General features: G+C 46.6%; 155 protein-coding genes and 1 tRNA gene. 73 read left to right on the top strand and 83 right to left on the bottom strand.

The annotated features are described in order from the left end of the window. Positions 1 to 315 precede the first annotated feature (315 nt). Positions 316 to 2,088 (top strand): M57 family metalloprotease, encoded by a 1,773-nt coding sequence (locus DF182_RS00770; RefSeq protein WP_245957342.1) that lies wholly within the window; start codon positions 316 to 318, stop codon positions 2,086 to 2,088. A 277-nt stretch (positions 2,089 to 2,365) separates the two neighbouring features. Then, the gene (locus tag DF182_RS00765; RefSeq protein ID WP_113613788.1) at positions 2,366 to 2,869 is read left to right on the top strand and encodes a cupin domain-containing protein; all 504 of its coding nucleotides are present in this window, start codon (positions 2,366 to 2,368) and stop codon (positions 2,867 to 2,869) included. Between the two features lie 205 nt (positions 2,870 to 3,074). Here DF182_RS00765 and DF182_RS00760 read toward each other — a convergent pair whose 3' ends face one another. The 8 genes from DF182_RS00760 to DF182_RS00730 all read right to left on the bottom strand — a co-directional run bounded on the left by DF182_RS00760 (position 3,075) and on the right by DF182_RS00730 (position 7,924). After that, entirely contained in the window at positions 3,075 to 3,401 is a 327-nt protein-coding gene (locus DF182_RS00760) for a hypothetical protein (RefSeq protein WP_113613787.1), read from the bottom strand. Positions 3,402 to 3,672: 271 nt separating this feature from the next. Beyond that, positions 3,673 to 4,446 (bottom strand): metallophosphoesterase family protein, encoded by a 774-nt coding sequence (locus DF182_RS00755; RefSeq protein ID WP_113613786.1) that lies wholly within the window; start codon positions 4,444 to 4,446, stop codon positions 3,673 to 3,675. A 30-nt stretch (positions 4,447 to 4,476) separates the two neighbouring features. Beyond that, complete coding sequence (locus tag DF182_RS00750) at positions 4,477 to 4,890, bottom strand: arsenate reductase ArsC (protein WP_113613785.1); 414 nt, start codon at positions 4,888 to 4,890, stop codon at positions 4,477 to 4,479. Positions 4,891 to 4,909: 19 nt separating this feature from the next. Beyond that, positions 4,910 to 5,437: a DUF6428 family protein gene (locus DF182_RS00745; RefSeq protein ID WP_113613784.1), complete on the bottom strand. Its 528-nt coding sequence runs from the start codon at positions 5,435 to 5,437 to the stop codon at positions 4,910 to 4,912. 31 nt (positions 5,438 to 5,468) lie between these two features. Beyond that, entirely contained in the window at positions 5,469 to 6,554 is a 1,086-nt protein-coding gene (arsB, locus tag DF182_RS00740) for an ACR3 family arsenite efflux transporter (protein WP_113613783.1), read from the bottom strand. A 22-nt stretch (positions 6,555 to 6,576) separates the two neighbouring features. Further along, positions 6,577 to 6,699: a GNAT family N-acetyltransferase gene (locus tag DF182_RS32760; protein ID WP_262511065.1), complete on the bottom strand. Its 123-nt coding sequence runs from the start codon at positions 6,697 to 6,699 to the stop codon at positions 6,577 to 6,579. A gap of 10 nt (positions 6,700 to 6,709) precedes the next feature. Then, positions 6,710 to 7,540, bottom strand: coding sequence for an arsenite methyltransferase (locus tag DF182_RS00735; protein ID WP_113613782.1), 831 nt, complete (start codon positions 7,538 to 7,540; stop codon positions 6,710 to 6,712). 54 nt (positions 7,541 to 7,594) lie between these two features. Then, positions 7,595 to 7,924 (bottom strand): ArsR/SmtB family transcription factor, encoded by a 330-nt coding sequence (locus DF182_RS00730; protein ID WP_113613781.1) that lies wholly within the window; start codon positions 7,922 to 7,924, stop codon positions 7,595 to 7,597. Between the two features lie 1,101 nt (positions 7,925 to 9,025). Between DF182_RS00730 and DF182_RS00725 the strand changes: the two genes are divergently transcribed. The 5 genes from DF182_RS00725 (at position 9,026) to DF182_RS32800 (ending at position 15,358) form a co-directional block, all read left to right on the top strand. Further along, positions 9,026 to 10,396: a hypothetical protein gene (locus DF182_RS00725; protein WP_113613780.1), complete on the top strand. Its 1,371-nt coding sequence runs from the start codon at positions 9,026 to 9,028 to the stop codon at positions 10,394 to 10,396. Then, positions 10,354 to 11,013, top strand: coding sequence for a condensin complex protein MksE (locus tag DF182_RS00720; protein WP_113613779.1), 660 nt, complete (start codon positions 10,354 to 10,356; stop codon positions 11,011 to 11,013). Before DF182_RS00725 ends, DF182_RS00720 begins: the two co-directional genes overlap by 43 nt. Positions 11,014 to 11,025: 12 nt before the next feature. Next, a complete protein-coding gene (locus tag DF182_RS00715; protein WP_147243301.1) occupies positions 11,026 to 14,169 on the top strand; it encodes a hypothetical protein in 3,144 nt (1,047 codons plus the stop codon). Then, positions 14,169 to 15,131, top strand: coding sequence for a Wadjet anti-phage system protein JetD domain-containing protein (locus DF182_RS00710; protein ID WP_113613777.1), 963 nt, complete (start codon positions 14,169 to 14,171; stop codon positions 15,129 to 15,131). The genes DF182_RS00715 and DF182_RS00710 overlap by 1 nt, the downstream gene beginning before the upstream one ends. Positions 15,132 to 15,253: 122 nt before the next feature. Continuing rightward, on the top strand, positions 15,254 to 15,358 hold the full coding sequence (locus DF182_RS32800; protein WP_113613776.1) for an aldo/keto reductase: 105 nt from the start codon (positions 15,254 to 15,256) through the stop codon (positions 15,356 to 15,358). Between the two features lie 108 nt (positions 15,359 to 15,466). Here the strand turns inward: DF182_RS32800 and DF182_RS00700 are convergent, their stop codons facing one another. Further along, positions 15,467 to 16,414, bottom strand: a complete 948-nt coding sequence (locus DF182_RS00700; RefSeq protein WP_113613775.1) for a hypothetical protein — start codon at positions 16,412 to 16,414, stop codon at positions 15,467 to 15,469. Positions 16,415 to 16,633: 219 nt separating this feature from the next. Between DF182_RS00700 and DF182_RS00695 the strand changes: the two genes are divergently transcribed. Continuing rightward, positions 16,634 to 17,020 (top strand): VOC family protein, encoded by a 387-nt coding sequence (locus tag DF182_RS00695; RefSeq protein ID WP_113613774.1) that lies wholly within the window; start codon positions 16,634 to 16,636, stop codon positions 17,018 to 17,020. Positions 17,021 to 17,264: 244 nt separating this feature from the next. Here DF182_RS00695 and DF182_RS00690 read toward each other — a convergent pair whose 3' ends face one another. Together DF182_RS00690 and DF182_RS00685 are read right to left on the bottom strand one after the other, a co-directional pair. Next, a complete protein-coding gene (locus DF182_RS00690; protein WP_113613773.1) occupies positions 17,265 to 19,436 on the bottom strand; it encodes a TonB-dependent receptor in 2,172 nt (723 codons plus the stop codon). Positions 19,437 to 19,514: 78 nt separating this feature from the next. Further along, on the bottom strand, positions 19,515 to 19,838 hold the full coding sequence (locus DF182_RS00685) for a hypothetical protein (RefSeq protein WP_113613772.1): 324 nt from the start codon (positions 19,836 to 19,838) through the stop codon (positions 19,515 to 19,517). A gap of 217 nt (positions 19,839 to 20,055) precedes the next feature. Between DF182_RS00685 and DF182_RS00680 the strand changes: the two genes are divergently transcribed. Then, entirely contained in the window at positions 20,056 to 21,006 is a 951-nt protein-coding gene (locus DF182_RS00680) for a hypothetical protein (RefSeq protein ID WP_113613771.1), read from the top strand. 64 nt (positions 21,007 to 21,070) lie between these two features. Here the strand turns inward: DF182_RS00680 and DF182_RS00675 are convergent, their stop codons facing one another. From DF182_RS00675 to DF182_RS00655, 5 genes are all read right to left on the bottom strand, one after another. Beyond that, on the bottom strand, positions 21,071 to 23,263 hold the full coding sequence (locus tag DF182_RS00675; RefSeq protein WP_161964013.1) for a DUF4838 domain-containing protein: 2,193 nt from the start codon (positions 23,261 to 23,263) through the stop codon (positions 21,071 to 21,073). A 34-nt stretch (positions 23,264 to 23,297) separates the two neighbouring features. After that, positions 23,298 to 25,829 carry a tetratricopeptide repeat protein gene (locus tag DF182_RS00670; RefSeq protein WP_161964012.1) on the bottom strand — a complete coding sequence of 844 codons (2,532 nt, stop codon included), beginning with the start codon at positions 25,827 to 25,829 and terminating at the stop codon, positions 23,298 to 23,300. Positions 25,830 to 25,882: 53 nt separating this feature from the next. Further along, complete coding sequence (locus tag DF182_RS00665) at positions 25,883 to 27,256, bottom strand: glycosyltransferase family 2 protein (protein WP_245957341.1); 1,374 nt, start codon at positions 27,254 to 27,256, stop codon at positions 25,883 to 25,885. 62 nt (positions 27,257 to 27,318) lie between these two features. Next, a complete protein-coding gene (locus tag DF182_RS00660; protein WP_113613767.1) occupies positions 27,319 to 28,464 on the bottom strand; it encodes a HEAT repeat domain-containing protein in 1,146 nt (381 codons plus the stop codon). Positions 28,465 to 28,481: 17 nt separating this feature from the next. Next, positions 28,482 to 28,865 carry a response regulator transcription factor gene (locus DF182_RS00655; protein WP_113613766.1) on the bottom strand — a complete coding sequence of 128 codons (384 nt, stop codon included), beginning with the start codon at positions 28,863 to 28,865 and terminating at the stop codon, positions 28,482 to 28,484. Positions 28,866 to 29,777: 912 nt separating this feature from the next. On the opposite strand from DF182_RS00655, the gene DF182_RS00650 reads away from it, so the two are divergent. Further along, positions 29,778 to 31,163 (top strand): sigma 54-interacting transcriptional regulator, encoded by a 1,386-nt coding sequence (locus DF182_RS00650; protein ID WP_113613765.1) that lies wholly within the window; start codon positions 29,778 to 29,780, stop codon positions 31,161 to 31,163. On the opposite strand, the gene DF182_RS00645 is transcribed toward DF182_RS00650, so the two are convergent. Genes DF182_RS00645 through DF182_RS00615 form a run of 7 tightly spaced genes read right to left on the bottom strand, consistent with a single transcriptional unit; the run spans position 31,150 to position 38,541 of the window. After that, entirely contained in the window at positions 31,150 to 31,974 is an 825-nt protein-coding gene (locus DF182_RS00645) for an amidohydrolase family protein (protein ID WP_113613764.1), read from the bottom strand. The genes DF182_RS00650 and DF182_RS00645 overlap by 14 nt on opposite strands. Positions 31,975 to 31,986: 12 nt before the next feature. Beyond that, positions 31,987 to 32,871, bottom strand: a complete 885-nt coding sequence (locus tag DF182_RS00640; RefSeq protein ID WP_147243300.1) for a hypothetical protein — start codon at positions 32,869 to 32,871, stop codon at positions 31,987 to 31,989. Positions 32,872 to 32,881: 10 nt separating this feature from the next. Then, positions 32,882 to 33,988, bottom strand: a complete 1,107-nt coding sequence (locus DF182_RS00635; protein WP_113613762.1) for an aminotransferase class I/II-fold pyridoxal phosphate-dependent enzyme — start codon at positions 33,986 to 33,988, stop codon at positions 32,882 to 32,884. Between the two features lie 4 nt (positions 33,989 to 33,992). Beyond that, positions 33,993 to 35,939, bottom strand: coding sequence for a hypothetical protein (locus DF182_RS00630; RefSeq protein WP_113613761.1), 1,947 nt, complete (start codon positions 35,937 to 35,939; stop codon positions 33,993 to 33,995). Between the two features lie 39 nt (positions 35,940 to 35,978). After that, the gene (locus DF182_RS00625; protein ID WP_113613760.1) at positions 35,979 to 37,253 is read right to left on the bottom strand and encodes a hypothetical protein; all 1,275 of its coding nucleotides are present in this window, start codon (positions 37,251 to 37,253) and stop codon (positions 35,979 to 35,981) included. After that, positions 37,208 to 37,801: a hypothetical protein gene (locus tag DF182_RS00620; RefSeq protein WP_113613759.1), complete on the bottom strand. Its 594-nt coding sequence runs from the start codon at positions 37,799 to 37,801 to the stop codon at positions 37,208 to 37,210. Before DF182_RS00620 ends, DF182_RS00625 begins: the two co-directional genes overlap by 46 nt. Before the next feature lie 32 nt (positions 37,802 to 37,833). After that, complete coding sequence (locus tag DF182_RS00615; RefSeq protein ID WP_113613758.1) at positions 37,834 to 38,541, bottom strand: hypothetical protein; 708 nt, start codon at positions 38,539 to 38,541, stop codon at positions 37,834 to 37,836. A 303-nt stretch (positions 38,542 to 38,844) separates the two neighbouring features. Between DF182_RS00615 and DF182_RS00610 the strand changes: the two genes are divergently transcribed. Beyond that, positions 38,845 to 39,411: a putative quinol monooxygenase gene (locus DF182_RS00610; protein WP_113613757.1), complete on the top strand. Its 567-nt coding sequence runs from the start codon at positions 38,845 to 38,847 to the stop codon at positions 39,409 to 39,411. Here DF182_RS00610 and DF182_RS00605 read toward each other — a convergent pair. Continuing rightward, the gene (locus tag DF182_RS00605; protein WP_113613756.1) at positions 39,366 to 40,217 is read right to left on the bottom strand and encodes a helix-turn-helix domain-containing protein; all 852 of its coding nucleotides are present in this window, start codon (positions 40,215 to 40,217) and stop codon (positions 39,366 to 39,368) included. The genes DF182_RS00610 and DF182_RS00605 overlap by 46 nt on opposite strands. Before the next feature lie 185 nt (positions 40,218 to 40,402). On the opposite strand from DF182_RS00605, the gene DF182_RS00600 reads away from it, so the two are divergent. Together DF182_RS00600 and DF182_RS00595 are read left to right on the top strand one after the other, a co-directional pair. Continuing rightward, positions 40,403 to 40,798, top strand: coding sequence for a hypothetical protein (locus DF182_RS00600; RefSeq protein ID WP_147243299.1), 396 nt, complete (start codon positions 40,403 to 40,405; stop codon positions 40,796 to 40,798). A gap of 62 nt (positions 40,799 to 40,860) precedes the next feature. Next, positions 40,861 to 41,301, top strand: a complete 441-nt coding sequence (locus tag DF182_RS00595; RefSeq protein WP_113613754.1) for a DoxX family protein — start codon at positions 40,861 to 40,863, stop codon at positions 41,299 to 41,301. A gap of 375 nt (positions 41,302 to 41,676) precedes the next feature. Here DF182_RS00595 and DF182_RS00590 read toward each other — a convergent pair whose 3' ends face one another. The 11 genes from DF182_RS00590 to DF182_RS00540 form a co-directional block, all read right to left on the bottom strand. Continuing rightward, positions 41,677 to 42,852: an alginate lyase family protein gene (locus DF182_RS00590; RefSeq protein ID WP_113613753.1), complete on the bottom strand. Its 1,176-nt coding sequence runs from the start codon at positions 42,850 to 42,852 to the stop codon at positions 41,677 to 41,679. Between the two features lie 313 nt (positions 42,853 to 43,165). Further along, complete coding sequence (locus DF182_RS00585) at positions 43,166 to 43,402, bottom strand: hypothetical protein (protein ID WP_113613752.1); 237 nt, start codon at positions 43,400 to 43,402, stop codon at positions 43,166 to 43,168. 93 nt (positions 43,403 to 43,495) lie between these two features. Then, positions 43,496 to 43,684 carry a class I lanthipeptide gene (locus DF182_RS00580; RefSeq protein ID WP_113613751.1) on the bottom strand — a complete coding sequence of 63 codons (189 nt, stop codon included), beginning with the start codon at positions 43,682 to 43,684 and terminating at the stop codon, positions 43,496 to 43,498. Between the two features lie 471 nt (positions 43,685 to 44,155). Beyond that, a complete protein-coding gene (locus DF182_RS00575; protein ID WP_113613750.1) occupies positions 44,156 to 54,940 on the bottom strand; it encodes a non-ribosomal peptide synthetase in 10,785 nt (3,594 codons plus the stop codon). Between the two features lie 31 nt (positions 54,941 to 54,971). Further along, positions 54,972 to 58,802, bottom strand: a complete 3,831-nt coding sequence (locus tag DF182_RS00570; RefSeq protein WP_113613749.1) for a condensation domain-containing protein — start codon at positions 58,800 to 58,802, stop codon at positions 54,972 to 54,974. Next, entirely contained in the window at positions 58,799 to 59,854 is a 1,056-nt protein-coding gene (locus tag DF182_RS00565) for an HAD-IIIC family phosphatase (RefSeq protein WP_113613748.1), read from the bottom strand. The genes DF182_RS00570 and DF182_RS00565 overlap by 4 nt, the downstream gene beginning before the upstream one ends. Positions 59,855 to 59,874: 20 nt before the next feature. Further along, positions 59,875 to 60,843 (bottom strand): 3-oxoacyl-[acyl-carrier-protein] synthase III C-terminal domain-containing protein, encoded by a 969-nt coding sequence (locus DF182_RS00560; RefSeq protein ID WP_113613747.1) that lies wholly within the window; start codon positions 60,841 to 60,843, stop codon positions 59,875 to 59,877. A gap of 10 nt (positions 60,844 to 60,853) precedes the next feature. Further along, complete coding sequence (locus DF182_RS00555) at positions 60,854 to 62,002, bottom strand: acyl-CoA dehydrogenase family protein (RefSeq protein ID WP_113613746.1); 1,149 nt, start codon at positions 62,000 to 62,002, stop codon at positions 60,854 to 60,856. A 3-nt stretch (positions 62,003 to 62,005) separates the two neighbouring features. Beyond that, positions 62,006 to 62,263 (bottom strand): phosphopantetheine-binding protein, encoded by a 258-nt coding sequence (locus DF182_RS00550; RefSeq protein WP_113613745.1) that lies wholly within the window; start codon positions 62,261 to 62,263, stop codon positions 62,006 to 62,008. 45 nt (positions 62,264 to 62,308) lie between these two features. Continuing rightward, on the bottom strand, positions 62,309 to 63,160 hold the full coding sequence (locus tag DF182_RS00545; protein WP_113613744.1) for a 3-hydroxyacyl-CoA dehydrogenase family protein: 852 nt from the start codon (positions 63,158 to 63,160) through the stop codon (positions 62,309 to 62,311). Positions 63,161 to 63,183: 23 nt separating this feature from the next. Then, on the bottom strand, positions 63,184 to 75,660 hold the full coding sequence (locus tag DF182_RS00540; protein WP_113613743.1) for a non-ribosomal peptide synthetase: 12,477 nt from the start codon (positions 75,658 to 75,660) through the stop codon (positions 63,184 to 63,186). A 1,294-nt stretch (positions 75,661 to 76,954) separates the two neighbouring features. Here DF182_RS00540 and DF182_RS00535 point away from each other — a divergent pair. The 7 genes from DF182_RS00535 (at position 76,955) to DF182_RS00505 (ending at position 88,100) form a co-directional block, all read left to right on the top strand. Then, positions 76,955 to 77,245 (top strand): class I lanthipeptide, encoded by a 291-nt coding sequence (locus DF182_RS00535; RefSeq protein WP_113613742.1) that lies wholly within the window; start codon positions 76,955 to 76,957, stop codon positions 77,243 to 77,245. 24 nt (positions 77,246 to 77,269) lie between these two features. Next, on the top strand, positions 77,270 to 77,557 hold the full coding sequence (locus tag DF182_RS00530; protein WP_113613741.1) for a class I lanthipeptide: 288 nt from the start codon (positions 77,270 to 77,272) through the stop codon (positions 77,555 to 77,557). A 121-nt stretch (positions 77,558 to 77,678) separates the two neighbouring features. Further along, positions 77,679 to 80,120 (top strand): erythromycin esterase family protein, encoded by a 2,442-nt coding sequence (locus DF182_RS00525; RefSeq protein WP_161964011.1) that lies wholly within the window; start codon positions 77,679 to 77,681, stop codon positions 80,118 to 80,120. A gap of 10 nt (positions 80,121 to 80,130) precedes the next feature. Next, positions 80,131 to 81,375: a lanthionine synthetase C family protein gene (locus DF182_RS00520; protein ID WP_161964010.1), complete on the top strand. Its 1,245-nt coding sequence runs from the start codon at positions 80,131 to 80,133 to the stop codon at positions 81,373 to 81,375. Positions 81,376 to 81,390: 15 nt separating this feature from the next. Continuing rightward, a complete protein-coding gene (locus DF182_RS00515; RefSeq protein WP_113613738.1) occupies positions 81,391 to 84,558 on the top strand; it encodes a lantibiotic dehydratase in 3,168 nt (1,055 codons plus the stop codon). 1 nt (position 84,559) lies between these two features. Beyond that, the gene (locus DF182_RS00510; protein ID WP_113613737.1) at positions 84,560 to 86,755 is read left to right on the top strand and encodes a peptidase domain-containing ABC transporter; all 2,196 of its coding nucleotides are present in this window, start codon (positions 84,560 to 84,562) and stop codon (positions 86,753 to 86,755) included. Between the two features lie 22 nt (positions 86,756 to 86,777). Continuing rightward, positions 86,778 to 88,100: an HlyD family efflux transporter periplasmic adaptor subunit gene (locus DF182_RS00505; RefSeq protein ID WP_113613736.1), complete on the top strand. Its 1,323-nt coding sequence runs from the start codon at positions 86,778 to 86,780 to the stop codon at positions 88,098 to 88,100. A 57-nt stretch (positions 88,101 to 88,157) separates the two neighbouring features. On the opposite strand, the gene DF182_RS00500 is transcribed toward DF182_RS00505, so the two are convergent. Beyond that, on the bottom strand, positions 88,158 to 88,907 hold the full coding sequence (locus DF182_RS00500; protein WP_113613735.1) for an AAA family ATPase: 750 nt from the start codon (positions 88,905 to 88,907) through the stop codon (positions 88,158 to 88,160). Between the two features lie 98 nt (positions 88,908 to 89,005). After that, positions 89,006 to 90,013 carry a zinc-dependent alcohol dehydrogenase family protein gene (locus DF182_RS00495; RefSeq protein WP_113613734.1) on the bottom strand — a complete coding sequence of 336 codons (1,008 nt, stop codon included), beginning with the start codon at positions 90,011 to 90,013 and terminating at the stop codon, positions 89,006 to 89,008. A 189-nt stretch (positions 90,014 to 90,202) separates the two neighbouring features. Here DF182_RS00495 and DF182_RS00490 point away from each other — a divergent pair, with 189 nt between their 5' ends. Beyond that, complete coding sequence (locus tag DF182_RS00490; protein WP_113613733.1) at positions 90,203 to 90,574, top strand: winged helix-turn-helix transcriptional regulator; 372 nt, start codon at positions 90,203 to 90,205, stop codon at positions 90,572 to 90,574. A 64-nt stretch (positions 90,575 to 90,638) separates the two neighbouring features. Then, positions 90,639 to 91,265, top strand: a complete 627-nt coding sequence (locus DF182_RS00485; protein WP_113613732.1) for a DUF2306 domain-containing protein — start codon at positions 90,639 to 90,641, stop codon at positions 91,263 to 91,265. 84 nt (positions 91,266 to 91,349) lie between these two features. Here DF182_RS00485 and DF182_RS00480 read toward each other — a convergent pair whose 3' ends face one another. Both DF182_RS00480 and DF182_RS00475 read right to left on the bottom strand, forming a co-directional pair. After that, positions 91,350 to 91,898 (bottom strand): cupin domain-containing protein, encoded by a 549-nt coding sequence (locus tag DF182_RS00480; protein ID WP_113613731.1) that lies wholly within the window; start codon positions 91,896 to 91,898, stop codon positions 91,350 to 91,352. Positions 91,899 to 91,974: 76 nt separating this feature from the next. Beyond that, positions 91,975 to 92,802: a helix-turn-helix domain-containing protein gene (locus DF182_RS00475; RefSeq protein ID WP_113613730.1), complete on the bottom strand. Its 828-nt coding sequence runs from the start codon at positions 92,800 to 92,802 to the stop codon at positions 91,975 to 91,977. A gap of 236 nt (positions 92,803 to 93,038) precedes the next feature. Between DF182_RS00475 and DF182_RS00470 the strand changes: the two genes are divergently transcribed. The 7 genes from DF182_RS00470 to DF182_RS00440 all read left to right on the top strand — a co-directional run bounded on the left by DF182_RS00470 (position 93,039) and on the right by DF182_RS00440 (position 102,299). Further along, positions 93,039 to 93,437: a VOC family protein gene (locus DF182_RS00470; protein WP_113613729.1), complete on the top strand. Its 399-nt coding sequence runs from the start codon at positions 93,039 to 93,041 to the stop codon at positions 93,435 to 93,437. Between the two features lie 125 nt (positions 93,438 to 93,562). Further along, positions 93,563 to 94,165, top strand: coding sequence for an RNA polymerase sigma factor (locus DF182_RS00465; protein WP_113613728.1), 603 nt, complete (start codon positions 93,563 to 93,565; stop codon positions 94,163 to 94,165). Between the two features lie 66 nt (positions 94,166 to 94,231). Next, on the top strand, positions 94,232 to 95,233 hold the full coding sequence (locus tag DF182_RS00460; RefSeq protein ID WP_113613727.1) for a FecR family protein: 1,002 nt from the start codon (positions 94,232 to 94,234) through the stop codon (positions 95,231 to 95,233). 12 nt (positions 95,234 to 95,245) lie between these two features. Continuing rightward, positions 95,246 to 98,221: a TonB-dependent receptor gene (locus DF182_RS00455; RefSeq protein WP_113613726.1), complete on the top strand. Its 2,976-nt coding sequence runs from the start codon at positions 95,246 to 95,248 to the stop codon at positions 98,219 to 98,221. 10 nt (positions 98,222 to 98,231) lie between these two features. Then, the gene (locus DF182_RS00450; RefSeq protein WP_113613725.1) at positions 98,232 to 99,575 is read left to right on the top strand and encodes a DUF4876 domain-containing protein; all 1,344 of its coding nucleotides are present in this window, start codon (positions 98,232 to 98,234) and stop codon (positions 99,573 to 99,575) included. Between the two features lie 5 nt (positions 99,576 to 99,580). Beyond that, positions 99,581 to 101,143 (top strand): DUF6850 family outer membrane beta-barrel protein, encoded by a 1,563-nt coding sequence (locus tag DF182_RS00445; protein WP_113613724.1) that lies wholly within the window; start codon positions 99,581 to 99,583, stop codon positions 101,141 to 101,143. Positions 101,144 to 101,165: 22 nt separating this feature from the next. Continuing rightward, positions 101,166 to 102,299 carry a cytochrome-c peroxidase gene (locus DF182_RS00440; RefSeq protein WP_113613723.1) on the top strand — a complete coding sequence of 378 codons (1,134 nt, stop codon included), beginning with the start codon at positions 101,166 to 101,168 and terminating at the stop codon, positions 102,297 to 102,299. Positions 102,300 to 102,323: 24 nt separating this feature from the next. On the opposite strand, the gene DF182_RS00435 is transcribed toward DF182_RS00440, so the two are convergent. From DF182_RS00435 to DF182_RS00420, 4 genes are all read right to left on the bottom strand, one after another. Next, positions 102,324 to 103,463: a hypothetical protein gene (locus tag DF182_RS00435; protein ID WP_147243297.1), complete on the bottom strand. Its 1,140-nt coding sequence runs from the start codon at positions 103,461 to 103,463 to the stop codon at positions 102,324 to 102,326. A 39-nt stretch (positions 103,464 to 103,502) separates the two neighbouring features. Beyond that, complete coding sequence (locus tag DF182_RS00430) at positions 103,503 to 104,867, bottom strand: outer membrane beta-barrel protein (RefSeq protein ID WP_113613721.1); 1,365 nt, start codon at positions 104,865 to 104,867, stop codon at positions 103,503 to 103,505. Positions 104,868 to 104,892: 25 nt separating this feature from the next. After that, positions 104,893 to 106,611 carry a potassium-transporting ATPase subunit KdpA gene (gene kdpA, locus DF182_RS00425; protein WP_113613720.1) on the bottom strand — a complete coding sequence of 573 codons (1,719 nt, stop codon included), beginning with the start codon at positions 106,609 to 106,611 and terminating at the stop codon, positions 104,893 to 104,895. A 115-nt stretch (positions 106,612 to 106,726) separates the two neighbouring features. Beyond that, positions 106,727 to 107,287, bottom strand: coding sequence for a methyltransferase family protein (locus tag DF182_RS00420; protein WP_113613719.1), 561 nt, complete (start codon positions 107,285 to 107,287; stop codon positions 106,727 to 106,729). Positions 107,288 to 108,010: 723 nt separating this feature from the next. Between DF182_RS00420 and DF182_RS00415 the strand changes: the two genes are divergently transcribed. Further along, on the top strand, positions 108,011 to 109,888 hold the full coding sequence (locus tag DF182_RS00415) for an OmpA family protein (RefSeq protein WP_113613718.1): 1,878 nt from the start codon (positions 108,011 to 108,013) through the stop codon (positions 109,886 to 109,888). A gap of 148 nt (positions 109,889 to 110,036) precedes the next feature. After that, complete coding sequence (locus DF182_RS00410) at positions 110,037 to 110,582, top strand: hypothetical protein (RefSeq protein ID WP_113613717.1); 546 nt, start codon at positions 110,037 to 110,039, stop codon at positions 110,580 to 110,582. Between the two features lie 260 nt (positions 110,583 to 110,842). On the opposite strand, the gene DF182_RS00405 is transcribed toward DF182_RS00410, so the two are convergent. After that, on the bottom strand, positions 110,843 to 111,475 hold the full coding sequence (locus tag DF182_RS00405; RefSeq protein ID WP_113613716.1) for a hypothetical protein: 633 nt from the start codon (positions 111,473 to 111,475) through the stop codon (positions 110,843 to 110,845). A 203-nt stretch (positions 111,476 to 111,678) separates the two neighbouring features. On the opposite strand from DF182_RS00405, the gene DF182_RS00400 reads away from it, so the two are divergent. From DF182_RS00400 to DF182_RS00380, 7 genes are all read left to right on the top strand, one after another. Then, positions 111,679 to 112,659 (top strand): helix-turn-helix transcriptional regulator, encoded by a 981-nt coding sequence (locus tag DF182_RS00400; protein WP_113613715.1) that lies wholly within the window; start codon positions 111,679 to 111,681, stop codon positions 112,657 to 112,659. A 377-nt stretch (positions 112,660 to 113,036) separates the two neighbouring features. Continuing rightward, on the top strand, positions 113,037 to 114,419 hold the full coding sequence (locus tag DF182_RS00395; protein ID WP_113613714.1) for a serine/threonine protein kinase: 1,383 nt from the start codon (positions 113,037 to 113,039) through the stop codon (positions 114,417 to 114,419). Between the two features lie 10 nt (positions 114,420 to 114,429). Beyond that, complete coding sequence (locus DF182_RS00390) at positions 114,430 to 114,858, top strand: MauE/DoxX family redox-associated membrane protein (protein WP_113613713.1); 429 nt, start codon at positions 114,430 to 114,432, stop codon at positions 114,856 to 114,858. 85 nt (positions 114,859 to 114,943) lie between these two features. Continuing rightward, positions 114,944 to 115,213 carry a hypothetical protein gene (locus DF182_RS32070; protein WP_147243296.1) on the top strand — a complete coding sequence of 90 codons (270 nt, stop codon included), beginning with the start codon at positions 114,944 to 114,946 and terminating at the stop codon, positions 115,211 to 115,213. A 127-nt stretch (positions 115,214 to 115,340) separates the two neighbouring features. Next, the gene (locus tag DF182_RS00385; protein WP_113613712.1) at positions 115,341 to 115,592 is read left to right on the top strand and encodes a hypothetical protein; all 252 of its coding nucleotides are present in this window, start codon (positions 115,341 to 115,343) and stop codon (positions 115,590 to 115,592) included. A 600-nt stretch (positions 115,593 to 116,192) separates the two neighbouring features. Next, positions 116,193 to 116,462 carry a hypothetical protein gene (locus tag DF182_RS32065; protein ID WP_147243295.1) on the top strand — a complete coding sequence of 90 codons (270 nt, stop codon included), beginning with the start codon at positions 116,193 to 116,195 and terminating at the stop codon, positions 116,460 to 116,462. Between the two features lie 351 nt (positions 116,463 to 116,813). Next, positions 116,814 to 117,083 (top strand): hypothetical protein, encoded by a 270-nt coding sequence (locus tag DF182_RS00380; RefSeq protein WP_147243294.1) that lies wholly within the window; start codon positions 116,814 to 116,816, stop codon positions 117,081 to 117,083. A gap of 332 nt (positions 117,084 to 117,415) precedes the next feature. On the opposite strand, the gene DF182_RS00375 is transcribed toward DF182_RS00380, so the two are convergent. The 3 genes from DF182_RS00375 to DF182_RS00365 are packed head-to-tail and all read right to left on the bottom strand — an operon-like array spanning position 117,416 to position 123,535. Then, on the bottom strand, positions 117,416 to 118,684 hold the full coding sequence (locus DF182_RS00375; protein WP_161964009.1) for a TlpA family protein disulfide reductase: 1,269 nt from the start codon (positions 118,682 to 118,684) through the stop codon (positions 117,416 to 117,418). A 37-nt stretch (positions 118,685 to 118,721) separates the two neighbouring features. Further along, the gene (locus DF182_RS00370) at positions 118,722 to 120,179 is read right to left on the bottom strand and encodes a RagB/SusD family nutrient uptake outer membrane protein (protein ID WP_113613709.1); all 1,458 of its coding nucleotides are present in this window, start codon (positions 120,177 to 120,179) and stop codon (positions 118,722 to 118,724) included. Positions 120,180 to 120,226: 47 nt separating this feature from the next. Next, a complete protein-coding gene (locus tag DF182_RS00365) occupies positions 120,227 to 123,535 on the bottom strand; it encodes a SusC/RagA family TonB-linked outer membrane protein (protein WP_113613708.1) in 3,309 nt (1,102 codons plus the stop codon). 477 nt (positions 123,536 to 124,012) lie between these two features. Between DF182_RS00365 and DF182_RS00360 the strand changes: the two genes are divergently transcribed. Both DF182_RS00360 and DF182_RS00355 read left to right on the top strand, forming a co-directional pair. Further along, the gene (locus DF182_RS00360) at positions 124,013 to 124,564 is read left to right on the top strand and encodes an RNA polymerase sigma factor (protein ID WP_113613707.1); all 552 of its coding nucleotides are present in this window, start codon (positions 124,013 to 124,015) and stop codon (positions 124,562 to 124,564) included. 71 nt (positions 124,565 to 124,635) lie between these two features. Beyond that, positions 124,636 to 126,030 (top strand): FecR family protein, encoded by a 1,395-nt coding sequence (locus DF182_RS00355; RefSeq protein WP_161964008.1) that lies wholly within the window; start codon positions 124,636 to 124,638, stop codon positions 126,028 to 126,030. 319 nt (positions 126,031 to 126,349) lie between these two features. Here DF182_RS00355 and DF182_RS00350 read toward each other — a convergent pair whose 3' ends face one another. The 6 genes from DF182_RS00350 to DF182_RS00320 all read right to left on the bottom strand — a co-directional run bounded on the left by DF182_RS00350 (position 126,350) and on the right by DF182_RS00320 (position 135,731). After that, the gene (locus DF182_RS00350; protein ID WP_113613705.1) at positions 126,350 to 127,108 is read right to left on the bottom strand and encodes a LytR/AlgR family response regulator transcription factor; all 759 of its coding nucleotides are present in this window, start codon (positions 127,106 to 127,108) and stop codon (positions 126,350 to 126,352) included. 9 nt (positions 127,109 to 127,117) lie between these two features. Continuing rightward, positions 127,118 to 128,221: a sensor histidine kinase gene (locus DF182_RS00345; protein WP_113613704.1), complete on the bottom strand. Its 1,104-nt coding sequence runs from the start codon at positions 128,219 to 128,221 to the stop codon at positions 127,118 to 127,120. Between the two features lie 64 nt (positions 128,222 to 128,285). After that, on the bottom strand, positions 128,286 to 129,704 hold the full coding sequence (locus tag DF182_RS00340) for a TolC family protein (RefSeq protein ID WP_113613703.1): 1,419 nt from the start codon (positions 129,702 to 129,704) through the stop codon (positions 128,286 to 128,288). 26 nt (positions 129,705 to 129,730) lie between these two features. After that, positions 129,731 to 132,913 carry an efflux RND transporter permease subunit gene (locus DF182_RS00335; RefSeq protein WP_113613702.1) on the bottom strand — a complete coding sequence of 1,061 codons (3,183 nt, stop codon included), beginning with the start codon at positions 132,911 to 132,913 and terminating at the stop codon, positions 129,731 to 129,733. A gap of 18 nt (positions 132,914 to 132,931) precedes the next feature. Next, on the bottom strand, positions 132,932 to 134,116 hold the full coding sequence (locus DF182_RS00330; RefSeq protein ID WP_245957340.1) for an efflux RND transporter periplasmic adaptor subunit: 1,185 nt from the start codon (positions 134,114 to 134,116) through the stop codon (positions 132,932 to 132,934). A gap of 637 nt (positions 134,117 to 134,753) precedes the next feature. After that, a complete protein-coding gene (locus DF182_RS00320) occupies positions 134,754 to 135,731 on the bottom strand; it encodes a helix-turn-helix transcriptional regulator (protein WP_113613699.1) in 978 nt (325 codons plus the stop codon). A 108-nt stretch (positions 135,732 to 135,839) separates the two neighbouring features. Between DF182_RS00320 and DF182_RS00315 the strand changes: the two genes are divergently transcribed. Then, entirely contained in the window at positions 135,840 to 136,310 is a 471-nt protein-coding gene (locus tag DF182_RS00315; RefSeq protein ID WP_113613698.1) for a hypothetical protein, read from the top strand. Here DF182_RS00315 and DF182_RS00310 read toward each other — a convergent pair. The 9 genes from DF182_RS00310 to DF182_RS00270 form a co-directional block, all read right to left on the bottom strand. Continuing rightward, a complete protein-coding gene (locus tag DF182_RS00310) occupies positions 136,297 to 136,764 on the bottom strand; it encodes a heme-binding domain-containing protein (RefSeq protein ID WP_211327015.1) in 468 nt (155 codons plus the stop codon). The genes DF182_RS00315 and DF182_RS00310 overlap by 14 nt on opposite strands. Before the next feature lie 175 nt (positions 136,765 to 136,939). Beyond that, positions 136,940 to 137,563 (bottom strand): DUF3347 domain-containing protein, encoded by a 624-nt coding sequence (locus DF182_RS00305; protein WP_113613697.1) that lies wholly within the window; start codon positions 137,561 to 137,563, stop codon positions 136,940 to 136,942. 36 nt (positions 137,564 to 137,599) lie between these two features. Continuing rightward, positions 137,600 to 138,151, bottom strand: coding sequence for a DUF3347 domain-containing protein (locus DF182_RS00300; protein WP_113613696.1), 552 nt, complete (start codon positions 138,149 to 138,151; stop codon positions 137,600 to 137,602). A 33-nt stretch (positions 138,152 to 138,184) separates the two neighbouring features. Continuing rightward, complete coding sequence (locus tag DF182_RS00295; RefSeq protein ID WP_113613695.1) at positions 138,185 to 139,408, bottom strand: efflux RND transporter periplasmic adaptor subunit; 1,224 nt, start codon at positions 139,406 to 139,408, stop codon at positions 138,185 to 138,187. A gap of 3 nt (positions 139,409 to 139,411) precedes the next feature. Beyond that, positions 139,412 to 140,605, bottom strand: a complete 1,194-nt coding sequence (locus DF182_RS00290) for an efflux RND transporter periplasmic adaptor subunit (RefSeq protein WP_113613694.1) — start codon at positions 140,603 to 140,605, stop codon at positions 139,412 to 139,414. Beyond that, positions 140,583 to 141,857 (bottom strand): TolC family protein, encoded by a 1,275-nt coding sequence (locus DF182_RS00285; RefSeq protein WP_211327014.1) that lies wholly within the window; start codon positions 141,855 to 141,857, stop codon positions 140,583 to 140,585. Before DF182_RS00285 ends, DF182_RS00290 begins: the two co-directional genes overlap by 23 nt. Next, positions 141,841 to 143,775 (bottom strand): efflux RND transporter permease subunit, encoded by a 1,935-nt coding sequence (locus DF182_RS32755; RefSeq protein WP_113613692.1) that lies wholly within the window; start codon positions 143,773 to 143,775, stop codon positions 141,841 to 141,843. Before DF182_RS32755 ends, DF182_RS00285 begins: the two co-directional genes overlap by 17 nt. A gap of 1 nt (position 143,776) precedes the next feature. Then, a complete protein-coding gene (locus tag DF182_RS32750; protein WP_113613691.1) occupies positions 143,777 to 145,066 on the bottom strand; it encodes an efflux RND transporter permease subunit in 1,290 nt (429 codons plus the stop codon). Between the two features lie 189 nt (positions 145,067 to 145,255). Further along, positions 145,256 to 145,654: an HYC_CC_PP family protein gene (locus tag DF182_RS00270; RefSeq protein ID WP_113613690.1), complete on the bottom strand. Its 399-nt coding sequence runs from the start codon at positions 145,652 to 145,654 to the stop codon at positions 145,256 to 145,258. A 136-nt stretch (positions 145,655 to 145,790) separates the two neighbouring features. Here DF182_RS00270 and DF182_RS00265 point away from each other — a divergent pair, with 136 nt between their 5' ends. The 11 genes from DF182_RS00265 (at position 145,791) to DF182_RS00215 (ending at position 155,438) form a co-directional block, all read left to right on the top strand. Further along, positions 145,791 to 146,438: a Crp/Fnr family transcriptional regulator gene (locus tag DF182_RS00265; protein ID WP_113613689.1), complete on the top strand. Its 648-nt coding sequence runs from the start codon at positions 145,791 to 145,793 to the stop codon at positions 146,436 to 146,438. Between the two features lie 41 nt (positions 146,439 to 146,479). Further along, positions 146,480 to 147,304: a sulfite exporter TauE/SafE family protein gene (locus tag DF182_RS00260; RefSeq protein WP_245957339.1), complete on the top strand. Its 825-nt coding sequence runs from the start codon at positions 146,480 to 146,482 to the stop codon at positions 147,302 to 147,304. 79 nt (positions 147,305 to 147,383) lie between these two features. Beyond that, on the top strand, positions 147,384 to 147,953 hold the full coding sequence (locus tag DF182_RS00255; protein ID WP_211327013.1) for a YeeE/YedE family protein: 570 nt from the start codon (positions 147,384 to 147,386) through the stop codon (positions 147,951 to 147,953). Between the two features lie 10 nt (positions 147,954 to 147,963). Then, a complete protein-coding gene (locus DF182_RS00250) occupies positions 147,964 to 148,386 on the top strand; it encodes a DUF6691 family protein (RefSeq protein WP_113613687.1) in 423 nt (140 codons plus the stop codon). A 14-nt stretch (positions 148,387 to 148,400) separates the two neighbouring features. Continuing rightward, on the top strand, positions 148,401 to 149,732 hold the full coding sequence (locus DF182_RS00245) for an MBL fold metallo-hydrolase (RefSeq protein WP_113613686.1): 1,332 nt from the start codon (positions 148,401 to 148,403) through the stop codon (positions 149,730 to 149,732). 145 nt (positions 149,733 to 149,877) lie between these two features. Then, on the top strand, positions 149,878 to 150,810 hold the full coding sequence (locus DF182_RS00240; RefSeq protein ID WP_113613685.1) for an NADP-dependent oxidoreductase: 933 nt from the start codon (positions 149,878 to 149,880) through the stop codon (positions 150,808 to 150,810). 112 nt (positions 150,811 to 150,922) lie between these two features. Continuing rightward, positions 150,923 to 152,428 (top strand): glucose-6-phosphate dehydrogenase, encoded by a 1,506-nt coding sequence (gene zwf, locus DF182_RS00235; RefSeq protein WP_113613684.1) that lies wholly within the window; start codon positions 150,923 to 150,925, stop codon positions 152,426 to 152,428. Positions 152,429 to 152,651: 223 nt separating this feature from the next. Beyond that, positions 152,652 to 153,038 (top strand): nuclease A inhibitor family protein, encoded by a 387-nt coding sequence (locus tag DF182_RS00230; protein WP_211327012.1) that lies wholly within the window; start codon positions 152,652 to 152,654, stop codon positions 153,036 to 153,038. A 47-nt stretch (positions 153,039 to 153,085) separates the two neighbouring features. Next, entirely contained in the window at positions 153,086 to 154,450 is a 1,365-nt protein-coding gene (locus DF182_RS00225) for a DNA/RNA non-specific endonuclease (RefSeq protein WP_113613682.1), read from the top strand. A 152-nt stretch (positions 154,451 to 154,602) separates the two neighbouring features. Continuing rightward, entirely contained in the window at positions 154,603 to 154,992 is a 390-nt protein-coding gene (locus DF182_RS00220) for an iron chaperone (RefSeq protein WP_113616720.1), read from the top strand. A 65-nt stretch (positions 154,993 to 155,057) separates the two neighbouring features. Further along, positions 155,058 to 155,438: a VOC family protein gene (locus DF182_RS00215; RefSeq protein WP_113613681.1), complete on the top strand. Its 381-nt coding sequence runs from the start codon at positions 155,058 to 155,060 to the stop codon at positions 155,436 to 155,438. Between the two features lie 36 nt (positions 155,439 to 155,474). On the opposite strand, the gene DF182_RS00210 is transcribed toward DF182_RS00215, so the two are convergent. Together DF182_RS00210 and DF182_RS00205 are read right to left on the bottom strand one after the other, a co-directional pair. Beyond that, positions 155,475 to 156,035 carry a hypothetical protein gene (locus DF182_RS00210; protein ID WP_147243293.1) on the bottom strand — a complete coding sequence of 187 codons (561 nt, stop codon included), beginning with the start codon at positions 156,033 to 156,035 and terminating at the stop codon, positions 155,475 to 155,477. Positions 156,036 to 156,153: 118 nt separating this feature from the next. Continuing rightward, positions 156,154 to 157,257 (bottom strand): metallophosphoesterase, encoded by a 1,104-nt coding sequence (locus tag DF182_RS00205; RefSeq protein WP_245957338.1) that lies wholly within the window; start codon positions 157,255 to 157,257, stop codon positions 156,154 to 156,156. Between the two features lie 123 nt (positions 157,258 to 157,380). On the opposite strand from DF182_RS00205, the gene DF182_RS00200 reads away from it, so the two are divergent. Continuing rightward, on the top strand, positions 157,381 to 158,412 hold the full coding sequence (locus tag DF182_RS00200) for a hypothetical protein (RefSeq protein WP_113613679.1): 1,032 nt from the start codon (positions 157,381 to 157,383) through the stop codon (positions 158,410 to 158,412). Between the two features lie 78 nt (positions 158,413 to 158,490). On the opposite strand, the gene DF182_RS00195 is transcribed toward DF182_RS00200, so the two are convergent. Beyond that, positions 158,491 to 159,405: an alpha/beta fold hydrolase gene (locus tag DF182_RS00195; protein ID WP_113613678.1), complete on the bottom strand. Its 915-nt coding sequence runs from the start codon at positions 159,403 to 159,405 to the stop codon at positions 158,491 to 158,493. A 90-nt stretch (positions 159,406 to 159,495) separates the two neighbouring features. Between DF182_RS00195 and DF182_RS00190 the strand changes: the two genes are divergently transcribed. Both DF182_RS00190 and DF182_RS32225 read left to right on the top strand, forming a co-directional pair. Continuing rightward, positions 159,496 to 160,488: a sterol desaturase family protein gene (locus DF182_RS00190; protein ID WP_113613677.1), complete on the top strand. Its 993-nt coding sequence runs from the start codon at positions 159,496 to 159,498 to the stop codon at positions 160,486 to 160,488. 61 nt (positions 160,489 to 160,549) lie between these two features. After that, positions 160,550 to 160,702: a hypothetical protein gene (locus tag DF182_RS32225; protein WP_153259984.1), complete on the top strand. Its 153-nt coding sequence runs from the start codon at positions 160,550 to 160,552 to the stop codon at positions 160,700 to 160,702. A 61-nt stretch (positions 160,703 to 160,763) separates the two neighbouring features. Here the strand turns inward: DF182_RS32225 and DF182_RS00185 are convergent, their stop codons facing one another. Continuing rightward, complete coding sequence (locus DF182_RS00185) at positions 160,764 to 161,123, bottom strand: SnoaL-like domain-containing protein (RefSeq protein ID WP_113613676.1); 360 nt, start codon at positions 161,121 to 161,123, stop codon at positions 160,764 to 160,766. Positions 161,124 to 161,394: 271 nt separating this feature from the next. Here DF182_RS00185 and DF182_RS00180 point away from each other — a divergent pair, with 271 nt between their 5' ends. The 3 genes from DF182_RS00180 (at position 161,395) to DF182_RS00170 (ending at position 164,137) form a co-directional block, all read left to right on the top strand. Then, positions 161,395 to 162,471, top strand: a complete 1,077-nt coding sequence (locus tag DF182_RS00180) for a 3-oxoacyl-ACP synthase III family protein (protein WP_113613675.1) — start codon at positions 161,395 to 161,397, stop codon at positions 162,469 to 162,471. 93 nt (positions 162,472 to 162,564) lie between these two features. Continuing rightward, positions 162,565 to 163,362, top strand: a complete 798-nt coding sequence (locus tag DF182_RS00175; RefSeq protein ID WP_113613674.1) for a PhzF family phenazine biosynthesis protein — start codon at positions 162,565 to 162,567, stop codon at positions 163,360 to 163,362. Between the two features lie 7 nt (positions 163,363 to 163,369). Further along, complete coding sequence (locus DF182_RS00170) at positions 163,370 to 164,137, top strand: isocitrate lyase/PEP mutase family protein (RefSeq protein WP_113613673.1); 768 nt, start codon at positions 163,370 to 163,372, stop codon at positions 164,135 to 164,137. 92 nt (positions 164,138 to 164,229) lie between these two features. Here the strand turns inward: DF182_RS00170 and DF182_RS00165 are convergent, their stop codons facing one another. After that, the gene (locus DF182_RS00165; RefSeq protein WP_113613672.1) at positions 164,230 to 166,605 is read right to left on the bottom strand and encodes a family 78 glycoside hydrolase catalytic domain; all 2,376 of its coding nucleotides are present in this window, start codon (positions 166,603 to 166,605) and stop codon (positions 164,230 to 164,232) included. Positions 166,606 to 166,883: 278 nt separating this feature from the next. On the opposite strand from DF182_RS00165, the gene DF182_RS00160 reads away from it, so the two are divergent. Continuing rightward, the gene (locus DF182_RS00160; protein WP_113613671.1) at positions 166,884 to 168,767 is read left to right on the top strand and encodes a TonB-dependent receptor plug domain-containing protein; all 1,884 of its coding nucleotides are present in this window, start codon (positions 166,884 to 166,886) and stop codon (positions 168,765 to 168,767) included. Between the two features lie 70 nt (positions 168,768 to 168,837). Beyond that, positions 168,838 to 169,410 carry an ester cyclase gene (locus DF182_RS00155; protein ID WP_211327011.1) on the top strand — a complete coding sequence of 191 codons (573 nt, stop codon included), beginning with the start codon at positions 168,838 to 168,840 and terminating at the stop codon, positions 169,408 to 169,410. 6 nt (positions 169,411 to 169,416) lie between these two features. Here the strand turns inward: DF182_RS00155 and DF182_RS00150 are convergent, their stop codons facing one another. The 5 genes from DF182_RS00150 to DF182_RS00130 all read right to left on the bottom strand — a co-directional run bounded on the left by DF182_RS00150 (position 169,417) and on the right by DF182_RS00130 (position 175,911). Beyond that, the gene (locus tag DF182_RS00150; protein ID WP_113613669.1) at positions 169,417 to 170,187 is read right to left on the bottom strand and encodes a DUF4397 domain-containing protein; all 771 of its coding nucleotides are present in this window, start codon (positions 170,185 to 170,187) and stop codon (positions 169,417 to 169,419) included. A 23-nt stretch (positions 170,188 to 170,210) separates the two neighbouring features. Then, positions 170,211 to 172,760 (bottom strand): TonB-dependent receptor plug domain-containing protein, encoded by a 2,550-nt coding sequence (locus DF182_RS00145; protein ID WP_113613668.1) that lies wholly within the window; start codon positions 172,758 to 172,760, stop codon positions 170,211 to 170,213. A gap of 18 nt (positions 172,761 to 172,778) precedes the next feature. After that, a complete protein-coding gene (locus DF182_RS00140; RefSeq protein WP_113613667.1) occupies positions 172,779 to 173,735 on the bottom strand; it encodes a cytochrome-c peroxidase in 957 nt (318 codons plus the stop codon). Between the two features lie 190 nt (positions 173,736 to 173,925). Beyond that, on the bottom strand, positions 173,926 to 174,570 hold the full coding sequence (locus tag DF182_RS00135; RefSeq protein ID WP_113613666.1) for a YceI family protein: 645 nt from the start codon (positions 174,568 to 174,570) through the stop codon (positions 173,926 to 173,928). An 84-nt stretch (positions 174,571 to 174,654) separates the two neighbouring features. Continuing rightward, positions 174,655 to 175,911, bottom strand: coding sequence for a peroxiredoxin family protein (locus DF182_RS00130; RefSeq protein ID WP_113616718.1), 1,257 nt, complete (start codon positions 175,909 to 175,911; stop codon positions 174,655 to 174,657). Positions 175,912 to 176,349: 438 nt separating this feature from the next. Between DF182_RS00130 and DF182_RS00125 the strand changes: the two genes are divergently transcribed. From DF182_RS00125 to DF182_RS00095, 7 genes are all read left to right on the top strand, one after another. Next, a complete protein-coding gene (locus DF182_RS00125; protein WP_113613665.1) occupies positions 176,350 to 178,554 on the top strand; it encodes a B12-binding domain-containing radical SAM protein in 2,205 nt (734 codons plus the stop codon). Between the two features lie 266 nt (positions 178,555 to 178,820). Then, on the top strand, positions 178,821 to 179,357 hold the full coding sequence (locus tag DF182_RS00120; protein WP_113613664.1) for a hypothetical protein: 537 nt from the start codon (positions 178,821 to 178,823) through the stop codon (positions 179,355 to 179,357). Between the two features lie 28 nt (positions 179,358 to 179,385). After that, the gene (locus DF182_RS00115; protein ID WP_113613663.1) at positions 179,386 to 180,024 is read left to right on the top strand and encodes a hypothetical protein; all 639 of its coding nucleotides are present in this window, start codon (positions 179,386 to 179,388) and stop codon (positions 180,022 to 180,024) included. After that, positions 179,994 to 180,779 (top strand): sensor histidine kinase, encoded by a 786-nt coding sequence (locus DF182_RS00110; RefSeq protein WP_113613662.1) that lies wholly within the window; start codon positions 179,994 to 179,996, stop codon positions 180,777 to 180,779. Before DF182_RS00115 ends, DF182_RS00110 begins: the two co-directional genes overlap by 31 nt. Before the next feature lie 2 nt (positions 180,780 to 180,781). Next, positions 180,782 to 181,417, top strand: coding sequence for a response regulator transcription factor (locus tag DF182_RS00105; protein ID WP_113613661.1), 636 nt, complete (start codon positions 180,782 to 180,784; stop codon positions 181,415 to 181,417). A 161-nt stretch (positions 181,418 to 181,578) separates the two neighbouring features. Next, the gene (locus DF182_RS00100) at positions 181,579 to 182,358 is read left to right on the top strand and encodes an ABC transporter ATP-binding protein (RefSeq protein ID WP_113613660.1); all 780 of its coding nucleotides are present in this window, start codon (positions 181,579 to 181,581) and stop codon (positions 182,356 to 182,358) included. A gap of 15 nt (positions 182,359 to 182,373) precedes the next feature. Continuing rightward, positions 182,374 to 183,120 (top strand): ABC transporter permease, encoded by a 747-nt coding sequence (locus DF182_RS00095; RefSeq protein ID WP_113613659.1) that lies wholly within the window; start codon positions 182,374 to 182,376, stop codon positions 183,118 to 183,120. Between the two features lie 44 nt (positions 183,121 to 183,164). Here DF182_RS00095 and DF182_RS00090 read toward each other — a convergent pair whose 3' ends face one another. From DF182_RS00090 to DF182_RS00050, 9 genes are all read right to left on the bottom strand, one after another. Further along, positions 183,165 to 183,641: an NDR1/HIN1-like protein gene (locus DF182_RS00090; protein WP_113613658.1), complete on the bottom strand. Its 477-nt coding sequence runs from the start codon at positions 183,639 to 183,641 to the stop codon at positions 183,165 to 183,167. Then, positions 183,625 to 184,614, bottom strand: coding sequence for a TlpA disulfide reductase family protein (locus tag DF182_RS00085; RefSeq protein ID WP_113613657.1), 990 nt, complete (start codon positions 184,612 to 184,614; stop codon positions 183,625 to 183,627). The genes DF182_RS00090 and DF182_RS00085 overlap by 17 nt, the downstream gene beginning before the upstream one ends. 81 nt (positions 184,615 to 184,695) lie before the next feature. Beyond that, positions 184,696 to 185,883, bottom strand: coding sequence for a TlpA disulfide reductase family protein (locus DF182_RS00080; protein WP_113613656.1), 1,188 nt, complete (start codon positions 185,881 to 185,883; stop codon positions 184,696 to 184,698). A 56-nt stretch (positions 185,884 to 185,939) separates the two neighbouring features. Next, positions 185,940 to 188,114, bottom strand: coding sequence for a carboxy terminal-processing peptidase (locus tag DF182_RS00075; protein WP_161964007.1), 2,175 nt, complete (start codon positions 188,112 to 188,114; stop codon positions 185,940 to 185,942). Positions 188,115 to 188,292: 178 nt separating this feature from the next. Continuing rightward, positions 188,293 to 189,111: a hypothetical protein gene (locus tag DF182_RS00070; RefSeq protein WP_113613654.1), complete on the bottom strand. Its 819-nt coding sequence runs from the start codon at positions 189,109 to 189,111 to the stop codon at positions 188,293 to 188,295. Positions 189,112 to 189,135: 24 nt separating this feature from the next. Next, positions 189,136 to 190,626, bottom strand: a complete 1,491-nt coding sequence (locus tag DF182_RS00065) for a RagB/SusD family nutrient uptake outer membrane protein (protein WP_113613653.1) — start codon at positions 190,624 to 190,626, stop codon at positions 189,136 to 189,138. 22 nt (positions 190,627 to 190,648) lie between these two features. Beyond that, positions 190,649 to 194,311 (bottom strand): archease, encoded by a 3,663-nt coding sequence (locus tag DF182_RS00060; RefSeq protein WP_113613652.1) that lies wholly within the window; start codon positions 194,309 to 194,311, stop codon positions 190,649 to 190,651. Between the two features lie 78 nt (positions 194,312 to 194,389). After that, a complete protein-coding gene (locus tag DF182_RS00055) occupies positions 194,390 to 195,523 on the bottom strand; it encodes a FecR family protein (RefSeq protein ID WP_113613651.1) in 1,134 nt (377 codons plus the stop codon). A gap of 24 nt (positions 195,524 to 195,547) precedes the next feature. Next, complete coding sequence (locus DF182_RS00050; RefSeq protein WP_161964006.1) at positions 195,548 to 196,117, bottom strand: RNA polymerase sigma-70 factor; 570 nt, start codon at positions 196,115 to 196,117, stop codon at positions 195,548 to 195,550. Between the two features lie 424 nt (positions 196,118 to 196,541). Between DF182_RS00050 and DF182_RS00045 the strand changes: the two genes are divergently transcribed. After that, a tRNA-Leu gene (locus DF182_RS00045) sits at positions 196,542 to 196,625 on the top strand. Positions 196,626 to 196,870: 245 nt separating this feature from the next. Here the strand turns inward: DF182_RS00045 and DF182_RS00040 are convergent. Beyond that, positions 196,871 to 197,119, bottom strand: coding sequence for a hypothetical protein (locus DF182_RS00040; protein ID WP_113613649.1), 249 nt, complete (start codon positions 197,117 to 197,119; stop codon positions 196,871 to 196,873). Between the two features lie 239 nt (positions 197,120 to 197,358). Next, positions 197,359 to 200,748 (bottom strand): T9SS type A sorting domain-containing protein, encoded by a 3,390-nt coding sequence (locus tag DF182_RS00035; protein ID WP_113613648.1) that lies wholly within the window; start codon positions 200,746 to 200,748, stop codon positions 197,359 to 197,361. Between the two features lie 198 nt (positions 200,749 to 200,946). Between DF182_RS00035 and DF182_RS00030 the strand changes: the two genes are divergently transcribed. The 5 genes from DF182_RS00030 to DF182_RS00005 form a co-directional block, all read left to right on the top strand. Next, complete coding sequence (locus DF182_RS00030) at positions 200,947 to 201,246, top strand: phage integrase SAM-like domain-containing protein (RefSeq protein ID WP_113613647.1); 300 nt, start codon at positions 200,947 to 200,949, stop codon at positions 201,244 to 201,246. Positions 201,247 to 202,435: 1,189 nt separating this feature from the next. Beyond that, the gene (gene nusG, locus DF182_RS00020; RefSeq protein WP_113613645.1) at positions 202,436 to 202,936 is read left to right on the top strand and encodes a transcription termination/antitermination protein NusG; all 501 of its coding nucleotides are present in this window, start codon (positions 202,436 to 202,438) and stop codon (positions 202,934 to 202,936) included. 217 nt (positions 202,937 to 203,153) lie between these two features. Then, on the top strand, positions 203,154 to 224,960 hold the full coding sequence (locus DF182_RS00015; RefSeq protein ID WP_113613644.1) for a non-ribosomal peptide synthase/polyketide synthase: 21,807 nt from the start codon (positions 203,154 to 203,156) through the stop codon (positions 224,958 to 224,960). Between the two features lie 12 nt (positions 224,961 to 224,972). Next, a complete protein-coding gene (locus tag DF182_RS00010) occupies positions 224,973 to 226,031 on the top strand; it encodes a TauD/TfdA family dioxygenase (RefSeq protein ID WP_113613643.1) in 1,059 nt (352 codons plus the stop codon). Between the two features lie 9 nt (positions 226,032 to 226,040). Next, a partial coding sequence (locus DF182_RS00005; protein WP_113613642.1) for a non-ribosomal peptide synthetase occupies positions 226,041 to 230,686 on the top strand: 4,646 nt, incomplete at its 3' end.

The raw sequence follows: 230,686 nt of genomic DNA, 5'->3' as shown, positions 1-230,686 counted from the left end.
CAAAAGATTTTAATACACAATCCAGAGAAAACACTACTGTTTATTTATAACCCAAAATCAAATAAACTTTATGGAAATGGCCAAACCCTCATCATTCGTATTCCTTTTTGTATTCCTACCAGCTATTTTCCATAAGAAGATGCAACAATTAAAAAAAACAGCTTCTATTGTTTCAATGTAAAGTGCTCTTGATTTTACATTCTATGGCTCTGCTCTCTGTTATTTGTAATACTTTATTTTCCAGCACTTAATCTTTTATCTATGAAATTTCAATTACTGAAAGTCTTAACCGGTCTATTTATTTTCTGTTCCCTAATGCTATCATGTAAAAAAGAATCTAAAACGGTAGCTAAAGAGAGTGAAATTGAAACAGAAGTGATAAATAAAATAAAAAACGAAGGATTTAGCACTAATGGCATTATAAAAGTAGAAGGCGGATATGTAGTAGAGGGCGATATATTCCTCTCAGAGAAAAGCCTTGCGAATAAGAGTTCCTCTCCTCAGATACGTATTGCTAAAACCGAACAATACAGAACCCGTAATTTAATATCAGTATCTGGAACCAGGGTAATTACGATCTCTGTAACAGGACTGCCACCCGCTTATATAGCTGCTGCAGATGAAGCAATTGCCCGCTATAACGCACTCAATCTTCGGCTCACTTTTCAGCGGATAAACAGTGGAGGGAATATAGACATTCAAAATGCTGATCTAGGACCTGGTATATTAGGCCGTTCTGCTGGTTTCCCGGATGCTCAGGGTAACCCACCAAGTCCTATTCTGTTAAATGCCGGCTACATTGGCAACTCACCAGATCAGTCTTATATTGCTACCATCATAGCACATGAAATTGGGCACACAATTGGATTCCGACATACTGATTACTTTAACAGGGGTTATAGTTGCGGTTATTCTAATCCTAATGACGAAGGTGACGCAGGCGTAGGTGCGATTAATATTCCTGGTACCCCAACTGCAGAAGACCCCAATAGTTGGATGTTAGCTTGTGCAGGTAACAATGTAAACCGCCCTTTTAATACAAACGATCAGATAGCACTGAGAACTTTATATGGTACACCTAAACAAGTGGGGCTGGGTGGTTATGACCTATTGTCTACAAATGATCAGACATTCGCTTTTGACTATAACAGCAGTGGTAAAGCCGATCATCTCGTATTGTACCGACCAGGATCTGGCTTATTCTGGGTACTACAAAACAATCAGGGTACCTTTGGTAATGTATATGCTTCCAACCAGGGCATAAATGGTTATGACTTGACATCTACAAATGATCAGGCATTTGCTTTTGATTATAACAGTAGCGGTAAAACCGATCATCTCGTGATATACAGACCAGGATCTGGTATACTATGGATATTGCGAAACAATAACGGTACATTTAGCAATGTATATGCTTCCAACCACGGTATAGCAGGATATGACCTGTTATCAGCCAATGACAAAGTATTTGCTTTTGATTATACAGGTAGCGGGAAAGCCGACCATCTTGTAGTATACCGACCAGGATCTGGGTTACTATGGATACTACGAAACAATAATGGTACATTTAGTAATGTATATGCCTCCAATCAGGGTATAGCAGGATATGACCTGTTATCAGCCAATGACAAAGTATTTGCTTTTGATTATACAGGTAGCGGGAAAGCTGACCATCTTGTAGTATACCGACCAGGATCCGGTATACTATGGATACTACGAAACAATAATGGTACATTTAGCAATGTATATGCTTCCAACCAGGGTATAGCAGGATATGATCTGTTATCAGGCAATGACAAAGTATTTACCTTTGATTATACAGGTAGCGGGAAAGCCGACCATCTTGTAGTATACCGGCCAGGATCTGGGTTACTATGGATACTACGAAACAATAATGGCACTTTTAGCAACGTATATGCTTCCAACCAGGGTATAGCCGGATACGACCTGTTATCTACTTACGATAAGGTAATACCTTTTGACTATTTGAGTAATGGCAGCTCTAATTACCTATTTATATGCAGACCGGGGTCAGGTATAGCATGGATGCTACGAAACAGTAATGGTATTTTTAGCAATGTATATTAAGCATGGGGAAAACCCATGAATTCGTTTTATACTTTTTGGGACAGATTTTTTTGAATACGTGAATAAATCCATCAGGTACTTGTTAACAATACTGTTGGCCATACGAGTTTCTACTCATAGATGCGTATTTATACTGATTCTTGTAAGAAATCTGTTCTGCGGCTTTTAATTCTTATTAAAATATAATTGCTTTGCTACTCGGAATACAACTGCATAACTACAATTGCTTTCGGGAGTTGATACAGGTAACTATGCCATAATAATTATTAATACAGCAATGATCACAGAAGAATTAAAAGCACTTCTGGCTAACAACCCAATGCCAGATACCCTTGCCCCTACAGACAGGCGCAGAGTATACCGCGGCAGTACTGCCGTTGTTAACTTCCTGTTGACTTCAAAGGAAACCAATAATGCCCTCTCCATTATAGATGGTACTGCCATGAAAGGCAGCGAACCTCCCAGGCATGTGCACGAATATGAAGATGAAACATTTATTATCAAAGAAGGAGAAATGGATTTTTATATTGGTGACCAGATTATACATGCTAAAGCCGGCGATGTAGTATTTGCCCCCAGGAAGGTGCCGCATCATTTTGTGGTAAAAAGCGACTACGTAAAAAACATGATCGTGATGACACCTGGTGCATTTGATCAATACTTCTGGTATCTGTCTGCTCCATGTGGTACAGAAAAAACATTCGTTCCACAGCAACAGACTTCCGAAGAGATGAAGAAATGGAAAGACCTGGTAAAGCTTTTTGGAGTAGACTTTTTATAGAATTTACCTGGTTCCTGCACTGGTGTGGTATCATCCATAGTGTACGTTGATACCCTGTAGGTCCTTTCTTCCAGTTCCGGGCAGATTTCGACAGGTTTATACAAAAAGGCTGCTTTGGGAGCCTTTTTGTATTTTAAGTCATGATTAATACAACTTAATTATATTCTAACCTGAAGGTTTAAGAGAAGAGGGGAGTGAGAGATGTCTAAAAATCAACCTCTCCCAGTTCAATTTCTCCAACTTTATATCCTAATTCTCTGGTCGCAATATGTTTAATTTCTTTAACCCAAATCTGCCAATCAGTATCGTCCATTAATCCTGTAAATTGCAAACCACCAGGTTCTACTGATGCAGAGATATGCTTCTCTTTCTCATTATAACTAAACCAATAAGGTATTCCTTCTTCGCCGAGATCACCACCTTCTCCAAAACCCAACCAACCATTAAGCTGAGTGTAAATAAAAGGAATTTTATCCCATATTTCCCGCGGTGCATCGTACCTGATATTTAAATTCATTCCTTGTTCTTGCATAAAACGAATTTAGAACAATCACTCCTTCCAGCAATTACATATTTCATCTGGTTTAAATGAAGACAATTCCAAATGGACTTACTCATAACCAATAGCACAGTTCTTGAATCATTCTATACGGTTTCAGGAAAGAAAATGATTCTGATACAATGTCCATTGATAGAACCCAGCAATGGCTGTCTTCTTCTATCTTCTGACAGATGAAACGCTTTAATTCTGCATTAAACTGTTCCTATATGATTGTCGGTTGCTGTAACATACTGTTGCTGTTTTAATAGGCTTTCCTCAGCATATCTGCAAACTCATTCGGCAGCGGACTATCTTCTACCGCTTTGGCTGCTTTTTCTACATCATACTCAAAACGGACAAATTCCACCTGTATGCTGTCTTTATCATGAATGCTGCTGTTGTCGTTGATATGCAGTATTACATAACCGCCTCTGGGGTCACCATCTTTCGGTTTGCCCACGGAGCCGATGTTGATGGCATGGCGGTAGTGCTGATTTTCTTCCGGTGTAGTAGGCAGTATTCGGTGATAAGGTTTGTGTGTGTGACCAAAGCACATGATATCAGCATCGGCATCTGTCATAATTCGGAGCATGCTTTTTTCTTCCCGGTCTTCAAACAGGTATTCGTTGATTTTACGCGGGCTGCCATGTACTAACAGCAGGTTCAGTTTATCGTTGTTGGGTTGAAACGCTACTTTGATATGTGCAGGTAGTGTGCGCAGATAGCGGCGCTCCTCCTCATTTACGATGCTGTTGGTAAAGGAAATGGACACGGCTCCATTCGCTTTTTCAGTGTCTGTTTTGTAGGCGCAGCCGCAATCATCGCTGCTGCGCCCAATACCAAAGTCATAGTTACCGGCGATGGTAGGAATACCCCGTTTACGCACTTCGTTGATGACTTCATTGGGCCAGATATTGTAGCCAACCAGATCGCCCAGGCAATAGATGGCATCCGGCTTCCGCTGCTCAACGTCTTTAAAGAAGGCTTCCAATGCAGGCAGGTTGGCGTGTACGTCACTGAATAAAGCAATTTTCATAAATAGTTTTTTGACAATCTGTTAGGATGATTACAAATGTGTTGTTACAAAGGATTGGGTATATGTTTTTATGATCTGCCTTACCTCCCTGAACTGCTGCATCACTTCTGCCTCGGTACCGGTAGCCTTTGCCGGGTCTGGGAAATTCTCATGAAACTTTTGTGCAGTGGTGGGGAAGAAGGGGCACCTTTCTTTTGCGTTGTCACAAACCGTGATCACATAATCAAAAGGGACGTTGCTATACTCGGAGATGTTATTGGAGGTATGATGGGAAATGTCAATTCCATCTTCCGCCATGGTAGCAATGGCTTTCGGATTAACGCCGTGTGTTTCCACACCGGCGCTGTAAACCTCGGCCTTGTTGCCGGCAAAATGTCTCAGATATCCTTCTGCTATCTGGCTGCGGCAACTGTTGCCGGTGCAGAGTACTAATATTTTTTTCATAGTTGTATTTGATCTGTAGTTAGCAACAGCCACCGCCTGGGGTGCAAGCCTGACCACCTTCTATTGAAACCGGTATTTCCAGTGTTTTGTTTTTGGGTGTACCGCAGGTTTGGCCGCGATCTGTGGCCTTGCACTGGGTGGCATCAGGTTGCAGGTTCACGATCAGGTTTTCGCCGTCAGCGACGATTTCGTTCGGGTACATCTGACGGGTATCGAATGCGGAGTTACCAAATTCAATTTTCACTACTGCGTTCGGATTCAGCGGAAGACTGGCCTCCACCAGGTTCACTATTTTTAATGCTTTGTGTACGGCCATGGCTCTGTCGGTCTGTTGTTCTTCCGGTTCCCACAACTGAACAATGATTTCTGTCCAGGCATTCATCTTACCGCCGCAGTCAACAGAGGTGATAGGAGCCTGTTTGATTTCTGTGATATGATAGGAAGCATCTACCCATTTGTCTGTTGCGTATTGAAACTGTAAAATCTGATCAGGGTGCAATTCCAGCTGTTCTTTGAATATCTGCCAGGTCATTTTTGTGTTCGTCATCTCAAAATATTTTTAGTTGCTTGAAATAATATTATGCTTCTATAGTAGCGGTGGTAGCCGGTTTTTCGCTGTACCACTTTTTCCGGAGCCAGAAGGCCACGTTTACCAGGGCGATCAACGCAGGTACTTCCACCAGTGGTCCGATAACACCAACGAAAGCCTGACCTGAGTTGATACCGAAAACACCGATGGCTACGGCGATAGCCAGTTCAAAGTTGTTACCGGCTGCGGTAAAGGCAATGGAGGCGTTTTTGGAATAGTCTGCACCAGTTACTTTGCCCAACAGGAAACTAACCAGGAACATGATAGCGAAATATATCACTAGCGGGATCGCTATTCTGATTACATCAAAAGGAATTTGTACAATCAGTTCTCCCTTTAGACTGAACATTACAATGATGGTGAACAGCAAGGCGATCAGGGTTATTGGGGAAATGAAGGGAATGTATTTTTCCTGAAACCATTTTTCACCCTTCCATGCAATGAGCGCGTAACGGCTGATAACACCCGCTGCAAACGGAATACCCAGGTAGATGCCAACGCTTTTTGCGATTTCTCCGATGGATACCGCTACAGTAATACCTTTCATACCGAATACAGTAGGTAACCAGGTGATGAACACGTATGCATATACGCTGTAGAACAATACCTGAAAGATGCTGTTTAATGCGACCAGCCCGGCGGCGTACTCTCTGTTGCCGTCTGCCAGTTCATTCCATACGATTACCATGGCGATACATCTGGCAAGGCCGATCAGGATAAGGCCAGTCATGTATTCAGGGTAGCCATGCAGGAACAGGACCGCCAGCGCAAACATCAGGATAGGGCCGACAATCCAGTTCAGTAACAGGGATACCGATAATACTTTGGTATTGCGGAATACTTCTCCCATGTTTTCATACTTCACTTTTGCCAGTGGGGGGTACATCATGAGAATGAGCCCTACTGCCAGCGGAATATTAGTGGTGCCGGTAGAAAAAGAATTGATAAAGCCGGAAGATGATGGAAAGAAGTATCCTATGCTAACGCCGATGGCCATTGCCAGGAATATCCATAAGGTGAGGTACCGATCTAAGAAGCCCAGTTTTTTGCGTTGGGCTGGATTGCAATTTTGCATGGTGTATGTTGTCTGAATATATTTAAATGCCGACGGTAGTACTTCTCCTTTCGGGTAACAGCATGTCTCGCCAGATGTTGTCCGTTTTACCGATCCGTTCCCGGCGTTCTATGATGCGGAAGCCGCAGGCTTCATGAATTTTCATGTTGCCGGTGTTAACAGCATCCCGGAGGGCAGCAGGCGGGTTTTTCAGCATACACAGTAACGCTGTAGATACCTGTATCACCGGAACGGAAGGCAGCTATTTCTTCAGTGCTCAGGTAGTTGGAAAGAATATCGTCAGGAATAGTGATGGTCTTTTCTTTCTGCAGGGTGATGTTTTTGAATCCATTGCTTTCGATCAATCCTAGATAGTCTTGTTTCTGTATGGCGCCGGAAACACAACCCGCGTACATTTCTGCTGCCTGCTGGATACTGGCCGGCAGGTTGCCCTGTAATACGATATCGGAAATGCTGAAGTGACCGCCGGGTTTAAGTACGCGGAATATTTCTTTGATAACGCCGTCTTTGTTGGGCACCAGGTTCAACACGCAGTTGCTGACAACAACGTCTGCTACGTTGGCGGTTACGGGCATCTTTTCAATATCGCCCTGACGAAATTCCACATTGTTAAACTGGAGCTTTTCAGCGTTGGCTCTTGCCTTTTCGATCATGGCGGGTGTGAAATCGATGCCGATTACTTTTCCGGTGTCGCCTGTTTCCTGCCGGGCAATGAAACAATCGTTACCAGCCCCGGAGCCAAGATCTATAACGGTATCTCCTTTCTTTATTTTTGCAAACTGTGTTGGCAAACCGCAACCCAGGCCAAGATCAGCGTCGGGGTTGTAACCTTCCATTGTGGAATAATCATCGCTCATGATGTTGTATACTTCTGTAGAACAGCAGCCGGACCCGCAGCAGGAAGCCTCGTTGGTGGCCTTGTCCTGTAAAGCGATTTCGCTGTATTTCTGTCTTACTATCTCTTTCATTTGTTCATCGTTAGTCATGATATGGATATTATTGTATTATTGCAATATTGCGATAGTTGTGGGCAAAAAATTTTAGCAGCAGCTTTCTGCCTGGTCTACGTCTTTAAAGAAGGCATTGAACAGCTCGCGGTACTGCTTCCATACTTTGGGATTGATGCAGTAACATACGCTGGCGCCTTCGATAGAACCCTGGATAATGCCGGCGGTTTTAAGTTCTTTCAGGTGTTGGGAAGTGGTAGCCTGTGCAAGGCCCAGTTCGTCTACCAGATCACCGCAAACACAGGCGTTTTTCCGGACGAGATATTGCAGGATGGCGATGCGGGCGGGATGCGCTAACGCCTTTGCCATAGCGGCAATATCGTTCTGTTGTTTCGTGAATAGATCTGTTTTCGTTGCTCCCATAATCTCATTGTCTTATTGCAATATTACGATTAGTTTGTAGTTTCACAAAAAATAAACAGATTTTTTTCCGGGATGAAGTAAATACCATATGGATAAAGTTTTTAGGAAATATATGGAAAGCCTGGCACCGATCAGCGAGACGGGTTTCAGGGCCAGTTTGGCCTATTGCCAACCGTTACAGCTGGAAAAGGGTCAGTTTTTTGTCCGGTAGCTGGAAGCTGCCAGACAGGTAGCCTTTATTGTTTCGGGAATCATCAGGACGTTTTACCTGAAAAACAATATAACGGCCGGCCAACCCGCTTTGTATGGGACGGACATGTACCGCTCCACGAATGGAGTTGCCTTGCAGCAGAACGTTCGGTAATCACTGTAGATGAGTTAGGGACGTGCAGCAGGACCACCCGAACCATCACACAGGTATACCCGTTAAGATACGGAGTGAATATAAAGACAGTATAAGATTTAGCTCCTGGGTTTTGTTTTTAGCATCAACTGCTGGATAGGATAACAAGAGTAGCAAGGTCGCGATAAGTTTTCGTACTGGCATTATCGTTATTTGAAATGTGAGGATTGGGGGAGATGTCAGGCTAATACCATCTTTTTACAAATACGTTATAGGGAAAATGTTCACTTGGAAAGTTCTTTGACTTTACTAATTGTTAATGAGCTGTTATGCATGTTGTGTATGGGTAATATGAAAAGAATACAATATACCGAATTTGTAAATTCACATTTACTGTTGTATAGTTTATGAATTATTATTATGGGAATACATTTTATGAACTGATATTCAATTGCAGCATTGGAGTCGTATCCTTTAACTTTTAAATTCGATAACAAGAAATATATTGCAGGTGCAAAATTGTCATGCAAATGAGCAAATAAATATAGGCCTGACAGAGGAGCTGGCGTTAAAGAAAGACCTCTATTAATAAGTATTAACCAAAACATTTTCTGTCTGACTTACTATCTATTTCGAATAATTTTTAGATAAGTATGTAGCGATTGTCTCTATCGTTAATCCTGCTATACCCTTAAATGGAGTTTGCTGTTAATTTTTGGGGTTATCCTTTATAAATAAAAACATAATTCCCTCCTGTTATGCTTGCTGAAAACACTAAAACTTTTTCCATTGAAGAAATAAAAGCTGCCTTTGAAGTACTTTACCCTGATGATTTTGAGTTTCTTACCTTATATAATTTATATATAAACTATCACTCCCAGGAATTTCAATATGCAGAAATCAAGCAGGCGATTATTGATACCTCCCGTTTACCCTTTATGTTGACTGGGAAGGATATACAGGTGGAGCGGAAGTTTAAGCGTTTACTTCGTGCGTTTATTGAGAGAATTCCATCTAAATCTAACAGGTTTGTATTGACGCCGCATGCAGAGAAGATCATAGAGATTGCGGTACAGCGGATAAATAATCCATATTTAAAATATCCGCTGAAAGATACATTTGAGCAGTTTTTTAGGTTACCGGATGATGTATCGGATGATATCAGGCGTTTGCAAAGTTGGTTCCAGTTTGGATTTCATAATAATGCCAGGCAAATAGTATTAGGACACTTAGAGGCCCTGAAGCTTTCTGTGGATGATTCGGTAAAAGCGCTGAATAAGGTGCTCGAGATGGACGATAAATCAGCGATACAGCTGTTGGAAGAGTTTGCGGAGAATTTTAAAGTGTTGGGAGATAAGGCGAGACAAATAACAGAGGCGATAAGAATGAAGGTCCATGTACATTACAGTTTGCGTGACCTCGCAGAGGTATTTAACCGTAAAAGTTCTGATAGTCTGGCAGGGGAGGAGTATCTGCTATACTGCAGGAAGGAGGCATTAAGAATAAAAGATGAAGTGAAAATTTTTTTTGACAAGATAGATCAGCAGCTGGACCTGATAAATCAGAAAATGACCTTCGCTGCCTCAAAAATATCGGAGCTGCAGGAATCTTTACGTGCACAGTCTCATTTTAAGTTAAACCTGAAAAAACTGTTGATATACCTGTTGGAGAACAGTAAAAAAGACCTACAATCCTGGGAGCTTCCCACTGGTTTTCCTGCTAAAGATATAGTTACGCAAAAGTTCCGTTTCTGGGTACTGAGGTATTATGATATGGGTTTCCTTAAAAAGACCAACGTTGTAGCGCCGGAAACAGACGAGATATATGAGGAGGAGCAACGAATTCAGTTTGAGCTGGAACTAAAAAAACAGGAGTTGATCCAGCAATATTGCGACCAGGCGGAAAGTGACCTGGCATTATATGGAAAGCTGGATTTAACCACCAGGATAATGGATATTATGCAGGAGGAGAATGGCCTTGAAATGGCTGTGCATACGGGATACGAGTTTATACGCAAAGTGAGTCCGTTCGCAAATGTTGAAATTACAGAAACGCTTCAAAGTAACCAATCAAATACATTTCAATTATGGAAAGTAACGGTGCGGAAAGATCGGCATTCCAATTCCTGAGTCATGAGCAGATACAAAAACATTTTGCAGAGCTGAATATTGAGCTATTGAAGGGGAAACATATCCTTCAGTCATCTGTGCACCTTTTCTCCATTCTGGATAGGTTTGAAGAGGATTTTGTGCAGTACTATGCGCAGTTATATGGATTAATGCTTGAAAAAAGGACTAATGACAGTACCTCCTATTTTTATCTCGAATTTCCGGCTACGGGCAAGGGAAAACTCACCAATCCCGGAATGTACGTAGAGTTAGAGGCCAGGGCAACTATTGTGGCGTGTATATTAGCCAATCTGTATTTTTCCAACTTTTTCAGCTACGATAAGAAATTTCAATGGGATGATATTCAATATGAAATAGAACATGGCGAACATAGGCATTCTTACCAGCAGTTGTTTTTCAATGATATGAGGTCTGAGTATTCCGATAAGGAATGGGAAGGTGTCAGAAAACATTTTAGTATAGTCGTCAATTTTTTTAATCGTATCGGGTTAGTAGAAAAAGAGGATAATGATGAAAGCATGCAGTTTATTATCCTGCCAACAATCCATCATTTCATTGAATTATACCGGGATGAGATTGATAATATAGATGATTTTTTACAAGAAATTAAATTATAAACTGAAATTAGTATGCACCTATATTCAATTTCAACTGTCTGTTTGCTCAAGCATTATAACCAGGATTATCTATTACATTCATTAAGAACAGACTTTACTGGGGCTAATGGCGTAGGGAAGTCCATTATCGCTGACCTTTTCCAGATAGTGTTTATTGGAGACCCCAAGTATGTCAAATTTGCCACTGAAGGGGTAGATAAGAAAAAGAGAAGGGTTGAAAACCTTCCCTATGAAAGCGGTGTCGGTTATGTGTTTTTCAATGTAGAGCTGGCAGAAGGTCGCTTCATTGCCCTTGGAGCGGCTATTTTCTCGCAAGGACACCAGCCGATAAAAACCTTTATTATTACATCTTCCATCAACCTAGATAAAGACAAATTAGAGAACTATACATTTGGCAAAGATGAACTTCTCTATAGTAATGACTTATTGGGTGCTAACGGTCATCCATATACGCCGGATGATCTGGCGAGAGTACTGCCGGACAGCCATCGCCTATACATGCATTATTTCAGTTCCCGTGAAGAAAAAAATGAATACTATGGCTGGCTTTATATGAATGAAATTCTTCCGATAAATCTGGTAAAAGAAGGCAATTTACGGGCCTTTGCCAAAGTAATTCAATCATTCTCTAAATCAAAAGCCTTAAATATAGATAACTCCTACAGTCTAATAGAATACCTGTTTGAGGAGGATGAGGTAGAAATCAGCCAGGAGTATAATAACCAGGAACAGGCAATTGCTAAGCTCCTGCATCAGTTTAAATTAACAAAGGGGCAAATAAGCGATATTTCTACCAAACAGGCGGTGCTAAAAAGGCTGAAGCAGTACAATACAGAGAAAGATGATACAGGATTGAAACTGGATATAGCTCGCTATACAGAGGTACTTCATAAGCGAAAAATCGCCTGTAATGAACTGATGAAAATCGGGAAAATGGTTGCGTCTCAACAACAAAAATGGACGTTTTTAAAAGGACGGACAGATAAGTATACAAGGCTGGAGCGTCTCGCTGAAACCCTTGCTAATGCCGAGTATAAAAAATTATCTAACCTGACATCCTTGCCAACCTTGTTCTCATGTCTGGATGACTTAAAAGAACAGCAACAACGGATATTAGGCATTGATACCACTGGGTTGATGGTCCAGATAATGCCTGATAACGTAACTGAGTTGTTGGCTAAAGACGCATCGGAATATGAGAGAAGCATTGAAAATTCCAGAGAAGTGCTGATGCGTTATGCAACAGTGGAAAGTATGGAAAAAACAAAGATTAAACAAGATACCTGGTTGCGCAGCAGGGAAAGGGAAGTTGAAGCAGCAGAGAAAGAGTTATTGCAATTTCAATATATAATAGAGCAGGTAGAAGGGAATAATATCTTGTTAAATGCATTGTCGACCAGCAGCGGACTTACCAAGGCACAACAAGCAGTAGCGGTATACCTTCGTGATGTTTCCTTGAGTAAACCCCAGCATCCGAAAGCTGGTATGCGTTATACCACATCTAAAAGTCTGCTGGAAGAATTAGAGATTTCACCTGATGATACCAATGCTGGCTGGTGGATCAAAATGGGTTCCCTCTTTGAATTTGTTCCGGAGACATCTGAGCTTATTCCTGGCTTTGATTTTGAAAAAATTAATAGTATCGACGAATTGAAACAGCTACTGAATGCCAGGCTTGTTGAGTGTCAGCAAAAAAAATACCGGCTTCAAAGCATTGCCAATGGCGTATTACCGGAGGGCTTTGTGGAATATCGCTATGATATAGACCTGTCCGATGCTACGAAACTGAAAACCCACGTTTATGCTGCAGCGTTATGTGCGATTGTTAATTTTAAAGCTATAGATCTGAGGAACCAGATCTCCGAAGAAGAAGAGAAAATAAAAAAGGCAAAGCAGGATTTCGATATTACGCTGGAGGGAATGGAATATGACCTGTTGCGTAAACAACTGGATGAGAATTACCAAAGACTGCGTAAACGTTATGAAAAATTGAAGTCCGGTAATAACACTGAGAAAGCGGCCATTGATACCCTAAATGACAATTTGCCACTCCTTCGGCAAAATTATGAACAACTGTCAGAAACGCTAAGGGTATTAAATGATAGTCATGCTGACTTGCATCAGGATTTCCTGGACAAACATCCCGGGCAGCCCGTTCCTGAACCGGATTTGAATATTCCATGGAGTATCAACCTTACCGTATTGGAGAAGGCATACCAAGATGCTGCATCGACTTATACCAATGAATACAACCAGGTTGTTGGCCAGTTTGAGGAAACAAAACAGTCCAGGGATATTCGTGTACATGAACAGATCCGTAACAATGCTTACTCATTTGATATATTGGAGCAGGCGCTGTTAGGTAGGAAGATTCGTACGTTAGATGATGTAACTGGTCATTTAGAGACATTGAATGCAGAGCTGTTGTCTATTGCAGATGACTTGCTAGGTAACCTGGTAAAAGTGTTTGGTAAAACAGAGAGTTATTTTGACCGTTATAAAGAGTTGGTGCAATCATTAAATGATTTCTTTAAAGGTAAACTGATTAGTGGAAGATTTTATTTCCAGATAGACTTCAATCCCGCGCCTAAAATGGATATTAAATGGATTGAACATCTTCGGAAATTGTCGCTGAACCTGGGAGATGTAGGTGAATTTGAAGACGTAAAACCAGATCATATAATAGAGGAATTATATATGAAATATTCTGGCAACAAGTCTCGTGTTTCCCTCACCGACTTATTGAATCCAAAACGATATTTCCAATTAAAAGGAAAGTTAACGGATGAGCGACATCGGGAAACTTCCGGTAGTACCGGAGAAAGTTATACCGCGCTGGCCCTGCTTGGCATCGCCAGGTTGTCTGTTGTACAGGATGGCGACAGACCAGGTTTACGTTTTATTATCTTGGAAGAATCCGCGACCCTGGATAATGTTAATTTTGGACTGTTCCCGGAAATTGCGAAGCAATATGGTTATCAGATAATCACGATGACGCCAAAGCCCTATGCTGTTGGAGACGATGGTGGATGGTACATTCATCAGCTGATACCAGGGAAAAGTAATCAGGATATCAATTACCCCAAGATCATGAGTTATTTCAGAACAAATAGAATGCAAATGGATTTGAGTAGTTTTTTAAAAAACAAGAACTAATGAACTGGCAGACATTCAAATCACTTCATGAGTTATATGTAGAGGGAAAGACCAGGTACCGGTCTAGCCTGGATAAAGAGCCGGTATTTAAGTATTACGCTGCTCAGGCGAAAGAGTTGCTTATTACAAAAAATGAAATCCTGGTTCGAAATAAGACCTCTTTTGAAAAAAGCTATAGCAGTCGTTATTTAGATAAATATAATGTATGTAGAAAATTGTTGGATGATATTGGTGAGAATACGCCGCAGTGCAGGTTTGAAGATACAGATATTCTTTGCTTGCATGAAATGAAAGAACAAATGGAGGCGGGTCTTCTGCAAGAGATACGCCAGCAAATAATTGATTCGAATGAAACACGGCGGGGCGTATCCAATATGTTCTTCAAGCACGAAAAGCACCTGGATACAAGTGTGGCATTGGAGCGGGCAGTCAAAACTATTTTACAGATCGAAACATTTGCTGACACGAGAGACCATCAATATTTATATGTAATGCAATGCCTGCACCCAAAAGCGATTGTATTATGTGAAAACCTGTATTTTTTAAAGATGCCAGAGAAAGCCAGGAATAACAAGGTAGAACTCTGGTATGCAGGCGGTAGAAACGTGGAGAAGCTTAAGTATAGCAACCATAGAAATCTGCCAATCTACTATATGTGTGATTGGGACCATGATGGATTGGATATTTATAGAAGTGTAAAGGAGAAGCTACCGCAGATTCAGCTGCTTACACCCAATGGAGCCGGCAGGAGTATTTTGCTAACCGAACATCGAAGTCTCTGGCGATATCCAGATAGTCCGGCGCTCCTGTCTGGCCTGGAAGCAGACCTATTAACCGGTGAGCAACAGCAGTTAATCCAAACATTGATAACGGAAGATAAGTGGATCGTAGAGGAGTCTAATGATTTGATGGCGCTACTGCAGGTAGATAAAGTCTTTTCTTCATCGACCAGGCACAAGTAATGATTTTAAACGCCCCGTTTATGATAACCACCAACAAAACCTAAATTTACATTATGTTGATTACCAGGTCGTCAGCTTTTATCATAAAGTAACATTTTATCCCAATACAATACTCCTAACAGATTGCATTAAGTTGGTTGTATCATCACTCATCCAATATCCTGCTTATACCCGGCAGTTCTAAAGTTAACCATGTCAGAGAGAACGTGAACGCAGTGAATATTTAGCTATCTGAAGCGGAAATGAATGAACTGGGTAACAATTAGGCGGTAGAAATAATATACAGAAGCTATAGCCGCCAAAAGTAATCCTGGCATGGTAAATTAAAATCCGGGTTACAATTTATATGTAATGCCAAAAGACCAGTAGAACAGGTTCTTCAGTGGCTCTACCTTTACTATTGATTCTTTGGTAGACAGTGTTGTTAGTGTAAGTACTGCAGGGTGCAATGGAATAGCATAAGTGGGTTCAAAAGAGAAAGTGAGTCGCTTATGAATGGTATAAGATATGGGTAGACTTAATTCATAATCCAGTATGGTAAAGTTGGATGCACCGCTCATATCTGCCACCACAGTTGGATACTGACGTTGTTTCTTTTTCTTACTCACTTTTACCACGGGACTGAGGTAACGTTTGTTATAATAATCATCATAGTAGTGTTGCGTTCCTGCAGTGGCTGATACGGTAGGAATGATGCTCAGGTGATCGTGGAACAGGTCGAAACTATGCTCCAGTGCGGCCCTTGCGGAATAGTCGGTTTTTGATCCGAAATTTATATAACCATCAACAGAAGCTGCGATAATTTCATTGAAATCATATTCAGCATTGGCATGCAGATCACCAGTCATTTCTGATCGTACGTTATCACTCAGATCACTATAGAAAAATTTAGAGGCGCTGATCTCTCCATCAAAATTACCCCGCGAAAATATATATCCCGCTGTCAGTATACCTGCATCCACACGATTACCATTATCCATTAACATAGAAAGAATACCCTCTGCATATAGTCCCGATTTGTGATAGTAGCCCAATGTAGCAGACAAATACGGGATATGGGTACTGTCGTTTCTACCGGTATATACGTTGTCACTCAGGTATTGCAAACCTGTACCAAAATGCGACCTGGGTCTGTTGTTATCTGCAGTTATCGTTTGTTCATTGCCGGTAGCCGGCAGTGAATCCCGTTGGTGCGATGGTACGGTAGTGGAGCTGCTATCGTGTTGCTGCGCGAATATAGGTATTGACGGCAGTAACAGAATGTATAGAAATAGAGTTTTCATGTGCTTTTACTAATTATAATACATAGTGACTATAGACAGGATCAAGACAAAAAGGTTTAATCTATAAATCACTGTTAATATTATCTATATGTTAATTAAAACTGCATTAGAAAGTAAGTGGTGTCTGAAAAAATGACTGGCAAATAAATGATTGAGGTATGATGGAATTCAGGTAACTTCCTGAAGAAAAAAGTTATTGACCATAAAACCTTTAAGGCTATGAATACAAAAAAAATCTGGGCCAATTTCGGTGTCAGTGATTTAGAACGAACCACTAAATTCTATAAACAACTCGGGTTTAAACAAAACGGAGCATCAGACGAACTAACTAGTTTCTTCTTTGGCGAAGAAAACTTTATCATCCATTTCTTTTTGAAGGATGTACTAGAACCCGGTGTAAAGGGACAAATAATTGATACCAAAGCGGGGAATGAAATTGTGTTTACCCTTTCTGCTGACAGTAGGGAAGAGGTTGACAGTTGGGAAAAAGAGGTGCAGCAAGCGGGAGGAACAATAGTTTCCAGGCCAGAAGAGTTTGGAAAGGGTTATTACGGTTTTGTGTTTGTTGATCCTGATGGTCATAAGTTCAATGTATTTCACATGTAGTATCCTTCCATTACGCTCACCTTGGATGGATGTGTTCAGCAGGACTGAGGTAAGTCCAGTGTCTGGTGCTTATACTCCAGGCTACTTGGCACAGCAGTTATACTGTTGATATCAAAAACGTCGATGGTTTTCCTGCTGACATTTTTCCGCTCTTCAATGATTTATCCGCTTTTGCCGCTTTCCCCTGCATGTGTGGCATTGACCAATACCGGGAAAAGCGGCCAAAAGTTGATTGCTGTATTGCTTACAATTTTAATTTCAGGCCTCCATTGACCACGAAACCATCCAGCGGTGCGTAAATATCCCTAAACACAGGATGTGTTACAGTGCCCGTATAGATACTATCGAAACGGGTTTGCCGCGTATCAAGATAGTTTTCAAAGTTCACAAACAAGGAAAATTTCTTCCACAGCTTTTCTGCCATGAATCCGCATATCCAGTAAGGCTTACCGGTAGTGCCATCTGTGAGCGTTTGTTTGCTGTAGTAATAAGCTTCCAATCCGATCTTCCACTTTTCTTCTTTTTCATACATCAGTACATTGTTCAGCCGGTGACGGGCGGTGAGCGGATTTTCACGGATGATGCCATTATCATTCAGCCGTGCATCAGTAAAGGTATATCCGATGAATAGTTTAAAGTCGCCGTATCCGAATTTGATATTCGTTTCCCAGCCTTTGGTATCAATAAACCCATCTACGTTTTCCAGTCTGTAGAGATTTCCCGGGACTGTATTAAGCAATAGAGGGTGATTGATGCGGGTATAAAAGAAAAGCTGATTGATGCTGAAACTTACTTTATCATCAAACAGGGACGTTTTGTAATTCAGATCAAAGTTGGCACCGTAGGACCGTTCCAGTTTATTGACATTGGCATTGATGGGCAGCACGGACTTGTACTGGATACGTTCTGTTTCCTCCGTAAAGATGGTGGGCGTTTTATAGCCCAGGCCTCCACCAACACGGGATGAAAATTCAGGAGAGATTTTAAACAGGACGGAAATCCGGGGAAGCAATACCAGGCCATAGTCTATTACATAGTCACCCCGCAAGCCCGTTTCCAGTTGCAGCCAGTCGTTGGTCTTCCAGGTATTTTGTACAAAGCCCCCCAACGTGTTCTGATTGTAGTTACGCTTAGGCAGGGTGTCTGTCTGCTGTTCCTTGAAATGATCAGTATAAACGTTGATGCCACCTATCCAGTCCATGTTTTCCCGTTGCCGGTGGTAGGTAGCCTCTGTGTAAGTGGACCACTGCTGTCCATCGAATACATAACCGGGGATAGTGATCGTTCGTTTAAAGTTGTTGATGGAGTTTTTTACCGTTACGCTATTGCCTTCGCTGAATTCGTGATTGAAGGAGAACTGGGTAGACAGACGGTTGGTTTTATTTTTCTCGAAGTAGCTATGGGTGCTGTCGCCCCGGCCTTTAATGTATTGGATATCTCCACCAATCCTGTCTTCTGTGATGAAGTTGATGCCGAAATTCATCTGGGTTTTGGGACTGAAATAGACAAACAGCTTAGGGTTGAATACATACCGTTCAAATTTAGGGATGGCGGTAAATCCGGTGTTGGATGGATCATAGGCTTTATTGCTGTTCCGGGATGCAAAGACAGTCACCCCCAGCTTGTTGAACCGCTGTCCGTAAAATCCGTTGAGGTCCAGCCCACCGGCAGAGGTGCCATTGATCAGGAACCGGAGGTCCCGTTCTGTTGTGGGTACTTTGGATATCAGGTTGACAAGACCGGCGATAGCTCCACCACCGTATAAAGTGGATGCGGAGCCCTTGATAACCTCTACTTGTTTCAGGTCGAGTGGGGGCGTTTGTAACAGTCCTAAACCACCGGAAAAACCAGCATATAGAGGAAACCCATCTTTGAGGATCTGCGTATACCGGCCGTCAAGGCCCTGTATACGGATACTGGAATTGGCTGATGTGGCAGAAACCTGCTGCGTTTGGATACCAGTACTTTCGTTGAGCATCATACGTATATCACCTGGCTTCATGTTTCCTTTCTCTTCCAGTTCTTCACCGGCTATGAATTCAACACGGGTGGGTATATCGCGGATACTACGTTTGCTGCGGGTAGAGGATATTACCACTTCCTCTATTTCTTCCCCTGCATGTTCCAGATAAATAGTAACGGTATCGGAAGGTAAAGGGAAGGAAAAGGTATCAGCTTTCTCCTGATATCCCATAAAGGTGCAGGTAATAACATGTCTGCCATTAGGAATGCCGGTAATAGTGACTACCCCGTTATTGTCGGCCTTGGCCCCTTTGCTGGTTCCTGTAAGTATGGCTGTAGCCCCGATCAGGGGTTCTCTGCTGTCTGCATCTTTTATGAATGCCGTGAACTTGTTCTGTGCCAGGCATAGCTGTGCAATGCACAGTAATAATATAGTGCTAAGAGTCTTAAACATTTTACTGTTGATAAAAACCGATAAATAGAAGTCCGCTGTGCGTTTGGCACAGTATATCAAATGTGTGAAAGGGAATTATTACGATAGCTGGGGAGGCTGCCAGATAGATGTGGGAAATTCAGGGAGAGGTTGTTCTGTAGGGTCGTAGTAGGTATTCCCGGGCAGCGGTATTGCTTCAGGATCCGACTTTGTAATTTCCGGAATCACCACCCCATGACAGGTATTGCAGGAGAAAAAGGGACTGCAAGGTAACTCTGACTTGTTGTGGTTTTCATGTTCATTGTGCTGCTGGCTGCCTGCTATCATGGCTATTTCCTCCTCACAACAGTAATCATCTCCGCAGCAGGGAACAGCGGAGAGTGTAAGTACGTATATGGAGAATATGAGCAGAAGCCACTTCATGGAGCAAATATAGTAATCATCCTTTTCCCAGGCAATTGTATTGAATATTTTAATATTTACCGGGGCTATTCCTGCAGTTGCATAGTGATCCCCAAGCGGCTACCACGGAGTCGTTGAGTGGCATACTATCTACTCGCAGTGGCTTATCTTACTTTAGTAATAGCCCTAACTATCCGTTTCTTCTTTTCTCACATTTCTTAACCCAAACCCCTTATTTATGAGCAAATACATCATCTCCTTGTTGCTGTTGAGTGCTATGATATTTTCTGCCTGTAAAAAAGAGCAGAACAGCACATCAGCTGATACAGCAGTAGCACCTGCCAATAAAGTGCAAACAAACGATCATGAGGGCCAGGTACTTACACCTGTGGGCTGGATGCCAAAATCACAAGTAAATCATATTGGAACAGGTGAATACCTGAGCGGAGAAGGTAACCGGCTCCGTAAGTATGACCGCAATGGCAAGATGATGGCGGATTACGGCGTGATAGAACAGAGTGCCAGGAAAACACCGTTCTATCCTGATAATGCCAAAGTGCGTGGTAATGGCGTATACCCGCTGGGTTCCGGCTGGATCACCTACACGTCATGGACGAACAATACTTCTTCCGCGATCTCTTATTTTAACACCAACTGGACCGTTCCTCCTCCTCCCGCTGTGGATTACGGCCAGACTATCTTCCTCTTCAACGGTTTGCAGAATTCCAACAGCATCCTGCAGCCGGTGTTGCAGTGGGGGCCTTCTGCTGCCGGTGGTGGCAGCTACTGGGCTATTGCCAACTGGTATGTAGGCAATGGCACTTCCTACAGTAGTTTAATACCAGTGTCTCCGGGTACCAATTTGCAGGGTGTGATGAGCCTTATCGGCGGCGGTGGTGCCTCCGGCAGCTATACGTCAGCCTTCACAGGTTATCCTTCCATTACGATTACGGTGAACAGCGTACCCACCTTGTATTGGGCGGCAGAATCATTGGAAGCATATGGTGTGTATACCTGCTCCAACTATCCTAATACTACTAAAACAAGGCTCAGCAGCATTGACCTGAGAGTGGGCGGTGTACAGGCACCCTTGTCATGGTCAGTGGCCAATTCTGTTACCGACTGCGGTCAGCACTCTACCGTGGTTAGCCAGGGTACGCCTAACGGCATTGTAGATATCTATTATTGATTGCACCAGAAACGGTGGCGGGCGATGAAGGCCTTGCAGGCGCTCCCTGCAAGGCTTCGTTTTTTTATTCCACCCAGATCTCATCGCAGGCAATCATCGGCTGCCGGCGCTCGCGATAACGCCATGACGGCAACGCTGGCCAGTTTGTAGCCTTTACACGAATAAATCTCACGGGCATCTCAGCGCCTTTGTTTTCAAAATCAAAGGCGGGCATTTCTATATCATAATGTTCTTCCGGCATTTGGTTGCTGATATTACCGATGGTTGTAAAATGCTGTCCGTCTGCAGACACTTCAACGGTGATGCCGGCAGGCCGGAATATCCAGTGGCGCGGATCTTCCAGGAAATTCATGGATACTTTTTTCACCACAACGGCTTTTCCCAGGTCGAGTGTGGCATTCATCGGTTGACCATAAAAGCAAAGCCAGTTGTAGCTGAAATCATTATAACCGGGATTGCCGTCTGTCAGGGTAGCCGGCCCTTTGGCCGGAAACTCAGGTGCAGCAGGATATTGCAGCTGTACCTGTGCATGCAGCGCTTTATTAGGGCGTACGCCCGCTGCCAGTATCTTCTTCCACTCTTCTCCGTATGCATCCGGCGAGAGGCCGCCTTCCGACAACTCTTTCACGCCAGACTGCTTACAGGCAGCCACAAAGCGGCTGACACGCTGCGTAAATCCATCTTTCACTTTCCACTGTCCGGTGGCAGACTGTTCAAATATGCCATGCTGCTCAATGCCATAGAAACGGGCCTGTTGCAGGTAAGTGTAATCCTGTGCAAGACGAAGGCGGCGTAGACGTGGCGCACGCCTGGAATCGTTTTCCACTGCGGCTTCTGCCTTATCCAGTATCGTACTGTACTGATCTATATTTGCGGGAGTAAGAAAGGTGTTATGTTCATTCACCGGGTTGCCGTAAATATCTAATGCAGGCTGAGCAGCGGCATGCTGCTGTAATTGTTGCAGGTAGAATTTTACATGCGGTGCCGCCTTACCATAATACCCCTGGAGAAAATCATCTGTAATATGTTGTATGTCTGCATCCGGCTCCCACAACAGTTTTGCGAGCAGATAACCTTTCAGCTCCGCGAGGTCGCTGTAAGTATCTCCGCTGCCCTGTTCAAAAACACCGGATACCTGCTGCTGCCGCAGATACTGCAGATTGGGCTGCAAAGTGCCCAACACCGGGAACGGTGCGAGGTAACTGGTAAACTGTGTAACATAATCCCATACAAACAGGTGCGATGTTTTTTCACGCCATCCTTTCAGGTAGTTCCTGAAAGCAGCGGCAGAGGCTTCTTTATCAAGTGGCTTGCTTCTGTATGCATCTATGCTGCTCAGCATGATATACACATTGTCAGCCGGCTTCAGATGCAGTGGGGGGTGCGTCGTATAGCCGTAAGCGAGCGTCGTGAATATTTTGTCCGGGAAGCGGGCCGCCACCCTGTTTACAAAACGCAGGAGGGAGCCTTGCGGGCCGCCTTCTGCCTGATCTGTCTTTCTGCACAGGTCACATTCACAATAACCATTATCATCATTGGGGCTGATAGACCAATATTCTGCATCAGGATGCTGTGCCATCTGCGCCTGTAAAGCAGCTACCGTGATATTAAAAACAGCTTCATTGCTCAGGCACAACTGCGATGGTTTACGGTGGCCCTGTACCAGCGCATAATATTCAGGATGTAGTTTGAAATATTGTGATGCTGGCACCAGTTTGTCGAATGTATGCCCCCACATGCCCCAGAGGTCTTCAAAGCGATGGAGCTTGTGCCAGTCGAGGTATTCAGCGTCCTGCACGGCAGCAGGAAGGTATACTTCCCGGTACCGGAAGGCTGGCACTTCACTGATATGTGTGCTACCCGGAATGGTCACTTTATTTGTATGCGGCACCTCTGCCGGTCCTGCGTCCCATTTGCGGCAGTTGAGCAGTCTTTCCAGGAAAGTGTATACGCCATATACCACGCCCTTGCCAGCACCACCGGTAATCAGCAGATCGTTATCCTTCACTTCAATGGAGTATCCTTCGGCAGCTATGTTTTTCGTATAGGCGATACGTATAGCGCTGCTTTCTGCATTGGATTCCTGTTTTACCGGCAGTTTCACGCCGGTGGCTTCCTGTATGTAATGTTGCAGGATACCTGCCGCCTTTTGTTCCGCAGCAGTCGCCTGTGCAGGCAGACTGATATGATAAACGGAATGACCATCAGACACCAGCACCAGGTCACTGGAGCGGGCTGGCAACGTAATAGCAAGCATAAGACAAAGAATATAAAGCCACCTTTTCATGCGTTTAAAAATTATGCAGCAACGTCAGGTATATATCGTACTGGTTGTATGATTTTCCGTTGCCAATATGTTGATTGGTCCAGTTACCGAACAGGCCGAGCGTAGTGCGGTAATGGATTGTTTTCTGGTATCCCGCGCCAATGCCTCCTGAGAAGAAATTCACAGAACGGCTGAACTGGTAGTTCCTGCTACGGTCATCCGGTGCTGTACCTGTTGATAATATCAGTGCTACAAAATCTTTCTGCCTGTTCATGTAATAACGGTTGGTAAGCGTATATGCCTGGAACCATTTGTCTTGCTCATTGATCACGTAGCCACGCAGATTCACCCAATAGTTGTTCCAATATTTTGCGATTGACCATACACCTGACCAGGTACTCACGCTGTCATCTCTGAGATAACGTGCACCCAGTTCTCCTTCCCAATCCTTACCAAAGTTATGAAAGAGCGAGTACCCGGCTCTGAAGCGTGGAAACACATCCGCATTGGACCAGCTGACCAGCCCATAGGAATAATTGCTTTTATTGTGCGTGTAATATGTTTCTGCTTCCAGCTGTATACCATTTCCGGCGGCACGGTCTGCATAGTTGATCCGGCCTCCGATACTGCCTCTGTTATGAAAACGCAGGTATTGGAGCGAAGTAATACTGCCGGGGCGGCTACCATTATCAAAGATGCTCTGCAGATGGATAATGCCCAGCTGATTGCGGTAATTTTTGCTTTGCAGCCAGTCACGATAATTGCGCAAACTCTTGTCGGAAGGGTCCAGCTGCTGCAGGGAAGCCGCTGTCGCTGCCGCTTCCTTGTAGCGTTTCAGCGTCTCCAGTGTGTTTGCTTTTTTCATCAACAGGCTTTTATCCTGCGGATAAAGCTGCAGACCTTTATTGGTATATATCAGTGAGCTGTCGTATTGTTTCAGTGCCAGGTGAGCATTGGCCAGGTTTTGCAATATCAGTGTATCAGATGGATTATACTGTAATGCTTTGTCGTATACGACTATGGCGCTATCCCAGGCACTGGAGTCTCTCAGTATTTTTCCATGGCTCATCAGCTGATCGGTGTACATCCGGCGCAGGGTGGTGTCTACAGGCTGCTGTTGCAGCAGCTGGCCGGAGATAGCATAAGCTGCCGGGTAGTTACCGGTTTCCTGTAGCAATGCGGATTTTTTCCGGAGGATGATGACGTTATTACCGAGCGCTGATAATGCACGGTCGCAATACCGGATGGCTTCCTGTGTGGCACCGTTACGGTGTTCCAGGTTAATAAGGCTGACCCAGGCGTCCAGGTTGCGGGGATCTGTATGCACTACTTCTTCCAGTAAAGGCTGCGCCTTTGCCGGTGAGGTGCCTTTCAGTTCTTCGCGCGCTGCTGCCATCAGCTGATCTGTGAAGGCCTGCTGGTATCTGTTAACAGCAGGGTATTGTGTCATCAGCTGGCGACTCAGTGTGGCCGCTTCGGTGTAATGGCCGCCAGCCTCCAGTAAGGCAGACTTACGGAAAAGCAATGCTGTGTCTTCCGGGAGCTGTTGCAGTAATATGTTGATGATAACGATGGCACTGTCTTGCTGACCGGCCTGTGAAAAAACGTTTATCCGTTGACGTTGTATATCCTCGTAAATCTGTCGATTGCGTTGGTCCGGCTTCAGCTGCCAGGCTTGTTGCGCGGTAGCAGCCGCTGCATCATAAAGATGCAGGTCCTGCAGGATGCCTGTCTTCTTCAACAGAAAATCAACATCCGTTGGATATCGCAGCAGAGCAGTATTACACCATTGCAATGCATCTTCATAACGCTGCATGCTGTAATAGGTGTTGATGAGGGCGTTCAGGGCATCCCTGTTACCAGGCTCCAGTTCCAGGATGCGGCGGCTCAGAGCAATCTGTTGCTCTTTGTCTCCACGCTTCCTGGCTGCCAGCCAGGCATTGGTCAGCCGTTCTTTTTCAACGATCTTCGGATCGGGCTTAGGCTTCGGCGCGGGTTTTTCTTCCTGCTGCGGAGTATTGCGTACTTCTTCCTTTCGCTGTTGGGCAAGATATTCTTCCTTCAATCCTTTTACCTTTGTATCATTGGGGTACAACCTGCTTAGTTGCGCCAGTACTTTCTCCTGCTCGGATTTCAGGTTATTCTCCTGTAAGATACCATACTTCTTCATCAACAGATCTTTGTTGCGTGGATCTGCCGACAATGCCTCATCAATATAGCAGATTGCTTCGCTGCTGCGATGCTGGCTATATTCCAGGTTGATCAGGTATTGCAGTGCATCCATATTTTTCGGGTCTTTGCGCAGCACCAGCTGCCATTGTACCCTGCCGGCCTGCGGCTCACCTGTAAGAACGTATAACCGTCCCAGTAAGAGCATCACATCCGTATAGTCAGGGCTTTGTGAAAGCGCTTTCAGGCAAAGTGCTTTAGCCTTTTCATAATCATGATGCTGGTTGGTTTCCTCCAGCGCTCTTTTCAGCAATATATCAGAAGACACCAGTCCCTTTCGCTGTGCAGTCGTACTGAGTGTAGCCGACAGGCATGCTATCAGAAACAAGATCTTTTTTGTATTTCTCCAGTTAAACATTTCAAATTGATCTGTATGAATAATTACGCAGTTACCTGTTGTTTGAAACCCTTTCGCTGCATATTTCCCCATCCGTGCTTTTTACCGGTAAGGTGGAACAGGTAGCCCTTCATTGCAAAAAACAATACCAGCGGATGATAGATGAATGGTTCAAGGAATGTCATCATACATAACTTTGCCACATCCTTCCAGCTCTTATAATACCGGAATGTAAGCTGGTCCCAGAGTATGGCCAGCGAAGAAATAAATACAGAGAATGTATAGATGAACAATAACAGGATGATGGCAAAATCCCAGTTGATGACATTCGCTACAATGATATAGATGTAATACATCAGTCCCACAAACTCGATGACAGGCGCCAGCAATTCAAAAAAGAAATTGTATGGGAACACGATCAGTCCGAGGCGTTTGTATTTTGGATTGAACAATACCTGTCTGTGAGTACTGAATATCTGCAACAATCCCCTGGCCCAGCGGGTTCGCTGTCTGCCGAAAATTTTGAGCGTTGATGGGCCTTCTGTCCAGCAAAGTGTTTCAGGGATATAACGGATAGCGTAATCCAGTTTCTGCTCACACATGTATTTACACATGCGGATAATCATATCCATATCTTCCCCCAATGATTTGGGATCATAGCCACCTGCTTTGATAACAATATCTTTGTCGAACAGCCCCAGGCCGCCGGATACGTTGGGTACGGCGTTGATAGTGTTCCAGCCCATTTTTCCCAGCACAAAGGAACGGATGTATTCCATTTCCTGGAAGCGAGGCAGCCATTCTTCCGGAGGGCTGATGGTGGTAAGCATACCAGCATCAGCTACGCAGGAATTGGCCATGCGCAGCGTGGCGCCGGTAGCAATCACTCTCTTTTCTTCATCCATAAAAGGACGGATCAGTTTCAACAGGGTGTTCCTGTCCAGGATACAGTCTACGTCTGTGTTCAGAAAGTAACTGAACGATGCCGCATTGATGCCTGCATTCACAGCGTCTGCCTTGCTTTTACCGTTTACCTTGTCCACTACCAGCAGCCTGGCATAAGCAGGGTTGTCTGATTTAAAGAAACGTTTTACGGGCTGGCACAACAACTGCGGATGGTAGGCAAAATTTATCTCAGACAGTTCAAATTCATGGATCAGTTTTTCCAGCGTATCATCCGTACTGCCATCGTTCACAATGATCACTTCGAATCGCGGATAGTTCAGTGTGAGGAGGGAACGTACATTGGGTATGATGGTCACGGCTTCATTGTAAGCCGGAGCAATAACAGAAATACCCGGTGTGAGCGGAGATTCTACCAGTGTAAGTGTTTCCCTGATCCTGTTTTTCCAGCTGTAACGCCTGATGGCGAAATAGGAGAGGAATGCCAGGAGAGTATAGAAAGCGAATAGCAGCACACAATAAAAAAATATGGAGTGCTCGTAAAATTTGACTATATATGACCAGATAGTGTGTTGCATCAATACTTGATTAGGGGGTTGAGGCAATGTTGCAGGATGATGTGAGGCTGCCCTACACTCTGCTCCTGCAGTTGCTTCAGCATTAATTGAGCCAGTGCTTTATGATTAACAATTGATTTCGCTGCATGTTTTTTTAAGTCAAACTCTTCCGACTCCAGGAATTGCTGTCTGAGAAACTCCAGCTGATTTCCGCTGCCGATACGGCCCAGTGCCTTCAGGATCTCTTTCTTACATGACAGAGGTTGATCCGCGTATATCTTTACCAGTTCTGGTTCAGCTTCCAGTGCCATGAGTTTACCCAGACTGTTAATCGCAAGGGCACGCTGTTCCAGGTTGTCTGTTTTTAACATGGAGATCATAGCAGGGATAGCATCAAACTGATGGAAATGGGCGGCCAGCTTGAGCGAAAACGAAATCACCGAAGGATGCATCGCCGGATCTATCCATCGTGCAAAAGAAGGAGCGGGAATATCTGTCCGCTGGGTAATGAGGCGGAATAGCTCTACCTGTTCCCATGTAAGCAAGGGCTTGCTGATCTCCTGTAAAAAATCCATCGGATGTTCTGCGGAGCATTTTGCGAAATAACAGCGCGCCATTTCACGTACATAGCGGTCCCTGTGATTGACCAGCGGCAGTACTTCTTTTTCTTCTACAGTCATTTCCATCCTGAACAATTCGCCCAGTCCTTCCACGATCTTTTTGCTACGGGAGCTGCTCAGCTTGTGGCGCGCATCCCGGGACAATCTCAGGTCGATGTACAGGGTTCTGGCAAGGTCAGATACATATCCGCTGAAGTTTCTCCTGTAATGCAGGATTTTTTGCACCAGGAGTTCCCGGGCCCATGAATGATGCAGTGGCAGTTGTTGAAATTCACCGAGCGCCAGCGGAAGTTTTTCTTCCGAAATATCGCGCTGTACGATATGCTCCAGGAGGAGCGCATCTATCTGATCTATTACAGGCCCATCCCTCCGGTCCTGGAAGTATTTCACTACCAGTAACAGCAATATGTTGAGGTATGCAATCAGGATACCTGTAATAGCAATTAAGGAAACGAGGATAGCGCCCTGGATAAAGGTGGGCAGGTAAATGAAGTTTTCTTTTACCTCCACCAACCACGACTCTATTCCATTAAAAAATGAAATCATGAATGACTAGGGGAAATTTATAAATGTGCGTTCTCTTTTTTTTCTAAAAGGCGGTTTACCCTTGATACCAGCTCGCTTGGAGCGAATGGTTTTTTCAGGTAATCATCTGCTCCGAGATCAAATCCGTCGAGTACGGTCTTCTCATTGGTGATAGCAGAAAGGATCATGACAGGTGTACCTTTCCGGGGCTGACTGCGTTTATACCTGCTCAACAGTTCAAGACCGTTTGCAAAGGGGAGCATAAGGTCGGTGATAATAAGCTCAAATTCGCTCTCTTCCATGTGTTTGATGGCTTCTTTTCCATTCTGAGCAATTGTGAGGCTGTAACCATGTTTGCCTAAAATAAGGGCAATAGCACGTGCCATAAATGCGTCGTCTTCAATAACCAGTATACGTTTCATCGTCTGTCGTTTTGTGAACAGTTAATTAATAATAAGGCAACCCGCTCTGTTGAAATAACAAAGGCAGACCATACATGACAATAAATAAATAAATGTGCAGCGTGAAAAAAGACACAGTTTACTTACTGGTGCCTCATAGAAACATGGTTAAAATCGGAGTAGGCTCGTAAAGTTGGTGTAAAACTAACACATATTGTGCCAAAAAAAGAAAGGCTTTTGTAAAATATTAAATTTCAATTTTTTATATGAATCGTTTTATTGAGAATTAATCTTGAAAGGTCATTCTGTGTTTTTCAGTTTACAGACCTTTTTTAAGCAACAGGTGGTTCATAGATGTGTAATCAATAATAATTAAGTTCGATTTGCCACCATAAGCCAGCTGAAGCTTGTAAGGGAGAATACTCCGTGTTATCTCTTTTAGGAATAATACATCCGCTTAAAATGTTGCCTATAGTGATGCTGGAAATATGCTATAAAGTACTTTGGCTGATTCTGGTAGCTTATCCTTTATGGGCAGCCAATAAATTCGCCGGTTCTCCAGCTGAAGGCAGGACTTACATAACATATAGCACCTTTCACATGAAATTCCGGCTACTTGAAATACTCATTTTGTGTGATTGTCATCCTTGGAAAATTATCCTAATTTCAGAAAGCGCTGTTACATCTTACACAAAGTGACCAGCTTTATAACTGTATCTGGATAGCTATATCAACATATTTACCAGTTGCCCCGGTGTTGTACGCATAGATTTTTATTTCCCAAATTACTGAAGTACCATACTTATTTCATTTGCCGGCGAAATGGCAGGATGAGAAGTTTTCCTCAGCCCGATTGATCATCTCGTTTTGTAATGAATGGAAGACTGCCCGGCTGCATTCGGCCCGATTCGATAAGCATTTAACAATTGTCTGATGGAAAAAACCATTGTCTGCATGATAGATGTGGGAGAAGAAGGCAGTCCCTTATTTGCCGCTATTCAACAGAAGTTGGGTGATGAAGGCGTTGTGTTTGTGCGGCAGCCGGAAGGAGCGGGGATAGCGATTGTGGTATGGGCTGATAAATTAGCAGTGGAAACGGTGATGGACTATTTGCAACCACTTGTTTTGCTGGATATAAAAATTGTTCTGCTGACGGTCAACAAACTACTTACGGATGTTGTAAAGTGGCAATTGAAGCAGGCAGGGGTACACGAAGTGCTGGAATGGAATAAGGGTGAAGAGGTGCTGTTGCACTTAACGGCCCGGTTGAAACGGTGGGCGCAGGTAGAGGCATTGCTTTCACTGGACCTGGTACGTAACAATCTGATTGGAGAAAGTTATACCTGGAAGCGCTTTTTGAGAAAAGTTATTGAAACGGCCTTTTTCACCAGTAACAGTGTACTGCTGATTGGTGAGTCCGGCACTGGTAAAGAAATGACTGCCCGTTTGATTCATGAACTGGACCAACGGAAAGAGAAAGGAAATCTGGTGCTGATGGATTGCACTACAATTGTTCCTGAATTATCGGGGAGTGAGTTTTATGGACACGAAAAGGGTGCTTTTACCAATGCTGTGTATGCACGGGATGGAGCCTTTGCCATGGCCGACAGCGGAACTTTGTTCCTGGACGAACTGGGGGAATTGGCGCTACCGCTGCAGGCCGGGCTGTTACGGGTAATACAGGAAGGTATGTATAAGCGCGTGGGCAGTAATACCTGGCGAAAAACAAACTTCAGGCTGGTATGTGCTACTAATCGTAACGTGAAAGAAGAAATTGTGCAGGGTAATTTTCGGGAAGACCTGTATTTCAGGGTGGCTGCATCGGTATTTATTATACCTCCCCTGCGCAACAGAAGAGAAGATATACCCGAACTGGTAAGAACGTTTCTGCGTCAGGAGTTAAATACGATTGTTGCTCCTGAAATGGATGGCGCGATTATGAATTTTCTGGTACATCGTGACTATCCGGGAAACATCCGTGAGTTGAAGCAACTGGTGAGTCAGATAGTTATGCGTTATGCCGGCCAGGGTTTTATTACTATGGGTGATATGCCAGAAGAAGAATGCCCATCGCCGCAGCAGTTACAGGGCTTTACCGCCTCTTCGCACAACGGACTGCATCAATCTATCAGGCTGGCAATTGCCAGCGGCAAAGATCTGTCTCGCATAAAAAATGAAATTGCCCACCTGGCTATGGAAATTGCCCTGGAAGATTGCGGCGGTAACCTCAAGCTGGCTGCCCGTAAACTGAATGTAGAGGTTAGAACGTTACAGTATATACGAAAAAAGAACAGCTCCGAGGTACTTAATGACCCGTAAGCCAGGGATCTTTATAATCTTCCTGTACCGGCAACAGCTCTCTTTTAAACACTGGCGGTGAATGTTCAAATTCCTTGTTACGCACTTTACTGATTAAACGCAGAAAATTATCAGCCAGCATCATTTGCAGGCTTTTAGTATGGGAGGTCAGCGCAAAAATCTTTTGAAGCTCTACAGCAGGGTGTAGCCAGGGGCCATCGGTTCCAAATAATATTTTATGAGCGCCTGCACGCTGATAGGCCATAGCAAGCAGGTCGAACCGGCGAACGCCCGAACTATCAGTATAAATATTAGCATGCCGCTCCAGCATAGGAATAAAGGCAATTTGCGCCCGCCAGTCGTCTGCAAAGCTTGACAGGTGTGGAATAATGAAGTTAACATCCGGGTATTCGGTGGCCAGTAGTTCTATCATAGATACTTCACCTACCACATCATATAATACCGGCAGTGCAAACAGGCGGGCCACTTCACAAATTTCGCGGCTAATACGGGCATCGTGGCGGTGCACTTTTATACCACAAAAGCCATATTGCAAAACGGCCGTGCTTACCATGTTGTATATGCGGCCCCGGTCGTGGATGGCATGCACAAAGGCGAAACCATAAAAGCGTTGTGGATTTTTGTTAACGATGGATGCCACGGCCGCATTGGCCGAAGCATAGTCGGAATGAAAAGCAGCAAACAGGTTGGTGCGTTGTATACCGGCAGCAGCCGACCATTGCAGAAATGGTGTCAGCGAAGCCCGGGTATCCCACGGGCCTGTAAGTCCATCGCCTTTACCTGCATGACAATGTGCATCTATAATAAGCATAAGGTGGTATTCTTATATTTCCCAGGTTACAATCTGAACCGCATCGGCTGGCAAATTGGTTTTTATGGCAATGGTCTTTGCCAGTTGTCGTAACTGCTGTGGTGTGCCATGCTGGCCACGGGCATCCAGTATAATGCGTTGTGGCAGAGGGTTACCGGCTGCATCCTGCGGGCCATGCAGTCTTCGACGGGCAATTTGTTTTTGTAGTGTGCGGATCAGGTTTGCCTGGTTGTTTATGTTATAATTTTTTACTTCTATCATGGTATCGGCCGGGTTGATATCCGGAATAACACTCCCTGCGGGGGGCTTAAACCTTCCATTGGCCTGTTGTGTCCACTTCACAGGTTGATTATTCAGAAATGTTCTTTGGCCTGGCATGGCAAACTGCCGGAAAAACAATTGAAGATCTTTTTCCGACTGGTGCCAGCTGGGTCTTTTTTGTTGCTCAATGGTTTTAATGTAATCATGGTAGCGTTGAGTAACAATGGGGCTGCGGGATCGCTTTAATTTTTCCTGCCAGTAACGTAACAGGGCAGCGCGTTGCCTGGCGCCAATGCTGATCAGGGGAGAAGTGGTTGGTTTGCCAGGTACTGCCGATAAAGCACCGGGAGATGTGTTGTGTTGCACATTGTTGGCGATGCTGCTGCCAATGTGTATGGCATTGGCCAGCAAGGGACCCAGAAAATGGTCGGGTGGCGTTGCTGAGGTGGTGCACTTACCAGTTGTCTGCGGCTTTGCAAAACGTTCACTTCTGCGTTCGCGCCATGTTTTATATTTAGACCGGCCTGGCTGCCGGGTAAGGCAGGATTGGCAGTTACATAACAGTGTATGTGTTGCACCCGGAAAGGGTTGCCTGTTAATCCGGTTATCCATTGGTGTTTTGGGCCCGTTCGTCATAATAAGATGTTTAAAGTTCAGGTGATAAAATGCCTTTTACATTTGTTAGTTGCCTGCATATCCGGGTCAGTTCCTGCGCTATGTGCCAAATTTGTTCACGGGTATGGTCACTACGAAATAGCAGCGTTAGTCGTGGATGTATACCTGTATGGGTGGCAGACAAAACGGTTTTAATATCCCATTGCTTCAATTGGTGATAAATAGCGGTTGTTATGCCGGGGCTGGGGTGATGTAAATGTTGCACTGGAAAGCAGCTATTGTTTACATTAAGATCAGCCCACGCCATCCGGTGCCTGAACAGTTTAACATTATTCCATAGCCGGGCCCGTAACTGATTGCCTGTTGTCTGGTTCCAATGCAGGGCACTGACTGCTGCCTGTATATGCGCATTGCTGACAGGACTTGAATATGTTCGTATAGCGCTGGCCTGTTCCAGTTGCCTGATGTGGTTGCGTGTACTTCCTATAACAGCCATGGGCACTCCCCATGCTTTAGCCAATGAAACAATGGTGGTAATGCATCGTGTGTGGCCTGCTGGCAGCTGTTTCCATCGCAGTATACCACCTCCACCCATTCCATATGGGAAAAGGGTACTGGCGCCTGCCCCCAATATGCCAAACGCCTGCGTATCGTCTATAAACAAATGCCCATCCATATTATTCAACAAGGCTGCGTAGTGTTCAACAGGAGCCGCCTGGCCACATATCGGGCACCAGCCATCGCATAGCACGACGGGCTTTTTAGCGCCTTTACAATGACGTTGTATAAGCTGCTGAAGATGTTCATCATCCTGGTGGCGGAAGTAAAAAACCGGTATTTTTTTTACCAGTAATTGTTCTACGCCATATCTGGAAACCGGGTAAATATGCTCGTCTATGAAAACAATTACAGGCTGACGGCTTAAAACATGGTAGAGGTCCCAGTAAAGATGCAGGGTGGAAGGCGCTGTTAGTCCACATTCCAGGCCCTGCAGCCTGGCTATCTGTTCAGCCACTTGTTTATTCAGCGCCGGCTCACCCAGTACAGCGGGAATTCCTGTAGTAAGCTGTTTCCAATGCTGTAGCGTTGTACCTGGGTGTTTCATTGCCAGGTACAATGAGGATGTAAAATCCATCATACCTCTATCTTATGGTTTGTTCTTTCAGGCGACGTAATAAGTGCAGGGAAGGCTGTTGCACATCGATCTTACCATTTTCAAGGCCAAGGTCCATGCCTGTTACGGCGCGGTAGGCATGAACATAGCCCTGTATCTGTTCGCGCCAGAACTTGGCCCAGTTGGCTGCCTGGTTGCGGTCGGAAATAGATGCCCAGTTGCCGAAGCGCACAGTCAGCAGTAATTGTTCGCCAAATACGCCCAGGTCGCGGAAATGGAGCACTGACGTTTTGGTCCAGTTCTGCAAAGAGTTCATGGCTGCTACGCGGTCCATCCACGCTTCAGGATAAGCCACCATAATACGTGTGGGTAAAAACTCCCTGAACTCAGGTCTGGCTAGCAACCATTGTTGCATCAACATTTCAATACGGGCAGTGGAGGGGAGATCGCCAAACTGGTTGTGTGCCCCTTCGCTCAGGATCAGGTGTACTTCCTTCAATGCGTTCAATACCGGGAAACCATCTGCCACCACGGTTGTATCGTCCAGTTGTTTGTAGAACCGTAAAGTGGTATTCAGGAGGTTGTGGAAGGCCTCTATAAATTTGCTGCGGCTATCGGCAGTACGTAAATTACCCACAGCCTTGCCCTGCAGGGAAATACCGTAATGGTGGTCGTATTCCAGAGTGCGGCGACGCAGGCTTAGCCGATGTTGTTCATCCTGAATATAGCCCCATATCAGGTTGTTGAGCGGACGTAGCGGATCAATTTCCAGGTTGGCCAGCGGGTCAGTACCGTTTCCGCGCATGTTCTGAAACCGGCGGGAAATAGCTCCCATGGCTTGTACCATCATACTTTCTTCGTGCCAGTAACTCCATATCAGCTCCAGAAAGCAAGGATTACTCAATTTATCGCTGATGATGCCCACACAGTTGGTTTTTTCCATCTTGTGCTGGCCATCTTCCCCAAAAGAATCCAGGGCCTGGTCCATGGTAATATGTTTAATACCCTGATCGCCCAGTTTGCGGCGTATAATGGCCAGGTAGGGCAACACTTTTTCGTTGGTACCATTGGTGCTTACAAGATATTGATTCCAGAAATTATCCAGGTCACTCTTGTCCACATCTCCGTTTTTAAGGGTAACCCTGTTGTACAGCTCTTCTACATCGCGGGTGGAAAAATTACCATAATTGCTTACTCCGCAGTTTACCATTAAAAAGGCTTCCGTGGCTACCTTCAGGCTGCGGTAAGCATCGGTGTCAGTAAAAGGCAAAAGACGTTTGCCTTTCAGGTTGTTGATCAATTTGCCCAGTTCTTTTTTATTGTTTACATCACCTGAACCACAGAAAATGAAATCCATGTGCTTCATATAATTATCAAACGAAATGGCTTCTGTGCCTTTGAGTATCAGCAACCAAAGGGTGAGGTCGCGGGTAAAGGGAGTGGCGCTGGGCTGCAGGCTGGTGTTGATACTGGTAGTAGCATTCAGTGCTGAACGACGGATATAGATCTGTTTAGGATCGTTAACATCCAGATAGGTTACCGTATTTTTATCTTTTTGGATGGAATTGATCACCGGTTGCACTGCATAGCCTGAGTTGCTGCAATCGGTAGTATTCAGTTGCCAGTGTGAGATGATCGTAACCGGATACTCGGGCATTTCTCCATTTATATCCAGCTTTGTTTTAGTGTTTTTACTGTCGCCTGTGCCTTCCTGGTAGACTTCATCGTACACATGGTGTAGCGCACCCTCCTGTATATCCGGAAAGAAGTTGAGGTGCAGGTAGGAATGTTTTGATTTTGTATCTGGTTTTACACCATTGGCTTGTTTAATTATTGCATTGAATGAAATGTTTAAAATTACTGTGTCGCCCTGGTCTACTTCATTTGGGATGATAGATAGTGAGATATCTGTAATCTGGCCCAGGGTAAGCCATCTACTTACATGATCATTCACTTTAAATAAAAAGTTATCCATGGTAAGTTGTCTTTTTGGAATGAGTAAATAACTGTTTCATTAAATATTCATCAGCGCCCAATGCCGCAGCATTTTGGTAAGTAGCCGGTTTTCTGTGAACGGGGTTATTACATTGTCGGCCCTTGCCTGCCCTATGGTGGCAAATACGAGGGATGGACGTTGTCTGGCCAGCAGGCTGAGGTCTTTCTTCCATTGCTGATAACGAACTCTCAATTGGTGCGGCTGGCGTTCGTGCAGGGGAAATATTTCATGTAATTGTTTCCCTTTTAATTTTGGTGGCCGGTGTTCTTTTACCAGTTGGGCAAACCGGGGCAGCACTGCTTCAAGTTGTTGCAACAATTGTTGCATGGCTGTCGGTAAACCTGTAGGAGGATAAAAGGTTTCCCATAAACGTTCCAGCCGTTGCCATTGATCATCGGGATATAACAGTTTGCCAAAAGCGATACTGATCTTTACCCTTATCCAGGGAAAAGGATGTGGGTCATCGTCAACTGCGCGAAAGACAAAGTACCTGGGAAGTGATACTACGCTGATAAGACCCGTAGAGGCGCTGATACCCAGGAAACCAATGGCCCAGAAATCGGACAGTATTTCAGAGATCCAGCGGCTCAATAACGTCCACGCCTGTACGTAAGGTGCTTCTTTAGCAGCCAGATCATCCAGCACAAGTCTCAGCGAAGAGATTAGATCAAGCAATGCAGAACCCTGGTGTCCTACTTCATGTATCAGGGAAGAACCGATACCACTTGCCACCATCCGTTCACGGGGAATTTTAATAACGGCTACGGGGTTATCATCGCCACCCGGTAAGCGGGTGTGTGCCCGGCGTATAGCAGCTCCGTGCCCACGGTCCAGGTAACATATCATGGGAGGTGCTTCTACAAAAAAGCGCGTCATTACCAGCGCATCGCGGGCCAGTACATCCAAGCCGGCAATCCAGATACCGGTTTCGTTTTCACCCCGCTGACTTACCACATCGCAGAAAATATCAAACTGGTCCAACAGTGAATTGAAGCGCAGCTTTAGCACTGCATATGCAGCCTGGCATCTTTCAATGGATGTATTTTTAGTCTTCACATTTTTTATGAAGCTTAATACCCTTTCTGTGAGATGTGCTTTGCCGACCGTCATTAGGGTGTATATTTCCTTTTGCGCGATATAGGGTACTGCCGCCGCTATCACCATGGGCATCGACATTTCAAAAGGCTGCAATTGTTTCAGCCGGGTCAATAGTCCCTGTGCTTCATTGATGAGGAAACTGCGATACCTTATATCACGTTGTGTAAGATCAGCATTGATCCCTTGCGTGTCCATGTTCCCTGTTTTTTGAAAGCGGAATTAGAAGATACCGATACGGTGGGGTTACGCGAAATAATGGGACGGGCAGCCTGATTGATGGCCTGCGTAACCAATACCCTTGAACCGCCTGCCTGGTTAATTGTATTTCCTTTTTTCAGTGCCTGCTGCAAATATTGGGCGGCATTGCGAATTACCCGAACATAATCCACAGCGTCGTTTTCGCTTACTCCGCCAAACAACCAGTTGCTGGAGCCGCTGGCCATTGTGTTGCCTGTTTTAGCTCCGGTGCTACCTCCTAAATACTGCCTCAGGTTTTTGCTCAGGCTGGGCAGCATTTTTTTACCAAAGCTTTTGGCGCCGTTAATAAAGTCTTTTTTAATGGCCTGTCCTTGTGGCGAATTGTACAATCGTTTACCTGCATCCCAAATGTTTCCCAGGAAGTTCTCAAACTCCTGTTCGCTGGCTATATTCAGTAACCGGGAGGCCAATTCACCTTCCATCTCCAGTTCGCCGGTTTCCTGAAAAAATTCGGGGTTGAATTCATATTCATTCAGAAAGCTCATTTGCAAATATTTTTAAAGTAATGGTTACCGGTTTAAACACCATATACAATGATGTTATCACCATTCCTTTCCCATGTGCCGGAAGCTGCGCCTGTACTATATGTACCTGTATTATATGTCCCTGTATTATAATAACCCGGGCGATTGTTGTAGTGGCGGCGTTTGCGCAACAATCCGGGTGCATGATTGTACGCAGCCTGTTTCAGCGCGCCATTAATGACCGAGCCGGGCGCCTGACCGGCATTGGTAGCAGTAGCTGCTCTGCGGGTAGCATCTGTGGCAAAACGTACATAACGGCGGGCCACTTCAAACTCGCGGTCTTCATTGCTAAGGCCTTCCAGTTCCAGTTCAAACAGGTTGGAAGCTGCGCTACCCAGTTTGCTACCGATAACACCACCCAGGCCAGGTACGAGGAAGTTACCTAACGCACCTCCGGCAATAGGTAATGCTTTTTTGGCAATGGTTTTTAGTCCACCCAGCAAACCTTTACCAATGGGCGATTTGGCAAAACTGGCTAAACCTCTGCCAGCTTTACTGATTAGCTTACCGAGGAACTGCTCCATTTCCTGTTCGTTGGAAACTCCCAGCAACTCCGTAGCCAGTTCAAGTTCAAGCGCTTCACCTTCCAGTTCTCCTTCAAATTCAAATTCGTGCTCTCCTTCAAATTCAAATTCGCCTCCTCCTTCAAATTCAAATTCGTTGAATTCATATTCGTTCATGGTGCGATCGATGTTGTGCATAAGTGAATGTTTTGAGGTGATTTAATAGATAGATGTTTTCATGAACAGGTAAGTCAATCGGGGTGCCAAACAGTTAATCCGTTGATTGATAATGGATAAGTAACTTATGCGGGATGAATTATTTTTCGCGGGAGGTAATTGCGGCGGGGAAGGAAGGAAAAAAAATTCGCATGCAGGTGAGTACAGTCGGATTATGACGGCGGGATTCTATGTTCCGATAGCTTTTGGCAGAATTATACAATTTTACTGTGATAGCAAGATCTAGTTTTGCCTCATCATTTAAAATAATCAACAATATTAGTCATGAATCGTACAAAGATGCTTTTATGGCAGCTTGCCTGTATTGTATTTGCCATGCCTGCCTTAGGATGCCAGTTAACAAATCAGGACAGCCGGGAGCCGGCAAGTGTATATCCGAATACCCGCGTGACTATCGATGTGTCCGCAGCTGTATTATTTCTTCATATACCGGATGCTCATGGATATAACCTGGAAGACAGCTGCGTGAGAAAACTATCAGAAAAAAAATATCAAACAATGAGTATTACAATTACAACAATGGAAAAATTTGTTATCGCAAAGCTGTTTATCCGGCCGGAATTTACAGATGAATTCAATAAGGCACTGGAAGAACTCGCCGTGCTGACCAGGAAGGAACCCGGCTGTATCGAATATACTTATTATCCTGAGCCTGCGGAAAAGGGTGCATTTACATTGATAGAGCACTATCAGGATCAGCCTGGCGTCCATTATCATTTCCAGCAGGCTTACCTGGCAGCATTTGTCAAAAAGCTGGAAGGATGGAAATCGAAAGACCTGAAGGTTTATTTTTTATCGGTCGAGCCTGAAGCGTTAAAAGACGACAAGTAGAAATGCTGATCCTGGCTTGCAGGGGATAGGATAGCACCTGGCTTATCACCGAAAAATCGCCTGCAAGCCCTTATGAAATGGGACTGGTCATAATATCCGAAATCGAAGGCTACCGGGAGGTAATCCCTGATCTGGTGCGATAAAAGGTGTTTTAAGGTATTGTTCAATCGTGCTGTCTGCTGGAATGATTTGGGAGTAATGCCCACATTGTTTATAAAAACCCGTTCAAACTGGCGGTAGCTACTTCCCAGATTGGCGCTGAAAGATATCAGATCAGGGATCTCACGATTATAGTACAGCTGTCTGACTGCTTCATCTACCAATGTATGAGGACGATGATATTTGTTTAAAAGGCTGAGCAGGAAACCTTCGATCCATTCCAGTTGTTGCGATATGCTTGTGCTGCTATTCAATCTTTCTGTTAATCTTCTGCCTTCATCTCCATAGAGCATATTTATATCCGGAAAACTTTCTGTAACATCAGCCACAGGTACAGGGCAGAAGTGCCTGATGGCGCCCGCTTTAAACCGAATGGCAATGAAGAAGTGATCTTTGTTAATCGTGGCTTTGTAATACTGGTTGCGAATGCAGTAGATCGCATGCATGGGTGGCGTATGAAGGGTGTTATCCTGGGAAACGATCATCATGGGAGCTTTGAGCTGGAAGATCATTTCTGCACCTGTACCCACAGCCATTGTCGGCAGAGAATAAGCAGGGGCGGTACCTTCGGCGGTCCAAAAGCGGTCAATATATGGGCGAAGAATAAGAGTCGGCAGGTAAGACGTCTTTTTTAGCAGCACATGCATACAATAAAGTTATAAAATATTCACACAACGTTTAACCTGTATTTTCTCCGGAAGTAGCCATCATTTAACAAATTTGCAGGACCCGGAGGTATGGCATGAAGTATGTGAATTTGTATACGGAAGCCGTGGATGAAGGTTGCTGCTGGGGCTGTTTTTATATTGTATCAGCATTTAAAGCTGTCGTTATGCAAATCTATATTAGCGAAGAAGCAATCGTCGCCGATATTCAGGATAAATTTCATGAGATCTATCCGAAACTGAAACTGGATTTTTTCCGGGATCCGGTGGGGGAAGGAGAGCATATACCTAAGAATAGCAGGGTCTCACCTGATACGCCAATTGAAAAAATACGCATGCGGCATCACTTTGGATGGCTGGATGTCAGCCACTACCGTACTGCGCTGGCTGTAGAACACGATTTAGATCATTTATTTGGACTAAATGCGAAGATATTACACAAGTCCGGTTCCCTCTGGTTGCAAGCTACCGGCAGGGGGCATCTCTCCCTGGAAGAGCTGAGTGCTGGCGATACTCCTAAGAAATCAACTTTTCATCTCCCTGAAGAACCGGAAACAGAATAAATGGTTACGCCTAAAATTTAGGGCAATTGCAATCAGGTAAACACCATTCAAACAGTTAGCATATGCAAAATAAAAATTTCCCGCCGTATGGCTATTCCTATTTGTTGGTCCGGTTACTACCAGGGCTGGTATTTTTATCGGAAGGAATACAAAAATTCGTAGTGCCAGCTGAGTTGGGCCCCGGACGTTTTGAAAAGATAGGATTTTCCCATCCCGAATTCTGGGCATACTTTACTGCCTGTTTTGAGATTTTGTGTGGCTTGCTGTTAATTGTCGGATTAATAGTAAGATTGGCTGTGGTACCATTGCTGATAGTAATGATTGTAGCCTTCATTACCACCAAAATACCAATACTTGAACAAAAGGGATTCTGGGCTATGGCACACGAATATCGCACCGATTTTGCGATGACGCTGTTATTGGTATTCCTGCTTATTAACGGGGCAGGATGGCCCTCGGCTGATAGCAGGATAGTCCGTATTAAAAAGAAGCGGAGATTCTGATATCTGAAGCAATGCAGGCCTTTTCCCCGGTGTATCATTTTTTTTCAATTTTGTTCCGATGGTAGAAAGAGCGTATAGGCGTTTAAGAGAGATGCTCTTTTTGGAGAAGAAACACGCCAGGTATTTTTTACAAGATACCTGCTGGAAGCGGAGATTCGCCGGCTGGAGTATTTTCTGTATCAGTGCCTCGGGGGCCCGGCAGCGGAAAGCAGGCTTGATCCAAAAACTGTGGCGGAATTCAGAAAAGCGAAATTTTAATTAATTGTAGGTATAGCAGCATATATTATCAGGGGTACAGGATAAAAGCTATCTGTTACCCCTGATTTTTTTCACAATAAGAATACCCCGGGCATCTTCATAAAATGTTTTCCCCGTTTATTGCAAGCTGGTTACACCATAATGTGTGTAAGAGGTAAAGCCCAGGAATGTATTATCGTTAGGCACGCCCAGGGGCGCCTGCAAACCTCTTAAATATCCGAGATTACCGGTTTGATAATGGTTGTATGCGACTTCTACACCAGGAAATACAGGGCTGGAAGTAGAGCAGTAGTTACAACTGGTTGTTTGACCATAGGCTGCGCGCATATAATCATAACCGGCGCTGATACGGCTGCTGTTGGCTGTCCACAGGGAATTATCACCCTGGATCGTTGCCAGCTGGGCAGCGTAGGCAAATGCTGTCAGTGAATACTGAAAGTGCACACAGTCTTGCCGGTTACAGTATTCGGGGATATTGCCATTGGATTGTACAATGATGGGCAGATAGGTAGTGATCAGATCATATCCGTTCTGATAAACACTGGTACTGTTCAGGAAAATACCTATTGCCATTTTTGCGTAACCCTGTGAAGCATTCCAGTTATTGTTATACACCGGCATATTGTTGATGTAGTTATTCTTTACATTATTGAGATAGTTGGAAAACTGACTGATATCTGCAGCAGACCATCCGGAGCCGTGCCCGTTTATTTGGTAGTAGCGCATGATTTCAGCTGCAGCCACGAAGCTGGGTGTGGTCCAGGAGGCTTCCAGGCCAGGCTGGTTGGGATTTGTAGAGGCATCAAGCAGGGCATAATTCTGAAAAGTATAAGACCAGCCGTTCAGTATCTGTATGCATTTGTCGGCCCAGCTTTGAGTGCCTGTTTTAGCCCATCTTAACGCTAAGGCATATGCGAGTTCAGCATCTTTCCTGATCTGTGATTTTGAAGGAGAAGTGGCGCCGTTGGACCCAACTACCACCGTGGCATAGAAGGAGGTGGGTACCGGATGACTGTCTACATAGTCAATTACTTTCTGATAGTAGGCAGTGCGGTTAGCATCGCCACCGTTTACCTGGCCGCCTACATAGTCAAGGCTGGCCTGTGTGTTTAGTACGCCGGGATGTATAAACGAAGTTATCTGGGCTGTGGAAACGTTTGTTTTAGTAGTGGCGCCGGTTTTTGTACTGGTATTTAAACTGTCTTTCAGTTGCTGTTTCCCACAGGAAAGTAATAACGCGGTGGCAAAGAGGACACTTACTGCAAGGCAATAAAAAATGGTGTTTTTTTTCATAGTGGAATTTTGAGGTGATGAGGGTCGATTTCGGATTATTAAGGGCTACATCTGTCTGATGTATGCAAACGATTTCATAAAGATAAACAAAGGGTTATCAAGAACAATCAAGACCTTCAAATTATAGAAATTTTCAAATAAATGTATAGTAGACACTTAACAAGAAATGGTATGCGTCAGAAATGAATGGAAATCCTGACATGAGGCAGCATCTTAAATGGGAAATAAATATTTGGCTCCATGTAACAAAACCCGCCTATCAGAGCGGGTTTTGTTTACTGTCCGAGTCCGGGTCTCAGCCACTGTTAGTTCCTTACTGGCGGTATCCTGGAATGGTGGTGGTATTACAATCCAGTGTGCAGCACATAGTACATGCCTGATATTGTGAGGCGCATGGGTCAGCTGGTACAGTATTAGGGCCTGTAGGACCTGATGGACCAGGAGGAAGGGAAGTAACCGCACCACCTTTTACCATCTGAGTACCGTCTGTACTTAATCTGGCTACTGTGATCATTTTCAGGCTTAACTTCTTTTCTGTTTTCTTTTTCATGTTTAAACGGTTTGGTACTTTATTGGTAATGTGTTACGGTGACGGGTATACGAAATAATACAATGAATGTTGTTTCCGGGAATAACAGAAGGCTTATTCGCAGGGATATCCGGCTCCTCCGCAGGAGATGGTAGTTTTACCACCGCAGCCATCGCAGATCCAGATAGAGGATGTTTGTGGACCACCAGGTCCGCCACCTTTTATGGCTGCAGGGTTGTTTACCTGGAGTTTAGTCACTGCAATTTTCTTCAGCAAGAGCTTTTTGTTGGCTTGTTTTTTCATAATTGACATTTGTTTTTTGTGTGAAAGAATAAAGAGCTTTACCAGCAGCTGTCCTGGCAGTGCTGATAGCATAATGATATGTGGAGCTTTCGGATTACCCCGATAGGGGGAATAACGCGTGTCTGTCTTGAGGGTACTTTACATGAAAACGAGGCAGCATAAGCAAAATAACGGTATCCCGTTTCATGCGTAAAACCTTGAGGGAAGTTTCGTGGACTTACATTTTAAATAAGTATTTAAATAAGGTTATTTCGGGTGCAGGATATGTTGGTCTCTTTTATTATCCGTCTACAGTAACCGGGGGCATATCTGACATCCAATGTTAATACAAAGATGATGCTTTCGGGAGATGCTGATTTGATATATATTATCAGATTGTTTACAGATTTTAGCTAGTTGTAGTTTGAAGGAATTTAATAAAAAAAAAGGCGCATGTACATACATGCGCCTTTAATGTGAAAATTCAAAACATTATACAACTGATTCCTGCGATACGTTGATCTGTTGCAGGATCGTTGAAATAAGTCCGGCATTGTGTGATATATATTCCGGATTAAACATTTCCGGATGCCGGCCTTCTCCTTCGTAGATATGAAAACCGCTGGTGGAGCTTTCTTTCCAGTCACGGTTAGTTTCCGGTGTTTGCCATTCATCTTTTGATTTTACAAGATGTATTCTGGCATTGGTAGTATCCGGATCTGTTTTACCGTTCATGTACTTGCAATAGCCTTCAATTTTGCTCATAGTGTTTTTCTTGAGCCCTTCCAGGTATTCCGGTTCTACCGCAAAGATAGACCAGTCTACGATCTGGTAGTAGGCGTGTACAGTAGCTTCCAGCTCTACCGGTGTTTTAGCTTTGGAGATCCAGCGTTTGAAACTATCGAGTAAAATAATGTCGGATACTTCACGTCCTTTGTTTTCCAGCTCTTTGGCCAGTTCAAAGGCGAAGTTACCTCCGGCGGAATATCCCAGCAGTATCAGCGGTTGATCAGGCTGCAGCTCGTCCATCACCTGGAAGTATTTCTCCAGTCTGTCTTCTTCTTCGATGAAATGTAGACAACAGATGGTATAGTCCGGGAAATACTCTGCCAGTGCGGCGTATATGAAGGAATAACCGATAGCGGGAGGCAGGCAGAAAATGGTTTGTGGTTTTCCTGGGTTGGCTACGGAATAGAATTCTTCTTCAGATACACTACCAAATTCGGTGATCATCTTTATCTTCTCTGCCAGTGCTTTGATGGTAGGATAAGTGAAGGCGGCGGTGAGCGGAACGTTCACGTCCAGTTCTTTCTTAATCCTGTTCAGCACCTGGATCAGTTTGATGGAGTTACCGCCGATTTCGAAGAAGTTGTCGGTACTGCTGATACGGTCGAGATCCAGTATACTTTTCCAGATTTCAGCCAGCGCTTTCTGCAGCGTGCCTACCGGTTCATCAAAAGGACGGTCGGCAGCCTGGTGTTGTTGTGCCAGCTGGTCCAGCGCCTTACGGTCAATTTTGCCGTTACTGTTGAGCGGCATTTTTTCTACGTGTATGCAGAACAGTGGTAACATATAGCTGGGCAGACGATCGGCCAGGAAAGTGCGGATGGTAGAGTAACCGTATTCCCGGTCGGCTTCATAGAATGCAGCGATCTGCTTTTCACCTTTAACAGTGGTAATGATGGCAGCTGTTACGTTAATGCCTTCCATTTTGCCCAATGCGTTTTCCAGTTCACCCAGTTCAATCCGGTAGCCTCTCAGTTTCACCTGCGTATCTTTTCTGCCGAGGCACTCGATACGGCCATCGGGCAACCATCTTCCGATGTCTCCTGATTTGTATATTCTTTCAGAAGACAGGGATAGTGTTTCATCGCGGAAATATTTCTCGTTGGTAAGGGCTTCCTGGTTACAGTAACCTCTTCCCACACCTGAGCCTGCGATGTATATTTCTCCCACTACATTGATTGGCTGCAACTGGCCGTGGTTGCCTACAATGAACACCTGTTCGTTCAACAGCGGTTTGCCTATCGTAATCCTGTCGCCTTTCGCTTCGTCTGTAGTGCTGTATATACAGGTTTCGGTGGGGCCGCAGCTGGTAAATACCCGGGTGTTTTTGCATCTCTTTAAGCTGTTGAACAACCCGGTGGTTACCGGCTCGCCTCCGGTGATTACTGTTTTGATATCAGATAAAACACTTAAACCTACTGTGTTCAGGAACAGGGAGAGGCGGGAAGGTGTCATCTGCAGTGTGTTTACTTTGTGTTGCAGGATGAGTTCTTTCACTTTCGGGAAATCATTTATTTCCGCATCATTCGCCAGCAGTACGGTTACTCCGGAGAGCAGGCTGCACAGGATTTCCAGCACAGACAAGTCAAACGTGATATTGCTGATGGCCAGTATTTTATCACCTGGGACGATACCATATACCGGTTCAAAATTGCGTACAAAGCTGGTTACGTTGAGATGTTCCAGCATAGCGCCTTTGGGAACGCCGGTAGAGCCGGAGGTGTAGATGATATAAGCCAGATTGTCCGGAGAGATATGTACGGGTTTCAGCTGTTGCTGGCTGATGTTTTGTCGTTCGCCATGAATGTTGAACAAGGGCTGTGAGTAATGATAGTCCTTGTCTGCAAGGATCATGGTGCACTCACTGTTGTTTAGAATGTATTCAATGCGCTGTGCCGGGAAACTCGGATCCACGGGCACATAAGCGGCTCCTGTTTTCAGGATGGCCAGCAGTGCAACCGGCATATCCAGGGTCCTTTGCAGCATAAGGGCTACTTTATCTCCTGGTTTCACCTGATATACTTCCTGCAGGTAGATGGCCAGCGTAGTGGACTGTTGGTCCAGTTCCCCGAAGGTGATGCTGCCTGCGGATGTTTCCACGGCTACCTGGTCTTTGTACAAAGGTGCTTTTTCCTGCCACAGCTGAGGGATGGTGATACGGGGCGCATCTTTTTCAGGACTGCCTCCAAATGCCCTGAGCTGGGCTATTTCAGCTTCATCCGGCAGGGTAACTTCCCTGAGAGAAATAGCCGGGCTGTTTAGCACCTGTTTAAGCACATTACAGAAATGTTTGACAAACCGCTGTGCAGAGTCTTCTGTCAGTAATGCACTGTTGTAGTTCAACAGGAAGTCAATCTGTTCTCCCGATTGTATCGTGAGGAAAGTGAGATCAAACTTGGCAACGCTTATGTTCAGCGGGAATGGCTCAAAGTGCAGACCCTGATGCTCTTCACGCGGTTGTTTGCTGATAAACTGGAACAATACATCGAACAGCGGATTTCTGCCTGGGTCTCTTTTGATCTGAAGTGTTTCCACCAATTCTTCAAAAGGATAGTCCTGGTTTTCATAGGCACCAAGAGCGGTAGTCTTTACTTCATCCAGGAATTGTTCAAACACTTTTTCTGCTGTTGGATAGCTGCGCAGCGCCAGCGTATTTACAAACATGCCTATAACCGGCTCCAGATCGGCATGGGTGCGTCCTGCTACCGGTATGCCTACAATAATATCTTCCAGTGAAGTGTATTTAGACAGGAGGATATTATAAACCGACAGCATCAGCATGTTGAGGGTAATGCCTTTACGGCTGGTAAATTCGAGCGCACGGGCAGCGGTGCTGTCGTCGAGCCGGAATAGATGGTCTTTCCCTTCGAAAGTCTTTGTCAGTGGCCGCGGGAAGTCGTAAGGCATTTCCATTACTGGCAACTCGCCCTGCAACTGTTGTACCCAATATTGTTTCTGACGGGTAATCACACCTGCATTAGCAGGGGAGTATAACCACGCTACATAGTCTTTATATTGCACAGACAGTTCCGGCAGCGCAGCACCTCTATATAAGGCCCACAGCTCGCGGAGGAAGATACCGGTAGACACCTCATCGCTGATGATATGATGGATATCAAAGAGCAGCAGATGTTTTTCAGGATTTACTTCCATCACGGCGGCACGGAGCAGGGGAGCCTGACTGAGGTCGTATCCTTTCACAAAGTTTCTGGCCACAGTGGTGGCATCTTCTTCCTTGCCATGCAGATGCGTTAAATGGAAAGTACCTTTAGGATGTATCACCTGTACCGGCTCACCATTGACCATGCTGAAGGAGGTACGCAGACTTTCATGCCTTTCGGTCATTGCCTGGAAAGCTGCTTCCAGTCTGGGTATATCCAGTTGGCCATGTACCCAGGATACATCACAGATGTTATGACTGATTTCTGCTCCTTTAAAATGACTGATGACATACATCCTTTTTTGTGCCGGAGAGAGCAGATAATGTGATTGTTCTGCTATTCTGGTGATAGGCGCCTGGTGGGCAGACAAGGCATTGTTGTCAATATGTGCGGCCAGTGACCTGATTGTAGGATACGTGAAGATATCTTTCAGGGAAATATCTGCGGAGAAATTTTTCTGAATCCTGGATACCAGTACCATGGCTCTTAATGACTGACCTCCCAGTTCAAAGAAATTATCGAGTACGCCGATTTTATTTCTCTTCAGGATATCCTGCCATACGGTGAGCAGGGCCTCTTCTGTAGCAGTTTCAGGAGTAGCGGTAATGGTACTTTGTGTGTCCATATACTTCAGCGGGTCCTGCAACGCTTTTTTATCTATTTTTCCATTATGCGTTACCGGTAGATGCTCCAGGGCGATGAAGAAAGCGGGCACCATATAATCCGGGAGGTATTGTTTCAACTGCTCTTTAAGGTCTTCCAGTGTTTCGCCTGACTGGCTTACATACCAGCATACCATTTCCTTCTCATTGGCCTGTCCGAAAACGGTGACTGCTACTTCTTTTATCTGTGGCAGCTGCAGCAGTACGCTTTCTATCTCTTTTAATTCTATCCTGTAGCCACGTACTTTTACCTGTTCATCTCCGCGGCCCATGAATTCGAGGTTGCCGCAAGGCAGCCAGCGTACCAGGTCACCTGTTCTATATACTCTTTCCTGTGTATGCGGACTGATAATGAATTTTTCGGCAGTGGTATCCGGTCTGTTTTGGTAGCCTCTGGCCACACCTGCTCCACCTATCCACAGTTCTCCTGGTTGGCCTACTGGTACCAGCTGCTGGGATGCGTTGCATACATAGTAGGTATAGTTTAACAGTGGTGTTCCGATCGGTGTATTGCCGGCAGCGGGGAGGGATGTAGCTGATGTTTCATAGAACCCTGAATCGACACAGGTTTCGGTTACGCCGTAGCTGTTGAGCACTCTGATTGCAGGTGCATATCTTTCCAGCAGTGTTTTGAAGAAAGGCAGCGGACAGGCATCAGAGCCTACGATGATCATTTTCAGGAAACTGATATCTTTCTTATGTTCCCATATGTAGTCCATCAGTGGCGCGATCAATGCTGGTGTGGATTCCAGCACATTGATCTGGTTGGATGTCAGCAGTTCATAAAACGAAACAGGGTCCAAACGGATTTCGGAGGTGCAGATGATCGCGCGTCCGCCATTGGTGAGCATACGTACCACTTCGCCGGTGAACATGTCAAAAGAGAAGCTGGCCATTTGCAATGAACGCGGTTCAAATTTATCCAGGTCATAAGCCTTGCGCCAGGCCAGGTCCACATTGCTCAGTGCACGATGCTCTACCAGCACGCCTTTGGGCCTGCCCGTAGTACCGGATGTATAGATCACATATGCCAGCTGATCGGGGGCAATGGGATGTTTGACCGGCACTGCGTTTCGTTGAGCTATCTCTTCGATGATAATGCTATGCGGATGTCTGTTTATGCCGGAAGCGTGTGTCAGCAGCATTTTGGCGTTACTGTCGCTCAGGAGATAATCAATTCTGTCCTGCGGATATTCAGGATCTATGGGCAGGTAAGCTGCACCTGATTTCATGACACCCAGCATGCCGATAATCATCCATTCGGAGCGGTCTACCATAATACCGATGATATCTCCGATTTTGGCGCCCTGTTCCTGCAGATGTGCGGCCACAGCGTCTGCAGCCCGGTCCAGTTCTGCGTAGGTGATGTTTTTATCACGGAATACAACAGCCACATGGTCGGGTTTCTGTTGTACCTGTTCTTCAAACAATTCAAGAACATTTTTTTCTGCTTTCTCTCCGGGGTTGCTACCGAAGGCAGTCAGCTCCTGGAGTTCTTCACTGGTCAGGTATTGCAGTTGACGCAGGGTGGTATTTTCCCGGAGTACCTGTGTGAGCAGGAGCTGTACACGGTCCAGGAAGTGGGTGCCGTTAAAGGTTTTTTCGTTGTATTCGAGCTTTAACGTATAACCGTCACTGTGAGCGGTTACCCTTAATTCTATATGATTACTCAGCCCGCTGTATATCCGTTGCAGCGCACTCATCTTCATCTTCGTGTCAGGAGCAATGTAGTTCTGGTAGTTATAGAAGAAAGACAGAGGCTCGTCTCCGATGATGTGGTTTTGCAGGGCCAGCGAAATATCCCGGTAAGGGTTGGCTGTTCTCTTCTGCTGCTGCAGGTGATGGCACAGCTCTACGAAGGAATTACCTTCATTAAAGAACTGTTGTGTAACCAGCAGCGGGAACACATGGGAGAAAGCACCTATAGTGTTCATCTCATGTGCATCGCGACCAGCAATATTTTCCCTGATACAGAAGTCCTGGTCTGCAGAGCAGTAGTATTTAGTGAGCAGTACAAAAACTGCTTTGAAGAAAATATGTGGTTTGAGACCATGCTGTTCGCAATATTGCTGCAGCAGTTGTACATCTTTACCTGCTACAGACAGCGATCCGGCTACCATTTTATCTTCCTGGGACCATGCACCGGAATAGGATAATGGCTGAACATCTGCCAGGTATTTCTTCCAGAAGTTTTCTGTATCAGGAGTATCGAAGCGGGCCAGGTGGTCCAGTACACTGTTGCGGTATGGCGTGTGTACTTCCGCGTTATACTCTCCTGATTTCAGGAGATGATAGGCTTTATCTGTTTTTTCAACCAGCAGCTTGAGTGAGGTACCGTCCACAAAAAGGTGGTGGGCACTGATCGCCATCACATAGTGCTGATCATTTACTTTAAGCAGGTAGTGTTTATAAGATGGTTTGCTGATGTCCTGGTTTTCATCGCAGTATTTTTTGACAAGAGCGGGGATATCCGCTTCTGCCTTGACTTCCCGGCTGATATCGAGGAAGCTGAAGCACAATGCTGTTTCTTTTCTTACTGCCTGAAACACCTCTGCATCTTTGGCGATGATAACAGAGCGCATACTGTCTTCTTCCAGGGTTACCTGTTGAAGGGCTGCTTCCCACATTGGTACGTCCACAGCGTTGTTGATATCGAAGTAAGCCAGGGGGCGAAGGCTATAGCCGGTTGGGTCCAGCACGCAGGTAAGATATATATCGCGCTGGGTGGTATTCAGCGGATAGGCAGCTGAGTATACAGTGTCATCTATGCCCAGGTAACGGAACAGCGCAGGCTGGTCTTCATACAACGGAAGCGTTGTTTTTTCAAGCGCAATGTGCTGGCTGATAGCTTCGAGTGACAGGGATGGCGCATGTGACACCATTTCCAGGATGGAAATGTATTGTGCCACCATCTGCTCTATGGTAGCGGCTTTGAACAGGCTTTTAGAATAATTGAAAAGCACCATCATGTTTTCACCGGAGGTAGCGAGGGATGCAGACAGATCGAATTTTACATCCAATGCTTTCATGTCGAGTTCCAGTGGCGCCAGGGAAAAATCTCCGCCAGACCATACAGATGACTCGATGTCGTGGTAGCTGAACATGGTATCAAAAAGAGGGTTCCTGTTTAGGTCCCTTGCCAGTTCCAGCTGTTCGGCCAGTTCTTCCATCGGATACAGCTGATGATCGAGAGCGGCGAAGAAAGTGCTGCGGACTTGTTCCAGCAAGGTGGTGAAGGACTGCTGCATATCTACGGAGCATCTTACCGGTAACGTATGTACGAACATCCCGATCAGCTGTTCCAGATCAGGATGAACGCGGCCAGCCACAGGGGTACCCACTGTAATGTTCTTTTTGCCGGTATATCTGGCCAGCAGCAGGTTGTAGGCCGCTAATGCGAGGAGGAAGAGGGTGCTTCCTTCTTTATTGACAACTTTCCGGAGGCGGGCAGCAGTCGCTTTATCAAGGGTGACGATATACAATTCACCTTCCAGGCTTCTTTCAGCGGAGCGCGGAAAATCTACCGGCAAATCTAATGCTACCTGTTTATCGGCGAAGGTATCGAGCCAGTATTGTTTATTTTTCTCAAAGTCGCCGCTGTGGCGGTACTCATCCAACCAGGAAGTATAATCCCTATATTGAATTTTCAGCGGTGGTAATTCTTCTGACAGATAGAATGCCTGTAGGTCTTTCATGAAAACTTCCATGGAGATACCGTCAGAGATAATATGATGCATATCAAAGAGCAGGATGCCGGCGTTGTCATTCTTTTGAATAAAGAGGGCCCGCAACATAGGAGGGTTGCTCAAATCAAAAGGACGAACAAAATCGGTAATGTATGCTCTGAAATTCGGTTGTTCATCATGGACAACACTTATTTCAAAAGGCACTTCATCTGCAATATGCTGCATGATTACTTCGTCGGTGAAACTAAAGCCGGTCCTCAGTATGGCATGTCTCTGTATAAGGGCTTTCAGCGCCGCTTCCAGCCGGGGAATATCCGGTTTGCCGATCACTTCGAAAGAAGAAGGCATATTGTAATTAATAGCCTCTTTGTTCAGCAGGTTGCTCAGGTAGATACCTCTTTGTGAGAAGGAAGCGGGGGAGTGGCTGGTAACAGCGGCAACAGGTATTTCGAACCGTACTGATTGTTCTGCCTGCCGGATGTACGCCGCCAGTTGTTTGATGGTGCCATTTAAAAATACCTGTCGTAAAGGGATTTCCACACGCAAGTCCCGGAGGATAATAGTGATGAGTTTGGCCGCTTTCAGGGAGTGACCACCCAGTTCAAAGAAATTATCGTTGGTACCGATCTGACGGATATTTAAAAGTTCCTGCCAGATGGCCAGCAGCTGCTCTTCCAGCTGATTGGCCGGTTGTTCATCTGCACTGATGACTCTTTCCTGTTGTGCTGGATGTGGTAATTTTTTGAAATCCGTTTTACCATTGCTGGTAACAGGGATTTTTTCCAGCATCACAAACCTTGAAGGAATCATGTATTCCGGCAGCTGTACGGATAAGGCGGCGCGTATGGCGGTGATATTGGTTTCGCCAGCGGGTACTACCCAGGCGCAGAGATATTTGTTGCCATTGTCGTCTGTCAACGGTGCTACCACAGCCTCTTTTACGGCAGGCTGCTGCTGCAGGATAGTGGCTATTTCTCCTGGCTCTATGCGGTAGCCACGAATTTTTACCTGGTTATCTTTTCTGCCTATAAACTGGATATTCCCATCTGGTGTCCATCTGGCGAGGTCACCGGAGAGATACATCTTTTGACCCGGATGAAATGGATCATCTACAAATTTGCTGGCAGTAAGGGTTTCGTTGTTGAGATAACCCAGTGTAACACCGGCGCCGGCAATACAGAGTTCGCCGGGCACTCCGGCGGGAACAGGTTCCAGTGCATTGTTCAGGATGTAAATCCGGCTGTTGGGTATCGGTTTGCCGATAGATACATTTTCTCCGGAAGGTAGTACCGGTTTGTATTTCAGCGCAGTAACGATAACCGTTGTTTCCGTAGGTCCGTAAACGTTAAGGATATCTATTCCTTTTATCAGACTGGCGTAATCATACAGGATATGATCGATCACCGATTCTGCGCCTACAAACAACTTATTAAGTGCAAGGGGTTTGTTTTGCTGTTTAAGTTGATCGTATACTTCTTGCAGCAACACTGGCGGAATGTAGGCGAAGGTGATATTTTCCGCTTGCAGGAATCCGGCCAGTTTAGCTGCATCAAAGAGGCGGCTTTTATCCAGTACCACGAGCGTGGCGCCGCTGGTGAGTGCTACAAATATTTCCGCAACGCTGGCGTCAAATGAAATATTAGCCAGGGCCAGTACGCGGTCGCTGGCGTTAATGCCTTTATCGAAAAGACCTTTATAGGCCACTATGAAATTGGTAACGCCGCTGTGTTTTACAGCAATGCCTTTAGGACGGCCTGTTGAGCCGGAAGTATAGATAACATAAGCCGGATCTTCCGGAGCATTATGGATAGTGAAATCTGATAACGTTTTATCGCCTTTGATTCCATCCAGCAGGAGCAGGTGACCGGCGTCGTTGCGGAAGCAGTCCTGTTTTTCGCTGTACACCTGGCGGGTAGTCAGAATAAATCTGGCAGCGCTGTCTTTCAGGATATACTGAATGCGTTCATCCGGATAGTCTGCATCTACCGGCAGGTAAGCGGCGCCGGCTTTTAATACACCCAGCATACCGGTGATCATCATTTCTGAACGGTCGCAAATCAGGGCTACTACATCTTTAGGACCGATGCCGCTGTCTTTCAGCAGGGTAGCCAGTTGCAGGGCATGCTGCCACAAGGTATGGTAGGTCAGCTGCTTATCTTCATACTGTACCGCCACCTGCTCCGGGTGCAGCTTCACCTGTTTTTCGAATAATGCCAGGATGGTCTGGTCTTTTTCTGCGAAGTCAACAGCTGTATCATTGAATGTTTCCAGCAGTTGTTGTTTTTCTGTTGAGGAGAGGAAGGTGACGTCTTCCACTTTGGAGCCGGGTTGACTGACAATGAACCGCAGTACCTGATGCAAATGAGCGCCCATCTGCGTGATGAACCAGGCGGCATATTTGCCGGTATGGTGGATTTCCAGTTCAAACGAAGTGGCTGTTCTGCGGAAGTCGAAAGACAGCTTCGATTGTTCGCGGTAGCTGTTGGCACCTGTTAATGGGAAGTAGGAAAATCCGTAGTTAAACAGGTCTCTGGGAGCACCATGCAGTGCCTGATATTTTTCCGAGAATTTATCAAATGGATAATCCCGGTGGGAGTAGGCCGATTTCAGCTCTTCCTGGAATGATTGAAGCAGCTGTTTGATAGTGGTACCTGACTGAATATTGGCAGAGAGGAATACCGGAGCAGTGGAAGTGTCTCCGTTAGACAGCATTGGTGCAGGACTCGCCATCAGCAGTTCTGTTGCTGCGGTGTATTTATGCAGAAAGATGGATAAAGCGGTAACTAGAAAAACATAGATACCGGCATCCTGATCGTTACATATTTTTTTCAACGCAGCTGCAGTGGCTTCATCCAGCGCGAAGGTCTGACTGCCGGGAGCAACAGGGGTAATGGATGTGCCACTTATTTCAGACAGTTCCGGTTTTCCGGTTTTCTCCAACCAATAGTCGGTAGCAATTTTATATTGAAGTGTTTTGTTCATGTCTGTAATCTATTTTGTGGGAAATATTCGGTTAAAAATTAAAAGCGATATCCAGGCTTTCGGTTTTGCTGTTGATTTCTTCCGGAATTCTCCAGGAGAGCGCATGGATAGCAGACGACGGGTTGTTGAGAATATCCTGCAGTAATACCAGGAAGCGTTCTTTCATCAGCAGAATACTTTCTTCTTCAAACAGGGCGGTGCTGTATTCAATTTTCACCGGCCAGTCACCTGCTCGTTCATTGACTTCCATGGTCAGATCAAACTGGGCGGTGCCGGTACGCAGTGGGCAGGGTGCGATGCTAAGTCCATCCAGCCTGATATCCGGGATATCGAGGTTTTGCAGCACAAATACTACATCGAACAAGGGGTTACGGGATGGATCTTTTTTACTGTCCAGTTTTTCTACTAATACAGCAAAAGGATAATCCTGGTGTTCGAAGGCGTTCAGTGCATTTTCCTTTACTTCTTCCAGTAACTGAATAAACGTTTTTTCGGCCGCAGGTTTGTTTCTGAGTACCAGCGTATTCACAAACATGCCTACTATGTTATCGAGGTCACTGTGAGAGCGGCCTGCCACCGGAGAGCCTACCAGTATATCTTCCTGCCCGGTATATTTATGCAGCAGGATGTTGTATGCTGCCAGCAGCACCATAAAAGGGGTAGTGCCAGTGCTGATGGCTAGTTCCTGAATACTTTGTACCTGCTGTGCCGGAAGGTGGAAGTGCAGTTTTTCACCGGCGAAAGATTGTGCTGCGGGTCTTGGTTTATCTGTTGGCATTTGCAAAACAGGCAGTGTGCCGGACAGTTGTTTTGTCCAGAAGTCTTCCAGGCGGGCGAGCCCTCCTTCGTTGAACAGTTCCTGCTGCCATGCTGTATAATCCTTATACTGGACAGTCAGTGGAGGCAGTGTTTCGCCATGGTACAATTGTACGAGTTCACTGATGAAAACACCCAATGATACACCGTCAGAGATGATGTGATGCATATCAAACAACAGCAGGTGTTTATCCGCTGCGAGCGTAGCAGTACCTGCTCTGAACAGTGGTGCACGGGTAAGATCAAAAGGCTGGATAAATTGTTCCAGCGCAGCTTCCGGCGTATCGCATCCTGTTATCCGCTGCAGGGAAAAGTCTACTTTCTCCTGTATCATCTGTACAGGTCTGGCTTGTTTTTCATGGAAGCTGGTACGGAGGCTTTCATGTCTCTGGCAGAGTGTGCGGAAGACGGTTTCCAGTTTGTTGAAATCGGGCTTTCCTTCCAGCAGCAGGGCGGAGGGGAGGTTGTAGGCCGTCAGGCTTGCATTGGACTGTTGTATCAGCCAGAGGCGTGTTTGCGCTTCAGCCAGGGGATAATACTCCTGAATTGCTGCCGGACGTATAGGCTTGTACGTTACCTTTTGTGTACCGCTCGCCAGCAGTTCTTCCACGCCTTTGGCCAGTGTTTTCACCGTGGCAAATGCGAAGATATCCTTGAGTATAAGTTTGATACCAAATTCTCTTTCGATGATGGAGATTACTTTGGTGGCCATGAGGGAATGACCGCCAATTCTGAAGAAATCATCCTCAAGAGAAAGCTCATCGAGTTTCAGCACTGCTATCCAGATGGAGGCGATTTTCTTTTCCATCTCAGACCAGTTGTCACGGATCACAGCTGACAGCTGGATGGTTTCTTCAACTGCTGATGGTTCAGCACTGCTTACCGGGCAGCTGGTGGCATCAGCGTTGGTGTAGGCTTCCAGCGGCAGAGGCTCTCTGAGCCAGCAACGTGTTTTCTCGAAATGATAAGCCGGCAGATTTATTTTTCGTACATCCGTGGCCGTATAATATCTTACCCAGTCAATGGGAAACTGTTGCAGGTACAGCGCCTGAAAGATTTCCAGTGGGGATTGATGCACAGCTATCACCTGATACAGGAATTCTTTATCCGGATAGTTCATCTGTCGCAGTCCGGCAGAGAGGCATCCTTCAGGGCCCAGTTCAATGAACAGCACTTTGCAGGTAGCTGTTTCCCGCTCTATCAGGTTTATGAGCCGCTGCTCCAGTTCGGGGATAGAAGTATCTTCTTCGGCACATTGCTGTATAGCTTCTTCCAGCGACATTTCGTTCAGGGCTACTGCTACGATGAGGTCACCGGTTCCGGTGCCTAACAGATGTTCTGTTGTGAGTCCTTTTCCTTCTGCAAAACGATACAGGGCATATTGCAGCACAAAGCGGTTGATGGCCGCATTGGCAGTGGAATAGTACTTTCTGCATTCGTCTGCATATTTTTTTAACGTCGGTTCACTATTCAGTATTGTTTGCAGGTATTGATCGCTGACCACTGCGTCTCCGGAAAAGAGGAAGATGATTTTTCCTGCAGCTTCCCTGGCAGTGTTTTCCCGGCTGTTTTTTAATTGTTCCATTAATGCTGCTTTGGAAGAAGCGATGATGGAAAGCCGGTGTGAGAAATGTTTGCGGCCATTGTTCAAGGTATAACTGATGTCAGGCAAGGCGGCACTGTCGGGCTGCGAGAGGTAGGCCGCGAAAGAGCTCAGATATCCCTGCAGACTGTTGGATGACCTGGCAGAGAAGTTGAACAGATAAGTGCCGGAAATATCGGTCTGTACGGGGTTAACAGGTGCTTCTTCCAATAGCACATGACAGTTGGTGCCACTGAGGCCAAAGGAGCTGACGCCTGCTCTTCTGGGGAAAGGCGCGTTCCAGGGCGTATAATCAGTGTTGATGTAGGTTACTGAATTTTTAAAATCGATGAAGGGGTTAGGCTCATCAAAATGGATGGAAGGGTACAGCTCTTTATGATACAGCGACAGGACGGCCTTTATCAGCCCTGAAATACCGGCTGCGCTGCCTGTATGACCAATATTACTTTTAATGGAAGATACCGCACAACTGTGTTTATGGGCAGAGGAATCTTTAAAGGCCAGGTCCATACCGGCAATTTCAATAGGATCACCGAGTTTGGTGCCGCTGCCATGTGCTTCTATGTAAGAAACGGTGCCGGGGTCTATTTCCCCTTTAGTCCATGCTTTCCTGATAACTTCTGATTGTGCCTGGCTGCTGGGGGCGGTGAGACTACCGGACAGCTGTGCATCCTGGTTAGCAGCGCTGCCTTTAATGACAGCATAGATGATGTCTTTATCAGCCAATGCCTGGTCCAGTGGTTTCAGTAATATACATCCCACTGCCTCGCCGGCGCCCGTCCCTTCTGCTTTTGCGGAGAAGCTCCGGGTCTTGCCATCTCTGGACATAATACCCAGATCAGGGTTATTGGTTTTTTCTGCAGGGAACAGGATCAGTCGTACACCGCATGCCAGTGCATAAGTGGCGTCTCCGCTGTTCAGCTCTTTGCAGGCCATATGAATGGCGAGCAGGGAAGAAGAGCAGGCGGTGTCCAGCATGGTGGCATTACCTCTGAAATTGAAGAAGCGGGAAATTCTGCCTGCGGTGGTAGCATTGGTATTGCCGGTGATAATAGTAGGATCAAAGCGTTCCGCCAGCTTAGCATATTCCTGTTCGGTGTCACCGATGAAGACTGCTGTTTCCGTGCCGTTAAAAAAATCGGCCTGGTAACCGGCGCTTTCGATGGTTTCATATACCACTTCCAGCAGCAGGCGCTGGTGAGGGTCCATGTATTCTGCTTCTGCTTTGGAGATATTGAAGAATTTATAATCGAATTTGTCGACATCTTCAATAAAACCTACTTCCATAAATGATTTGCCGGCCGCCAGGGTGGTGGCGGATTTTCTTTCCGGGGAATAATCCCTTACACTGTCTCTGCCTGCTATCAGGTTCTGGCGGAGTGCCGCGATGTTGGCAGCTTCGGGGAATTTTCCTGCCATTCCTATGATTGCAATATCTCTCATGATTCCTGGATTGAAAGGTGTATATAATCAGGGTAGGTAACGTAATCGTTGAGTGGATGGGTGAGGAGCACACCACCATTATCCAGTTTGCCGCCTTCTGTAAAACCGGCAAATTTGTAGGTGATATACATCACGCGGTTCCTGTCTGTAGGCAGAAATTCTGCCACCAGCTGGTACCCTTTTTTCTTTGCAAGGTTCATGATGTAATTCAGCAATACGGTCCCTACGCCGCGGGACATCACCCTGCACGACATCAGCAGCAGCTTTAATGTCCATGTATCATTGTTGCGTTCTACCATGGCAACGCCTATCTTTCCGTAGGAGCCATATTTATCGGTCAGCTCTGCTACAAAAAGATGATGGTCCGGTGATTTTATCAGCGTTTCCAGCTCTTCGTAAGAGTAGGAGTAACCGGTGGCGTTTAACTGGTTGGTGCGTACTGTCAACTCTTCCACCCGCTGTAAATCGCTTACAGTAGCGGGTTGTATGGAAAAGGTAAGCTGCAGGGATTCGAGGAATTGTTTATTGTTGCCTATTTCCTGTTCTTCCTGATTTCTGATATCATCGCTGAGATACATTTTTCTTCTCTCTGCAGATTCTGAGGTGATGAAGCGTGGTTTGCACAGCTGGAGCAGATTGGCTATGCTGTCTACATCCAGGCAGGTCACCTGTTCATGTACAAAAGAAACTTCATCGCGTTCAAATGGCTGGTCATCAATAAACAGGATGGCATCCATTCCGATATTCAGTTTCTCTTTGATCCTGGCGATGGAGCTGGATTTCAGGTCCCAGCTGATCTGAGGATACAGGAAATATTCACTGATGCCGAATTTTTGCAGCATCTGCATCGCATCGTCGTGGTTATTTTTGCTGGCGATAGAGTTGATGATACCCCAGCTGTCGAGGGTTTTTAAAATATCAGTAATATTTTCTCTCAATACCAGCTGATCATTTTCTGATAGGATACCATGCCACATGGTATGGTCCAGGTCCCATACTACACATTTCACCGTTTTGCGTTTGGACTTTGTATGGTTAACTTCGTCTTTCATAATCGTTTAATTAGGGTTGTTTATACTTCCATGAGTACGGAGCTCCACGCGGCTACAGGGCTGTTGTTCATGATCACCACTTTATCTCCTTTGCGGAAAAGGCCTGACTCCACACCAGTCTGATAATTGAGGAAAATATCTCCGGCGCCCAGATGTCCGTACTGGCCGAGGTTCATGGCGCAGATAGGAGATATTTTGATATCGAAAGCTGATTCATAATATTCGTAGGCGCGTGCAGAGATGTTTTGCAGCATAAAATGACTGATCTGTTCTTTGGCCGTGGCATTACGTTCCAGCAGGGATTTGTTGATTTCCCTGAACCTGTTTTTGCTTTCCAGGGCCAGTTCGAAACCATATCTTCTTACATCGCTGCAGGTTTCTTTGTACTGATCGGGTGTTTTGTGCTGGTACTCCAGTTTAAACAGATCCCAGTAGCGACCATTTGTTTCTAACAACACGTCTGTTATTTTATGCTCTGTGGTCCTGCCTATGAGCGCTGCTACGCCGCCATCACCCATAATGGTAACGGGGTAACGGAAGCGGTAGCGGGATATCAGTTTATTACCGTAGCAGATCAGCACATGGTTGGCCTTGCGGTTGGCAACGAGGAAGTCCCTGGCCAGTTTCAGCGCCATGGAGCTGTCAGCGCAGCCCAGGTTGGCGATGGCAAAACTGACTGCATTATCAGCTTTGATGTCATACTGTAAGCGGGTGGCTTCAGAGCTGATAAATTGCTCTGGTGTCCGGCTTTGCAGGTAGATGATCAGGTCTATGGAAGATGCCTCTGTACCGGTTTCCTGCAACAGCTTTTCACTGGCGCCTCTGGCCAGATCGTAGCTGGTCATTGTTCCGGCGTTGTATACAGTGTTGATACCACAGGAAGTAAAATAAGCCAGTTCACTATCGTCTAACGTAGTTTTCTCCGGCAGGTTGTGTATGGATACCGGTGTGCCGGGCGTATATGTTCGGATATGTTGGATGCCTATCATTGTGAATGAATTAGAGAATGGTGCTTAAACCGGCGATACTGTGGTCTGCAATCAGTATCTGTTGTATTTCTGTAGAGCCTTCGATGATCTCCATTACTTTGGCATCACGGAAGTACCGCTGGATGGAGATGCTGTCGTGGCAGCCCAGGGCGCCATGCAGCTGCACTGCTTCTGCCGCAATGTTGTTGGCCATACGGGAGGCGTGATATTTAGCCAGCGACGTTTGTATGATACTGTCGGGATCTTTTTTATCGCGCAGGTAGCCGGCATTTCTGCAAAGCAGGCTGGCAGCCTTCACTTCGGTGACCATGTTGGCAATTTTTTGTTTGATGAGCTGATGATCTTTCAGCAACTGACCAAAGGAACGACGGTTTTTTGCATAGCGGATGCTGTCTTCCAGACATGCCCTGGCTATACCCAGAGAGCCACATGCCACGCTATACCTGCCATTATCAAGGGCGGTGTTGACGATCTGCTGCAGTCCCCAGCCTTTTCTGCCGAACAGGTTTTCTGCCGGTATATGACAGTCGTCTAAGTGGATTTCTCCCAGCATGGAGGCTCTTGTTCCCAGGATGCCTTCCAGTGGTTTCACCGTAAGGCCGGGGGTATCACGTTCTACGAGGAAAGCCGTGATGCCTTGTTCTCCCTGTGCCACAATCACAAACAGATGAGCGGTCTGGGCAAAAGTGATCCACTTTTTTACACCATTCAGCGTATAGCCGTCGGCGGTAACCTGGTAGGTTGTTTTAATACCTGCAGTGTCACTGCCAGCGTCTGGCTCTGAAAGTCCGAATGCAGCAAGGCTTGCACCTGTAGCCAGTAATGGCAGCCATTTATCTTTTTGCTCCCGGGTGCCCCAGCGCAGTATGGTTTCGGCGGTGAGCGAAGAGTGAACGGTAATCAGGCTGCGGGTAGAAGAACAGGCGCTGCCTATTTCTTCGTTCAACAGCCCGTAAGACACCTGATCCATGTTCCGGCCGCCATAAGCCTCCGGAAGGGTGGCGCCGAGATAACCCCTGGCGCCAAGCTTTTGAATCAGTTCCATCGGAATGAAACCCTGTTTATCGTAATCGTTGGCATAAGGCAGCAGCTCTGTTTGTACAAAACTCCTGAACTCCTCTCTGAGGGCCTGCTGCGTATCGGTTAATGCAAGGTTCATTTATTATTTTCCTTTCTTTTTAAGAATAAATGTTTCCATGTTGCTCACACTCCTGAAGTTGTCCAGGTTGAGGTCCTCATTTTCTACGGCGATGTCGAAAGATTTTTCCAGGAATACCACCAGTTCCAGAGCAAATAATGAGTTTACCAGTCCGAGCTGAAAGATGTCTTCTGTATCGGCAAACTGAACATCCTGTCCGATGCGTTTCTGAAGAAATTCTCTGATGATTACACGAGGGCCTGCTTGAGTGGGTGTTTCCATTTGTATTGTTGCTTTTGTGGTTAAATAAAAGTTGATTATATGTTATTAGTTCAGATCATATTTGTAAAAACCTTCTTTAGTTTTTCTGCCATGCAGTCCTGCGTCTACCATTTTTTTCAGCAGGGGAGAGGGTCTGAACTTGGTGTCATTGTAGCTTGCAAAGAGCACATCCAGTGTGTAGAGGATAGTGTCCAGGCCAATCAGGTCGGCTGTTTCCAGCGGCCCCATTTTATGACCGAAACATTCTCTGAATATTTTGTCGATATCGGGTACGGTGGCAACGCCGTCCTGCAGGCTGAAAATAGCTTCATTGATGGTGAGCATCAGTACGCGGTTGGAGATGAATCCGGGAAGGTCGTTTACCACTACGCCGGTCATCTTCACGCTACCCAGCAGTTCCTGTGTGGCGTTGATGGTATCAGGGGTGGTATGATAGCCTCTGATGACTTCCACAGTAGGTTTCAGGTGTACCGGATTCATAAAGTGAATGCCCATCACCTGTTGAGGTTTTTTCAGGAAAGAAGCCAGTCTGGTAACCGAAACGGCGGAGGTGTTCACTGCCAGCAGGGCATGATCGGCAAGGACATCTTTCAGCTGGCGGTATAAATTTTCTTTCAGCGCGATGTTTTCTGTGATGTTCTCGATAATAAAATCGGCAGCACCTACAGCTTTTAAATCATCTGTAAAAGTTATTTTGTCCAGCACATTTACAGTGCTGCTAGATTTATGCAATATTTTATCCAGGCGCTCAATGTTGCGTATTTCTTTTCTGGCATGTTCGAGGGCTGCCGCTGAATTATCGATCAGCAGGATGTTGTAGTCGTACTTGGCAAACTGGTAAGCAACACCCTGGCCCATAACGCCTGCACCGATTACCGCAATTGTCTTGATTGTCATAATTGTTCGTGTATTTTGGTGTTTTAAAATTGTACTCGTTTTGCTTTGGACGGCTGCCTCAGCATCGTATGCTGATGTTTGGTAATAGCAGCAGCCTGTTCTCTGATGGTGGGTTTGTCGAACAGGTCGCTGACTTTTAACACATCATCGAATGTTTCTTTGATAAGGCTCAGCATATTGATGATCCGGAGGCTGTTACCACCTATTTCAAAGAAGTTGTCGGTAGTACTGATATTACTGGTCTCCAACACGGTTTCCCATATTTGCAGCATTTTTGACTCTGTATCATTGGCCGGCAGTACCAGGTCCGCTCCATTGTTTTTTTGGTCCATATCCGGCTCGGGAAGCGCTTTACGGTCTATTTTTTCATTGCTGGTCAGCGGGAACTTTTCCAGTGTGATAAAATAGTCTGGTACCATATAGGCTGGGAGCGTGATGGCCAGGTAAGCCCGGAGGGCGGTCTGGTCCAGCGGTTGACTGCTGACTACATAGGCGCAAAGGTATTTGTTGCCACTGCGGTCTGCTTTATCAGTTACTAGCGCCTGTTTTATCTCTGGATGTGTCATCAGCCTGGACTCTATCTCTCCCAGTTCAATCCTGAATCCGCGGATTTTTACCTGGTAGTCTTTTCTGCCGATAAAGCCGATATTACCGTCGGACTGCCATTTGGCGAGGTCGCCTGTTCTATATAGTTTTTGGCCTGGTTCAAAAGGATTGTCTGCAAATTTCTCCAGCGTCAGGTCTGGCTTGTTCAGGTAACCCCTTGCCAGTCCGATACCTGCAATGCATAACTCGCCGGGTACGCCAACAGGCTGCAGCTGCATATGTTCATTCACGATATAAATGCGCGCGTTTCGAATGGGTCTGCCAATCGGGATATTCACCCCTTTCGGATTACCAGGCTGGAAGCCATACCAGGTGCAGGCAACAGCTGCCTCCGTAGGCCCGTACCCGTTAATAATCTCCATACTTTCGTTCAGAGAGATATATAACTGTAGCGTGGTATCTTTAATAGGTTCCACACCTACATATAGTTTGTTGAGCTGTACGGGAGCGCTGCCTTTGAGTGCCTTGTACAGCGGCTGCAGCAGAGATGGTGGAACATAACAGAAGCTGATTTTTTTGTTGACGATCACATTGGCCAGTGACTGTACATCATACAAATGCTCGCGGTTCACGATCACCAGTTTGGAGCCATGCACCAGCGGGATGAATATTTCCAGGATGCTCACATCAAAGGAAATATTACTGAGACTCAGACACACATCTTCCTGGCCAAATCCGCTGCGGAAGTTGACAGCATTGGATAAAACCGCATTGTGGAAGGAATGTTGTTCAATCATCACCCCTTTAGGTTGTCCGGTGGAGCCGGAAGTATAGATCACATAGGCGAGACTGTCCGGCCGGCGATGAGCAGGCGTAACAATGGCCGTCGTATCGGTTGCCGGCAATTCATCCAGGAGAATCTTGCTGGTAGTGGAAGGAAGGGTATCTGCCAGTTTGCGCTGTGTCAGCACCAGCAGGGCATTACTGTCTTCCAGCATATACCGGATGCGGTCCTGTGGATAATCCGGGTCAACAGGCAGGAAAGCAGCACCTGCTTTCAGAATGGCCAACATGGCGGCTATCATGTCTACAGAACGGTCGGAGCACAGGGCTACTATTTTATCGGGGCCACAACCGGCAGCTGTCAGTATTGTTGCCAGGAGGCTGACTTTTTTCTCCAGTTCTCCATAGGTGATCGTTGCCTGATCTGTTTCCACTGCGATATGATCCGGGATCTGCTGTGCATGTTGTTCAAACAGGCCATATACATCCGTAATAGTTCCGGAGAAAGTATCTTTCCTGTCTGAGTTGGTGAATCGCAGTATCTCCTCTTTCTCTGCGGCCGTCATCAGCGTGATGTCTTTTAACAGCAGCTGCGGTTGATGTGCGATCTGTTCGAGTATATGAACAAAATGAGCTGCTATCCGGCTGATGGTTTTCTCGGAGAAGAGTCTGGTGGCGTATTCTATATGTCCTGTCAATTCATCCGCTGCAGTTTCACTGATATCGAGCGACAGGTCCATCTTAGAAATGTTATGCGGCGTAGTAAGCGGCCGTAGCTGCATGTCAGCAAATACCGCTTCGTTTTTATTTCCGGGCCGGTAGGTGAACATGTAGTCGAACAGCGGGTTACGGCTCATATCCCGGTTGACTTCAAGATCGTCGAGCAGCTCTTCAAAAGGATAATCCTGGTTTTCGAAAGCCTTCAGCGAAAGTTCTTTTACCTCCTCCAGGAAAGATGTGAATGTTTTTTCGGATGCCGGGAAACTCCTCAGTGGCAGCGTATTTACAAACATGCCCAACAGTTCCTGCACATCAGCACTGGACCGTCCGGACACCGGGGTACCCACTATCACATCTTCCTGACCACTGTATTTAGACAACAGAATATTATAAGCTGCCAGCATCACCATAAAAGCGGTGGCGCCATTTGTTCTGCCTGTTTCTTTGATGGCAGCGGCAGTATGACGGGGTATGCTGAAGCGGAAGATGGCGCCTTCATAGGACTTCACCGGAGGACGTACAAAATCGGTGGGTATGTTCAGCAGCGTGGTACCTTGTTCAAACTGTGTCTTCCAGAATGTTTTCAGTGGAAGCACTGTGGTTGATTGCAACCATTGATGCTGCCATACAGCGAAATCCCTGGACTGTACCGGTAATGCCGGCAGCTCAACACCATTATAGCTTGCAGCCAGTTCGCGGAGAAGGTTTTCTACTGCTACGCCGTCTGCAATAATATGATGCATGTCGGTGAGAAGGTAGTACTTGCCTGCATTGGTTTTAAGCACACAGGCTCTGAACAGAGGCGCCTGTGAAAGGTCGAATGGCTGTATGAAATCACGGATAAAGGTATCACGGGCGCTGTCTTCACAATGATGCACCGCTACTTCGAAGTCCATAGCCTCCTGAATCTGCTGTATGACGTCTCCGTTTTGGATGGAGAAGGAGGTACGCAGTATCTCATGTCTGTGAACGAGCGTGTGTAAGGCTTTTATCAGCTTGTTTACATCCGGAGTTCCTTCCAGCGCATATACTGCTGGTATATTGTAGGAGATGCCTGCACCACCGATATGATTGATGATGAACAGTCTTTTCTCCGCAGCAGAAGCCGGATAAGAAGCCGCTGCCGGTGCGCGTTTGAGGGAACGGTGCAGTACAGTGGCACTGTCATTGATAGAGGCTGCGAGGCCGCGCAGGGCAGGAGTGGTGAAAACCTGCCTGATAGAGATAGACACGTTAAAATGTTTGTGGATGAGCGCCACCAGTTGCACTGCTTTGAGTGAATGTCCACCCAGCTCAAAGAAGTGGTCGTTTAATCCTACTCTGGGCACATTCAGCAGCTGCATCCACAAGGCAGCCAGTTGTTTTTCCGTATCTGTTACAGGGGCTTCATATACAGCGGTAGACAGAATGGTGTCTTCTGGCACAGGCAGCTGTTTACGGTCTATTTTACCATTGCCGGTGAGGGGGAAACTTTCCAATATGATGAAGAAGGCCGGTACCATGTAATCGGGCAGGAATGCGGACAAATGTTGTCGTAGGTCCGTAGCCGTAGTTTGCTGATCTGCTACCACATAGGCGCAGAGATATTTATCACCGGAGGCGTCTTCTCTGTCAACGACAAGGGTATCCTTTGCCGCCGGGTGCGTCATCAGTTTGCTTTCAATCTCGCCGAGTTCAATGCGGAAGCCTCTTATCTTCACCTGATGGTCTATTCTGCCGAGGTATTCAAAGTCTCCATCCGGCAGCATTCTGGCGAGGTCGCCGGAGCGGTACAGTTTTTCATTGGGCAGATAAGGATGGTTGATAAACCGTTCAGCGGACAGTTCGGGTTTGTTGAGATAGCCTCTTGCGAGTCCTGCTCCAGCCACGCACAGCTCACCGGCAGCACCGGCGGGCACCAGTTTACCATCACGGTCTAGTAACAACAGGGAAAGGGTAGGAATAGGCTTACCGATATTGCTGGTGTTAAGGTCGATTTCTTTTTGCGTGATATCCTTGTAAGTCACGTGTACGGTGGTTTCTGTGATACCGTACATGTTAACCAGTTTACAGCCGGGATATTTTTCTTTCCATCCTTTGAGTTTACCTGGTTTGAGCGCTTCGCCACCAAATATCACATAACGAAGGTGGAGATCAGCAGCCGGCATCTCCAGTTCTGCCGCCAGCAGATTGTAGAATGCACCTGGTGTTTGGTTCAGTACTGTTACCTGTTGCTGTTTCAAGAGCTGCAGGAAGTCATGCGCATTCTGAGCCGTGGCTTTAGGGATGATAACCAGTTTGCCGCCATAAAGCAAAGCACCATACATCTCCCAAACAGAGAAGTCAAAACAATAGGAATGGAACAGTGTCCAGGTATCGTTTTCAGAGAAATCAAACAGGTTCTTATCGTTGAACAGCAGCCTTACCACGTTACAATGCTCTATCATCGTGCCTTTGGGCTTGCCGGTAGAACCGGAGGTGTAGATAATATAGGCGAGGTCCTGCGGTTTTACGGCTACAGGCTTAAATGCCACCTGGGTAGGCTGATCGATATAGATCGTATGACCGTGATAGTGATAGTTCTTACGTATATCCGTGTGAGTGAGCAACAGGGTAGTGCCACTATCTTCCAGCATATAACTGATGCGCTCTTCGGGATAGTCCGGATCGATGGGCAGATAAGCCGCACCGGCTTTTAAGATACCCAGCATAACAGATATCATGTCCATACCTCTGTGGAGCAATACGGCCACAATAGGGTTTTCGGCACCATTGGTGGCGGCTTGCACAGCGGCGGCTACCTGATTGGCTTTTTCATTAAGCGTTGCATAAGTCATCTCCTGGTTGTCGAACACCAGTGCTGTTTTATGCGGAACCCTGGCCACCTGTTCTTCGAAGAAGTGGTGCAGGCAATACTGCTGCGGGTATTGTGCCTGAGCATCGCCGGCCAGCAGTAGCTGGGTTTCTGGGGCACTCAGGATATTGATGTCTGCAATATTGCTGTCGGGGTGAGCCAGCAGGTACTGCAGCAGGTTGGTGTAATGTTGGATGAACGCTTCTGCGGTGGCTGTGCTGAAGAGATCAGTACTGTATTCCAGATTGAGGATGATATTGTTGCTGGTCCTGACACCTTCCAGTAGCAAATCGAATTTGCTGGTATCGTAGATATTGATGATAGGCTCCAGTACAGCATTACCGAGAGTCAAATGGCCGCTGGTATCATGCAGGAAGGAGAACATGGTGTCGAACAGCGGATTGCGGCTCATGTCTCTTTTGAGCTGAAGCTGGTCTATCAGTAACTCAAACGGATACTCCTGGTTTTTGAGTGCTTCCACCGTGGTATTACGTACTTCGGAGAGGAATGTGGAGAAACTTTTGTTGCCTTGAGGGAAAGTTCTGATGGCGAGTGTGTTGATGAATACGCCCATCACTTTGTCCAGTTCTGCCCGGGTACGGCCGGCCACGGGGATACCGGTGATGATGTCTTCATTGCCGGCGTATTTATACAACAACACGTTGTATGCGGCCAGCATCAGCTGGTTAAGGGTGCATCCCCATTCGAGGCAGCGTTTTTCCAGCAGGGTGGAAGTATGGGTGTCAATAGAAACCTGTAGTCTTTTTCCGTTGAATGTTTTTTGTGCAGGTCTGGGGAAATCGGTCTGCATGCTGAGTACAGGCACTTCGTCTGCAAACTGTTGCAGCCAGTAGTTGGCTTGTTCCGCGATAGCAGAGGAGGTCAGCAGGTCATTCTGCCAGACAGCAAAATCTTTATACTGGAAGGCTACAGGAGGCAGTTCTTCCCCGTTATACAGCCTGGTCAGTTCATCGGTAAACATGGCTCCGGAAACGCCATCAGAGATGATATGGTGCATGTCAAACATAAACACCTGCTGTCCTTCTCCGGCGTCGAAGAGCTGTGCCCTCAGCAGGGGTGCCTGGGCAAGATCAAAAAGGCGGATGTTGTCGCGGACAAGCAGCGCTACTTTCTCCGGAGTAGTTTTCGTATAGCCGATACTGAAAGGTACACTTGGGTGGATGATCTGTACCGGAGCACCATCCCTCATTTCGAAGGATGTCCTTAATGCCTCATGTCTTTCTATCAGTGATTTAAAGCATTGTTCCAGCCGTTGAATATCTACCTGCCCTTTGATGCGGAAAACGCCGGGTATGTTGTAACTGTTGCTGGCTCCTTCGATCTGGTGCAACAGGAATAAACGTTTCTGGGAAGACGACTGTGGGTAAAACGCTTGTACAGGCGCCGCTGTAATAGCGGTAGTATCTGTTTTTTGTTGCTGGTCAATGAATAAAGCCTGCTCTTTGATGGTAGCTTTCCGGAAAAAGACGTCGAGTGGCAGATTTACCTGGAAGGTTTTGAAAATCCCTGCCACTGCATTGACTGCTTTGAGTGAATGTCCGCCCAGCTCAAAGAAGTGGTCGTTTAATCCTACTCTGGGTACATTCAGCAGCTGCATCCACAAGGCAGCCAGTTGTTTTTCCGTATCTGTTACAGGGGCCTCGTACACAGCGGTAGACAGAATGGTGTCTTCCGGCACAGGCAGCTGTTTACGGTCTATTTTACCATTGCCGGTGAGGGGGAAACTTTCCAATATGATGAAGAAGGCCGGTACCATGTAATCGGGCAGGAATGCGGACAAATGTTGTCGTAGGTCCGTAGCCGTAGTTTGCTGATCTGCTACCACATAGGCGCAGAGATATTTATCACCGGAGGCGTCTTCTCTGTCAACGACAAGGGTATCCTTTGCCGCCGGGTGCGTCATCAGTTTGCTTTCAATCTCGCCGAGTTCAATGCGGAAGCCTCTTATCTTCACCTGATGGTCTATTCTGCCGAGGTATTCAAAGTCTCCATCCGGCAGCATTCTGGCAAGGTCGCCGGAGCGGTACAGTTTTTCATTGGGCAGATAAGGATGGTTGATAAACCGTTCAGCGGAGAGTTCGGGTTTGTTGAGATAACCTCTTGCGAGTCCGGCCCCAGCCACGCACAGCTCACCGGCAGCACCGGCGGGCACCAGTTTACCATCACGGTCCAGTAACAACAGGGAAAGGGTAGGAATAGGCCTGCCGATATTGCTGGTGTTAAGGTCGATTTCTTTTTGCGTGATATCCTTGTAAGTCACGTGTACAGTGGTTTCTGTGATACCGTACATGTTAACCAGTTTACAGCCGGGATATTTTTCTTTCCATCCTTTGAGTTTGCCTGGTTTGAGCGCCTCACCACCAAATATCACATAACGCAGGTGGAGATCAGCAGCTGGCAGCTCCAGTTCTGCCGCCAGCAGATTGTAGAATGCACCTGGTGTCTGGTTCAATACTGTTACCTGTTGCTGTTTTAAAAGCTGCAGGAAGTCATGCGCATTCTGGGCCGTGGCTTTAGGAATGATAACCAGTTTGCCGCCATAAAGCAAAGCACCATACATCTCCCAAACAGAGAAGTCAAAACAATAGGAATGGAACAGTGTCCAGGTATCGTTTTCAGAGAAATCAAACAGGTTCTTATCGTTGAACAGCAATCTTACCACGTTACGATGCTCTATCATCGTGCCTTTGGGCTTGCCGGTAGAACCGGAGGTGTAGATGATATAGGCGAGGTGCTGCGGTTTTACGGCTACAGGCTTAAATGCCACCTGGGTAGGCTGATCGATGTAGATCGTATGACCGTCATAGTGGTAGTTCTCACGTATATCCGTGTGAGTGAGCAGCAGGGTAGTGCCACTATCTTCCAGCATATAACTGATGCGCTCTTCTGGGTAATCCGGATCGATGGGCAGATAAGCCGCGCCGGCTTTTAAAATACCCAGCATAGCAGATATCATGTCCATACCTCTGTGGAGTAATACGGCCACAATAGGGTTTTCGGCGCCATTGGTGGCGGCTTGCACAGCGGCTGCTACCTGATTGGCTTTTTCATTAAGCGTTGCATAAGTCATCTCCTGGTTGTCGAACACCAGTGCTGTTTTATGCGGAACCCTGGCCACTTGTTCTTCGAAGAAGTGGTGCAGGCAATGTTGTTTCGGGTATTGTGCCTGTGTGTCACCGGCCAGCAGCAGCTGGGTTTCCTGGGTACTCAGGATATTGATGTCTGCAATGTGGCTGTCACGGTGGGTGAGCAGGTACTGCAGCAGGTTGGTATAATGTTGGAGGAGCGTCGCGGCGGTGGCTGCACTGAAAAGATCGGTGCTGTATTCCAGATTAAGCGTGATAGTGTTACTGGTCCTGATACCTTCGAGCAGCAGATCGAACTTGCTGGTATCGTAGATGTTGGCAGCAGGCTCCAGTACAGCATTACCGAGTGTCAGGCGGCCGTCGGCATCATGCAGGAAGGAGAACATGGTATCGAACAGCGGATTGCGGCTCATGTCTCTTTTGAGCTGAAGCTGGTCTATCAGTAACTCAAACGGATACTCCTGGTTTCTGAGCGCCTCTACCGAGGTATTACGTACTTCGGAAAGGAATGCGGAGAAGGTTTTCTTGCCCTGAGGGAAAGTTCTGATGGCGAGTGTGTTGATGAACACGCCGATCATTTTATCCAGTTCTGTCCGGGTACGGCCGGCTACGGGAGTACCGGTGATGATATCTTCATTGCCGGTGTATTTATACAACAGCACGTTGTAAGCAGCCAGCAGCAACTGATTAAGGGTACATCCCCATTCGATGCAGCGTTTTTCCAACATGGTGGTTGTATCAGCATCCATGGAAACCTGTATCCTTTTCCCATTGTAAGTTTTTTTAGTGGGTCTGGGGAAATCGGTCTGCATGCTGAGTACAGGCACTTCGTCTGCAAACTGCTGCAGCCAGTAGTTTTCCTGTTCTCTGATAGCGGAGGTAGCCAGCAGGTCATTCTGCCATACGGCAAAATCCTTATACTGGAAGGCCACAGGAGGTAGTTCTTCCCCGTTATACAACCTGGTCAGTTCATCGCTAAACAGGGCTGCAGAAACACCATCAGAGATGATATGGTGCATGTCAAACAGGAACATCTGTTCCCCTTCTCCTGCATCGAACAGCTGCGCCCTCAGCAGCGGCGGCTTCGCGAGATCAAAGAGGCGGATGTTGTCGCGGACCAGTTGCGCTACTTCATCCGGTGTTGTTTTCGTATAGCCGATGCTGAAAGGTACGGCCGGGTGAATGATCTGCACCGGAACACCATCCTTCATTTCAAAAGAAGTTCTTAACGCTTCATGTCTTTCGATGAGGGATTTAAAACATTGTTCCAGCCGCTGTATATCCACCTGTCCTTTGACGTGGAAAACGCGGGGTATGTTGTAACTGTTGCTGGAGCCTTCGATCTGGTGCAACAGAAATAAACGTTTCTGGGAAGAAGACTGCGGGTAGTGGGCACTTTCGGGCGCTTTGGTGATTTCTGAAACCGCTGTTGTTTCATGCGTGTCCAGTAAGGCAGCCACGTCTTTCAGGCGGGCAGCACGAAATACCTCACTGAATACCAGCCGGATACCGGTTTGTTTATACAGGTTGTTGATGAACTGTCCTACTTTCAGACTATGTCCGCCCAGCTGGAAGAAGTTATCGGTTGCGCTGATATGAGATACGCCCAGCAGGTCTTGCCATATGGCGGCCACGAGTTTCTCGTTATTGGTTCCCGGCGCCAGGTACGCTTTGGTTTCTTCCTGCTGTATATTGCTTAATAAGGCCCTTTTATCCACTTTCCCGTTGATGGTAAGGGGAATCTCCTCTACCAGTATTATCCTGTCAGGAACCATGAAATGCGGGAGTTTTTCTCCCAGGAAAGTATACAGGGTATCGGTAGTGACATCGCCTTGTGGCACTACAAATGCATACAGGCTTTTTTCATTGGAGCTCCATTCCTTTACCACTACGGCTGTATTTTGTACGCCTTCATGCAGTATCAGTGTAGTTTCTATCTCGCCAGGCTCAATACGATGCCCTCTTATCTTTACCTGATCATCGGTCCGTCCCAGGTATTCGATATTGCCGTTGGAAAGCCATCTGCCTATATCTCCGCTTTTGTATAATAATGCATCCTGGTGGAAGGGGGAAGGAATAAACTTTTCTGCAGTCAGTGCCGGATTATTCAGATATCCTTTGGCCAGCCCGATACCGGCAATGTATATTTCGCCAGGAACGCCATAAGGTAATATCTGCCGGAACTGATCGAGGATAAACACCTGCATATTACCGATCGGCTTCCCGATGGATACATTCGTGTGGGTATTACTGTCTTCCCTGTAAAGGGTAGTACAAATGGAACACTCCGTAGGGCCGTAGACGTTAAAGTATTGCTGATCGTCGCGCAGGTGCAGTTCTGATCTGGGAATGGCTGCTTCTCCTCCTGTAAGGAGCGTTTTTACTTTTCCCAGGCTGGATTTGGGCAGGTTGCGCAGATAGGAAGGGGGTAATATTAACGCTGCAATGGATTTTTCATGCAGGAAAGCGCTGAACCGGTCAAAATCCGTGATGATATCTTTGGAGGCAGGCAACAGTGCAGCGCCGGAAAACAGCGGCATGAATATTTCTATCACAGAGCCATCAAAAGATAAGGATGCGAACTGAAGGCAATTTTCACCAGGATTTATCCTGATCTGTTTTAAATGTTCCTTCACAGTATTCACCACGCCTTTATGTCTGATAACAGCGCCTTTGGGCTTACCGGTGGAACCGCTTGTATAGATGATATAGCTGGTATCTTCGGCAGTGTTAACGGCCGGCGGATTGGTATTATCTTCTCCGGCGTAAGGTACTTTATCCAGCAGCAATACGGCTCCCGACCATACAGGTATTTCGAAGCTGCTTTCTGTTATCAGTAGTTTGGTGCCGGAATCTTCCAGTGTGAATTTTATACGCTCTTCCGGATAGGCAGGGTCAATGGGCAGATAGGCTGCGCCGGCCTTTAATATGCCCAGTATCGTAATAATAGCCTTGTCTGATTTGGGAATCATAAAGGCCACCACTTCGTTAGGCTTTACCTTATGGGTATTGCGAAGATAATGTGCCAGCGAGTTGGTGATCGCATTCAGTGCAGCATAGGTATATTGTTTGCCTTCAAATTCAAGGGCAAGGTGGTTGGGATAGGTGCTGACTGTTTGTTCAAAATGTGTTACCAATGTGCCGTGATAAGTCGTCTTAACAGGCGCTGGTTGTGTTAAAGCAGCTTTTGTTGCGGATGTTGTGAGGGATATCTGATTAATCACCTGTTCCGGCTGCTGCAGCAGTGTGGTCAGCAGCTGTTGCAACTGCTCCATAAACTGCTCCATATAAAATTCATCCCAGTAGCCAACGTTAAAGTCTACGTCTACCTTGATATCATCTTCTGACTGGCATTCCCTTACAAAAATGGCGACAGGATTTTTTTCTTCGTAATGCGACAGGGGAATAGTGGCGGTTTTATGGCCATTAAAAGGTACACTATAGTTCTGTTTTTCGAAGGAGAGGGAGATGTCGAAAAGTGATAAGCGGCCTGGATCTTTGGCATTCACTATCCTGGTAATCTCATCAATAGGAAATTGCTGATGTTTGAAGTCTTCGCGGAAAGCATCCCTGATCAGCGGCAGTAGTTGACTGAATGTGAGAGCAGTGTCAAAGTTCATCCGGAAAGGCAGTATGCCTACGAAATTGCCGAGGATATGCAGGAAGGACGGTTTATACCTGTTGATGACAGGTACGCCAATAATCAGGTCATTTACCTGATGGGTTTTGGAAAACCAGGTATAGAATACACCGAGGAAAAACTGAAAAGTGGTGACTTCATTTTCCGCAGCATACTGACGTATAGCCTGATAGAAATCCTTATCGAGCACTATGGATTTACGGACGCTTTTGAGCAGCAGCGCTTCCTTCTTGTCATCCTTGATTCCTGCGTCCAGTACGGGCGGCGCCGTTGCAAACCTTTGCAGCCAATATAACTCGTCTTGTTTGAATGATGGAGACTGGGTATATGCTTCGTCCTCTCTGATAAATTCTGTGTAGGAGTGAGGACTTTCAAGCGGTACGGATTCACCTTTTACCAGCATCTCATAGATGGCTGCCAGCTTGCTTATCAGCAATGAGGCGCCCCATCCGTCCATCATGGTATGATGTATTTTAGTGTACCAGCAGTAGAGATCGTCTGATTGTTTCAGTAATGCAAAAAAATAAAGTTTGTTTTCCGCGTAGGGCAGCGGTATTGTACTTTCTTTGCTCATCCAGTCAAAACATTGCTGATGGCTGTTTTGCTGCCCTGAATAATCCAGAAATGTAACAGGGTAGGTGAATGATGGATCGTGTGGCGGCATGTCCAGATATGGAATCGCATCTGTTTCGTAGAAAGCAGCACGGATCACATCGTTTTGTGCAATCAGCAGGTTGATGGCTTTCTCAAACAATACAACATCTACACTTCCATGTATATACGTACAGGTACATACATTGTATATAGCAGATTGAGGGAATAATTTCTGATCAAACCAGATCACTCTTTGGTTAGCAGGAAGCAAAAACATAGTTTAACAATTTGAGGCAATTACTTTAATGGTAACCGGTGATGCTGAACTGGCAAGAGTTCAGCATCGGGTATGGATATTTTTAAAAAGATGGCATTCACTAAAAGTGAGGAATTCGCACTTTTTTCATTGATACTATTGTTCAGAAAACAGGACATAGATTGACCAGAAAGCAGGGGGTATTCACAATGCCCGCTTTCCTGATCACTATGTTTGAAAAGGTTATATCGCTGGTGTCCGTTTTACGGCATGTTATTACGGCGCCTTCTGCATGAAAACAAAAACCTATCCGTGCCACAGCGCTGGTCTCCGGCAATTATAACATCTAACAAGGTAATTTTTAATAAAGGGTATTACAGGACCATCTGTTTTTCTTTGATCGGTTGCACAAACAGCCTTATTTTGTTTCTTTCAAAACAAAATGGGGGCATAACGAATCCTCTGTAGTTGTATATGTATCAGGCAGTTACTAGCATATAACAGGCTTAATACAAAAGAAAAATGGATACTGAGGGTTCTGGATTACCAGGTCTTTAGTTTCATTTCTAGTTATTTTAAGAATAAGTGTTTTTCATTAGTGTAAGTTGACTTTTATGACAAAGTTGGCAATGACAATCAACTGCTTTTGTGTTTTTTTAATTAACGCACACTAATAAGTGGATAGTATTCGATCGATTGCTTAAAGTTAGATAACTTTTTTAATTGAAAAAAGAAATTTTCATATGAATTCATAATGATTAAAAAATTCTAATGATCGAAGGCAATTGTTATGAAGCTTTCATGAGAATTTCAAAAAAATTAAAACATTTACAAATGACCTTTCGGAAAAGCTGATGAATGGAAGTCGTTTTAATTGTTGGTGCACGACTGGGCTAATGAACCATTATGTACATGCGCTTAATGAATAATTAATGATAGCGTTTATACGATGCTGTTATACCTTATTTCATTTTTCTTGCAGTGAAAGTATGTACTTGAAAATTATCGATGGATTTATTCATCGGTTTGAATGCCACTTGATTCGAATATTGATTTTAACTTTTGGTCAGATAAATATTTTCTCTATTTTGCCTGCAAATGAAAAAATAACGTTTAGTTAATTCAATTTTGACCCAAAATATTTAAACAACAAAATCTATACTGTAGTAGTTCCAAATATCTGTGAGTAGCATTTCAGGTACTGATTAACTTTTTTTGTCAATTTTTTTTTCATGTGAATGGCCATCACAACGGGATTTCTATGCCCCATTCCCGGCACTTTGCAAAGTTGGGGTAAAAAAATAATCTCACTTACATGAACAAAAACAGACTTGATAAGAAATTATCGCTGAACAAATTCACTGTAGCTTCATTGGATGAAAGTAAGTCTGCCGTTATTAAAGGGGGCTTTACCTACTCGTTATCCCTTGGTCAACGGTGTAGAGAATCAATGGCCGCAGGTGCCACCAGCCCTTATGAGTGCGGACAGATAGAAGCTACCAGACCGGAGACAGGAAGATCCTATATGGGACCCGGAGGAGAGTGCGAACCTACGAAAGAGGAGGAATTATCTACCGGCTCCGAACCTTTTGATCTTGGCATTTAATGTACCTAAAACCCAAATTGTATCATGAACAAAAAGAAACTGAGTGGTAAACTCTCACTCAACAGATTTACTGTAGCTGCATTAGATGATATGTCTGCCAACAATGCTAAAGGTGGTTTCACCTATTCATTGTCCACCGGAGATCTCTGTAAGATTTCGCAGGCATATACGGCAAATAATGCATACGAGTGCGGTCAAATAGATAAAAGTATACTGGACATTTCCCTCGATATGAATACCTCATATCACAATTGTCCTGTCAGAGCTGAAGAGGAACCAGCTGATTCCGGAGCATTTGAAGTGGCACCTTAGTCAAATATTAAATCCTGGTGGAGTTACAAGTGGTAACTCCACCTCTCCATATATATCTTTATTTAGTATGTATTGTTCCAGGATTGCACGATGCTGTGGAAGTATCTTATTCTTTTTATGGATGTTTACCAATAGTAGTATTGCGAATGCGCAACAAACTGATACCTCTCTTCGGAGCGCTGTTATAGTGATTGATAATGGAGGCTTTCCCGGGAATGCGGCCGAAGAAAAAAAATTCCGGGAGCTGATAGGTAATGCCAGGGTGGTGATGCTGGGAGAAATCTCCCATGGCGAAGGAAATGTGTTCCGCATCAAAGCAGATCTGGTTAAATACCTGCATGAAAGAATGGGATTTAATGTGCTTGCGTTTGAGAGTGGACTGATAGATGTTGCAATGGCCAATGAAGCCATTAAGGAAGGGGAGGATGTCAATGAGGCAATGAGTAACAGTTTATTCAATGTCTGGACTGGTAGTGAAGATTTCCGGGGAGTTTTACGGTATGTTCATCAAAACAAAAATACCTTACAGATTGCCGGGTTCGATCATCAGATTACAGGAACATACGCCATCCGTTTTTGGGAAGATGATTTACCCGCATTACTGCGACAGCATAACAAGGATACAGCAGGAATCGGATTCGATATGTTAGGCGAAGTGTCAGATTTTTTCGGTGAGAGATTTTCATGGCCCAGGCATGTTGACTTTAAGCAATACCGGCAAATGCTCACTAAACTGCTGTCAGCACTGGAAAATATTAATGACAACAATGAAACAACCAGACGCAGGAAAAATCTTTATGCGCAATTCATAAGAAGCACACTCAGTCTTGCCACAGATTATTTTTACCATAACCCCACAGGAAAAAATATTAATACATTCAAGGCAAGTGATAGTAATGCAAGAGATGCTCAGATGGCCAATAATCTGCTGTTTCTTCTGAAATATTTTAAAGACCAGAAAATAATCTGTTGGGGAGCAAGTTTACATTTTGCCAACAGAACAGATGTTTTCAATGATAGTGAATTAAATGATTATAAACCTATGGGACAGCTGGTAAAAAACAGTATGGGTGATACAGCTGTCATCAATGTTGCTGTAACAGGAAGTTATGGTACATATGCCACCTGGTCTGGCATTCCGAAGGAGCTACCACGTACAATCGCAACATCTGTTGAATCTGTATTAATGGGGCAAGGGTATAATACGTGTCTGGTTGACCTTAAAAAAAATTCCGTTAATACGGCTTCCTTCACCAGTTATGCTTTTGATCATCTTCCTTTACAAGGGCCATGGGAGAAGGCTTTTGATGCCTTATTATATACCCGGGAAATAACACCCTCCCGGCCTCGTCAGGAAGATGTGATTGATACAGCCTTTGGGAAAAATGATCCGGGTAATCAAATATCCGTTGATACTGCTGCGGCTTCGCTGTTAAAGATAAAGGTAGTTGACGGTAAATCGGGAATACCCGTTCCTTTTGCGACCATCAGGGTAACAAGGACCGGGGAAGCAAATTTTACCAGTGAAACAGGATTGGCGGCGTGTAGGTTTGCCTGTGATCCGAAGGATACTATCATCATTTCTTCTATAGGATATAATACCTTTAAAACCACAGTTGAAAAATTATCCATTGTTCATACCGTTAGTCTAATGCCCGGTTATTATAACCTGGGTGAAGTAGTGGTAAGCCAAAGAAAGATCAATGCAGAGAAGGTGCTGAAAGCAGCAGTCAAGGCCATGTCTGGCAATTTTATTCAGGATGATATGATGATGGATGTATATGTACATATGCTGGCATCCCTGAATGATTCTGTCGTAAGTGATCAGGAATATATTGCAGATATGATGGCAAAGAATGGTTACAGCAGTAAATCCCGTTACAAATCAACCGTGCGTAAAGCGAATATAATACAGGCAGACAGATCAGGTGGAAAATATTTTGTGCCGTTTCAGGGTACCTCTATATGGTCGAATATGTTGGATGCGGTTAAATCATGTCCGGTACTGAATGCTCATAAGATAAACAGGCTACGTGTCAGTCTTGACTCCATCATCTATACTGACAGCTCCAGGATAATTGTTGTAGGTATTACAGCCAAAAGGGCTAATGCTGCCCTGGTGGGAATACATTATGTCAGTGATTTTTATGGTACTATTTACATTCAGGAATCCGATATGGCTATTCTGAAAACAGATATGACCTGGAATCGGGATACAGGCAGGCTCAATCAGCTCTCTGAAGAGTTCTCTGCGCGAGGACGAAATGTGCCCATCGGAAATACCATTCTCCATGATGAGGCTATCAGAACTGTCAATATTTATCAACGAAAGGAAGATGGCCGTTACAGCCTGCATTATGGCCATATGTACTGGAATTACAAAGGATTCAACCTGAAATTGCAGCGTGATATCAGGCTGAATGCGCATATGTTATTATTTGTAAATAGTGTACAAACAACAGATGTGAAAAGTACCGGATTGCCAGCGCGGATGGAAAACCTATACCGTGCCGCGGCAGATAAAGATTTCTGGTATCATTATAACAGGCCGTTGATCCGGTAAAATCATGCTTATGTATTCTTATGTCACAAAAGAATTAAGAGTTGAAATAGAAGCGTTGCTGGTACGTATGAGCACTTTTTTCGATGATGCTGCTGAAATGAATCATTGCGGTCTTATGAAAGGAAATGCTGGCATCGCACTTTTTTTCGCATACTATACCCGGCTTACACAGAATGAGCGCCATTATCATACTGCGATGGGTTTCCTGGAAAAATCCCTGGAAGCAATATCATCGCTTAATCAGGCTAATGGCCTGGGGGGTGGTTTTTGTGGGCCTGCCTGGTTGATAAAACACCTGATCAGGCTGGATTTGCTGACCTCAGATTCGGTGGCGGCTCTTGAAGATATTGAACCATATATTATCGACGCATTATCAATACAGCTGGAGGTGGGCAACTATGATCTTTTATACGGGTTTATTGGTTCTGCCATTTACTTGCTGGAGGAAGATAATCCCGGCAATCATCAGTACTATGAACAGATATTACAATGGTTCAGTAACAACAAAAAAATTACCGGCAATGGTGAAGTCTGGTGGGAGGACTGGCAGCCAGGGATTCAGCATAAAGCCAACCTCGGGTTGGCGCATGGTATACCTGGCATTGTAAATTTTTTGATATACCTGGATAAACATTATCCTACTGACACAACAAAGGATCTTATTCGCAATGCCATTGCATGGGTTTTATCCAAAGAGACTCAGCGTGGATTGACAAGTTTCCCTGCTATGGCCAGTGGAGAAGGACCGGAAACGGATATGGCAGAGAGCCGCCTTGCTTGGTGTTACGGAGATCTGGGCATTGTTTCCATGTTATATAATGCTGCTGTTGGGCTGAACGAGCCTGCATATGTCTGCAAGGCAGGTCTGGTGATGCGAAAGGTGGCAGTAAGAAGACTACATAACAGTAAAGTCATGTGGGATAAGACGCTGGATTACCATGATCCATGTTTTTGTCATGGTACCAGCGGTATACTGTATCAGTTCAATCGTATTCTGCAATATAACAACGACCCGGAAATATTGACAGCCGCTGATTATTGGCTGAAAGCCACCATTGCTAATACTAATAAGATGCTTGACCACTTTAGTGAGCTTGAAATGTCTAAAGAAATTGTAGCGGATGAAACAATTATCCTCAATCATTTCGGTGTATTAACAGGACTGGCTGGTATTGGTCTGACGCTGATTAACTGCATCAGACCGGATTTAAACAAGTGGGATTCCATATTACTGTTGAATCAACCTGGATCTTAATAATAATTTTTACATATGAAAGATGAGAAGAGAGATCAACCGGGAATTTCCGGAGCGGATTTTTATTTGTTACGTACGCCTTTATTGCCGGTGGCTCATCTCTTCCGGTTAAACAAAACAATCGCGGAAGATAAAACCAGATTGGAGGCCTTGTTAAAGGAGATATATACAGACACGCTGTTGCAGGAGGCCATATATATTTCCTCTCCGGTGTTGTATGATGAAATGATGAAGTGGCTGGGAGGAGCGTCGCGAAGTAAAAAAGACCTTGATAAATTACTGAATTCTTTATACAAGTATTATTGCAGGATGTGCACCAGAAGCACGCCCTATGGACTCTTTGCGGGGTGCAGCACCGGTGAGGTAAGTGATAAATCAGACTTGAAGCTGGAAGAAGGGAGTTACAGGATGAATGCCCGGTTAGATATGAATTATGTATCTGAACTGGCTGCTGTGATTGCTGCTCTCCCGGAGGTGAAAAGGCAGATTAAATATTACCCCAACAATAGTATTTACAAAATGGGAGATCAGCTGCGATATATTGAGTATAAAACGGTTGATAAATACAGGACATTTCGTATATCCTCGGTTCAATATGCTGAATACCTGCAATTGGTAATGGATACCTGCCGTGACGGTGCAACATTGGATGCAATAGCAAATAAGCTTCAGACAGATGATATTTCCAGTGAGGAAGCGGAAGAGTTTGTGGAATCTTTGTTGGAGAGCCAATTGCTGGTGAGTGAACTGGAACCCGCTGTTACGGGTGACTTCTTCTTCCATGTGCTGATCGAAAAGCTGGAGCGGTTAAATGACACTACAACAATTGTTGCTCAGTTGAAAAAGGTGAATAGTTTGCTGGAAGGTGAAAAAAGAGGCGTCGATAAGTATAAGGAAATACAGACATTGTTATCAGTATTTATCCCTGGATCATCAGAAAAGGATCTGGTACAGATTGACCTTTATCATCAATCAGTGTCCAATCGCCTGCATTCGTCACTGGTACAGGACCTTTGCCGGGATACCGCATTGTTGTATGCTGCATTGGGTATGGCCGGCAATGTATTCCTGGATACATTCAGAAAGGATTTTGCCAACCGTTATGAAGAGCAGGAAATACCACTGACAGAAGTGCTGGACCCCGAAAGCGGAATTGGTTACGGAACATTTCGTAATGGATCTGTTGAGTTTGCCCCGTTAGTAAAAGGTATCGGGAATGCGGCGGAAAGAGGGAATAGTAACAGTTCATTCACGGCATTTGATAAATTTTTGCTGAATAAATATCTGGAAGCGATCAGTTGCGGCGCTAAAGAAATAATCTTACTGGAAGAAGAATTGAGATCAGTTACAGGCAGAGGATCAGAGAATATTATTCCGGTTAGTTTTCATTTGCATGGTTCGCTACTAGCTGATAGTGCTGCTGCCATTGATGAAGGAAGGTACCGTTTCTGTTTGAGGAGTGCCAGCGGACCCTCTTCCGCTATACTACTTGGCCGATTTGCGCATGGTGATCAAAAGCTGTGTGATGGCCTGAAGGAGTGCCTTCGTGATGAAGAAAAATGGTATCCTGATGCAATTCTGGCCGAAATAGTTCACCTGCCACAGGCCAGAGTAGGCAATGTTTTAATGCGCCCTGCATTGAGGGATTTTGAAATTCCCTATCTGTGTCAACCTGGTGTGGAAAGAGACAGGCAGATTACAATTGATGACTTGATGGTGAGTGTTGTAAAGGGAGAGGTCGTCCTTCGCAGCAAGCGGTTAAATAAAAGGGTAATACCCAGAATGAGCACTGCCCACAACTTTAATAACGGTACCCTGGTAGTCTATAAGTTCCTCTGTGATCTGCAAACACAACATGTGGCAGGTGGCTTCAGGTGGAACTGGGGAGTATTGGATGACCGGGATTTTCTTCCGGCCGTAAGATACAGGCAAATCATACTCTCCCGCGCGAGGTGGAGAATAACACGTAAAGAATTACAGCAGTTTAATGAACAGGGCGAGTGGCAGCATATTCAACAATTGAGAAAAGCCAGGAATCTGCCCCAACAGGTATTACTGGTGGACTATGATAATGAATTGTTAATCGACCTGGATACCCACATTGGCGCCGGTATACTGTATAAGGAGCTTCAGAAGAAAGGTAGTGTGGTGTTACTTGAGTTTCTGGGACAGCCACATGAAACAATAGTGGAAGGAACTTCCGGTACTTATCTCAATGAAGTGGTATTCCCGCTGCATAGAAACATGGATAATATTATATCGGCCCCAGTGGGTATTAAGCATACGGCGAGTAATATTCAAAGAAATTTTGTGCCGGGAAGTCCATGGTTATATGTGAAAATATATTGCGGTATGCGGCATGCCGAAACCATTCTGACGGATGTGATTGCCCCTTATGTTAGTTCCTTGCTGGAGGGAAAATGTATTACCGGATTTTTCTTTATCAGGTATGTAGATACAGATTTCCACCTGCGATTACGCTTTTATAACGACCAGAAGGACGGATTCTGGGAATCCATATTAAAAGACCTCCAGGCATTGTTACATCCCTACGTGGAAGAACATATCGTTTACCGGATACAAACAGACACATACAAGCGGGAATTGGAACGATATGGAGAAACGACGATTATTCATGCAGAATCATTTTTTCAATTTGACAGTATCGCTGCGCTTCAGTTAATCAGTATACTTCATGGCGATGAAGGTGAGAGATTCAGGTGGTTGGTAGTAATAAAATCTGTTCATCAGTTGTTGGAGGATTTTGGACTGACCCTGAGCGGTAAGCGCGCTATAATGGAAAAACTGAGTACTGCGTTTATGCAGGAATTTGGTAATTCGGATGCCCTTGAAATTCATCTAAACGAAATTTACAGAAAGGAGAATAGTTATATACGCAAGGTGATGGCAGGGCAGGATGATCAGCATGAGGATATATGGAGGGATGTCACTAACATCATCGAAAAAAGAAGCAGGGCATTACAGTCAGTAGTTGCTGAATTAAAACAACAATTGCAACAGTATGACAGCATAGAGACTCAATTAAGGAGTTATATCCATATGCTGATCAACAGGATGATGATAAGTAGTCCACGGAAACATGAGCTGGTTATTTATACGCTTATGAAAAAATATTATATCTCTATTGAATCCATTATGAAGCAGGCTAAAGTAATTCAGTGATATGGGATTTACATTTTATAAACAACTTGATACTACTGATTGCGGCCCTACTTGTCTGAGGATGATTGCCAGATATTATGGTAAGAATTACTCCATGCAGCTATTGCGGCAATTATCATCCATCGGAAGAGAAGGTGTGAGCTTACTGGGACTTGGTAGGGCAGCGGAGAAAATCGGCTTCAGGTCTATGTCTGTAAAGATCACATTCGAACAACTGGATGAAGAAGCGCCACTACCGTGTATATTGTACTGGAATCAGCAGCATTTTGTGGTGCTCCCGCCGCAAAACTATTCAGGTAGAAAGGAGAAGGGAACAATCCTGGTGGCAGATCCTGCCCATGGAATGGTGAGAGTAAACAAGGAAACCTTCCTGAAAAGCTGGCTGGATGCAACGAATGGAAAAGGAATTGCATTGTTGCTGGCACCATCAGAGCTGGGATTTCTTGAAGAGGAAGAAGAACAAAAAGTACCTGGATTTAAATTTTTACTGAAATATTTATCACCTCACAGGAAACACATCCTGCAACTTTTTCTGGCGGTATTTTTCGGTAGCCTGTTATCTCTTATCTTTCCGTTCCTTACGCAGGGGCTGGTGGACTATGGTGTTAACAGGCGGGATGTTAGTTTCGTTTACCTGATTCTGATATCACAGCTTTCTCTTTCAGTAGGTAATATGGCCATAGATTTTATCCGGGGCTGGATCATGTTACACATGAACAGCAGGCTTACTATCAGTATTTTATCTGATTTTCTGCGGAAGCTAATGAAGTTGCCTGTTAGTTATTTCGATACCAAACTGATAGGTGATATCCGGCAACGTATTACCGACCATCAGCGAATCCAGTCTTTCCTGACGGGTTCGGCATTGTCGACTGTATTCTCCTTTGTAAACCTGTTCGTTTATATCATTGTCCTGTTTATATATAACTGGAAATTGCTGCTGGTCTACGCGGCTTTCAGTACGGCCGGGATATGCTGGATAGTGCTGTTTCTGAAATACCGTAAGGAACTGGACTATCAACGTTTTCAACGGTTAAGCCAGAATGAAAACCTGATGTACGAAATGATTTCCGGTATGCAGGAGGTAAAACTGAATACTTGTGAAACCTCCAAATTGTGGGAATGGGAAAGGTTACAGGTGAAGATGTTCAAGGTGAGTATCAAATCGCTGACCCTGGGGCAGTATCAGCAGGTGGGGTCGGTGGTGTTCAATCAAATAAAAAACATCCTTATTTCATTTATCAGTGCTAAAGCGGTCATAGATGGACACATGACCTTAGGCATGATGATGTCTGTCAGTTATATTATTGGGCAGTTGAATAGCCCGGTTGAACAATTACTTGGTTTTATACAGTCTGCGCAGGATGCTAAATTAAGTCTGGAGCGGTTGGGAGATGTACATAGTATTGGAAATGAGGAAACGGAAAACAACAACCTGGTCCCTGGAGAATCTGCGCTGGGGGATATCATGATCCGTGATGTATCGTTTCAGTACGAGGGGGAGCTTGGCAGGTACGCTCTGCAGGATGTATCTATGGTAATCCCCAAAGGAAAAATTACGGCTATCGTGGGAGAGAGTGGAAGCGGGAAAACAACACTGATGAAAATTCTCCTTAAATTCTATCAACCTCAGAAAGGAGAAATCCGGGTAGGGGATACTGTATTTTCCCATATCTCACCAACATGGTGGAGGGCCAGAAGTGGCGCGGTTATGCAGGACGGTTTTGTGTTTTCTGGTACCATTGCAGAAAATATCTGTTTGTCTGAGGAAGAGCCTGACCGGAAAAAACTGAGGTCGGCGATACATATTGCCAACCTGGATGATTTTATTGAAACAGCTCCGCTGGGTACCCGTACTAAAATCGGAACAACCGGTAGTGGTATTAGCGCAGGCCAGAAACAACGGCTGCAGATTGCCAGGGCTGTGTACAAGGATCCCGCCTATTTATTTTTTGATGAGGCCACCAGCCATCTTGATACTACCAATGAAAAAATCATTATGCAGCATATGAATCGTTTCTATACAGGAAGAACGGTGGTGGTCATTGCCCATAGGCTTAGCACGGTCAGAAATGCTGACCAGATCGTAGTACTGCATAAGGGTAAAGTGGTGGAAACCGGTACACACGAGGAGCTTGTAGGAAAGAGAGGATATTATTTTAACCTGGTGAAGGATCAGCTGGAACTGGTCTCCTGAGATTTAACCTGAAAAATCATTTATGTCAGCAGAAATACCTCAAAAGGCAGATCAATTAAGATGGCTGGAGGATGACATTCCTTACAGCGATGAAGCAAATGAAATATTAGGACGAACACCGGGCTGGATTGTTCGTTATGGAATAACTACCATCTGCGTTATTATTACGTTGTTGCTGATCGGTTGTTACTTTATCAAATATCCGGAGATTGTGAATGCAGGAGTGACGATTTATTCTGCCAGTCCTCCGGTAAAAATAGTAGCTAAAACTCCGGGAAATCTCCAGCATTTGTTGGTATCGGGTGATTCTGCTGCTTCGGAAAATCAGGTGATCGCAATCATTGCCAACCCTGCAAGGTTTGAAGATGTTGAAACAGTAGCGGGGTTCTGCAAATATCTTGATACAAGCCGCCACCTCCTGGAACCATTGGCTGTACTCAATCTGCATGAAGGGTATCAGTTGGGGGAGCTGCAGGACATGTACGTAGGATTATTGCAGGCTGTTGAGCAGTGCCGCTATTTTCTTCAAAAGAATGGTTACCCGCAGAAGTTGGCTAACCTTCGTCATCAGCGGGATTATCAGGAAAATCTGTTGGTAGAGCTCAGGAAAAGAAGTGAGCTGCTTCGCGAGCAGCTACAACTGCAATACGCCAGATTTGGCAGCGATTCGTCTTTACTGATAGATAAAGTCATCGCTCCTGCACAATACGACGAAGCCAGAATGAAGTATCTGAATCAGCGGATGGCAACGGAGGCATGTTATAGCGATATACTTCGTAGTAATGCTAAAGTAGAAGAGCTGGAACAGCAAATCTTTGATCTTAACAAAAGTTTCGAGAAAGAGCAGATTTCGGTGATCCGTGACGTGCAGATGGCAGCCAGAAAGCTGCTGGGTAGTTATGGTTCCTGGAAGGAGAAATTTGTTTTAGTCAGTCCTATAAAGGGAAAGGTGGTTTATTATAACTTCTGGAAGGAAAACCAGTTTGTGCATGCCGGTGAGGGCATTTTTATGGTGGTGCCTGAAACGCAACAGCTGGTAGTAAGAGGGGGAATCGGTATAAGTGGTGCCGGTCGCGTTAAAGTAGGGCAGGAGGTGCTAATTAAACTAGCTGCTTATCCTTATGAGGAGTATGGCACTTTATCCGGAAAAATTGTTTCCAGGTCTGAAGTGCCAATGGATAGCACATTCTCTCTTGAAATAAAACTGATCCATGACAGTCTGCAAACCAGTTTGCATAAAGTAATACCGTTGCAGGCCCAGATGGATGGCTCCGGTGAAATATTTACCGAAAATAAAAATATTCTCCAGCGCCTTTTTGAAAAAGTCTATAAGTCTACCCGGTAACTTTTGTAAGAATTTCAAAAAAAATCGAACATCTACAAAGAGAGCAGTGCAATACTTTTAACTATCCAGTAAAATTTTCAGTAGTTGTTCATAGTTGTTGAGAAACTGGTGCGATATCTTGTAATTCTCTGTTTCTGTATAGGTGGTTTTTCGTATGCCGTTCTCCGTTAGTTCATAGATAGTGGCGTGGGGGTAAGCCATCACAATAGGAGAATGGGTAGCAATGATAAACTGCGAATCCTGTTGCACAAGATCATGCATTCGGGAAAGCATAGCCATCTGGCGGGTAGGGGATAAGGCTGCTTCCGGTTCGTCCAGTATATAGAGGCCGTTGCCTCCAAAGCGTTTCATAAATAATGCCCAGAAAGATTCGCCATGGGATTGTTCGTGCAAGGATCGGCCTCCGTAGGATTTGATGATGGGTGTTCCCGCTTCTGCTTCTTTATCCAGCTTTTCAATATTGGTGGCCACATTAAAGAAACTCTCACTTCGCAGGAAAAAGCCGTCTTTAGGCGTTCCCGGCGCACGGGCTATGGTTAGATACTGATGCAGCACAGAATGTGAGCCACGGGTGCTGAAATTAAAATTCTTCGAACCACCCTCAGGGTTAAAACCACAGGCAACAGCAATCGCTTCAATCAGGGTAGACTTTCCCATTCCGTTTTCTCCTGACAGGTAGGTCACCTTGGGATGGAATTTCAAAGTAGAGAAATTCCGGAGTGCCGGAATATTAAAGGGGTAATTCCGGGAAGATGGGATTTTGTCTTCCTTCAGGGAAACTTGTAATAAACCTCTCTTATGAATCATCGTTTGCAGATTGAATGATACAGCTGGTGTAAATATAGGGAATTGGAGCTATAGTGTATCGGGATACACTATAGCTCCTGGAATTGATCGCCGGTATGTCACAAGCCACCTTCCTGCGCAATAACTACTTTCCCGGTAATGCCCCCGCTTTCTGCGTATTCATGCGCAGCTGCAATCTGAGCAAAAGGGTATATACGGTCAATATGTGGTTTTACTTGTCCGGCTTCCACCAGTGCTGTGATATGATCCAATGTGCTGCCGAGTTGTTGCTGCCCTGTTGTATCATTAAAGAGAAAAGGCGTAATCATATGTACTACATGGAAGCTGAGTGCCTTTTGGTGCAGGAGGGAGATGTCCAGTGTGGTCCAGGCCAGGATAGTGACGATGGTTCCTCTTACCTTCGTCAGTGTGAAGCTGTTGAGCAGGTTGTCATTTCCTACCATATCAATCACCATATCAAAGCCTTCCCCATTTGTATATTGCGCGATCATGTCTTCGATACTGGTGCGGGTGTAATCAATCGTGTGATGGGCTCCCAATGCCCGGACGATATCGGCTTTTTCCTGGCTGGAAACGGTGGCAAAGACTTCAGCCCCTGCTATGCGGGCAAGTTGTACTGCAATATGTCCTACGCCACCTGCGGCGCCATATATCAGTACTCGCTGGCCTGGTTGGATATTACCCTTTTCAAACACCGTCTGATAGGCGGTGATACCCACTAATGGCAGGGCCGCAGCCTGGGCAAAATCGAGGTTTTTGGGCATGCGGGCAAACAGGGTACTATCTCCTTTCGCGAATTCACCCAGTGCACCACTCCGGTCTAAAAAACCGCCGATACATCCGTATACACGATCGCCCACCTTAAACCGCTGTTCATCGGGCCCTACCTGTGCTACCACACCAGCTACATCGCCATGCAGGACCGCCGGAAAAGCAGGTATTAAATGTGGTAGATACCCTCCACGTATTTTATAATCTATCGGATTGACGGAGGTGGCCATCACCTTTACCAGTATCTCTCCTGATGACAACACGGGCATAGGGGTTTCTATGGTTTCAAATACTTCTTTGGCCTGTCCGTAGTGCGTTATTACTATTGTTTTCATGATTGTTATTTTCGGCTGCCAAAATTCGGAAAGCCTATCTTTTCAGCGCAGTAACCATTTTGTATTTAGCAGTAATATCTTTGGATAATAGTATCGTGTAAAGAATCTCGAAAGATATCCTTAGCTTTATCTATTGCCGGATTACCGGACGATAGATGAATTTATTTTTTATAAAAAACCTACTGCAGCATGTTTACCTACGAACGTAAAATACCATTGGACCTTGATTGCGGCATTACTGTATATACGAAAGTACTGGGCGCTAAATGGAAGCCCTGTATCGTTGATATGATTCATAAAGGTTATCAGCGTCCCAGCGAAATACACCGGCTGATAAAGGAAGCCACACCGCGCGTACTGGATATGCAACTCAGAGAGTTGGAAGCCTTAGGTGTAGTACAGAAAAATATACAGCCCGGTTTCCCACTGCGGGCTAATTACACTTTAACCAGCCTGGGCCTTTCCCTGGTGCCTGTTATTGAAGTGATCGATAACTGGGGTAAGAAGCATGGGGAAGAAGTGAAACAGGCCGTTGCTAACGCCAGTGCCTATACCGAATAATTTTTCGGTTATTGACTCTTGTTGGTCAGATACGGAATTTTGTTCCCATAAATTCGTATTCAACATGAGTAAGACGATGGCCGGTGGCCCTTTGACATTAAAAGATTTGTTTTATTTCCTGGTGTGGTTGGGCATTCTGTACATTACCTGGACCTTTATGCATACTGCCGATGGATACCTCCGGCTAACACCGGAAGCAATGGGTAAATATTTCCCGGTCAGATGGTTTCTTCTGATGCATATTACCGCCGGCGGAGGTGCGTTGGTGTTAGGCCCGTTTCAATTTTCGAAGCGGTTGCTGCAAAACAGGAAACCGCATCGTGTGATCGGATATCTTTATCTACTGGCTATTCTGGCCAGCAGTATCTGTGCAGTAGTACTGGCTGCTACCACGGCTTATGCTATCAACTGGGCCTATGCCTTTTCTCTGCAGGTGTGGGTGTCCGTATGGATTACCACCACCTTTGTAGCCTGGTGGCTGGCTGTAAAAGGGCAGTACAAGCAACATAAAGACTGGATGATCAGAAGTTATCTTGTTACGCTGGCTTTTGTAGTATCGGGGCTGGCGCTGAAAATGCCTGTAGTGCAACGCCTGGGTAATTTTGCAGACATTGGTCCCACCTTCTTCTGGTTGGGATGGTCGTTACCCTTATATGCCTACGAGCTGATTAAAGGAATGAAACCCCGGTGATACCCCGGCCAATAGATTCTATAAGAGGACGTCCCAAAAATAAATGAGACGTCCTTTTATGTTTTAGGTAACTCATCGCTTTATTTATAAGCTTAAAGGCGGCCCAATATGCCTGATGCCGTGCTTTAAGGCAAGCCTATTAATCTCTTCCTCGGTAGGCGTTTTTAAATCATTTGCCTCTTTGAAAAAATCCTCCAGTTCACCCGCAGGGCTGACGGCATAAATCAGTCTTCCGTTCTCTGACAGCTGTAGCCATTGGTGAGGGATATTTCTCGGCAAAAAGATAGTATCACCTGCATGTAATTCACTGGTCATTTCACCGCAAACAAACTTGTACTTTCCTTCCAATACGGTAAAAAATTCATCTTGATGATAATGCACATGTAATGGCGTACCGATGTTGCTGTGGCCTGTAAATAAAAAAACGGCCAGTTGATTATTGGTATCGTGCCTTGAAATCACCACATCATTAGGATGGGCGCCCATATATTTCATCATAGGCTGGCCAGAGCGGTTGCTGCCTGCACGAACAATGAATGCCGGTGCTATGCCGCTGGTATTACCTGCTATTTTGCCAAAAGCAATAGCAGGTATCGCTGTGAGTGAAGTCAGTAAAAATTGTTTTCGTTCCATATCTGAAAAATTTTACAACACAAAGCTAATTTCAGATGGAACGAAAGCAGTGGTAAGAACTGGACGTTTTTTACTATCATATTTCTACATCACCCAGGGTCCGTTCAGGAGCGTTATTATCTATTTCAAAAAACTGCGCAGGCGTTTTACCGGTGAATTCCTTATACTCCTTTGCTAAATGTTGATAATCATGATAACCGCAATGCAGTGCTATCGAAAGCCAGTCCTTCTGTGAAAAACGGTTCTTCATGCGAAAAGCCTTATCAAAGCGGATAAGCTGCAAAAACTGTTTAGGCGGCATACCAATTCGCTCTTTAAATTTCCGGTCAATCTGCCGGTGAGAAAGACAAGCTGTTTTCAAAAATCTATCCACTGAAAACAATTCTTCCTCACGAAGCATCTGTATACTGATGTCATCAACAGGATGTTTAACCATTTTACTTTTTCTGATGAAGTCGATCAGGAATTTCTCAATAATATCAATCATTGCTGCATAGCCCTGGGCATAAAACAACTGTTCGTTTATCAGATGAATATTTTTGCCCAAAATATCTTCAGCGTCCATATACTTGTTTACCAAATATTCAGATGGGATATTAGTGAGTTGGTAAAATCCTCCGGGTTGAAAAATAACTTGCAGACATAAAAATTCGTTACCCGGATAACGATGGATCAACTTGGAATGCTGTCCCATCATTATGACTTTCTTCTTTCCAATAACCAGACCTGAATCAGGATATTGGGCGGTTTCCATATCTTTTGGAAAAAATTGTAAGCAGTACTCCGGCCGTGGCGGATATACTTTGCATGGAACTACAAAATTGTCAGGAAAGTGAAAATCGACAATCCTGTACAGCCTGACGTATTCAGATAAAAATAAACCTGGCTTGACGTTGAAGATCATTGGGGACAAATTTGTACTGGTTCATTTCGGCGTGGTACTCAACGATTCGGGGCTTTACGATACTTAAATGTAAATAAAAAAAATGGTGGTTTGTATTTTTTCTACCCGGGTCGTACGAAGCATTCCTAAGTAATCCGCCATTAGAATATTTACCCTGCAAAGTGCTGACTATCAGAATCGATAGGCTCAAATACCGTTTTCCATTACCTTTGGAGAAAACGCCTATCTCCGTTAATATGATGAAAACAACACTTGGCCGTTCCATCCTGCTGGTAGATGATTATGACCAGGCATTTGATTTTTACCGCAAGAATTTTTTTTGTGAGAAACTGTTTGATGCTGAAACGACCGATGGGCAAAGGTTTTTGCATATCCGTTTCAGTGGTGATGAACAATCCGGTATCTGGTTTTTAAAAGCGGATAGTAAGGAACAACGGGCATTGCTGGGAAAACAGACCGGTGGGCAACCGACGCTGGTTATTTATACAGATGATTGTAAGGGATTGTTTGATCATGTGAAAACCAACGGGCTTACCATTATCGAACCGATGGAGACAGCCGGTGGCAGCACGTATTTTCACTGTGCTGATTTATATGGAAACAGATTAACGATTGTTGAATTGGAATCTCGATAAGGTAAGCGATTTTTTCCCGATCCGCGTAAACTTCCCCCTTAATTTTTCCCGATTTCGTAAACATCCCAGGTTTTATCGTTCTACTTTTGCGCTCGTCTTTTCAAGTTGAGCCTAAAGCAGTATAGATGGACAGACCGGATATAACAACATTGTGGAACGGGCTACTGCAAGGGAACGAACAGCTGTTGCTGGACCTGTATGATGCATGGTATCCCGGATTGCTTCGTTATGGCCTGAGGATCTGCAGCGACAGAGAACTGGTGAAAGATACCATTAACCAGACATTCCTGTATTTCTGGCAGAAAAGGGACACACTAACAGCAGTGGCTATCCCGGAGGCGTATATGCTGACAGCTTTCCGTCGTCGTTTACTCGCTGCCGTTAATAACAATCATAACAAGCTGCAGTTCCCTGGTGAGTTTCAGCCGGATGATCCGGAGCATACGGAAGATTCACATGAAGTATTTTTAATCAACCGTATCCGGGTGCAGGAAGTAGAAGAAGTGCTGCAGCGGGCCATCAGCAGGCTTTCTTCCCGAAAACGGGAATTGATCAGGCTGAAATATTATGAAGGTCTCAGCTATAGTGAAATGGCAGCAAGGACCGGACTAACCGAGCGAACTATTTACAACAAAATACACGAAGCCGTGAAAACGCTGCGCGACCAACTTGCAGCCGACGGCCATTCGAAAGAAATGATCTCCGCTATCCAGTATTTATTACTGTAAAAAAATATGCAAAAAGGCGGGTAAAATTTCGGGGGAACACTGCTCTTACTGTAAAGCACTTTGCAGATGCAGTTACCGATAACATTGGAATACCTCGTTACAGACGATTCATTTATTAACTACTGCCTCCATAGGAATGATCAGGACCGGCAGTTATGGCAAAACTATGCCGCTACCCATCCGGAGCGACAGCCGCTGCTGAGGCAGGCGGAGCGGATGGTGCTGGGAATGTTTCTGTTTGGAGAACAACAGGAAATAAATGAACAAAAAGCCAAACTCCGGCAACTGATACAGCAACCGGCTGTAACACCTGCTGTATCAATCGGACAAAAATTCCTTCGGCCATATTTTCGTGTAGCCGCCGCAGTAGTATGTATACTGCTGGGGACTTACGTTGCCTGGATATGGAATCATAACCGCACACATCAGGATTTTATGGTGACCACCCAAAGAGGTGAGCTGAAAAAAATCGTTTTACCGGATAGTTCTGTAGTATGGATGAACACCGCTACCACGCTGCGTTACAATAACAGGCGGAATGTCGATCTACTGGATGGAGAAGCCTATTTCGAAGTGCTGCATGATGATGATCGTCCTTTTACCGTTACAACCAATTCCGGTTTGCTGATTACAGATATCGGGACCTCTTTTAATATCAGCAGTTATAAGCAACAGGATGAGGAAAGGGTAGGAGTGGTCTGTGGTTTGGTATCCGTGAGTAATGATAAATATAAAGCGGATACGGTAACTGCAGGGCAGATGATAACCAGTCGCCGCAACTCCAGCCAGTTAGTGCTGAAAACGTATGCGCTGGCGCAGGCAGACTGGCGTTCCGGCACGGTCATGCTCTCCGATGTAAGTTTTGAAGAACTACGCCAGGTACTTGAAAGGACTTATACCTGTACGATCGTATTTGATGCACCTTCACTGGCAACATGCCGCATCACCACCACCTTCAAGCCTGTGGAGGATATCAGTCATACGCTGAATGCACTGAAACTGATTTACGGAATTACCTGGAAGAAATCCGGTGATACTATTCATATAGCAGGAAATGCCTGCCAATAAATTTTTAGAGAGATGGGGTCTTTAAACTTGCATAACATTCTGATGGTGTTGTTTTTTTCGGTATTGCTGCCACTGGCGGGAACCGGACAAGGTAACGCCAAAGTATACACGCTGAATATTCCTGCGGGGACATTGTCTTCTGCACTGCAATATGTGTCAAAAGCTACCGGCACCGGACTGACTTACAACCCGGCAGACCTTTCCCGGATAAAAGTGCCGGCCAGGCACATTCATGACAAGCCGTTTCCTGCACTGATCGCCACTGTATTACAGGGAACAGGATATACAACCAGGACTAACGGTGAGGGGTATATTATTTATGCTGCTGCCATGCTTCCGCTAAAACAGGCGGGAACGCAGTCTGGTGTGCTGACTGGTCGCGTGGTGGATGAAAAAGGCAAGCCCCTTGAATTTGCAAGCGTACAACTGAAGGAAACAGGTGCCCAGCAGACTACCAACAATGACGGCGTTTTTGTATTCCGGGTGCCAGATAACTCCGTACCTTCCAGCCTTTCCATTTCCTATGTCGGGAAACAGACCATAGAAACCATGGTGTCTCCGGCTTCCTATGGCCGGCAGCAGACCTTTCTGCTAAAGGAGCTGAGTCTTACGCTGAACGGTATTCATGTGAATGCTGTACAAAAAGGCACCAACTCCAATTCTTCCCTGGTATTTGACCGCGAGGTGATAGAACAGGCCCAGGCCTTTTCCCTGGCGGATATATTAAATACGTTGCCAGGCCGGGAGGAGAAAGTGCCGGATCTGCTAAATGTACAGTCCATCACTTTAAGAACTGCCGCCTTAAACGCTGCCGCAGCCAATAATTCAATGGGTACCGCCATCATTGTGGATGATATCGTCCGCTCCAATGATGCCAATATGCAAACGAAGAGCCTTTCCATGTTCGGGAATACCACATCTACCATTCGGAAGTCAGGCCAGAGCGGCTTTGATGTACCTTTTCAGGGCCTGGACCTGCGTGATATCCCTGTAAGTAATGTTGAGCGGATCGAAGTGGTATCGGGTATCGCATCCGCCAGATATGGTGATCTTACCAATGGTGCCGTAATCATCGACAGACAGGCAGGTGCAACACCTTTGCAGGGAAGAATAGGTATTAATGGATACACAACTCAGTATGGCATTGGTAAGGGGTTTGAACTGGGTAAAAAACTGGGTGCACTGAATATATATATCGATTATCTGCGCAGCAATGCAGATCCGCGCAACCTCCTGCAGAACTATAACAGAACAAACCTGGACCTGATGTGGACCTATCGCCTGAGCCAAAAGCTGAAGAACACATTTTCCGTTTCCTATAATTATCGGAATGACGATATCAAAATGGACCCCGAAGATATCCGCGAGGAGCGGGTTTTCACTAAAACGAATGCACTCAGTATTTCCAACCGCACCAGCTATAATATCTACGGTAAGTTCCTGGATAATGCAATCCTTAGCATGGGATTCTCTCAGGCCCGGCAGGAGTCTTATTCCCAGTACGCCATGAACCGTGATCCCAGGCCTATCGGTGACAAAGACACTACCGGGATTTACGAAGGATATTATATTCCCGGTGTTTATACCGCTGTGGACCATATCCTGGGAAAACCCAATACTGCCAGTGCCAACCTGGGATTCAACGGCCATTGGGGCTCCGGAAAAAAGCAGCACCAGTGGAGTGCCGGCGCTAATGTATATATATCCTTCAATAACGGAGACGGGATAGTGGTAGACCCAGCTACGCCAAGGTTTGTAAACCAGCGTTATCAGAACCAGCGGCCTTACGCCTATGAATACCTGCCTGCCCTCGTTAACACCGGTTTTTATATCATGGACCATATCGATCTTTATCCTTTCAACCGTAAACTGTCCCTGAACCCGGGATTACGTTACGATATCCAGAATGGATGGGGTACATTACAACCCCGTATCAATACCTCGCTAGCGCTCAGCAAACGGGTGACCATTACCATGGGATACGGGTTGTTTACCAAAGCTCCGGGTATGTCTTATCGTTATCCCGCGCCCACCTATTTTGATATTCCCCTGCTGGACGTGTATAATGAAGATCCAGCCAAAAGAGTATATCTCGTATATACGCAGAAGTTAATGCACGACAATAGTTATCTGAAACCGATGAAGTCTGCTCAGCTGGAAGGAGGCCTTAAATATCTGGGCAAGACGATTAACAACTCCCTGTTTGTTTTTTATAAGGAAAGTAAGGATGGGTTTAATACTTCTTCCGCTCCCCGTCAGTTTGAGTTGCCGGAATATGATTATAAAATCGAAAATGGGAAAATTAACTATTGGCCAACCGGGAAAACAAAACTTCGTGTAGGCATCTGGGATAATATGGCAGTAAACGATATCGCTACAACAGATATCGGTGCCGACTGGACCATCAACACACACAGGATAGAAGCCATTGCCACCAGCTTCAATCTTTCCAATGCGATCTATTACAGTAAGTATGGCAGCAGCATCAACAGACTGCTGTATAAAGATGAGTCGCAACTGGCTACCAACGGCATCTGGTACGGGATATTCGGGCCTTCCAACTATGAAGCATGGTCTTTCAGATCAAGGCTCAGAACAACTACGCATATACCCAAACTCGGATTCATCGTCAACCTCACCACCAACTTCTCTGTATACAAGCGTCAGCGCAACATTGGTAATGCCGGACAACCACTGGGATATGTAGATATACAAAGCGTATATCATGATATCAGTGAGCTTGCTCCAGACAGTCCTATCCGGCAATCGCTGGGCTTATTCAGCACAGACGAGTCTGACAACTCCGATCCTTTTTATGTCAACTGGAATATGCAGGTGATCAAGGAAATCAAAAAGAAAGTCAGGTTCTCCGTCAGTGCCTACAACGTTTTTAATATCGTTACCAGAAAATATAGCGACATCTCCAAAAAGGTAAGGGAACTGACCCAACCCGTGGTGCTGTCAGGGGAAATATCATTTAAATTCTAAATCAATAATTATGAGAAGGATACTTACTGCTATCACGGCGATAGCGCTTTTGGCCGCGTGCAACAAAGATAAAACAGCCCCGCTGCAACCAGTGGATATCTCCGTAGCACTGCAGCTCTCCGGGGAACAGAACAACCTGGAAATGCCTTATCAAGGTGCTAAAGTCACCATCATCAATCAGACAAACAATTCAAAATACACTGACAGTATCACTGTTACCAATAGCAATATGGTAAAGTTCCGGCAGGTGATACCGGGTACTTATCATATTACTGCGGAGCTGCTCGTTTCGGCGGCAGACTATGAAAAGGTTACCGGACAGAAAGTAAGTGGCACCGTAATTTTTTCAGGTACCTTAACAGCCGCCGCTGTAGCCAGTTCCAATGCACTGTTGGTGGAGCTCAGAACAGGTGGTGGTACTGACGGGTGGGTATTCAAACAGATCTATTACGCCGGCTCCCATGTTAAAGACGGCGCCAGCTTCAGAGACCAGTTTATTGAGCTCTATAACAATTCAGACCAGGTGCTCTATGCCGATAGTCTTTACTTTGCGCAGATAGCCGGTGTAAACACGGCTCTGTCAAAGATTGATTATAACAAGGGTTGGTATATGGGCGCAACAGGGCAGTACGACTGGTCCAAAATGTCAGGCAATGCAGCACCTAATGCCAATACAGATTTTTTCTATGCCAGTGCTATATTTCGTATACCCGGTACCGGTAGTACCTATCCTGTGGCGCCTGGCAAAAGTCTGATCATCGCTTCTACAGCTATTAATCATAAGGTACCTTTCGTCGATAACGGTGGGACTGAAGTATCTGTCCGCAATCCGGACCTGACCGTAGATTTAAGCAAGGCGGATTTTGATGTATATATGGGTGACTTCCCGGGTAAAACACCACTCAGTTCTGATCTGAAAACAACTGTTACAAAACTGGTGGTAATCGCAAACGTTAACAGAGACCTGATCCTCGATAATCTCGGCCGCGATGGATTTATGTTGTTCAGAACAAAAGCTGATATCAAAACACAGTGGAAGCAGTATAAATTACCGGATGCCGGACCCACAGAAGACAAAACCTATTTCGGCATGCCTAAGTCTGCATTGGAGATCTATGATGCGGTAGAGATACAGCCTTCCGATCTGGCCAGCCGCGTGCCCAAACGTTTGTCTGTAGAGCTGGATGCCGGCTTTAGTTATGTGCCCAATGGAAAATATTCCAGTCAGGCCCTGCTGCGTAAAACACATAAAACGATAAACGGAAGAGTGGTGTTGCAGGATACTAATAACTCCATTCTGGACTTTGTGACGATCAAGGCTGATCCGTCCAAAAATGCATTTACCGGTAAATAGTAGTAATGAGAACGTTTTCACTGTTGTTGTTTAGTTTGATGATGTCCGCCGGCGCTTTTGCACAACAGCAGGGCGCTGCGGACAGTGTATGGTATTACGGGCCGGCTTTGGACCGCTACCGATGGTCTATGCAGTCGATCGCGGCCATGCAGCGCTATGGCGTGACAGATGCCGGTATTGCTTCTTTGGAAGCTAGCAGGGAAACAGGCGGTTTCCGTTTGTCGCAACTACCGCAACAACATTCCGTGGTCACTTTTCACAGCGAAGGGATTCGTACGCTGGGTCGCTTTAAGGCATATGGCAGCTTTTCATATAGCCGTTTAAGTGATGACTCTGTTTCCTGGCAGTTGCAAGGCATGCCAGACCTGGACAGGCCCTATTACCTCGCTGCCCGCAAGGCAGGCGACTTTCAAAGGCAACGTTATCAGATCAGCGGCAGGGTATCTTATGAGCTGCTGCCGAGAAAAGTGTTCGTCGGTACAGGTGTTTATTATCTCTATAATACGGCCTATCGTACACAGGACCCGCGGCCGGCCGTGAAGGATTTTGAGTTGAAGGTAAGCCCTGATATAGCTGTCAATGCAGGCCGTCATACATTAGGACTGACGCCAACCTTGGGGTATACCTTCGAAAAAACAGAGATTAGTTATACTAACAAACAGTTTCAGAATAATTTCGACAGTGTGCCCGAGCGCCGCACCTGGATGGTAATGGGCATGGGCTACCGGCAGCCAAGACCTGGTGGTGACAACGCTATCCGGACTACTTCCAATATAGCTGGTATCACGCTGACAGATGTTTATTCCCGGAAAGAATGGACTTTTCAGATGAGTGCTGGATACACCTGGCGCCGTTATCGTTTTGGCAGCTATCTCGAAAGCTCGCTGAATGAATCGCTCTGGGGAACTTATTCGCTGGAAGACTACCAGCTGCAGGCTGCTGTTTACAAAGGACAGCAACATAGCTGGCAGCTGGCTGTCAAACGGAGTGTAGGAGATGATATCAATCGTTATCAGGTTAATAACACGGCTGCTGCGCTGAATGGTACCAACTATACCTACCGCGCTACGGCTGCTTCGCTGCATTATAGTTTTGTCGCCCCCGCCGGGCGGAAAGTCACGCCAGGTATGGAAGCAGATATCAGCATGTTGTCGGTGAACAAACACGATTATATCAGCACGCAGCATTTGCAGTTTACGATGCTTACGCCCGAAGTAGCCGGGGTATTGCATGTAAACAATGCCCATGCAGACCGGTTCCGGCTGAAACTATCTGCCGGAGCGAGTTTGCCGGTACAAACCAGTGCAGGCGTATCTGCATTGCAACTGGGAGATATGGAGCTGGACGTATTGTATCACGATTATTATTACCGGAGAAGCAAAGCGCTGACGGGAGGGCTTTCTGCACAATACATGACAAGGCGGTTGTTGAAATCTGTCCCCGCTGGCATCAGTGCTTATATGCGTTATACACAAAGACTGGGAAATGAAAGTTATCTTTTCCCGGAAATAAGGCCGGTAGGTCCTTTCAGGGCATTATACGGTATATCATTGAATATCTATTTGTAAGGAAGCTTTTATTAAAGTAGTAATGAAGAGGACTATTGTTATTATTTCAGGTTTGTTGCTGATCATATTCGGTTCAGCACTGACTACCGGCAACGGCCATGCACAGCGGGCCGCCGATAGTCTGCGGGCATTGTATGAGAGGCCGGTGCAGGAGTGGCCCAGGCCCGATATTGATACAGGCATAGTATGGAAGGAACTGGCGGCCATCCTGCCAGATACCATGCTGCCCCGGCTGCTGGAGCAACCGGATGTTAATCTGGGAAAGATGTTGTTTTTTGATCCGCGGCTGTCGGGCAGCAACCAGATTTCCTGCAGCAGCTGCCATGATCCGGACATGGCCTGGACAGATGGCCGGACGGTATCACTGGGCCATGATCATCTGCAAGGTACCCGCAATACCCCGTCATTACTGAATATAGGCGTGGCACATAAAGAATTCTTCTGGGACGGGCGTTCCGCTTCCCTGGAAGATCAGGCCATTAATCCTATCGCCACACATCATGAAATGAACATGGAACCTCCCTTGCTGGCAGAGAAGCTGGGTAAAATTGCCGGTTACAGAAAACTGTTCAAACTGGCCTATGGTACGGAAAACATCACGATGGACCATATAGTGCAGGCGCTGGCTGCTTTTGAAGCCACCATTAAAAGCAGGACCAGTCGTTTCGATCAGTTTGTAATGGGTAATCACAAACGACTGACAGACGAGGAAATACAGGGCTTACATCTTTTCCGTACCAAGGCAAGGTGTATGAACTGCCACAATGGACAGTATTTTACAGATGATCAATATCACAACATTGGCCTCACTTACTACAAGCGCAAATATGAAGATCTGGGAAGGTATAACGTTACCAAAGATCCGGCAGATGTAGGACGTTTCAGAACTCCCTCCCTGCGGGATGTGATGCTTACCCGTCCCTGGATGCATAACGGGCTGTTTGATAATATCGAAGGTGTGATCAATATCTACAATAGTGGTATGCAGATGTTAAAGCCGCGTCCGGGCCAGGAAAACGACTCGTTGTTCCCTCGTACAGACCCGCTGATGAAAGAGCTGAAACTGACACCTGCTGAAAAAAAGGCGCTGGTGGCCTTTTTGAATGCTATTACTGGTGTGCCTTACAAGATGCGCAGGCCGGAGTTACCGCAATAACTACATTTTAAGAAGCCGGGAGCTTCATGTATCCTTTATGCTGGAAAGAAAAGCATGCTTGAAATCCCGGCTGACTTTTGCGATCAATTCCTTCCGGATGGTGATACGTACAGCAGCGTTTTCCTTGTATTCAACAACTATATCATCATTTCCAGGAAAGATAGCCGGTGTAAAAACACCGTTGTCAGGTGTAATGATGGCAAAACCACAGGCAACCTTTCTGGCTTCAAAAGATAGATCAGCGGGGATTTCAGTCACTTCCTGCTTGAGGTCCAGCGGAGGAACAATGTATAGATCGTTGAGATGCGCCTGCCGGTCGGCAGAAAAGGTGAGATATGTTGTATCCTGTTCTTCCTGGAAATTGTAAATCTTGATTGAGCTATATAGCAGCAAGTCTTGGTAGTACTGACTATGCAGCACTAGTCGGGGATGTAATAATTCTATATTCCCATCATCATCAAATTGTGAAGAGAAGATCACATAAGTTAACCCATCCAGTTTTTGAAAACACTCACCATTAAAATAGATCATCTCAAATCCTGTCCCCCAGTAGCTTTTAAGGGAGTGCAGTGTTGACATTTCTGCTGCCAGGAATTGAGCAAGGATACAGATATTGCTAACAATGGCCTGGGACAGATAGTCATCTTGTCCGGTTATCTCAAAGCTTCCCATTTGTGTGGTCTGGAAACAAAAATCTTCTTTGCCGCTGCCACAGGCAATTACATTGTCAAAAATGCCATATTCTCCTGTTATCCATGCATGTTTGGGATAAAAGACTGTTTTTTCCTCGAATCCATCTGTGGTCTTGAGGAAGAGTGATGCTATTAATGTGGAGTTGGCAAATTTTTCTTTGTCATAATCATCAATAATACCCATAAGGGTTTCAAAAGTCATATTATCATGGAACCGGCATTGTTGACGAAATTCCTTTAAAAAATCCTCCATTTCCCCTGTCCATCCAGCCATGCCAATCGCCAGATTGGGCTTGATGACATATACCTTTTGAAAGTATTCTGTCGGTTTGAGAGACAGTTCCTTGAGATACATTTCAATGTCACCTAAGCTGGTAGGAACGGGGATGTTGCTGCCTTTTGGATGTGAACACACGATGTCACCGATTAGCGTGGGAATTTTTCTGTAAGAAGTTTGTGCTATTAATGTCATGAAGATGAGATCGTTTAGATGATGCTTAGTGAAATACCACTATAGCCTGAATAATAATGCGGCAATGATCCTGTCTTCGGACTTTACGAGATCGGGTCTCCAGTCGGGAGGCAGGGGAGTGGTGGAGTATCCGTCCGGCGAAGTAACACCGCCCTGGCCGGCAAAGTAAGGAACGTTTGCATGCCGGTGTACATATTCCACTCTGAATAACAAACTCTGATTGGGCATCCAGTCGAAGTTGGTGGAGCAATCCCACCCGCTGAAAGAAGTGCCGGGGTTGGTATCAAATGGAAACTTTCCTTCCGGGATGGTGGGATTGTTTGGATTGGGTAATGGGCTGGCCTGTCCGGTAGGTGCGAGTACCAGGTAGCGGCCGGGATTGGTCATGATACCGCCGCCTATGGTCCAGGCGAATTTGTTTTTATGAAACCAGGTCCGGTTATAGAACATGGCGCTCAGAAAGTATTGAGCAGGCCCTTTGGTGTCACTGTCTTTAAATCCATGTACCCCGCCACCACTTTCAAAACCCAGATCTCCTGTAAGCGAAAAGGCCATTCTGGAGATTCCATTTGATTGTGGTTTGTTGAGATATCTGACCAGCATACTGTTGTCTGAGTGGAAACGTTTTCTGCGGGAATTGCCGCCTGTGTCGGTACCAAAATAATCATTGGTCAGGATCTTAAACCGGCTCGATGGATTCCAGGTAATGTTAAAACCTGCACCCGGCTGCTTGTTGAACATGCCATAACTCTGCCAGCCATTGATGATCCAGGGTTCTATCTTGAGGTATTTGGAGACAAACAGCTGTATACGTACGCCGTTGAAAAACCAGGGTGTATTATCCGAAGTAAAGGAAGCCTGGTATTCCCAGTTCTCTACCTGATAATAGGAGTTGAGTCCTACATAAGACATAAAAAGTCCGGCGTCTATATTAATACCATACCATTTGTTGAAATGGTAGCCTATATAAGCCTCACTTAGATATCGGTATACATCTGCCAGTTTATACTGACCGCGATAAGGGCTGAGATCATTGCGGGGCACCACCTGCGAACGCGTTCCGAACTGCAGCATGATCCTGGCGCGGGCATTGTTGTAGGTGAGATCACCTCCCAGGCTCAGATGGGATAGCTGTACTTCATTATCGCGGGCCAGGGCGGTTGAACCGATCACCGTATGGTCGTTGGGGTTATTAAAGGAATGGGTATAGCTCACATCCACCATAATACTGGGAATAAAGTATTTACCGTTGAAAACGGAAGAATCTCTCCGGTCGCTCCCGTTCTGCCAGTTGCTTTCAATCCCTTCGAAGGGAATTTTGGGTGTGGGGTCAGCCTCTTGTGCACGCAGAGACATTGTATAAGCTGTGAATACACATATGAGAAGGAGTAGCTTTTGTTTCATAAAGATTAATTTATGCCTGCGGTTTTTACCGGTAGATATTGAAATATTCAGCGATTGGTCCTAATGCCAACGGAGGGAAATAGGATAATGCTGTAAGGATAATGATGACGGCAAAAATCATGGTCCCAAAGGTCACCGAGTCTACTTTAAGCGTGCCGGCAGATTCCGGGATATACTTTTTACCGGCTAGCAAACCGCCGATGGCCACCGGTCCGATGATCGGTATAAATCTTCCTGTCAGCATACAAAAGCCTGTCAGCACATTCCAGAAAACATTATTCCCATTAAGCCCTGCGAGGGCGCTTCCGTTATTGGCATTGGAAGAGGTGACCTGGTAAAGCATCTCTGAAAAACCATGGTAGCCGGGGTTGTTGAGCCATCCGGATGGTTTAAATACCCAGTTGGCATCCGGATGATGGACCAGCGTATAAGCCGCCAGCGCCGTGCCCCCCTTGATGAGGAACGCAGACAACAGGATGACGATAGCAGCGATTTTTACCTCCCTGGCTTCTACCTTATGGCCCATAAACTCAGGTGTGCGGCCTACCATCAGGCCGGAGATAAATACCGCTATGATCACATAGATAAAGTAATTGAGGATACCTACACCGCAGCCGCCATAAAATGCATTCACCATCATGCCCAGCAGCTGCATCAGAATGGAAAGGGGCATGGCACTGTCATGCATGGAGTTGACCGAACCCGTGGATATCACGGTGGTGAAAATGCTCCAATAGCCAGATGCTGCCGGGCCAAAGCGGACTTCCTTGCCTTCCATAGCCCCGGTGGGCTGTCTGATGCCCATTTGTGCAATTATCGGATTACCGTTTATCTCTGAGATAACAGTGGGGATCAATAAGCAAAACACGCCAACCGTCATCACCAGAAAGGTGACTTTTGCAAATTTTTTCTGGTTGATATAATAGCCCATTGCAAAAATCATGGCCATCGGTATCAGCACCTGTGCAATCAGCTCGAGCATATTGGTAAAATAATCGGGGTTCTCCAGCGGGTGTGATGAGTTGGCGTTAAACCATCCACCTCCGTTGGTCCCCAGGTGTTTGATGGCGATCATGCCTGCTGCGGGGCCGCGTGATACATGCATGGTATCACCCTGCAAAGTGATAAGGGTATCCTTCCCGTCATAACTGGCCGGCGTGCCGTGAAAAATCAACAGGGTAGCGATGATCAGGGCAATGGGTAATAATAACCGGGTAACCGTTTTTACAAACAGGTTCCAGAAATTGCCCACATTTTTGGTGGTTTTCTCTTTGAGGGCATTAAAAAGTGCAGCCAGACAGGCTATACCTGTGGCGGCACTCACAAACTGGAGGAAGGTGATCACAAACAGCTGGGTAAGGTAGGTCACCCCGGTTTCTCCGGCGTAGTCCTGCAGATTGGTATTGGTAACGAAGCTGATGGCGGTATTAAAGCTCAGGTCTGCCGTCATATTGGGGTTGTGGTCCGGATTTAATGGCAAGTGTCCCTGAAACAAAAACAGGAAGAAGGCATATATCATCCAGAGCATATTAATCGTCAGCATGGCCTTCAGGAATTCCTTCCAGGTCATTGCCTGCCGCGGATCGATGTTACACCATCGGAAAATGAATCCCTCAAGAGGCAGGAGAAAATCAGTGAAAGTCTTTTCCCCGCTAAATATACGAGAGATGTACTTCCCCAGCGGGACGGCCAGAAGAACGGTAATCAGAAAGGTGGCAATGATACCTGCTAACTCTGTGTTCATGCAGCTGTGCGTTTTTCAGACTTTGGTAAGACGGAAAATAAATACAAGGAAATATCTTCCCTAAAACAAGAGGAGAAGTAATAGGGTTTAAAAAGGGCAAAAAAATATGAGAAGACTACCAGATAAACGGTATCAGTTTTCGTGTATGCTGTTGGTAAACGGCATAAGTACCCGGGAAAAGTTCATTTAACAGGATTTCTTCCTGCGCTATCTTCAAACAAAGTCCAAGTGCGTATACCAGTGATATGATCACACCGCTCCACCCGCCGGTAACCAGGCTGGTACCTGTCATCGCAAAAATAAAGCCGGTGTAAATGGGATGTCTGACTAAACGGTAAGGCCCTCTGACGATAAGCTCATGGTCCTTTTTGGCATGTACGCCTCCGCTCCAGTTGGTGCCCAGTAAAACCCTCGACCAGATGGCCGTTGCAACACCAACCATGCACAGGATAGCCCCTGCGGTCTGAAGATACAGATGGTTGGGAAGAAGGCGATAATGCTGTGTGAATAGAGGCAGATACAACGCTAAGAAAATAATCAGATAACCCAGTGCGCCCATAAAACGCTGACCGGGAGTTCTTGTCTGAACGTTTTCCTTAGTCCTGTTGCGCAGCAGCAACCAGCAAATGCAGAAAAGTATCCAGCAGCAAAATGTGATGTAGGTAAATATGGTCATTCCTGAAGGTAGGGGATTGCCACTTAAATGCAGCTGTTCATTTTGTTCATTTGTGAGGTCTGTTTGTATATTGATGCAGTGTAATGTGTGGGTGATTTGCAATGATCGAAAAGGAAAATCATGTTGTGCCTCATCACCCGGTTATTATACCGGTGGGTATTCGAATGGTACATGAAAAAATGATGTTGTAGTAAATTTTCTACAGAACTTTCGTAGCATTTCTACAAGTTGGTATTCCTTCTCGTTGTTTTTTTGTCCTGGTGAATAGTATGCACTGTTCCCAATAGGTATAGAACGATAAAACCATTGAGCTATGAAGATTTCTACACTGACCCTTTGCAATTATGTGATCTCTAAAAAGTTGACTTCTTAATAAAAGTCGGACCTCTAAATCTGTTTAAAACCGCATACTGCACGGCCCGCGTTGTCATGGCCGTACAGTTTCCCTTTTTAACCAACAGCTTTGAGACCATTCGTAAAACAGAGTATACCTACCTCAGTGATCAATCTTTCTGAAGACCTGAAACCTATCATTATGTGGAAGGAAGATTTTAAAGGACCTTCCAGCCTAGACCTGAATGCATTTTTGCCTCAATGTCAACAGGATGGCCAATTACCAGGCTGGGGCCCATGAGTTGTTGGTGGATGTGTTGTTCCCTTCCAGGAAGTATAATATTAGTAACCCGCGTTATTTCTAACTGGTAACGTATAAATAAGACCTTGATGAAATTGTATCACCTTGATTTTGGGAGGAGATTCTCCGGTAAGGTATTTATTGTACTGTTTTCTTCGTGGTTGCCCCTGTCGCTTGTGGCTCAGGAGCAGAAAGGAGTGCTGCAGATGGCTGAAGAGGCCTATAGCAGACAGGAGTATGGTACAGCAGCGGCGTTATATGAGCGTCTGGCAAAACAAAAAAGTAAAAAGGTAAAACCGGAGCAGTTGATGAAACTGGCGCAGTGTTACCGGGAGATCGGCCTGTTTGATCAGGCTGGCAGCTGGTATGCCCGGATTACTGCCATGCCGGAATGCCCGCCACATGCCTGGTTTGCTTTTGGAGAGATACTCAGGAACCGCGAACAATATGAAGAAGCGAAGCAGCAGTATGCCCGCTTTACAACTGACAAGGCAGACAGTCTTCAGCTGAAAGAGCTGGCCCTTCGCAGTTGTGACAGTGCCCTCATCTGGAAACAACGTGCTGCCGTTATTACACTGGAGCCAATAAAAGAGCTTAATTCAGAAAATTCTGAGATCATCACTGGTGTGGTAAAAGACGGGTTGCTGCTGATCTCCAACGGATACCGGAAGATGCGGATGAATGGTGTGACAGAGCGGCATCCGGCTGAAGACAAGCGTACGTTGCAGCCATATTACAAGCCTTATATTTTCAAACAATATAGTGTAGGCGACTCCAATGTGTTGCTGGAAGAGCTTTTCCCGCAGCTGTTGGGAAACTATCGTTTTCATATCGGTCCTGTTTGTATGAACAGGGCAGAAGATACCCTGTACGTCACCATCAATGAACAGGACAAGATACTGCCGGAAAATAAAAAAGGGCCAGTGACAGGTGTGCGCAGACTCAATATCTACCAGGCTGTAAAGCAGAATGGTAAATGGAGTACACCAGTGCCGCTGGCAAACGTCAACAAGGAAGGATATTCTTCGAGTTATCCTGTGCTGGCTGAGCAGGGTAGTGTGATGTATTTTGTGTCTGACAGGCCGGAAGGGCAGGGGCAGGCCGATATCTGGTATAGTGAAAAACAGGCCGATGGTACCTGGGGCGCTCCTGTAAACTGCGGTCCGGTATTAAATACCGTGGCTGCAGAGGCTTTCCCAACGATTAATGAAGACGGGGTACTATATTTTTCCAGTAAAGGCCATCCAGGCATGGGTGGATATGATATCTTCAGGGCTATTGGCAACCGTGCGCAGTGGCAGGTACCTGTTAATATGAAAGGGCCTTTTAATACTGGTGGTGATGATATTGGTCTTATCCTCAAACGTAATGGTTATGAAGGTTTCCTCTCCTCTAACCGTACCGGGGGTAGTGGCAGTGATGATATCTATGCCTTTAAAGATGCGCATTATTTTGAGCGGGTGGCTCCACCATTGCCAGCGGAAACACCCGCCAAACATGGCACTTCGGGCGGTACCGGAGATGGTAAAGACAGCACTGGCCACCGTACGGGTAATGGCACAGATAAAACCACTGCCAAACGCAAACTCACACCTGAAGAAGAAAAAGACAAGGCTGAACTGGAGAAGCTGCAGTTCTACTATAAGTTCAACAGTACCGAACTGCTGACAGAGTCCAGGCGTATCCTGGATTACGTAGCGGCTGTGATGCAGCGTCATCCGGACTGGAAGCTGCTGGTGGTTTCGTATACAGATAGCCGTGGTTCTGATAACTATAACAAAGACCTGTCTACTATGCGTTGTTATTCGGTGATCAATTATCTGGATGATAAAGGTATTTCACCTACCAGGGTTTATTACCGCAATATGGCCAAGGAGGCGATTGTGAATGGTTGTCTGGGTGGTGTGCCTTGTGATGAAAAGCAACATCAGGAGAACAGGCGTTCTGAGTTGAAGGTGTTGTATTGATTTGTAAATCAATTTGTTATATATTTATTTAGAGGAGTGAAACAGCCTTGCGGGCCTAGTGCCTGCGGGGCTTTTTTCATATAGAATTGTTTTCTAATGGTCATTGTACAGGAATTCCCGTATTTTTGACGCCTGACTAATTGATTAAATGGATAAGGAGCAATATTTCGACATAGAAGCACCTATTATTCCCGGTGTGAGTCTGGGTGGTATAAATCAGGGGATGCAGGTGAAAGGACTGGAAAAGATTTTTCGTACTGACCAGTATTTTGCCCGTGACAAGAAGATCAGCCTGGTGACTACACCTTCCTTACGATATATAGAATACTGGTATATGGGCGGTATCATGCGCCTGAAAGTAGATATTTATGATGGCAGGATCTCCAATATTATCGCTACAGCCGGTTATCAGGGAACAGTTAATGGTGTGCTTCGTGTAGGTATGACCGTACGTGAAGTATTGCAGGTGGACGCCAGTTTTACCTGTTATTCTCCCCCCGGAGGCTTGATGAGCCCCAACTTCCTGGGCATCTGCCTGTATTTTACACCTAATTTCGATGCCGAAACAGACAGCCTTTCCGACTACCTCGATCATAAAATCCTCGGCATCGGTTTGCTCAATGAATTTAATGCAGAAGGAGATGATGTGTATGTGATGTTGTACGGCCTGAACCATCCACGGTTCAACGGCTAGTTTCTTTGTTCCGTATCATAATAGCCAACTTTTGTCACCTTTGTAATCACAAATCCGAACTGCTCAAAGAAGCGATCTGCATTAATACAATGCAGCATTCTGGGTAATGCGTCCGTATATTAACCATACGGGGGCACAACAGCTTTTTTCCCAGACCTTGCCCGTGCTGCTGCTGTTGCAGCATGCCCGAGGTCATATCGATTTCATTTTTTATCCGGTATGGCAGCATAGCTCCCCACAGCCTATTACAGCATCATCCTTCAGGCAGTTATCTGCTTAGCCTGGTCTGCAGCTACCTGAAGCAGGATCTCCTGACACCTGGCGCCGAAAACCGCTTCTTCTTCCGGCGTATTGGCCGGCGTATTGATGATGTCGTTGAGTTGTTGCTGTAATATGTTTGAAATTTTACCGCTGCCATAGAGCCATGATTTCTCCTGGTCGAAGTTGTCTTGCCAGTGTTGGGTACTCGCAGATAACTTCTCTTGCATTAAAGCATTTGCAGTGTATTCCAGACGTATTACTTCCTGTCTGCCTTCAGTTAATATGATAGATGAAAATTCTGTACTGCCATGAGTAATACCATATTCATCCGGCTGAAGCAATACTTTCCCTTGTTCAACAAAGCGAGTATATAATGTTTTGTTAGGAGAAGTTTCAATGACCAGTTTGGATTTGCCTTCGGCTATTAACAGGGTTCTCCTTTTTGTCGTGAAACAAACCATCCGACGTAAACAGTACCCCTCATATTGTTTCTCCTGAAAAAGAATGCCTACATCTTTGAAATGAAAAAACAAGGGATCTACAAAAGGTTTAATATAACCGCAGTAATAAAAAGGAACCGCTTTCGATGTGGTGAAGGTTTCTGGTTCTGTTTCAGCAATACTTAATATCATAGCACACTATATAAATGGTTATCATAAAACAACTTTGAAGTTATGATTCCGAACTGATGTAATGGGGCAGTGGAGAAAAAATAACATTGGTTATAATGTATGTCTGTAGATGATTTTTTACGCTCTGTGAAGCATTAGCAGTGATATTGTTTAATTTGTATGGATTGACTTATTTGGTTGATCGACTAAAACAGCTTTTTGAGATGTCCCTTAGCCATACGATGGAGTTTGTTATTGCCAATGCCCCCAGTATTCATGTTGTTCCTTCTGTGACAATTCCGGAAGAATATAGGCAATACTTATGCAGTTTTGCTACCCCTTATTTATTAAGGTCTTCTAAGATAGATATTCTCTTGCATCGGTACGAGACAAATGGTTGTTCAGTTATCAATGCAGTATTTATCGTCCGGGAAAAATCGATTCTGGAGGCACAGCTAAAAAGCGCTTTCCGTGTATGTTCCTGTATGCTGCAGGGCAGCGCTGAAGTGCTGGTAAAGAGTGCCGATAAGGTCCTGCTGTATCAGGGGCAGTTTAACCTTTTTGAGGTGAAGGCAGAGAAATTGTTGTTGTATTTTGAGCCTGGTATATATGAATGGCAGGGAATTACTTTTTCCAGAAAACAAATCAGCGATCTGGCTGGTTTATCACCCATGCTGAACAAATGGCTGACTGTTATGGATGGAGTCAAATCAACCACTGCCAGCAAACACTCCGGAATTATTCGGGAGGAGTTAGGTAGCCGGATCAGGGAGCTGAAGAAAGGCAGTGTGCCTGAAAAAATAAAGGCAATATGGATCCAGAATAGAGTATTTGAAGTGCTGTTGTGGCTGGTGGGGTATTATGAAGGCGAGCAGCATTCAGATGCGGTGAATAGTGAATTCCTGTTGTTTGATGGTATCAAATCCTATATAGATCAGAATCTGGATATACCACACACCGTGACAGAATTGGCGCATATGTATAATATCAGTGAGTCCAGAATCAAAAAAGGTTTTTCTAAATATTATCAGATTCCTATCAGTAAATACCTGATTAAACAGCGAATGGAAACTGCGGAAAGATTGATCCAGGAATCAGGGTTAAGTGTGAACAAGATTGCCTATATGCTTGGATATGGCTACCCTGCTAACTTTACAAGGGAATATAAAAAGTATCATGGAAAACTTCCAGGTGCTACCCGTTAAACTTCCAATGTTAACTTTTACAAAATGGCTAAAATGATAAGGACATAATTCCAAAATGAATATTTTGTTATTTTTTTATTAAGGAACTTTATATTGTTGACGTTATCGCCAGGAAATCAGAAAGCCCGAAAAGAAGAAAATCGTTACTGATCTCAAAATAGCCTGTTTATCTTTCCTGGTGAATACCATTAAAGACATAATCAAATAATCCGAAAAACAAAAGCTGTAAATAACACGATGAGCCCCTGTCTCTGGCTGTTTTGCTATGCCAATGGATGCTGGATGTGTTCCGCTTAGTAATATTTGCAAATATGCCCTGAACAAAATATGCCACTTGCTCAAATGGCAGTGACCACGTATTACACAAAAAGATAAATATGATAAACGAATTGAAGGAAACACACAACCAGAATGTTGATCAGCAAAATGGTTTCCACCACCTGCTTGATGAAATGTCTATTCCTTATCAGGAGAGTGGGCACTATCTGGAAGTGGGCACGTTGCCAACTACTAATGGATGGGCTTTGGTTTTATCTGTGGATATTCAGCAGGTTGCCGCTCTGATTAAGAAAGTTTGTTCTGTGTTGTATGAGGCCGGGACTCCATTCAGAGTTATTAAAGATCAGAAAATTGCAGCCCGGAAAAATGATTTCTGGTTTGGAGTAAGTGAAGTGGGAAAAATCATTATCATATATACTGTTGAGGAGAAAAAAACCAAAGAATTGATCCCTCAATTGAATATAATAACAAAGGGATTTTATGGGCCCATGGTAAATGATGCTATAAGACTGGGAGAAGTTATCTATGTGACATTTACTACCTATACTGAACAACAGGATACGGCGGGTAATATGATCAAGGTGGAAAATATAGTAGTTCCTGATTATAAGAAAATTCCTTTCAGGATTGATCGAAAGTACCAATACTGGAAAAAAAAGAAACTATTAAAAAGACGTTATGTACCCTTGATAATGCTAAGCCGATCACCTAAAGGCGATTTGTTAAAGTCAGTTGATTTAAAAGGCTTAAAATTTAACTGGTGTTTTATAAAGGAAGGAAAATGCCATGTTTTTGTTGATAATCATGGTAGATATATAAAGGACAGGTTGCAATGGCAAGCGAAAGTTCTGCAGGAACTATCAGGCCATGTGCCGGTTCCAAAATTTATCGATTATTTCGAACAGGGCGAAGAGAGTTATCTGGTAATGGAGTTTTTGGAAGGGGTTGACCTGTATACGAAAATCGAAGGGATATACCTTAATAGAAAATGGGATGAATTGTCTGATGAATCACATCATCAATTGATCCGGTATTATCTGGATGCATTAGGGATAATAGAGAAAATACACACCCTTGGTTATGTGCATAGAGATGCTACCCCCAGTAATTTTATGATACTCAATTCTGGTGAAATGTATACGATAGACCTGGAATTGTCGTATAACCTACACAGAAATGAACCTACTCCTCCTTTTACATTGGGCGTTTTTGGGTATGCTTCTCCAGAACAGATAAAGGTTCAAATTCCTACTGTGAAGGAAGATGTATATACCATGGGAGCCTTGCTGTTGCATGTCATAACCGGTAGACATCCTAATTTAGTTATAAGTCCTGATAGTGAAGTGGCGGTGGCAGAAATTGAAAAATATTTACAGGTTGGTGCTTTACTGGAGCTAATATTAAGATGCTTTGATACGGATCCGGATAAGCGGCCTGAACTGGAAGAAATCAGACATACGATAGAAGAAATATTCCACTAAATAATGAAATATGAAAAAACAACAGTTAACGGACATTGCTGTGTTCGCGTATATTTTGATGTTTTCCTATGCGGCTGCCAGTAAGCTGTTTGATCTACATATGTTTCAAATGCAATTGAAGCTGCAGCCTTTTAGTGAATCGTTAAGACCTTTTATAATGTGGGGAATCCCTATTGTAGAGTTGTTGATAGTGACAGTATTGTTAATTCCCAGACACAGGATCATTGGGCTGAAACTGGCGACAGGGTTGATGATTATCTTTACTGGTTATATATCGATCGCAAAAATGGGGGTCTTCCGTTATATTCCCTGTAGTTGCGGAGGGGTCATCAGTAAGTTTACATGGACCCAGCATTTGTGGTTTAACCTGTTCTTTTTAGTGTTGGGGGTATGGGCGTTGTTAATTCATTTTAGGAAAAAAGATTTAAATCTTAATTAAGATACTGATGCGCATAGTACAGGTTATGTTGTCCTGTTTAAAAAACGACAAATACTCATTTAATAACCTTTAAAAAATCAGATTTATGAAAAGGATTAAAATTGCTTTCGCAGCATTATCAGCTGTTGCTGGTATTGGTGGTGCTTATGCAACCACACATCAAGGTGAATCATCTCGTATAGCTCAAACTTACACTTGGCGTACTGTTGTTCAACCTTCTAACAACATAACTCTTTATACACATACCACTGTAGCAACAGCTAAAGTTCTGTCAGGCTGTACTGGTTCTACTCTTGTGCCTTGCTTACGTGGAACTTCGCCAGGTGTGCCTGTATTTACATTATATAAACCTTGAGTATTATTTTTTCAAAAGGAGATAGCGGGAGCTATCTCCTTTTGATGTTTGTTGAAACTATAGAGAACTATTTGTTAAGTTTTTATTAGTGGTTTAGAAAAATTAGGTGTTAAAGGAGATAAAACTTATGAAAAAGACTAAAGTGGCATTTTCTGCCTTAGGAGCCTTGATAGGTATTGGTGGTGCTTATGCCACCACTCATCAGGTCATTTCCGGAAAAGTAGATATTAATACTTACAATTGGTATACACCTGATGGGCAGCTAGCTTTTAGGTCTACTATTTTACCGGCCAGAAGTGCTTGTCCTGAGCTCGTTGGATACGTTTGCTTGCGTGGCACTGCGCAAGGTATACCGAATGTTACATTATTTAAAAGATGATGTTTTTTTATTAGGTATATTTTTTGGTGTAAGAAATAGTTATCCAACCACCTATGTCTAATTGGAGAAAAAAAATTAGAATTATTTTACAATATTGTCAGCTGTTGAAGGTATTGAATGTATTGAATGTAGCTTATCATGCCATATGTCAAGATGAATCAAATTTATATCGTATCAACCAAAATTATATCTGGCATGCAAGTGGCCTTGGTGTTGTTTACGCTGCGATGACTCTTGTTACTGTAGAGAACGGTGTTTGGGTGTTCTAAAAACGGTGTTATTATCTGCTTATGTAGAACACCAATAGGTGTAACCTGTGTTACAATATTTAGACCTGATTCAATGTTACCTTCTCCCAAATGAGATAAATAGGTACTGTCTATCTTTGATGTTTGTTTATGCTATAAGAATGGAAAATAGTTTTTATTTCTACCATTTCAGTTTCCGGAATTACTTGTTCTGCAATTGCAGGTAAGGTTTGCATGCAGGTACACTATACCAGGCATACATGCAGTTTGTTGTTTAGAAAATAATTCTGTTTTTACAGCGAATCGATGTTCTATAGAATAATTTTTCAGTTAGGTATAAATAATTGTCACTATGAAAAAGATTAAAATTGCTTTCGCATCACTTTCAGCTGTGGCTGGTATTGGTGGCGCTTATGCAACCATGCATCCAAGTGAATCAAGTTCATTCCGTGTGGCCCAAACTTACACTTGGCGTACTATTATTGTTGGTAAAGTGGTTTATACTAGTACCACCGTGTCAGCAGCTAGATTTCTGTCAGATTGTACTGGGGATGTTGCGATTCCCTGCTTACGTGGCACAGCCCCTGGTATTCCTCCTGTTACTTTGTTTTCCCATCTGTAATGCTTGAGAGTTGTAAATTTTGAAGAGATTTATGTTGAAAATTGAAGTAGAGTTCGCTATACTATTAACTATTGCAGATGGTGGTGCCTATCAAAGTGAATCAAATATCTCGTAGCTCGAACTTATAATTGGCATACTCTTAATGTGAGAATTGTTTACATTGCTATAATTAATGAAATTGTTTCGAGGTTTTCAGTGTGGACCGGGTTTTCTTCCGCCTGAGAGATACTTCTATACGTGTAGTTCCTGTTATTTTATTTATCCCATGAGTATTGATCTCCATACTGGAGAGGCATCTGAATCCTAAATAATTATTCTTTTAATGAACCTAACTTATAAACAATTTTATTTATGAAAAAGATTAAAGTAGCTTTCGCAGCGCTGTCAGCTGTAGCCGGTATTGGTGGCGCATATGCAACCACCATTCACAATGATTCAAATTCATCCCGGGCGGGCCAAACTTACAATTGGTATAGTTGTGAACCAGGTAGTGGGGTTATTTACGGTAATACTACTGTTGCAACTGCTGAACGTTTTTCAGGATGTAATTTGGTTAATCTCAACTGTTGCTTGCGTGGTACTCACCCAGGTCTACCATCGGTTACTCTATTCAAACCTTGACTATCACCTTTTTAAAAGGAGATAGCGGAACTTATTTATCTACTATTGTGGCTGTTGTTGGTATAGGTGGAGTTATGCAACTGCGAATAAAATTCCCATAGGCTTTTGCAGAATATAATTGTTGTACAAGGAACGAGGGTCTATGTTATAGTCATATCGGTAAAAGTACTGTTATGCAAGTGTGTGGTTATGATGAAATGTTGTCTGTTTTCTGCTTGCGCTGTACATGGCCGGGCAGATCTTTTACAATATTTCAGACATGATTTTTTTACTGGAGGAGACAGACAAAAAACTGTCTCCTCCAGTAAATATTACTTTGGTCCTTAAGAATGTTATTGTATATCCTGAAGGACTACGGTGTTATCACTTCTCACTTCCAGATTTATATCTAATCCATATTGATTTAAACTTTGTTTGATTTTGGAAACGTCAGTGGTATTGGGAAGTACCAGATCTAGGCCTCCACGGTATCCTGTTTCATTAATCATGTCATGTGATAAGATAGCGTATATACGTGATGCAATGAAACCTTGTATTGGCACGTTTTTGAGAATGATGTTGTTGTCTTTATCAGTGCGATCAGCACGAGCATTATCTTTATTTTTGAAATTTTCATTATTTTTTAGCCTGGTAAGCACATAACATGGTTTGCTTACATTCTCTTTTTTAATGATACTTTTTAGATTAAAAAAACGGTCCAATTCCTTTTGCATTTGTGTTTTGATTTTATCATCAGTTTCAGATGAGTCTCTCATGTAAATTTCGAAACAAAACCGATTGTCCCCGGTTCTATTATTATCAATTAATCTGAGTGAGTCTTTGCATGCATATATTATTTCTATCGGCCCATTGTCTTTATACATACTATATGCAATCTTATACAACACAGTAGCGCTGAAATTCTGACATATAAGTTTACGTGCTCCTTTAATTTTGAAATCTGAGAGTGTCATAGATGGTACCAAGGGATTGTAGGTTCCCATCCAGGAATAATATAATTTGTTTTTTCCTGAATTTTTTTCTTCATCCACAATCAGTAGTGGTTTTCCGATAAGCGTTTCTTCGTCTAACATTTCTTTTTTTTCCCGAAGATTTAATGCATTCCCATGAATGAATTTTTCAAAATTTTCAGGAAGAAGTTCATACATGTTGGTGATGGCCTGTACAACGCCGGCTTTGTCTATCCATACGTCATGTGGCTCCCCGAAATGAGGAAACATGTTTCTTATAGTGTCTGCAGCATATACAATCGGTAACTTAAGTGATTTTAGGGTTTCATTTTTTTTAAGAAACGATTTTATGGCTTCTTCTTTTTCACTGGTGACGAGAAGTACATTAAACTGGTTTTTATATGCCTTTTGAAGAGAGTCTAACTGAGGTATAAGCGCAATACATGGAGCACAGTGCGTATTCCAAAAATCTATTATCAAAGGTTTGTCATTGAATGCAGTTAATAAACTAGCTTCTTTTGAAGAGTAGTTTATCAATTTTAATTTTACATCCGGACATTTTTCTCCAATGTTTACCTTTTGAGCACTGGCACTATAATATAGTTGACAATTAATGAAAAAAGGAATCAAAAAAGCGAGGAAATGGTTCATTTTTCTAAATTTAGGTGACCTTTGAATAAAATTATTATTAATTATATCCATTGTTTTGAGTTAAATTTTTATTCAGCAGAATTTCCTGGTTGGGTACTGGAAATAGTGTATCTGTATCTTGCCAGGCTGGTTTTATAGGTTTTAATATTGTATTACATAAATGAAATCTCTTTAGATCAAACCATCTGCTACCCCATTCCATCATTAGTTCAATTCTCCTTTCCTTTAAAACAGATGAAAGTGCCTGATCTTGTGGAAGTCCCATAGGAAGATCAGGTAGGACAGCATTATTGGTACCTCTTGCTCTTTTCCTCAGTACGTTTAAATCACCTATGCCATCATCTGTTTTTCCCTGTCTTATTCTGGCTTCAGCCCGAATAAGGTATTGTTCTGCTAACCGAAGAACCATATAGTGCTCTGTTATGACAGAACTAAAGGAAAAAGGTACCTTGTATTTAAATGGAAAGTAATAGGTTTGGTTGGTTATAGTTTTAGAACCTATCCAGGCACTTTTTCTCGGATCACCCGGTTCAAATGCATTTAATAACTGATCACTAATAAGATAAACCGGTATGACCAGGGGGCTTGTTGTTAGAAAAGTTGAGCCTTCTCTTGTATTGATTCCTCCTACTACAGATGCCATTTGCCAGATAGCCTCATTGCTGGTTGATAGGAAAACTTTGTTTAAATCGCTCTGAAGAATATATTTAGGAGAATTAATAATATTGTTGGCTTCCGTTTCTGCCAATTTCCAATTTCCGGTAAATAGATAAACTCTTGCAAGGAGTGCCGCTGCGGTGTAGCTATTAGGCCTGAGTCTCCCATCTGAAGGGTAGTTTTCGGCCAGAAGATTTTTGGCATCGGTCAGATCGTTAATAATAAGTCCATAAATGTCGTTGACGGAATTTCTTCCTTGTACGGACGTAGTATTATAATCCGTTTTAGTGATCAGTGGAACATCTCCATACAACTGAATTAGATAGAAATAGAATAAACTCCGGACTACTTTACATTCTCCTAGTAATTGGTTTTTAATTCTAGGGGACATCCCATTGCTGGCAGTAAGCCCTTCTATGCAAGCATTAGCCTGATAAATGGATAGATATGCCGGACGCCAAAAGGCATTTTGGTTAGTTGAGTTAGTACTTGAGATAGAATTTGTTTGAAACTCTTTGAGATCAGGAGTATTTACGCTACTAATCAATTCGTCAGAGGAGAGACCGGTATAAATAGTGGTTCCTCCTGAACCAATAGTCAGAAAAGAGGATGATATCCTTGAATATAAACCAGCAACCGCGGTAGTAGCACTGGCATCATCATTGAAGAGTTGCTGTGTTGTAATTTTATTGCCGGGAGTATCTACCTCAACAAATTTGTTACAGGCCGCTAAAGAGAATAGTAACCAGAGATATAACCCAACCATAGTTTGGGAAAAGCTCTTTTTCCAAAATGATTTTATGGACAAAAAACTCATATAATAGATGCAGACTTTCATATATTATAGATTAAAGTATTTGGTTTATATATTATTTACTTTCCTGGCTACAATGTTATTTGTAATCCGCCTGCGATCGTTTTTAATGGCGGAATACCGAAGAGATTTTGTGTCTCCGGATCTCCCAGGAATTTTGTTATAGTGAAAAGGTTTTGCCCTTGTATAAAGACTTTTCCTCCTTTTAATTTAACGGCCTTTAGATAATTATCAGGAAAAGTGTAACTAAGTGAAACGTTTTTTAGCCTTATAAATGAGGCATCGCTATACATGCCGCTTGATGTCGCAAATAATGATCCCTGTTTATAAGCATCGCTGCCAATGGTGGCAGTGAATTTTTCATAAGTAGCATTTTCACCGGACTCCCTCCATCTGTCAAAGACTGCGGTTGGCTGATTATACATTAATCCCGGATAGTAGTTGTATGAATAGATGGAAGCCTGTGTGTTTCTTCCAAGCTGCTTCCTGAAGCTAAACATAATATTTAACTGGAATCTTCTGTAAACAAGCTCACTTCCTATAGAACCATAATAATCAGGATTGGTTCTCCCAATATATTGGTAATCTTTGTAGTCGATTATATTATCCTTATTAAGATCTTCAAAGGTATATAGCCCGGTTTTAGGATCGACACCTGTGTATTTTAATTGATTTATCATATTGATTGATTTCCCAATTTGATATGTACTAGCATATGGAGATGTTTCAAGTGATGGGAAACTTACCAGTGTATTTGATGGAACTGTCAGATTGGACTGGATGTTCCATCTGAGCTGTTTAGTGTTGATGACTTTCAGGGTTAATTCAAATTCCCATCCTTTATTTACAATAAGAGCTGGGAGATTTTTGGTAATTGAAGAAAATCCTGTTTGTGAAGGAAGTCTGTAACTAACGAGTTGATTACTGCTATTGTTTTTGAAAAAGGCTGTTGATAAAAGTATTCTATCGTGCCAGAGTCCTAAATCCATGGAGACTTCCATTTTTTTGTTTTTCTCCCAGCTAAATCCAGGGTTAAACGGATTGTCGGGATAGACACTTACCCCTCCTTGATAGGCTAATGTAGAGCTCCAGGTAGATAGGTATCCATAATCTATTATTTGGTCATTTCCTGTGATACCATAACTCCCTCTTATTTTACCATAACTTAAAAAGTTGATATAGTGGCTGAAAAATGCCTCATTAGTAAAGATCCAGGCCAAACCCGCTGCACCAAAGTTGGAAAACCTCTTATCAGGGCCGAACCTGGACGATCCATCTCTTCTACCTGTAAGGTTTAGTATGTATTTGTTGGCATAGGCATAGTTAATACGCATAAACAATGCCTCATACCGGTATCTGGATTCATCCGAGGATTTGCCGCTTACATTGGGGGCCGCACCAATGGAATTAATTAAGTTATCCGTGGTATAGCCGTTTAGTGAAAAATAAACATTGTCTCTTTGGTTTGTCTGCCAGGTGCTGCCAAGCAATACATCTAGTTTCCCTTTCAGTAACGAATGGGTATATTCTATTTGAGGCTCAATGATCCAGCTTTTGAAATTACTGTTTGAATAAACAGAAGAACCCGTTGGGTTGGTTGACGGATCAAACGAAGCAATAGGTTTTATCTGCTGTTCTTTGATGTTCATAATATTGAATCCTGCACTGGTACGAAAGATGAGACCTTCTGCTATTTTGTAATCTACGGTCATGTTATTCAGAAAATTATTTGTAATAGCATTGTATTTTTGAAGAAAAGGTGCCATTGGATTCTGGAAGGTTACTCCTCCTTTCATCCAGTTTAAATGTCCTGTCGAATCATAGAGCTCCGGGATATTGGGAGGAAGTTGTATATTTATTGCACTTGCAGGTATTAGTTTGTTATTGTCAAATGTCGCCAGTGAAGTGAAGGCTAAATTAAGTTTTCTATTGGGGTTGGTATGATGCAGGTATAGTTTGATGGAGGAGTTATTGTCTGCTGCATCGGTGGGTAAAACGGTTGTTTCTCTATGAAAATTACCTCCTATGGAAAACTGAGTTTGTTCGTCGCCTCCCGAAAGTGTTAGACCTGCGTTTAGTACCTTCGCGGTACCTCCGTAAATCAGTTTTTGAACATCTGTATATCTCGTAGTGTCCCATATCATCAGGTCTGGCGCAAATGCAGGAGAGCTGGGCGAAGCACTTGGTGTGAGACCATCGTTTTTATATGCTTCCCGGCGCATTGCAAGATATTGCGGTGTGTTCATCATATTGAGCATTCTGGCAACTGTGCTAATCCCGGTATTGATATTTGCATTGAGGGTTGTTTTTCCTACTCTGGCCTTTTTAGTTGTTATGAGAACAACCCCATTAGCTCCCCTGCTTCCATAAATAGCCGTCGCATCAGCATCTTTCAGTACTTCTATACTTTCAATGTCTGCTGGATTGATCATGCTAAATGGACTTAATCCGCCGTCTTTTTGAACAAGCATTGAGTTTAAATTATTGATGTTGTCATTGTTTGGAGCAAATGGTATTCCGTCTATAATATACAATGGCTCCGACCCGTTAATCAATGAATTCTGCCCTCTCACCTGTACTTTCACAGAAGCTCCCGGTGCTCCGCTGCTCTGTGTAACCAACACCCCAGGTACCTTCCCTTCCAATGCTGCCAACGGATTAGACACCGGCTGTCTACTAATCTCTTCAGCTGTTACCTTGCCAATATTCCCCGTATTCAACCTCCGTGAAGTAGTACCGTAAGCCATCACCACTGTTTCATCCAGTCTGTTATCGGCCACTTCGAGTCTCACCTGAATAGGATCTGCTGTAGCATTAACTATCTTAGGTGTAAACCCGGTATAGCTGATCTGAAGAAGAGCACCACGTGGCACATTGGCGATGGTGAATTTCCCTTTTTCGTTAGTCACAGCACCTTTCTGTGTTGATTTTACAATGATAAATGCTCCGGGTAATGGAACACCGTTCTGATCTCTTACTACGCCGGAAACCGCATTGCCAGCTGAGTCTGCCGGTGCTGCGCCAACAGATGCTGCTGGTTTTTCAGGCTTCAACACAATTGTTTTGGTTCTGAATTCCCAGGTAATGCCTTTGATAGAAAGGATATCTTTCAGGACATCATTCAGTAAAGCCTTTTTTACGTATATGCTTACCCGATAGTCCTGCACCTGATTGGTGTTATATAAAAATACCAGCCCTGTTTGTTTTTCGATACCCTTGAATACTTTGCTGATAGGGGCGTCCTTAAAAGAAAGTGTGACTTTCATTTCTCCCTGACTGGATGCTTTTGCAGGTGGGGAGGTGTGCAGCATACCGGCAAAGAATACCAGTGTGATGAGCTTACGAAGCCAGTTTTCGCGCATTAAATGTGTAATGTTCATGACAATGCGTTGATAGGTTTTGGTGAATTGTTGTTGATGTTAAAATCAGGTACTTCTACTATAAAGACAACAATTAATTTCCGCCGGCCTAACAACTCAACTTTTTTTTCACGTTAACTTAATGTTACGCAGGTAACAGAAAATTAACATGTAAATTCATTTTTGCCCGTTTTCTTTGCATCTCGGATTTCATAACAACTGATTAACATCTTAATCTTCATCCATTCGCCTAAAACCCCATGCTATACCTTATTTTCATGTAAGATTAACGATATGCTTTAGCTCGTTACACGGTTTACAACAAGGAAACTAATCAAAACTGCTCTTACAAGGAGTATCATTCATTCCCTTAATAGCCTTAATTGCCACACTTAAATGATGTCAGTCCTTTATGGTAACTGACCTGTTTATCTCTTTGATGAACGTTTCCGTCGTATGCCTTGTTATTATTGATATATCGTTACCGAATACACTGCCATGAACAGATATGAGAATGATATGATATTATGGCAAAAGCTGAAGGAACATGATCCGGACGCATTTGGCTATATTTATACAACCTACCGCAAATGGCTGACTGTAGTCGCTTATGGTATTGTTCATCATGAAACGGAAGCCCAGGACCTGGTCCAGAAATTCTATATAGACCTCTGGCAGATGGACTGGAGCAAATCCGCTGCTCTCACTGGTCCGATCAGAAATTTCCTCTTTATCAGTATTCGTAACCGTTGTCTCAATTATATCCGCTCAAGCGAAATCATGCGTAAGAGGGCTGCACGCCTGCAATTACCACCTGACTACGAACCTCCCACCGATATTCTGGAGAATAAGGAATTACAACAACACCTGTCTGATGCGATGGCACAGTTGCCAGCCGTTAGGGCAAGGGTGTTCAAACTGGGCTATCTGCATCAATATACCCGCCAGCAAATAGCCAACTACCTGGGCATCAGTGAAGCCACTGTGAAAACACACATGGCACTTGCCCTGAAAGATCTGCGGAACCTGCTGAAAAATAAAGTTTATTGATCATTAGCCCGCCTTGTGAAAAAAAGTGTCTTATTTAAGTAATGAGAGCCAATTTTAAAATACAGCAACTCATGATGGAGAAAATCGGAGGAATTATTAACGCCGCCGATGAAGCCTATCTCGACCACCTGATCGAAACAGACAGCGTGGCAGCCACGCTATGGCAACAAACAAAAAAATTATACTCTTCTAAAGATATTGACAACGGCTTCAGCCGGTTCGATCATTTGCCCTGGCAGGACATTACCGCACTGCCAATCAACGGGAATAAGGCCGGCACAGAACACGATCTCTATATATGGCCCGAAACGTCCGGCTATATTGCAACACCGGATGGTATCTTCCCGCTGACATCACCAGATAAATCACTGGAAGATCAGCCACAGGAACAGCCTCCTCCAATGATACAACCAGATAGGGTTATTCCGCTGGTTCAACTGGATAAAGCGGCCCCACTTGTACAACAAGACCAACAGCATGACATTATCTCCCTTGGACATGCTGCAACATTGCCACCATCAGCGGAGACAACTATAACAACAGCATCCGACTCTCAGGGCGGGCGTATACACCGGCTTATAAGAACATGGGCCGCCGCCGCAGCTTTATTATTCGTCGCCGCCACTTCCTGGTGGTATTTCCGGTCTGTACAGACCCCTCACCGGCATTTAAGCCTCTCAGATAAAAACAAAGGCGTACAACTCCAACTGGCCAATGGAAAAGTGGTGAATCTGTCTACCGACAGTGGTACCATTGCCCTGCAAAAAATTCAATTTAACAACAATAATAAAACGCTTTCGCTGGCAACAAGTACCATCGATGAATCCAAAGGAAACGAAAAGTTAACATTGGCTGTTCCGGCCGGCTTGGATTATAAGGTACAACTACCTGACGGTTCCTACATATGGCTCAATTCCACCACTACCATGCGTTTTTCAGTACCTTTCTCAGGTGCCTCCAGAGACGTATTTATTGATGGGGAAGCGTTTATCCAGGTTGCCAAAGATGTCAACCGCCCTTTCTTCGTGCATACTGCACATAGCACCGTTCAGGTATTGGGTACTTCTTTCAACATCAACTCCTATGATAAGGATGTTGTAAAAGTATCACTGGTAGATGGTGCTGTTAAAATGAAAGATGGAGAAGAAGAGGTAACACTTAAACCTGGACAACAAGCCGTTGCCACTGGCAAAGGAATCCAGGTACGGCCTTTTGATGAAATGGAAGAACTCAGCTGGCGCCAGGGCCTCTTTTATTTTTCAGGCGCTACCTTGTCAGAGATATCCCGTGTATTGCCGCGATGGTTCGGTATTCCCGTTATTATGGACAATAACCGTATTGCCAAGGAAACCTTCACCGGCAGCATCGATAGGAACCAACCCATCATCATATTCCTGGATGATCTGAAGTCAACGACCACAGTGGATTATTATTTTGATAATATAGGCAGACTGCATTTTAAATAAATGAGATCTGCGCTCTAAACAAATTGTTGCAGATAATATAAGCCGGATCATCTCCCTCTCAAATACTAAATCAGGGAAAACGCAACAAATAATCAATAGGATACAGCGACAACTTTCCTGCATCCTGATGTCTTGGCCTTTATTTCCGCTGCATGTAAAACTTTCAACAACTTCAGTTACATTATTACATTCGTTTTCCCCATCGGATTAATACCATCCATGATCATCTCCTTTGTTGTTACTTTAATTATCAACAGAACCGCTTCGTACCTGCCGGTTGATGCTACGGTCGTGCATGATTATCGATGACCGATAATTACTACTTATCCAGCCACTGTTTAAACAGCGGCACTTTCTCTTTGCTGACGAGGATTTCTCTTTCCGGGTCGCGTTTAAGCCTGATCTGTAGTTTGCCGTTGAAGGAATGGAGAATACGATCTATACTGTGGATGCCGATGATATGTTGGCGGTTGGCCCGGAAAAACTGAGCGGGGTTCAGCTGTTCTTCCAGTTCGTCCATGGTTTGGGTGACCACCACCTCCGATTTGTCTTTTAACACAAGACGGGTGGTGCTGTAGGCATAGTAGGCAAAGTCAACATCTTCTACGAGTACTGTTCTGTAGCCGTCCCGGAAAGGGAGCATAAAGCGGGTACGGTAGCTTACTTCTTTTTGTTTGAAAAACTCCAGCAGCTGTTGCACCATCTCGGTAGGTCCTGTTTGTACGGGCTGCCGGTGGATCTTGTCAAGGGCCTGCCGCAGGTCTTCTTTTTCTATGGGCTTCAACAGATAGTCAATGCTATTGACTTTGAAGGCCCGGATGGCGTATTCATCATAAGCGGTGGTAAAGATAACCGGGCATTGGAGAGATACCTGCTGGAAGATGTCGAATGACAAACCATCTGCCAGTCTGATATCCAAAAGGGCTACATCGGGGTGGGGGTGTTGTTTGAACCAGGCCACACTGGCACTGACAGTGTCTAGAATGGCTTCAATTGTAGTATCGGGGGATATATCGTGTACCAGATTTTTAAGCCGGGTTGCATTGGGCTTTTCATCTTCAATAATAACTAAACGCATAAATTAATTTTAGAAATCCAGTAAAGGTAGCGTCACCATAAACATGCCATTCTCTTCCTTTATCTCCGGCGTCTGGTCTGATAACAAACCATAGCGGTTTTTGATGTTTTCCAGGCCCAGCTTGGTGGAAGGAATCACGTTGGGAATACGCTGTGTATTGTTGCTGACAGTTAATTTGCCTTCTTCCTGCTGATAAATGCGGATATGCAGTGGCTGTTCACCCGAGGCGACATTGTGCTTGATTGCATTTTCAATAAGCAGTTGCAGGGTAATAGGAGGGATGCCGCGGTTCGTGATCGAATCGGGAACGGTGATCTGTATGTCTACGTTGTTACCATGGCGGATCCGGATCAGGTAGATATAAGCCTTTATGAATCGTAGTTCGGCTCCCAGTGTAATGATATCATTGTTGAGGTTAACAATCATATACCGGTATACCCGGGAAAGGTTCTCCAGAAAAGACAGCGCGGTGTCTTTGTCTTCTTCAATCAGTGCGGAGAGGGTACTGAAATTATTGAACATAAAATGCGGGTCCAGCTGTAATTTCAGGGATTGCAGCTGCGACTGCATGGCTATCTGTCTTAATTCAGCCGCTTTAAGCTCCAGTTCGGAAGCTTCCAGCATAGAGGTTTTCCAGCGTTGCAGGAAAAAGTTGCCGGTATGAACGGCGCTGATCAGAATAGACAACATCACACATACGAACACAAACTGCCATTCATCCAGTTTCTCCGGTATAGTAGCTGGTTTGTTTTCGGGAGGACCAAAGATGAGAGAGAGTGTGACATATAAAATGCTGAGCAGAATGCCTACCGAAATGATCTGGCCAAAGAGCTGGGCGATGAAACGCCGTATGGGCCATCTCTCCCAGGGGATCCGGCGGTCCATCCATCGGGCGGTGATCAGACTCAGTTCCGTGATCAGCCAACAGAAGATCATCATGATCGTCCACTCGATGATGAGTTCCCTCCAGCTTTGTTTGAACATTGTGGACCAGGATTCGCTGTAGGGGTTTACCAGATAGGACAACAGGTAATACAGGAGAAATATCATCGGGATGATAAATATCCGGTAGTACCTGTTGAACATTTTTTCTGCCATGTTATTCTTGCTCATTGCTTGTATTTAGTCGTACAACTGGCCTTAAATATAAAGTAATCATACTTATCAGGTTGTACTTCTATTTCCATCCACCTCCGAGTGAGCGGTACAGTTCTATCACGGCACCTTGTTGCTCGCGTTCTACTGTTGAAAGGTCCAGTTCACTTTGTAATACATTGCCCTGTGCGGTAATCACCTCCAGGTAGGAGGCCATGCCGCTTCGAAACAACAGGCCGGCATCTCTGGTGGCGCTTTGCAGCTTCTCCACCCGTACCCGGGTCATATCGTGCTGTGCTTTGAGCTTGTCAATTTTCACGAGCGCGTCTGATACTTCTCCCACGGCTGTCAGCACCGATTTTCTAAATTCGATGGCTGTTCTTTCCCATTCTATTTTAGCCGTTTCCCATTCTGTCTTTAATTTCCTCCGTTGGAAGATGGGTTGCGTGATGCTGCCGGCTGCTGTTTCAAAAAGGCTGCCTGGTATGTTGAACCAGTTACTGGCTTTAAACGAATTGACACCAACGCCTGCTGTAATGTTGAGGGCGGGGTACATGCTGGCTTGAGCGATGCCCGCTTTGGCGTTGGCTATTTTGACAGCCATCTCCGCTGTCTGCACATCGGGGCGCTGGCTGAGGAGGGCGGCAGGAACACCTGCCGACAACGGACTGTCTGTTACAATGGATGAAGGCCGGTTGCTTCTGGCAATAGTTCCTGGCAGGGATCCGGTGAGGATCTTCAATGCATTTTCCTGAAGGATGATCTGTTGCTCTATTTTGGGTAACAGGGCAGCAGCCACCTGACGCTGGGCTGCTGTTTGTTCAATGGCGAGATTATTGATCTGGCCGGAATTGAATTGCAGCTGCATCATCTGGAGGGTGCTGTCGTTGAGTGCCAGGTTTCTGGCAGCGATGGCGTGCTGGGTGTCCAGCATCAGCAGGTTATAATATCCTTGTGCTACCTCACTCACAATTCTTGTCTGTACTGCTTTGGAAGCCTCTGTGCTCTGTAGGTAGCTGGCAAGGGCTATCTCTTTCATGCGGCTGATTTTCCCCCAGGCAATCACCTCCCAGCTAAGGCCGATATTGGCGTTGTAATCGTCCATATAACGGGTACCCATAAACTCTTCTGACAAAGAGCCATTCAGGCTGTTTTTAGAGGGATAGTTACGGTTGCCCTGTACCTGCAGGTTCAGGTCCGGCAGATTGGCCAGCCTGGCGGCTTTGACGGCCTGTTCGGAAGCAGCCACATTTTTAAGGGCTACCTGTATATCGAAGTTTTGAGCGATGGCACTGTCGATCAGTGTTTGCAGCGCCGGATCGGTGAAAAACGTTTTCCAGGAAAGCTGGCCGGCATTACTGCTGTCGGCAGTAGCGGGTGCACTACGGTAGTGCTGTGGTAAGGCCACTGCCGGCCTGGTGAACTCTTTGCCCACCCTGCAGGCCATGACCGTGCTGGAAAACACGGCGATGGCGAGAAGGGATGATTTATTGATAGTCATTGTTTGCTGATTTTTTGAATTTGCTGTTAAACTGTTGCTGGTTCCATCACCACTTCCTTTGCTGCTACCGGTGTTTTTCCGGAGATTTTTTCCTGCAGATACTGGAATACGATGAATAATACCGGGATGATGAACACGCCCAGGATTACACCGGACAACATACCACCTGCGGTGCCGATACTGATGGAGTGGTTACCCAATGCGGAAGGTCCTTTTACTACCATCAGCGGAATCAGCCCTGCCACAAAGGCCAGCGAGGTCATGATGATAGGACGCAGACGCAGTTTGGAGGCTTCCATCGCGGCCGACAGCAACGTTTTGCCAGCCCGGCGCCGTTGCACGGCAAATTCTACGATCAGGATGGCGTTTTTGGCCAGCAGCCCTATCAGCATCACCAGACCTACCTGTACATAAATGTTATTGTCGATGCCTGCCAGATTAATAGCCAGGAACACACCCAGGATACCAGTTGGTATAGACAACAGTACAGCCAGCGGCAGGATATAACTCTCATATTGTGCTGCCAGCAGGAAGTATACAAATACCAGTGCCAGTACAAATATGAATACCATCTGGTTGCCGGCATTCTTTTCTTCCTTACTTAATCCGGTCCACTCGAAACTGAAGCCGGCAGGGAGTTTGGTGGCAGCCACTCTTTCCACCGCTTTGATCGCATCACCCGTGCTGTAGCCTGGTTTAGGCATGGCATTGATGGAGATGGAGTTATACAGGTTGTATCTGTTCATCATCTCAGGACCGTACACTTTTTTCAAAGTGATCATGCTGTTGACCGGTACCATCTGTCCCTGATCGTTTTTAACGAATATGCCTTCGAGGCTGGAAGGGGTACCACGGGATTCCGGTGCAGCCTGTACCATCACACGATAGTATTTACCGAAGCGGTTGAAGTCTGATGCCTGATTACTACCATAGTAGGTTTGTAATGTCATCATCAGGTCGCTCACGTTGACGCCCAGCTGTTTTGTTTTTACGGGATCCACTATCAGCTCATACTGCGGGAAGTCGGCCTTAAACATCGTAAAGGCTACGGCTATCTCCGGGGTCTGCATCAGCTCTCCGATGAAGCGGTTGGCGGTTTCACTGAACTTCTCCACTTGTCCGCCGGTACGGTCCTGTAGCACGAGTTCCAGGCCGTTGAAGGTACCGAAGCCCGGCACCGTCGGGAAGGTAAACACACTGAACGTACCTTCCTTAATGGTATTCAGCTGTTCGTTCATCAGATATACGATATGATCTATATTCTGCACTTCTCCACGTTCCTTGATAGGCTTCAGTTTCACGAAGCCCATCGCATAAGCCGGACTGGCGCCGTTACTCAGAATGTTGTACCCGGAGATACTGGTTTCTGATTCCACCATAGGCATCTTTTTAAGGATGCTGTCGGCTCTGCGCAACACTGCTGTGGTTCTGTCCAAACCCGCTCCCGGAGGGAGTGACAGGGAATAGGCCACAAAGCTGCCGTCTTCGTTGGGAATAAATCCTTTAGGTGTACTGCGCATCAGTAGGGCAGTTGCTACGATGATGATCGCCAGTGCGCCCAGGCTCACCCATTTATAGTTGATCAGCCATTTAACACCACGGGCGTACTTGCTGGTCATCGCCTGGAAACCGGTGTTGAAAGCGGTAAAGAAACGACCTGTAAAACCTTGTTTGGCAGGTGTTTTCCCATCATGACTTCCTTCTCCGGCGTGTGTATTTTTCAGGAAGAGGGCACACAGGGCAGGACTAAGCGTCAGCGCGTTCAATGCGGATATCAGGATGGCGATAGCCAGCGTAAAGGCAAACTGCCGGTAAAACACACCGGTGGGACCTTCCATAAAACCTACCGGCAGGAACACCGCGGCCATTACCAGGGTAATAGACACGATAGCGCCGGTGATCTCGCTCATAGCCGACATGGTAGCGGCTTTGGCCGGTAAATGCGATCGTTCCATCTTACTATGCACCGCTTCTACCACCACAATGGCGTCATCCACCACAATCCCGATAGCCAGCACCAAGGCAAACAACGTGAGCATATTGATGGAAAAGCCCAGCATCTGCAAAAAGAAAAACGTACCTATCAGCGAAACCGGAACAGCAATGGCAGGGATCAACGTAGACCTGAAGTCCTGCAGGAAGAGAAATACGATCACGAACACCAGTATGAAAGCCTCTATCAGCGTAGATTTCACCTGTTTAATAGAGATGTCCAGCTGTTCTTTGGTGCTCATGGTCACCTGATATTTGACGCCTTTAGGGAACGTTTTGGACGCGTTGTCCATCACTTTGTTGATCTCTGTCTGGATAGCGTTGGCATTGGAGCCATTGGTCTGGAAGATGGCCATGGTCACGGCATCTTTACCATTTACGCGGTTGTCGGTGGTATAGTTGGCGGAACCAAGTTCTATACGGGCCAGGTCTTTCAGATACAACACAGAACCATCAGGAGCTACCCGGATAACGATTTTTTCGAACTGTTCGGGTTGATTGAACTTTCCTTTATAGTTGATTACATAAGACAAAGGCTCATCGGTGCCTTCGCCAAATCTGCCAGGTGCCGCTTCCAGGCTCTGATCGCGGATAGCGTTCATTACTTCTGTGGGCGTTACGTTATAAGCGGCCAGCTGTTCTGGCTTCAGCCATACACGCATGGAGTAATCCTTGGCACCGAAGATCTGTGCCTGGCCTACACCAGGTATACGTTTGATCTCGGGGATTACATTGATCTTGGCATAGTTCTGCAGGAAGGCTTCATCATATTTTTTGTTGTCTTCACTGTAAATGTCCAGGATCATGATCATCCCGCTTTGTTGTTTGGTGGTGGTAACACCGGCCTGTATTACTTCAGGCGGTAACTGACTGGTAACCTGTGCCACGCGGTTCTGTACGTTTACAGCTGCCTGATCAGGATCTGTGCCTAGTTTGAAGTATATGGTCACTGAGCCTACACCGTCATTGCCGGCGTTAGACTGTATATAAGTCATGTTTTCCACCCCGTTGATGGCCTCTTCCAGGGGAGTAACTACCGAACGTAGTACAGTAGCGGCATTACCGCCGGGGAAGCTGGCGCTCACCACCACGCTGGGTGGCGCGATGTCCGGGAACTGTGTCACCGGCAGCCGGGTAAGGCCTACGATACCCAGGATCACCAGGATAACCGATATAACGGTGGCCAGTACCGGCCGTTGAATAATTTTATTGAGCATGGCTTGTTTTACTTTGGTTTATTTTCCGGTTGTTGCAACGGAATCTTTGTTGTTGGCGGGTTTCACCACCGTGCCTTCCATGAGGGTTTCTATGCCGGCGGTGACAATCCTGTCGCCCCGCTTCAGTCCTTCTTTTACGATGAAGTTATCCTGACTTCTGCCGGACAGCTCAAGGATACGGCGTTGTACCTTATTGCTGTCGACCACCTGATATACAAATATTTTGTCCTGCATTTCCAGGGTGGCGGCCTGCGGCACCTGTATCACCCCGCTGTAGAGTTGTTCTACCTTTACTTTGCCGGTATTGCCGGAACGAAGGATAGCTGCGGGATTGGGGAAGGTGGCCCGAAGACTGATAGCGGCTGTTGTTTTATTGAACTGTCCGTCTACCATTTCGATACGACCTTTCTGGTTGAAGGCATCGCCGTTGGAGAGAATGAGCGTTACAGGGCGCAGTTGTTTCAGCTGTTGCTGCAGACTTAAGCCGGAAGTACCTTTGCTGAAGTTCATGAAGTCATTTTCGCTCATAGAGAAATAAGCGTATACCTCGCTGATATCAGAAAGCGTAGTGAGCGGTGCTGCATCGTTTCTGCCTACCAGGTTACCGATCCTCTTGGGAATACGGCCGATATATCCGCTGACAGGAGCTTTTATCAGAGTGAAGCCTACATTGACACGGGAAGCGGCTACTGCTGCTTTGGCCTGCTCAACATTGGCTTTGGCCGTTTGCATGGTGGCCATAGCAGTTTTGAGTTGCATATCGGCCACTACTTTGTTTTCTACCAGTGGACGTACTTTATCTACTTCCAGTTGGGCAGCTGCCAGAGCAGACTCCATCGCATGGAGACTGGCAATGTCTCTGTTGAGCTGTTCACGGTAGGGTTGATCATTGATCTCAAACAGCGGTTGACCAGCTTTTACATAACTGCCTTCATCCACAAAAATCTTCTTAATATATCCATCTACCTGTGGACGTACGTCCACATTCACTTTCCCTTCCAGCTGAGCGGAATACTCGTTGGTAGTAAGGGTCGTAGTGGTGTCGAGGGTCATCACCGGCAGTTCCGGAGTCGGCGCAGCCATATTGGCTGTTTCTGCGCCCGCGTTGCCACCGCAGCTGCTGAGCGCTGCCGGCAGCAAACAGGCCATGATCATACCGGGAAGTATGTGTCTGTTTCTTATGTTACTCTTAAGGTGGTTCATTGCCTTCATTTTTTTGCGTAGAGAGGCAAATATCATCCACCCCCAAAAACTAATTCAGGACAAAGTGAGTGAAGCGGAAAAAATGGACGGTGAACCGGAAAAATGACGGAATGAAAAAAATGCCTCCGTGAACTTGTCAGGAGTGATGATTTCGAGGGGCTAGCTCATTCGGAGCCATGAGGGAATATAACGGGAGATAATTGTCTTCTTAAAAAAGAAAAATAAAATGCGCTGTAATACTTCCATAATGATGAGCCCAATCAGTGTAATGAAAATGGTTAATAGGCCGGAAATAACGGCCGTATTCCGGTAGTAATGAAATAAATTCAACGTCTGGGGCTTTCCCAGCAGGTACCAGACTCCTGCACCGGCCAGGTAAACCAATATAATCGTCAATGTTGATTTAGATAGCCTGGTCAGGAAATTGTCAGTATCTGTAGTTAGTATTTCGAGTGTGTTTACAAGCAGAATAGAGATCATGATCCCGAAGGTGAAAATTTTGCTCTGTAAAGGTGTTTTATTAGGCCAGATCTCTCTGTAAGGATATACATCGGGAATAACCATTGTCAGCCAATAAATACATGCAAATAAAACAATGATCACTATATAAGGAAACAGGCTGCGTGTGGACATTAACTTATCTTGCTTTGTTAGGGGAGCATCCGAATTTCTTTTTAAAAGCCGTGCTGAAATGCTGTATGGAAGAGTATCCCAGCATGGTAGCAATTTCTCCTACCGACTTATGCTGATCCCGCAGGTAGGTACGGGCCAGTTCTAGGCGTTGTTCTGCCACAAAGCCGAAGGCAGTAGTATTGAAGAGTTCTTTAAAACCATACTTCAGTTTGTATTCATTAAGACCGGCCATCCTGGCGAGGGCCGACAGGGTAGGAGGGTTCTCCAGATTCTCCAACAGGTGGTCCCGCACAAAGTGTAGGCGCTCCCGGTCATAGGGCGTACGTACGACAGCGTTAGTATGATGATGAGTTTGATGATAGGAGGCGGCCTGCAATACCAGCATCTCTATGGCTTTGGAAAAAAGGAACATTTTTTTGATGCCACCTTGATAATTACAACGGAGGATGGAATTGATGTTTTGTTGCATGGAGAGATCGATGGGCAGGCTCTGAGGAGACAGGGTCCCGATTTTTCTGCTCAGCACTTTATCCGCAAAACGTTGCAGCGCCTCGTCGGAATGTTCGGTCAGTTGTAAAAAGGAATCACGGGTAAATTGAAGAATAAACTGAGAAGCCTCCAGCTCTTCATTTTTCATAGTGCTGGCCCCCATATTGGTATACAGCATGTTGTGTGTGTTGGCTGCAAAGTGCAGGGGCATATGGCCTTCCAGTGGGGACACCGTAAATTGCCCTTTCAGGTTGAAGTGCAGATGTACGATGTCGATGTCTGCCTGCCAGGTCATAGACTTACAGTCATTATATACCCAATCGCTGTGGATCATACGAATACCATCAAACTGCCAGTGAGACATCTTCGCCCGGCCAATCGGAAGGGATAGTTCCGCACTGTCTTCCTTCAGCTGTGGGGAATTGATATCCTGGATGATCGTATTGACATGCGGCACCTTGTTATTGTTGGTATTTCCCCAATCGAGCGGCATTTTGCTTTTTATACAAATCTAATTCCTTTTGATATAAATATGGCTCCTTTTAATATAAACGGAAAAGGGAAGTGCAGCAGACCTTTGTACACATAAAATCATTCGACGATGAACATGTATTTATTAAGTTTGCTGGTACATATTACAGGGCTGGCCATGATGGCAGGCTTGGTACTAGCTGGGTTTTTAGCCAATCGACGTTTCTGGCAGGTATATCAGCAGGACCGTGTGAAGGCCGCTGCCATCATAGATCTGACCTCCAGGTTTCCCATGATGATGGGTATAGGATTTTTGTTGTTATTATTATCTGGTATCAGTTTGATGGCTCAGGTACATGGCGTCTATGGCGAGCAGCTTTGGTTCAGGGTGAAAATGTTACTGTTATTACTGCTGGTGCTCAACGGCTTCGTTGGCCGCCGACTGGGAATGAAAATGAGGCCCCACCTGCTAGCATCGGCCTCTGGCCAGGAAATCCATACAGACCTGGCCCCCATGAAAGGGAAAGTCACTTTGTTTTATGTTGTGCAGTTGTTGTTGCTGCTGTTGGTATTTATCTGCGGCGTATTTAAATTTTCGTAAGGGTACTATCTATCCACGTTAGTATGGCCTGCTTTTGTGCAGGTGTCAACCGGGCTTCAGGATGCAGCAGGGTATACGAAGACAACGGCATCTTTCCGGCAGTGATCTGTTCCTTCATGCGTTTGAGCTTATTACGCTGTCGCCTGAACGAATATTTTCCATACTCCTGAAAATTGAGTTCCTGCCTTCCTTCCTGTACGTGTTTGTTGAGCAGCCAGCCAACCGGCTGTATCTCTGCATACCATGGATACCGGGTATGGTTACTATGACAATCGTAACAGGCGAGCTGCATCATATGCTGTACACTGTCAGGCATAGGATATATAGTGGCAATATCCTGTGTGGCATCCTGTTGGCTATCCTGATTTTTAGCAGGCCTGAAAAACTGGATGACTACGAATATCGCTAATAGCATCCCAGGGCTGAAGCCCTGGGCTATTTTAGATTTTAGCATAGACGAGGTGTTTTTATTTATATGATTTGTTGGTTAAAATGAATGCGCTGTTTTATCTAATAAAATAGACTCGGGCTATTAATGACTTCAGTACTATAAAATTCCTATCAATGAAAAACGAAACCCCTGTCTTATCCAATCCAAAATGGCCCAGGGCTTTAGCCCTGGGAACCCGTTATTGGATCAGCTCTTCCATTACGCCGCAATTGGCCATTTTTGCGCCCATGTATGGGTTTTTGATTTCGGAGGATTCGCTTAACCACAGGGCGCCTTTGTTATTATTGTACATAGGGCAGTGAGCGTGGTAGAGTGGTTGTCCGCCGCCGAAGGCTTTTGCCAGCTCGTAGATGTCTTCGCTCATTTGTGCGAAGTGTTCGCGCTGATGTTCGATGTTGCCGGTATTTTTACTGATATGTTCGGCGTGTTCTTTCAGGTCTTCTTCGTTGGCGGCGTATATTTTCTTTTGTTCAGGGGTGAGTTGTGAGGCGTCTACTTTGGCGAGTGCTGCGCTCATGGCTTCTGCGGCTTTGGCGGTGGCTGCATCATCGTCGGCAGCGAGACCGTTTTTCAGCTGGAGATAGCTGTCTATTACAGCTTTGAGGGCGGTGGCGGTAGCGGGGCTCACATCGGTGAACTGTGGTTTTACGGTTGCCAGTGTTTTCTCTGCAGGAGCTGTTTCATGATGTGCGGCAGCGGTGCTGTCGCTGTGTTGTGTTTCGGAGGTTGCCGGCTGGTTGTTGTTGCAGGCGGCGAAGGTGATGGCAGTCAGTGCCAGGGTGCTGATGATAATAGTTTTCATGCGTATGATTGAGTAGTTATTGATGAAGATGAATGATTATTGAATGGTTTCTTTTACTTCCCCGCAGGTGAGCATTTTATCCCCGAAGTAGGGATTTTTGATGCCGGAATCGTTGCTGAGCCAGTAGCCGCCTTTATCGTTGAGGGCCATAGGGCAGTAGTCGATGTAGAGGGAGCCGCTGCTGATGCCTGACTTTTTCACGAGTGTGATCAGGTCGTTGCTCAGGGTGGCGTAGGCGGTGCGTTGTGCGTCGAGGTGGGGTGCGGCCATGATACCGGCGGCGGTGCTCACTAATTTCTCCGCGCCGCTGATGCCTTTGGCGCCGGCTTCTATCGCGTTGGCGGCGATCCTTGCGGCTGCTTCGTCGCCATTGATAAGGGCGGCCGACAGCTGCTGATATTGCAGGTATACTGCGTTCAGCTGATCATCTTTAAGCTGCAGTCCTGCAGGTTTAGCGGCTTGGGTAACAGGCGCCGACTGTTGCCCGGAAGAATCGGGCTTGTCGGGAGCAGCAGTTTTACTATTGCCGCAGGCAGCCAGCAATGCGGCTGCCATAACGGATAATCCTGCTTTGAGGAAGGTGGTCATGTGTATTTGATTTTATGATGAACTAAGCAGATATCAGTGATGATGGCCTGATGCGGAGGCCAATGGATCGGCGCCCTTTTTCAGGATGTATTCGCTGTAGAGAAGGTAGGCACCGGTAACGACTACTTTATCACCGGCTTCCAGCCCGTCTGCGATTTCCACGGCATCAAAATTTTCCATGCCGGTGGTGACGATGCGTGGCTCAAACTTACCTTTGGTTTTTTCTATCCACACATGTGTTCCTTTACCATCGCGGATGACAGCGTCTACCGGTAACGTCAGTACGTCGTTTTTACTTTTCACCGGCAGGAGGATGTTGGCCTGTAACCCTGGCTGCCAGCGGTTGTCGGGGTTGGGGATGGTACCGCGTATCTGCATCAGCTGACTGCCGCTCTGCAGGGCAGGATTGATGAACTGTATGGTCATCTGCTGCGGTTCCTGTTCCCAACCTGCTACGAGTACTTTTACGGTCTGGCCCGGACGAACAGCTTCTGCTTCTCCGGGATAGATATCGGCTTCTACCCACAACTGATTATACCCTTCGAGGCGCATCACTGCACCACCTTCGGAAACATACTGTCCTTCGGTGACTGACAGTTCGGAAACCATGCCGCTTTGCGTGGCAGGATAGGTTACATAGGGATTTACTTTCTGTGATTGCAGCAGCTGTTGAATAGCGGCATCTGACTGGTCGTACAGCTGGAGTTTCTGTCGCGCACCTTTTTCTATCTGCGCAAAGCGGGCATCATCCGGAAACTGTTTGACCTGCGCTACTGCCAGCAGGTATTCCTGTTGCAGGGAAGCCAGCTGTTCGGAATAGATGCGGTACAAAGGTTGTCCTTTGCTGACCCTGACGCCTGTTTCCCGGACATACAGTGTTTCCACGCGACCAGGTACGCGGCTGGAGATGACGGTTGTTTTCTCTGGGTCGGTGACCAGGCGGCCGTTGAGTTGTTTGAAGCCGGCCAGGTTGCCTGCACCGATGGTTACCGTGGTGATATTGGCAAGCGCTATCTGGCTGTTGTCGAGGGTGAGGGCTACGTCTTTGTTGTTTTTGTCGAAAGGTACCAGGTCCATGCCGCAGATAGGGCAGGTACCGGGTTTGTTTTGTACGATCTGCGGGTGCATGGGGCAGGTGAACGTTTGTTGTTTGCCTGCCTCAGCAGCTTTTTTGCCTGTTTCCTTGCAGGCTGCCAGCAACAGGGCCGGTACCAGGGAAACGATGGCTATAGAGCGTATGAATTGTTTTCTTTCCATGCTTTAAGGATTTGTTTTGATGAAGCTTTCGCTGTCTACCAGGTAGGCCGCGTTGGAAGCTATTTCCCAGTCGGCGATTGGTGTTTTGATCTGGACCATCTCTGCTACAGTGGCTCCTGTTTCTACCGTTACAGGTACAAAGGCGCCCTGTGTTTTGCGGAACACCATCGTATTATTACCGGAATGATATATTGCTTTTTTAGGCAGCCACCATCCTTCGTTGTAAACGAGGGGTATGTGGCCGGTCAGCAGCTGCCCTGCGCGGAAATGATGACTGCCGAGGTATACCCTTACCAGCGTGAAGTTCTGGCCATTGCGGAAGACTGGCTCAATAAGTCCGATGGTACCGGGTTGCATGGCAGCTTTATCGTGGGTAGGATAAAAGAGCAGCTGTTGCTGCAGTTTGAGCCTGGAAGCCAGTTGAGATGGGAAGGAAAATTCTGCAACAAGATTATCAGCCTGATAGATGGTGAAGAGTGATTGTCCGGCGCTGACATACTGTCCTTCCCGCAGCATGACCGGCGTGGTGGCCGCTGCTGTTGCTGTGGCGGGTGCAGCGGAAGGTGCACTGCCGCCTCCCATGCTGTTCATACCATCGCCTGCGGGCGCCGCGGCAGGTGCCGGTGCTGTGGTGGAAGCACTGCTGGTCTTTTCCAGGATATAGCCGTTACTGTTACTATATACAGGAATGCGGTAAAGGATATTTCCTGTTCTCAGGACCTGGTCTATCTGCGCCGTTTGCATGCCTAGCAGCTGTAACCGTTGACGTGCAGCTGATAACAGCTGATCACCCTGGCGGGCCACTAGCAGCAGTTCACGCTGAGCGGCGGCCAGTTCCGGAGAATAGATCTCCATAATCAGCTGTCCCTGTTTCACCGGCTGGTAGTTGTATTTAATCAGCAGCCTTTCTATGCGGCCGCCTACACGGCTGGCAATACTGGTTTGACGGCGGGTATCGTAGGTGATCACTCCGCTCACTTCGGATGTATAGATACGGGTACCACTCTCCGCTTTGATCACCGGAATGGTGGCGATCACGCGGGCGTTGACAGGCTGTGTCAGTGCAGCAACGCTGCTGTCGGTGCCCTGTGCATGCCCGGCACTGTGGGTATGGGCTGTCTTGCTCTTGCAGGCTGCCAGCGCCAGTATGGCCACGGCCATGGCGGGTATGATATTAACGATATAGCTGTTTTTCATAATCCACGATCATTTCATAGAGTTTCAATTTTTCATCCAGTATGCCGGATTGCATCATTGTCAGTGCTTCCCAGGAGTCGATCACATTACTCAGCGTCATTTTATTTTCCTGATAGTTGAGGAAACTGGCGTCCAGCGTTTGCCGTAGGGAAGGCACGATTTTATCTTCCATGGCTGCGATGCGCTGCTGCATGGTGCGGATCTCGTACTGCATACCATACAGCATGCCCTGGGTTTCCTGCAACATGGCGGCCTTTTCTTTTTCCATAGCCGCCACGTTGTATTCCATGGCTTTGATACCGGACTTATACATTTTGGAAGCCCAGGGTACTATGGGGACGCTGATCATGCCCATAGCGCTGAAAGCCTTTGGCATCATGGCCCCCAGCGGTTGCATATGATCAAAACGAATCCTGAAATCCGGCTTTCTGTCGCGTTTCATGCTTTCAATATTCAGCTGCATGGAACTGATGCTTTCATTCATTTTCAGGACATCCTTGCGCACGGCGGCCAGAGAGGCGGTGTCATAAGAGGCGGCTGGTTCAAATACCGGCTGGTAAGTGGTGTCAATCTCAAATGCCTGGTTGCCGGGTGCGTTCATCAGGCTGTTGAGCCAGGAACGGGCTTTGGCGATGGTGCCTTCCTGCATGCGGATCATGTTGCGGTTGTCTTCCAGTTTGGCATTGGTTTTATAGACACCGCTCAACTGTGACTGATTGTATGGATATCTTACTTCCTCAATCTTTTTCATGGTCTGCATGATCTTTTCATTCTCCTGCAGCACTTTTATTTTTTGCTGCGCGATGATCCAGTTGAAGTACAACCTTTTGGCCTGTGCTTTCAACTCGTTGAGGGTGACACCGCGGGTAGCCAGTTCGATATTGCCCTGAGAGGCGATATAACGTTTTTTAGCGGCGAGTTTGGCGGGATTAGGAATGTCTTGTTCCAGCTGCAGCATCAGGCTGCCTTTATCGCGCTCGTCCATCACCTGCTGGCCGGGATACGGTGTCATAAAGGTGCCGACGCCTACCATAGGTGCCATCCAGGCGGTAGCTGCTGCTGCATTGTGTTTGTAGCTCTCTGCTTTCAGTCCGTAAGACTGCAGCAGCACGTTGTTGCTGTCAATTTTCTGCAGGATGCCGGGCAGTGATAATACCGGTGTTTGTTGTGCAAATGACAGTACCGGCGCGCCCAGGATAAAGAGCGCTATCACCAGCGGTTTGATGTATATATATTTAATGATGTACTTCATGAATCTCCAGTTTTCCGTGCTTACGCAATTCATATTCTTTTGTCATTAGGAAGATCAGCGGGGTCACCAGCAGGATGTGGGTAGAAGAGGTGAGTACTCCGCCGATCATGGGTAGTACGATGGGCTTCATCACGTCTGTACCTACGCCGCTGGCCCACAGTACGGGCACCAACCCGAACAGTGACACGCATACGGTCATCAGTTTGGGTCTGAGCCTTTTGGCTGCGCCGTATATCACATGTTCGCGCAGATCATCACGCGTGATGGTAGCTGAACTGTTACCTTTCTGTTTTACCAGCTGCTGCATGGCATCATTCAGGTAGATGACCATCACGATACCTGTTTCCACGGCGATACCGAAAAGAGCGATAAAGCCTACGGCCACGGCCACAGAGAGATTGACGCCCCAGAAATAAATCATATAGGCGCCACCGATAAGGGCAAATGGTACGGTGATGAGGCTCAGGAAGGCTTCGCGGATAGAATGGAACGCGAAGTAAAGTGAGAAGAAAATGATGATCAGCACTACCGGCGCAATCCACAGCAGTGTTTGCTGGCCACGGATAAGGTTTTCGTACTGGCCGCTCCATTCGAGATAATATCCCTGTGGCAGAACGCCCTGTGCTTTACCCATTTTGTCGATGGCTTCTTTTACCGTGCTGCCCAGGTCGCGGCCGCGTACATTAAACAGTACTGCACCGCGGAGCATGGCGTTTTCTGAGGTGATCATGGGTGGGCCGTCGGTGAACTTCACGTCTGCAACGGATGACAGTGGTACTTCTCCCATAGAAGCCGACATGAGGGGGATACGGCGGATACGTTCCACACTGTTGCGGTAGTCCTGTGCCAGGCGTACACTGATAGAAAAACGTTGTCTTCCTTCGATGGTGTTGCCGATAGGAGAGCCGCCCAGCGCGGTTTCTACGGTTTGGTTCACGTCGTCTACGTTGAGGCCATAGCGGGCCAGATCGGCGCGGCGTACGGTGATATCGAGGTATTTACCGCCGGTAACGGGTTCCACATACAGGTCGGTGATACCAACGGTGCCTTCCAGGGCCTGTTTTACCCTTTCGGAAACAGCGGCAATAGTGTCCAGCTGTTGACCATATACTTTCACGCCAACGTCTGTACGAATACCGGTAGCCAGCATGTTGATACGGTTGATGATAGGCTGGGTCCAGCCGTTGACAACACCGGGTATCTGCAGTTTGGCATCCAGCTCATCGATGATGTCTTTTTTGGTTTTGCCTTCCCGCCATTTGGATTTAGGCTTCAGCATGATGATAGTTTCTATCATGCTGATGGGAGAGTTGTCGGTAGCGGTGCTTGCACGGCCAGCTTTACCCAGTACTTTCTCCACTTCGGGCACCGACTTGATGATTTTGTCCTGTACCTGCAGTATCCTTTTGGCTTCTGCGTTGGAGATATCGGGGAGGGTGACCGGCATAAACAGAATGCTCTGCTCATCCAGCGGTGGCATAAATTCGCTGCCGAGGCTTTTCAGCAGCGGGATGGTGATCACCAGCGCGATCACGTTGATAGCGATGGTGGTTTTACGCCATTTTAATACCCCTTTGATCACGGGTTCGTATATACGTTCCAGTATTCTGTTGACCGGATTGGCATTGTCGGGTCTGAATTTGCCTTTCATGAAGAAGGAGATGAGCACCGGCGCCAGCGTGATCACCAGCAGGGCGTCCATGATCATGATGAACGTTTTCGTATAGGCCAGCGGGTGAAACAGTTTGCCTTCCTGGCCGGTCAGCATAAATACCGGCAGAAATGAAGTAATGATAATAATGGTGGCAAAAAATACGCCGCGTGATACCTGCTTGCTGGATTGTTCTATGATCTTCAGTCGCTCTTCTTCGCTGATCCATTGCGGTGATTTCTTAAATATCTTTTTCAGCCAGTTCATGTTACTTGTTTTTTTGTTGTTCCTGCCAGAGGGCATACCTTTCTGACAGATGCTTATAGGCGTTTTCACTCATGATAATCCCGTTGTCTACGATCACTCCGATGGCCAGGGCTATACCTGTCAGCGACATGATGTTGGAAGAAATACCGAAGGCATTCAGCAGCAGGAAGCTGGCGGCCAGCGTGATAGGGATCTGTATAATGATACTCAGGGCACTACGCCAGTGGAAGAGGAAGATGATCACCACGATGGATACGACGATCATTTCTTCGATGAGTGTATGTTTGATGGAGTCTACAGATTCTTTGATCAGCTCACCCCTGTCATATACAATGTCGAATTTTACTTTCTCCGGAAAACCTTTGGCTACTTCCTGCATTTTCGCCTTCACTTTGTCGATCACAGCTGCGGCGTTTTCACCATAACGCATCACTACGATGCCGCCTACACGCTCTCCCTGTCCGTCCTGGTCGAAGATGCCCAGGCGTGTTTCGCCGGTCATCTGCACAGCGGCGATATCAGCCACCCGGATGGGGATGCTGTTTTGTGTTTTGACAGGTATGTTTTCGATTTCTTCGGCAGACTTCAGATAGCCGGAGGTTTTAATGATATAGCCGATATCACTGAGTTCAAATTTTCGGCCGCCAGACTCGTTGTTGTTGGTCCGGATGGCATTGATCACTTCTGCTACCGACAAGCGGTAATACAGTAGTTTATTAGGATCTACCGTGATCTGGTATTGTTTCTGAAAACCGCCAAAGGAAGCGATTTCACTCACTCCTTCTACATTCTGAAGGGCAAATTTGATGTACCAGTCTTGTAGTGCGCGTTGTTCTCCGAGGTCCATACCCGGGGCGTCGAGGGTATACCATAGAATGTGGCCCACACCGGTGCCGTCGGGCCCCAGCTGCGGCGCTACACCGGTAGGCAAAGTGCGGGATACGGTGCTTAACCGTTCGAGTACCCTTTCTCTGGCCCAGTAAATGTCTACATCATCATTAAAAATGACATAAATAAAACTCATCCCAAACATGGAAGAACCCCGTACATATTTGATTTTAGGAAGTCCCTGCAGGTTGGTCACAAGTGGATAGGTGATCTGGTCTTCTATCAGCTGTGGGCCGCGGCCCATCCACTCCGTGAATACGATCACCTGGTTTTCAGACAGATCGGGAATGGCGTCGATAGGATTTTTTTTGACGGCATAGATACCCCAGGCAAACAAGGCTGTTGCCAGCACCAGTACTATAAACCGGTTGCGCAGGGACCATTCAATAATTCGATGTACCATATATATTTTTTCAAAGGGTGCAGGTAAACAGCAGCAGCGACTGCAGCACCAGGTCTATTGGGCAGGGTGTATACTAATACGGCATACTGTATAACGACACTGGCTACACGTAGCAGTGGTCCGTTTTATTCCCGTAAATAAGTCAGCTAAAGTGTAATATAGCCCAGGGCTTCAGCCTGGGAAGGGGTATCAGATGCGGAAGTTACAATGCAGGATATGGGGATGGACTTTACTGCTTCGCGGCGGCGCGTTGCTTACCGGATGCTCTTCGGCCAGCGCCAGCACGCGGGCTGGTGGCAATGAAGTATAGTAGGCAGGGGCATCGGCCACAGGCATCTGTAAAAAATGCAGGGCATGTGCCACTACTTTCTCATCTTTCTCGAGCTTAACAGTCTTATGTTCATCCTTGCAGCATTTTTTTGAACATCCTTTGTTCAGGTCTGTCTTGCAATGACTGCATTTTTTGCTGTCCGCACGCCACAGCTCTACCTCTACCAGCTTCCCCATGCAATAATGCATATGGAAAGTGGCTCCGGTGGAAGTGCCGATGTATAACATCGCCAGTATGAGCGTGAGGACTTTTTTCATATGAGGCAAAAGTAGCCGTAAGGGCCGGAATGGTTGTTATATAATTTTAAGGTTTTTTATATTTTTTTACGATGATATACATGCCTGCTCCCTGATCGCATGCTTTTTTGTACCTTGTAAACATATTGGTGTGACAATGGATAGTAAAACGGATATTCTCCAATACCTCGATACGCATTTCCCTACGCTGGACAGCGATTTAAAACAACATCTGTCAGATATAGGAGCCATCAAAGAGGTGCCGGCCGGTATGGTGCTGATGCAACAGGGCCAGCCGATCAGATATACTGTTCTGGTACTCGAAGGAAGATTAAAACTGTATCGTGAAGGAGAAGATATAGGCGAATTTTTTATGTATTATCTGGAGCCAGGCGATGCCTGTGCCATTTCCATGGTATGTGTGGCCTCCGGAAAAGCCAGCGAAGTAATGGCCAAAGCGGTAGATGACTCGGTGGTGCTCATGATACCCGTAAGGTATATGGAAGCCCTGATGAGAGATTATAAAAGCTGGTACCAGTTTGTAATAGAATCTTACCGGCGCCGTTTTGAAGAAGTGCTCAACGTGCTGGACAGCACCGTGTTTAAAAGTATGGATGAGCGGCTGTTGTCCTATATCCGCGCTCAGGCCGACAAACTAGGCACCCATGAACTCAAATTAACCCACCAGGAAATAGCTACAGACCTTAACTCATCGAGGGAGGTCGTTTCACGTCTGCTCAAAAAAATGGAGCAGAAAGGCATTGTTAAGCTCAACAGGAATTATATAGAGGTATTACCTATGTAACCAAAGTCACAGAGTTTGCTTGCAGAGGTATGTACCTTTGTATGGACATTAAAGCAAACGAGTTACAGATGGAAATTACAGGTTATATAGCAGCTGCGTTGATTGGTATTTCACTGGGATTGATTGGTGGCGGTGGGTCTATCTTAACCTTACCGGTACTGGTGTATCTCTTTGGTATTGCCCCGGCAGCTGCCACTTCCTATTCTCTTTTTATTGTAGGTACCACCAGCCTGGTAGGGGCAGTAGGCAGTTACAGAAAACAACTGGTAGATATACCGGTGGCGCTGCTGTTTGGTATACCATCTATTCTGGTCGTCTTTCTTACGAGGCACTATGTGGTGCCGGCCATCCCTGCAGCGCTCTTCCAAACAGGTGATTTCATCGTTACCAGGGAACTGGGCGTGATGCTCCTGTTTGCGCTGCTGATGCTGATGGCATCTGTATCCATGATCCGCGGAAAGAACGCCACGTTGACGGCAGCTACCAATATGAGCACAGCAGGTCGGATCAGACTTTTGCTGTATGGCACCCTGATCGGTTTTATCACCGGTTTGCTGGGCGCTGGCGGTGGTTTTCTTATCATTCCCGCATTGATTATGATTGCAGGCCTGCCCATGAAAAGGGCGGTGGGCACTTCTCTTCTGATCATGGCCATGAGTACGCTGATCGGTTTCCTGGGAGATGCCGGCAGAGGTGGTATCAACTGGGTATTGCTGATTACGGTTACAGTGATAGCTGTGGCCGGTGTATTGATCGGCGGAGCACTTACCTCCAAGATACCCGGTGCTAAGCTTAAACAGGCCTTTGGCTGGTTTGTACTGGCCATGGGCGTATACATCATCATCCTGGAAACAGTACTCAAATAAAGCGGTCTTGTGTAACAATTGTCACCAATTACATCATCGTATTAAAACATCTTTGCATCATAAAACCCGGAGAATTTAAATGGATATCTTAACATTTTTACAACAACCCTGGCCCTGGTATATAGCCGGACCGCTGATCGGACTTACCGTTCCGGTACTGCTGCTGGTAGGAAACAAATCCTTTGGTATCAGTTCCTCTTTGCGCCACATCTGCGCAGCCTGTGTACCGGCCAAAGTACCTTTTTTCGATTACGACTGGAAGAAGGAAGCCTGGAATCTCTTTTTCGTAGGGGGGATCCTGTTAGGAGGGATCATCGCAGGCACGCTGCTTGCCAACCCTGCGGGTATGTCGGTGAGCCCTAAGCTGGTTACTGAATTATCGCAATATGGTATCAATGATTATCATTCACTGGTGCCGGTGCAACTGTTCAACTGGCCGGCGCTGTTGTCGGTACGTGGTCTGCTGATGATGGTAGGCGGCGGTTTCCTGGTAGGCTTCGGCACACGATATGCTGGCGGCTGTACCAGTGGTCATGCTATCATGGGCTTGTCTACGCTGCAATGGCCTTCACTGGTGGCTACCATTTGTTTTATGATCGGTGGCTTTATCATGGCTAATCTGATACTGCCTTTTATTCTTTCACTGTAATCATCTTTTTATGAATACCTGGTTGAGTCAATTAAAATACCTGGTGATAGGAACAATATTCGGGATCATTTTTGTGAAGGCAGAAGTTATCAGCTGGTTTCGCATACAGGAAATGTTCCGCCTGCAGTCTTTTCATATGTACGGCGTGATTGGTAGCGCTGTGATGGTGGGAATGTTATCTGTATGGCTGATCAAAAAATTCAATATTAAAACACTGGATGGTGAAACGGTTGTGTTTCATCCCAAAAAATTCAATAAAGGGCAGATATATGGAGGCCTGTTGTTTGGCCTCGGCTGGGCTGTTACCGGCGCCTGCCCCGGACCATTATTCGCGCAGATCGGTGTGGGTGCCACTGTGGTAGCCGTTACACTGTTGAGTGCTATTGCCGGTACCTGGGTATATGGCAGGTTCCGTGAAAAATTACCGCATTAAAAAAACTGACAGATATGGAAATAAGACAATTTGAAGATAAAGCACTGGCGCACTATTCCTACGCAGTATACAGCGAAGTGGCCAATGAAATCATACTGATAGATCCGGCCAGAGACGTAACTCCTTATCTGGCTTATACTGCAGCAAAAAAGGCTACTATCACCGGCGTGATTGAAACACATCCGCATGCTGATTTTGTTAGCAGCCATCTGGAGCTGCATCAGACTACAGGTGCTGTAGTATACTGTTCACAACTGGTAGGCGCGCAATACCCACACACAGCGTTTGATGATGGAGATGTGATACACGTGGGAGAGCTTACTTTCAAGGCACTGAATACGCCCGGGCATTCACCGGATAGCATCAGTATTGTACTGGAAGAAAATGGTCAGACCAAAGCAGTCTTCACCGGAGATACTTTGTTTATCGGTGATTGCGGCCGTCCTGACCTGCGGGAAAAAGCGGGTAATCTGCAAGCCTCCCGCCAGGAACTGGCCCTGCAGATGTACCACTCCCTGCGGGAAAAACTGATGACATTGCCGGACCATACGCTGGTATATCCTGCACATGGTGCCGGTACACTTTGCGGTAAATCACTGGGGGATGCCAATAGCAGCACCATCGGGGCAGAGAAAAGGACCAACTGGAGCCTGCAGTCCATGACACCGGAAGAATTTGTAAAGGATCTGTTATCCCAACAACCTTTTGTCCCGAAATATTTCCCTTATGATGTAAGTGTCAATAGGCAGGGAGCACCAGCATTGCAGCCTTCTCTGGAGAAAGTACCGGTGTTGAAAGACACCGCCACTTTGGATAAAGGCATCCTGATCATCGATACCAGACCGGCGGCAGCCTTTAAAAAAGGTCACCTGCCGCAGGCCATCAACCTGCAAAACCAGGGTAAGTTCGAAACCTGGCTGGGTAGCGTGGTAGCACCAGGAGAGCATTTCTACCTGATTGCCGCCAACGAGCAGCAGTTGCAGGAAGTGATCGCCAAAGCGGCGAAGATAGGCTATGAAGGCTTGATCAGCGGTGCGATGGTGTCTGACGCTGGTAGCCATACTATGCAACCTGTGCCCCTGGACGATCTGAAAACTCATCCGCAGGATTATACCATTGTGGACGTGAGAATGGAATCTGAGGCACAAATACAGCTGTTGCCTGGCGCTATCAGCATTCCACTGGACCAGTTACGGGAACGGGTAAACGAGATCCCACTCGATAAGCCGATTGTGGTACATTGCGCCGGCGGATACCGCAGCGCAGCCGGCAGCAGTATTGTAGCCGGGGCTTTGGACGGGAAAGTGCCCACCTATGATCTGGGTGAGGCTGTAAAGGAATTCTAACCAGAACGGACATACGAATCGATGTAGGGCGGCGCCGGTTATCCGGGCCGCCTTTTTTTATCCTGAGTTTTTACAGAATTATACCATTAATGTACAGGAAAAGCTGGTCCCATTCTGGCTACATTTGTGTCCTAATCCTATAGTCATGAAAGCAATCGTTTTGAAAAGCCCGGGTGGTACGGAAAACCTCGTTTACACCACCTTACCCGTACCAGAGATCGCTGATGGCGAAGTGCTGGTTCAGGTGAAAGCTATCAGTATAAATCCAATAGATGTTAAAACCCGCTCGGGTAAAGGGCTTACAGCTAAATTTCAGGGTTTGGACCCAGTTATTCTGGGATGGGATATTTCGGGTGTGGTAACGGCTTCCCGCTCTCCCTTGCTGAAAGAGGGGGATGAGGTGTTCGGGATGGTCAACTTCCCGGGACATGGCAAAGCTTATGCGGAATATGTAGCGGCGCCCGCTGACCAGCTGGCCCTGAAACCGGCCGGTGTTTCGCACGAAGCGGCCGCAGCAGCCACCCTGGCCGCGCTCACCGCCTTGCAGGCATTGAACAGCGCCGGTATCAAAAAAGGCGATAAAGTGCTGATCCACGCCGCCGCAGGTGGTGTAGGACATTTTGCCGTACAGATAGCCAAATACATGGGGGCCTATGTGATAGGCACCGCTTCTGCAGCCAACCGCGATTTTGTGCTGGGGCTGGGCGCAGATGAACATTTCGATTATAAATCGGCTCCTTTTGAAGATCACTACCGGAACCTCGACCTGGTGCTGGATTCCATGGGAGGCGAGTATATTGACCGTTCCCTGCTGACCCTGCGGGAACAGGGAACTATCATCAGCCTGCCTACCGGGTTAAGGGAAGCTGTAGGAACGAAGGCCGCTGCTCAAAACAAAAACGGATATTTTATCGTAGTCGCTTCCAGCGGAAAAGACATGCAACAGCTGGCAGACCTTATTGCGCAAGGGTTTATCAGGCCCGAAGTGTCGCAGGTATTTTCCTTTGAAGAGATGAAACAGGCGCATCAGCAGCTGGAAACCGGCAGTACCAGAGGAAAAGTGGTGGTAAAAGTCTGATGTCTTACACTCCTGAAAAGAGGATGGTTATTTTAAATATACATAAAAGACTGCTGCAACATCGCACATATTTCAGGAATTCATCTAATTTAGCTGTTAAACCGATGCTTAGATGAAACCTGGAAAAAACCTCCCGTCCGCCATTACAATTTTTGGTGCCAAAGGAGATCTGACTAGAAGAAAACTTATTCCGGCTCTTTACAATCTGTTCACCGACCATCACCTGCCGCCGGTATTCACCATTTGCTGCGTTGATTTTCTGGAAGAAGATGAAGAAGTTTTCAAGCAGGACCTGCTGGCCGGCGTGAATGAATTCAGCCGGAATGGTAAAGCGGATGAAGCAGTGTGGAATGAATTTGCTTCCTGTATTACTTATCTGCAGGGCGATTTCATGAAGGAAGATACCTACAAGCGACTGAGGAAGAAACTGGACACCTTTGATAAGGAAAATAAAAAAAACAGTGTACGCATTTTTTATTTCGCCGTAGCACCCAGGTTCATCGAAGTAATTGCGGACGCCCTGCATGTGAATACCATGTGTGGTCGTGATCAGCAGGACCGTATTGTAGTGGAGAAACCTTTCGGTACCGATCTCGAAACGGCTAAAAAGCTGAACCGGTTCCTCACCAAACGTTTTGCTGAGAAACAGATCTACCGCATCGACCACTACCTGGGAAAGGAAGCGGTACAGAACATTATGGCCTTCCGGTTTGCCAATTATGTGTTTGAGCCGTTGTGGAACAGGAAATATATCGACCATATCCAGATCAGCGTGGCGGAAGAAGTGGGCGTGGGCAAGCGCGGCGGCTATTACGATAGCAGCGGGGCTTTGCGGGACATGGTACAGAACCATTTGCTGCAGCTGTTGTGTATCATTGCGATGGAGCGGCCTGGATTTTATCAGTCGGAGCTGATCCGCGATGCCAAAGTGAAAGTGCTGAAACATATACGTCCTTTTACACAGCAACAGGTATTCAAGAATGTGATCAGGGGACAATACACTGCCGGTAATGTGCAAGGCGGACGCCGGGTGGCTTATCGTAAAGAAGAGCAAGTGCAACCCGCTTCCAATACAGAAACCTTTGTGGCAGCCCGTCTGTTTATTGACAACGACCGCTGGAAAGGTGTTCCCTTCTATCTTCGTACCGGTAAGTCGATGCCTGTTCAGTCGTCGGTCATCACCATACAGTTCAAAGACTCGCCCCATAAGATCTTTAAGGATGATCTCACACCTAACCGCCTGGTCATCAGTATACAGCCTGAACTGGAAATCAGTTTGCTGTTTGAAAGCAAGGTGCCCGGCCTGAAAATGAAACTGAAGCCGGTAGAAATGGACTTTACTTACCAGGAAGCCTATACGGAAACGATCCCGGAAGCATATGAAGCCTTACTGCTGGACGTTTTGGAGGGCAACCCCACTTTATTCATGCGTGCTGATCAGGTAGAGGCAGCATGGAAAGTTGTGATGCCGATTCTGGATGCCTGGAAAAAATATCCTTCAAAAGAATTACATCTTTATAAAGCAGGCACCTGGGGGCCTTCCACCGCTACAGAGCTGCTGAAGCCTTACGCCAAAGACTGGTTCAGATTATCTGCCAGAGGAGAAAGCATTAAATGATTTAAAATATCCCAGGGTTTCAGCCCTGGGATATTTTCGATAATAGATATGCCCGGCATCAGGACACTCAATTTAAATTTTGAGTCAATCAGATTAAAACACTTGTAGCCAGAAAGCTACAACCAATATAGCCCTGGAATTAAATTAAACTAATGTTACCATTGTTATCAAGATAAAATTATATAGAAATAATGGCTAACTTTATTTCATGCAAAACCATTCTTTGTTAGAACAACTTAACAACCAAATCGCCGGTATTTTATTTTACAGCGAATCAGAGTATCCACTTACCATTTTGGAATGGGGTGTATTGCCTGCAGCGGGAGTACAGCAAAAAATTGCAGCTTTACATGATGTTGAATCGCAGGTGGTGCGGTCTGTAGATGCTGTCACTTTTTTTGACCAGATCTGTAATCCGGCTGACCCCAATGATATGCCAATGGTTGCCAACGCACAACGTTTTCATGAGCTGTATTTGTTTCTGAAAGAGAATCTGTCCGATATACAGGTTTCCCGTGTAGAAACGGGAACGAGTATACCTGTTTATATTACCGGGCATCAGCCTGATGGTACCTGCATAGCACTGGCCACCACATCGATAGAATCCTAATAGCCCGTTATAGTCTCCTTTTTGTTGTATCCTATAAATTTTGAATTATGAAACAATTCATGCGGCATTGCTTTGTCCTTTGCCTGGGCAGTATCCTGTTCGCTGCCTGTAAAAAAGAGGCCACTATCCAGCCTCAGGAAGTTAATTCCACCCGTGTATCAGCCAACACCGAATCCGTTGTTCGTTTGTCCGAAGACTTTGAGTCCGGCACCAAAACAGCTTATGCTGTTGGTAGCGTAACCCTTACCAGCGGCTCCTGGACATTAGATGACGCTTTGATTGGCAATCTGACTGCCGATCTTAAAAATGGTACCAAGTCTGTTCGTATCCGCAATACAGGCGCTCTGACCACCAACTTCAACATCACCGGTGGTACAGGTACTTTAACCATTACCGTAAAACACGGTACCTATGGATCAGACGGTAACAGTGACTGGCAGCTGGTGACATCTACCGACAACGGACAAACCTGGCAGCAACAGGGTAATACGGTGACTACCGCTCCTTCCCTGCAAACAGCCACCTTCACCATGCCGGCAGTAGCCAGCTTCCGTTTGTCTATCCGTAAAACCTCCGGCGGCTCCAACAGAATCAATATTGATGATATCGCTGTGGCAGCAGGAGACACTACTGGTACCGACCCTGGTCAGCCTACCGGCAACGATGATGACAATATGCTGATGGGTAACCCCAGCAACGCACTGGCGGATGTTAGTGCTGAGAATAATTACCTCATGGTAAAGACCTATTATACATTGTCGTATAACCGTAGCCGTGCTACACCCAACTGGGTAAGCTGGCATATTCAGTCCAGCGATCTCGGTTCTGCGACCAGGTCCAACGACTTCAGAGCTGATAATACCCTGCCTGCCGGCTGGTATCAGGTGCAGAACACCAGCTATACCGGCTCCGGATTTGACCGTGGCCACAACTGTCCTTCAGCAGACAGAACATCCACCAGTACCGCGAATTCTGCCACTTTCCTCATGAGCAATATGATGCCACAGGCTCCTAACAATAACCAGCAAACCTGGGGAAACCTCGAAAACTATACCCGTAGCCTGGTGAATGCCGGCAATGAAGTATATGTGATCTGCGGTTCTTACGGACAAGGGGGTACCGGCTCTCAGGGTGGTGTTACCTATACCATCGACAACGGTAATGTAACTGTACCTTCCAACATCTGGAAAGTAGTGGTGGTATTACCTAACGGTAACAACGACCTTAGCCGCGTAAATGGCAGCACCCGTGTAATAGCTGTCAATACTCCGAATATCAATAGTATCAATACCGACTGGAAACAATACAGAACAACAGTACGGGACATTGAAAATGCTACTGGTTACAATCTGCTGTCTGCCCTGCGTCCTTCCCTGCAGGACAGCCTGGAGACAAAAATAGATACGCAATAATATCCCTAAGCTTATTGCCATCACAGGGGGTGCTTCGCGAGAGGCACCCCCTGCTTTTTTGACGCACCTACCCCCTGGAATTGCCGTCTTTACACCGCAAGAAAAAAGGAAGGTCTTTGTATTTTTGTGTTGTCACTATCTATAATAAGGATATGGAAAACAAAACAAAATTCACTACTACGGATGAGTATATGGCAACCCTGCCCATAGAGAGCGTCCTTAGAGCCCGTGAGATGCGGGAAATTATCCGTAAGGCGGTCCCCGCAGCCACAGAAGTGATCAGTTACAACATGCCGGCCTTCAAACTCGATAAGGTACTGGTATGGTTTGCTGGTTACAAGGCGCATGTGGGTTTTTATCCCGGAGGAACTGCTATTGCTGTATTTCAGGATGATTTAACAGCATATAAAACTTCTAAAGGAGCCATCCAGTTTCCACTGGATAAACCATTGCCGGTATCATTGATCAATAAGATCGTCAAATACCGGATCAAGGAAATGGCCACGCCCAGTGCGGTAAAGAAGGTCAAATCTCAAAAATAGCAGCTACTTTTTCTGGTTACAAATTTGAGGCGCATGGATATTGCTCATCTAAAAAATGTTTAGCTATGTTCAAACAATCCACTGCATTCAGTAGTTTTTCGGTCGATGACCTGCAGCAGGCCAAACAGTTCTATCAGGATAAAATGGGCCTGGAAGTGGCAGAAATGCCTGAGGGACTTGAACTTCGCGTGAACGGTAATTCGAAAATATTCATCTATCCCAAGCCCAACCATGAGCCGGCAACATTTACTATTCTGAATTTTCCTGTAGAAAATGTGGAAGAAGCTGTGGAACAGCTTACCCGGAAAGGTATCCGGTTCCTGCATTATGGAGAACCTATCGCTACAGATGAAAAGGGTATTTTCCGGGATACGGAAAGAGGTATATCTCTGGCGTGGTTTACAGATCCCGCTGGTAATATCTTATCTGTGATCCAGGCTAAATGATCATAAAAAAACCGGAGCTGTCTCCGGTTTTTTGTTTTATTTAATGTCCGCAAAATAGGTAACTTCTCCTTCGAGTGTAACCCGCAGTACGATGGGCTTACCATTATCGTCCCGCAGTTCTACAAAATAGTTGTCTTCGTCTTCAAATTCTTCACCATAAATGATCATGTTGGTCTGGTTAAACTCGTTATCATCAAAGAAGACAACAGTTGCGTCTTTATAATTTTTAAAATGTCTTTCTATGTTTCTTTGTGCTGCCGCTGGCAGATCTGTAAAAGAAGCAGGGGAGGTGGTACCTACCAGATTAGACTGATCATCGTAGTAAGCAGTCATAGGTTTACCGTCTTTGTTAATAAAAGCTGCCTGATCGAAATAAGCAGTGCGTTCCCATTTGACATCCGTTGCATTACCAAAATTTTCTGCGAAGCGTTGTTTGGATTGGTAGCTGACATCTTTTCCGTTGAGAGCTCTGAGTGATTTTTTTTCTGCATGTCTCTCTTTCCGGATCTCTTTTTTGGTAGGGCCTGGATCCTGCGCACGAACAGCTGAAATCGCTATAAACATTGACAAAGCCATCAGAACAATTAACTTTTTCATGTGATCAGAGTTTAGGATCAACAATAGTTTTCATGCTAATGTAAAGCTAACAAACAGTTGTTTCTATTGTTCGTGATGATGTTTTAAAGAAAATACAATTAACGCATCTCTCTTTTTGTTATGGGTTCAGCTGATCGAAGATATAGTAGAGTGGGCATTCTTCGAGTACTTTGCGATGGGCCACAGCACCGCCTTTACGGGTCCATTTGATGAGACGGATAAAGCCGTCGGCGATTTCTATGCCGGTGATATCGCCATCATCGAAACAGCAACAGCCGGTGTTAAAGTAAGTGGGATGTGCCATGGTTTTAACAAATTGTTTACCGGCATATTCATCCGCTCTCCGTCGCAGTTCAGCCTCCAGCGAGCTGACGGCTGCAGTGTCTCCTTCTGCGGTGGCCCGTTGCAGTTGTTTGTTGAGTCTGTCTATATGGTCCATCGAAGCAAAGACCGGCTTATGGGTATGCCCTGAAATAAACAGTGTTTTCGGGACCTGCAGGCTCCATTCATACATCATAATGTTGTGGGCATCTACCAGATCAAAAGATTCGGAGAGTGTATCAGGATGTATGTCGAGGAAACGTTGTACCGGTGTCCAGATAGCGGCTACAAACCACTTGCTGAAAGTATTGCCATCACTTCTTTTATCTCCCTGGTGTCCATGGGCGAGGAAAATACGGTAGGCGTCACCGTTATATTGTGTTTGCAGAATAAGTCCTTCGTGTACCCGCAGTTTTTTACCGAACAGCGGCCGCAGAAACTGACGGCGGGGAACGAGGTAGTGCCACTCCAGGTCGTGGTTGCCAAAAATACGATAGTAGCGCTTGCGTTGCAGGAAACGGGCTTCTTCTTGTAAAGGCTGTTGGTTGTGAACCATCACAGCAGCAGGTTTGTTCTCCCACAACTCTTCACAGTCGCCCAGGTTGATGAAAGTATAGCCATGATCATAATAGTACTTCAATGCGCCGGAGTAAGTAGCTGCTGCATCCCTGAAATCGTCTGCCGCGTCGCGGGCACCCTTGTGCTGGTCGGAGAAAATAATGATACGGGCGCTGTCGCTGGCAAACGGCACTACAGGCCCCCTGTCTTTTTTGCCTTTCAGAATAGCTTCGTGTAACTGGGACAGGGAAGCGAAAACAGCTTTTTTATCCGGACGGGAAGACAATCTGCCGGACAGCCGGATGATCAGCCGGGCCAGCATTTTTTTAATAGGATTTGACAACGGGTTTAGATTAACTTGGCAACAAGATAGTTGAAATTTTTATGAGCAGGATGCCCGCCGTTTGTTTTTTTCGGGATAAGATAAAATTTTCAGACTTTCGAAAGATATATTCAACCTGTACCGATGACAAGAAAACTGTTTTCCTACGGCCTGCTGGCTGGTGCTATTTCACTCACCCAATGTCAACCTGTGCAGCGGAATACCCTGCCTGCCGGCTTTCCGGAAGAAATATCCCTGCAGGATTTGAAGGCCACCAGTTTTGTAACAACGCCGGACGGAGCTTTACCGGCAAATAGAAATGTAATTTATTCTTCAACACTTTTATTGGCCTGGGATGCGCTCCGCCTCGAACTGGGCGGCCATATCCCGCTCTCACCTGCTGGTTCCGCCGAACTTCGGTTGTTAAACAATACCACTTCATTTAGGGGCTCACTGGATAAGCAGGACTATCATGCACACCTGCACAATGAAAATAATCAAATTGTTGTCCGTGCTTTTTTTCATAAATCGCTGCCTTTTGAAAGACCGATGCAGGTCCGGCAGCAACACCTTGCATTCGGGAACACACGGGTGAGGGCCTTTGGTATGGACCATTATGACGAATCTCTGGCCCATTGTATCCAGGTACTTTTTTATGAGGATGATGATCATTTTATGTTGAAATTGATACCGAAAGATGATCAACAGGAGATCATTCTGGCCAAAGGCCTTCCCAACACATCTACCTTAGGACAGGCCCTGGAACTAATAAAGAATTGGGAGGAGCGCGGAAAGAAAAATATGCGCAATAACGTGCTGGCATGGAAATATCAACTGCTGGCGGATGATGAGGTAGCTATTCCCCGTCTGGGTTTTAATATCGGTACCCGCTTCCCTGAGCTGGAAGGCCAGCGGTTTCAGCTGAAAGACATCCAATATACTATTGAGGAAGCGAGGCAGCAAACAGCCATGGTACTGAATGAACAAGGAGCAGAAGTGAAAAGCGAAGCAATGATAGCTGTTGCACTGGACTCCACCGAAACACCGGCAGCCCTGCATCCTAAAAAACTGATGTTGAACAAACCTTTTTTAATCATCTTCAGAAAAAAAGATCAGCCCAATCCTTATCTGGCTGTGCAGGTTTACAATACTGAGCTAATGGAAAAAAGCAGGTAACGCCGGTTACCTGCTTTTCCTATATTGTAAACTTCATCTTCACAAAAATATGACGTATATGGTTTCCCGTTAGCCGGATTACAGCTGCATGATACGCTGCAGGGTAGTATTAAAACTTTGCTGTTGTTCAAACATCGGGAAGTGTCCGGAGCCCTGTATCCAATACAGATTGGCTGCAGGGTAAACCTGTTTGAGTTCGTAGGTATAGAATGCCAGCGGGTCCTGGCGGCTGGCGATTACATACATTGGGCCTTTGTAGCGGGGCAGTGTTTTGCTCAGATCGTAATGGATGCGGTTGAGGTCCTGGATTATCAGCCCCTGCATGGTGGTATTGGCAGGTGCCACATCAATTTTTTTCAGTATGCTGTCGATCAGGTTTTTGTCGAAGATATACGTCATCCGTATGATTCGGTTGTACTCCGCCGAGTCGGCGGCAGTAGCCTGATGGACTTTCATCTTTTTATCCAGGATTTCGAAGCGGGACATTTCACAAAGTCCCATTTTAGTCCGCAGATTGTTGATGTGAGTGGTAAAAAACTCCGGATCAAATTTGTAGTAACCGGGACATACCAGCACCAGTTTTTTTACCTTTTGCGGGTAAGTGGCTGCGAAGTTCATCGCCAGCATAGCACCCCAGGAATGGCCGTATATAACTACACGGGGGATATGCAGATGGTCCATGAGTAAGCGTACATCTTCAATGGCCGCCTGCATATTGATGGTAGTGGAGTCGAATGGAACAGGGACTGAGAGGCCGGTGCCTCTTTGTTCCAGTAAGATGGCCTGATAGTTTTTACCTAACATTTCCGCAACTTCTGCCTGTTGCAGACAGGAATTGCCAGGGCCGCCGGACAGCACAATCACTGGTTCTCCTTTTCCATAAACATGGTAATAAAGTTTGCCCCAGGAGGTACGGATGGCATCAGTAGACTGGGCTGAACAAAATGAGTTGGTTAAAAACAGGGTTATCAGCAGACACAAGAAGTTTCTCATAAGAATAAATTCGGGTGAAATCTTCCCGAATTTATATTATTTTCCGGGAGAAAGTTTTTCCACGTTAATGATCTTTTTAATCTTCCCGTTATGGCCATCTTAGAAACCTTATATCAGGAATTGATTTCTTTTCTGGGCATTAGTAATCTGCTGGAGCTTTTCCGTACCGGCAATTATTCTTCATTGCTAACACTCAATGGTATCCTGGGTGTGATATCGCCGGTAATACCTTTGCTGTTGCTGATAGAAGTTGTGCGGGCGCTGGTGTACAAACGTTTTAAAATAGAAGATTATAAAATTCCTTTTCTGATCTTTGTGCTTAATCGTTTTATTTCGCGTTTCATCTCTATTGCGGCCATTGCTTTTTGTATCGGTTTGTTTGAGAAAATAGCCCCTTTTCAGGTCTCTTTTACCTGGTACTGGTTTATTTATGGGTATGTGGTATGGGAGTTTGCCCATTTCGTGTATCACTATCTGGGGCATAAGGTACGTATCTTCTGGTGTCTTCACTCCACCCATCATGCGCCTACCCATATGAACCTCTCCGTTACCTACGCACATTTTTTCCTGGAGGCGCCTTATGCTGATGTGATCCGTACTTCTATCTGTATACTGGCAGGTGTCAAACCGCCCATGCTTTTTCTTATCATGTTTATTGATGGTACTTGGGGTTCTTTTATACATGTAGGGGAAAATATCATGAAAGATGGCCGGATGGGCTTTCTGAGCCGTATTATACTGACGCCATCTTATCATCGCGTGCATCATGCCAAAAATCCGCTTTATATGGATACCAACTTCTGCAATCTGCTGAATATATGGGATAAGGTATTTGGTACATTTCAACCGGAGCAGAAAGAAATAAAAATAGCTTATGGTATCACCCGGGAAATGGACCCCGGCAACCTGTGGGACGTATATTTGGGGGAACTGTATTGTCTCTGGAAAGATATCAGGAAGGCTCCCGGCATAGGTAATAAACTGTTGTACATCGTGATGCCGCCGGGATGGAGCCATACCGGCGATCATAAGACAGCCAGTGTTGTAAAGAAGGCCAGCCTGGCTGAAGCAGCGGCACCGTGAAAATATCGCAGTATATCTGGCTGTAAATGTTTATATTTGGAACACACTAACGCTGAAAACTATGTCACTACTATCTAACCACAAGAAGGGAGGCAAAAAAGACAATAAGCAACCGAAGAGCCATCTGACGGGTGCTAATGCTGCGATGAAACCGGCTACGCCTCCGGCTTTTAGTAGAAAACCTGTGAAAACAGGCGGTACCCGCGGTTCATGATGAATGTTTGTAAAGAAAATACAGAGGCTGTATCAAAACACTTGATACAGCCTTTCTCATTTTACCAGAAAAACTGTTCTGAAATAATTTTACCATCTTTTACAACATACACACAGATTTCATCCATCGTTGAACGGTCGCGGTCTTTCATTTTAACATCCATCGACAGGGTAAAGGCAATTGCATTGCCGGCAATGATGGGTTTTGAAACCTTGCAGCCATAGGAGGCTTCTACCATATCTCCGAATAGCTCCCCTTTTTTGAAGATACCCGGCAGGCCTCTGGTTTCCTTTTCAAAAGGTCCCATGGCTTCCGGTTCGATGCTGATTGCATTTTCTGCAAAAAGCTCCTTCTGGGCAGTATGGAAGTCTTGTTTGGCACATAAGTCTGTAAGACGTTGCGCGATTTCCTGGATTGTCATAGTTGTATGGTTTTAGGTGATCTATTTTAAAGATACTGAAAATTGATGCTCCATGCTGTATAGCAGCGGCGGCCATTAGTATTTTTCGGCTAAATAAAGTAACTTCACGATGTTAATACTGCACTACTAGCCAGCAAGAGCCGGACTAAGCCGACAATATTAAATTGCTGCAAACTATCCGTAACCCTGTCATCCGACCCATAACCGGATGATCATATAATGCAAACATGGATCTACCTATCCAATTTTACTATCACCTAAACCGCACATTTTGAACAAGCTCATCACTACTATTAAGGGATCAGGCAGTTTTATTCCCGAACAAGCGAAGCCCAACAAAGACTTTGTTAACAACCACTTTTATGATGCGCAAAAGGTGCGTATCAACGCTCCCGGTCAGGATATCATCGATAAGTTCGAACAGATTACCGGTATCTGTGAGCGCCGTTACATAACAGATGATCAGTGCGCCTCTGGCATTGCAGCCATCGCTGCGGGGCAGGCACTCAGGGATGCAGCTATTGATCCGGAAACCATCGACCAGCTTATAGTAGCACACAACTTCGGAGATGTGGTACGGGGATCTGTACAATCAAATGCTGTGCCTTCACTGGCAGCCCGTGTAAAACATGAATTAGGGATCCGCAACCCCTCTTGTGTGGCCTATGATATCTTATTTGGCTGCCCCGGCTGGTTGCAGGGAGTGATCCAGGCGGATGCCTTTATCCATGCCGGCGTGGCAAAACGTTGCCTGGTAGTGGGCGTGGATGTGTTAAGCCGTGTGCTGGACCCCCACGACCGCGACAGCATGATTTTCAGCGATGGCGCCGGAGCTATAGTGCTGGAAGGAGCAGGTAATGCCGGTGACACAGGCATTCTGTCGTCAGCGGCCCAGACGTTTTCCATCAATGAATTGAACTACATCAATGTAGGCCCTTCCAACGACCCCGAAGATACCAGTGGTATCACTTATATAAAGATGCAGGGCCGCAGAGTGTACGAGTTTGCGCTGAAACATGTGCCGGAAGCCATGAAGTCCTGTTTAGATGCTACCGGACAGGATATCAGTCAACTGAAGAAAATATTCATCCACCAGGCCAATGAAAAACTGGATGAGGTGATTGTAAAAGCATTTTATAAACTTTACGGTATTACACCGTGTCTGGAAACTGTTATGCCTATGAATATCCACGAGCTGGGCAACAGCTCCGTGGCCACTATTCCCACTTTGTTTGATATGGTCTCCAAAGGCCAGCTGCCGGAACATCAGCTGCATCCGGGAGATCTGATTATGTTTGCTTCCGTAGGTGCGGGCATGAATATCAATGCGGTTTGTTACCGGATGTAACAGACCTATCTGATATGGTCAAAAAAGATAAAACTGTATCTGTTTTAGCCGGGGTATTTATCTCAATTTTGTGGGGAATCAATTCACCACGAAATGAATATCCGTTTCTTTCAGGTAGATGCCTTTACCAATAAAGCATTCTGCGGAAACCCTGCCGGTGTATGCCTGCTGGAAGGACCGTTGACAGATGAAACCATGCGGGCCATCGCGGCAGAGAACAATCTTTCGGAAACAGCTTTTCTTCTGCGCCAGCAGGATGGTTACAGCCTGCGGTGGTTTACACCCACCGTCGAGATAGCACTTTGTGGTCATGCTACCCTCGCCAGCGCCCATGTGCTATGGACCAACGGCCTGGAGACACCCGGCTCCACCCTGCATTTTCATACCCGCCACAGTGGCCTGCTGACGGCTGACAGTAAAGACAACCGCATAGAACTCAACTTCCCCGCACGCAGCTATGAACCGGTAGTGCTGCCAACCGCTTTAAGACAACTTTTTGCCAACAACTATGTTAATGCGGTGTATAGCCATGACCGTTATATCATAGAACTGCCTTCGGCAGATGCGGTAGCGACGTTTGTACCCGACTTTCATCTGCTGGAATCCTACCGGGTGGTGATCACTGCACGTGGTGATGAAAATACTCCCTATGACTTTGTGTCCCGGTACTTTGCTGTGCCCCTGGGCGTGCAGGAAGATCCGGTTACAGGGTCTGCCCATTGTGGCCTGGCGCCTTACTGGGCCGACAAACTGGGGAAAACCTCCTTCAGCGCCTACCAGGCTTCTGCCAGGGGAGGAGAGCTAACTGTTATTTTGCAAAACGACCGGGTATTGCTGCAAGGTGAAGCCGTGACAGTCATCTCTGGTACATTCCATGTAAACCATCAATAATCACAATATGTCTGTTTTCGAAAAATTCAAAAGCCTGCATCATCAGGACACACCCTTGTTGCTGGGCAACGCCTGGAACGTAGCGAGTGCCCGTACTATGCAGGAAAAAGGCTTGAAAGCCATTGCTACCTCCAGCTCCGCTATTGCTGATACATTAGGATATGCTGATGGTGAAAATATTTCCTTCTCTGAATTGTTTCATGTGGTACGCCGTATTGTACAATGTGTAGACGTGCCGGTATCCGCCGACATAGAAACCGGCTACAGCAATAGTACAGAAGGCCTGCTGGCCAATATAGACCTGCTTGTAGAGGCCGGTGTAGTGGGCGTCAACCTGGAGGACTCTTCTGCATCAGCCAGCAGAACCCTGCTGCCGGCAGAAGACTTTGTCAGCAAACTGACGGCCATCAAAGAACACCTGGCTAAAAAAGGAAAACAGCTGTTCATCAATGCCCGCACGGATACTTTTCTGCTGGATGTACCTGGCAAACTCGAAGAGACATTCAAACGGGCACGGCTATACGAAGAAGCCGGTGCCGACAGTTTGTTTGTTCCTTTCATCAAAGAACCTGCAGACATCCGCGCAGTAGTAGGTGCCACTGCATTGCCCCTGAACGTGATGTCCATGAAAGAACTGCCAGCCTTTAGTGAACTGGCTGCCCTGGGCGTAAAACGTATCAGTATGGGCGGTAGTGTTTACTGGGCGCAGAAAAGAGCCCTGGGGGCCCGCCTTGAGCAGATCGTAGAAGACGGTTCTTTCATCACCTTGTTCTGATACCGCTAAATTGAATTCGGCTGTAAGTCTTAATACGTAAGAGTTACAGCCGAATTGTTTTAATGCCCTGGATGTTGATTCATCTTTCTTCATCAAAAAGATATCTCCTGTTTCCCTCCGTGTAATTTCTTTTCTTTTCCTTCCCAAACAAAAGTCCCGGAAAGTCCCTGTGGCAGCGTGATAGCCGCGATGATGCCATGCGCTCCCTTACGTATAAGCGATATCGTTATCTCTCCTAACGGATGGGGCATCGAACCTTTTACCTGTTGCAGTGCTCCGGGCGCCGGGGCTATTTTTACGCTGGCGAAGCCGGGTTGCGCCGGCATGATACCACAGATAGTGGCGAGGAAATCGTAGTTGGGACTGGCACTCCAGGCATGACAGTCGGAGCGGGTAGGCTCGGGATTTTCCGCGAAAGTGGTGAGCCCCATCGCCAGCATATCACGCCAGGGCTGCAGCTGGCCATAGTATTGATTGGCCATGCCAGCTTTTTTAAGGGCCTGGTTGAGATAAAAACGATAGTAGAAAGTAGCCTGGCTGAGGGTGGTATCTGAGAGCAGCGTGCGTAGTACGGACGGTTCTTTGTCAGCAGGGATGGCGCCAGCCAGCACAGCTATGATACCTGCATGCTGACTGAAAGTGTTTTTATCAGGTGTGTTGGCCATTTTATTACCGGCTGTATCGAAGCACTGGCGGTAAACGCTTTGTGTCAGTTGTTGCGCCAGCTGCCGGTATTGCTGTGCTTCGGCGGTTTTTCCGAAGCCTGCAAAGAGAGCGGCGGCCTGTTGCAGGGTATAGGCGTATTGTAGTGTAATGACGGCGGAATGTCCGTTGGTGGCGCCATCGGGCACACCACCGGGCCAGGCAGTGTTCCAGTCGGTGAAGCCCCACCAGGGCATGGGGCCCAGCATCATGCGGCTGCGGTCAATATGTTGTTCGTACCACTGCAGTACCCCGCTGGCGGCCACCAGGTATTGCCGGAGGAAGGCATCATCTTTCCGGTGCATCCAGTAGTCGTATAACATAGATACCCAATAGAGGGAGAAGGGCGGTATCACCTGAAGGCGGTTGCTGGGATAGCGGCCCTGGGTAAGCCCTTCCGGCACACGTGAACAGTAAAAGTCGTGGATGGCTTTTCGCATCAGCCGGTCGTCGCCGGCCACATAGAGGGAGATGAGTGACTGGATACGGGTATCCCCTTCATATTGCAGCTGTTCGTAGTAGGGGCAGTCAAAGTAGGTTTCACCGGCGCAAAGGCGGGCTGTACGCCAGCCGGTCTTCCAGATAGCGGTGAGGCTGGTGTCGTTGCTGCTGAAAGTTGCTTTTTCTTCAAATGGATAGCCGGTACGCATGCCATAGAGGTCGTCGATCTGCAGTGGTTCTTCGCCGGTGCTGATGTCCAGCTGAACATAACGGTAGGTACGGAACCACAGCGGGCGGAAGGTCCGCTGCCGGCCGCCATCGGGTTCGAAGATATCGTAGTTGCCCAGGATCTCCATGTCTTCCACCTGATGGCGGTTGGCTTTCTGGTGGTTGCGGAAGAGCGCTTCTGCGTAGGTGAGACGGATGCTGCTGCCTTTGCCGCCGGAAACGGTGAGCTGCGGATAGGCGCTGGTGTTATAGGTCTGATCAATCAGTATGGAGGTGGTGGTATAGGCGGGAATGGAGAGGGGTATTGGTTCCCGTGGCCAGGAAGGAGCGGGGGTGATGCCGCTGCTGCGGCGTACCTGTCCCATTCTTTCGGGAACTTCCTCCATCAGCGGGATGTTGCGGGGCACGAGCGTCCAGAGGTTGTCGGTGCCCTGTCCGGCTGGTACAGGATGGGTGACAGGCTGGGCGGCATGCCAGCCGGCATCGTTATAACCCGGTAGCTCCCATCCCCAGGGATAGGCGCTACCCTTCACCTGGTCGCCCGGACCGATGACCATATAACTGCGCATTCTGGCGCCGTTATCGAGCGAGCAGGGCGTATAGGCGGAGTCGTTATATACCTTCCAGCTGCTGCCGGTGTCGACGATTTTTTCTGCTTCCGTATCTCCCTGCAGGAGCCAGCCGGTTTGATTGGATACTTGTGCTACCGGGGCATGTTCACCCATGTTCCATACCAAAGCGGCCAGGGTATTGTTGCCTGCCTGCAGGTAAGGGGCAATATCCACCGTTTCGTAGTACCAGTTGTAAAGATCACCTCTTGCCGGACCACTGCATACGGCCTTCCCGTTCACAAAAAAGCGGTAGCGGTTGTCGGCGCTCAGGTGTACGATAAAGTGGGCGGGTTGGGTGTCCAGGGAGATGGTTTTACGGAAATGATAAATGCCATAGGCCCGCTGTGCGATGCCCGGACTGGTGACCCAGGAGGCCGTCCAGCCGCCCTTTAACAAGGCAGGATTGACAGGTAATTGTCTGCTATAGAGCTGAAAAGAATAACTGCTGCCCAACAGCAGGATAAACAGATATACGTGGAATTTCATATATAGATTTTGATGGTGTGTAGTATGGTTAAGATAAAAATTACCATTGATATCTGCAAACTATAGCCCAGGGCTTCTGCTGACACTGCATGTCAGTTATCTGCAAACTATGGCCCAGGGCCTCTGCTGACGACACTGCATGCCAGTTATCTGCATATAGCCCAGAGCTTCAGTTGATGACACTATATACCAGTTATCTCTAAATTAGCCCAGGGCTTCAGCCCTGGGAAAGATAAATTCTGTACTTTTGCGCCGCTTTGACCAATTTTAACAAAAGGATGCGCATAACAATTGCAGACCGTAAATTATGGATGTTCCTGCTGTTGGGCATGGGTGGCCAGGTAGCCGCACAACAACGCCCAGACACCATGAGTTCCAAAAGCCTCGATGAGGTGATTGTGCAGGAGAACAGGCTGGCAGGCCCGCTGAAGGCTGCTAACCGCAATATTACCATTATCAGCCGCAAACAGATCGATGCGATGGCGGTGACTTCCATCAATGAGGTGCTGGCCTTTGTACCGGGCCTGGACGTACGTCAGCGTGGCCCCGGTGGTATTCAGGCTGATATCGGTATTGATGGTGGCACCTTCGACCAGACACTGGTGCTGCTGAATGGTATCAAAATCACTGATCCGCAAACAGGACATAATATCATGAACCTGCCGATCTCCCTGGCAGATGTGGATCATATAGAAGTGCTGCGTGGTGCGGCTGCCAGAGTGTATGGTATCAATGCGCTCAACGGTGCCATCAACATTATCACCCGCCAGGCAAAGGAAACCGGTGCGGTGATCAATGCCAATGTAGGCAGCAGCTTCAAAAAAGATGAAAGTAACAAATTGTATAACGGCTATGGTGTCGGCGCCACGGGTTCTCTGGTATCCGGTTCCAGCGCACAGTCTCTGTCGCTGAGTGCCAACAGTGGCAATGGCTACCGTTACAATACTGCCTATGACAACTACCGCGCTCTTTATCAGGGCAGTTTCCAGTTATCAGCTGCCCATCAGGTGCAGACGCTGGCAGGTTTTGTGAAAAACAGCTATGGTGCCAACGGCTTCTATGCAGCACCTGGTGACAAGGAATCGGAAGAAAACGTAAAAACCTTTCTCGCGGCCGTTAGTGACAAGATCCAGGTCCGCAAAGGCTGGGAGATGACCCCAAGGGTAAGCTACCGCTTTACAGAAGACCAGTATCTGTATGTAAAACAGAATAAAGGCGGTGCTAATCTGCACGACAACAATATTGTAGACGTAGAGCTGAACAACCGTTTCGAAACCGGCATCGGTTCTTTTGGAGCAGGCGCAGAAGCCCGTTATGAAGCGATCAACAGTAATAACCTGGGCATTCATGAACGTACTAACCTGGGCATCTACGGCGAGTTTAAAAGCAAAACAGACAGACGCTTCAACTTCACTGTGGGTGGTTACCTAAACTATAACTCTGCTTATGGATGGCAGTTTTTCCCCGGTGCTGACGTAGGATATAACATCACATCAGACCTGAAGCTGTATGCTAATGTGGGTACGGCTCAACGACTGCCTACTTACACCGATCTGTATTACAAAAGCCCGGCTATCCTCGGTAATGCCCAGCTGGGAGCAGAGAAAGCAACCTATATGGAAGCTGGTCTGCGTAAATACAGTGGCAAATTCTCCTATTCCGGTAGTGTGTTTTACCGCCAGATATCTGACTTTATCGACTACGTAAAAGATAGTCTGCCACAGCCCTGGCAGCCGCAAAACTTCCAGCGTGCAGATACCAAAGGGTTTACTTTGCAGACAGGATATACTACGACCTTTGCGTCTGGTGTGTTCAACAGCTTTGCTGCCAATGCGGGCTACAACTACCTGTCGCCTTCCTTTCAAGGAGATGATAACAATAAAAAGATATCACGCTACGTGATAGAAAGTCTGCGTCATCAGGTGACGGCCAATGTGAGAGCGGCGTTGCTGCATCATTTTATGGTATCTGCATCGGCACGTTATAATATGCGTATTAACTATAAAGACTATACGGTGGTAGATGCCCGTATTGCTTATCAGCAGAAACGTTATCAGTTATATGTGGATGCCAACAACCTGCTGGACGTGACCTATGTGGAAGCCGGCGCCGTGCCGATGCCCGGCAGATGGCTGACACTGGGCGGCAGCGTAAAGTTCTAAGATATTAAAAGGTGAACTTTTTCCTGGTCCCGGCTGTAGTGTAAGTCTAATCACTCAAAGCTATCAGACCATGAAAAAGTTCACTTTCATTTTAGGCATGAGCGCCCTGGCGCTCCTTATGTATGCCTCCTGTTCAAACCCCATCAATAATAGCGGCGACTGGAAAGCCAAAGCTGATTCCCTCCAGGCCAAACTGAACCAGTTTGAGCAAAACCAGCAAGAAATCAACACCTACCTGACCCGTTTCGACTCGCTGGATTTCGATTTTTACAGCCACCAGCAATGGGACAGCCTCCAGCTCAGCCATGCCAGCAACATTGTAGTCACCTATCCCGATGGACATCAGACCACCGGTATTCCCACTCATATCAGCGAACTGAAACCCATGTTTGTGTTTGCACCTGATACCCGCATCGTAAGCCATCCCATTAAATTTGGCAGTGGTAAATACACCTGCGTAGTGGGAGTGATGGAAGGCACTTTCTCTCAACCAATGCCTGGCAGCGGCGGTAAATCCATTCCGCCTACCGGCAAAAAATTCAAACTGCAGATGTGTACCGTAGGAGAGTGGAAGGACGGTAAGATGATTGCGGAAACGCTCTTCTGGGACAATGCAGCCCTGATGAAACAGATCATGCCATAACCATCGTTATTGATGCGATATCAGGCTCGCGCCGGGAATATCTTTTTCATTCAGCGCTCCATGAAACAATACCGTATAGGCTTTCCCCGCTTCCAGTTGTAGCCCCGACAAAGCTGGAATATCAATTGTTTGTCCGTTGGCACTTACGGTTAGTGAAATCGTACCCGCGTCAACGTTAGTAAACGGGCCGATTTCATAAGCGGCGCCGGTAGGATTGCTCCCGCCGGCGCTCGCATAACCCACTTTTTGAAACAATACGACTTCGTTGTTATGCTGACGCAGTTTTACCTGTACATCACCTATGCCCCAGGCGAAATGTACAAAGCGCAGTTTGGCTTTACCTGCCGGCGCGCTGCGCAGATCATCATAAAAAAGTACCAGGGTATCCTTGCTGCGGTCATATTTTCGGGCGGCCGCAAATACGGTATGATAATAATCCGGAATAGGCCCGTTGGGCCCACCTGTTTCCGTATAGGCGGCACTGTTACCAAACTGCCGGGAGGCTTTGTAACTGGTGCCGTTGCCTTCGGTGAAGTTGATCTGTACGTTACCATAGGGGGTGGGCAGATAGGGAGAGGCCTGGTTGATGCCGACCGCCGTGGTAGTGATTTGCCGGGTGAATGTCCAGAACTGAATGCCGGTGGGTACGGTACGGGCATTGACAAAACTGATGTAAGCGTTGAGGGGAGGCCTGTCTGTTCCGTTGATGTCGAGATAATCGCTTTTGGAGCAGGCACTCAGGGCCAGTATTAGCAGGATGGGTAGATACGGTTTCATGTGTACTGTTTTTAGGTAGATGATCAGAATTTGCCATAGAGCCTGATGAAAGGCTGTATGCCTGCGCTGCCGTTTTGTATGCCTACTATGGTAGGGTTACGGAGGCCGGAGATGGCAGGGTCGGTGTAGTCGCCCAGTGTATTGAAAACATTGTTGACACCTATTGTCAGTTGTATTTTAGGATTGAAGAAATATCCGGCAGAGAAGTCTGTTACCAGTATGGGTTTCAGCTCCTGAAAATAGTAGTCTGGTTTGGGAAAATTAGCATTCTGCGCAGTCGCTGTGGTAACTGGTCCGAAGTAAACGGTGCGCAGCAGCAATGACCATACAGGGGTGCTCCAGGCGCCCTGTAGTGTAATTTTCTGGCTGGGAATATTGGTGGTGACTCTGGCCCTTTCTGCTTCACTGAAGATAACATACTTGTACTGTTCCAGTCCTTTGGGAGTATTGATACCAGTGACTTCATTTTTTACGAAGTTACCGCCAGCCAGCAGTTGCAGGCTGCCATGGGCCAGCGGGAAACGATAGCTGCCGGTGAACTCTATCCCTGTAGTGCGGGTGCTGAAAGCGTTATAAAAAAACTTCGCTTGTGTGGTACCGGTTTGCAGCAGCAAGGCACGTACATCGGGAGGGAGGTTGTTGTCGTTGGCAGAGAAGTTACCGGTGTTGCCTACACGATTATTGATTTTCACATAATAGGCATCGGCTGTCAGTTCTGCGTTGGGCACGGGTTGTGAGGTGATGCCTGCTGTGTATCCGGTAGAGCGCTCGGGCGTGAGAGACGGGATGCCCAATGCACGGGTGGCTGCGCTTTTATTGGAGGCTGTTACCTGATCGATGGCGCGACCTTGCTGGAAGCTGGTGGAAGTTTCTGTGTAATAAAACTGTGCGAGGTCAGGCGCACGGAAGCCGGTGTTGGCGGAGGCCCTTATGTTGAACCAGGGTGCGAAACTATATCGGGTGGCTATTTTACCGGTTGTTACATTGCCGAAGTCGGAGAAGTTTTCGGCCCTTAGTGCTGCAGATACGAGCCATTGTGCGGTGATTTTAGCTTCTATATCTATATAGCCAGCCACAATAGCACGACTTACATTCACTTCGTTGGATGGCCGGAAGCCTGCATGTATCTGTGATCCGGGAGAGAGGCCGTTGAGGGCCAGCAGTCCGGCATTGCTGAGATAAGGGACTCCTGCCACGCTGGTATCAATCCGGTAGATAGTTTGCAGATCTCCTTTGATATAGGAGGCCTCTTCGCCGGCGATGATCTGATAGGTTTCCGTGCGGTACTGTGCACCAAAGGCTATATTGAGGCCGTGTAATACACCTGCAAAGTGACGGCTGATATCGAGGCTGGCGGTGTTCTGCGAGCCGTTGTAGCTGCCGGCGTTAAAGGTGGTAGGGCTTTTGGCGCCCAGACTGGCATTGAGTGAATTGCTGATGATATTGCTGAAATCATTTTTGCCATATACATTAGACAGATCGATGTTCCATTGATTCACTTTTCCTTTTATGCCGATGGCCAGCGACTTATCGGTGATACCATTGTCCATGGCGGGCAGGAAACCATCGGGATAGAGTGTGGTGTTGTTGCGTTCTGTCCATCCGGGTAGGCGGTATACGGCTGTGAACTGGGAAGTGCGGCGGCTGATGCCTCCGAAAGCGTATACTTCTACTTGTTCTTTTACGGGAATGGCTGTATTAAAAAAGAGTAGTGCATCTTTGGCTTTGTTGGCGCCGGCGCCGCGCTGGTCGAAGAAATGGCGGTCTATGCCCCGGCTTTTCAGGATAGCGTCGTCGATATCTTTGGTATAGATGGCATCATAGTCTCTGGTGTTGGCGCCGCCGCCATAAACGGGACCGTTGTACAGGCCGGCATCATCGCGGCCGGGTTGCAGCGCGATGGCCTGGGTAGCGAATTCGGCGCTTACGTTGAGGTAACCACCTTGTTGTCCTATTCTGGTACCGTAGTTGACGCCGGTGCGGGTACTAACGCCGTCGCCCCTACGTCGTGTGGTGGCGGTAGTGTTCACGAGGATATGGTCAGTCTGTTTTTTTAGTACGATGTTGATAACACCGGCGATGGCGTCGGAACCGTATTGGGCTGCCGCGCCATCACGGAGTATTTCTATGCGGTCTATGGCGCTGACAGGGATGGCGTTGAGATCATAACCGGTAGCGCCGTTGCCCAGACCACCCCAGTTGACGTTTGCACTCTTGTGGCGTCGTTTGCCATTGACCAGCACCAGCAGCTGGTCTACGCCAAGGCCTCTGAGCTGGGCCAGGTTCAGTGCAGAACCGGCATCACCGGCATTACTGCCGTTGATGGAGTGAAAGGAAGGAGCAATATACTGCAGCAGCTGCGTAATACTGGTTTGCGGGGCGGTCTGTTGCAACGACTTTATATCGATGATATCTACCGGTACCGGTGAATTGAGTTTGGTACGGTCGGCACTCCGGGAGCCAACTATTTGTATTTCTCCCAGTTGTTTGGTAGTGTCGGTGAGATGCCTGATCTGCGCCGACAAGCCGGAAAACAGCAAGGGTGTGGTGACAGTGAATATAAATTTTTTCATGCGCTGGTTGGTTGTTGGTTAAGGTCGTTGAGCAAAACGGTCATCTGTCAGGGCTACCAGGAAGGCTTCCAGGTCCTGTATCTCCTGTTCGCTCAGATTGAGTGGTTTGTTCAGGGAGAGGTCCCTGCCAATACCATCGGGTACGACAATGTTGGGGTTGTTGTAATAGACAATCACTTCCCGGAGAGTTTTAAACATGCCATTATGCATGTAGGGAGCGGTAACCGCTACATTACGCAGGCCGGGAACTTTAAAAAATCCTTTGTGGGTGCTGTCTTTGGTGGCTTCATAGCGGCCAGGGTCGGGGAGTGTGGTACCGTTATACAGACCGATGTTTTTAAACCGGTCGGCGGTAAAGTCTTCCCCGGAATGACAGTTGTTGCAGTTGGCTTTTCCGATAAATAATAATCTTCCACGTTTAGCCGTAGCCGTTAGTGCGTTTTCATCGCCGGCGATATAACGGTCGTATGGGCTGTCGGCTGTTTCCAGTGTTTTTTCGTAAGCAGCCAGGGCCTGGGTGATATTGGTGGCGGTGGCTGGTCCGTTAAATACCTGTTCGAATAGATGCCGGTAGCTGTCGTTGGCATTGAGCCGCTGTACTGCTTCTTCGATGGGTAGTCCCATTTCATCTGGGTTGATAATGGGCTGCAGTGCCTGTGCCTCCAGTGTTGGTGCACGACCGTCCCAGAAATAGCTGGGGCGTCCGGATAGGTTGGTGATACCAGGTGTATTCCTTTTGGTTGGTGTATGATGAATACCCAGACTGAAGGCAGCAGTATCCGCAAAGCCGTGACTAGGCTGGTGGCAGGAAGCACAACTAATACTCAGATCTTTTGATAGTAAGGGTTCAAAGAAGAGTTTTTCTCCCAGTTGTGCCTTTGTGGGCGGATCGCTGTTGCCTGTCCGGAAACCGGCCAGGATGGCGTACAGACATAGTACGCCCAATAAAATGAATATCATTTTTTTAGGGGGCATCGAAATTATTTTAAGAGAAAAGAAGGGCTGTAACGTAACATGTAGCTACGCCTCCGATCATCAAACAGTTAAATAAAAAAGCAGAAAAGGGCTGGTGGGAGAGATTTGGTTGTCATTCCCGGGAGAACAGGCGATGTTACCTGTTCTCCCCAGGAACTAATCGGGGTAAGCAGAGAATGGATGGTTTAGTTTATTGAGCGTTGGCTACTAACTCCACTGTGAGATCGAAATCATCATAGATGGCTTTATCACCAATACCCTCAAAGAAGCTTTTAGAACCGTATTTGATGTTGTATTTGGTACGGTCTACCTTCAGATCCGCTTTGGCTGTCAGTTTGTTACCTGCAACAGCTACTGTAGCCGGGAAAGTGATCGGGTTGGTAATACCTTTGATAGTCAGGTTGCCGGTGATATCGTATTTACCAGCGCCTTTAGGTGTTACTTTGGTGATCACAAAACTGGCAGTTGGGAATTTCTCTACACCAAAAAAGTCTTCGCTTTTCAGGTGACCCAGCAGTTTGGCGTTACCATCGGCATCTTTGATGTCGGTAACAGCGATGCTGCGGGTGTCGAGGCTGAAGCTACCGCCTTTCAGTACGTTGTTTTCAACGTCCAGTTTACCATCGGCTACGTTGATAGTGCCGCTATGCTGACCAGCTAATTTTTTGCCTACCCAGTTCAGTTTGCTCTGGTTTTTGTCTACCTGGAAGGTAGTAGCTTTTTTAGTAGTGACAGCACGGGCAGCTTTTTCTTTGTTGCCAGCAGTTGCAGGAGAGGTTAAAGACATCAGTATGATGGCGCTTCCCATGAATACCAAGGATACTAATCGTTGCATATGAGTGTGTGTTTAAAATTTTGCTGCAAAGTAATTTGATTTACGGAGAAGCGTTTGCGCAAAGCGGAAAAAAACTGTTAAATTTTATTTTTCTGCGATGAGTGCGTCCAGATCCTTGTTCCACCGCGCCACATAATCCTGATAGTATTGGCCGGTGATTTCTCCGGTGTAACCGGTATGTATCTGTCTTACTTCTCCTTTACGGTCTATAATGATAGTGGTCGGAAACGCCATCATGCGGTTGAGCGCCGGAAGTTTCTCTGACGCCACTTTCTTATCAGCAATGCCACCAAAAAGAATATCATATTGAATGTTGTATTTGTCTTTTAATTTACCCAGTGTGTAACGGGCATATTCCAGGTCGTCTTTTTGTTCAAATCCTATTGCGATCGCTTCTACGCCTCTGTCTTTGTTTTTATTGAACCAGGGTGAGAGGAAGGAAGTCTGATCGGTACAGTTGGGACACCAGGTGCCGATGATTTCCACGATTACCACTTTGCCTTTGTATTTCTCATCGCTGAGGGATACATTTTTTCCGTTGAGATCTGGCAGCGTGAAGTCCAGCTTTTTATATCCTTCTTTGAGATAAGTCAGTTTATACGGGTCGGGCAGTTCTATGGCAGCATTTTTATTACCATCGAATTTGATGTTGTTGTAGATGCCCAGACTCAGTTCGCCGGTAAGTGATTTATCGTCATTGATTTTTCCTTTGATGTAGATGGGGCTGGGGCCTGTGAAGCCGGACAGTTCAAATTCATCGCCATGGACGGTGCCTTCCAGTTCACGGCTGTCGCCTACTACTGAGAGGATGACACCCGTTAGTTTGTTGCCCTGTTGTTTGAGTAGTCCCACACGGTTAGGCGTGGGTTCTTTGCTGTAAATGGAGAGGTCCCATTTACCGCTGATATCGTATTTGGGTGTTTCTTCCGTACCAGGTGGGGCGAAACGGTAGTCCCGCCCGTATTCTGCGTAGAAGGGTAGTGCATTACCGCGGAAGTTGGGCACCAGACTTCTGTATTCACCGGTGATTTTTCCATCGCTTTCTATATGGGCCACCAGCGCGGCATCGTAGGTATTCATTTTAATAAATAATGAATCACGGCCAATGCGCTGTACATGAAAATCATCGCGGCGGGTGCCGTTAATTAGCGTAAATACGGCATGTTCAGGGTCTTTGCCTTTTAGTTCGAAGTTAAATGGTACGCTGGATTCGCTGAGGGTAAACACGCCTCTCCAGACACCTTCTTTTACAAAAGGTTTTTCAGGGTTGCCGGCAACAGCGCTGCCCAACAGAGATACAGAGAGGAGACCGGTCATCAGTAATGACTTATGTGTTTTCATGGTGTTATATTTTTTTGGTTGAAGAAAAAGATGTGCAGAGGCGTCCGCCAGGACGCGCAGCAGCAAAGGGATGTCCATCATGATGGCATCGCCCGTAGGGCAAAAAATACCTGTAAAAAATAAAGGGAAAGAAAGGATGCTACGGAACCGGCTATACGCCATTTGTCCTGTTCCTGTATCATCAGGAGTGCATCAACATCGGAAGGATAAAACAAGCGGTTTCATGCTAATTAATTTATGGGCTTCCCTGAAATAGTGGGTGGATAAACTAATGATTGGTGGCTTTGTTGTTGGTGGTGAAGCAAAGATAGGAGCGGCTTTTTATATTTCCAAATAAAAGTCTATAATTTTTGTAGACTAATTGCTTTTGATGCCTACAACCGCAATCCTGCTATCTTTCATTAATATGACCTATTTTTGCGGTTTAAACAATCTGACTTGAATAATTCTGTTTTTTTAATAACGCCGCCATTTACACAGCTGAACACGCCTTATCCGGCCACTGCTTACCTGAAAGGGTTCCTGAATACCAAGGGGATCAAAGCCTTTCAGGCAGACCTGGGCATAGAAGTGACGCTGGCATTATTTTCCAAACAGGGATTACAGCAGTTGTTTGCCAGCATAGAGGCTGAACCGCCGGCCACGGCTTTGTCTGAAAATGCGGCAAGGATCATTGCCCTGCAGGAGGATTATGTGAATACCATTGATGCGGTGATTCTGTTTTTACAGGGGAAAAACCCTACGCTGGCGCATCAGATCAGCAAGCGGGATTTTTTGCCGGAAGCATCGCGCTTTGCGCAGCTGGATGATCTGCACTGGGCCTTCGGCTCCATGGGCATGCAGGACCGGGCCAAACATCTGGCCACGATGTATCTGGAAGACCTGTCGGACCTGATCATGGAATGTGTAGACCCGCATTTTGGCTTCAGCCGTTATGCAGAACGCCTGAGCCGCTCAGCCAACTCTTTTGACGAACTGTATGATGCCCTGCATGTGGGGTATACTTATATTGATCATATTCTGACAGCATTGCTGGCTGAAAGGATGGAAAGCATACAACCTGCTATGGTGGCTATTTCGGTGCCATTCCCGGGCAATCTGTACGCCGCTTTCCGCTGCGGGCAATGGATCAAACAACATTATCCGCAGGTGAAAATAGCCATGGGCGGTGGTTTCCCGAATACCGAGCTGCGTTCGCTCAGCGATCCCCATGTGTTTGAGTTTATCGATTTTATCACGCTCGATGATGGAGAAGCTCCCATAGAAACCCTGGTGGCATTCATCAACGGTGAGAAAAATGTGGAAGAGCTGAAACGCACGTTCCTGCTCCAGGACGGGAAAGTGACCTATATCAATAATCCATCCTGCCATGATTACAAGCAGAGCCAGGTAGGCACACCCGATTACAGTGATCTGCTGCTGGACCATTATGTATCTGCTATAGAAGTGGTGAACCCCATGCACAGCCTCTGGAGCGATGGCCGCTGGAACAAGCTCACCATGGCGCATGGCTGCTATTGGGGTAAATGTACTTTCTGTGATATCTCACTGGATTATATCCGCGTGTATGAGCCCATAGCCGCATCTCTGTTGTGCGACCGCATGGAAACCATCATAGCGCAAACCGGAGAGAACGGCTTTCACTTTGTGGACGAGGCTGCGCCGCCGGCGCTGATGCGGGCGCTGGCACTGGAAATCATCCGGCGCAAACTCACCGTCACCTGGTGGACCAATATCCGTTTTGAAAAAAGTTTTACCCGCGATCTCTGTCTGCTGCTCAAAGCTTCGGGCTGCATCGCCGTGTCCGGTGGGCTGGAAGTGGCGTCTGACCGCCTGCTGGGCCTGATTCAGAAAGGTATCACCGTAGCCCAGGTGGCCAGAGTGAACCGCCATTTTACAGAAGCAGGTATCATGGTGCATGCTTACCTGATGTACGGCTTCCCAACACAGACTGCACAAGAGACGATCGATTCGCTGGAAATGGTGCGGCAGATGTTTGAAGCAGGGATCTTACAATCCGCGTTCTGGCATCAGTTTACAATGACCGCACACAGCCCGGTAGGGAAGGACCCTGCTAAATTTAAGGTGCAAAAGGAAACAGAAGAAACCGGCACCTTTGCCAACAATGATATCATGCATATCGATCCTACCGGCGCCGATCACGAGAGTTTCAGCTACGGACTGAAAAAGTCCCTGCTCAATTATATGCATGGCACCTGCCTGGACTATCCACTATCCAAATGGTTTGAGTTTAAAGTCCCCAAAACCTCCGTAGCACCGGATTTTATCAGCAAGGCGTTGCAGGAGGAAGAAATCGGTACGGTGAAGCCTACTTCGAGAATAGTATACCTTGGTAAACAGCCTGTGGTAGAAACCATCACCAAATCCAAAAAGGGTAATACCTGGGAAGTGGCTTCTATTACTTTCCAGAATAAGAAGGAAAAAATGAACATCAGTGTGGAGCCTTCACAGGGCGAATGGCTGGCTAAGCTGCTGGATGAGGCGAAGGTGTCCAATCCCAAAATCCTTACGCTGCAGGAAGTGAAGGATAGTTATGAGGCGGCAGGCCTGGAGGATTTTGAACTGTTCTGGGATAATAAGCCAGTGAATACGCTGTACAGATCAGGGCTGCTGAAGCTGTAGCCTGTGGTGGCAGAGGCGCCATCCGGATATTTTTACGTGGTATCACCTGTTGTGATACCACTGCCGCTATTTGATTATTGGTCAACCCCGACATAAAGTCTTCAACATCCCCATCTCCCATAAAATAAATATTTACATTATATTATATCTTTATCTGTTTTAATTTAACTTTCTGTAGGAATTATCCCGGTGAAGACCCCGGGGAAAACCCCGGTATAAGGCATAAGAAAAAAGTTGAATATTTGCCCTAAACTAAATACAACAACATGAGCGACAAAATGATGGTCACCGGTTACACCGCTGATAACCACGGGTATCTGAAAGATACTACTATACCTATCAACTCCCACATGCCCTTTACCGGTAATCCGAGTACTTCGGGAATGCCTGTCACTGTGAGTGCTTTTTACGGAATGTTATATCATTTTTTCAATTACCTTAAGAACAATGATGAGGTAAACGATTTTTTTCAGGGAGTGTACGGTATTGAATTCAGCAAGGCCTCTCTCTTCAGGTTGCTCGGCCAGCAGGGTTGTGAGTATGTCCGCTTCAACTTTGCTATTCCGGATGCAGACGAAAAAATCAGTCTGCTGGCGCATGGGTTGGACATCAACCGTAAACCGATCGGTTATGATGCGTTGATGGAAAAAGCCCAGACGGGTAAACTCTGGGATGGTCCTGGAGATCCGGGAGCGGAAGAAAGAGGTAATGGTGGTGAAACCAACCAGCCATTGGAAGCTTTGTTTGCAGCCCTGAAAGCTAGCGGGCATCCGTTTGGAGCCGCTACACCAGAAGATTTATAGTAACTAATTAAAAAATTTTGCTGCGCCGATGAACGCCTGGATCTATGGATATTATGTGATGTTGCTGCTTTGTTTTGCTATCAGCCTGTTTCACTTGCAATATGCGCAGGTGAAGCCCCTGGCGGTGTTGCTGGCAGTGTCGATATTATCAGAAGTAGTGGTAGAGCTGATCGGAAAGCGCAGTGACCGTTTCTTTATTGTCTACCACTTTTTTGTGGTGCTGGAATATAGTCTCATAACAATTATTTTGCGATCAGGGATCAAAGACGAGCGATGGCGGTTACTGATGTGGATTTCAATATTCGTGTTCGGAGCGGTGTCACTTGTATATAGTTTTGGTTTTAACGGATGGCGTTATTTCCCTGGTATTAATATCACCATTGAGAGTTTCCTCGTCATATGCTGGTGCCTTTTGTCCTTTTTTTCTATCACCCCAAACAGTGAGGCATCTATATTCCGGCACCCAGATTTCTGGCTTACCCTGGCCTTTTTCTTTTATTTCGCCGGTTCTATGTGTGTTAATGGCTTTTATAATCTTTTATTGGCCAGTGATGCGCGGTCGGCAAAACAGCTTTTTGCAATTTTAAATTCATTATCCAATTACCTGTTGTATATTATGCTGATAAAAAGCATCATATGCTTCCGGTCAAACAGGATTTCTTCGTAGCTGTAGTACTCATTACCTTACTATTTACCATTATGGGACTGGTAGTGGTTGCGGCAGTCATCAACTATAAGAAAAAACAACAGGCTTACCTTCATCAGCTTAAATTAATGAAAGAAGAGTATGATAAACAATTGATGTGGTCCCAGATAGAAATGCAGGAAGAAACCTTTGCTCATCTGGGACAGGAGCTGCATGATGATATAGGCCAGTTGTTAACCAGCACCAAATTACTGATTAATGTTACCCAGCGTAACCTAACCGAAGCACCGGAAACATTGAAGATCGCGGAAGAGACCCTCAGCACTGCCATTCATCACCTGCGCGCGCTTTCCAAATCGTTTAGCCGTCAGTGGCTGGACCAGTTCAGCCTGATCGACAACCTGAAGGGCGAAGTGGCCCGTATCAACGCGAGCCGCGCCATAGAGGTGAAGCTTACCCACGAACTGGCAGAACTGCCGCTACAGGCAGAACCGCAGATCATCCTGTTCCGCATTATACAGGAGGCCATACAAAACTGTATGAAACATGCCCGTCCACAGGTAATCGATATCAGTATTCGTATAGCCAACAGGGTTTTACTACTGATCATTGCCGACGATGGCGCCGGTTTCGACAAAGCCGGTATGTCTGCCACCGGTATGGGCATCCGGAATATGCAACACCGTACCCAACTACTGGGAGGAACTATCAACTGGGAAGTTACGGATGCAGGAGGAACCGCTGTGCTGATAAAATTACCCGTTGAACAAAACTAGTTATGAACATCAAAATTGCTATCGCAGACGACCATCAGTTATTCCTCAAATCACTCAGCCTGCTGATAGCAGGCTTTCAAGGCTTTAGTATTGTGGCCGAAGCTGTCAATGGAAAAGAGCTGATTGATAAAATCGCCAGATTGTCTGCTCCCCCTGATATCGTACTGCTCGATGTAAACATGCCCGTTATGGATGGCCCTAAAGCCACCGCCCAGCTACAGAAAGAATATCCCGGCATACGCCTGGCCGCTTTGTCCATGAAAGAAAATGACAACACCATCATTACTATGCTCAAAGCCGGCTGCTGCGCCTATCTGCTCAAAGATATCCACCCGGTGGAACTGGAAAAAGCACTCCGTGAAATACATGATTCCGGCTACTACCACAACGATGCCTCCAATGTCAACTATCGCCGGCTGATCCTGCAGGCAGAACAAACAGAGGCCATCACCGAAAGGGAAAGGGAGTTTCTCAGCCTGGCCTGCAGCGACCTTACCTATAAAGCTATCGCACAAAAGATGAATGTTTCTGAGAGAACGGTAGACGGCTACCGGGAAATACTGTTCCACAAACTGAATGTACAAAGCCGTACTGGCATGGTGCTGGAAGCGCTGCGCCGCCAGCTGGTATCCCTCTGAGCTAATGGCTGATCCGATTAAAAGCCTGTAGGCAGCATGATTTTACCGGTAAAAGAATGCGCTTTACCGACGCTGATATGCCCTTCACCTTATTTTCAGTAAGTCCTTTGTTGGTTTTAGTATCATTGCGATTATTACATTCATCCAAAATCAAGTCAGCAATGAGTGATCAACAAAGGCCTATTCTGGAGGTAGACCAGCTGAGCGTTACCTATGGCCCTTTTCATGCAGTGAAAAACGTTTCATTTACTGTGCAGCCCGGAGAGATTTTTGGGCTGTTGGGACCTAACGGTGCCGGCAAAACGAGCACACTGAGTGCCGTAGAAGGTTTATTAAAGCCGCAGGGCGGCCGTATCTCCGTAGCAGGATACAGTGTCCTGGAACAACCCCGTCACGCCAAAGCCAACATGGGCGTGCAATTACAATCCACCAGTTTTCAGGCGGAATTAAATGTATCGGAAATCATCCGTTTGTTTGCCGGTATTTACGGGCTGGAGCTGACAGCAGAACAGGTACAGGAAAAGCTGAAAGAAATCAATCTGCAGGATTCAGCAGGCAAACGTTTCGGACAGCTTTCTGGCGGTCAGCAGCAACGCGTATCACTGGTGATCTCTACTATTCATGATCCTAAACTGGTGCTGCTCGACGAGCCCACCACCGGGCTGGACCCGCAGTCGAGGCGGCAGCTGTGGGACCGTATAGAAGCTATCAGGGCTAAAGGCCATGCAGTTCTCCTTACCACTCACTCTATGGAAGAAGCAGAAGCGGTGTGTGACCGTATCGCCATCATCGATCATGGCCAGGTGATCGCCATTGATACACCGGAGGCGCTGATAGCGGCGCATCGTCATGATCCGGATGTGATCAGTGTTTCCCGTAAAGGTAAAATCACGCTCGAAGATGTATTCATCGGTCTTACCGGCCGTGCTGTCCGTTCATAATCTAAACTATACTTCATGCAAACTACCAATATACCTCAAACTGCTACTGTTATGTCTGCCTTGCTGAGGGCGGATTTTACAACGATATGGCGTAACCGCCGTTCTCTAAGGCTGGTGTTGCTGGTGCCGCTGGCGATTCTTGTTTCCTGGAAAGGGCTGGTAGATAAGCTGGGCGGTGCTTTTGTAATAGCCGGGAGCATCTCCATTGGGTTGATCAGCATTGGTCTGCTGGGATATACCAATTCGGTGGCGCGTGACCGTGATAAAGGTGTGTTTCAGCGTTTACGGGTAGGCCCTGTTGCCGCCTGGACTATCATGTGCAGCCGGATTACTGTGCAGATAGCCACTATTATGGTGATGACACTACTGATTTTTACTGTGGGAATTGCGGTAGATAAGATCACCCTTTCTGCTATGGGTTACGTGGCCGGCTTTTTTGCTGCTGTTTTGGGCGGACTGCTTTATCTGAGCCTGGGACAGATGATTGTGGGGCTGATTAAAAATCCGGAGACTGTCAATTCTACTACCCGACTGGTCTATTTCCTGTTTATTATGGTGGGTATGCTGGGCAGCTTCGGCACACTGGGAGACGTGGTGAAAGAATCCGTGCAGTGGTCACCCTATGGTGTGGTGAATCAGGTAGTCGCCACTAGTCTCAAACCGGAAACCTGGACACAACATACGACAATGGCTTTATTGGCCAGCTTGGGATATACAGTAGTATTTGGTCTGCTGGGCATCCGTTGGTTCAAATGGAATTAATATTGATCCTGCCGGCTGAAGATCATTCAGCCGGCAGGATGTTGTCAGAAGACTATATCCATGAAATGTTTGCCCTGATATTGAATATGAATTTTTTTAGAGAAGCTCCCGATTTTCCCGGACATGGTGCCTGAGAACGACAGCAGTACAGAATCGGCGAGGTTGATGCCACTGTTGCCCAGCTTTGTAAAATCGGGTTCCACCACTACCGGCACGGTGAACGTGGCATGCGCCGGGATAGTCATCACAGTATCCAGTTTCACGTGTCCGAGGTAGAAGGTATCCAGCTTCAGGTCAAGCTCTCCGCCGGTGAAGGTAAAGCCGTAGTTATTGGGATTGTAGTATACACCTGTCACTTCCAGCGCGGGTCTTTCCGGTGTGATGCTGAAGACTTTGACTGTGAGCTTGCCGGGCAGCCGTGCCTCGGGAGGGCTGAAAATTGTACAGGCTTGCAAGGCCATAGCGGCTGTCAGCACGAGGCCCAACATTCTCCATCTGTTGATGTTATTGAAGTAACTCATCCAGTTTTTTCTCCAGTTGATCTTTTTTGTAAGAATCGAGAGAGGCCGCGATCTTTCCATCTTTACCTACCACGATTACGTGGGGAATGTAGAAGATGTGTAAAGCATCCTTCACTCCTTTACCATCCTGGAAGCCGCCGTCGGCAAGTGTTTGCGTCCACTCCATTTTCAGCTCCTTCATGGCTTCCTGCCATTTTTCCTGGTGGTCGTCCACAGATACACTGACGAATTGCACGCCTTTATCTTTGTATTTGTTGTAGTGTTCGCGCAGGGTTGGAATATAGGCGCGGCAAGGCGCGCACCAGCTGGCCCAGAAGTCGAGCACTACTATTTTACCGGCATATTTTTTAACAGAAAAGGGAGTGTCCTTTGTGTCGGTCATTTTCAGATCGGGAAATACCATACCGGTATCCACTTTCTTCAGTGCGGCGATGGCAGCATCCAGTTGCTGTCCGGACCATGTGTGCTGTGCTTCGGGACTGAGCAGTACGTGGGCGGCAGTAGCCTTTTCGAGCGTGGCGCTATGGTCCCTCAATGCCAGGTAGGCTGATATCTCGCTGCCGGGATGTTTTTTGATAAATTCTATCGACGGTTTGCGGGAATTCATGAATGTTACCCAGTCGTTGTTCAGCTTGCCGCCTTTTAACTGTGCGCCGGACAATGAATCCAGGGCGCAGTCGATTGTATAGCTGGTATTTTCGAGGTACACAAAAATCATGCGGGTGCTGATTTTCAGTTTTACCAGAGCGGGATGCGCCAGTTTGCCGCTAAAGTAGAACTCTCCGTTCGTGATACGCGCTTTATCGGGGAACACATCATCTTTCTCATCCTGCCGGAGATGGACAAACTCGCTGATGGCAACGGAACCGCTGATAACCCCGCTTATCCTTCCCCTGATCACAAATCCCTCTTCCGCCATGCTCAGCAAGGGGAGCAGCAGCAGGAATGCTATTTTGAAAATATGGTTTTTCATAACAGTCGTTATTTTCCGACACGGCGCATGCAACGGTATTATTCCGTTGCATGGCTGGTCGTAAGGGTTTTAATAGTGGTTTTATTTTAGGATAGCTGAGATTTTTTTGTCGATATTATCATCATAGAGATCCCGGGCAATCACTTTTCCATCGGGTCCTATTAATACATTGGAAGGAACGTAGGTAACGCCATAAGCTGCAGCAGCGGCATCAGCCCAGCCTTTCAGTTCAGACACATGGAGCCAGTTCAGCTTTTCCTTCTCGATGGCTTTCAGCCAAGCTTCGCGTTTGGAATCAAGGGAAACGCCCAGCAGTACGAAGTTTTTGTCTTTGTATTTTTCGTTCACCGCTTTCAGGAAAGGTATCTGGCCTTTGCAGGGACCACACCAGCTGGCCCAGAAATCGATCAGTACATATTTTCCTTTGAAGTCGGAGAGGGACACCATTTTACCGTTTACATCGGAGAGTGTAAATGCAGGTGCATCGGCGCCTATCTTAGGACGGTTGGAAGGATCCGCTGAAGCTTCATCGGAAAGACCGAAACTGGCCTGTGTGGGATCTATTTTACCGGGATATTTATAGCGCATCAGGATGCGTGATGCTTTAGCATGTTCTCCGAGACCGTTGAACAACGTGTCCTTATCGGCCTGAGATGGGATGTAGCAAGTCAGCAGGTAGCCGCTCAAACCGGAGTTAGGGTGATCTTTGATCCATTTCTTATAACTTCCGATCATCTTGTTCTGGAGCACGCTGGCTTTTTTATTGATGGAGTCAGCAGCATCTTCATCTCCAATCGCTACCGCAGCACTATATTTTTTGTGCATTTCTTCAAACTCTTTGCCGATACCGTCTTCAGTAGAGACCAGATTCATCACCTCCGCTGATTCCTTGGCCCAGGTAGAACCGCTGTATTGAACACCATGGAAGCCGTCGCCTTTACCGGTGATGTTCATCTTCCCATCTTCCAGATATACGATGGCGCCACGATTGGTGTTATTGCCGGCGGCTCCGATTGCTATGATATACATGCTTCCGCCTTTAGGCATCGGCATTTTGAATTTGAAGCTATGGTTTTTTATGCGGGCGCTGTCTACCTCTCCTGAATAGGGTTCATACAGGTACGCCATGGTATCGTTGGGCAGTTTGTCAATTTTTGCTGTGATCTCTGCAAACTTTGTACTATCAGTATTGAAGGTGACCGGTTTGTTCTGTGCCAGTGCATTCAGGCTGCCGGCGCAAAAGAGGAACAGAAGAGAATTTTTGATCATGATGTGATGCTTTTAGTGTTAATGCTTTTGAGTTAAAAGTGTGAAGGGGTAGGCCGCTATTGTTTGTTTGCCTGCATGTCTTCCAATACTGATATGGTTTGATCTATGTAGATGTCTTTGCTGAGTTTATTCAGCCAGTCTTTGTAGCGTGCAGTTTCTCCCGGTGTTGTTTTCATGGTGGCCGGATTGATGCTGCGCAGCAGTGCTGGTTGTACATTCAACAGATGTCCGGTATTCAGTTCTTTTTCGCGCTGAATACGTTGCTCGCAGCTGCGGGCGGCATTGAATTCTTTTCTGAAATCTTCCAGGTTGAGCAGTGCTGTTTTTTCGCGGAGTGTTTTCAGTTGTTGCATGTTGTTATCGATATCCGCAAATGCCGGGCTGGCGTTGATGCGTGCATTGGCTTTCTGAATAACAGCCTGGTAGTCGCATACCGGTTTTACCTGGTCGAATGGCAGCAGTTGCATCGTATCGCAAGGGAGTGCGGAGCTGTAATCCTTTTCCATGATAGATACCAGTGACATTCTCTTTTGCAGGATGATGTCGGGTGTTACGCCGTTCAGTTGTGTGGCGGTACCGGTGATGCGGTAGAATTTCTCCAGTGTGAGGCGCAGGGTACCATAGCTGGTGTCGGGGATGCCTTTTTCTATATTACCTGATTTACCTATGTTAAAGCCGCTTTGTGCGGTGCCTTTACCGAAGGTGCTGGAAGTACCGATGATGACAGCACGTTTGAGATCCTGCATGGCGGCGGAGAATATTTCCGATGCGGAGGCGCTGCTTTCATCCACCATGACGGTGAGGGGGCCATCGTAGAGAGGTCCGAAACCAGGAGAGGTATACCTGCGCACGCTGTCTTTTGAGCGGAGCCATGAGATAGGGCTGGCGGGCACAAAACCGGCGCACATCCTTACTACTTCATCGAGGGAGCCACCGGGGTTGCCGCGGAGGTCCATGACCATACCATCAATCTCATTTTCTTTCAATTTCTCTATTTCTCTCCATACATCACCGGCGGAGCCTTTAGTTTGTTCACCATTTGGATCGAGATAGAAGGAGGGCAGGTAAATGTAACCGTATTTCTTTCCGTTTTTCTCTATCAATGCGCTCTTTGCACGGTTTTCGGTATCGATCACTTCACCTCTTTTCAACGTAATAGTCCGGGGCTGTTCTCCGGGTTGCTGAAGTTTCAGTGTCACGTCAGTGCCTTTATCCCCGCGGATCATGGCGGTAACGCGGTTGGCTTCCATACCATTCACTGCTATCATTTCTCCTTTATTGTCTTTGATGGCGATGATAACATCGTTTTCTTTTATTTCACCGCTTTTGTAGGCGGGGCCGCCTGGCATCAATCTCTTCACGAAAAAATCAGACTCCTTGTTACCCAGTTCAAAACCGAGGCCGTAGTAACGTTTGGTGATTGCCTCCGTAAAAGATCTGTCTTCCGGTGCAATATAGGCGGAGTGCGGATCTACTGCTGCCACTGCAATGGACATGAACTGCGTGAATTTCTCTTTCATCGCGTCTTTGCCTGTTGACTGGCGGAAGTATTCCACATACCATTTGCGTACGTAGTCGCGCGCTTTGGTTTCCAGGGCGGAATTGAAAGGTCTTGTTTTCTGTGCTACAGCAGCAGTATCTCCTTCCATATAATGCCGCAGTGTGGCATATTTCAGGAATTTACGCCATTTATCTTCACGGTCCTGTTCATTAGCGGGAAAGGTCCATTCTTTCTTCCACATTATCTCCAGTGATTCTTTCTGCTGCATGTTGAATGGTTGTTGCAGGATGTGCATGCAGATATCGCTGGCTTCTTTGATACGTTTGCTGTAGATATCATATGCCATATCAAAAAAAGTGCTGGATCCTGTGTTGATCTCATCATCCACCTGGCTTTTATAAGCAGATAATCTGTTGATATCTTCCTGCAGGAATATGTTGTTGCTGGGGTCGAGTATGCGGATGAAGTTCTCCCATACTTCTTTGCTGTAGCTGTCATCCACGGGCCGGAGGCTGAAGTGGTCTTTTTTTATTTTCCTGAATGCGGTGGCGATGGCGGCGCTGCGATAACCTGGCAGACTTACATCTGTTACGGGTGGTATTGCCGGCGATGTCGCAGTGGCCTGGTCCATTGCACGCACCTGTGCCGGTGACTGGGCCATAGAACCGAATCCTGTGAGTGCTGTAGCGGCGGCCAGCAACAGGCGCTTCTTTCCCTGGCAAATTTTCATACTCATGCTAATTAAGGCTGATAAATAATTAAGGCGTTTTCTGTATAAGAGGCAATCGCAGCGGGAAAAAGGGTGAAGCGACATTGAGAAAAAAATAACCTAAAAAAAATGAAACCTCCCGGAGAGGAGGTTTCATTTTTGGGGATATCAATATTGGTTTTAATTAGGAGATGGGTTTTCAAGGCATGTTACCAATAGCCTGAAGATCTACGCCATACATATTCTGGAAGTAGCTGATCATGATATTGTATCTCTTTTTCACCATGCCGTTCACATCCACATTCGGGCTGAGCGGATGGCCGGGGGAGGTAAGTTCGTTGTAAGTATGGCCGGTGGCCAGTTCGATGAATCCTAACAGGTCTGTGACGATGTTGAGTTTCTCATTGATAGGTTCCACTACACCAGCTGCATATTTATTGTATTCCTGCAAATTTTTGTACCGTGGCATCGGGTCAAAAAAATCCGTTGGTATGTTGATAGCGCCTACACGGAGTGCTCTTTCCATATAGGCCCTGTTGAGCCATCCCCGTAGTTGTTTTATTTCAGCGGGTGTTTTCTGTGCGAGCGTGCCGTTGGTATAGCCGAATGCGATCATGCTGTTACTGGCTGCCAAAGCGGGTACTGAGGGTACGCCGTTCTTGCTGATACTGCCGGCGAGGAGTATCTTGAACGGCATTGTTTTCATCAGGAAAGCGTCCGGATAGAAACTGAACAGCTGTTGCTTCAGAAACTCCAATGCCTGCGGAATGCTGGCTGGATCAGCAATGAAGGCGGAATCTGTCCTTGTGTCTATGTAGTTGTAGGCATAATCATACTGCGTGAATTGGTAGAGTATGTAGCTGTCATATTTTTTATGGAATGCAACGATGCTATCGTCGTAGCTATGATTTCCCTGTGGCAGCGTGTACATGGGTTGTACAGGATCTGGTGTAAGGGTGGCTTCTTTATTGCAGGCGGTTACTATTGCAAGTATCGCTACCAGAAAATATATTCTCATAAATAATTTTTTTGATCAAACATTTTAATCAGGCATCCTGGTACCGTTAAACATCGGATTTTGCACTAATGCGGGATTGCGGTTGATTGCCTTATCGGGGATAGGCAGCACATATGCCGGATCATGTGATTTCAACCGGTATACCTGTGTGGTGGCTTCGTCTGGCATATAGAGGTGTTTGATAGATGGCATGCCATAACGCCGGAGGTCAAACCAACGGTGATTTTCTTCCATGAACAGCTCTCTTCTGCGTTCTGTGCGGCACATTTGAAGGAGCGTAGCAGCAGGGTATATTCCCCATGGCTGGAAGGAGGCTCTATCTATTCTGTTGCTGCGGAGCGTATTCAGGCTGCTGAGTGCTTTGGTGGCAGCGCCTGCATCACCAGTGGTCTTGTATAACTGGATATAGGCTTCTGCTCTGTTGAGATAGGCCTCCGGATTCCGCCAGGATATCCCGAGTCCTTCGTCGCCGTATACTGTAGGGTCCATTTTCTGCCATCCGTAGTCAGGTGTAAAATATGGCTTTAAAAAATCCGGAGTGGGAGAGAAAGAGATTATGTTACGGAGGTCGTTAGCTTCAAAACAATCTGCCAGGTCATGTGAGACATTGTAAATATTGTAGAATCCAAGAGCCCTATAATCTTTAATGGAGCCGTAGGTAAAGAGGCTTTCAATATTATTGGCTCCGGACAGCGGATGGTTGCTGGGATCAGAGGATCCTCCAAAGGTATTGTAATCCAGCAGTTGGGGATGGTATGCCAGTACAACATCTGCATGCTGGATACACTTATCCCATTTTTCCATGTAAAGATATATTCTGCTGGCCAGCAAATGTGCAGCGACAAAGGAAATGCGATAAGGTGAGAGATTCGTTTTGTTCTTGTCCAACAGGTAAGTCGCGCTGTCAATATCCTGCGCGATCTGATCATATACTTCTTTCACTGAATTTCTTACAACCGGTTTGTCAGAAAGGTCAGCAGTTATTCTTATAGGAATACCCAGGCTTTTATCCGGTGAAGTGGTGGAATCGTTATATGGCTTTGCATACAGATTCACCAGCATAAAATGATAGAAGGCGCGCAGTGCAAAGGCTTCCCCTTTGAACTGGTCTTTGAGTTGTTGGGCGCCTGTGGCATTATCCATATTTTGCAGGACTACATTCGCTCCGAGCAACCAGTGGTAGTAGGTCTCCCAGATATTGAGGTTGTCCGTAAACCCGGCATTGGTGGTCCTTGCTACAAAATCTGGTTGCCATTGGTATATCGAGGAGGCTGTAGTGAACTCGGCCGGAGAATTTGCATTGTATCCCCCCACATAGCACTGCACATCATCATCAAGAAATACCCTCCATGACTGGACCGCATCTACGCCGGAAGGGTAACCATCTGAATATAGTATTTCTCCGTAATCCTCTGCAAATTTAGGTGTCAGGTCGCTCTGGGAATATTCTTCCAGAAACTTCTTACATGACGTCAGACACAAGGCTACAGATATTACAAGCAATATTTTTTTCATGTCGGCAAATTGAAGGTTTGTGTTAGAAAGAGGCAGACAGGCCTAATGTATAACTTCTTGTCATCGGCAAGGTGCCGTAGGCGGAATGAAAATCGCTGATCTCCGGATCCTGCCCATTCAACCTGCGGTTGGCAATCTTAAACAGGTTAGCTATAGTAAGGGATGCGTTGAGGCCTTTGATACCTGTACCTCGCAGCACGGGGGGCGGCACGGTGTACATCAGGCTCAGTGAGGTGCAGCGGATATAATCATTGCTGACAGTCCTGATATCAGACAGCGTATAAGCCTCCATTGGCGAAATAGTGATATCGTTGCCATAATTAGACAATAGTGAACTCCGGCTGTAAAAAGGTACATGCACCCATTGATCGCGGGGAGGATTATCAACCACTGAAGGAATGTTGGTTTTTAATTCATCACCTGGTTGGCGCCAGCGGTCAAAATAGGTTCTGGGTGTATTGGCAAAAGGAGCTGGTACACCACTATCGAATCTAGTCAGCACAAACGGACTGTTCAAACGTTTGGTACTGCCAAGGCTCACAACAAACGTGGCCCTTGCGGCAAATGACCTGTAGCGGAAAGATGGTGTGAAACCAAATGTGAGTTTGGGCTGCATCTGTCCTGAGTATACCAGTATATCATCAGGGTTGGATGTTTTGACTTTCTGGTCCAGCTTATCAAACAAAGGCAAGCCGTTATCGTGATTCAGCCCTTTGAATTGATAAGAGTAAAAGCCGCTGATAGGCCTGCCACGCAGGTGTCCGTTGCCATCAAACAGCGAATAGAAATTACCCTGGTTTACGTCGTCAGACAATTGGTTGAACTGCTTGCTGGTGTTAAAGGAGAGGTTTAATTCCGAGTTTTTCGTTCTCACAGGAGTCACGTTCAGGGTAAGCTCGAACCCTTTGTTATAGATGCTGCCATTGTTTCTGTACATGGTATTCATACCATATTCATACGGTATCTCTACATTGTCCAGCACATCCACCGAGCGTTTTGAATAATAGTCGAAACCTATTCTAGCGCGGTTGTTAAACAGGCCCATATCTGCTCCGATATCCCAATGGTACGTCTTTTCCCAGCGCAGGTCAGGATAGGGTAATGATTTGATGTGGAGATAAGGTAACTGGGTGCGAGGGTTAAATACACCGCTGTTTACCATATATCCGGCTACCAGGTTGGGGCCTATCGCTGTAACCACATTTCCCTGTGTTCCGTAAGAAGATCTGATCATTAATCCGCTGATGACATTCGTTGGAAACCAGCTTTCAGAAGAAACATCCCAACGTGCGGAGATATCATAATTGGGTAAAAACTTTGAATTGGAGTATTGTCCGAACCGGTTGGACCCATCCATCCGGATCGTGCCATACACGGTGTAACGGCCCATCAGGCTGTAGCCTATTGTGCTGTAAAGGCCGACAGAATTTTCGCGACCATCTGTAATGTTGTAGTTATTCTTTTTCCGGCTCAGGTCTGAAGGAAAAAAGGTTTTCCCCCTTTCAGGGAAATATCCTGCCTGTGTGGACAGGGTACCTTCCCTTTTTACACTGTTTATTTCATTACCGATCGTAAAATTGAACTGGTCGCGGTCATTAAAGAATCTGTTGCTATAGTCGATGCTGTTTTTGGTATTTAATATCAGGCTTCGCTGATAGAACGTATTAGCCATGCCGCCAGCAGGTAAGGTGGAGGCTTTGTTCAGGTCATCAGGAGGTGTCCAGCCCCAGTTCCAGCCACGTTCGCTGGCGGCCTGAAACGACATCTGGTCATATCCCGTCAGACCATCTGCTCCGGAAATAAAAGCGGAGGACTGGTTACGGAAGGTGAAGCCCTTTCCTATATTGTAATCCAGCTGTAAATTGGCGCTGGTAGTGTGTTCTGTTGTGGTATTGGACGTATGATTGATTTCATTCTGAAAATTAAAAACCAGCGGAGGATTGAGGTAGGGTCTTATCTCCTCCATGTTATCCATGTATTGGTACAGCAATGGCCGGCCGGCCGCAATCGGGTAATAGTCGTCAGCGCTTAATGCCCGGCTGGTTTGCATGGCATAGGCCAGCGGAGAAATGCCGTTATAGTAACCAGTACGGGTAGTGTAATTGCTCATAACAGAGAGGTCGATGTTCAGCCTTTTTCCTATCTGTGTACGGATGTCCAGATTAACGCCATATAGTTTGTTGCCATCGAGTTTTGCAGCACCTTTGTTGTCGGCATAATTAAAAGAAGCGTAATAAACCGTTTTACCGACTCCTCCGCTCATGCTCAGCGATTGGTTCATGCTGAACTGGTTTCTGAACAGCAGCTTGAACCAGTCGGTGTTCCTTGTTTGCATTTGTGCCACCTTGTCGCGGAACTGTGCTTCGGTGATATCCTTTTTGTATAATGACCGATACAAACCTTCATAGGACACGGTTTCAGGGAAGCCGCTCAGGTTATCCTGAAAAACGACACCGTCCTTCAATAACTGATTCGACAACTCAATACGCTCTTTTGAGTTCATCAGGTTAAGGTTGTTGTAGGAAGGCCGTTGCTGAAAGGTATAGGAGGAGTTGTAAGATACCTGCATAGGGCCTGCTTTGCCTCTTTTGGTAGTTACCACGATCACGCCATTGGCGGCACGTGTACCGTAGATCGCAGTGGCGGCGGCATCTTTCAGGAAAGTGAGGCTTTCAATGTCGTATGGGTTAAGGCCGCTGATGGCATTACCGATCAGCTCATAGTTGGATGGGGAAGTGCTACCCACGAGGTTATTGAGCAAAGCGTTGGAGATGTCTACTGGTTCGGGACGTATCATGCCATCCACCACCCACAGGGGAGATGCATTTCCCAGCAGGGTGGCCGTTCCTCTGATGCGCAAGGTAGGTTTGGCATTCACGCCTCCGGAGGTGTTTAGTACCATCAGTCCGGGTACCTTTCCCTGCAACATTTTGTCGATGCTGGGCTGGCCTGCCTGCAGTACCTCAGCGGCGCTCAGTTTTGTTACTGAGCCTGTGAATAAGCGAGGATCGATCTTCTGGTATCCATTCACCACCACTTCCTGTATCACCTGCACAACGCTATCCATTTTAAACGCCTGTGGTCCTTTGTTTGCCGTGCCTGCATTGTAGACGAATGATTTCATGCCTACGCGGGAAAACCCGATTTGCTCATTTGTTGGTACGATGAGCATGAAGGCACCATCGGATTCGGTGACTGTCATGTCTTTACTCGTAAGGCCCTTAATACTCACACCAGCCAGCGGGTGGTCGGTCTGGTCGGTGACCCTGCCCCAGACGATCACTCCCTGCTTTTGTTTCGCCTGCTTTTTATCCGTTTCATAGATGACAACTCCTTCCATGGCCACCGAAAAGATGAGGTCTGTATTCGCCAGCACTTGCTTCAGCAGTGTTTCCAGGGATACGTTCTCCGCTTTCACGGTCACGGCCGGTTGACGGTTGATGACTTCCGTGTTGTACGTGAAACGTACCTTCGTTTTCTCACGGATGTCTTTCAATACCTTGCTCAGCGGGGTATGGCTCGCTTCATAGGATATTTTTCTTGACAGGATCTCGTTGCCGGCATTATCCTGTGCATACAGGCCGGAACCGGTTTGCAACAGTAAAAGCAGTAGCAGGAGGGGACCATACAAGACAAAGCGTTTCACATCCTTCCTGAGGAAGGACAGTGTGGTTAGTTTTCTCATTTCGGTTGATATTATGGTTTGGTCAGCGGCAACGGGCAGTTGCCGGTATTATTTTTATGCTGGTAAGCTGACATTGTGTTATTTGCTGTGTTTCATTGTTACGTGCACTGTTTTGTCGTCTATTTTAAATTGAATATTGTTGATGCTTTGGCTGATCAGGTTGAGCACATCCTGCAAGTGCGGAGGCCTGCGTGTATCCAGTGTAAACCTTGCCTGTGCAGCTGCCGGATCGTCGAATACAAAGTTGTAGTCATAGCTGCCTGACAATACACCGGCGATGTCCGACAGCGGTGTATCATCGAAATAGATGTCGCCATCTTTCCAGGCGGTATATAACCTGATATCGGTAACAGTGTGTTTGCTCAGTGTGCCGTTGCTGCCGCTAACGGATTGTTCTCCCGGCAACAGAACCACGCTGTTACTGTTGCCGGAGACCAGCAGTTTGCCGCTGGAGAGCGTAGTAACAACGGTTGTTCCGCTGGTATTTACGTTGAAAGCAGTACCCAGTACCTTCATCGAAACCTTTCCTGCATGTACGATGAATGGGTGTTGCATGTCTGGTGCGATATCAAAGAACACTTCTCCTGTAACATATACTTCGCGGGTATGGCCGTTAAACGTACCGGGATAAATAAGTGAAGAAGAAGCATTCAATGATACGCGTGTACCGTCTGACAGTTGCAGGCTGAATTGCCGTCCTTTCGGAACTTCCAGGGTATCGTTGTTTGCCGGTACGTTCTGGATGGTGCCCTGGTTATAGATAATGGATGATGAATCGGATTGTATCTGTGCGTTTGTGTTCTGCTGTATTGTTTGGGTACCGTTGCCGAGGATATATACACTGCCGGCGCGTTTCAGCCTCACGCTCCCGGTGGGCAGCTGGTTGGCCAGCTGGTGGCTGTGGTGTTTACGCCAGGGGCTGAGCATCCATATGCCGGCGCCGATGGTAAGCACCAGTAATGCGGCTACGAGTTGCCTGACGATCATCATACGGCGTACGCTTCTGTGGTCCCTCTCCGCTACAAACCTTTCCCATCCTGCATCTTCAGAGAACCTACCTGTATGTTGTCTTGCATGCATTTCCCTGGCGGCAGCCAGCATGCCCATTTCCTCTTCATTGAGGGTGTCGGGAGCAGCGTTGCCATCCAGAACTTCCAGCAGCTTATCCCAATCTATTTGGCTATCGTTATCGTGGTCGTTTGTGTGCATCATAACTTATAATAAGGGCAAACAATTTTAAAAAAGGGTGAAGGCAGTCAGTATTTTGAAAAATAAAACCAGTAAAGCCGCCTTTACCATCCATTTACATTCTTTCCTCAGGAACTGCAAGGCCAGCTTGATCTGCGTTTTTACTGTGTTGATGGAGATGCCGAGGGTATCGGCGATGTCCTTGTATTTCAGTCCGTCGCGATTACTCAGCAGGAATATCTTCCTCCGTTGCTCCGGCAGGCGCGCAATGGCTTCCCACAAGGCTTCATCGCGCTTCTCCTCATCTGTTTGTTCTTCTCCCGGAAAATATTTTACCAGTTCCTCAATAGCCTGTACTTCCTGTAATGTTGTTTTACCGGATTTCCTGATGTAGTTGAGAGAAGCATTGCGGATGGCGCGCACGGCGTAGCTCCTGAAGTTGTGGGTGATATGCAATACATCGCGTTTACTCCAGCAGTAGAGAAAAAAGTCCTGCACGATATCCATGGCGGCATCTTCATCCTCCACCATGTAATAAGCGATTGTACACAAAAATTTATAGTGAAGCCTGAACTGTTCTTCAAAAGAAATGGCTTCTACAGATCCTGGTTGACGCATAGTGTACTTCGTATCTTCATTGTTTCCAGTACAAAGTATTGATAAATCCGGAATTATTTCCATCGACGGTATCCAGCTATTTTTCAAATAGCTATTAATTTATTAGGTCTGCTGGTTCTTACTTTCCAGAGTAAGGCAATGGAGATTTAAAAAAGGGTGAAGGCAGGGTGAAGTTTTTTTCTATCGCTATCAGCAACAAGATTGTTTTCATTTTGGAGATACGTTGAAATGAATTGGGTAATGAGATAGGGGATAGTGTTATCGTGTCGTAACCCTCGTTCCGAGCGGGTTTCATCAATTATGCTGGTCAGCCGGATGCTCAGGAATATATAATATCATGGCTTCTTTTTTATTTTCTATCAAAAAAAATTTGGTGAAATCCTTTGTGTGCTTATCTTTGCAGCCCTGAAACACAAAATCAGTTGCCCAGATGGCGAAATTGGTAGACGCACTGTGTTCAGGTCGCAGCGCCTGCAAGGGTGTGCTGGTTCGAATCCAGTTCTGGGCACGAAAGTGGAAAAGGTCGGAAGTAATTTCGACCTTTTCTTTTTTAAGTACTTCCAGATCCTTTACTGGCAAGGCAATCAGCTCCAGTATAGGGTTAGGCTCCATGGTTCGATAATCATTTTCATCAAAAATGAGTTTTGAAGAGAATATCGAACCAATGATTTTTTGTTTGACATCTAAATCCCCGTTCTCATAGTGCCAGCCTACATTTACAAGGATTGTCCGACCCTTGTCTATGTACCTTTGCTATTCTCCATAATCAGTTACCAATTCCATCTTCCTGCGTTCCTGTGCTTCGATCTCCGCTCTCAGAGTGTTTTTGATGTTAGTATATTCAGCCGGGGCAATCTTGGCATCCAACATCAGGGTTTGAGCATTGTCAAATTGTGTCTGACATTTTTTAATTAACAATCTTACCAGAAAATTCTTTTTACTACCTTTTCTCACTTCTTCCCGCAGCCTGCCGCAGTGGCAGGATACACTGAGGTAGCGCATTCTCTTTGCCTACTCTTATCACATCACTTAATTCTATGCGTGTATGAATTTTATTGGGATGGAGAATAGAAAAGGTGACGAAATTGTTAAGGGAATGATTTCCGGGATATCCTGGAAATCATTCCCTTAACAATTTAAATAGGAAATCAAAAAAAATTCTCTTTGCTGCTTTGCGCCTTTGGGAGGGCATATGCTTTTTTCAATATTCATAAAGACTACTGATAAGCATAAACGAAGAGTTATTGTTTTACAAATCTGGTTGATTTGTTTACACCATTTTCTGCATGCAGCTTAAGAATATAGATACCAGCATTCAATGCTGCTACCGGAATATTGACCTTGCTCCTGTTTCTGATATCATTCAGTAATAACCTACGGTTACCCTGTAAATCCAGTATTTCCAATGACGCCCATTTATCAGCCAGGCTGAGGTCCAGTATTACCGTATTGGTTACCGGATTAGGGTAGGTAACTGGTTGTACAGCAGCATTGATGTCCGGTACTGGTACCGGTTTGGGACCTACACGTACCTTAATACTATTGCTGATAACCGTAGTGAGACTACCGCTACAAGTCTGGCTTCCTGTCATTTTTATCAGTACGGTAACATCTTTATCAGGAGATAGTGTGAACACCGCGTTACTGTTTCCAGCATCAACATTGTTAACCATCCACTGATAGGTATAATTGGTGGCGTTGGAAGTCTGTGCCGTAAAGGTGACATTATTGCCGGCAACAATAAGCGTATCGCTGGAAGTAATGCTTACGATAGGACTGGGAGCAACCGTTAAGTTGAATATTTTATCTTTTTTACCATCCACCAAACAACGGAAGCGATAACCATTCCATGCTGCTGGTGTACTGATTATATTCAGCAGTCGGTTGCTGGCGCCGTTTATATTCGCATTGTTGATGATATTCACATAGCCGCTGCCGTTATCCATCTGCCACTGGTAGGCAGTACCGTTTATACCTGCATCAAGGGTAAGCGGAGTAGCTTCACATTGTGTTAGGGCCTGTTCCTGTGGTGGCAGTATCGGCAAATCCGCCTCAATCAGGATACCAGCAAGACCGTTCGGATCTTTATATAAAGAACCTCCTATAATGGTTTGGCCAAACGCTGTAATATCCACACTGTTTAACTGGTTGAACTGACGATAGTCTGCAGGGCTGGTCCAGCTTTGAACAACCGTACCGGTGGTATCTGTGATGATATAGAATGGCTGTTGCCTGACCGGTAGTACGGAGCTATCAGCGATATAACCGGTAACCACATACTGATGACGGATGTTGTTATATGCCTGGTCCAGCGGTACATAATACTGATTGTCTCCGGCTGGTGCGACCTGTTTCTCCCAGGTTCCAACGCCGGTCTTACTATCCAGTTGTCTGATAACAAGTGAGTGGTCCTTTTTACCCGCCCAGTATACCTTTTGTTCACCGGTGAGTGCCAGTTCTATCGTAGCGCCGTTGTCTCTCCATTCTTCCCATTCAAACACCTTTTTTCTGTAGTTGTAACGCGTTATCACATAACGCTGATTGGCGTTCTTACCAACGGAAAGTATGCTATTACTGTCACAAACGGCCAGATTGTGTGCAGCGTAGTTGCCGTACGTACTTTGCCACTCTACTTGCTTATAACCGGCTGGACTATTGTCATTAAACATAAAGGACCAGTAAGAGCTGGATGATGGGGAGTAGGTCGTACCAAAGGTTGTCCGCATCATGCCGGAACTGTCCCGGGATACAGGGAAAAGAATCTGCTGATTCCCAGGAATAGGTGACCATGTACTAGAAATATATCCCCAGCTACCACCAATTCTTTCAGAGGCTCTTGCAGGGTTGAAGAAATGTATGGATAAGGGAGTATTATAGAAATCTACCTGTGAAAATACCACTGCAGTATTGGTATCAGGTGAATTATACAGTTGAATAGTATGGAAATCCTTCCTATCGCCGATATAATAATCATATTTTTTAACTGTAGTACCTGTAGAATCATACTGCGTGATATAAATACTGTCGGGTATCTTCTGGTAATCCAGGAAGGCCGTTGAGGCAGGATGTGCCAGCGTTGTGACAACAATTTTCCGATCTGCTGTAATGGCCATTCTGTCTGCTTCTATATAGGTAGCGCCTTTAATCTTCCTGGACCACATCAGGTTACCATTGATGGTATTGATATATTCAAGTGTAGCGTGGTTACCGGTTTGTTTCAATACTGCATAGGCATTGGAAGAGAAATTCCGGACCACTTTCACAGCACTGCCATATTGAATGCGGACAGATGGTGTCTTCTGAAACAATGGATTAAATGTTCCGGAGGTGTCAGTCGCAACGAGGCTGGCCCATATTTTACCGGTGATACTCAGATTACCGGCATGTATCACCCGGTTGTTGATGACCATTGTCTTTAGACCTTGTGTCTGGTAAGCTCTAGGTTGCCCAGCATCAATTAGTTTATGATAAATGAAACTTCCATTGGGGGAGAGTTTTATCACCGCCCATGAACCTGTACGGGAATCATCAGCATTTTCATACCCGGACGCATATACGTTACCCAACTCGTCCACATCTACGCTATTGATCCCAAAGTAAGGAGAACCTAGCCGGTAGTCAGCTTCTCCCTTGTCATTATAAAACTTATTAAACAATATACTGCCGCTTGCCTGATCTGCAGCGACAATATTGAATGCAGTGGAAGCACTTCCGAAGTATTGATGAATACCGGAAACATACAACTTGTTGTTCTTGAATTTAAAACTGGTGATTCTGTCATCTTGCAGAGCGGAGGGAAATGATATCCAGCCTGTACTGCCATCTGCTTTGGATACCTGCCCGAAGAATGCCTTGTTCTCGTTGTTCCCGAAGAAATACAGGTTTCCATCGGGCTGAGGACTGATATTAGTAATGCTACCATACCTTGATGCGACCTTTACTTCCCATACTTTACTATCCAGAAATGGCGTACTATACCGGGCGATCGTATCGCGATAGAACAGGTAAGCAGTACCGTCGGTCTCAAACTCATAACGTGATAGTGAAGGGATCGTTCGTGAAGTCACTGCTTTCCCGGTGTAACGGTCAAGGAGCGTGTAATTATTCCCATAGTAGCTACTGTAAGTGTAGGCAAAGTACTTTCCACCGGTCGTATTCATGACCTGTACCTGACCGGGAGCACTTACTTTCCAGACAAGGTTGCCGGTTTGCTTATCAAGACAGCGGATTTCATGGAGCGCAGTCGGAGTGTAATAGTTATACAAATAAGCAAAAACATAGTTACTGTCCATAGTCATTGATGCGATGACACTGCGGGCATATTCGTTATTATAGGGGCTACCATTACTATATGATTCTCCATCCATCTCCTTATTGATGGAATAACTCCACAATGTATTGCCATCCGGATCCATTTTAAGAATAGCTTTTACCGGATACCTGCTGCCGGCAGTATCGCCTACCTGGCCTGCCATATAAATAAATCCTCTGTCTTCTTTTATAAGAAAGGCCTCGGTGAGTCCTGCCATTTGAGCCGGTTCGGAAAAGCTGCTGATCCTGCCCTGGCCATGGCTAAATAACGGGGTGATAATAAATAAGAAAAGAGTAAAACGGAGTAGAAATATTTTCATAGGGACTGTATAGATACATTACAAATATAGATTTAAATTGATGTTTTTTTTACACTGCATATTAAACTTATCCAGCTATGGAAGGTAGATTGTTTTACCTGTACTGTTAGCTAAAATTTTTTTTACCAAATTTTACCAACTGATACATATAACCTATTTCCATCCTGACCTCCGCCCGAAAAACTGTAGTGCCGTAAATTGGGAAATGTAAAGAAAAATGAAAAGACAATTGAACAACAGGCTATCGGATCTGCCTATATCCCACCGCATAAATTCAAAGCTAACTTTTTAGATTACTACGATGAATATGTAGAGAAAAACAAACGGGACGGAAACCGGCACCTATCCAACAGCTTTGCGCAGTTTAAAGAATTTCTGAAAAAGGATTTTATTTCTCCTATTGAGGTTACAGAAAACTTATGCAAAGAATTTCGGTGCTATTGGTTAGATGAATACACCGGTGAGACACCTGGTGGTTACTTTACCCGCTTCAAATGAGTACTTAATGCTGCTAGCAATAGATATTATATCAAAAGCCCATCGAAGGAAGTAGCTGCAAAATATAATCCAAGTACCATATTGAAAGATCTCCTGGAAGTAGAGGAATATTTACAGCTTCTTGCTACCCCTGCCTTAATCAGGATGTACAAGAGGCGTTTATACTTAGCTGTTATACAGGACTTCGTTGGTGCGATGTAAAACACTATCATGGGATCAAATAAAAGGGCCCACTTTGGTCACCGGAATAATTCAGTCAAAAACAGGGCAACCAGCAACCCTAACGCTTCATCCTATCGCCCGCTCGATTCTGGAAAAGAGAAGTGCGCGACTTGATTCATTACCTAACGAAAACACGCTGGTATTTAAGTTTCCGGGTGCTGATGGCGCAAATAAAATATTACTGCAATGGCTTAACCTGGCGGGGCTTGACAAGCATATTTTTTTAAGTAACAGGAAAGGAACATACCATAACATAAACATTTAATTAGCGTTATGGATAACTAAAATTTTTTTTTGAGAAATAATTTAATGTTTTTATATTACATGAATTACTCCTGCTGTTGGTTAAGAAGAATTCATGTAAAATTAATAACCGGATAATCCCAGGTTAACTCGTTAAATAAGCCACAGGACAAGGTTTAGAGTAAATTTAACTGCTACCCAAGGGCGGTTAATCGTAGCGATAGCTGTGTCATGAAATGTCTTGCTATATTAACACTGTCACAACCAGGTGTTTCTGTTACGATAACTATCACGAGCAATCATTCGATAAGTTTTTGAAAAAATAGGAGAGCACTTGAAAAAGAGATTAGATGTAAGTATGCCAAATACTCATACTAATGTTTGGGGATGTATAATATAGCATTAAGCACTGTCAGTGTCATCAAAACTGTTTTCTGGATCAGGCTGCACCCCGATAAAAGAGGGGCATTTTTCACTACGTCATGTGAAAGTGGTTTATAACAGATTTTTGACGCATACCATTTTTCAAACTTAGGGCTGCACGTGAATTGAACAAAATAAGACGGCTATATTTACGATGTCTGAATATTGGAAAATTAGCCACTCAAAATATTACCAAAACTATCGTCACTAAGTCGATGATGAAAAATAAATAAGTGTTGTCAACCCAAGTTTGACCCACAAGATAATCTATGCATCAATTTTGTTAATAAATTTTCCTCAAATGAACAGTTTTCCCTCTGGATGGTACGTTATTTACACACGGCCAAGGTATGAGCGGAAAGTGGCTACGGTGCTTGACTTTAAAAGTATCCTGTCCTTTTTGCCTATGAATTATTCTTTACGTATTTGGGGTGGTAAAAAAAGATATGTCGAAATGCCTATGTTTCCATCCTATCTGTTTGTGTTCCTGGATGATATCAGTAAGTATTACGAGGTAATGAAAGCCGAAGGATTCCTCTATTATGTCAAATTCGGAAAACAAATTGCCCGTGTCAGTGAAGTGATAGTGAACAATATACGACTTATAACAGGAGAACGTACATCCTATGAGATTACATCCGAAGAGTATTCACCCGGGCGTCAGGTGACGATTACGCAGGGAGCCTTGAAAGACTTGTCTGCAGAAGTGATCAGGGCGGAAGGAAAAGAAAAAATATTGATCAGGGTTAATTTGTTGAAGAGAAATATTCTGGTAACGTTGCCCCAAGGGGTTGTTGCATGATTGTTTGTAATACCGATTGCCCATTTTAACTTCAGAAGTTCGTTACTATGCCGTTTTACATTAGATACTGCACTTAATCAATTTTCCCACCAGCTTATTTAAGGACCCGAAATGCCATGGGCTAAACAACGCAGGTTGTTTGGTGCATGCGTTATTGTGCGCTCATCAGAAGCGTACAGGGATAGCTTTATCTTCAAAATATTCAAATCCAAATAAAATGATTGATAATATACAGCATGCATTGGCAGAAGATTTCTGGGAGCAACGGCTGAAAGATAAAACCATTGTGAGTGAAACACCTGTGGACACGCTCTTTTATACAACCGGTGTTACTCTTACGGAAAAGGAACTGGCTTATTTCAGCAAGCTGACGGCGGGCCGTTATATTTCAGCGTATACTATTGCCCTGACGATATATGCTGTATTGCTGAAAAGATATTTTCCACATGGGGGAAGTACTATTTTTTCTGTAGATCATTTTGAAAGAGAAGGGCATCAAACGGGTAATGCCTTATTGTTTGAACTGCCGCTCACCGGTGAAACTACGTTGAAGCAGTTTTTGCAGCAGGTGAAAATAGAAGTGCAGCAGGTATATAACTATGTGACTTATGATCCGGTAGCGCTGGAGCGTCGTATGGATAGCCGCCGGTTTGAAGATATGACTCCTTTTGGTTTGCTGTATACCACATCAGGTACCTTTCATGCGGCCAGGAATAATTTTCAGTTACAGCTGCATCAGCAGGAGTCCGGTGCTATTACAGCGGATATTACCTTTGCTGCTGCCTTTACAGAGAAACATGTTGTAGAACATTTACTGGATAATTTTCGCAACTGGCTCTATAACCTGGAAGCATATATGGATATGCCTGTGCATCGTATTCCTTTGTTGTCGCAGGAAAGTTATCATACCATTATCCATGAATTTAATAATACGCAGTGCCTTTTTCCAGAGAGCAAAACCATCACGGACATGTTTGAAGCACGCGTGGTGGCAGATCCTGCTGCCATCGCAGTGGTGTATGGGGACAAAAGCATGAGTTATGGCGAATTGAATGCTGCCGCCAATCAGCTGGCCAATTATCTTCGGGCACATTATACCATTCAGCCGGATGAAGTGATTGGGGTATTGTTGCCTAAATCGGATCGTGCATTGGTGACCATACTGGCCATCCTGAAAACAGGCGCTGCCTGGCTGCCGATTGATCCGCTGTATCCTGCCGAAAGAATACAATATATCATTCATAACAGTAACCTGCAACTGCTGATCTGTGAGTCTGCCGAACTCAGTATAGGCGACAACGTTAGTATTGTAGATCTGCATCAGTTGCCTGTTTCAGCAAATGATTCGAATCCGGGTGTGCCGGTGTTACCCACGCAGCTGGCTTATGTAATTTATACCTCTGGTTCTACTGGTCAGCCTAAGGGCGTGATGATTGAACATCGCAGCAGTGTGAATATGTCGGTAGATCAAATCCGTACTTTTAATATTACCAGTCAGGATAAGGTGGTTTGGTTTGCCTCGGTGTCGTTCGATGCGTCTGTGTCCGAAATCATGATGGCGTTGTACAGCGGGGCTACGTTGTTGATCCCGGAGGAGCCTGTGTTGAAAGACAGAAAAGCGTTTGCTGCTTTTCTCCGGCATCATCAGGCGACGGTAGTAACCTTTCCGCCCAGTTACCTGGATCTGTTGGAGGACAGTGATCTGGCTGGTATCCGGTGTATTATTTCTGCCGGGGAAGCTGCACATGCCGCCCGGGCAGTTGCCCTGTCAGCGGCCCTTTGTTATTATAACGCCTACGGGCCTACGGAGTGTGCCGTATGTGTTTCCACCTATGCTGTAACGCCGGCGGATGCCCATTATACTGCTATTCCTGTAGGTCGGCCTATTGCAAACCTGGCGGTATATATCCTGGATGATTATCTGCAGCCTGTGCCGGTAGGTGTGGAAGGGAAGTTATTTGTGAGCGGAATAGGGGTTGCCAGGGGCTATCTGAACAATCCTGCGTTGACAGCGCAAAAATTTGTACCGGATGTATTTATGCCGGGCGCAACGATGTACGATACGGGCGATATCGCCAAATGGCTGCCGGATGGCAATATTGCTTTCATAGGGAGAAAGGATGAACAGGTGAAGTTGCGCGGTTATCGCATAGAGCTGGGAGAGATAGAGCAGGCGATGCTGGCATTGCCCATCGGCATTTTACAGGTGGCGGTGACCCTGAAAGAAGTCAACCAGGAGAAAAATCTGGCGGCTTACTATGTAACGGATAAGCCTATCAGCAGGGCCACGTTGCGGGATGCGCTGGCAAAGGTATTGCCGGCGTATATGTTGCCTGCCTTTTTTGTGCCCCTGCCAGTCCTGCCAGTAACACCAAATGGAAAAACAGATAGAAAAGCATTGCCGGACATCGGCAGGGAGGATGTGATCAGGCGCTTGTATGTAGCGCCCCGCAACAGCCTGGAACAGGCGCTGGTGAATATATGGCAGGAAGTGCTGGGTATAGATGAAATTGGTATCACGGATGATTTCTTTGAACTGGGCGGCAATTCCCTGTTGCTGAACCGGGTGGCTGCTGCCCTGAGAAGTGATCTGGGCGCGGATGTACCGGTGAAGGAATTATTTGCGGCGACGACTATTACTGATCTGGGAAAATATATCAGCGAACGGAAAGATAAAAGGGTAGCAACCGGTATGATGCTACAAGAGCGGCCAGCCTTGCTGCCCCTGTCGTTTTCACAGGAACGTCTTTGGCTGATAGATCGTATTGAAGGTAGTTTACATTATCATTTACCGGTGGTGGTAAAGTTAGCAGGGCCACTGGAAACAGCGAGGCTGGAGCAGGCGTTTACGGCGCTTATCAGTCGGCATGAGGTCCTGCGTTCCGGTATCCGGGAAGAGGCAGAAAATGCCTATCAGTTTATCCTGCCACCGGCGCCATTTCACTTGCGGGTAATGGCAGGAGGGAATGTGACGGAGGCTGATTTTATTGACAGCCTTGTACGACCTGCGTTTGACCTGGCTTCTGGTGCGTTATTACGTGCCGGCCTGCTGCAGCAGGGACCAGCTGATTATCTGCTGGTACTGGTGATGCATCACCTTATTGCAGATGGTTGGTCTATGCCGATACTGGTGCGTGAGCTGATGGCGTATTATGAGGCGGCCAGTGAAGGAAGGCTGCCGGTATTACCTGAACTGAAAATACAATATGCGGATTATGCACTGTGGCAGCGCACCGATATGTCAGGCGAGGCGCTTGCCGCAAAACTACAATACTGGGAAACACAGCTGGAGGGCCTGACGCCGCTGGAAATGCCGGTGGACTTTCCCCGGCCGGCCATCCGTAGTACCCGTGGCAGTGAGCATACTTTTACAATAGATACGGCGCTTACCCGGCAACTGGAGGAGCTTTCCCGCCAGGAAGGCGTTACCCTGTTCATGTTGCTGCTGGGTGTATTCAAGGTATTGTTGTATAAATACACCGGTCAGCAGGATATTAGTATTGGCACTCCCGTAGCCAACAGGGGGCAAAAGGAGATAGCGCATCTGATTGGCTTTTTTGTCAATACGCTGGTGTTAAGAACAGATCTCAGCGGAGACCCTGTTTTCAGCGAATTGTTACAGCAGGTTAAACAAACGGCCCTGGATGCCTATGCGCATCAGGATGTGCCCTTTGAAAAAATAGTGGACCGGGTAGCGGTGGAAAGAAGGCTGGATCAAACACCTCTATTCCAGGTACTTTTTGCCTGGCAGAACAACGAACGGATTACGGCTACCCGGATCGGGGATGTGCAGTTTTCAGTAGTACCCTATGAACATGGGGTAGCCCGGTTTGATCTCAGTGTAAACGTAACGGAACAGGAAGGCCGGCTGGAGGTACGTATTCAGTATGGCAGTGATCTTTTCCTGCCATCAACTATCCTGTCATTGGCCACCCATTTCCATACGCTGCTTGCAGCAGTAGTGGCAGCACCGGACCAGCGGGTCAGCGGTTTGTCGCTGTTGACGGCTGAAGAGGAACAATGGTGGCGCAAGGGAAGTATACCTGCTAAGGTAAACTATCCCCGGGAGCAGCATTTTACCGCCCTCTTTGATGCGCAGGCGCAGCGTACACCGAATATGCCTGCCGCCGTGTTTGAAGGCAGGAGCCTTACTTTCCGGGAGGTACAGCAACGCGCTGATCAGCTGGCAGGCTGTTTGGCTGCGGCGGGCGTGGTGAAGGGCGATCTGGTATTATTGTGCCTGGATGGTGCATTGGAACATACGGTAACGGCTATACTGGGTATACTCAAGGCTGGTGCCGCCTATGTGCCGGTTGATCCGGACTATCCCCGGGAGCGCATCACCTACCTGTTGCAAGATACAAAGGCAAATGTGGCATTGACTAATACCTCCTGTGCTGCCTTGAAGGAGGAAGATGGCCTGCGCCTGATATATGTGGACACCACAGATGACTGGAGCAGCTATCAGCGTCCGGCCGTACAGCATACTGCAGATGATCTGTTGTATGTGATCTATACTTCCGGGTCTACGGGCCAATCAAAGGGGGTACTGATTACGAGCGGCAACGTCGTGGATTATGTATATGGTCTGTTTACACATACCCCTATTCAGGCCTGCCGTTCTTTTGGCTTGATGTCAACGATTGCCACAGACCTGGGCAATACGGTATTGTTCAGCGCCTTGCTGGGAGGTGGCGCCCTTCATTTGTTTACACGTAACCAATTGTCGGCGGCCGTTTACCTGCATACTTATTTCCGGGAGAACGAGGTGGATTGTATCAAGATTGTACCTTCCCTTTGGCGATCACTTGAAACGGATGGACAGCTGTTGTTGCCCGGCCGGATGATTGTTTTTGGGGGCGAAGTATTGACGGGGCGGGAGCTGGAAGTGCTGCGTGCCGCCCGGCCTGAACTGGAGGTAATTAACCACTACGGCCCTACGGAAACTACAATCGGGAAATTACTGTTCCGTACAGACCCACAGGAAAACTATGCGCTGGTGCCTATCGGTAAGCCTTTCTCCCATACGGTTATCTATATTGTGGATCGTGATATGGGCCTATGCCCGGCAGGTGTCAGTGGTGAGTTGCTGATAGGCGGCGATGGGGTGGGCAAAGGGTATCTGAACAGGCCCGGGTTGACTGCCGAAAAATTTATTGCCAATCATTTTGACCCTTCTGGTAAGGGTAGACTATATCGTACTGGTGATCGGGTGATAAGGCTGGCGGATGGTAATATCCGTTTTATAGGCCGGGTAGATGACCAGGTGAAAATCCGTGGTTACCGGGTGGAGCCGGCAGAAGTTACCACGATCATGAATAATTCCGGGCTGGTGCAGCAAGGTATTGTAGTGGCGAAGGAAGACGGCGCCGGTCACAAAAGGCTGATTGCCTATGTAGTGCCGGGCGTTGATTATGATCAGGAACAGTTGTTCAGTTACCTGAAAGCACAGTTGCCGGCCTATATGGTACCAGCAGCTATCATGGAGCTGCCTGCACTGCCACTGACTTCCAATGGAAAGGTATACCAGCAGGCATTGCCGGCGCCTGATTTTGCGGCGCGTGCCGCACAGGGGTATGTGGCCCCCACGGATGAAACAGCACGTATCCTTGCAGATATCTGGCAGGAACTGCTGCAGGTACCACGGGTAGGGATATACGATAATTTCTTTGAACTGGGAGGCGACTCCATCATCAGTATACAGGCGGTGAGCAGGGCCAACCGGCGGGGACTTCACCTGCAGCCTCAGCATATTTTTGAATGTCAGACGATAGCAGCCTTGTCCCGGAAGCTCCGGGAGCAGCAGGTATTGATAATGGGCGAGCAGGGAATATTGAAGGGAAGTGCTGCTTTGTCGCCTATACAGCAGGCATTTCTGGACCTGGACTATGACGGCAGGTCGCATTATAATCAGTCCCAGCTGCTGACTATTTCGAAAAAAATACCCGCTTCCCGTATTGCGGAAGTGATGGGGATGCTGATGAAACAGCATGACGCACTTCGGTTCACCTATCATTCTGACAACAATGGCTGGCAACAGGTGTATGGCGATCATACCGAAACTTTTGAGGAGGAAGATCTCGAGGAGGTGGCACCCGGACAGCTGGCGGAAAACATAGCCGCTGTTTGTCAGCGTTACCAGGAAAGCCTGGATATTAGCCGGGGCATACTGGTAAAAGCTGTATTGTTACGGATGCCAGCGTCGGAATCACATCACAGGTTGTTTATCGTGATTCATCACCTGGCAGTTGATGGCGTATCCTGGCGATTATTGCTGGAACAGCTCAATAGCTCCCTGCAACAGCTGCTGGCTGGCAAGGCCCTGTTACCCGTGAGCAAAAGTAATTCCTACCGGGAATGGACCGCAGCGTTAACCCGTTATGCGGCACATCCGCACATGACGGAGCAATTGCCCTACTGGCAATCTGTTATCCGGGCATATACGGCATTGCCGGCAGGGATATCCGGCAGCGACCACCTCGTCTCTACTGCCGCTGAGAGGCGCCATTGCCGGGTGGAGCTGGACCGTGCCCTAACGGCATCGTTGTTACATGATAGTCATCATGCCTATGGTACGGATATCAATGATTTGTTACTGAGCGCTCTGGCTTGTACCCTGCAGGAAAAGATGGGAATGCCGCGTGTGGTGATCGGACTGGAAGGGCATGGGCGGGAAGCTATTCCCGGTATTGCCGATATCACGGGAACGGTAGGCTGGTTTACCAGCATATACCCGGTGTTACTGGAGTTGCCGGAGCATCCTGGTCCGCTGGATCTGATCTGCAGTGTAAAAGAGCAACTGCGGCGTATTCCGCAGAAAGGTATTGGCTATGGATTGTTGAAGTATCTGCATCCGGCCGCGGACATCCGGGAACAGTTGGCCGGGGTACACTGGGACCTTGTTTTTAACTACCTGGGGCAGCAGGACAATGTAGTGCCGGCGGATGCCGTTATCGGCGCTGCTACAGACAACTCCGGAGCGAACATCGGGGCTTCTTATCCCTTTACCCGGAAGCTGGATGTGAACAGTATTATCAGGGATGGAAAACTGGTTGTGGACTGGGGCTATGCAGCCACACAATATCACGCGGATACAATTACTGCACTGGCAGATTCCTTTATACAACATCTTACGAAACTTATCACCCATTGCAGGGAGTGTACCGTTACTTCCTTCACGCCTGCTGATTTTGGGCTGGCGCCGGACCTGAGTTATCAGGAACTGCATGGTTATCTGCAGGCGCATCAGGAGGCGGGTATTACCGCTATTTATCCATTGAGTACCCTGCAGCAGGGGATGTTGTTTCATCACCTGTATCAGGATAATGGAAAGGCCTATAAGGAGCAGTTGCGGCTGGATTTCCCGGAAGGTCTGCAGGTGGAGGCCTTTACAGCGGCATGGCGCTATCTGCTGCAACAACACACCATTCTGCGCAGCAGTATTGTGACCACGGCATTTCGCATACCGGTACAATGCGTACATGAAAAAACAGCGCTGCCACTGGAGATCATTGACCATAGTCAGCTGGCGGCGACGGAAAGGGAAGCGGCTTTCATAGCTTTCCTGGAAGCCGATCTTCAGCGTCCGTTTCATATTCATGCAGCGCCACTGATGCGCATTACACTGGTGAAGCAGGATACAAGTGCTTATCGGATGGTATGGACACACCATCACATGATTGCAGACGGATGGTCCAATGCGGTGTTGGTAGCAGAGTTTCTGCAGGTCTATCATGCCTTTGTACAGGGCCGTCAGCCGGACTTTTCACCGGTAGACCACTATGCGGATTACCTGCGTTATGTGGATGGTACGGATAAACAGGCTGCTGCGGAGTTCTGGAAGTCCTATATGCATGGTTTTACCGGGAATACGTTTCTACCTTTTACCCGTCCTGTTCCTGAGCAGGCCCGTAACAAGACTGACGCCCCTATTGCACATCAGTATTTACAGATAGCACCGGAAGTGATACGGGTAGTAAGGCAGTATTGCCAGCAGCACCAGATCACGGTAAATACGCTGGTACAGGGTGTTTGGGCGTTGTTGCTGAGTCGCTATACCGGTAACCGGGATATTAATTTCGGAGTGGTGGTATCCGGGCGTCCGGCAGACCTGCCGGAGGCTGAGCGCAGGGTAGGGCTGTATATCAACAACCTGCCCTTGCGCTGCACCGTAGAGGAAGAAGAGGAAACAGCCATGTGGCTGCAGCATTTACAACAGCAACATCAACAGGCAAGGGTATACCAGTACACCGGCCTGCATGAAATAAAACGGCTGACAGGCGCCAGGGGAGAGCTGTTCGACAGTATCCTGGTATTTGAAAATTATCCGGACCTGTTAACAGCAGAAACGGCAGGGGTGTTGAAGATTGAGAATATTGTGGTGGCAGAACAAACGAACTACCTGCTCACCATTATGGCTGTAGAAAGGGGAGATCATTTGCATTTTGACTTTAGCTACAACAGTGATCTGTTGACTTCCCATTATGTTGAAATGATCAGCAGTCATTTTGAACAGGCGCTGACACAGATGGCTACGGCCGGGCATCAGCTACTGAAAGATATTGATATGGTGTCGGCGGCAGAGAAGCAGTTGCTGACAGACGCCTTTAATCATACCGTACGTCCTTATCCGCGGCAAAAAACCATCATTGACCTTTTTGAAGAACAGGTAGCTGTTACGCCAGACAAGACAGCCATTGTGTTTGAGGAACAGTCGCTGACCTATCGGAGACTGGATGAAGCGGCAGACCGTTTGGGCTATTACCTGCAGCAGCAGGGCATTGGCACGGGCGACCTGGTGGCTGTATGCATGGAAAGGTCGCAGGACATGATGATTGCCCTGCTGGGGATTCAGAAGGCAGGAGCGGCTTATGTACCGGTTGATCCGGATTATCCTGTAGCTCGTATCAACTACCTTTTGGAAGATACCGCTGTTGGTATCGTAGTGATGGACCATGATAGCCGGCAAAAGGTAAGTTTACCGGAAGGGGTAAAAGGTGTGACGGTACAGGAGGCTGATGAGGCTTTAGCTGGGATTGTTGTATCGCGGCCGGCCCGGCATTTGACGGAAGCAGATCCTGCCTATGTGATCTATACATCCGGATCCACTGGCCGGCCCAAGGGGGTGATCAATGCACATGCAGGGGTCGTGAACCGGTTGTTGTGGGCGCAGGAATATTTTCAGCTTACGGGAGCAGATGTGATTCTGCAGAAGACCACTTTCAGCTTTGACGTGTCTGTATGGGAGCTTTTCTGGCCGCTGATAGCCGGCGCCAGCATCGTATTTGCACGTCCCGGAGGGCATAAGGATAGCGCCTATCTGAAAGCGGCCATCGACCAGTATCAGGTAACCACTATCCATTTTGTGCCCTCCATGCTGGGCGCTTTCCTGCCGGATATACAAACCGGTGACTGTGCATCACTGAAACGGGTATTATGCAGCGGGGAAGCCCTGAAACAGAATCATATTCAGCTGTTCCGGGAGAAGTTGCCACAGGTACCCTTGTATAACCTTTACGGCCCTACGGAGGCTGCGGTGGATGTCACCTGTTGGGAGGTACCGCTTACCCTGGCGGAAACAGATCCGGTGCTGATTGGAAAACCGGTGGCTAATACAGCGTTGTACATATTGGACCCGCTGGGCCGGTTGCAGCCGGCAGGTGTGACCGGGGAATTATACATCGGCGGCATACAGGTGGCCCTGGGCTATCTGAACCGGCCGGAACTGACGGCAGAACGCTTTGTAGCTGATCGTTTTAATACCATAGGAAAAACCCGCCTGTATAAAACGGGGGACCTGGCCCGCTGGCTGCCTGATGGCAACATTGCCTATCTGGGCCGGGTAGATGAACAGATTAAACTAAGAGGATACCGTATTGAATTGGGAGAAATCATTGCCGTGTTGAACAGCTATCCCGGCATTGCGGGCGGTACCGTCCTGTTGAAGGAGGATACCGCCGACAACAAACGCCTGGTAGCATATATCGTACCTACGGCAACTGACTGGGACCGCGAGGCACTTACGGCCTTCCTGTATGCCCGGTTGCCGGAGTATATGGTGCCTTCCCTGTTCATACCCATTCCAACTTTGCCGCTTACACCCAATGGTAAGGTAGATCATGCTGCCTTACCGGAACCGGAGACGGTACACCTGACTACCCGGGAATACGTAGCGCCGCGCAATGCTACAGAAGCTTTGCTGGCGGACATCTGGCAGGACTTACTGCATGTACCACGGGTAGGGATATACGATAACTTTTTTGAACTCGGAGGAGATTCCATTATTAGTATCCAGGTAGTGAGTCGTGTAGCAAGGGCACAGCTCACACTCCGTCCACAGGATATTTTTGAGCATCAGACCATTGCAGGCTTGGCGCATCGTCTGTTGGACAATGCGCCTGCAGCCAGTCAGGAGCGCTTGACTGGAGTGGCGCCGCTATTGCCTATTCAGCAATGGTTCCTGGAAACACCCTATAATACTCCCGCACATTTTAATCAGTCCCACCTGTTAAAAGTGGATAAAAATATTGACGCTGCGCATCTTGCCGCAGCAGTAGCGGCGTTGGTAACACATCATGATGCCTTGCGGTTCCGTTATAAGCGGCAGCCTAATGGCACATGGATACAGGAGTATGGCGAGGCGGCCGGTCAGCTGCATATAGTTGACCTGCGGCAGGAAACAACCGCAGATTTGCCTGCACGTATCCGCGAAGTAACAGACCAGTATCAGCAGCGTATGGATCTTGCCGCAGGCGAATTGATACAAGTGGTACTCCTGCAGTTACCGGAGTACAGTACCCATCATCGTTTATTCATTGCCGTGCATCACCTGGCGGTAGACGGTGTTTCCTGGCGTATCCTGCTGGAGCATTTACAAACTGCCCTCACAGCGTTGCAACAGGGGCTGCCTATACCGGTATGGACAAAAGGCAGCACGTACCGTGATTGGGGACATGCCCTACAGGCATATGCCCAGCGCAGCGATGTAGTGGCGCGTCAATCCTACTGGAAGGCCGTCGGCGCCGCCTATCTGCCATTATCGGCGGATCATGCTCCGGGGGCTGTTTGTACAGCGGCTACCCGCAGAACCTTTACCACAAAGCTGGATAAAACAGCCACCCGTAGTTTGCTGCAGGAGGTGAACCAGGCCTATACAACGGAGATCAATGACCTGTTACTGGCTGCCCTGGCACGTACCATGTGTGAGGTGAACAGGATGGAACAAACGGTAGTAGGTGTAGAAGGGCATGGACGGGAATATCTGAGCGCAACGGATGTCAGTAACGGGGTGGGTTGGTTTACCAGTCTATATCCCGTAGTACTGCAAACGACGGCGGATACTACAGTAGGTAATCTGATCAGCAGTATCAAAGAGCAGTTGAGGCAGGTGCCCGGAAAGGGCCTGGAATACGGCCTGCTGCGCTATCTGCATCCGGATGCGGGCATCCGGGCTGCAATGGCAGCAGTTCGCTGGGATATACTATTCAACTATCTCGGACAGGCAGACAACGTACTGGATGAAACGGCGCTGTTGCAGCCGGCACCTGAAGATAGCGGGGCCAGTGTGGATGTTTCCTATCCTTTGCCGGTGATGCTGAGTATCAGCTGTGTGGTGAAAGAAGGACAGCTACAGGTGACCTGGAGTTATTCAACGCAGCAGTACCTGCCGGCAACAGTGGAGACGCTGGCCCATACCTATACGCAATGTCTGCTGCAGCTGATTGAACATAGCCGGCAACAGCCGCATAGAACCTATACGCCTACCGATTTCGGCCTCGCGCCGGAAGTAGGTTATGCAGCGCTGCAAACCTATCTGGCGGCCAACCGCTCCGTGACGGAGATATATCGTTTGAGCGCTTTGCAGCGTGCCATGCTCTTTCACTATTTGTATGAAGACAGTGCATCCTATCGGGAACAGATACAGTTTGACCTGCCGGAGGGTATTGATATTCCGGCTTTCAAAACTTCCTGGGATGTATTGTTCAAACAACACAGTGTGCTGCGCAGCAGTTTCCTGACGGATCAGTTTAACCTGCCGGTACAGTGTGTGCATGATCAGGTAAGCTGTCCATTGGCATGCCTTGATTTTAGTGCGTTGACCGGTGTTGAGCAGGAGGAAAAACTGGCGGCTTTCCTGCAAGCAGACTTTGCGCAGGGTTTCGACCTGGAAGTGCCGCCGCTGATGCGGATTACCCTGATTAAGATGGGAGCCCGCGCCTACAAAATGATTTGGACGTATTATCATATTATCCTGGATGGCTGGTCCAATGCAGTATTGATGGCAGAGTTGCTGTCCATTTATGCAGCCTGTCTGAAAGGTCAATCGTTGCCGGTGCTGCAGGAAGATAAATACAGTGATTATCTGCGCTACATGGCCCGTACAGACCTGTATGAAGCAGAACTGCACTGGAAAAAATACCTGCAGGGTTTCAGCGGAAAAACATTACTGCCATTTGCCGCCCATGTCCCGGAACAGCTGCGCAACAAAGGCGCAGGAGACACCGGCCATACTTTCCTGCTGATACCGGAAGACCGTACAGAGCAGATCAGGCAATATTGCCGGAAACAACAGATTACAGTGAATACGCTCATACAGGGCGTGTGGGCGTTACTGTTAGGTCGGTATACCGGACGGCAGGATGTGATATTTGGCGTAGTGGTATCCGGCCGCCCGGCAGAACTGGAAGCAGCAGAACAACGGGTGGGGCTGTATATCAATAATGTGCCGCTGCATACGGTGATTACACCGGAGGAGCCGGTAGCCGCCTGGCTGCGGAGCATACAGCAGGGACAAACGGATATGCGGCAGTATCAATACACAACAATTACCGATATACAACGCTGGCTGCAGGAGCAGGGAGAGCTGTTTGACTCCGTGGTGGTGTTTGACAACTATCCGAAAGCCGAATATGATGAAACGCAGCATGCACTGAAGGTGAGCGGTATGCACATAGAGGAGCACCGTAATTACCTGTTGAGTCTTTCTGTGAATCTTACCGCAGCACTACAGGTTGATTTTGCCTACAATACAGCGTTGTTGCCGGCAGTACAGGTGCAGCGTATCAGAGATCATTTTGAGGGTGTTATCAATCTGTTGCTGGAACAGGCGGATATCTGCCTGAAAGAAGTAGGTATTGTAACGCCGGCAGAAGCACAGCTGTTATTGCAGGATTTTAACGATACAGAGAAAGATTACCCTGCGGATAAAACCATCGTCGATATTTTTGAAGCCCAGGTAGCAAAGACGCCGGATAATATAGCTGTTGTATTGCAGGAAACGGTACTGACCTACCGGGAATTGCAGGAGCGCAGCGACCGGCTGGCCTGGTACCTGCGTACCCAGGTGGGATTAAAGGCAGGCGATCTGGCAGGAGTGATGATGGAAAGGTCTGTATGGCAGGTGGTGGCTGTTTTGGGTATCCTGAAAGCGGGAGCGGCCTATGTGCCTATAGATATCAACTATCCGGAAGACCGGAAGCGGTATATCGTAGAAGACACCGCATTGCGTACATTACTGATTGAGTCGGCCAGCATCTTTGATGTGCTGGAGTGGAAGGTGCCGATCATTTCCCTGGATATACAATACGATAGTTTTGAGATGCCTGCGGATTATCAGCAGGACTATACCATCGCTCCGTCGGATACGGCCTATGTGATCTATACCTCCGGTTCTACGGGTAAACCCAAAGGGGTGATGATAGCCCATACCAGCAATGTGAATATGTCGCTGGATCAGATAGGGCAGTTTGGTATTACAGCGGATGACCGGGTTTTACAGTTTGCATCGTTTTCATTTGACGCTTCCGTATCAGAGATTTTTATGGCGCTGTATTGCGGCGCCGGCCTTGTGCTGATACCGGATGCGGTGATCGCAGATACCGGCAGCTTCCTGGAATACCTGACCGGTCATGGCGTAACGGTAGCTACCTTGCCGCCGTTGTACCTGCATACACTGGACCGGGATCGTTTCAGTTTCATGCGGGTGATCATTACGGCGGGTGAAGCGGCAGTGCCGGCAGATGCCTTGTACTATGCCGGTAAAGGCAGTTATTTCAATGCTTATGGGCCTACAGAATGTGCTGTATGCGTATCCATATATCAGGTACAACCTGCTGATGCGGCGGACCAGCCAATACCGGTAGGTAAGCCGTTGGCCAATATGAAAGCATATGTGTTGGACGATCAGCTTCAGCTGCTGCCTGTAGGCGTGCCAGGGCACCTGTACGCGAGTGGTGTGGGGGTAGCGAAGGGATACCTCAACCGTCCTGAACTGACGGCAGAAAAATTCATCCCTGATCCGTTCAGCAAAAAAGCAGGTAGTCGTATGTATAAAACCGGTGACATTGCCTGCTGGCTACCGGATGGCAACCTGCAGTTTGGTGGCCGTGCAGATGACCAGGTGAAAATACGTGGCTATCGTATTGAACCGGATGAAATAACACTAGTGCTGAATGAATGTACACTCGTACAACAGGCGGCTGTAATTGCGCGGGAAGATGCTGCTGGTCATAAGCGGTTGATTGCCTATGTGGTGCCCAGGGGCGAATATGACCGGGAAGCTATCCTGACGTGGCTGAAAGACCGTTTGCCTGAATACATGATACCGGCGCTGATGGTATCGCTGCCTGCGCTGCCGCTGACGATCAATGGAAAGGTAGATCGTAAAAATCTGCCTGATCCGGATGTAACCACTTTGACAACGCATGCCTATGTAGCGCCCGTGAATGAAGTGGAACAGCAGCTGGCAGGTATCTGGGAGCAGTTGTTGCATGTGGGGCAGATCGGTGTAAACGATAATTTCTTTGACCTGGGAGGAGATTCCATTATCAGCATACAGGTGGTGAGCCGGGCCAACAAGTTGGGACTACGCCTGCATCCACAGGATATTTTTGAATATCCTACCATCCGGTCGCTGGCTGGCAGGATAGCACAGGCAGCACAGGGTGCGCAGGCAGAACAAGGATTGCTTACCGGCGCCGCGCGATTGTTACCCATACAGCGATGGTTCCTGGAGACGCCTTACGATCAGAGATCGCATTACAATCAATCCCAGTTGCTGGCCATTGATAAAAAGATTCAGGGATCGCAGCTGGAGGCTGCGTGGCAGGCATTGCAGGAACAGCATGATGCGCTGCGTTTCTCCTTTGTGGAACAGGAGGGCAACTGGATACAACAATATGATAACACCCGGGCTGCCTTTGAGATAGTGCAGCTTGGGGGTGATACGCCTGCGGCACTGGCGGCGGAGATCAACACCATCTGCCAGGCTGCACAGCAATCATTACAACTGCAGGAAGGCCCGTTGCTGAAAGCTGTTTTGTTGCAAACACCGGATACGGAAGCGCATAACCGTTTGTTCCTGGTCATCCATCACCTGGCAGTAGACGGTGTTTCCTGGCGTATTTTGCTGGAGCATCTCCGTATTTTCATCACAGAAGGAAAAGCAGGTATGGGCCGGAAAACCACCTCTTTCCGGCAATGGGCAGATGCCTTATATGATTATGCGCAGGATGTGGCGGTGACCCGTCAGCTTCCTTTCTGGCAGCAGGTGACAGCTGCCTGTGCACCTATACCGGTAGAGCAGGCACATCACACCGGCAAGGCAGGAGAGCGGACTACGTGGACGACTACACTGGATCAGGAAGTAACCCGTTCCCTGCTCACGGTTGCTAATAATACCTATCATACAGAAATAAATGATTTGTTGCTGAGTGCATTGACTGTAACGCTGCAGCAACACTTTGACCGGGAACAGTGGGTGATTGGCCTGGAGGGGCATGGCCGGGAATATCTTTCTCATGACATTGATCTAAGTAATACGGTAGGCTGGTTTACCAGTGTGTATCCGGTACTACTGACCGTGGAACGGGACAGTACCGTAGCAGATTGGATCAGCGGGGTAAAGGAACAGCTGCGCGCCGTTCCGCAGAAAGGTATCGGCTATGGCTTACTGCGTTACCTGCATCCGGATACCGCCGTAAACGAGCAACTGGCGGGAGGCAGCTGGGATGTGTTGTTTAACTATCTGGGACAGGCAGATAATGTACTGGAAGGGCATCCGTTCCTTTATCCGGCTACTGAAAAGCCGGGTGAAAATGTGGGGGCATCCTGGGCCTATAGCACCAAGCTGGATATCAACAGCATGGTGGCAGGTGGTCAGCTGGTATTAAACTGGAGTTATGTGCCGCAGCATTTTTCCGAAGCAGTGATCACACAGCTGGCTACTGCTTTTATCAGTAACCTGACACATATCATTACTCATTGCTGCCAAACCAGCAAAAAAATATTTACGCCATCAGATTATGGCCTGGCGCCGGAGGTGGGCCATCGGGAACTGGCTCGTTTCCTGGCTGCAGCGGGACGGGAACGGATCACAGACCTGTACCGGCTCAGCCCTCTCCAGAAAGGGATGCTGTTCCATTATCTCTACGATAGCAGCGGGCAGGCCTATGTAGAGCAGTTACAGGTGGAGTTGCCGGATGCATTGGATATTCCTGCATTTCAGTTGGCCTGGGCCTATCTGCTGGAACATCACACCATTCTGCGCAGTGGTTTTGTAGCAGATGAACTGCTGGTGCCGGTGCAGTATGTACAGGATCGGGTGGAGTTGCCATTTGAAGTATTGGATTATACCGCGTTGCCGGCGCCTGCACAACAGGCGGCTATTGCCGGTTTCCTGGAAGCAGACCGTCGTCGTGGCTTTGACTTTAAGAAGCCGCCGTTGATGCGTATCACACTGATACAGACGGCAGCCTCCTGTTATACGATGGTTTGGACTCATCATCATATTATCCTGGATGGCTGGTCCAATGCCGCCTTGATTGGTACCTTCCTGAAAGCCTATGCAGCGTATACTACCGGTAAAACACCGGCATCCCGGGAGGAAGACCAATATGCGGATTACATCCGTTACATCGGGAAAATGGGCATATACGAAGCGGAAAGTTTCTGGAAATCGTACATGTCAGGTTTTCATGAAAAAACATTATTACCATTTGCAGGGAATATACCGGAAGCAGACCGGAACAAGGGAGATGGCAAAGCCGCGCATCTGTCGCTCGATATCACGCCGGAACTGGCGTTGGAGATCAGGCAGTATTGCCAGCAGGGCCAGGTGACGGTGAATACCCTGGTACAGGGTATCTGGGCGGTATTGCTGGGCCGGTATACCGGTAAGCAACAGGTATGTTTCGGGGCTGTGGTATCCGGGCGGCCTTCTGATTTGCCGGATACCGAACAACGTGTTGGTCTCTATATCAACAATCTGCCCTTGCATATTATGTTGGATGAGCAGGCGGATATGCTGGCATGGATGAGAAAAATACAACAGGAACATACGGCTGCCCGCAGATATCAATATACGGCACTCAATGAAATACAAAGTTGGATAGGCGTACAGGGAGATCTTTTCGATAGCATTATCATTTTTGAAAACTATCCGAAGATTGTGCAGACGCCGGGGGCACCCTCCTTGCAGACCGGAGAAATCACCCTGAAAGAGCAGAACAATTATCTGTTCTCTATTCTGGTACAGGAGCAGGAACAGTCGTTGCGGTTTGATTTTTCCTATAACGGCAGCCTGTTACCGCATAGTTATGCAGCCATGATCAGAGGGCATTTTGAGCAGGTACTGCTGCAGCTGATCCGGCAACCTGCGGTGACGATGGCCGGCGTTTCGCTGCTGACCACAGCAGAAACGAACCAGCTGCTGCACACCTTTAATGATACCCTGACGGACTATCCTAAAGAGAGTACTGTAGTATCGCAGTTTATTGCGCAGGCAGTCCGCACACCAGACCTTCCGGCGCTGGTGTTTGAAGAGACGACCTTATCCTATCGTGAACTGGATGAGCGCTCTAATCAGCTGGCGCATCTCCTGCGTCATAAAGGAATCGAAGAAGGTGCACTGGTAGCGGTATGTGTGGAACGATGCGTTGAAATGATGGTGGCTTTGCTGGGTATTCTGAAGACCGGCGCCGCTTATATTCCGGTAGATCCGCTCTATCCGGTGGATCGTATCAGCTATATGCTGGAAGATGCCGATGTACGTTGTATCCTGGTGAAGGAAAATACGCGGGCTATTGTGCCGGCAGGAGATATACATATGTTGATTAGTCTGGATGACGCGGCAGTGGTGACACAGCTGGCGGAACAGGCGACCACCCTACCAGCGGTAACTGTACCGGCAGCGGCACTGGCCTATGTGATTTATACCTCCGGTTCTACGGGCCGGCCCAAAGGAGTCATGATCAGTCATGGTAACCTGGTCAACTTTTTTGCGGGATTGGATCAGCGTTTCCCGGCTACAGACCAGCAATCTACCTGGCTGGCAGTGACCAGTATCAGTTTTGATATTTCCGGTCTGGAACTGTTCTGGACACTTTGCAGGGGCAACAGGGTAGTATTGTTGCCGGATCGTCCGGTACAGGTGAAGGCGGCTGCCCGGATGGATTTTGGCTTGTTTTACTTTGCTGCACAGGAGGCAGTTACTACAGAAAATAAATACAAGCTGTTGCTGGAAGGAGCAAAGTTTGCAGATCATTATGGTTTATCATCAGTATGGATACCGGAAAGGCACTTCCATAGTTTTGGGGACCAGTTTCCCAACCCGGCGGTGGCTGCTGCCGCAGTAGCTGCTGTCACCCGGCATATCAGGATACGTTCAGGCAGTGTGGTATTGCCCTTGCATGATCCTATCCGGGTAGCGGAAGAGTGGTCGATGGTGGATCATCTCTCTGAGGGCCGGGTGGAAATGTCGGTCGCTTCCGGCTGGCATCCGAATGACTTTGTATTTGCGCCGGCAGATCATCCGCAACGGCATCAGCAGATGCGGGAGAAATTGGATGCGGTGATCCGTCTTTGGGAAGGCAAGCCCTATATGCGGATGAACGGGGCCGGGAAGGAAGTCAACATCGCCATTCATCCGAAACCAGTGCAGGCATCGTTGCCGGTGTGGGTAACGGCGGCCGGCAGTGAAGAAACTTTCCGCTATGCCGGTTCTATCGGGGCGAATGTGCTCACACACCTGTTAGGTAAGACGAAAGAAGAACTGAAAGATAAAATCGCTATCTACCGTCAGTCGCTGGCGGAGCATGGCTTTGATCCGGAAAAGGGAAGGGTGGCGTTGATGCTGCATACCTTTGTGGGTACCAGTTTGCCGCAGGTGGAGGCCGTGGTGAAGGAGCCATTTAAACAATACCTGTCGCAATCCCTGGATCTGTTACGTCCTGTGGTGGATCAGGCCGGGCTTGACCTGGAGCGTGATCTGGATACTATTCTGGATATAGGTTTTCAGCGTTATTTCAGCACCAGTGGTTTGTTTGGTACGCCGGAAACCTGTATGGCCCGTATACAGGAGCTTTCGGGTATTGGGGTCAATGAAATTGCCTGTCTGATCGATTTTGGCATTGATACATCTACCACGCTGGCACATCTGCCCCAGCTCAAAAAGCTGCAGGATCTGGTAAAACAAACCGCAGCGCAGCAGGCGCTGATGACTGCCAGACTGGGTACTGCCTGGGCGCCGGAAGAGCTGATCAGTCGCCACGAGGTAACGCACATGCAGTGTACTCCTTCCTTTGCCCACGAGCTGTTGGTAACAGCAGCGGGGCAGCAGGCATTACAGCAGCTGGATACGTTGCTGATAGGTGGGGAGGCGTTGCCGGCGCCGTTGGTGAAAGACCTGTTGCAGTATTACCGGCATCCGCTGTATAACATGTACGGCCCTACGGAAACAACTATCTGGTCAGCCATCAAGGAGGTGACCTCCCATGAGGACATCAGCATCGGTACGCCTATTGCGAATACGCAGTTATACGTGCTGGATGAACAGTTGGCTTTATTGCCAATAGGTGTGGCGGGAGAGCTGTACATCGGCGGCGATGGTGTTGCCAGGGGATATCTGAATAGAAATGAACTGACGGCAGAAAGGTTTATAGACAATCCTTTCCTGCCGGGAGAAAAAATATATCGTACCGGAGATCTGGCCAGGTGGCGGCAGGATGGTGATATGGAGTGTCTGGGAAGGATAGATGACCAGGTGAAGATCAGCGGACACCGTATTGAAACCGGAGAAATTGAAACTATCATGCGGGAGTGGCCGGGCATTATACAATGTGTTGTGGCGCCGAAGCAGGATGCTGCTGGTCAGAAACAACTGGTAGGTTATATGGTGACAGGAGGCGCCGACATCCGGAAGGAAGCCCTTAGGGATTACCTGAAAGCCAAACTGCCGGCCTATATGGTGCCTGCGTGGCTAATGGTGCTGGAACAGTTGCCGCTGACTCCCAACGGGAAGGTAGATCGCCGGGCATTGCCAGGCATCACCGGTGAACAGCTTGCTGGCAGCTATGTGGCGCCGCGTAATCCGATAGAGGAAAAACTGGCCAATATATGGCGTTCCTTGTTGCAGCGTACGCAAATAAGTGTCACAGATAGTTTCTTTGAACTGGGTGGAAATTCCCTGAGAGGCATCCAAACTATTGCCGCTATCGGTAATGAAATGAAAATTACCATCACCGTGAAGGACCTGTTTGAAAATCCTTCTGTTGAAAAGCTGGCAGTATTGCTCGCCGCCCGTGAAGAAAGCAGCAGGAACCAACTGAAGCCGGCGCCGGTGACCAATTATTATCCGCTGACGGCGATACAGAAAGCTTTCTGGCTGGCTTCCCAGCAAACAGCTGTTTCCCTGACCTATAACACTACTGTGGCCTTGCAACTGACAGGACAGCTGGATACAGAGAAGCTGGCGGCTGCCCTGCAATGGCTGTTGCTCCGGCATGATATACTAGGCGCAGTAATTGGCTATGATGAGCAGGGCGAGCCGGTATTTATTCCTGGCAAAGCTACTGCTGTTACACATATGCTCCACTTCATCGACAGGCAGGATCACCCTGCAGGAGCGCAGGAAATTGCCAGCTTGTTTGAACAGGAGCGTACCCGTGCATTTGACTTTTCTTCCGAAGCGCTGTTGCGGTGCACCCTCATTCGTAACAGTGAAACGCAGTACTTTATCTTCTTCAACATACATCACATTATTTCAGATCCGATTTCCCTGCAGCTGGTGTTTAAGGGGCTGATGGAAGTGTACGAAACATTACTGCAATCCGCTGATGTTTCGCAACTGCCGGCGCCTGCCTTTACTTTCAGGGATTATGCCTGGGCCATGCAGGAGCAGGCGGCAGACCGGCAGCAAGCTGCTGAGTTCTGGCAACAGTATCTCTCCGGAAGAACCGCTTTGATAAAATTACCGGGCCGGTTGCCGGATGGTGGTGGTAGCCACCAGGCGGGTATGGTACAGTTGCAGGTAACAGATCCGCAGCAGTTGGAAGCGATACGCCTCTATAACCGCCAGCAGCAAAGTACCCTGTTTGTGTGGCTGATGTCGCTGGTGAAATCGCTGTTGTATATAGAGACCGGGCAGGAAGACCTCAGCTTTGGCTGTCCTATCAACACGCGGGACCGGCAGGAGCTGGAAACGATGATCGGACTTTTCCTGAATACTGTGATCATCAGAACCGTTATTGATCGCCAGCCTGATTTTCAGGCTATTTACCGGCGTGTGAAAACAGCTTCGGTTAACGCGCTGGCCCATAGTCATTTTTCTTTCCTGGAAGTAGCGAATCTGGAAAGCCGCGATGGCAGCGGGGAAGGCGGCAGCTTTAACGTAGGGTTCAATCTGAATCCAACCCAGCTGATAGAGGATGTCCAGTATAAGAGTCTTGCCTTTAAAGCCCTGGAGGCAGCAGAACAAACGATCAAGGCAGATTGGTGGTTTGACATCGCAGAACATGCGGATGCCTTGCACATCCGGATTTCCTATCGTAAAGACAGTTTCGATGAAACCTATATGACGGAGCTGGCAGATAAGCTGCGCTACCTGATGGCAGCTGTGATCAGCGCGCCACATACATCGCTGCAGGTAATAAAAGAACAGATCACAACAGCTGTAGCGGAAGAGAAAGCACAGCAGATGAAAGCCCTGAAAAACCAGAATCTCAGAAAGCTCAGGAAAAAGCTGGATTAAAAGTAAAATATCATGGATAATATAAGCAAACTGAAAAAGATCAAAGCCAGTGCTTCGCCTGATGCCGGTCATCAGTCGTTGGTCATCAGGGAACCCTTGTCTGTTACAGCTGGTTCCACCTTACCGTTGGTCGTGAAGCCCCGGTTGAAAGGGGTGGATCTCAGCAACTGGATACTGCAGCATGAAGCTGCGTTCAATGCGGATCTTTATCGGTATGGAGGTGTGTTGTTCAGGGGGTTTGATACCACTACCGTGGAAGCTTTCGGCAAATTTGTAAATGCCTTTGGCTCTGAACCGCTGGCGTATATGTTCCGTTCCTCGCCGCGGCATGAGCTGGATCAGGGCGTGCGTAACGTATATAATTCTACGGTATATCCGAAAGCAGAGCGTATTAATCTGCATAATGAATCTTCGTATAGCCGTACCTGGGGGATGCGTATTATATTTTGCTGCCTGCAGCCTGCGGAAGCAGGAGGTGAGACGCCTATCGCGGATTCCCGTAAAGTGCTTTCAGCTATTCCGGCGCCGCTGGTACAGCAATTCCGGGAGAAAGGCGTGTTGTATCGCCGGCGGTTGATCCGTGATATTGGTATGTCGTGGCAGGAGGTTTTTCAGACCACAGACCGGAAGGAAGTGGAAGCGATCTGTCAGCGGAATAAAATCCAGTATGATTTTATCAGTGAAGATCACCTGGAAATTGCCTGGCGCAAGCAGGCGGTGTATCAGCATCCGGTTTCCGGAGAGGAGACCTGGTTTAATCATGTTTTCTTTTTCAACAAATATGCGAGGTATGAAGAACTGGGGCTGTCCCTGGAGGAAACAGCGCCAGAAGATCTTATCCATACCGATACCTTATTTGGTGATGGAACGCCCATTAGTATAGCCGACTATCAGTCTATCCGTGAGGCTTACGCCCGGCATACTGTGTCTTTCCCCTATGAAAAGGGGGACATTCTTTTCCTGGACAACATGCTGGCTGCCCATGGACGGAATGCCTATGAGGGAAACCGTCTTATTGCCACTGCCATTATTAACCCTACCGGGGATGCCCCGGACAATCAATTTTCATAATCATATTGTATGACAGGTGCACAATTTCAGGTGTCTGGCCAGCAGTCGCTGGACCTGATGACGCATTGCCCGGAACAACCGGCAGTGATAACCGCTGCATTTACTATCAGTGGAAACTATACGCAGGAAACCCTGGTGGCGGCTATTGCCGCCGTAGTGGATCGGCATGATATACTCAGGACCTGCTTTGAGTATCGTGCCGGGGTACAAATACCGCTGCAAACCGTGTATCCGCCGCAGGGCAGGGAGAACCGTTGTTTTAGTGCCGGTATACCGGATCTGACGGCGCCCTGGTCTATAAAAGTACATCCGCAGGCAACGGGTGACTGGCAGGTAATCATACAGGCATCTCCCCTCATCCTGGATACCTGCTCCATTGGTATGTTTTATCGCGAGGTACATGCTGTGCTGACGGACCAGCCCTGGGAAGTAAGTACCGAAGAACTGTTGCAGTTCGGGGATTATACCAACTGGGAAGCGGAGTTGATTGCAGAGGGGCATCCGGAAGCGACGGAGTTCTGGCGCCGGATCACTCCTGTGGGAGATAGGGTTAACAGCCTTTTGCAACCGCCGCGGGCGTCCGCTGGTAGGATGGTTTCGCAGGTTACACTACCTCACCTGCCGCTGGAAACACAGGCGGCTGCCTGTGACGTGCCTGTCAAAGCATTGCTGGTAGCTATTTTTGCGAGAAGTCTTGCGCGCTATACAGCCGGAGAAACATTGCAGGTCAGCTACCTGGAGAATGGCCGTCATTATGAAGAATTGCAGTATACAATGGGGCCTTTGTCCCGGCTTTATCCGGTATACTTTCCCGGAGATGAGACCAACGATATGGCTGCCTGGGCGGCGGATGCTGCTGCACAGCTGACACAGGCTACCGGTTGGAATGATTACTACTATACTTCTGTTAATCCGTTGCTGGCCCATCCGCCTTTGCAGTTTATCGTGGAGTATGCAGATATATCAGATGATCCTGGTAACCTGGAAGTATCGATGACCGATGCTTTTAAAGGCACTTTCCTGTGCCGGGTTTTCAAAAGAAAAAACACGTGGGAACTTACATTGGTGCATCCTGCCGGCATGCCGCTGGCGGCCTGGTTGTTTGATGACCTGCAAAACCGGTTGCAATATCCTGCATTGCCGGGACGGCAGGCAGGAACGAAAGACCTGGAGGCCATCGCTGCTTACAATGATACGACTGTCAGCTATTCCGGACCGGATACTGTACCGGGGTTGCTATTACAATCTTTCAGGGATTATGCCGGACATATTGCTGTGAAAGGCCGGCAATCACTTACCTATGCCGCGTTGGAAGAAAAGGTGCAGCGTATGGCGGCATCGTTGTCGGCGACTTATGGCGTGGGTCGCGGAACAGTAGTGGGTGTATTGCTGCAGGATGATGAACAGGTGGCTGCTACCTTGTTGGGCATTCTCTTTACCGGAGCTGCCTATGTACCGCTTGATAGCAGCAACCCTGCGGAACGCCTGGCTCATATCATCCATGAGAGCGGCTGCCGGACGATTATCACGGACGAGGAGACGGCTGCTGCGTGGAAAGATACGGCTATAGCGCCTCTTCTTGTCACCACCAGCGCGTTGGAAGCTGCCGCTGCGGCTTTCCCTTCGTTACCGCCGTTGAGCGCACCGGCGCCGGAAGATACGGCATACCTGATCTTTACCTCCGGTACTACGGGTAAACCCAAAGGCTGCCAGGTATCGCATGCCAACCTGTATAACTATATCAGCTGGGCCAACAGCTACTATTTCCAGGATTGCGCCGGACATTTTCCGTTGTTGACCAGCCTGACCTTTGACCTAACAGTAACGGCTATATTTACACCGCTGACCAAAGGTGCTACCCTTCATTGTCTGGATAAAAAACGGGATATAACAGAGCAACTGCTGTGGTGTTTTGACCCGTCCAATGAAATAACTTGTATCAAGTTAACCCCTACACATATTTCCCTGCTGGCAGCGGTTACCCTCACGGATTCCAATATCCGTTGCGCCATTGTAGGGGGAGAAGCATTGCATCTTTCCCAGGTGGCCCTTCTGCGTAGTATTGCTCCAGGTATTCGCATATATAACGAGTACGGACCTACGGAAGCGACGGTAGGTTGTATTGTAAAAGAGATAACAGCAGCGGATGAGCAGGTAACGATTGGCCGGCCTATTGCCAATATGCGTGCCGCTGTATTGGATGCTGATGGCAATGTATTACCGGTAGGCGTTTACGGAGAACTGTACCTCGCCGGTAACAGTGTCGCCATCGGTTACTGGCAGCAACCGGATCTGACTGCACAGAAATTTGTGATGCTAACAACACCTACGGCAGAACGGTATTACCGTACCGGAGATATTGTTCGTTTGTTGCCGGAGGGTGATATGGAATTCGCCGGAAGGATAGATGATCAGGTAAAGATAAGAGGTATCCGTATAGAGCTTGGAGAGATCAGGGCGCATCTGCTGCAGTTTCCGGGTGTGGAAGAAGTAGTAGTCGTGGTGAAAAAGGATGTTCAGGAAGAACAATATATCACGGCATATTACATAGCCGGCAGCCCTATTCCTGTACAGGACTGGAAGGTTTTTCTGCAGTCCAGGGTACCTGACTATATGTTGCCTGCCTTTTTTGTGGCCATTCCCCAAATACCAGTAACGGCCAATGGCAAATTGGATGTGGCGTTGTTGCCTGATCCGTTTACTGTGGTCAGCGCTATCCGGCAGCCTTACGTGGCGCCCGACAGCCCTACGGCTATCACCATTGCCCGTATCTGGGAGGAAATACTGAAGCAGGAAAACATCGGACTGGATGATAACTTCTATGAAATGGGTGGTCATTCCTTATTGGCGATGCGTGCGGTTTCTGCCATCCGGCGGGAATTGAAAGCAGATATTGTCATTAAAGACCTGCTGGTTGGTCCTACTATAAGGGCTTTGGCAGCATTGACAGACCGATTGGGCAGTAGTGCAGTATTACCGGAAGTAGTGGCCGTCACACCGCGGCCCGCACAGATTCCGCTGTCGTATGCACAGGAACGTTTATGGTTTATTGATCAGTTAAGGGGTAGTACCCATTATCATATGCCGTCGGTATTCCGGCTGAAAGGTCGTTTGCAGGTATCGTTGCTGGAACAGGCTTTCCGCGTGGTGGTAGACAGGCATGAGTCGTTACGCACGGTGTTTAAAACCATCGCAGGTGTTCCCTATCAGGAAGTATTACCGGCAGGCGGCTGGCAGCTGCATTTCACGGCAGATTTGCCGGCAGATTTATCCGCTGCCATCGCCACGGAAATAGATCTGCCGTTTGATTTGTCAGCAGACCATATGCTGCGTGCGCGGTTATTCCGACTCAGCGAAGTGGAACATGTGTTGGTGCTGGTGCGGCATCATATAGCCTCTGATGGCTGGTCTGCTTCTCTTATGCTACAGGAGTTCTGCGAAGTGTATGAAGCAGCTACCCAGGGCCGGGAAGCAGCACTGCCGGCCTTGTCCCTGCAGTATGCTGATTATGCCATTTGGCAGCGCAGCCATCTGATAGGAGATTTCCTGGAGCAGCAGCTGGGTTATTGGGAACGGCAGCTGAAAGGCTTGACGCCATTGCAACTGCCGACAGACCTGCCTCGGCCGGCTGTACAGAGTATACGTGGCGACCGCCTGAATTTTAAGGTAGGCAAGGAGTTGAGCAGCCAGCTGCAGCTGTTGGCACAACAGGAAAACGTGACGCCATTTATGCTGCTGCTGGCAGTATTCAAGGTATTACTATACCGCTATAGCGGACAAACCGATATCTGTGTAGGAACAACAGTGGCCCATCGGCCGCAGCAGGAACTGGAACCACTGATTGGCTTTTTTGTCAATACACTGGTCCTGCGTACAGACTTTTCCGATAATCCTTCCTTTCAATCGTTGCTGGCACAGGTGAGTGAAACTACACTGGCTGCCTATGCGCATATTGCCGTATCGTTTGAAAAAGTGGTGGACCGGGTGGAGAAAGAGCGGGATAAGAGCCGCAGCTCTTTGTTTCAGGTGTTGTTTGTGATGAACAACAATGAAGCTGCCGTTGTACATGAACTCGAAGATATCACCATTGCGCCGGTATCAGCAGAACATGAGGTTGCCAAATTTGATCTCACTTTCTTTGTGGAAGAAACGGAAGAGGGATTTGTCATCTCTGCCAACTACTGCACAGACCTTTTCCTGGAGGAGACCATCGAGCGGATGAAAAACCATTACCTGCAACTGTTGACGGCGATAGTGGAAGACCATACCATCCCGGTTGGCCATCTGCCGTTATTGTTGCCGGAAGAAACCGCGGCGTTGTTGTCCGAAGCCGGGCATCCTGCTTTTGAAAGTACAGGCGCAACTACTGTGACGGCATTATTTGCGGAACAGGTAGAACTCAGGCCGGACAACATTGTTTTGTGTGCCGGCAACGTGCAACTGAGCTACCGGGAGCTGGATGAAAAGGCTACCCGTCTGGCGCATTATCTGCAACAGACCTACGCGATCAAAGCCAATGATTTGGTAGGAATCCTGATGGAAAACAGTACCTGGTCGGTGATTGCAATCCTGGGGATACTGAAAGCCGGCGGGGCATATGTGCCGATTGATCCTTCGCTGCCGGGTGATCGCCAGGGTTATATCATCAGCGACAC

Origin of the sequence: Chitinophaga flava, assembly GCF_003308995.1 — a bacterium.
In the GTDB taxonomy this organism is placed as follows: domain Bacteria; phylum Bacteroidota; class Bacteroidia; order Chitinophagales; family Chitinophagaceae; genus Chitinophaga; species Chitinophaga flava.
This window is presented reverse-complemented; position numbering and strand designations above follow the sequence as displayed.

What these genes read in the sequence shown, in the direction of transcription:
- DF182_RS00770 (WP_245957342.1), top strand. Translation starts at nt 316, where the DNA reads ATGCTATCATGTAAAAAAGAATCTAAAACGGTAGCTAAAGAGAGTGAA.
- DF182_RS00765 (WP_113613788.1), top strand. Translation starts at nt 2,366, where the DNA reads ATGATCACAGAAGAATTAAAAGCACTTCTGGCTAACAACCCAATGCCA.
- DF182_RS00760 (WP_113613787.1), bottom strand. Translation starts at nt 3,401, where the DNA reads ATGCAAGAACAAGGAATGAATTTAAATATCAGGTACGATGCACCGCGG.
- DF182_RS00755 (WP_113613786.1), bottom strand. Translation starts at nt 4,446, where the DNA reads ATGAAAATTGCTTTATTCAGTGACGTACACGCCAACCTGCCTGCATTG.
- DF182_RS00750 (WP_113613785.1), bottom strand. Translation starts at nt 4,890, where the DNA reads ATGAAAAAAATATTAGTACTCTGCACCGGCAACAGTTGCCGCAGCCAG.
- DF182_RS00745 (WP_113613784.1), bottom strand. Translation starts at nt 5,437, where the DNA reads ATGACGAACACAAAAATGACCTGGCAGATATTCAAAGAACAGCTGGAA.
- arsB (WP_113613783.1), bottom strand. Translation starts at nt 6,554, where the DNA reads ATGCAAAATTGCAATCCAGCCCAACGCAAAAAACTGGGCTTCTTAGAT.
- DF182_RS32760 (WP_262511065.1), bottom strand. Translation starts at nt 6,699, where the DNA reads ATGAAAATTCATGAAGCCTGCGGCTTCCGCATCATAGAACGCCGGGAA.
- DF182_RS00735 (WP_113613782.1), bottom strand. Translation starts at nt 7,540, where the DNA reads ATGACTAACGATGAACAAATGAAAGAGATAGTAAGACAGAAATACAGC.
- DF182_RS00730 (WP_113613781.1), bottom strand. Translation starts at nt 7,924, where the DNA reads ATGGGAGCAACGAAAACAGATCTATTCACGAAACAACAGAACGATATT.
- DF182_RS00725 (WP_113613780.1), top strand. Translation starts at nt 9,026, where the DNA reads ATGCTTGCTGAAAACACTAAAACTTTTTCCATTGAAGAAATAAAAGCT.
- DF182_RS00720 (WP_113613779.1), top strand. Translation starts at nt 10,354, where the DNA reads ATGGAAAGTAACGGTGCGGAAAGATCGGCATTCCAATTCCTGAGTCAT.
- DF182_RS00715 (WP_147243301.1), top strand. Translation starts at nt 11,026, where the DNA reads ATGCACCTATATTCAATTTCAACTGTCTGTTTGCTCAAGCATTATAAC.
- DF182_RS00710 (WP_113613777.1), top strand. Translation starts at nt 14,169, where the DNA reads ATGAACTGGCAGACATTCAAATCACTTCATGAGTTATATGTAGAGGGA.
- DF182_RS00700 (WP_113613775.1), bottom strand. Translation starts at nt 16,414, where the DNA reads ATGAAAACTCTATTTCTATACATTCTGTTACTGCCGTCAATACCTATA.
- DF182_RS00695 (WP_113613774.1), top strand. Translation starts at nt 16,634, where the DNA reads ATGAATACAAAAAAAATCTGGGCCAATTTCGGTGTCAGTGATTTAGAA.
- DF182_RS00690 (WP_113613773.1), bottom strand. Translation starts at nt 19,436, where the DNA reads ATGTTTAAGACTCTTAGCACTATATTATTACTGTGCATTGCACAGCTA.
- DF182_RS00685 (WP_113613772.1), bottom strand. Translation starts at nt 19,838, where the DNA reads ATGAAGTGGCTTCTGCTCATATTCTCCATATACGTACTTACACTCTCC.
- DF182_RS00680 (WP_113613771.1), top strand. Translation starts at nt 20,056, where the DNA reads ATGAGCAAATACATCATCTCCTTGTTGCTGTTGAGTGCTATGATATTT.
- DF182_RS00675 (WP_161964013.1), bottom strand. Translation starts at nt 23,263, where the DNA reads ATGCTTGCTATTACGTTGCCAGCCCGCTCCAGTGACCTGGTGCTGGTG.
- DF182_RS00660 (WP_113613767.1), bottom strand. Translation starts at nt 28,464, where the DNA reads ATGATTTCATTTTTTAATGGAATAGAGTCGTGGTTGGTGGAGGTAAAA.
- DF182_RS00655 (WP_113613766.1), bottom strand. Translation starts at nt 28,865, where the DNA reads ATGAAACGTATACTGGTTATTGAAGACGACGCATTTATGGCACGTGCT.
- DF182_RS00650 (WP_113613765.1), top strand. Translation starts at nt 29,778, where the DNA reads ATGGAAAAAACCATTGTCTGCATGATAGATGTGGGAGAAGAAGGCAGT.
- DF182_RS00645 (WP_113613764.1), bottom strand. Translation starts at nt 31,974, where the DNA reads ATGCTTATTATAGATGCACATTGTCATGCAGGTAAAGGCGATGGACTT.
- DF182_RS00640 (WP_147243300.1), bottom strand. Translation starts at nt 32,871, where the DNA reads ATGACGAACGGGCCCAAAACACCAATGGATAACCGGATTAACAGGCAA.
- DF182_RS00635 (WP_113613762.1), bottom strand. Translation starts at nt 33,988, where the DNA reads ATGATGGATTTTACATCCTCATTGTACCTGGCAATGAAACACCCAGGT.
- DF182_RS00630 (WP_113613761.1), bottom strand. Translation starts at nt 35,939, where the DNA reads ATGGATAACTTTTTATTTAAAGTGAATGATCATGTAAGTAGATGGCTT.
- DF182_RS00625 (WP_113613760.1), bottom strand. Translation starts at nt 37,253, where the DNA reads ATGGACACGCAAGGGATCAATGCTGATCTTACACAACGTGATATAAGG.
- DF182_RS00620 (WP_113613759.1), bottom strand. Translation starts at nt 37,801, where the DNA reads ATGAGCTTTCTGAATGAATATGAATTCAACCCCGAATTTTTTCAGGAA.
- DF182_RS00615 (WP_113613758.1), bottom strand. Translation starts at nt 38,541, where the DNA reads ATGCACAACATCGATCGCACCATGAACGAATATGAATTCAACGAATTT.
- DF182_RS00610 (WP_113613757.1), top strand. Translation starts at nt 38,845, where the DNA reads ATGAATCGTACAAAGATGCTTTTATGGCAGCTTGCCTGTATTGTATTT.
- DF182_RS00605 (WP_113613756.1), bottom strand. Translation starts at nt 40,217, where the DNA reads ATGCATGTGCTGCTAAAAAAGACGTCTTACCTGCCGACTCTTATTCTT.
- DF182_RS00600 (WP_147243299.1), top strand. Translation starts at nt 40,403, where the DNA reads ATGCAAATCTATATTAGCGAAGAAGCAATCGTCGCCGATATTCAGGAT.
- DF182_RS00595 (WP_113613754.1), top strand. Translation starts at nt 40,861, where the DNA reads ATGCAAAATAAAAATTTCCCGCCGTATGGCTATTCCTATTTGTTGGTC.
- DF182_RS00590 (WP_113613753.1), bottom strand. Translation starts at nt 42,852, where the DNA reads ATGAAAAAAAACACCATTTTTTATTGCCTTGCAGTAAGTGTCCTCTTT.
- DF182_RS00585 (WP_113613752.1), bottom strand. Translation starts at nt 43,402, where the DNA reads ATGAAAAAGAAAACAGAAAAGAAGTTAAGCCTGAAAATGATCACAGTA.
- DF182_RS00580 (WP_113613751.1), bottom strand. Translation starts at nt 43,684, where the DNA reads ATGAAAAAACAAGCCAACAAAAAGCTCTTGCTGAAGAAAATTGCAGTG.
- DF182_RS00575 (WP_113613750.1), bottom strand. Translation starts at nt 54,940, where the DNA reads ATGAACAAAACACTTCAATATAAAATTGCTACCGACTATTGGTTGGAG.
- DF182_RS00570 (WP_113613749.1), bottom strand. Translation starts at nt 58,802, where the DNA reads ATGAGAGATATTGCAATCATAGGAATGGCAGGAAAATTCCCCGAAGCT.
- DF182_RS00565 (WP_113613748.1), bottom strand. Translation starts at nt 59,854, where the DNA reads ATGAAAGACGAAGTTAACCATACAAAGTCCAAACGCAAAACGGTGAAA.
- DF182_RS00560 (WP_113613747.1), bottom strand. Translation starts at nt 60,843, where the DNA reads ATGATAGGCATCCAACATATCCGAACATATACGCCCGGCACACCGGTA.
- DF182_RS00555 (WP_113613746.1), bottom strand. Translation starts at nt 62,002, where the DNA reads ATGAACCTTGCATTAACCGATACGCAGCAGGCCCTCAGAGAGGAGTTC.
- DF182_RS00550 (WP_113613745.1), bottom strand. Translation starts at nt 62,263, where the DNA reads ATGGAAACACCCACTCAAGCAGGCCCTCGTGTAATCATCAGAGAATTT.
- DF182_RS00545 (WP_113613744.1), bottom strand. Translation starts at nt 63,160, where the DNA reads ATGACAATCAAGACAATTGCGGTAATCGGTGCAGGCGTTATGGGCCAG.
- DF182_RS00540 (WP_113613743.1), bottom strand. Translation starts at nt 75,660, where the DNA reads ATGTTTTTGCTTCCTGCTAACCAAAGAGTGATCTGGTTTGATCAGAAA.
- DF182_RS00535 (WP_113613742.1), top strand. Translation starts at nt 76,955, where the DNA reads ATGAACAAAAACAGACTTGATAAGAAATTATCGCTGAACAAATTCACT.
- DF182_RS00530 (WP_113613741.1), top strand. Translation starts at nt 77,270, where the DNA reads ATGAACAAAAAGAAACTGAGTGGTAAACTCTCACTCAACAGATTTACT.
- DF182_RS00525 (WP_161964011.1), top strand. Translation starts at nt 77,679, where the DNA reads ATGTTTACCAATAGTAGTATTGCGAATGCGCAACAAACTGATACCTCT.
- DF182_RS00520 (WP_161964010.1), top strand. Translation starts at nt 80,131, where the DNA reads ATGTATTCTTATGTCACAAAAGAATTAAGAGTTGAAATAGAAGCGTTG.
- DF182_RS00515 (WP_113613738.1), top strand. Translation starts at nt 81,391, where the DNA reads ATGAAAGATGAGAAGAGAGATCAACCGGGAATTTCCGGAGCGGATTTT.
- DF182_RS00510 (WP_113613737.1), top strand. Translation starts at nt 84,560, where the DNA reads ATGGGATTTACATTTTATAAACAACTTGATACTACTGATTGCGGCCCT.
- DF182_RS00505 (WP_113613736.1), top strand. Translation starts at nt 86,778, where the DNA reads ATGTCAGCAGAAATACCTCAAAAGGCAGATCAATTAAGATGGCTGGAG.
- DF182_RS00500 (WP_113613735.1), bottom strand. Translation starts at nt 88,907, where the DNA reads ATGATTCATAAGAGAGGTTTATTACAAGTTTCCCTGAAGGAAGACAAA.
- DF182_RS00495 (WP_113613734.1), bottom strand. Translation starts at nt 90,013, where the DNA reads ATGAAAACAATAGTAATAACGCACTACGGACAGGCCAAAGAAGTATTT.
- DF182_RS00490 (WP_113613733.1), top strand. Translation starts at nt 90,203, where the DNA reads ATGTTTACCTACGAACGTAAAATACCATTGGACCTTGATTGCGGCATT.
- DF182_RS00485 (WP_113613732.1), top strand. Translation starts at nt 90,639, where the DNA reads ATGAGTAAGACGATGGCCGGTGGCCCTTTGACATTAAAAGATTTGTTT.
- DF182_RS00480 (WP_113613731.1), bottom strand. Translation starts at nt 91,898, where the DNA reads ATGGAACGAAAACAATTTTTACTGACTTCACTCACAGCGATACCTGCT.
- DF182_RS00475 (WP_113613730.1), bottom strand. Translation starts at nt 92,802, where the DNA reads ATGATCTTCAACGTCAAGCCAGGTTTATTTTTATCTGAATACGTCAGG.
- DF182_RS00470 (WP_113613729.1), top strand. Translation starts at nt 93,039, where the DNA reads ATGATGAAAACAACACTTGGCCGTTCCATCCTGCTGGTAGATGATTAT.
- DF182_RS00465 (WP_113613728.1), top strand. Translation starts at nt 93,563, where the DNA reads ATGGACAGACCGGATATAACAACATTGTGGAACGGGCTACTGCAAGGG.
- DF182_RS00460 (WP_113613727.1), top strand. Translation starts at nt 94,232, where the DNA reads ATGCAGTTACCGATAACATTGGAATACCTCGTTACAGACGATTCATTT.
- DF182_RS00455 (WP_113613726.1), top strand. Translation starts at nt 95,246, where the DNA reads ATGGGGTCTTTAAACTTGCATAACATTCTGATGGTGTTGTTTTTTTCG.
- DF182_RS00450 (WP_113613725.1), top strand. Translation starts at nt 98,232, where the DNA reads ATGAGAAGGATACTTACTGCTATCACGGCGATAGCGCTTTTGGCCGCG.
- DF182_RS00445 (WP_113613724.1), top strand. Translation starts at nt 99,581, where the DNA reads ATGAGAACGTTTTCACTGTTGTTGTTTAGTTTGATGATGTCCGCCGGC.
- DF182_RS00440 (WP_113613723.1), top strand. Translation starts at nt 101,166, where the DNA reads ATGAAGAGGACTATTGTTATTATTTCAGGTTTGTTGCTGATCATATTC.
- DF182_RS00435 (WP_147243297.1), bottom strand. Translation starts at nt 103,463, where the DNA reads ATGACATTAATAGCACAAACTTCTTACAGAAAAATTCCCACGCTAATC.
- DF182_RS00430 (WP_113613721.1), bottom strand. Translation starts at nt 104,867, where the DNA reads ATGAAACAAAAGCTACTCCTTCTCATATGTGTATTCACAGCTTATACA.
- kdpA (WP_113613720.1), bottom strand. Translation starts at nt 106,611, where the DNA reads ATGAACACAGAGTTAGCAGGTATCATTGCCACCTTTCTGATTACCGTT.
- DF182_RS00420 (WP_113613719.1), bottom strand. Translation starts at nt 107,287, where the DNA reads ATGACCATATTTACCTACATCACATTTTGCTGCTGGATACTTTTCTGC.
- DF182_RS00415 (WP_113613718.1), top strand. Translation starts at nt 108,011, where the DNA reads ATGAAATTGTATCACCTTGATTTTGGGAGGAGATTCTCCGGTAAGGTA.
- DF182_RS00410 (WP_113613717.1), top strand. Translation starts at nt 110,037, where the DNA reads ATGGATAAGGAGCAATATTTCGACATAGAAGCACCTATTATTCCCGGT.
- DF182_RS00405 (WP_113613716.1), bottom strand. Translation starts at nt 111,475, where the DNA reads ATGATATTAAGTATTGCTGAAACAGAACCAGAAACCTTCACCACATCG.
- DF182_RS00400 (WP_113613715.1), top strand. Translation starts at nt 111,679, where the DNA reads ATGTCCCTTAGCCATACGATGGAGTTTGTTATTGCCAATGCCCCCAGT.
- DF182_RS00395 (WP_113613714.1), top strand. Translation starts at nt 113,037, where the DNA reads ATGATAAACGAATTGAAGGAAACACACAACCAGAATGTTGATCAGCAA.
- DF182_RS00390 (WP_113613713.1), top strand. Translation starts at nt 114,430, where the DNA reads ATGAAAAAACAACAGTTAACGGACATTGCTGTGTTCGCGTATATTTTG.
- DF182_RS32070 (WP_147243296.1), top strand. Translation starts at nt 114,944, where the DNA reads ATGAAAAGGATTAAAATTGCTTTCGCAGCATTATCAGCTGTTGCTGGT.
- DF182_RS00385 (WP_113613712.1), top strand. Translation starts at nt 115,341, where the DNA reads ATGAAAAAGACTAAAGTGGCATTTTCTGCCTTAGGAGCCTTGATAGGT.
- DF182_RS32065 (WP_147243295.1), top strand. Translation starts at nt 116,193, where the DNA reads ATGAAAAAGATTAAAATTGCTTTCGCATCACTTTCAGCTGTGGCTGGT.
- DF182_RS00380 (WP_147243294.1), top strand. Translation starts at nt 116,814, where the DNA reads ATGAAAAAGATTAAAGTAGCTTTCGCAGCGCTGTCAGCTGTAGCCGGT.
- DF182_RS00375 (WP_161964009.1), bottom strand. Translation starts at nt 118,684, where the DNA reads ATGAACCATTTCCTCGCTTTTTTGATTCCTTTTTTCATTAATTGTCAA.
- DF182_RS00370 (WP_113613709.1), bottom strand. Translation starts at nt 120,179, where the DNA reads ATGAAAGTCTGCATCTATTATATGAGTTTTTTGTCCATAAAATCATTT.
- DF182_RS00365 (WP_113613708.1), bottom strand. Translation starts at nt 123,535, where the DNA reads ATGAACATTACACATTTAATGCGCGAAAACTGGCTTCGTAAGCTCATC.
- DF182_RS00360 (WP_113613707.1), top strand. Translation starts at nt 124,013, where the DNA reads ATGAACAGATATGAGAATGATATGATATTATGGCAAAAGCTGAAGGAA.
- DF182_RS00355 (WP_161964008.1), top strand. Translation starts at nt 124,636, where the DNA reads ATGATGGAGAAAATCGGAGGAATTATTAACGCCGCCGATGAAGCCTAT.
- DF182_RS00350 (WP_113613705.1), bottom strand. Translation starts at nt 127,108, where the DNA reads ATGCGTTTAGTTATTATTGAAGATGAAAAGCCCAATGCAACCCGGCTT.
- DF182_RS00345 (WP_113613704.1), bottom strand. Translation starts at nt 128,221, where the DNA reads ATGAGCAAGAATAACATGGCAGAAAAAATGTTCAACAGGTACTACCGG.
- DF182_RS00340 (WP_113613703.1), bottom strand. Translation starts at nt 129,704, where the DNA reads ATGACTATCAATAAATCATCCCTTCTCGCCATCGCCGTGTTTTCCAGC.
- DF182_RS00335 (WP_113613702.1), bottom strand. Translation starts at nt 132,913, where the DNA reads ATGCTCAATAAAATTATTCAACGGCCGGTACTGGCCACCGTTATATCG.
- DF182_RS00330 (WP_245957340.1), bottom strand. Translation starts at nt 134,116, where the DNA reads ATGAACCACCTTAAGAGTAACATAAGAAACAGACACATACTTCCCGGT.
- DF182_RS00320 (WP_113613699.1), bottom strand. Translation starts at nt 135,731, where the DNA reads ATGCCGCTCGATTGGGGAAATACCAACAATAACAAGGTGCCGCATGTC.
- DF182_RS00315 (WP_113613698.1), top strand. Translation starts at nt 135,840, where the DNA reads ATGAACATGTATTTATTAAGTTTGCTGGTACATATTACAGGGCTGGCC.
- DF182_RS00310 (WP_211327015.1), bottom strand. Translation starts at nt 136,764, where the DNA reads ATGCTAAAATCTAAAATAGCCCAGGGCTTCAGCCCTGGGATGCTATTA.
- DF182_RS00305 (WP_113613697.1), bottom strand. Translation starts at nt 137,563, where the DNA reads ATGAAAACTATTATCATCAGCACCCTGGCACTGACTGCCATCACCTTC.
- DF182_RS00300 (WP_113613696.1), bottom strand. Translation starts at nt 138,151, where the DNA reads ATGACCACCTTCCTCAAAGCAGGATTATCCGTTATGGCAGCCGCATTG.
- DF182_RS00295 (WP_113613695.1), bottom strand. Translation starts at nt 139,408, where the DNA reads ATGGAAAGAAAACAATTCATACGCTCTATAGCCATCGTTTCCCTGGTA.
- DF182_RS00290 (WP_113613694.1), bottom strand. Translation starts at nt 140,605, where the DNA reads ATGAAAAACAGCTATATCGTTAATATCATACCCGCCATGGCCGTGGCC.
- DF182_RS00285 (WP_211327014.1), bottom strand. Translation starts at nt 141,857, where the DNA reads ATGAAGTACATCATTAAATATATATACATCAAACCGCTGGTGATAGCG.
- DF182_RS32755 (WP_113613692.1), bottom strand. Translation starts at nt 143,775, where the DNA reads ATGAACTGGCTGAAAAAGATATTTAAGAAATCACCGCAATGGATCAGC.
- DF182_RS32750 (WP_113613691.1), bottom strand. Translation starts at nt 145,066, where the DNA reads ATGGTACATCGAATTATTGAATGGTCCCTGCGCAACCGGTTTATAGTA.
- DF182_RS00270 (WP_113613690.1), bottom strand. Translation starts at nt 145,654, where the DNA reads ATGAAAAAAGTCCTCACGCTCATACTGGCGATGTTATACATCGGCACT.
- DF182_RS00265 (WP_113613689.1), top strand. Translation starts at nt 145,791, where the DNA reads ATGGATAGTAAAACGGATATTCTCCAATACCTCGATACGCATTTCCCT.
- DF182_RS00260 (WP_245957339.1), top strand. Translation starts at nt 146,480, where the DNA reads ATGGACATTAAAGCAAACGAGTTACAGATGGAAATTACAGGTTATATA.
- DF182_RS00255 (WP_211327013.1), top strand. Translation starts at nt 147,384, where the DNA reads ATGGATATCTTAACATTTTTACAACAACCCTGGCCCTGGTATATAGCC.
- DF182_RS00250 (WP_113613687.1), top strand. Translation starts at nt 147,964, where the DNA reads ATGAATACCTGGTTGAGTCAATTAAAATACCTGGTGATAGGAACAATA.
- DF182_RS00245 (WP_113613686.1), top strand. Translation starts at nt 148,401, where the DNA reads ATGGAAATAAGACAATTTGAAGATAAAGCACTGGCGCACTATTCCTAC.
- DF182_RS00240 (WP_113613685.1), top strand. Translation starts at nt 149,878, where the DNA reads ATGAAAGCAATCGTTTTGAAAAGCCCGGGTGGTACGGAAAACCTCGTT.
- zwf (WP_113613684.1), top strand. Translation starts at nt 150,923, where the DNA reads ATGAAACCTGGAAAAAACCTCCCGTCCGCCATTACAATTTTTGGTGCC.
- DF182_RS00225 (WP_113613682.1), top strand. Translation starts at nt 153,086, where the DNA reads ATGAAACAATTCATGCGGCATTGCTTTGTCCTTTGCCTGGGCAGTATC.
- DF182_RS00220 (WP_113616720.1), top strand. Translation starts at nt 154,603, where the DNA reads ATGGAAAACAAAACAAAATTCACTACTACGGATGAGTATATGGCAACC.
- DF182_RS00215 (WP_113613681.1), top strand. Translation starts at nt 155,058, where the DNA reads ATGTTCAAACAATCCACTGCATTCAGTAGTTTTTCGGTCGATGACCTG.
- DF182_RS00210 (WP_147243293.1), bottom strand. Translation starts at nt 156,035, where the DNA reads ATGAAAAAGTTAATTGTTCTGATGGCTTTGTCAATGTTTATAGCGATT.
- DF182_RS00200 (WP_113613679.1), top strand. Translation starts at nt 157,381, where the DNA reads ATGACAAGAAAACTGTTTTCCTACGGCCTGCTGGCTGGTGCTATTTCA.
- DF182_RS00195 (WP_113613678.1), bottom strand. Translation starts at nt 159,405, where the DNA reads ATGAGAAACTTCTTGTGTCTGCTGATAACCCTGTTTTTAACCAACTCA.
- DF182_RS00190 (WP_113613677.1), top strand. Translation starts at nt 159,496, where the DNA reads ATGGCCATCTTAGAAACCTTATATCAGGAATTGATTTCTTTTCTGGGC.
- DF182_RS32225 (WP_153259984.1), top strand. Translation starts at nt 160,550, where the DNA reads ATGTCACTACTATCTAACCACAAGAAGGGAGGCAAAAAAGACAATAAG.
- DF182_RS00185 (WP_113613676.1), bottom strand. Translation starts at nt 161,123, where the DNA reads ATGACAATCCAGGAAATCGCGCAACGTCTTACAGACTTATGTGCCAAA.
- DF182_RS00175 (WP_113613674.1), top strand. Translation starts at nt 162,565, where the DNA reads ATGAATATCCGTTTCTTTCAGGTAGATGCCTTTACCAATAAAGCATTC.
- DF182_RS00170 (WP_113613673.1), top strand. Translation starts at nt 163,370, where the DNA reads ATGTCTGTTTTCGAAAAATTCAAAAGCCTGCATCATCAGGACACACCC.
- DF182_RS00165 (WP_113613672.1), bottom strand. Translation starts at nt 166,605, where the DNA reads ATGAAATTCCACGTATATCTGTTTATCCTGCTGTTGGGCAGCAGTTAT.
- DF182_RS00160 (WP_113613671.1), top strand. Translation starts at nt 166,884, where the DNA reads ATGCGCATAACAATTGCAGACCGTAAATTATGGATGTTCCTGCTGTTG.
- DF182_RS00155 (WP_211327011.1), top strand. Translation starts at nt 168,838, where the DNA reads ATGAAAAAGTTCACTTTCATTTTAGGCATGAGCGCCCTGGCGCTCCTT.
- DF182_RS00150 (WP_113613669.1), bottom strand. Translation starts at nt 170,187, where the DNA reads ATGAAACCGTATCTACCCATCCTGCTAATACTGGCCCTGAGTGCCTGC.
- DF182_RS00145 (WP_113613668.1), bottom strand. Translation starts at nt 172,760, where the DNA reads ATGAAAAAATTTATATTCACTGTCACCACACCCTTGCTGTTTTCCGGC.
- DF182_RS00140 (WP_113613667.1), bottom strand. Translation starts at nt 173,735, where the DNA reads ATGCCCCCTAAAAAAATGATATTCATTTTATTGGGCGTACTATGTCTG.
- DF182_RS00135 (WP_113613666.1), bottom strand. Translation starts at nt 174,570, where the DNA reads ATGCAACGATTAGTATCCTTGGTATTCATGGGAAGCGCCATCATACTG.
- DF182_RS00130 (WP_113616718.1), bottom strand. Translation starts at nt 175,911, where the DNA reads ATGAAAACACATAAGTCATTACTGATGACCGGTCTCCTCTCTGTATCT.
- DF182_RS00120 (WP_113613664.1), top strand. Translation starts at nt 178,821, where the DNA reads ATGAGCGACAAAATGATGGTCACCGGTTACACCGCTGATAACCACGGG.
- DF182_RS00115 (WP_113613663.1), top strand. Translation starts at nt 179,386, where the DNA reads ATGAACGCCTGGATCTATGGATATTATGTGATGTTGCTGCTTTGTTTT.
- DF182_RS00110 (WP_113613662.1), top strand. Translation starts at nt 179,994, where the DNA reads ATGCTTCCGGTCAAACAGGATTTCTTCGTAGCTGTAGTACTCATTACC.
- DF182_RS00105 (WP_113613661.1), top strand. Translation starts at nt 180,782, where the DNA reads ATGAACATCAAAATTGCTATCGCAGACGACCATCAGTTATTCCTCAAA.
- DF182_RS00100 (WP_113613660.1), top strand. Translation starts at nt 181,579, where the DNA reads ATGAGTGATCAACAAAGGCCTATTCTGGAGGTAGACCAGCTGAGCGTT.
- DF182_RS00095 (WP_113613659.1), top strand. Translation starts at nt 182,374, where the DNA reads ATGCAAACTACCAATATACCTCAAACTGCTACTGTTATGTCTGCCTTG.
- DF182_RS00090 (WP_113613658.1), bottom strand. Translation starts at nt 183,641, where the DNA reads ATGAGTTACTTCAATAACATCAACAGATGGAGAATGTTGGGCCTCGTG.
- DF182_RS00085 (WP_113613657.1), bottom strand. Translation starts at nt 184,614, where the DNA reads ATGAAAAACCATATTTTCAAAATAGCATTCCTGCTGCTGCTCCCCTTG.
- DF182_RS00080 (WP_113613656.1), bottom strand. Translation starts at nt 185,883, where the DNA reads ATGATCAAAAATTCTCTTCTGTTCCTCTTTTGCGCCGGCAGCCTGAAT.
- DF182_RS00075 (WP_161964007.1), bottom strand. Translation starts at nt 188,114, where the DNA reads ATGAAAATTTGCCAGGGAAAGAAGCGCCTGTTGCTGGCCGCCGCTACA.
- DF182_RS00070 (WP_113613654.1), bottom strand. Translation starts at nt 189,111, where the DNA reads ATGAGAATATATTTTCTGGTAGCGATACTTGCAATAGTAACCGCCTGC.
- DF182_RS00065 (WP_113613653.1), bottom strand. Translation starts at nt 190,626, where the DNA reads ATGAAAAAAATATTGCTTGTAATATCTGTAGCCTTGTGTCTGACGTCA.
- DF182_RS00060 (WP_113613652.1), bottom strand. Translation starts at nt 194,311, where the DNA reads ATGAGAAAACTAACCACACTGTCCTTCCTCAGGAAGGATGTGAAACGC.
- DF182_RS00055 (WP_113613651.1), bottom strand. Translation starts at nt 195,523, where the DNA reads ATGATGCACACAAACGACCACGATAACGATAGCCAAATAGATTGGGAT.
- DF182_RS00050 (WP_161964006.1), bottom strand. Translation starts at nt 196,117, where the DNA reads ATGCGTCAACCAGGATCTGTAGAAGCCATTTCTTTTGAAGAACAGTTC.
- DF182_RS00040 (WP_113613649.1), bottom strand. Translation starts at nt 197,119, where the DNA reads ATGCGCTACCTCAGTGTATCCTGCCACTGCGGCAGGCTGCGGGAAGAA.
- DF182_RS00035 (WP_113613648.1), bottom strand. Translation starts at nt 200,748, where the DNA reads ATGAAAATATTTCTACTCCGTTTTACTCTTTTCTTATTTATTATCACC.
- nusG (WP_113613645.1), top strand. Translation starts at nt 202,436, where the DNA reads ATGAACAGTTTTCCCTCTGGATGGTACGTTATTTACACACGGCCAAGG.
- DF182_RS00015 (WP_113613644.1), top strand. Translation starts at nt 203,154, where the DNA reads ATGATTGATAATATACAGCATGCATTGGCAGAAGATTTCTGGGAGCAA.
- DF182_RS00010 (WP_113613643.1), top strand. Translation starts at nt 224,973, where the DNA reads ATGGATAATATAAGCAAACTGAAAAAGATCAAAGCCAGTGCTTCGCCT.